The sequence below is a fragment of the Pseudomonas sp. JDS08PS003 genome, from assembly GCF_045013505.1.
Taxonomy (GTDB): domain Bacteria; phylum Pseudomonadota; class Gammaproteobacteria; order Pseudomonadales; family Pseudomonadaceae; genus Aquipseudomonas; species Aquipseudomonas protegens_B.
On sequence record NZ_CP120724.1, the window covers coordinates 2,674,289 to 2,897,365 of the forward strand.

216 protein-coding genes and 6 pseudogenes (1 of these 222 running past the window's edge) are annotated in these 223,077 nt (G+C 63.5%); 106 read left to right on the forward strand and 116 right to left on the reverse strand.

Features of this window, described 5'->3' with window-relative positions:
• Positions 1-73: 73 nt before the first annotated feature.
• From P7C00_RS12280 to P7C00_RS12305, 6 genes are all read right to left on the reverse strand, one after another.
• Positions 74-1,423 carry an APC family permease gene (locus P7C00_RS12280; protein WP_123723563.1) on the reverse strand — a complete coding sequence of 450 codons (1,350 nt, stop codon included), beginning with the start codon at positions 1,421-1,423 and terminating at the stop codon, positions 74-76.
• Positions 1,424-1,607: 184 nt separating this feature from the next.
• Positions 1,608-2,360: an N-formylglutamate amidohydrolase gene (locus tag P7C00_RS12285; RefSeq protein WP_404939202.1), complete on the reverse strand. Its 753-nt coding sequence runs from the start codon at positions 2,358-2,360 to the stop codon at positions 1,608-1,610.
• Complete coding sequence (locus P7C00_RS12290; RefSeq protein ID WP_404939204.1) at positions 2,344-3,699, reverse strand: glutamine synthetase family protein; 1,356 nt, start codon at positions 3,697-3,699, stop codon at positions 2,344-2,346. The genes P7C00_RS12285 and P7C00_RS12290 overlap by 17 nt, the downstream gene beginning before the upstream one ends.
• Complete coding sequence (locus tag P7C00_RS12295; RefSeq protein WP_346635725.1) at positions 3,696-4,340, reverse strand: isochorismatase family cysteine hydrolase; 645 nt, start codon at positions 4,338-4,340, stop codon at positions 3,696-3,698. Before P7C00_RS12295 ends, P7C00_RS12290 begins: the two co-directional genes overlap by 4 nt.
• A 2-nt stretch (positions 4,341-4,342) precedes the next feature.
• Positions 4,343-5,197 carry a MurR/RpiR family transcriptional regulator gene (locus P7C00_RS12300; protein WP_346635726.1) on the reverse strand — a complete coding sequence of 285 codons (855 nt, stop codon included), beginning with the start codon at positions 5,195-5,197 and terminating at the stop codon, positions 4,343-4,345.
• Between the two features lie 1,037 nt (positions 5,198-6,234).
• Positions 6,235-8,232: an EAL domain-containing protein gene (locus P7C00_RS12305; protein WP_404939206.1), complete on the reverse strand. Its 1,998-nt coding sequence runs from the start codon at positions 8,230-8,232 to the stop codon at positions 6,235-6,237.
• A gap of 214 nt (positions 8,233-8,446) precedes the next feature.
• On the opposite strand from P7C00_RS12305, the gene P7C00_RS12310 reads away from it, so the two are divergent.
• Entirely contained in the window at positions 8,447-9,010 is a 564-nt protein-coding gene (locus P7C00_RS12310; protein ID WP_404939208.1) for a histidine phosphatase family protein, read from the forward strand.
• Positions 9,011-9,097: 87 nt separating this feature from the next.
• Positions 9,098-9,859 (forward strand): precorrin-6A synthase (deacetylating), encoded by a 762-nt coding sequence (cobF, locus tag P7C00_RS12315; protein WP_404939210.1) that lies wholly within the window; start codon positions 9,098-9,100, stop codon positions 9,857-9,859.
• 152 nt (positions 9,860-10,011) lie between these two features.
• Here the strand turns inward: cobF and ftrA are convergent, their stop codons facing one another.
• Positions 10,012-10,980: a transcriptional regulator FtrA gene (gene ftrA / locus P7C00_RS12320; protein WP_346636402.1), complete on the reverse strand. Its 969-nt coding sequence runs from the start codon at positions 10,978-10,980 to the stop codon at positions 10,012-10,014.
• Positions 10,981-11,083: 103 nt separating this feature from the next.
• On the opposite strand from ftrA, the gene P7C00_RS12325 reads away from it, so the two are divergent.
• The 5 genes from P7C00_RS12325 to P7C00_RS12345 all read left to right on the forward strand — a co-directional run bounded on the left by P7C00_RS12325 (position 11,084) and on the right by P7C00_RS12345 (position 15,098).
• On the forward strand, positions 11,084-11,518 hold the full coding sequence (locus P7C00_RS12325; RefSeq protein ID WP_404939212.1) for a rhodanese-like domain-containing protein: 435 nt from the start codon (positions 11,084-11,086) through the stop codon (positions 11,516-11,518).
• A 274-nt stretch (positions 11,519-11,792) separates the two neighbouring features.
• Positions 11,793-12,572 carry an ABC transporter substrate-binding protein gene (locus P7C00_RS12330; protein WP_346636404.1) on the forward strand — a complete coding sequence of 260 codons (780 nt, stop codon included), beginning with the start codon at positions 11,793-11,795 and terminating at the stop codon, positions 12,570-12,572.
• A 114-nt stretch (positions 12,573-12,686) separates the two neighbouring features.
• Positions 12,687-13,799, forward strand: coding sequence for a succinylglutamate desuccinylase/aspartoacylase family protein (locus P7C00_RS12335; RefSeq protein WP_404939214.1), 1,113 nt, complete (start codon positions 12,687-12,689; stop codon positions 13,797-13,799).
• A gap of 121 nt (positions 13,800-13,920) precedes the next feature.
• Positions 13,921-14,385, forward strand: a complete 465-nt coding sequence (locus P7C00_RS12340) for a hypothetical protein (RefSeq protein ID WP_346636406.1) — start codon at positions 13,921-13,923, stop codon at positions 14,383-14,385.
• A complete protein-coding gene (locus P7C00_RS12345) occupies positions 14,382-15,098 on the forward strand; it encodes a dienelactone hydrolase family protein (protein WP_346636407.1) in 717 nt (238 codons plus the stop codon). Before P7C00_RS12340 ends, P7C00_RS12345 begins: the two co-directional genes overlap by 4 nt.
• A gap of 13 nt (positions 15,099-15,111) precedes the next feature.
• On the opposite strand, the gene P7C00_RS12350 is transcribed toward P7C00_RS12345, so the two are convergent.
• Positions 15,112-15,690 (reverse strand): hypothetical protein, encoded by a 579-nt coding sequence (locus P7C00_RS12350; RefSeq protein ID WP_404939216.1) that lies wholly within the window; start codon positions 15,688-15,690, stop codon positions 15,112-15,114.
• 190 nt (positions 15,691-15,880) lie between these two features.
• Positions 15,881-16,645 (reverse strand): hypothetical protein, encoded by a 765-nt coding sequence (locus P7C00_RS12355; RefSeq protein WP_346636409.1) that lies wholly within the window; start codon positions 16,643-16,645, stop codon positions 15,881-15,883.
• A gap of 434 nt (positions 16,646-17,079) precedes the next feature.
• Here P7C00_RS12355 and folE point away from each other — a divergent pair, with 434 nt between their 5' ends.
• The 3 genes from folE to P7C00_RS12370 are packed head-to-tail and all read left to right on the forward strand — an operon-like array spanning position 17,080 to position 18,720.
• Positions 17,080-17,640: a GTP cyclohydrolase I FolE gene (gene folE, locus P7C00_RS12360; protein WP_404939218.1), complete on the forward strand. Its 561-nt coding sequence runs from the start codon at positions 17,080-17,082 to the stop codon at positions 17,638-17,640.
• Positions 17,641-18,168, forward strand: coding sequence for a chalcone isomerase family protein (locus P7C00_RS12365; protein WP_346636411.1), 528 nt, complete (start codon positions 17,641-17,643; stop codon positions 18,166-18,168). It begins immediately after the preceding gene.
• 24 nt (positions 18,169-18,192) lie between these two features.
• Complete coding sequence (locus P7C00_RS12370) at positions 18,193-18,720, forward strand: DUF3833 domain-containing protein (protein WP_346636412.1); 528 nt, start codon at positions 18,193-18,195, stop codon at positions 18,718-18,720.
• Between the two features lie 18 nt (positions 18,721-18,738).
• Here P7C00_RS12370 and P7C00_RS12375 read toward each other — a convergent pair whose 3' ends face one another.
• The gene (locus P7C00_RS12375) at positions 18,739-19,200 is read right to left on the reverse strand and encodes a thiol-disulfide oxidoreductase DCC family protein (RefSeq protein ID WP_404939220.1); all 462 of its coding nucleotides are present in this window, start codon (positions 19,198-19,200) and stop codon (positions 18,739-18,741) included.
• A gap of 208 nt (positions 19,201-19,408) precedes the next feature.
• On the opposite strand from P7C00_RS12375, the gene P7C00_RS12380 reads away from it, so the two are divergent.
• Positions 19,409-20,677 carry an Nramp family divalent metal transporter gene (locus tag P7C00_RS12380; protein ID WP_404939962.1) on the forward strand — a complete coding sequence of 423 codons (1,269 nt, stop codon included), beginning with the start codon at positions 19,409-19,411 and terminating at the stop codon, positions 20,675-20,677.
• A 73-nt stretch (positions 20,678-20,750) separates the two neighbouring features.
• On the opposite strand, the gene P7C00_RS12385 is transcribed toward P7C00_RS12380, so the two are convergent.
• Entirely contained in the window at positions 20,751-21,713 is a 963-nt protein-coding gene (locus P7C00_RS12385; RefSeq protein WP_404939222.1) for a LysR family transcriptional regulator, read from the reverse strand.
• A 192-nt stretch (positions 21,714-21,905) separates the two neighbouring features.
• Between P7C00_RS12385 and P7C00_RS12390 the strand changes: the two genes are divergently transcribed.
• On the forward strand, positions 21,906-22,331 hold the full coding sequence (locus tag P7C00_RS12390; RefSeq protein WP_404939964.1) for a DMT family transporter: 426 nt from the start codon (positions 21,906-21,908) through the stop codon (positions 22,329-22,331).
• 2 nt (positions 22,332-22,333) lie between these two features.
• Positions 22,334-22,780 (forward strand): DMT family transporter, encoded by a 447-nt coding sequence (locus P7C00_RS12395; RefSeq protein WP_346636417.1) that lies wholly within the window; start codon positions 22,334-22,336, stop codon positions 22,778-22,780.
• Between the two features lie 19 nt (positions 22,781-22,799).
• On the opposite strand, the gene glcF is transcribed toward P7C00_RS12395, so the two are convergent.
• The 3 genes from glcF to glcD are packed head-to-tail and all read right to left on the reverse strand — an operon-like array spanning position 22,800 to position 26,584.
• Complete coding sequence (gene glcF / locus P7C00_RS12400) at positions 22,800-24,017, reverse strand: glycolate oxidase subunit GlcF (RefSeq protein ID WP_346636418.1); 1,218 nt, start codon at positions 24,015-24,017, stop codon at positions 22,800-22,802.
• A gap of 3 nt (positions 24,018-24,020) precedes the next feature.
• Positions 24,021-25,085 (reverse strand): glycolate oxidase subunit GlcE, encoded by a 1,065-nt coding sequence (gene glcE / locus P7C00_RS12405; protein WP_404939224.1) that lies wholly within the window; start codon positions 25,083-25,085, stop codon positions 24,021-24,023.
• Positions 25,085-26,584: a glycolate oxidase subunit GlcD gene (glcD, locus tag P7C00_RS12410; RefSeq protein WP_346636420.1), complete on the reverse strand. Its 1,500-nt coding sequence runs from the start codon at positions 26,582-26,584 to the stop codon at positions 25,085-25,087. Before glcD ends, glcE begins: the two co-directional genes overlap by 1 nt.
• A 252-nt stretch (positions 26,585-26,836) precedes the next feature.
• Here glcD and P7C00_RS12415 point away from each other — a divergent pair, with 252 nt between their 5' ends.
• The gene (locus P7C00_RS12415; RefSeq protein WP_123723590.1) at positions 26,837-27,007 is read left to right on the forward strand and encodes a metallothionein; all 171 of its coding nucleotides are present in this window, start codon (positions 26,837-26,839) and stop codon (positions 27,005-27,007) included.
• 46 nt (positions 27,008-27,053) lie between these two features.
• Here the strand turns inward: P7C00_RS12415 and P7C00_RS12420 are convergent, their stop codons facing one another.
• Entirely contained in the window at positions 27,054-27,281 is a 228-nt protein-coding gene (locus P7C00_RS12420) for a DUF6555 family protein (protein WP_011060569.1), read from the reverse strand.
• 235 nt (positions 27,282-27,516) lie between these two features.
• On the opposite strand from P7C00_RS12420, the gene P7C00_RS12425 reads away from it, so the two are divergent.
• The 3 genes from P7C00_RS12425 (at position 27,517) to P7C00_RS12435 (ending at position 29,687) form a co-directional block, all read left to right on the forward strand.
• A complete protein-coding gene (locus tag P7C00_RS12425) occupies positions 27,517-28,293 on the forward strand; it encodes a helix-turn-helix transcriptional regulator (RefSeq protein WP_346636421.1) in 777 nt (258 codons plus the stop codon).
• A 222-nt stretch (positions 28,294-28,515) separates the two neighbouring features.
• Positions 28,516-28,689 (forward strand): DUF1427 family protein, encoded by a 174-nt coding sequence (locus P7C00_RS12430; RefSeq protein WP_346636422.1) that lies wholly within the window; start codon positions 28,516-28,518, stop codon positions 28,687-28,689.
• 41 nt (positions 28,690-28,730) lie between these two features.
• Positions 28,731-29,687: a zinc-binding alcohol dehydrogenase family protein gene (locus tag P7C00_RS12435; protein ID WP_404939226.1), complete on the forward strand. Its 957-nt coding sequence runs from the start codon at positions 28,731-28,733 to the stop codon at positions 29,685-29,687.
• Between the two features lie 107 nt (positions 29,688-29,794).
• On the opposite strand, the gene P7C00_RS12440 is transcribed toward P7C00_RS12435, so the two are convergent.
• Entirely contained in the window at positions 29,795-30,823 is a 1,029-nt protein-coding gene (locus tag P7C00_RS12440; protein WP_404939228.1) for a purine-nucleoside phosphorylase, read from the reverse strand.
• 107 nt (positions 30,824-30,930) lie between these two features.
• Positions 30,931-31,887 (reverse strand): nucleoside-specific channel-forming protein Tsx, encoded by a 957-nt coding sequence (locus P7C00_RS12445; protein ID WP_346636425.1) that lies wholly within the window; start codon positions 31,885-31,887, stop codon positions 30,931-30,933.
• Between the two features lie 250 nt (positions 31,888-32,137).
• Here P7C00_RS12445 and P7C00_RS12450 point away from each other — a divergent pair, with 250 nt between their 5' ends.
• Genes P7C00_RS12450 through mnmH form a run of 3 tightly spaced genes read left to right on the forward strand, consistent with a single transcriptional unit; the run spans position 32,138 to position 34,680 of the window.
• Positions 32,138-32,503, forward strand: coding sequence for a DUF4440 domain-containing protein (locus P7C00_RS12450; protein WP_404939230.1), 366 nt, complete (start codon positions 32,138-32,140; stop codon positions 32,501-32,503).
• Positions 32,504-32,548: 45 nt separating this feature from the next.
• A complete protein-coding gene (gene selD, locus P7C00_RS12455; RefSeq protein WP_404939232.1) occupies positions 32,549-33,583 on the forward strand; it encodes a selenide, water dikinase SelD in 1,035 nt (344 codons plus the stop codon).
• Positions 33,583-34,680: a tRNA 2-selenouridine(34) synthase MnmH gene (mnmH, locus tag P7C00_RS12460; RefSeq protein WP_404939234.1), complete on the forward strand. Its 1,098-nt coding sequence runs from the start codon at positions 33,583-33,585 to the stop codon at positions 34,678-34,680. The genes selD and mnmH overlap by 1 nt, the downstream gene beginning before the upstream one ends.
• A 169-nt stretch (positions 34,681-34,849) precedes the next feature.
• Here mnmH and P7C00_RS12465 read toward each other — a convergent pair whose 3' ends face one another.
• On the reverse strand, positions 34,850-35,905 hold the full coding sequence (locus tag P7C00_RS12465) for a permease (protein WP_404939236.1): 1,056 nt from the start codon (positions 35,903-35,905) through the stop codon (positions 34,850-34,852).
• Positions 35,906-36,006: 101 nt separating this feature from the next.
• Positions 36,007-36,669: a histidine phosphatase family protein gene (locus P7C00_RS12470; RefSeq protein WP_404939238.1), complete on the reverse strand. Its 663-nt coding sequence runs from the start codon at positions 36,667-36,669 to the stop codon at positions 36,007-36,009.
• Positions 36,670-36,887: 218 nt separating this feature from the next.
• Between P7C00_RS12470 and P7C00_RS12475 the strand changes: the two genes are divergently transcribed.
• The 6 genes from P7C00_RS12475 to P7C00_RS12500 all read left to right on the forward strand — a co-directional run bounded on the left by P7C00_RS12475 (position 36,888) and on the right by P7C00_RS12500 (position 44,835).
• Positions 36,888-37,592 (forward strand): glutathione binding-like protein, encoded by a 705-nt coding sequence (locus P7C00_RS12475; RefSeq protein ID WP_346636431.1) that lies wholly within the window; start codon positions 36,888-36,890, stop codon positions 37,590-37,592.
• Positions 37,593-38,611: 1,019 nt separating this feature from the next.
• Positions 38,612-39,454: a PhzF family phenazine biosynthesis protein gene (locus P7C00_RS12480; RefSeq protein WP_346636346.1), complete on the forward strand. Its 843-nt coding sequence runs from the start codon at positions 38,612-38,614 to the stop codon at positions 39,452-39,454.
• A gap of 220 nt (positions 39,455-39,674) precedes the next feature.
• Positions 39,675-40,649: a porphobilinogen synthase gene (hemB, locus tag P7C00_RS12485; protein WP_346636347.1), complete on the forward strand. Its 975-nt coding sequence runs from the start codon at positions 39,675-39,677 to the stop codon at positions 40,647-40,649.
• A gap of 118 nt (positions 40,650-40,767) precedes the next feature.
• A complete protein-coding gene (locus P7C00_RS12490; RefSeq protein WP_346636348.1) occupies positions 40,768-41,289 on the forward strand; it encodes a sigma-70 family RNA polymerase sigma factor in 522 nt (173 codons plus the stop codon).
• Positions 41,286-42,257, forward strand: coding sequence for a FecR domain-containing protein (locus P7C00_RS12495; protein WP_346636349.1), 972 nt, complete (start codon positions 41,286-41,288; stop codon positions 42,255-42,257). Before P7C00_RS12490 ends, P7C00_RS12495 begins: the two co-directional genes overlap by 4 nt.
• Before the next feature lie 103 nt (positions 42,258-42,360).
• Entirely contained in the window at positions 42,361-44,835 is a 2,475-nt protein-coding gene (locus P7C00_RS12500; protein WP_404939240.1) for a TonB-dependent siderophore receptor, read from the forward strand.
• A 55-nt stretch (positions 44,836-44,890) separates the two neighbouring features.
• Here the strand turns inward: P7C00_RS12500 and P7C00_RS12505 are convergent, their stop codons facing one another.
• Positions 44,891-45,799 (reverse strand): LysR family transcriptional regulator, encoded by a 909-nt coding sequence (locus tag P7C00_RS12505; RefSeq protein ID WP_404939242.1) that lies wholly within the window; start codon positions 45,797-45,799, stop codon positions 44,891-44,893.
• 199 nt (positions 45,800-45,998) lie between these two features.
• Here P7C00_RS12505 and P7C00_RS12510 point away from each other — a divergent pair, with 199 nt between their 5' ends.
• Positions 45,999-46,856 (forward strand): SDR family NAD(P)-dependent oxidoreductase, encoded by an 858-nt coding sequence (locus P7C00_RS12510; protein ID WP_404939244.1) that lies wholly within the window; start codon positions 45,999-46,001, stop codon positions 46,854-46,856.
• Here P7C00_RS12510 and P7C00_RS12515 read toward each other — a convergent pair.
• Complete coding sequence (locus P7C00_RS12515; RefSeq protein WP_404939246.1) at positions 46,843-48,393, reverse strand: FAD-dependent oxidoreductase; 1,551 nt, start codon at positions 48,391-48,393, stop codon at positions 46,843-46,845. The two genes, P7C00_RS12510 and P7C00_RS12515, sit on opposite strands and share 14 nt — an antisense overlap.
• Positions 48,394-48,456: 63 nt before the next feature.
• Positions 48,457-49,071, reverse strand: a complete 615-nt coding sequence (locus P7C00_RS12520; protein WP_346636354.1) for a LysE family translocator — start codon at positions 49,069-49,071, stop codon at positions 48,457-48,459.
• Between the two features lie 228 nt (positions 49,072-49,299).
• Between P7C00_RS12520 and P7C00_RS12525 the strand changes: the two genes are divergently transcribed.
• Together P7C00_RS12525 and P7C00_RS12530 are read left to right on the forward strand one after the other, a co-directional pair.
• A complete protein-coding gene (locus tag P7C00_RS12525) occupies positions 49,300-50,391 on the forward strand; it encodes a DUF1615 domain-containing protein (protein ID WP_404939248.1) in 1,092 nt (363 codons plus the stop codon).
• Between the two features lie 490 nt (positions 50,392-50,881).
• Positions 50,882-51,505, forward strand: a complete 624-nt coding sequence (locus P7C00_RS12530; protein WP_346636356.1) for an ATP phosphoribosyltransferase regulatory subunit — start codon at positions 50,882-50,884, stop codon at positions 51,503-51,505.
• Between the two features lie 264 nt (positions 51,506-51,769).
• Here the strand turns inward: P7C00_RS12530 and P7C00_RS12535 are convergent, their stop codons facing one another.
• Positions 51,770-52,567, reverse strand: coding sequence for a DUF4349 domain-containing protein (locus P7C00_RS12535; RefSeq protein ID WP_346636357.1), 798 nt, complete (start codon positions 52,565-52,567; stop codon positions 51,770-51,772).
• Between the two features lie 364 nt (positions 52,568-52,931).
• Between P7C00_RS12535 and P7C00_RS12540 the strand changes: the two genes are divergently transcribed.
• From P7C00_RS12540 to P7C00_RS12550, 3 genes are all read left to right on the forward strand, one after another.
• Positions 52,932-53,492, forward strand: a complete 561-nt coding sequence (locus tag P7C00_RS12540; RefSeq protein WP_346636358.1) for a DUF2975 domain-containing protein — start codon at positions 52,932-52,934, stop codon at positions 53,490-53,492.
• Positions 53,493-53,501: 9 nt separating this feature from the next.
• Positions 53,502-53,732 carry a helix-turn-helix transcriptional regulator gene (locus tag P7C00_RS12545; protein WP_123725008.1) on the forward strand — a complete coding sequence of 77 codons (231 nt, stop codon included), beginning with the start codon at positions 53,502-53,504 and terminating at the stop codon, positions 53,730-53,732.
• 87 nt (positions 53,733-53,819) lie between these two features.
• A complete protein-coding gene (locus P7C00_RS12550; RefSeq protein ID WP_346636359.1) occupies positions 53,820-54,239 on the forward strand; it encodes a PaaI family thioesterase in 420 nt (139 codons plus the stop codon).
• Here the strand turns inward: P7C00_RS12550 and rtcR are convergent.
• Entirely contained in the window at positions 54,236-55,840 is a 1,605-nt protein-coding gene (rtcR, locus tag P7C00_RS12555) for an RNA repair transcriptional activator RtcR (RefSeq protein ID WP_404939250.1), read from the reverse strand. The genes P7C00_RS12550 and rtcR overlap by 4 nt on opposite strands.
• 204 nt (positions 55,841-56,044) lie before the next feature.
• On the opposite strand from rtcR, the gene P7C00_RS12560 reads away from it, so the two are divergent.
• The 11 genes and pseudogenes from P7C00_RS12560 (at position 56,045) to P7C00_RS12610 (ending at position 68,223) form a co-directional block, all read left to right on the forward strand.
• Positions 56,045-57,595, forward strand: coding sequence for an RNA-binding protein (locus P7C00_RS12560; RefSeq protein ID WP_404939252.1), 1,551 nt, complete (start codon positions 56,045-56,047; stop codon positions 57,593-57,595).
• A gap of 761 nt (positions 57,596-58,356) precedes the next feature.
• Positions 58,357-59,583 (forward strand): RtcB family protein, encoded by a 1,227-nt coding sequence (locus P7C00_RS12565; RefSeq protein WP_041117328.1) that lies wholly within the window; start codon positions 58,357-58,359, stop codon positions 59,581-59,583.
• Between the two features lie 4 nt (positions 59,584-59,587).
• Positions 59,588-60,931 carry a HEAT repeat domain-containing protein gene (locus P7C00_RS12570; protein ID WP_404939254.1) on the forward strand — a complete coding sequence of 448 codons (1,344 nt, stop codon included), beginning with the start codon at positions 59,588-59,590 and terminating at the stop codon, positions 60,929-60,931.
• Positions 60,932-60,947: 16 nt separating this feature from the next.
• Entirely contained in the window at positions 60,948-61,577 is a 630-nt protein-coding gene (locus P7C00_RS12575; protein ID WP_404939256.1) for a hypothetical protein, read from the forward strand.
• A 15-nt stretch (positions 61,578-61,592) separates the two neighbouring features.
• Entirely contained in the window at positions 61,593-62,381 is a 789-nt protein-coding gene (locus tag P7C00_RS12580) for a nucleotidyltransferase domain-containing protein (RefSeq protein ID WP_346636364.1), read from the forward strand.
• A gap of 8 nt (positions 62,382-62,389) precedes the next feature.
• On the forward strand, positions 62,390-63,418 hold the full coding sequence (gene rtcA / locus P7C00_RS12585; RefSeq protein WP_404939258.1) for an RNA 3'-terminal phosphate cyclase: 1,029 nt from the start codon (positions 62,390-62,392) through the stop codon (positions 63,416-63,418).
• A 151-nt stretch (positions 63,419-63,569) separates the two neighbouring features.
• On the forward strand, positions 63,570-64,682 hold the full coding sequence (locus tag P7C00_RS12590; protein ID WP_404939260.1) for a site-2 protease family protein: 1,113 nt from the start codon (positions 63,570-63,572) through the stop codon (positions 64,680-64,682).
• A 212-nt stretch (positions 64,683-64,894) separates the two neighbouring features.
• Entirely contained in the window at positions 64,895-65,188 is a 294-nt protein-coding gene (locus P7C00_RS12595) for a DUF3144 domain-containing protein (protein WP_047285710.1), read from the forward strand.
• Positions 65,189-65,512: 324 nt separating this feature from the next.
• The gene (locus P7C00_RS12600) at positions 65,513-65,929 is read left to right on the forward strand and encodes a hypothetical protein (RefSeq protein ID WP_346636367.1); all 417 of its coding nucleotides are present in this window, start codon (positions 65,513-65,515) and stop codon (positions 65,927-65,929) included.
• 533 nt (positions 65,930-66,462) lie between these two features.
• Positions 66,463-67,053, forward strand: a pseudogene (locus P7C00_RS12605) (cache domain-containing protein); the annotation flags it as partial.
• Positions 67,054-68,223, forward strand: a complete 1,170-nt coding sequence (locus tag P7C00_RS12610; RefSeq protein ID WP_404939966.1) for a methyl-accepting chemotaxis protein — start codon at positions 67,054-67,056, stop codon at positions 68,221-68,223.
• Positions 68,224-68,298: 75 nt separating this feature from the next.
• Here P7C00_RS12610 and P7C00_RS12615 read toward each other — a convergent pair whose 3' ends face one another.
• Positions 68,299-68,754 carry a hypothetical protein gene (locus P7C00_RS12615; RefSeq protein WP_346636369.1) on the reverse strand — a complete coding sequence of 152 codons (456 nt, stop codon included), beginning with the start codon at positions 68,752-68,754 and terminating at the stop codon, positions 68,299-68,301.
• A 26-nt stretch (positions 68,755-68,780) separates the two neighbouring features.
• A complete protein-coding gene (locus tag P7C00_RS12620; RefSeq protein ID WP_346636370.1) occupies positions 68,781-69,704 on the reverse strand; it encodes a LysR family transcriptional regulator in 924 nt (307 codons plus the stop codon).
• Positions 69,705-69,831: 127 nt separating this feature from the next.
• On the opposite strand from P7C00_RS12620, the gene P7C00_RS12625 reads away from it, so the two are divergent.
• On the forward strand, positions 69,832-71,268 hold the full coding sequence (locus tag P7C00_RS12625; protein WP_346636371.1) for an MFS transporter: 1,437 nt from the start codon (positions 69,832-69,834) through the stop codon (positions 71,266-71,268).
• A gap of 36 nt (positions 71,269-71,304) precedes the next feature.
• Positions 71,305-73,029 (forward strand): alkaline phosphatase D family protein, encoded by a 1,725-nt coding sequence (locus P7C00_RS12630; protein ID WP_346636372.1) that lies wholly within the window; start codon positions 71,305-71,307, stop codon positions 73,027-73,029.
• 7 nt (positions 73,030-73,036) lie between these two features.
• Here P7C00_RS12630 and lysA read toward each other — a convergent pair whose 3' ends face one another.
• Positions 73,037-74,269, reverse strand: coding sequence for a diaminopimelate decarboxylase (gene lysA / locus P7C00_RS12635; RefSeq protein WP_346636373.1), 1,233 nt, complete (start codon positions 74,267-74,269; stop codon positions 73,037-73,039).
• A 129-nt stretch (positions 74,270-74,398) separates the two neighbouring features.
• On the opposite strand from lysA, the gene P7C00_RS12640 reads away from it, so the two are divergent.
• On the forward strand, positions 74,399-75,322 hold the full coding sequence (locus tag P7C00_RS12640; RefSeq protein ID WP_346636374.1) for a LysR family transcriptional regulator: 924 nt from the start codon (positions 74,399-74,401) through the stop codon (positions 75,320-75,322).
• A gap of 33 nt (positions 75,323-75,355) precedes the next feature.
• Here the strand turns inward: P7C00_RS12640 and P7C00_RS12645 are convergent, their stop codons facing one another.
• Genes P7C00_RS12645 through P7C00_RS12655 form a run of 3 tightly spaced genes read right to left on the reverse strand, consistent with a single transcriptional unit; the run spans position 75,356 to position 77,940 of the window.
• Positions 75,356-76,534, reverse strand: coding sequence for an acetyl-CoA C-acetyltransferase (locus tag P7C00_RS12645; protein ID WP_404939262.1), 1,179 nt, complete (start codon positions 76,532-76,534; stop codon positions 75,356-75,358).
• Positions 76,535-76,545: 11 nt separating this feature from the next.
• Positions 76,546-77,205, reverse strand: a complete 660-nt coding sequence (locus P7C00_RS12650; protein ID WP_011060620.1) for a CoA transferase subunit B — start codon at positions 77,203-77,205, stop codon at positions 76,546-76,548.
• A gap of 36 nt (positions 77,206-77,241) precedes the next feature.
• Positions 77,242-77,940: a CoA transferase subunit A gene (locus tag P7C00_RS12655; RefSeq protein ID WP_011060621.1), complete on the reverse strand. Its 699-nt coding sequence runs from the start codon at positions 77,938-77,940 to the stop codon at positions 77,242-77,244.
• A 215-nt stretch (positions 77,941-78,155) separates the two neighbouring features.
• Between P7C00_RS12655 and P7C00_RS12660 the strand changes: the two genes are divergently transcribed.
• Complete coding sequence (locus P7C00_RS12660) at positions 78,156-79,058, forward strand: LysR substrate-binding domain-containing protein (RefSeq protein ID WP_346636020.1); 903 nt, start codon at positions 78,156-78,158, stop codon at positions 79,056-79,058.
• 3 nt (positions 79,059-79,061) lie between these two features.
• On the opposite strand, the gene P7C00_RS12665 is transcribed toward P7C00_RS12660, so the two are convergent.
• Positions 79,062-79,904 (reverse strand): NAD-dependent protein deacetylase, encoded by an 843-nt coding sequence (locus P7C00_RS12665; RefSeq protein ID WP_404939264.1) that lies wholly within the window; start codon positions 79,902-79,904, stop codon positions 79,062-79,064.
• Between the two features lie 83 nt (positions 79,905-79,987).
• On the reverse strand, positions 79,988-80,953 hold the full coding sequence (locus P7C00_RS12670) for an AraC family transcriptional regulator (protein ID WP_346636022.1): 966 nt from the start codon (positions 80,951-80,953) through the stop codon (positions 79,988-79,990).
• Positions 80,954-81,112: 159 nt separating this feature from the next.
• On the opposite strand from P7C00_RS12670, the gene P7C00_RS12675 reads away from it, so the two are divergent.
• Positions 81,113-82,324: a CynX/NimT family MFS transporter gene (locus tag P7C00_RS12675; protein ID WP_404939266.1), complete on the forward strand. Its 1,212-nt coding sequence runs from the start codon at positions 81,113-81,115 to the stop codon at positions 82,322-82,324.
• On the opposite strand, the gene P7C00_RS12680 is transcribed toward P7C00_RS12675, so the two are convergent.
• The 7 genes and pseudogenes from P7C00_RS12680 to P7C00_RS12710 all read right to left on the reverse strand — a co-directional run bounded on the left by P7C00_RS12680 (position 82,314) and on the right by P7C00_RS12710 (position 90,363).
• Positions 82,314-83,177, reverse strand: coding sequence for a methyl-accepting chemotaxis protein (locus P7C00_RS12680; RefSeq protein WP_404939968.1), 864 nt, complete (start codon positions 83,175-83,177; stop codon positions 82,314-82,316). The two genes, P7C00_RS12675 and P7C00_RS12680, sit on opposite strands and share 11 nt — an antisense overlap.
• A 39-nt stretch (positions 83,178-83,216) precedes the next feature.
• Positions 83,217-83,945, reverse strand: a pseudogene (locus P7C00_RS12685) (CHASE3 domain-containing protein); the annotation flags it as partial.
• A gap of 213 nt (positions 83,946-84,158) precedes the next feature.
• Positions 84,159-86,384 (reverse strand): LTA synthase family protein, encoded by a 2,226-nt coding sequence (locus P7C00_RS12690; RefSeq protein ID WP_404939268.1) that lies wholly within the window; start codon positions 86,382-86,384, stop codon positions 84,159-84,161.
• A 449-nt stretch (positions 86,385-86,833) separates the two neighbouring features.
• The gene (locus P7C00_RS12695) at positions 86,834-87,274 is read right to left on the reverse strand and encodes a CBS domain-containing protein (RefSeq protein ID WP_123724511.1); all 441 of its coding nucleotides are present in this window, start codon (positions 87,272-87,274) and stop codon (positions 86,834-86,836) included.
• A gap of 168 nt (positions 87,275-87,442) precedes the next feature.
• Positions 87,443-88,612, reverse strand: a complete 1,170-nt coding sequence (gene solA / locus P7C00_RS12700; protein ID WP_404939270.1) for an N-methyl-L-tryptophan oxidase — start codon at positions 88,610-88,612, stop codon at positions 87,443-87,445.
• 26 nt (positions 88,613-88,638) lie between these two features.
• A complete protein-coding gene (locus P7C00_RS12705) occupies positions 88,639-89,163 on the reverse strand; it encodes a DUF2867 domain-containing protein (RefSeq protein WP_346636031.1) in 525 nt (174 codons plus the stop codon).
• A gap of 309 nt (positions 89,164-89,472) precedes the next feature.
• Positions 89,473-90,363, reverse strand: a complete 891-nt coding sequence (locus P7C00_RS12710) for a LysR substrate-binding domain-containing protein (RefSeq protein ID WP_404939272.1) — start codon at positions 90,361-90,363, stop codon at positions 89,473-89,475.
• Between the two features lie 135 nt (positions 90,364-90,498).
• On the opposite strand from P7C00_RS12710, the gene P7C00_RS12715 reads away from it, so the two are divergent.
• A complete protein-coding gene (locus P7C00_RS12715; RefSeq protein WP_404939274.1) occupies positions 90,499-92,013 on the forward strand; it encodes an MFS transporter in 1,515 nt (504 codons plus the stop codon).
• 228 nt (positions 92,014-92,241) lie between these two features.
• On the opposite strand, the gene P7C00_RS12720 is transcribed toward P7C00_RS12715, so the two are convergent.
• The 5 genes from P7C00_RS12720 to P7C00_RS12740 form a co-directional block, all read right to left on the reverse strand.
• Positions 92,242-93,348 (reverse strand): polyamine ABC transporter substrate-binding protein, encoded by a 1,107-nt coding sequence (locus P7C00_RS12720; protein ID WP_404939970.1) that lies wholly within the window; start codon positions 93,346-93,348, stop codon positions 92,242-92,244.
• Positions 93,349-93,494: 146 nt separating this feature from the next.
• Positions 93,495-94,391, reverse strand: coding sequence for an ABC transporter permease subunit (locus P7C00_RS12725; protein ID WP_072452432.1), 897 nt, complete (start codon positions 94,389-94,391; stop codon positions 93,495-93,497).
• Complete coding sequence (locus tag P7C00_RS12730) at positions 94,388-95,269, reverse strand: ABC transporter permease subunit (protein ID WP_172681993.1); 882 nt, start codon at positions 95,267-95,269, stop codon at positions 94,388-94,390. The genes P7C00_RS12725 and P7C00_RS12730 overlap by 4 nt, the downstream gene beginning before the upstream one ends.
• A 44-nt stretch (positions 95,270-95,313) precedes the next feature.
• Complete coding sequence (potA, locus tag P7C00_RS12735; protein WP_346636035.1) at positions 95,314-96,456, reverse strand: polyamine ABC transporter ATP-binding protein; 1,143 nt, start codon at positions 96,454-96,456, stop codon at positions 95,314-95,316.
• 236 nt (positions 96,457-96,692) lie between these two features.
• On the reverse strand, positions 96,693-97,448 hold the full coding sequence (locus P7C00_RS12740; protein ID WP_123393014.1) for a gamma-glutamyl-gamma-aminobutyrate hydrolase family protein: 756 nt from the start codon (positions 97,446-97,448) through the stop codon (positions 96,693-96,695).
• Positions 97,449-97,714: 266 nt separating this feature from the next.
• On the opposite strand from P7C00_RS12740, the gene P7C00_RS12745 reads away from it, so the two are divergent.
• The 6 genes from P7C00_RS12745 (at position 97,715) to P7C00_RS12770 (ending at position 104,539) form a co-directional block, all read left to right on the forward strand.
• The gene (locus P7C00_RS12745; protein WP_072452431.1) at positions 97,715-99,091 is read left to right on the forward strand and encodes a glutamine synthetase family protein; all 1,377 of its coding nucleotides are present in this window, start codon (positions 97,715-97,717) and stop codon (positions 99,089-99,091) included.
• Between the two features lie 33 nt (positions 99,092-99,124).
• Positions 99,125-100,615, forward strand: a complete 1,491-nt coding sequence (locus tag P7C00_RS12750; RefSeq protein WP_404939276.1) for an aldehyde dehydrogenase — start codon at positions 99,125-99,127, stop codon at positions 100,613-100,615.
• A gap of 55 nt (positions 100,616-100,670) precedes the next feature.
• A complete protein-coding gene (locus P7C00_RS12755; protein ID WP_404939278.1) occupies positions 100,671-101,951 on the forward strand; it encodes an NAD(P)/FAD-dependent oxidoreductase in 1,281 nt (426 codons plus the stop codon).
• Positions 101,952-102,220: 269 nt separating this feature from the next.
• Positions 102,221-102,769, forward strand: coding sequence for a cupin domain-containing protein (locus tag P7C00_RS12760; RefSeq protein ID WP_015635120.1), 549 nt, complete (start codon positions 102,221-102,223; stop codon positions 102,767-102,769).
• A 160-nt stretch (positions 102,770-102,929) separates the two neighbouring features.
• Entirely contained in the window at positions 102,930-103,865 is a 936-nt protein-coding gene (locus tag P7C00_RS12765) for a PoNe immunity protein domain-containing protein (protein ID WP_015635121.1), read from the forward strand.
• Between the two features lie 149 nt (positions 103,866-104,014).
• On the forward strand, positions 104,015-104,539 hold the full coding sequence (locus P7C00_RS12770; protein ID WP_041752156.1) for a hypothetical protein: 525 nt from the start codon (positions 104,015-104,017) through the stop codon (positions 104,537-104,539).
• Positions 104,540-104,657: 118 nt separating this feature from the next.
• Here the strand turns inward: P7C00_RS12770 and P7C00_RS12775 are convergent, their stop codons facing one another.
• Positions 104,658-105,875: an MFS transporter gene (locus P7C00_RS12775; protein ID WP_404939280.1), complete on the reverse strand. Its 1,218-nt coding sequence runs from the start codon at positions 105,873-105,875 to the stop codon at positions 104,658-104,660.
• A 45-nt stretch (positions 105,876-105,920) separates the two neighbouring features.
• Positions 105,921-107,066, reverse strand: a complete 1,146-nt coding sequence (locus P7C00_RS12780; protein WP_404939283.1) for an alpha/beta hydrolase — start codon at positions 107,064-107,066, stop codon at positions 105,921-105,923.
• Between the two features lie 96 nt (positions 107,067-107,162).
• On the opposite strand from P7C00_RS12780, the gene P7C00_RS12785 reads away from it, so the two are divergent.
• From P7C00_RS12785 to P7C00_RS12800, 4 genes and pseudogenes are all read left to right on the forward strand, one after another.
• Positions 107,163-108,056: a LysR family transcriptional regulator gene (locus P7C00_RS12785; RefSeq protein WP_065363950.1), complete on the forward strand. Its 894-nt coding sequence runs from the start codon at positions 107,163-107,165 to the stop codon at positions 108,054-108,056.
• 159 nt (positions 108,057-108,215) lie between these two features.
• Entirely contained in the window at positions 108,216-108,458 is a 243-nt protein-coding gene (locus tag P7C00_RS12790; RefSeq protein WP_404939285.1) for a hypothetical protein, read from the forward strand.
• 341 nt (positions 108,459-108,799) lie between these two features.
• On the forward strand, positions 108,800-109,078 hold the full coding sequence (locus P7C00_RS12795; RefSeq protein ID WP_404939287.1) for a hypothetical protein: 279 nt from the start codon (positions 108,800-108,802) through the stop codon (positions 109,076-109,078).
• Between the two features lie 230 nt (positions 109,079-109,308).
• A pseudogene (locus P7C00_RS12800) lies at positions 109,309-109,694 on the forward strand (PAAR domain-containing protein); the annotation flags it as partial.
• A 1,350-nt stretch (positions 109,695-111,044) separates the two neighbouring features.
• Here P7C00_RS12800 and P7C00_RS12805 read toward each other — a convergent pair.
• Both P7C00_RS12805 and P7C00_RS12810 read right to left on the reverse strand, forming a co-directional pair.
• The gene (locus P7C00_RS12805; RefSeq protein WP_404939289.1) at positions 111,045-111,581 is read right to left on the reverse strand and encodes a hypothetical protein; all 537 of its coding nucleotides are present in this window, start codon (positions 111,579-111,581) and stop codon (positions 111,045-111,047) included.
• A 53-nt stretch (positions 111,582-111,634) separates the two neighbouring features.
• Positions 111,635-113,212 carry a 2OG-Fe(II) oxygenase gene (locus P7C00_RS12810; RefSeq protein ID WP_404939291.1) on the reverse strand — a complete coding sequence of 526 codons (1,578 nt, stop codon included), beginning with the start codon at positions 113,210-113,212 and terminating at the stop codon, positions 111,635-111,637.
• Between the two features lie 105 nt (positions 113,213-113,317).
• On the opposite strand from P7C00_RS12810, the gene P7C00_RS12815 reads away from it, so the two are divergent.
• Both P7C00_RS12815 and P7C00_RS12820 read left to right on the forward strand, forming a co-directional pair.
• Positions 113,318-113,926 (forward strand): TetR family transcriptional regulator, encoded by a 609-nt coding sequence (locus P7C00_RS12815; RefSeq protein ID WP_404939293.1) that lies wholly within the window; start codon positions 113,318-113,320, stop codon positions 113,924-113,926.
• Positions 113,923-114,609 carry a hypothetical protein gene (locus P7C00_RS12820; protein WP_404939295.1) on the forward strand — a complete coding sequence of 229 codons (687 nt, stop codon included), beginning with the start codon at positions 113,923-113,925 and terminating at the stop codon, positions 114,607-114,609. The genes P7C00_RS12815 and P7C00_RS12820 overlap by 4 nt, the downstream gene beginning before the upstream one ends.
• A gap of 155 nt (positions 114,610-114,764) precedes the next feature.
• Here the strand turns inward: P7C00_RS12820 and P7C00_RS12825 are convergent, their stop codons facing one another.
• From P7C00_RS12825 to P7C00_RS12835, 3 genes are all read right to left on the reverse strand, one after another.
• Positions 114,765-115,193: a hypothetical protein gene (locus P7C00_RS12825; protein ID WP_404939297.1), complete on the reverse strand. Its 429-nt coding sequence runs from the start codon at positions 115,191-115,193 to the stop codon at positions 114,765-114,767.
• A 111-nt stretch (positions 115,194-115,304) separates the two neighbouring features.
• Positions 115,305-115,964, reverse strand: coding sequence for a hypothetical protein (locus P7C00_RS12830; protein ID WP_404939299.1), 660 nt, complete (start codon positions 115,962-115,964; stop codon positions 115,305-115,307).
• A 190-nt stretch (positions 115,965-116,154) separates the two neighbouring features.
• Positions 116,155-116,862, reverse strand: coding sequence for a lecithin retinol acyltransferase family protein (locus P7C00_RS12835; RefSeq protein ID WP_404939972.1), 708 nt, complete (start codon positions 116,860-116,862; stop codon positions 116,155-116,157).
• Positions 116,863-117,221: 359 nt separating this feature from the next.
• Here P7C00_RS12835 and P7C00_RS12840 point away from each other — a divergent pair, with 359 nt between their 5' ends.
• On the forward strand, positions 117,222-118,202 hold the full coding sequence (locus tag P7C00_RS12840) for an NAD-dependent epimerase/dehydratase family protein (RefSeq protein WP_404939301.1): 981 nt from the start codon (positions 117,222-117,224) through the stop codon (positions 118,200-118,202).
• Here P7C00_RS12840 and P7C00_RS12845 read toward each other — a convergent pair.
• The 6 genes from P7C00_RS12845 to P7C00_RS12870 all read right to left on the reverse strand — a co-directional run bounded on the left by P7C00_RS12845 (position 118,188) and on the right by P7C00_RS12870 (position 124,953).
• Positions 118,188-118,580 (reverse strand): MerR family transcriptional regulator, encoded by a 393-nt coding sequence (locus tag P7C00_RS12845; protein WP_346636049.1) that lies wholly within the window; start codon positions 118,578-118,580, stop codon positions 118,188-118,190. The genes P7C00_RS12840 and P7C00_RS12845 overlap by 15 nt on opposite strands.
• 205 nt (positions 118,581-118,785) lie before the next feature.
• Entirely contained in the window at positions 118,786-119,550 is a 765-nt protein-coding gene (locus tag P7C00_RS12850; RefSeq protein WP_346636050.1) for an amino acid ABC transporter ATP-binding protein, read from the reverse strand.
• Positions 119,547-120,206, reverse strand: a complete 660-nt coding sequence (locus P7C00_RS12855; protein ID WP_346636051.1) for an amino acid ABC transporter permease — start codon at positions 120,204-120,206, stop codon at positions 119,547-119,549. Before P7C00_RS12855 ends, P7C00_RS12850 begins: the two co-directional genes overlap by 4 nt.
• 9 nt (positions 120,207-120,215) lie before the next feature.
• Entirely contained in the window at positions 120,216-120,863 is a 648-nt protein-coding gene (locus P7C00_RS12860; RefSeq protein WP_346636052.1) for an amino acid ABC transporter permease, read from the reverse strand.
• A 63-nt stretch (positions 120,864-120,926) separates the two neighbouring features.
• The gene (locus P7C00_RS12865) at positions 120,927-121,715 is read right to left on the reverse strand and encodes an ABC transporter substrate-binding protein (protein ID WP_346636053.1); all 789 of its coding nucleotides are present in this window, start codon (positions 121,713-121,715) and stop codon (positions 120,927-120,929) included.
• 190 nt (positions 121,716-121,905) lie between these two features.
• Entirely contained in the window at positions 121,906-124,953 is a 3,048-nt protein-coding gene (locus P7C00_RS12870; protein WP_404939303.1) for an aminotransferase class III-fold pyridoxal phosphate-dependent enzyme, read from the reverse strand.
• A 139-nt stretch (positions 124,954-125,092) separates the two neighbouring features.
• Here P7C00_RS12870 and P7C00_RS12875 point away from each other — a divergent pair, with 139 nt between their 5' ends.
• The 4 genes from P7C00_RS12875 (at position 125,093) to P7C00_RS12890 (ending at position 130,146) form a co-directional block, all read left to right on the forward strand.
• Entirely contained in the window at positions 125,093-125,533 is a 441-nt protein-coding gene (locus P7C00_RS12875) for an Lrp/AsnC family transcriptional regulator (RefSeq protein WP_404939305.1), read from the forward strand.
• 212 nt (positions 125,534-125,745) lie between these two features.
• Positions 125,746-126,252: a sigma-70 family RNA polymerase sigma factor gene (locus P7C00_RS12880; protein ID WP_346636056.1), complete on the forward strand. Its 507-nt coding sequence runs from the start codon at positions 125,746-125,748 to the stop codon at positions 126,250-126,252.
• The gene (locus tag P7C00_RS12885; protein WP_404939307.1) at positions 126,249-127,214 is read left to right on the forward strand and encodes a FecR domain-containing protein; all 966 of its coding nucleotides are present in this window, start codon (positions 126,249-126,251) and stop codon (positions 127,212-127,214) included. The genes P7C00_RS12880 and P7C00_RS12885 overlap by 4 nt, the downstream gene beginning before the upstream one ends.
• A gap of 97 nt (positions 127,215-127,311) precedes the next feature.
• Positions 127,312-130,146 (forward strand): TonB-dependent receptor domain-containing protein, encoded by a 2,835-nt coding sequence (locus tag P7C00_RS12890; protein WP_404939309.1) that lies wholly within the window; start codon positions 127,312-127,314, stop codon positions 130,144-130,146.
• A gap of 21 nt (positions 130,147-130,167) precedes the next feature.
• Here the strand turns inward: P7C00_RS12890 and P7C00_RS12895 are convergent, their stop codons facing one another.
• A complete protein-coding gene (locus P7C00_RS12895) occupies positions 130,168-130,824 on the reverse strand; it encodes a hypothetical protein (RefSeq protein WP_404939311.1) in 657 nt (218 codons plus the stop codon).
• Positions 130,825-130,852: 28 nt separating this feature from the next.
• A complete protein-coding gene (locus P7C00_RS12900; protein WP_346636060.1) occupies positions 130,853-131,134 on the reverse strand; it encodes a hypothetical protein in 282 nt (93 codons plus the stop codon).
• 648 nt (positions 131,135-131,782) lie between these two features.
• Between P7C00_RS12900 and P7C00_RS12905 the strand changes: the two genes are divergently transcribed.
• On the forward strand, positions 131,783-131,944 hold the full coding sequence (locus P7C00_RS12905) for a DUF2986 domain-containing protein (RefSeq protein WP_404939313.1): 162 nt from the start codon (positions 131,783-131,785) through the stop codon (positions 131,942-131,944).
• A gap of 107 nt (positions 131,945-132,051) precedes the next feature.
• Here P7C00_RS12905 and P7C00_RS12910 read toward each other — a convergent pair whose 3' ends face one another.
• Positions 132,052-132,528, reverse strand: a complete 477-nt coding sequence (locus P7C00_RS12910) for a GNAT family N-acetyltransferase (RefSeq protein WP_404939315.1) — start codon at positions 132,526-132,528, stop codon at positions 132,052-132,054.
• Between the two features lie 51 nt (positions 132,529-132,579).
• Positions 132,580-132,961: pseudogene (locus P7C00_RS12915) on the reverse strand (AAA family ATPase).
• A 286-nt stretch (positions 132,962-133,247) separates the two neighbouring features.
• Between P7C00_RS12915 and P7C00_RS12920 the strand changes: the two are divergent.
• Positions 133,248-133,736, forward strand: coding sequence for a hypothetical protein (locus P7C00_RS12920; protein WP_404939317.1), 489 nt, complete (start codon positions 133,248-133,250; stop codon positions 133,734-133,736).
• A gap of 27 nt (positions 133,737-133,763) precedes the next feature.
• Here the strand turns inward: P7C00_RS12920 and P7C00_RS12925 are convergent, their stop codons facing one another.
• Both P7C00_RS12925 and P7C00_RS12930 read right to left on the reverse strand, forming a co-directional pair.
• Positions 133,764-133,976 carry a hypothetical protein gene (locus P7C00_RS12925; protein ID WP_159897905.1) on the reverse strand — a complete coding sequence of 71 codons (213 nt, stop codon included), beginning with the start codon at positions 133,974-133,976 and terminating at the stop codon, positions 133,764-133,766.
• 52 nt (positions 133,977-134,028) lie between these two features.
• Positions 134,029-134,553, reverse strand: a complete 525-nt coding sequence (locus P7C00_RS12930; protein ID WP_404939319.1) for a hypothetical protein — start codon at positions 134,551-134,553, stop codon at positions 134,029-134,031.
• Here P7C00_RS12930 and P7C00_RS12935 point away from each other — a divergent pair.
• Entirely contained in the window at positions 134,538-135,230 is a 693-nt protein-coding gene (locus P7C00_RS12935; protein ID WP_404939321.1) for a tRNA (adenine(22)-N(1))-methyltransferase, read from the forward strand. The genes P7C00_RS12930 and P7C00_RS12935 overlap by 16 nt on opposite strands.
• A gap of 62 nt (positions 135,231-135,292) precedes the next feature.
• On the opposite strand, the gene arsH is transcribed toward P7C00_RS12935, so the two are convergent.
• Genes arsH through P7C00_RS12950 form a run of 3 tightly spaced genes read right to left on the reverse strand, consistent with a single transcriptional unit; the run spans position 135,293 to position 136,879 of the window.
• Positions 135,293-135,985, reverse strand: coding sequence for an arsenical resistance protein ArsH (arsH, locus tag P7C00_RS12940; RefSeq protein ID WP_404939974.1), 693 nt, complete (start codon positions 135,983-135,985; stop codon positions 135,293-135,295).
• Between the two features lie 24 nt (positions 135,986-136,009).
• Complete coding sequence (locus tag P7C00_RS12945; protein ID WP_346636065.1) at positions 136,010-136,480, reverse strand: arsenate reductase ArsC; 471 nt, start codon at positions 136,478-136,480, stop codon at positions 136,010-136,012.
• Between the two features lie 51 nt (positions 136,481-136,531).
• Positions 136,532-136,879: a metalloregulator ArsR/SmtB family transcription factor gene (locus tag P7C00_RS12950; protein WP_346636066.1), complete on the reverse strand. Its 348-nt coding sequence runs from the start codon at positions 136,877-136,879 to the stop codon at positions 136,532-136,534.
• 241 nt (positions 136,880-137,120) lie between these two features.
• Between P7C00_RS12950 and P7C00_RS12955 the strand changes: the two genes are divergently transcribed.
• Positions 137,121-137,975: a hypothetical protein gene (locus P7C00_RS12955; RefSeq protein WP_404939323.1), complete on the forward strand. Its 855-nt coding sequence runs from the start codon at positions 137,121-137,123 to the stop codon at positions 137,973-137,975.
• A 48-nt stretch (positions 137,976-138,023) separates the two neighbouring features.
• Here the strand turns inward: P7C00_RS12955 and P7C00_RS12960 are convergent, their stop codons facing one another.
• Positions 138,024-138,374: a hypothetical protein gene (locus tag P7C00_RS12960; RefSeq protein ID WP_346636068.1), complete on the reverse strand. Its 351-nt coding sequence runs from the start codon at positions 138,372-138,374 to the stop codon at positions 138,024-138,026.
• Between the two features lie 332 nt (positions 138,375-138,706).
• Between P7C00_RS12960 and P7C00_RS12965 the strand changes: the two genes are divergently transcribed.
• The 4 genes from P7C00_RS12965 to P7C00_RS12980 all read left to right on the forward strand — a co-directional run bounded on the left by P7C00_RS12965 (position 138,707) and on the right by P7C00_RS12980 (position 143,195).
• Positions 138,707-138,994, forward strand: coding sequence for a barstar family protein (locus P7C00_RS12965; protein WP_404939325.1), 288 nt, complete (start codon positions 138,707-138,709; stop codon positions 138,992-138,994).
• A gap of 95 nt (positions 138,995-139,089) precedes the next feature.
• Positions 139,090-141,654, forward strand: a complete 2,565-nt coding sequence (gene valS / locus P7C00_RS12970) for a valine--tRNA ligase (RefSeq protein WP_404939327.1) — start codon at positions 139,090-139,092, stop codon at positions 141,652-141,654.
• A gap of 136 nt (positions 141,655-141,790) precedes the next feature.
• On the forward strand, positions 141,791-142,630 hold the full coding sequence (locus P7C00_RS12975; RefSeq protein ID WP_123724551.1) for an EcsC family protein: 840 nt from the start codon (positions 141,791-141,793) through the stop codon (positions 142,628-142,630).
• 13 nt (positions 142,631-142,643) lie between these two features.
• Entirely contained in the window at positions 142,644-143,195 is a 552-nt protein-coding gene (locus P7C00_RS12980) for a GNAT family N-acetyltransferase (RefSeq protein WP_404939329.1), read from the forward strand.
• Positions 143,196-143,257: 62 nt separating this feature from the next.
• Here the strand turns inward: P7C00_RS12980 and P7C00_RS12985 are convergent, their stop codons facing one another.
• Genes P7C00_RS12985 through P7C00_RS13000 form a run of 4 tightly spaced genes read right to left on the reverse strand, consistent with a single transcriptional unit; the run spans position 143,258 to position 145,366 of the window.
• Positions 143,258-143,923, reverse strand: coding sequence for a hypothetical protein (locus P7C00_RS12985; RefSeq protein WP_404939331.1), 666 nt, complete (start codon positions 143,921-143,923; stop codon positions 143,258-143,260).
• A gap of 43 nt (positions 143,924-143,966) precedes the next feature.
• Complete coding sequence (locus tag P7C00_RS12990; RefSeq protein WP_404939333.1) at positions 143,967-144,401, reverse strand: hypothetical protein; 435 nt, start codon at positions 144,399-144,401, stop codon at positions 143,967-143,969.
• A gap of 4 nt (positions 144,402-144,405) precedes the next feature.
• Positions 144,406-144,735: a cyclic-phosphate processing receiver domain-containing protein gene (locus tag P7C00_RS12995; RefSeq protein ID WP_404939335.1), complete on the reverse strand. Its 330-nt coding sequence runs from the start codon at positions 144,733-144,735 to the stop codon at positions 144,406-144,408.
• A 40-nt stretch (positions 144,736-144,775) separates the two neighbouring features.
• Positions 144,776-145,366: a hypothetical protein gene (locus tag P7C00_RS13000; protein WP_346636075.1), complete on the reverse strand. Its 591-nt coding sequence runs from the start codon at positions 145,364-145,366 to the stop codon at positions 144,776-144,778.
• Between the two features lie 193 nt (positions 145,367-145,559).
• Between P7C00_RS13000 and P7C00_RS13005 the strand changes: the two genes are divergently transcribed.
• From P7C00_RS13005 to P7C00_RS13040, 8 genes and pseudogenes are all read left to right on the forward strand, one after another.
• On the forward strand, positions 145,560-146,345 hold the full coding sequence (locus P7C00_RS13005; RefSeq protein ID WP_404939337.1) for a hypothetical protein: 786 nt from the start codon (positions 145,560-145,562) through the stop codon (positions 146,343-146,345).
• 177 nt (positions 146,346-146,522) lie between these two features.
• Positions 146,523-147,533, forward strand: a complete 1,011-nt coding sequence (locus P7C00_RS13010; protein WP_404939339.1) for a hypothetical protein — start codon at positions 146,523-146,525, stop codon at positions 147,531-147,533.
• Positions 147,524-147,865 carry a hypothetical protein gene (locus tag P7C00_RS13015; RefSeq protein WP_404939341.1) on the forward strand — a complete coding sequence of 114 codons (342 nt, stop codon included), beginning with the start codon at positions 147,524-147,526 and terminating at the stop codon, positions 147,863-147,865. Before P7C00_RS13010 ends, P7C00_RS13015 begins: the two co-directional genes overlap by 10 nt.
• Positions 147,855-148,043, forward strand: a complete 189-nt coding sequence (locus P7C00_RS13020; protein WP_346636079.1) for a hypothetical protein — start codon at positions 147,855-147,857, stop codon at positions 148,041-148,043. Before P7C00_RS13015 ends, P7C00_RS13020 begins: the two co-directional genes overlap by 11 nt.
• A complete protein-coding gene (locus P7C00_RS13025; RefSeq protein WP_180988597.1) occupies positions 148,043-148,186 on the forward strand; it encodes a hypothetical protein in 144 nt (47 codons plus the stop codon). Before P7C00_RS13020 ends, P7C00_RS13025 begins: the two co-directional genes overlap by 1 nt.
• Before the next feature lie 8 nt (positions 148,187-148,194).
• Positions 148,195-148,824 carry a DUF4375 domain-containing protein gene (locus P7C00_RS13030; protein ID WP_404939343.1) on the forward strand — a complete coding sequence of 210 codons (630 nt, stop codon included), beginning with the start codon at positions 148,195-148,197 and terminating at the stop codon, positions 148,822-148,824.
• A gap of 58 nt (positions 148,825-148,882) precedes the next feature.
• Complete coding sequence (locus tag P7C00_RS13035) at positions 148,883-149,329, forward strand: NUDIX hydrolase (protein ID WP_402888122.1); 447 nt, start codon at positions 148,883-148,885, stop codon at positions 149,327-149,329.
• 20 nt (positions 149,330-149,349) lie between these two features.
• A pseudogene (locus tag P7C00_RS13040) lies at positions 149,350-149,580 on the forward strand (OmpW/AlkL family protein); the annotation flags it as partial.
• A gap of 84 nt (positions 149,581-149,664) precedes the next feature.
• On the opposite strand, the gene P7C00_RS13045 reads toward P7C00_RS13040, so the two are convergent.
• From P7C00_RS13045 to P7C00_RS13055, 3 genes are all read right to left on the reverse strand, one after another.
• The gene (locus P7C00_RS13045) at positions 149,665-152,103 is read right to left on the reverse strand and encodes a TonB-dependent siderophore receptor (protein WP_404939345.1); all 2,439 of its coding nucleotides are present in this window, start codon (positions 152,101-152,103) and stop codon (positions 149,665-149,667) included.
• Between the two features lie 103 nt (positions 152,104-152,206).
• Positions 152,207-153,175: a FecR family protein gene (locus tag P7C00_RS13050; protein WP_404939347.1), complete on the reverse strand. Its 969-nt coding sequence runs from the start codon at positions 153,173-153,175 to the stop codon at positions 152,207-152,209.
• Positions 153,168-153,701, reverse strand: a complete 534-nt coding sequence (locus P7C00_RS13055) for an RNA polymerase sigma factor (protein WP_346636085.1) — start codon at positions 153,699-153,701, stop codon at positions 153,168-153,170. The genes P7C00_RS13050 and P7C00_RS13055 overlap by 8 nt, the downstream gene beginning before the upstream one ends.
• 302 nt (positions 153,702-154,003) lie before the next feature.
• Here P7C00_RS13055 and P7C00_RS13060 point away from each other — a divergent pair, with 302 nt between their 5' ends.
• Positions 154,004-154,627 (forward strand): cell wall hydrolase, encoded by a 624-nt coding sequence (locus tag P7C00_RS13060; protein ID WP_404939349.1) that lies wholly within the window; start codon positions 154,004-154,006, stop codon positions 154,625-154,627.
• Positions 154,628-154,642: 15 nt separating this feature from the next.
• Here P7C00_RS13060 and P7C00_RS13065 read toward each other — a convergent pair whose 3' ends face one another.
• Positions 154,643-155,044 carry a GFA family protein gene (locus P7C00_RS13065; RefSeq protein WP_346636087.1) on the reverse strand — a complete coding sequence of 134 codons (402 nt, stop codon included), beginning with the start codon at positions 155,042-155,044 and terminating at the stop codon, positions 154,643-154,645.
• Between the two features lie 359 nt (positions 155,045-155,403).
• On the opposite strand from P7C00_RS13065, the gene P7C00_RS13070 reads away from it, so the two are divergent.
• Complete coding sequence (locus P7C00_RS13070) at positions 155,404-158,778, forward strand: DEAD/DEAH box helicase (RefSeq protein ID WP_404939351.1); 3,375 nt, start codon at positions 155,404-155,406, stop codon at positions 158,776-158,778.
• Positions 158,779-158,932: 154 nt separating this feature from the next.
• Here the strand turns inward: P7C00_RS13070 and P7C00_RS13075 are convergent, their stop codons facing one another.
• Positions 158,933-159,412, reverse strand: coding sequence for a hypothetical protein (locus P7C00_RS13075; RefSeq protein WP_404939353.1), 480 nt, complete (start codon positions 159,410-159,412; stop codon positions 158,933-158,935).
• 130 nt (positions 159,413-159,542) lie between these two features.
• On the opposite strand from P7C00_RS13075, the gene P7C00_RS13080 reads away from it, so the two are divergent.
• Positions 159,543-160,067: a DUF1993 family protein gene (locus tag P7C00_RS13080; RefSeq protein WP_404939355.1), complete on the forward strand. Its 525-nt coding sequence runs from the start codon at positions 159,543-159,545 to the stop codon at positions 160,065-160,067.
• Between the two features lie 3 nt (positions 160,068-160,070).
• Here P7C00_RS13080 and yfcF read toward each other — a convergent pair whose 3' ends face one another.
• The gene (gene yfcF / locus P7C00_RS13085; protein ID WP_346636091.1) at positions 160,071-160,706 is read right to left on the reverse strand and encodes a glutathione transferase; all 636 of its coding nucleotides are present in this window, start codon (positions 160,704-160,706) and stop codon (positions 160,071-160,073) included.
• Between the two features lie 103 nt (positions 160,707-160,809).
• Entirely contained in the window at positions 160,810-161,769 is a 960-nt protein-coding gene (locus P7C00_RS13090; RefSeq protein WP_404939357.1) for a DMT family transporter, read from the reverse strand.
• Between the two features lie 153 nt (positions 161,770-161,922).
• Between P7C00_RS13090 and gcvA the strand changes: the two genes are divergently transcribed.
• Both gcvA and P7C00_RS13100 read left to right on the forward strand, forming a co-directional pair.
• Positions 161,923-162,831 carry a transcriptional regulator GcvA gene (gene gcvA, locus P7C00_RS13095; RefSeq protein WP_404939359.1) on the forward strand — a complete coding sequence of 303 codons (909 nt, stop codon included), beginning with the start codon at positions 161,923-161,925 and terminating at the stop codon, positions 162,829-162,831.
• A gap of 136 nt (positions 162,832-162,967) precedes the next feature.
• Positions 162,968-163,297 (forward strand): hypothetical protein, encoded by a 330-nt coding sequence (locus P7C00_RS13100; protein ID WP_346636092.1) that lies wholly within the window; start codon positions 162,968-162,970, stop codon positions 163,295-163,297.
• Positions 163,298-163,644: 347 nt separating this feature from the next.
• On the opposite strand, the gene P7C00_RS13105 is transcribed toward P7C00_RS13100, so the two are convergent.
• Entirely contained in the window at positions 163,645-164,541 is an 897-nt protein-coding gene (locus tag P7C00_RS13105; RefSeq protein ID WP_346636093.1) for a DMT family transporter, read from the reverse strand.
• Between the two features lie 113 nt (positions 164,542-164,654).
• Between P7C00_RS13105 and P7C00_RS13110 the strand changes: the two genes are divergently transcribed.
• Positions 164,655-165,989, forward strand: a complete 1,335-nt coding sequence (locus P7C00_RS13110) for a PLP-dependent aminotransferase family protein (RefSeq protein WP_404939361.1) — start codon at positions 164,655-164,657, stop codon at positions 165,987-165,989.
• Positions 165,990-166,049: 60 nt separating this feature from the next.
• Here the strand turns inward: P7C00_RS13110 and P7C00_RS13115 are convergent, their stop codons facing one another.
• From P7C00_RS13115 to P7C00_RS13135, 5 genes and pseudogenes are all read right to left on the reverse strand, one after another.
• Positions 166,050-166,913 carry a methyl-accepting chemotaxis protein gene (locus P7C00_RS13115; protein WP_404939976.1) on the reverse strand — a complete coding sequence of 288 codons (864 nt, stop codon included), beginning with the start codon at positions 166,911-166,913 and terminating at the stop codon, positions 166,050-166,052.
• Positions 166,914-166,955: 42 nt separating this feature from the next.
• Positions 166,956-167,678, reverse strand: a pseudogene (locus P7C00_RS13120) (MCP four helix bundle domain-containing protein); the annotation flags it as partial.
• 245 nt (positions 167,679-167,923) lie between these two features.
• Positions 167,924-168,805, reverse strand: a complete 882-nt coding sequence (locus P7C00_RS13125; protein ID WP_346636096.1) for an alpha/beta hydrolase — start codon at positions 168,803-168,805, stop codon at positions 167,924-167,926.
• 88 nt (positions 168,806-168,893) lie between these two features.
• A complete protein-coding gene (locus tag P7C00_RS13130; RefSeq protein WP_404939363.1) occupies positions 168,894-169,415 on the reverse strand; it encodes an alpha-ketoglutarate-dependent dioxygenase AlkB family protein in 522 nt (173 codons plus the stop codon).
• A gap of 95 nt (positions 169,416-169,510) precedes the next feature.
• Complete coding sequence (locus P7C00_RS13135; protein ID WP_346636098.1) at positions 169,511-170,224, reverse strand: murein L,D-transpeptidase catalytic domain family protein; 714 nt, start codon at positions 170,222-170,224, stop codon at positions 169,511-169,513.
• Positions 170,225-170,375: 151 nt separating this feature from the next.
• Here P7C00_RS13135 and P7C00_RS13140 point away from each other — a divergent pair, with 151 nt between their 5' ends.
• On the forward strand, positions 170,376-171,950 hold the full coding sequence (locus P7C00_RS13140; protein ID WP_404939365.1) for a murein L,D-transpeptidase: 1,575 nt from the start codon (positions 170,376-170,378) through the stop codon (positions 171,948-171,950).
• A gap of 101 nt (positions 171,951-172,051) precedes the next feature.
• On the opposite strand, the gene P7C00_RS13145 is transcribed toward P7C00_RS13140, so the two are convergent.
• Positions 172,052-173,935, reverse strand: coding sequence for an amidohydrolase (locus tag P7C00_RS13145; RefSeq protein ID WP_404939367.1), 1,884 nt, complete (start codon positions 173,933-173,935; stop codon positions 172,052-172,054).
• A gap of 113 nt (positions 173,936-174,048) precedes the next feature.
• Here P7C00_RS13145 and P7C00_RS13150 point away from each other — a divergent pair, with 113 nt between their 5' ends.
• Together P7C00_RS13150 and P7C00_RS13155 are read left to right on the forward strand one after the other, a co-directional pair.
• On the forward strand, positions 174,049-174,420 hold the full coding sequence (locus P7C00_RS13150) for a hypothetical protein (protein ID WP_404939369.1): 372 nt from the start codon (positions 174,049-174,051) through the stop codon (positions 174,418-174,420).
• 3 nt (positions 174,421-174,423) lie between these two features.
• A complete protein-coding gene (locus P7C00_RS13155) occupies positions 174,424-174,606 on the forward strand; it encodes a DUF1289 domain-containing protein (protein WP_102879910.1) in 183 nt (60 codons plus the stop codon).
• Between the two features lie 39 nt (positions 174,607-174,645).
• On the opposite strand, the gene P7C00_RS13160 is transcribed toward P7C00_RS13155, so the two are convergent.
• The gene (locus P7C00_RS13160; RefSeq protein WP_404939371.1) at positions 174,646-175,287 is read right to left on the reverse strand and encodes a LysE family translocator; all 642 of its coding nucleotides are present in this window, start codon (positions 175,285-175,287) and stop codon (positions 174,646-174,648) included.
• 246 nt (positions 175,288-175,533) lie between these two features.
• Here P7C00_RS13160 and P7C00_RS13165 point away from each other — a divergent pair, with 246 nt between their 5' ends.
• On the forward strand, positions 175,534-176,208 hold the full coding sequence (locus P7C00_RS13165) for an ATPase (RefSeq protein WP_404939373.1): 675 nt from the start codon (positions 175,534-175,536) through the stop codon (positions 176,206-176,208).
• A gap of 112 nt (positions 176,209-176,320) precedes the next feature.
• On the opposite strand, the gene P7C00_RS13170 is transcribed toward P7C00_RS13165, so the two are convergent.
• The 6 genes from P7C00_RS13170 to P7C00_RS13195 all read right to left on the reverse strand — a co-directional run bounded on the left by P7C00_RS13170 (position 176,321) and on the right by P7C00_RS13195 (position 182,731).
• Positions 176,321-177,172: a CAP domain-containing protein gene (locus tag P7C00_RS13170; RefSeq protein WP_404939375.1), complete on the reverse strand. Its 852-nt coding sequence runs from the start codon at positions 177,170-177,172 to the stop codon at positions 176,321-176,323.
• A 93-nt stretch (positions 177,173-177,265) separates the two neighbouring features.
• Positions 177,266-177,961: a hypothetical protein gene (locus tag P7C00_RS13175; RefSeq protein ID WP_346636107.1), complete on the reverse strand. Its 696-nt coding sequence runs from the start codon at positions 177,959-177,961 to the stop codon at positions 177,266-177,268.
• Positions 177,962-178,064: 103 nt separating this feature from the next.
• Positions 178,065-180,497 (reverse strand): TonB-dependent siderophore receptor, encoded by a 2,433-nt coding sequence (locus tag P7C00_RS13180; protein WP_404939377.1) that lies wholly within the window; start codon positions 180,495-180,497, stop codon positions 178,065-178,067.
• A gap of 90 nt (positions 180,498-180,587) precedes the next feature.
• Positions 180,588-181,565, reverse strand: coding sequence for a FecR family protein (locus P7C00_RS13185; RefSeq protein ID WP_404939379.1), 978 nt, complete (start codon positions 181,563-181,565; stop codon positions 180,588-180,590).
• Positions 181,562-182,068 (reverse strand): sigma-70 family RNA polymerase sigma factor, encoded by a 507-nt coding sequence (locus P7C00_RS13190; protein WP_346636110.1) that lies wholly within the window; start codon positions 182,066-182,068, stop codon positions 181,562-181,564. Before P7C00_RS13190 ends, P7C00_RS13185 begins: the two co-directional genes overlap by 4 nt.
• A 168-nt stretch (positions 182,069-182,236) precedes the next feature.
• Positions 182,237-182,731, reverse strand: coding sequence for a PaaI family thioesterase (locus P7C00_RS13195; RefSeq protein WP_404939381.1), 495 nt, complete (start codon positions 182,729-182,731; stop codon positions 182,237-182,239).
• 726 nt (positions 182,732-183,457) lie between these two features.
• Between P7C00_RS13195 and mqo the strand changes: the two genes are divergently transcribed.
• From mqo to P7C00_RS13210, 3 genes are all read left to right on the forward strand, one after another.
• Positions 183,458-185,095: a malate dehydrogenase (quinone) gene (gene mqo / locus P7C00_RS13200; protein ID WP_404939383.1), complete on the forward strand. Its 1,638-nt coding sequence runs from the start codon at positions 183,458-183,460 to the stop codon at positions 185,093-185,095.
• Positions 185,096-185,359: 264 nt separating this feature from the next.
• Positions 185,360-186,082 carry a GNAT family N-acetyltransferase gene (locus P7C00_RS13205; protein ID WP_404939385.1) on the forward strand — a complete coding sequence of 241 codons (723 nt, stop codon included), beginning with the start codon at positions 185,360-185,362 and terminating at the stop codon, positions 186,080-186,082.
• A gap of 68 nt (positions 186,083-186,150) precedes the next feature.
• Positions 186,151-186,933 (forward strand): DeoR/GlpR family DNA-binding transcription regulator, encoded by a 783-nt coding sequence (locus P7C00_RS13210; RefSeq protein ID WP_346636114.1) that lies wholly within the window; start codon positions 186,151-186,153, stop codon positions 186,931-186,933.
• Between the two features lie 38 nt (positions 186,934-186,971).
• Here the strand turns inward: P7C00_RS13210 and P7C00_RS13215 are convergent, their stop codons facing one another.
• The 3 genes from P7C00_RS13215 to P7C00_RS13225 form a co-directional block, all read right to left on the reverse strand.
• Positions 186,972-188,300, reverse strand: coding sequence for an MFS transporter (locus P7C00_RS13215; RefSeq protein WP_346636115.1), 1,329 nt, complete (start codon positions 188,298-188,300; stop codon positions 186,972-186,974).
• Positions 188,301-188,453: 153 nt separating this feature from the next.
• Positions 188,454-189,647, reverse strand: coding sequence for an L-2-hydroxyglutarate oxidase (lhgO, locus tag P7C00_RS13220; RefSeq protein ID WP_346636116.1), 1,194 nt, complete (start codon positions 189,645-189,647; stop codon positions 188,454-188,456).
• Between the two features lie 106 nt (positions 189,648-189,753).
• A complete protein-coding gene (locus tag P7C00_RS13225) occupies positions 189,754-190,464 on the reverse strand; it encodes a FadR/GntR family transcriptional regulator (protein ID WP_346636117.1) in 711 nt (236 codons plus the stop codon).
• Positions 190,465-190,688: 224 nt separating this feature from the next.
• Between P7C00_RS13225 and P7C00_RS13230 the strand changes: the two genes are divergently transcribed.
• Positions 190,689-191,570 carry a LysR family transcriptional regulator gene (locus P7C00_RS13230; RefSeq protein ID WP_404939387.1) on the forward strand — a complete coding sequence of 294 codons (882 nt, stop codon included), beginning with the start codon at positions 190,689-190,691 and terminating at the stop codon, positions 191,568-191,570.
• A 22-nt stretch (positions 191,571-191,592) separates the two neighbouring features.
• Here the strand turns inward: P7C00_RS13230 and P7C00_RS13235 are convergent, their stop codons facing one another.
• Both P7C00_RS13235 and P7C00_RS13240 read right to left on the reverse strand, forming a co-directional pair.
• The gene (locus P7C00_RS13235) at positions 191,593-192,168 is read right to left on the reverse strand and encodes a LysE family translocator (protein ID WP_404939978.1); all 576 of its coding nucleotides are present in this window, start codon (positions 192,166-192,168) and stop codon (positions 191,593-191,595) included.
• Positions 192,169-192,317: 149 nt separating this feature from the next.
• Positions 192,318-193,187, reverse strand: coding sequence for a LysR family transcriptional regulator (locus P7C00_RS13240; RefSeq protein WP_404939389.1), 870 nt, complete (start codon positions 193,185-193,187; stop codon positions 192,318-192,320).
• Between the two features lie 137 nt (positions 193,188-193,324).
• Between P7C00_RS13240 and P7C00_RS13245 the strand changes: the two genes are divergently transcribed.
• The 5 genes from P7C00_RS13245 to P7C00_RS13265 all read left to right on the forward strand — a co-directional run bounded on the left by P7C00_RS13245 (position 193,325) and on the right by P7C00_RS13265 (position 198,273).
• On the forward strand, positions 193,325-194,383 hold the full coding sequence (locus tag P7C00_RS13245) for an agmatine/peptidylarginine deiminase (RefSeq protein WP_404939391.1): 1,059 nt from the start codon (positions 193,325-193,327) through the stop codon (positions 194,381-194,383).
• On the forward strand, positions 194,380-195,288 hold the full coding sequence (gene aguB, locus P7C00_RS13250) for an N-carbamoylputrescine amidase (RefSeq protein WP_346636122.1): 909 nt from the start codon (positions 194,380-194,382) through the stop codon (positions 195,286-195,288). Before P7C00_RS13245 ends, aguB begins: the two co-directional genes overlap by 4 nt.
• Position 195,289: 1 nt before the next feature.
• Positions 195,290-196,411 carry an extracellular solute-binding protein gene (locus P7C00_RS13255; RefSeq protein WP_404939393.1) on the forward strand — a complete coding sequence of 374 codons (1,122 nt, stop codon included), beginning with the start codon at positions 195,290-195,292 and terminating at the stop codon, positions 196,409-196,411.
• 147 nt (positions 196,412-196,558) lie between these two features.
• Entirely contained in the window at positions 196,559-197,677 is a 1,119-nt protein-coding gene (locus tag P7C00_RS13260; RefSeq protein WP_404939395.1) for an agmatine/peptidylarginine deiminase, read from the forward strand.
• 137 nt (positions 197,678-197,814) lie between these two features.
• Entirely contained in the window at positions 197,815-198,273 is a 459-nt protein-coding gene (locus tag P7C00_RS13265) for a GNAT family N-acetyltransferase (protein WP_404939397.1), read from the forward strand.
• 924 nt (positions 198,274-199,197) lie between these two features.
• On the opposite strand, the gene P7C00_RS13270 is transcribed toward P7C00_RS13265, so the two are convergent.
• Genes P7C00_RS13270 through P7C00_RS13280 form a run of 3 tightly spaced genes read right to left on the reverse strand, consistent with a single transcriptional unit; the run spans position 199,198 to position 201,627 of the window.
• Positions 199,198-200,139, reverse strand: a complete 942-nt coding sequence (locus P7C00_RS13270; protein WP_346635727.1) for a class I SAM-dependent methyltransferase — start codon at positions 200,137-200,139, stop codon at positions 199,198-199,200.
• A 58-nt stretch (positions 200,140-200,197) separates the two neighbouring features.
• On the reverse strand, positions 200,198-200,644 hold the full coding sequence (locus P7C00_RS13275; RefSeq protein ID WP_404939399.1) for a hypothetical protein: 447 nt from the start codon (positions 200,642-200,644) through the stop codon (positions 200,198-200,200).
• A 47-nt stretch (positions 200,645-200,691) separates the two neighbouring features.
• Positions 200,692-201,627 (reverse strand): ankyrin repeat domain-containing protein, encoded by a 936-nt coding sequence (locus P7C00_RS13280; protein WP_346635729.1) that lies wholly within the window; start codon positions 201,625-201,627, stop codon positions 200,692-200,694.
• Positions 201,628-201,975: 348 nt separating this feature from the next.
• Here P7C00_RS13280 and P7C00_RS13285 point away from each other — a divergent pair, with 348 nt between their 5' ends.
• Both P7C00_RS13285 and P7C00_RS13290 read left to right on the forward strand, forming a co-directional pair.
• Complete coding sequence (locus tag P7C00_RS13285; protein WP_404939401.1) at positions 201,976-202,959, forward strand: MDR family oxidoreductase; 984 nt, start codon at positions 201,976-201,978, stop codon at positions 202,957-202,959.
• Positions 202,960-203,095: 136 nt separating this feature from the next.
• Positions 203,096-204,451, forward strand: coding sequence for an MATE family efflux transporter (locus tag P7C00_RS13290; RefSeq protein WP_404939403.1), 1,356 nt, complete (start codon positions 203,096-203,098; stop codon positions 204,449-204,451).
• A 12-nt stretch (positions 204,452-204,463) separates the two neighbouring features.
• Here the strand turns inward: P7C00_RS13290 and P7C00_RS13295 are convergent, their stop codons facing one another.
• Complete coding sequence (locus tag P7C00_RS13295; RefSeq protein WP_346635732.1) at positions 204,464-204,784, reverse strand: DUF2834 domain-containing protein; 321 nt, start codon at positions 204,782-204,784, stop codon at positions 204,464-204,466.
• A gap of 24 nt (positions 204,785-204,808) precedes the next feature.
• Positions 204,809-205,198 (reverse strand): DUF6713 family protein, encoded by a 390-nt coding sequence (locus tag P7C00_RS13300; protein ID WP_404939405.1) that lies wholly within the window; start codon positions 205,196-205,198, stop codon positions 204,809-204,811.
• A 148-nt stretch (positions 205,199-205,346) separates the two neighbouring features.
• Here P7C00_RS13300 and P7C00_RS13305 point away from each other — a divergent pair, with 148 nt between their 5' ends.
• Both P7C00_RS13305 and P7C00_RS13310 read left to right on the forward strand, forming a co-directional pair.
• Positions 205,347-205,805, forward strand: a complete 459-nt coding sequence (locus P7C00_RS13305) for a GNAT family N-acetyltransferase (RefSeq protein WP_346635734.1) — start codon at positions 205,347-205,349, stop codon at positions 205,803-205,805.
• Between the two features lie 44 nt (positions 205,806-205,849).
• Entirely contained in the window at positions 205,850-206,659 is an 810-nt protein-coding gene (locus P7C00_RS13310) for a helix-turn-helix domain-containing protein (protein ID WP_404939407.1), read from the forward strand.
• Here P7C00_RS13310 and P7C00_RS13315 read toward each other — a convergent pair.
• The gene (locus tag P7C00_RS13315; protein WP_346635736.1) at positions 206,656-207,372 is read right to left on the reverse strand and encodes a TetR/AcrR family transcriptional regulator; all 717 of its coding nucleotides are present in this window, start codon (positions 207,370-207,372) and stop codon (positions 206,656-206,658) included. The genes P7C00_RS13310 and P7C00_RS13315 overlap by 4 nt on opposite strands.
• A 145-nt stretch (positions 207,373-207,517) precedes the next feature.
• Positions 207,518-207,892, reverse strand: a complete 375-nt coding sequence (locus P7C00_RS13320) for a DUF2784 domain-containing protein (protein ID WP_346635737.1) — start codon at positions 207,890-207,892, stop codon at positions 207,518-207,520.
• 200 nt (positions 207,893-208,092) lie between these two features.
• Between P7C00_RS13320 and P7C00_RS13325 the strand changes: the two genes are divergently transcribed.
• A complete protein-coding gene (locus P7C00_RS13325; RefSeq protein ID WP_346635738.1) occupies positions 208,093-209,145 on the forward strand; it encodes a hypothetical protein in 1,053 nt (350 codons plus the stop codon).
• Between the two features lie 15 nt (positions 209,146-209,160).
• Here P7C00_RS13325 and P7C00_RS13330 read toward each other — a convergent pair whose 3' ends face one another.
• The 12 genes from P7C00_RS13330 to ppnN form a co-directional block, all read right to left on the reverse strand.
• Entirely contained in the window at positions 209,161-210,942 is a 1,782-nt protein-coding gene (locus P7C00_RS13330; RefSeq protein ID WP_404939409.1) for an FAD-dependent oxidoreductase, read from the reverse strand.
• A gap of 133 nt (positions 210,943-211,075) precedes the next feature.
• Positions 211,076-213,286, reverse strand: coding sequence for an ankyrin repeat domain-containing protein (locus P7C00_RS13335; RefSeq protein WP_404939411.1), 2,211 nt, complete (start codon positions 213,284-213,286; stop codon positions 211,076-211,078).
• Positions 213,277-213,477 (reverse strand): hypothetical protein, encoded by a 201-nt coding sequence (locus P7C00_RS13340; RefSeq protein WP_346635741.1) that lies wholly within the window; start codon positions 213,475-213,477, stop codon positions 213,277-213,279. Before P7C00_RS13340 ends, P7C00_RS13335 begins: the two co-directional genes overlap by 10 nt.
• A gap of 56 nt (positions 213,478-213,533) precedes the next feature.
• Positions 213,534-213,692: a hypothetical protein gene (locus tag P7C00_RS13345; RefSeq protein ID WP_346635742.1), complete on the reverse strand. Its 159-nt coding sequence runs from the start codon at positions 213,690-213,692 to the stop codon at positions 213,534-213,536.
• A gap of 191 nt (positions 213,693-213,883) precedes the next feature.
• Positions 213,884-214,504 carry a class I SAM-dependent methyltransferase gene (locus tag P7C00_RS13350; protein WP_346635743.1) on the reverse strand — a complete coding sequence of 207 codons (621 nt, stop codon included), beginning with the start codon at positions 214,502-214,504 and terminating at the stop codon, positions 213,884-213,886.
• Positions 214,505-214,565: 61 nt separating this feature from the next.
• Positions 214,566-215,663 (reverse strand): M14 family metallopeptidase, encoded by a 1,098-nt coding sequence (locus P7C00_RS13355; RefSeq protein WP_346635744.1) that lies wholly within the window; start codon positions 215,661-215,663, stop codon positions 214,566-214,568.
• Positions 215,664-215,784: 121 nt separating this feature from the next.
• Complete coding sequence (locus tag P7C00_RS13360) at positions 215,785-217,080, reverse strand: MFS transporter (protein ID WP_404939413.1); 1,296 nt, start codon at positions 217,078-217,080, stop codon at positions 215,785-215,787.
• 25 nt (positions 217,081-217,105) lie between these two features.
• Positions 217,106-218,299: a M20 aminoacylase family protein gene (locus tag P7C00_RS13365; RefSeq protein ID WP_404939980.1), complete on the reverse strand. Its 1,194-nt coding sequence runs from the start codon at positions 218,297-218,299 to the stop codon at positions 217,106-217,108.
• A 119-nt stretch (positions 218,300-218,418) separates the two neighbouring features.
• Positions 218,419-219,345 carry a LysR substrate-binding domain-containing protein gene (locus P7C00_RS13370; RefSeq protein WP_346635746.1) on the reverse strand — a complete coding sequence of 309 codons (927 nt, stop codon included), beginning with the start codon at positions 219,343-219,345 and terminating at the stop codon, positions 218,419-218,421.
• Between the two features lie 146 nt (positions 219,346-219,491).
• Positions 219,492-220,853: a DUF1329 domain-containing protein gene (locus tag P7C00_RS13375; protein ID WP_404939415.1), complete on the reverse strand. Its 1,362-nt coding sequence runs from the start codon at positions 220,851-220,853 to the stop codon at positions 219,492-219,494.
• A gap of 26 nt (positions 220,854-220,879) precedes the next feature.
• A complete protein-coding gene (locus tag P7C00_RS13380; protein WP_404939417.1) occupies positions 220,880-222,694 on the reverse strand; it encodes a DUF1302 domain-containing protein in 1,815 nt (604 codons plus the stop codon).
• A gap of 270 nt (positions 222,695-222,964) precedes the next feature.
• A protein-coding gene (gene ppnN / locus P7C00_RS13385; protein WP_346635749.1) for a nucleotide 5'-monophosphate nucleosidase PpnN crosses the window boundary here: on the reverse strand, positions 222,965-223,077 show its end. It continues 1,261 nt past the right edge of the window; only the last 113 of its 1,374 coding nucleotides appear in the window; its start codon lies off the right edge, out of view; the stop codon is at positions 222,965-222,967.

A 223,077-nucleotide genomic window follows, 5' to 3' on the forward strand; every position in this document is an offset into this window, starting at 1 on the left:
CCTGTCCCCGGGCGGCTCTTGGCGGCTGCCTCGGGGGGAAGCGCGACGCCATCCGGCGCCGCAGGGAAGTCACTTAGGGTTTGAGCGGATCGGGCAGGGCGGCACCGCTGCCCAGCTTGTTCAGCAGGAACAGGTAGACCAGCCCGGCGACTATCCAGATGGCGCCGAGTTTCTGCGCATCCACGCCCATGTTGTACATGATGGCGCTGACGATCACGAAGCCGATCACCGGGCAGATCAGGTGACGCACCACCTGGCCGGATTTCTGCCGGCGCCAGTAGAAATTGATCACCGTGATGTGCAGCAGCATGAAGCCGCTCAGGGCGCCGAAGTTGACCAGTGAGGTCAGGGTGTCCACCGAGTTGATGAACAGGTAGCAGATCAGCAGCGACAGCACCGCCACCAGGTAGATGCTGATGTGCGGGGTGTTGTGTTTCGGGTGGACCTTGGCCAGCACCTTGGGCAGCTTGCCGTCCCGGGCCATGCCGAACAGCAGGCGCGATACCGCGGCTTGCGAGGTGATGGCCACCGCCACTCCCCAGGCCAGCGCCGTGGCCACCCCGGTGAGGGTCGCCAGCCAGCTGCCGGCGGCCAGTTCGGCGATTTCATAGAAGGCGGTGTCGGCGGACTTGAAGCCCATGCCGGCGGCCAGGTCGGTGGCGATCCAGGTCTGTACCACGAAGATCGCCCCCATCACCACCAGGGTGATCAGGGCGGCGCGGCCGACGCTGCGGCCCGGGTCGCCCTTGACCTCTTCGGCCAGGGTCGAGATGGCGTCAAAGCCCAGGAACGACAGCACCGCAATCGATACGCCCTGCATCAGCATGCCGAAGTGGAAATTTTCCGGGCTGTACAGCGGCGCCAGGGTCAATTGGCCGTTGCCGGTGCCACCGTGCAGAGCGTTCCAGGCGTAGAACAGGAAGATCCCCAGGACCACCAGTTGTGCCAGCAGGAACAGGATGTTCATCCGCGCGGTGAAGGTGATACCCCGCAGGTTGACGAAGGTAGCGCTGACCAGGAACGCCAGGATAAAGCCGACCTTGGGCACTTCCGGGTACAGGTGGTTGAGGGCCATGGCCGCGTAGACGTAGAGCAGCGGCGGGATCAGCAGGTAGTCCAGGAGCATCAGCCAGCCGGCGAGAAAGCCCACGTGGGGGTTGAGGCCGCGCTGGGCGTAGGAGTAGACCGAGCCGGCGATGGGGAAGGCGCGGGCCATGGCGCCGTAGCTCAGGGCGGTGAAGACCATCGCCACCATGCCGATGATGTAGGCCAGGGGCACCATGCCCGGGGCTTCCTGGTTGACGTAGCCATAGACCCCGAACGGGGCGATGGGGATCATGAAAATCATCCCGTAGACCACCAGGTCGCGCAGGCTCAGGCCACGCTTGAGTTCCTGTTTGTAGCCGAATTCTTCAATCTCCATGAAGCAGTTCTCCTTGTAGCCAATGTAAGTGGGCGCATCCGGCGGCGAGGGTCGTCATTGACGCCTCGTGCGCCGGTCTGTGTTTGAACCTGGCAGGGTTAAAGACACACCACAGCGGTTTTTCTTGTTGTTGTACCTGTCCTGCAAACAGCCTTTGTTGCGTTCAAGCGTCTTTCAATATCCGTTACAGCAGCGGCGCCAGACAGTCGCTCCAGTGCTGCACCGCTTCAGGGCTGCGCAACAAGTCGTTGCGCACCTCGATCAGTACCGATTCCAGGCCCCGGGCATCACCGTGCACCGGCACGGTCATGTCGCTCAAGGGGTTGATCTCGTAAGGCTGGTTGCCCGCCACCTTTATCGGCAGGGTCCACAAACCTTCCAGTATTCGCGCCGCGTAGGCCGTGGCACTGCCATACAACACGCCGACTTCCAGCGCACGTGGCTGGCTGTAGTAGATCGGGGTGAAGCTGTGAATCCCCACCACGCGCACCTCGCGGCCTTCGGCCAGGCGCCGGTCGATGAGCCGCTGCAGACGCTGGTGGAACGGCGTGAACAGTTGCTGGCGGCGGTACTCGCGGGTGGCTTCGTCCAGGTGCTGATTGCCCGGCACCTGATAGATCTCGCTTTGCAGCGGGATGCTGTCGGGGGCATGTCGCGGCCGGTTCAGGTCGATCAGCAGGCGCGAATAATTGGCCGCGATCAGGGTTGCGCCCAGGGCCTGGGACAGGCTTTGGGCCAGTTCCAGGGCGCCCGGGTCCCAGGCGATATGCTCCCGGGCCGCCACCGGGTCCAGGCCCAGGTCGTGCAGGGCCGGTGGAATGTAGTGGCTGGCGTGTTCGCACACCAGGATCAGCGGATGCGTGGAGTCTTCGCGGAACAGGCGATAGGCCGGCTCGGTGTAGAACCCCAGCTCGGCAGGTTTAGTACAGGTGTCCATAGTGCTCACAGAGATCGGCAGCGGTCAGGTGCTCGGTCAGGGACACTTCCTTTTGTTTGACGGCGAAATAGGTGCTCAGCAGCTCCGGCGGCAGGGTCTGCAGCAACTCCGTGTTGCTGCGCAGGCATTCCAGGGCCTGGGTCAGGGTGCCGGGCAGGGGCACGATGCCGCTGGCCAGGCGCTGTTCGGTGCTCAGCTCGTCGGGGACCTTGTCGGTCACCGCGTTGAGGGGCAGCTTCTGTTCAATGCCCAGGCGTCCGGCGATCAGGATCACGGCCATGGCCAGGTGTGGCGAGGCGGTGGCGTCCAGGGCACGGAATTCCAGGTTGTACTGCGGCGCCACGGGCTTGCCGCCGATGTCCACGGTGGGGCAGATGCGCAGCGAGGCTTCGCGGTTGCGCAGGCCCAGGCAAGCGTAGGAGGCGCTCCAGTGATGGGGCAGCAGGCGCTCATAGGACAGCGGCGTCGGCGCGGTGAAGGCACACAGTGCCGGCAGGTGCTTGAGCACCCCGGCGGCCCAGTGCTGGCCCAGCCGCGACAGGTCGTCGCCGCTGACCGCCTGGGGATCGTAGAGCAGTGGCGTGCCGTCCAGGTCCTGCAGGCTCAGGTGCAGGTGCACCCCGTTGCACACGGCGTCCGCCGCGGTCTTGGGGGCGAAGCTGACCCGTTGCCCCAGTTGCCGGGCAATCTCCCGGGTGATCTCGCGCACGTTCACTGCGCGGTCGGCGGCGGCCAGGCCCTGGGTCGGGCGACAGGTGATCTCGTATTGCTGCTTGCCGTATTCGGGGAGGAACATTTCCGGTTCGACACCGGCCGCCCGCAATGCCGACAGCAGCCAGCCACCGAAGGCCGCGCCCTGGCGCTGGGCCTCCAGGGAGAAGGCCAGGTGCTCGCGCTGAGCGGCGCCGCTGTCGAGGTTGAACTCGTGTTCGAAGGCGGCGGTGATCTGGATGCCCAGTTCACGGTAGCGCTGCACCTCGTTGCGCAGCAGGGTCCGCGGGCAGGCGGCCCAGGGTCGGCCATCGGTCTCGCAGATGTCGGCGTGAATGAAGTCCAGGGGCGCCGACGTGGCATCCGGCCCGGCACCGACAGTGACCCGGCTCTCCAGGTCGGGAATCAGCCGCAGGTCGCCATGGGCGCCCCAGGGGTTGTCCTCGGCGATCAGGTCCTGGGGCGTCAGGGCGCTGTTGGCCGGCACCCAGCCACAGCCGCCGATCCGGTAGCGCTCCAGCTCGTCGCTGGGAAAGGAACGGCCCCGAGTGACGCCGATCAGGTCGGTGGTGACGATGCTGGTCATGGCCAATGGCGTCAGGGCCTCGATGCCCTGGCCGCGACTCATCCGCGGATCTCCCGCAGGCGGCCGAGCACGGTGTTGGTGTCGGTGATCCAGCAGTAGCCCTTGATCGCGTTGAGGCAGGCCTGGTGCCGGGTATCGCCATAGGTGGCGCAGGCGTCCTCGACCAGGGTCACCAGATAACCGCGGTCGGCGGCGTCGCGCACCGCCATGTCCACGCACTGGTCGGTGACGATCCCGGCGATGATCAGGTGGCGGGTTTCCAGGTTGCGCAGCACGTAGTCGATGTTGGTGGAGTTGAACACCCCGGAAGAGGTTTTGGGCAGGACGATCTCGTTTTCCACCGGCGTCAGCTCGTCGATGATCGCTGCCTGGGGGCTGCCCTTGGGCAAGTGCATGTCCGACAGCTTGTGGTCCAGGGAGCGGTCACGGCCGTCGGCGGTCAGGCTTTCGATAATGGTGTGCAGCACGTTCTGGCGTGCTTCGCGCACCGCTGCCAGGAGGCGTTGCTGGTTGGGGATCACCTGTTCCCGGGCTCGCTTGAGAAAGGCCTCGCCCTCGGGGCCTTGCAGGTGCGGGTCGAACTGCGGTTCGAGCCAGGCGCGCTGCATGTCCACCAGCAGCAGGGCGGTGTGATCGACGACGAAGGGCAAGTCCCGGGGCGAACGGTGGGGCAGGCTGAACATCCTTATTTTTCCTCCAGCACATGGGTATCGAATTGCGCCCGCAGGGCGTCGATGCCCTCCAGGCGCTGATCAAGATGGGCGCTGCGCGGGGTCAGGCAGGCGATCAGCGCCTCGACCTGGGCCAGCGCCGGCACCAGGGTGTCGAATGGCGACAGGGACTCCACCGGGGCACTGATGATCAGGTCCGCCAACTCCCGCAACGGCGAGGCATAGATATCGGTGAACAGCACCACCCGGGCGTTGCGCGCCTTGGCCGCGCTGGCGACCCGCAGGGCCTGGGACTGATAGCGGCGGTAGTCGAACAGCAGCACCAGATCCTGGCGCTGCACATCGAACAGGCGGTCCGGCAGTTGCGCGTTGTCTTCAAGAAAGAAACAGCCTGGGCGCATCAACCGCAGATGGTTGAGCAGGTAGTGGGCCAGGAAGCTGCTGAAGCGTCCGCCGAAGCAGTACAGCTGGTGGCGGCTGTCCAGCAGCCAGTCCATGAGTACGCGGATGTCTTCGGGCTGGGTCAGGGCCAGGGTGTCTTGCAGGGCGCGCTGGCTGTCCGCCAGGTAGCGGCCCCAGGTATCGCCCTGTGCCACTTGCGCCCGTGGGCGCAGCAGGGTGCTGGGCGAGCGCAGGCGGTCGTCCATGTCGCTGAGCAGGGCTTCCTGGAATTCGCCGTAGCCGCTGAAGCCGAGTTTCTTCACCAGCCGCACGATGGTCGGGTCGCTGACCCCGGCGTGTTCCGCCAGGCGTGACATCGGCCCCAGTCCGTTGCGCGGGTAGTGGTCGAGCAGGGCGCGCACGACTTTGCGCTCTGAAGGCGTCAGGTCGAGGGCGGGGTCGGTGATCAGGTCTCTGAGAGAGGGCATCGGGGTGCCTTGGAAGCTGAATGTCGTTTTTGTTTCATAAAATGGCTAAATGATATTTATGTAATGGACGTTACATGTCTAGTGAAATTTGCTTTGGTGGCGAAATGCTTTGGACTGGGGCGTTGGGTTGTGGTTGTGGTTGTAGGGGGGAGGGGGCATATCGGGTGCTGCGGGTTTGGCCACTTCGGGTTCGGGGGTGGGGACATATCCATTCCTGCGGTCACGGCCACTTAGGGTTTCGCTCTTACAGCGACTCACTTTTGAAAAGCGCAAAAGTAAGCAAAACGCTCTGCCCCTCCACTCGGTGCCTCGCCTAGGCTCGGCATGCCCTCACTCCGGCATTGATCCGTGGGCCGCCGCCACCGGCCATCCCTGGCCGGGTGGCGGCTAACCCGGCGTCCTGCCGGGTTACCCACGGCTCAATACCTGCGTTCGGCCATCGTGGTTAACGGGGCGCTCAGATCAAGATCAAGATCAAGAGCGCGACGGCGGCCTTGCGGCCGGCCTGAAGCTAAGGGTGGGTGCGTTTCTGTAGGAGCTGGCTTGCCAGCGAAGGCGTCCGCCCAGGCGCTACATGTCTCACGGGCCCCTTCGCCGGCAAGCCGGCTCCTACGGGGAACTGCACGGTCTATCTGTCTGCTGTAGGAGCTGGCTTGCCAGCGAAGGCGCCCGCCCAGACGCTGCATGTCTTACAGGCCTCTTCGCCGGCAAGCCGGCTCCTACGGGGAACTGCACGGTGTATCTGCCTGCTGTAGGAGCTGGCTTGCCAGCGAAGGCGTCGGCCCAGGCGCTGCATGTCTTACAGGCCTCTTCGCCGGCAAGCCGGCTCCTACGGGGAACTGCACGATGTATCTGTCTGCTGTAGGAGCTGGCTTGCCAGCGAAGGCGTCGGCCCAGGCGCTGCATGTCTCACGGGCCTCTTCGCCGGCAAGCCGGCTCCTCCGGGGAACTGCACGGTCTATCTGTCTGCTGTAGGAGCTGGCTTGCCAGCGAAGGCGTCCACCCAGGCGGGGGACGAAAAACTCCGATCAAGGCGCTCAGGCTTGATCCGGGCCGTCGAGCGGTCGAGCCCGGGCGGTTCCCTTTGTCCCAACGCTCCCCAGTGCGATCAGTTCGCCCAGGGGCACCGCCGGGGAGAAGAAGTAGCCCTGGGCGCAGCGGATGCCAATCTTCTGGAGAATGTCGATCTGCTCCTGGGTTTCGACCCCTTCGGCCGTCAGTATCGCCTGGTACAGGCGGGCGCTTTCCTGGGCGATGGAGACCGCGGTGCGCATCCGCTCATAGTGCAGCAGGGAAATCATCGAGTGGTCGATCTTCACTTCGCTGAAGGGATACTTGGCCAGGATGCTCAGGGCCGAGTAGCCGGTGCCGAAGTCGTCAAGGGACAGTCCCACGCCGTGATCCTTGAGCAGGAGCATGTTGTGCGCCACTTGCCGAGTGTCTTGCAACAGGGTGTTCTCGGTCAGTTCCAGGGTCAGGCGTGCACCGGGAAGACCGGCTTCCTTGAGGCGCTGGATCAGCAGGACGGCAAAGTTGGCATCGCTCAGGGTCGAGGAGGAGACGTTCACCGCCAGCGGCCCTTTGAGGCCGGCATCGATGTAGTGCCGGGCGTCGCGGATCACCGCTTCGATGGTCGCCCATTCGAAGGCTTGCTGCAGGTCGTGGTGGCGGATCACTTCCAGTATCAGCAGGGGTGAAATCGTTGCGCCCTGGTCGTCCTGGGCCCGCAGCAGGGCTTCGGCGCCGATGATCGTGCGCTGGCTCAGGCAGAACTTCGGCTGGTAATACAGCGGCGGGGTGTTCGATCGCACCCACTCCAGCAGTTGCTGGCGGATGCGTTCGTTGCTCTGGGCCTGTTCGATCAGCGACTGGTGCAGGTAACGCACCGGCTGGCTGCAGTCCTGCAGGGCCAGGCTGATGTTGCGCAAGGTGACGTTGGCGCTGTCTCCGGCGCACGCATCGATCACGCAGAACTGCAGCTTGGGCGCCAGGCTGCCGTCACTGGGCAAGCCGGCCTGCAAGGTCATCTGCAGGGTAGCGAGCAGCGCCGACTCTTCGACCTGCTGGATGGAACGGTGCGGCACGATCAGTGCCAGGTTCAGGTCCGAGAACATGAAGGTGCGGGGGGCGGCACTGGCTTGCAGGGCATGGCTGGACGCCCCGCTGCTGAACTCTTGCGCCAGGGAGATCAGCAACTGGTCGGTCCAGTCATGGCCGTGGATGGCGACCAGGTCCTTGAGGTTGCTGATGTTGATCACGATCAGGGTGTGGGGCGCGCGCTGCTCTTCGCTTTGTTCCAGCAGTTGGTCGAGGTGGTTGCGCAGGGCGCGTCGATTGGGCAGTTGGGTGGTCGGATCGGTCAGGGCCTGTTGCAGCAGGCTGTGCTGGGCCTGCTGGTAGCGTGCTTCGCGGCGCAGCATGGCGAGTATCAGGATGATCATGGGCAGAGAGAGCAGGGTCGAGCTCAGCCGCAAGGACAGCAGTTGCGCGGTGATGCTGGAGCTGATTGTGCCCATCCAGTCGATGATCTGCATCGGGACGATGGCGGCGCCGACTCGTACCAGAATCACCAGTAGCACTTCCTTCAGGCTCAGGGCGCACAGGTCGCGGGTCTCGAACCAGCGATGGAGCAGCATGCCCCCCAGGGTCACCAGGCCAAAACTGAACAGCGCCTCTTCGAACTGCTCGGCGCCGGCAATGCAGTAGCGAGCCAGCGCCACCAGGGTCAGGCAGGTCATACCGCCCCACCAGCCCCCCAGCAATCCGGCGAGAAACAGCATGTCGTTGCTCAGGAAAATCTTCACCGGGGCCTGCATGAACCCGGAGGCGAGGGCGATCAAAGCGGCGTTGCTGGTGCCCAGAATCAAACCCAGCAGGATCTTTTTCGACTTGATCAGGCGCTGGGCGTCCTGACGCAGCATCAGCAGGATGCTGAAGATCCCCACCAGGGCAACGTATTGCAGCAGGATGATGGGCAGGAGCGAGGCGTTGAGAGCAAGGTCGAGAGACAAGAGCTCCCAAATACCGCTGTGCATGGTGTCGAGGTACCTGAATTCGAGTCGAAGCGTGGGAAGGTCGCGGAGGATAAAGGCGTCCTGCTTGGGCTGCCTATAGGCTGTTTCCTGTTTGGTGGTCAGGCTTTTCTTGAGTTTATGAAGAATTTTCCACCAGCTTTCTGCTGGGAATCTGCCCGGTCGCCGTGCTAAAAAACCCGCCTCAGCCCTGATTGTCCTTTGTCGAGATAGCCCCTTGCCGGCCACCCGTTTGACCCTGATCTGCCACGCCCGTACCGCCGCCCAGAAGCTCGGGCGTTTTCCCCTGGACGAAGCCGTGGAGATGGATTGGCAGGCCCAGGCCCTGAGCCGGGCGCAGCCGTTCAGGCACAAGCTGCAGGTGCTCTGCGGGCCGGAGCGGCGAACCTGTCAGACGGCGGCGCTGTTCAGCGCGGCGCCGCAAGTGCAGGAAGCCTTGCGCGACTGTGGCTTCGGTGCCTGGCAGGGGATGGCTATCGGCGATCTGCAACGGCAGCAGCCGCAAGCCTTGCAGGCCTGGCTGGAGGACCCCCACAGCGCCCCGCCGGGAGGCGAGTCGGTCGCCGAGTTGTGCCAGCGGGTGGCGCAGTGGCTGGAGCTGATGGCCCAGCGTCCCGGGCACTGGTTGGCGGTGACCCATCCCTTTGTCATGCGTGCCGTGCTGCTGCAATTGCTGCAGGCGCCCCTGGCCAGTTTCAACCTGATGGATATCGAGCCCCTGTCACGGATCGACCTCAGCCATGCCGATCGTTGGCGCCTGCGCCTGGATGGCCGCGATTGAGGAGCAGTGTCGGGTGTTGGGGCATTTCTCCGGGCGCCAAAGCCGCCCATACTTGCCCCTTGGCCCAGCAGCGAGAACCTGAACCCCATGAAAACCCTCCTGGTCATCGGCATCGGTGCCGGCAACCCCGACTTCATCACCATCCAGGCGATCAAGGCGCTGAACCGCAGTGACGTGGTGTTCCTGATGGACAAGGGGCCAAGCAAGGATTCGCTGATCGATCTGCGGCGCGAGCTGTGCCAGCGCTACCTCACCGAGCGTCCTTATCGCTTCGTCGAAGCCCAGACCCCGGAACGTCAGCGCGGCGATGTGGACTACCAGGCCAGCGTCCAGGCCCTGAACCAGGACAAGCAGCAGATCTTCGAGCGCCTGATCAATGAGGAACTGGCGCAGGACGAGACCGGCGCCTTCCTGGTCTGGGGCGACCCGGCGCTGTACGACAGTACCCTGCGCATCCTGCAGCAGATCCTGGCCAGTGGTGCGGCGCAGTTCGAGTATCAGGTGATCCCCGGCATCACCAGCGTCCAGGCCTTGGCGGCGCAGCACAAGGTGGCGTTGAACCGTATTGGCCGCTCAGTGGAAATCACCACCGGGCGGCGCCTGGCGGCGGGGCAGTCCGGTGATGCCGACAGCCGGGTGGTGATGCTCGACGCCGAGGATTCCTACCGCCAGCTGCGCCATCAGGACCTGGACATCTACTGGGGCGCCTACCTGGGCACGGCGGACGAGATCCTCATTTCCGGACGCCTCGACGAGGTTGCCGACGACATCCAGCGGGTTCGTCGCCAAGCGCGCGAGGCACATGGCTGGATCATGGACACCTACCTTCTGCGCAAACCGGAGCCTTAGGCGCCGGCCGGGTTGGACGCCGGCGGATAAGCGTGGTGTTCTTCGCCGGCAGCGGGGTCTCCCTCTTTTCCCGTAGGAGCGGGCTTGCCCGCGAAGAGGCCGGGATGGACACCACCGGATGAACGTCGTGTTCTTCGCCGGCAAGCCGGCTCCTACGGGGGGGATTTTTCGCCGAAGCGTTCGCGGTAGGCCGAGGGCGGCAGGCCCACCAGGCTGCGAAAGGCCACGCGAAAACTTTCCACCGAGCGATAACCGCAACGCAGGGCGATGCTTTCCGTGGTTTCGCTGCTGCTTTCCAGCAGCTCCCGGGCCCGGGCCATTCGCTCATGCTGCAGCCAGGCCTTGGGCGAGGCGCCGGTGGCGTCGTTGAAACGTCGCAAGAAGGTGCGTTCGCTCATCAGCGCCCGGGCCGCCAGGTCGCTCACCGCCAGCGGTTCATGCAGGCGTTGCCGAGCCCATTGCATGACCCGTGACAGGTCGCTGCGCGGGGTGCGGCTGACCGGGGCTGGAATGAACTGGGCCTGGCCGCCGGTACGTTGGGGCGACATCACCAGGCGCCGGGCCACGCTGTTGGCCACCTGGGTGCCGAAGTCCCGGGCCACCAGGTGCAGGCAGGCATCGATGCCGGCGGCGCTGCCGGCAGAGGTGATCAGTTGGCCGGCGTCCACATAGAGCACGTCCGGGTCCACCGAGATGTCCGGGAAGCGCTCGGCCAGCTCTTGGGTGTAGCGCCAGTGAGTGGTGGCGCCCAGGCCGTTGAGCAGGCCGCTGGCCGCCAGAGCGAACACCCCCGAGCAGATCGACAGCAGCCGCGCGCCGCGATGGTAGGCCCGGCGCAGGGCTTGCAGCAGCTCGGGCGGCGGCGCCTCGTCGCGGTTGCGCCAGCCGGGAATGATGATGGTCCGGGCCTGTTCCAGCCGTTCCAGGCCGCCATCGGCCAGTATCCGGATACCGCCCGCTGCGCGCATCGGCCCCGGGTCTACGGCGACGATGCAGTGCTCATACCAGGGAAAATCGAACTCCGGCCGGGCCAGGCCGAAGATTTCCACGGCAATGCCGAATTCGAAGGTGCAAAGGCCGTCGTAGGCCAGGATCGCGACCAAACCGGGGGGATTGTGCATTTGGCGGAAAGTTACCAGTCGGTGTCCGGAGCGCCACTTTAGCGCGGTAGGGCAGGGCCTATAAAGTCCTTCTCACCTTAATCGCGAGTTTCTGGAGACGCCCATGACCAGCCTGGTCCGCAGCACTGCCGCCGCCCCTTCGGCCATTGCCCTGATGCATTTTTGCAACCGCCTGACCTTTGAAACCGACTGTTCCGACGTCTACAGCAGCCAGGAGGCCGGGGAAGTGGATTTTGTCCTGGTGGATGTGCGTGGCCCCGAAGCCTTTGCCCGTGGCCATGTCCCCGGGGCGATCAATCTGCCCGGGCGCTTGCTCACTGCAGAACACCTGGCCGGTTATCCTCGTGACACTCTGTTCGTGGTGTATTGCGCCGGCCCTCACTGCAATGGCGCGAACAAGGCGGCGGTCAAGCTGGCGGCCCTGGAATACCCGGTCAAGGAGATGATCGGCGGTGTCACCGGCTGGCTCGATGAAGGCTTCCAGCTCAGCACCGGGCAAGCGCGCCGCGAGGGAGCGGATCTGTCCTGCACCTGCTGAAGGGGTCACTGCGCTGGCAGCGGCCTCAGGCTGGGGCCAGCGGGTGATGTGTCGGTAAACATGGCGCGTTCTGAGGCGAACGTCGGGTTTTTCAGGGACAAACGCACCACGTCGGGGCGCGGGAGGAGGTAGAGGGTCGCGGTTGCATATTTTTTATAAGTATTTGTCGCATAAACACAATTTGCTTCCCGGGAGCCGCTCTAGACTGCTGGCCACTTCGATTTGCCCATAATCGAAACCAGCCAATAAAAGTCTCCGTCTCCTGGAGTTATAAATGAACAAGTTTGTGCTGTTTGGTGCCCTGGCACTGTCGCTGTTTTCCTTCACCGCCTCCGCCGACGAGGCCAAGCCGATCCGTATCGGTATCGAAGCCGGCTACCCACCGTTCTCGATGAAGACTCCCGACGGCAAGCTCACCGGTTTCGATGTGGACCTGGGCGATGCCCTGTGTGAGCAGATGAAGGTCAAGTGCACCTGGGTCGAGCAGGAATTCGACGGCCTGATCCCAGCGCTGAAGGTGAAAAAGATCGACGCCATCCTGTCGTCCATGACCATCACCGACGATCGCAAGAAGAACGTCGATTTCACCATCAAGTACTACCACACCCCGGCGCGCTTCGTGATGAAGACCGGCACCGCCATCAAGGACCCGCTGACCGAGCTCAAGGGCAAGAAAGTCGGTGTGCTGCGCGCCAGTACCCACGACCGCTTCGCCACTGAAGTGCTGGTGCCGGCCGGTATCGACCTGGTGCGCTACGGCTCTCAGCAGGAGGCCAATCTGGACATGGTGTCCGGTCGCGTCGACGCGCTGCTGGCGGACTCGGTCAACCTCGACGACGGTTTCCTGAAAACCGACGCCGGCAAGGGCTTCGCCTTCGTCGGTCCCGAGTACAACGACCCGAAATACTTCGGTGGCGGTGCCGGCATCGCCGTACGCAAGGGCGACAAGGAGCTGGCAGAGAAATTCAACACCGCCATCACCGAGATCCGCGCCAACGGCAAGTACAAGCAAGTGCAAGACAAATACTTCGACTTTGATGTCTACGGCGAGTAAGCCGCAGGCTGCAAAGTTTGGCTAAAAAAGGTGGCGCCCGTGATCCGGTCGCCACCTTTTTTGTGCGCCGCTGTTTTATTCTGCGCCACGCCTTTTTTGATCCCCGGAGCCACTATGCAACGCATCGACCATTCCTTGCCCTGGGGCCACCTGGGCACGGCGCGCCAGCTCAGCGTGTTTCGCTTCGGCAGCGCTGGCCGCAAGGTGTATATCCAGGCCAGCCTGCACGCCGATGAACTGCCGGGCATGCGCACGGCCTGGGAGCTGAAGCAACGCCTGGCGGAACTGGAGCGCCAGGGGCGTTTGCAGGGCGTGATCGAACTGGTGCCGGTGGCCAACCCCATCGGCCTGGACCAGCAGGTTCAGGGCAGTCACCTGGGGCGTTTCGAACTGGGCAGTGGCAAGAACTTCAACCGTGCCTTCGTCGAACTCAGTGGTCCGGTGGGCGACCTGATCGGCAAGCAGCTGGGGGATGACGCAGCGGCCAACGTTGCCCTGATCCGCCACACCATGCTCCAGGTGCTGGATCAGCTGCCGGCTCCGGACTCGCAGCTGCAAGCCTTGCACCGGCTGCTGTTGCGCCACGCCTGCGACGCCGATATCACCCTCGACCTGCATTGCGATTTCGAGGCGGCGATCCACCTCTATGCCTTGCCCCAGCACTGGCCGCGGTGGCAGTCCCTGGCGGCACGTCTGAAGGCCGGGGTGGCGTTGCTCTGCGAGGATTCCGGCGGCAGTTCCTTCGACGAATCCTGCTCCTCGCCCTGGCTGCGCCTGGCCCGGGACTTTCCCCGGGCGGCGATTCCCCCGGCCAACCTGGCCGCCACCCTGGAACTGGGCAGCATGGGTGACACCCGGGTCGAGCAGGCCCGGGCCAATTGTGAAGCCATCCTCGGCTTTCTGGCCGAGCAGGGCCTGATCAGTGGCCAGTGGCCCGCTGCGCCGGGTGAGTGCTGTGAAGGCATGCCCTTCGAAGGCACCCAATACCTGTTCGCCCCGCACCCTGGCGTGGTCAGTTTTCTGCGGGATGCCGGCGAGTGGGTGGAGCGCGGCGACGCCCTGTTCGAAGTGGTCGACCCCTTGAACGACATCGTCAGCACCGTGCGTGCCGGCATCAGCGGCGTGCTCTTTGCCCTGGATCGCGGTCGCTATACCCAGCCGGGAATCTGGCTGGCCAAGGTGGCCGGACGCGAAGCGATCCGCAGCGGCAAGTTGATCAACGACTGACCCGCCAAGGTGACGTCGACCGGGGAAGAAGCGGGCTTGCCAGCGAAACCCCCGGCGCGTCCGCCGTCGATCTGCTTTTGCCCCCTTTGCCGGCAAGCCGGCTCCTGCGCCAGAGGTGTCCATGTCCCGAGTGTCGCTGTGCATCCGCCTGCTGTTTGCCCTCTGCCTGCTGGCGGCGACTTTCAATCACCTGCGCGCGGCCCTGGATCACGGCCTGCTCTGGGATTATGGCTACGGCGCCGAAACGCCCCTGGCCAGCCGCGCCTTCTGGGGCTCGCTGACCCTGTTCGACCCTCTGGCGGCGCTGCTGTTGTTCGTGCGTGCGCGCTGGGGGCTGATCCTGACCCTGGCCATCATCCTGCTGGATGTCCTGCATAACAGCTTCTATGTGGCCGCCCACAGCCAGTGGCTGGAAACCTTCTACCTGTCTCAGGTGGGCTTTGGCCTGGCGGTGGTGGTGCTGTTGCCCTGGGCCTGGCGCGGTCTGGCGCTGGAGCGCGCGGCAACTGATCTTGCAGGCCCGGCGATGCTAGGCTCTGACACTGCATTTTTCGTCACCCCTTCGCAAAAAAGGAGCAGGACATGATCCGCTACCTGGCGCTTCTGGCGCTGTTGGCCGTGCCCTTGGTTCACGCCCAGACCCCGCTGCACGACGACTTGCCGCTGCGCTATCTGGAGCAAGCTCCCAGCGACACCCGCAACCAGCCGCTGGTGATCTTCCTGCATGGCTACGGCAGCAACGAAGCCGACCTGTTCGGTATCCGCGAGCGTTTGCCGGCCAGCTATACCTACCTGTCGGCCCGGGCGCCACAGACCCTGGAAGAGGGCAGCTACCAGTGGTTCAACCGCAAGGGGCAGGGCGCCTATGACGGCGTCACCGAGGAGCTTTCCAGCAGCGCCGAACTGATCGGCCAGTTTGTCCGCGGTGCGGTGGCCAAGTACCAGACCCAGCCGGACAAGGTGGTGCTGGTGGGCTTCAGCCAGGGTGCGGTGATGGCCTATGAAGTGGGCCTGCGTCATCCGCAGTCGGTGCGGGGCATTGCCGCCTTGAGCGGGAAGATCCTGCCGCTTTTGGCCTCCCAGGTGAAGAACAACCCGACCTTGCAGCGCCTGGGAATCTTTATCGGTCATGGCACCGCTGACCAGCGCCTGCCCTACAGCGATGGGGTCGAGGCCAACGACTTGCTGCAGGAGCAGTCCCTGACGCCGCAGTTCCATGCCTACCCGGGCATGGGCCACAGCATCAGCGAAGTGGAGATTGAAGACCTCAACCGCTGGCTGCAGGGGCTCAACCCCTGAGCCGGGGGCCAGGTTACTGAGGCAGGATCTGTTTCATCAACGCTGCGTGACCGGCCTTGTCCGTCCCCCGGGAAATCACCTGGATCACCGCCATGCGGGTGCCGGAGCCGGCGATCAGGGTCGAGTTCAGGGTCAGGCCACCGCCCTGGGTGGCGGTACTGTCGATCTGGCGCACGCCGAGCCCCTTGAGGGTCATGCTCTTTTCACTTTGCTTGCTGAAGTCCGGCAGCGCTGCGGCCTGTTGCGACAGGAATCCGCTGACGGCGGCATCGAGAAAGGCGCCGTCGTTGTCCTTGACCCGAGCACCGTTGGGAATGGTGTTCTGGGCGGCGATCACCACGGTGCGAGTGGTGGCGTTGGAGTACAGGGTGCCGCTGGCGCCCGCGGTGCCGTCGGCCTCGCTGCCGGCCGGCAGGGCCGAGGCGCTGAAGCCCTTGGGCAGGGTAAAGGCCAGCTTGCCGTCGAGCATCGAGACCTTCTCCCCCGGCGCCGGTTTGGCCGAGGACTGGCCGGCGGCAACCGCGTTCAGCGCACCGAGGCCCGCCACTGCGGCGAACACCAGGACCAGGGCTTTTCTAGCGAAGGATGACATGCACAATCTCCAGGCATTGGATCGAAGGCGCGCATCATCCCACGGCCGTCACGGCCTGCTCCAGAGGGATTTTTCCCGACGGACCAATGGCCGGGAATGCGTGCCGGCGCGGCTTGTGCTGGAGCGGTGGGCGGCATTGCGCTGGCCGGCGCAGAAGTCCGCGAAAGGGCTTTGGCCGGCAAGCCGGTGCCTACGTGGCGGCGCGGGGAGTGCTCAACAATCGTTTGCTCAGGGCCAGCACCAGCATTGATACCGCCACCCCCAGCACGAAGGCCCACAGCCCCAGCGAGGGCAGGGCCGTGGCCAGCACCAGGCAGAACGCGGCGAAGGAGTACAGGCCGGTGCTCAAGGCACGCAGCAGCACGGTGGTGAAGGCCACCCCATGGCTCTGATGGGAGAACACCGCCAATACGCTGCCCAACACCGGGAACACCGCCAGCATGCCGCTCCAGCGTTCGCCGACGGTGCTGGCCAGTAAGGTGACGGCCAGGGTCAACAGGGCCCCGGCGAGCATGCGATACACCAGTTTGTCGGACTGGGTGCCGGGCAGGGCGGGCACAGTCCTGACCCGGGGGAATACCCGGGGCGCCAGTAACAGGGCGCTGGCGGCACAGAAAATCGAGAACCCCAGGGAGGCCGGGACCTGGGCGATCACGCTGGCCAGCAGCACCCAGACCAGGGTGGCGATGCTCAGGGCCCCGGGCCAGGCCAGGGTCTGCGCGGCATGGGTGTAGGCAACGCTGAAAGCGATCATGGCGAACAATGCCGAGAGGGCCGCCACTGCGGCGTGGGTGGCGAACACCGGGCCTTGCTCCAGGGCCAGAAACAGCAGGATCGGCCCCACCACTACCGGAAAACCCGCGAGCCAGCCGGCAACATTCGGCCCCCAGCGCTTGCTCGCCAGGGAAATCAACAGCAGGAATCCGGGAACTGTCAGCAGTTTCAACAGCAGCATGGGAGGACTCGGTGGATGAACGGTGCGCCACCCTAGCATCCAACCCGGCATTTGGTGCGTATCTGATACCTGTACCTGGCAAATAGCCAAGCGCCGGAGAGGGTAGGACAGTGCCGGGTTTTCTTGTACGAAACATTGAGGATGAATCGGGTTTTGAGCTTTTTGTACAAGTATTAGTGAGTTTTATCGGGTTTTTATCGATAAAAGTTGTACAAAAATTAAATTCTCGTATAGGTTTTTCAGTGTGGGATGAGGTGATAACTGCCAGTTTTTGCGGCTCAGGCTGTCACTCCCCGCGCTTTTGGGTTCCCGAGGTCAAGCCCTGGTGGAGTCGGGGCTGGGTCAGTTGTGTGGTTGGCCACCTCGGGACCCTTTTTTTCCTTGGTGCGTGCAAGGAAATGCCCGCTTCATCAACCTTGCGGAATCTGTGCGCCATGTACGATCCACTCTCCGAACATTTTCACGGCATTCTCCAGGGGCTGGGTGAAGACCCGTCCCGCGAAGGCTTGCGGGACACCCCGCAGCGAGCGTCAAAGGCCTTGCGTTATCTGTGCCATGGTTACGAAACCAGCCTCGAAGCGTTGGTCAACGGTGCGTTGTTCAGCTCCACCAGCGACGAGATGGTGATGGTCCAGAACATCGAGTTGTATTCCCTGTGCGAGCACCATTTGCTGCCCTTCATCGGTCAGGCCCATGTGGCTTACATCCCCACCGGCCAGGTACTGGGCCTGTCCAAGGTGGCGCGGATCGTCGACATGTATGCGCGACGCCTGCAGATCCAGGAAAACCTGACCCGGCAGATTGCCGAGGCGATCCAGGAAGTGACCCGGGCTGCCGGGGTGGCGGTGGTCATCGAAGCGCGGCACATGTGCATGATGATGCGCGGGGTCGAGAAGCAGAATTCGCTGATGAACACCTCGGTGATGCTGGGGGCCTTTCGCGAGTCCAGCAGCACCCGCCAGGAGTTTCTCCAACTGTTGCGCAGGCAGCCCTGAATGAAGCGCATCCGGCGAGTGGGCGCGGCCCGGTGGTTGTGGCTGCTGATGCTGCTCTGCGCCACGGCCAATGCCGGCTGGCAAGCGTCGTTGCCCAATGCCCGACTGCTGGGCAGCGGTGAGTTCAGCTGGTTCGGCTTCAAGGTCTACAGCGCGCGGCTCTGGGGCACGGCGTTGCCATTGGCGGACGACAGCCCCTTTGCCTTGGAGCTGACCTACCGGCGCACGATCCGGCGTGACGAGCTGGTGCAGACCAGTCTGGATGAGATCCAGCGCTTGTCCGGCACGGCGGTCAGTGCGGCGCAACTCAAGGATTGGCAGGCGCAGATGCAGCGCGCCTTCGTCGATGTCGAACCGGGTCAGCGCATCACCGGGGTGTTCCTGCCCGGTCGCGGGGTGCAGTTTTTTGTCGACCAGCGCTTGCAGTACACGGTCGACGACGAAGCCTTCGCCCGAGCGTTCTTCGCCATCTGGCTCGACCCGCGCACCCGCAATCCGCAGTTGCGCGCACAACTGCTGGGCCGATAGCGGGCGCAGCACAGGAGATGTTCCATGCTCAAGAAATACTTGCTGGTGCTGTGCCTCGGCCTGGTTGCTTGCAGCGACACCGATGTCAAGCAATACCGTGACCAGAAGCCCGAGCTGGAGCTGCGGCAGTTCTTCAGTGGCCGGGTGGAGGCCTGGGGCCTGTTCCAGAAGCGCTCCGGCGAGGTGATCAAGCGCTTTCATGTGCAGATCGACAGCCGCAGCGAAGGCGAGAAGTTCATCATGCACGAGGACTTTACCTACAGCGACGGCAGCCGCCAGACCCGGGTCTGGACCCTGGTCCCGACGGGCCCCGGCCTGTGGCGTGGCACCGCCGACGATGTGGTCGGCGAGGCCCTGGGCGAAGTCTCCGGCAATGCCCTGCGCTGGCGTTATGTGCTCAACCTGCCGGTGGACGGCAAGACCTATCAGGTGCACTTCGATGACTGGATGTACCTGTTGGACGAAAACACCCTGGCCAATCGTTCCTACATGACCAAGTTCGGCTTCGAGCTGGGGCAGGTGACCCTGTTCTTCCGGCGCCAGCCCGGCTGATGGGGCTCGCTCCGGGTGTCAGGACGGGTCGTCGAGAAAGCGCCCGCGATGGTCGGGGCTGGGCAGCAGGCAGACGTCGTGCCGACCGAACCAGCGGTAGCGGTTGCCGGCGATACGGTCGTAGCCCCAGTCCCGCAGTGGCCGGGGAATCCAGCGCAGCAGGCGCAGCCAGCGCCAGGGGGCGGGCAGTTGCGCCATCAGGCGGATAAAGGCCTCGGAGCGTTGGGACAGACCCTGGTCCTCGATCAGTAGCACTGAGTCGAACTGCTCGGTGGGTTGGCCGAACCATTTCAGCAGCGCCTGGCCCTGGGGCGATTGCATCGACGCCAGTTTGATTCGCCGCTGGCTGTCGTGGTGGATGACGAAACGCACCGAGGCATTGCACAGCTTGCACACACCGTCGAACAGCAGCACCCGGTCGCCGGGATGCAGGAAGGGGGGCTGGGTGTCGGGTTCTGGAACTGGCGCACTGCTGTTCACGGGGCCACCTTGGGCAGGAAGTCGATGCCTGCAGCAGGCGTCGCAAGGGTCTGGAATGGCAGCAGCATACTCGCCTTCAGGGTGAAAATTCAGGCTTGGGTGCCTGCGCTGAAACCTCTAAGCTGGGCCCTTGCGCCAATTCGTCGTGGAAATCCCCGTGAAATTCAGCCTACCGAACATAGCCACCGCCCCCTTTTGTCCGCCGGAAGTGGCGGGCTCCGTGTCCGTCGATCCCCGCGACTCGCTGTTCAAGCGTTTGTTGCGTTTTGCCGGTCCCGGGTTGCTGATTTCCATCGGTTACATGGACCCGGGCAACTGGGCCACGGCCATCGAGGCGGGGTCGCGCTATGGCTACAACCTGCTGTTCGTGGTGTTGCTGGCGAGCCTGGCCGGCATGGCGGTGCAATGCCTGTGCTCACGCCTGGGTATCGCCACCGGGCGCGATCTGGCGCAGCTCTGCCGGGAACGCTACAGCCCCCGTTCGGCCCGGGCCCAGTGGCTGGCGGCAGAGGTGTCGATCATCGCCACCGACCTTGCCGAAGTGCTGGGATGTGCCCTGGCGTTCCACCTGTTGCTGGGGGTGTCCCTGAGCACCGGGATTGTCATCACCGCCTTCGACACGCTGTTGGTCCTGGCTTTGCAGAATCGCGGCTTTCGCCGGCTGGAGGCGATCATGCTGGCGCTGGTGGCGACCATCGGCGTGTGTTTCTTCATTGAACTGCTGCTGATCAAACCCTATTGGCCGGACGTGGCCCGGGGCTTCACCCCCTCGCTTTCGGCCATCAGCGACGCCGCGCCGCTGTACCTGGCCATCGGCATCCTTGGCGCTACGGTGATGCCCCACAACCTCTACCTGCACACTTCGGTGGTGCAGACCCGCTTGATCGGCCAGGACCGGGCCAGCCGCGCCGATGCCATCAAGCTGGCGCGGATCGACACCATCGGCTCCCTGGCCCTGGCGCTGCTGGTGAACGCGGCGATCCTGATCCTTGCCGCCGCGGCCTTCCACAACACCGGACACAGCGATGTGGTGGAAATCCAGGATGCCTACCACCTGCTGGACCCGCTGGTGGGTGGAGCCCTGGCCAGCGTGCTGTTCGGCGTGGCGCTGCTGGCCTCGGGACAGAGCTCGACCTTCACCGGGACCATTGCCGGGCAGGTGATCATGGAGGGTTACCTGAACCTGCGGATTCCCTGCTGGCAGCGGCGCCTGATCACCCGGGGGCTGGCGCTGATTCCGGCGTTTATCGGCGTCTGGCTGCTGGGGGATGGCGCAGTGGGCCAACTGCTGGTGTTGAGCCAGGTGGTGCTGAGCCTGCAACTGCCGTTTGCCCTGTACCCGCTGATCCGTATGACCAACGACCGGCGCCTGATGGGCGAATTCGTCAACCGCTGGCCGACGCGATGGCTGGCCTGGAGCTTGTTCGCCGTCATCAGCGCAGCCAACACCTGGCTGATCGCCCAACTCTTCCTCTAACAGCCGGCTTGCCGGCGAAGGGGCCGTTGAGCCTGGGCAGGTCTTGCCGACGCTTTCGCTGGCCAGCCAGCTCCTACGGGGCGGTGGTGGGTGTGGGGGTTGGGCGGCGGTCCCAATACGGCTCCGGGCCGAATTTGTCGACGAAGAAGTCGATCACCGTGCGCACCTTCACCGAGAGGCGCCGGCTGCCGGGCCAGAGGGCGGCAATCTGCTGCGGCTCGAGACTGGTGGCCACATCGAAGTCTTCGAACAAGGCCACCAGGCGGCCTTGATGCAGGGCCTCGCCAATCAGCCATGAAGGAAACATCACCAGCCCCAGGCCCTGTTCGGCGGCCTGGGTCAGGGTGTCGGCGTGGTTGCCGGTCAGGGGGCCCTTGACGCTGTAAGGCGTCCAGTCGCCCCGGCCCTGACGGAAGAACCAGCGCTGCTGGCCGGTTTCGCCCTTGTAGGCCAGGCACTGGTGCTGCTGCAACTGCTGCGGGTGTCGCGGTGTGCCATGGCGTTCCAGATAGGCGGGGCTGGCCGCCACCCGATAGCGCTGGGGGGCGAGCAGGCGTGCCTGCATCGAGGAGTCCTCCAGGACGCCGATGCGAAACAGCAGGTCGGTGCCGTCCTGCAAGGGGTCGATGTAGCTGTCGGTCTGCTGGATATCCAGTTGCAGCTTCGGATAGCGCCCGTGCAGTTCCCCCAGCCAGGGCGACAGGTGCCGCTGGCCAAACACCACCGGAGCATTGATCCGCACCAACCCGGCGGGTTCGTCCTGCTGTTCCTGCAAGGCTTGCTCCGCCTCTTCCCATTGCGCCAATACCCGCCGGGCGTGATGCCCCAGCAGGCGTCCGGCTTCGGTGGGGCTGACGGCGCGCGTGTGGCGATAGAGCAGTTGCTGGCCCAGGGCCTGTTCCATGAGCTGGATCTGCCGCGAGATGGACGAGGGCGCCAGCCCCTCGCGGCGCGCCACGGCGGAGAAACTGCCCTGGTCGAGCACCGCGACGAACAGGCGCAGGGCCTTGAGACCCAGGTCGTTGAAGCCTTGCATGGGAAATCCTTGCTGTGCGTTTTGCGCAAAGGTGTTGTCGGCATGCTCCCATTTATCGCAAAGCTGACGCAATCGATAATGCCCGCCATTCCTTGATCTCCAAGCAGGTGTTGCATGTCTTCCAATGTTTTAGATCCGGCGCTGCCGACCCCGGCGGCCCTGGTTGAACCCCGCGCTGGCTGGCAGCGCTGGATGTTGTTGCCGCTGGTGATCCTGGCGGGCATGGGGCTGTCGGTGGAGGCTGGTCTGTTGGGGCCGCTGGGAGCCAAGGTCGGTCATCTGTGGGCGACCTTGAGCATCTTCGGTGTGGGCACGGCATTGCTGTTTCTGCTGCTGTTGTTCAGCGGTCCGCAGCCGGGGCCGGCCTTCAGCCAACTGCCGCGCTGGCAATTGCTCGGTGGGGTGCTGGGACCGATCTACGTGGTGGTGCTGACCTTGGCCACGCCCCATATCGGCATTGCGATGACTATGATCGCGATCCTCTCCGGGCAAGTGGGCAAGAGCGTGCTGATCGACCATTTCGGCTGGTTCGGCAGCGCCCGCAAACCGGTCAACGGCGAACGCTGGCTGGCCCTGGTGCTGATTGTCGTGGCCCTGATCCTGATTGCCCGAGGTTGAACATGAACCTGATTCTATTGTTGGTGCTGGTGGTGGCCGCGGGTGCGGTGCTCAGTGTGCAAGCGGCGATCAATGGCCGCCTGGGTGAAAGCGTCGGGGTGTTGCGCAGCAGCCTGCTGACCTTTGCCGTGGGGGCCTTGATCACCGGTCTGTTGATCGTGTTTTTCCAGCCGCCCCAGGCCATGACCTTGCTCCAGGCGCCGAAATGGCAGCTGACCGGGGCCTTGTTCGGCGTGGTCTACATGCTGGTGATGGTGGGGGCGGTGCCCCGGGTCGGCGCGGCGGTGGCCACGGTGGCGGTGATCCTTGGGCAGTTGGGCATGGGCATGCTGATCGACAACTTCGGCTGGTTCGGCAACCCGGCCATCGAGCTCTCCGCCAGCCGGATTCTGGCGATGCTGTGCCTGGCCCTGGCGCTGCTGTTCATGTACCGCAGCAGCCGGCGTTAGCCGCGGCGCCCGGACTCGATCAGGGCAGGGCGGCTTCCAGCACCTCGATCCAGTGGCGGACCGGGGTGCGGCCGGCACTGTCGAGGTGCGTCTGGCAGCCGATGTTGGCAGTGACGATCAACTCCGGCTGGCCGCTTTCCAGGGCCCGCAGCTTATCGTCCCGCAGTTGTCGGGCCAGGGTTGGCTGGGTCAGGGAGTAGGTGCCTGCCGAGCCACAGCACAGATGGCTGTCAGGCACCGTGGTCAGGTTGAACCCCACTCGCTGCAACAGCGCCTCCACGGCGCCGCCGAGTTTTTGCCCGTGCTGCAGGGTGCAGGGGCAATGGAAGGCCAGGCGCTGTTGGCTGTGGGCCCCCAGTTGTTCCACGGGCTCGTCGCGCAGCACCTCCACCAGGTCCCGGGCCAGGGCGCTGACCCGCCGGGCCCGGGGCCCATAGACCGGGTCATGGGCCAGCAGGTGCTGGTAGTCCTTGATAAAGGCGCCGCAGCCGCTGGCGGTCTGGATGATGGCTTCGGCCCCCTGTTCCAGGTACGGCCACCAGGCGTCGATATTGCGCCGCGCGCGCTGCAGCCCGGCTTCCTGAGCGTTGAGGTGATAGTCCACGGCGCCGCAGCAGCCGGCCGCGCTCACCGCTTGCACGCTGATCCCCAGGCGGTCCAGGACTCGCGCCGCCGCGGCGTTGGTGTTGGGTGACAGCCCCGGCTGCACGCAGCCTTCGAGCAGCAGCACTCGGCGTGGGTGGCTCATGGCCGGCCGCGCCTTGGCTGGGGGCACCTGACGCGGCAGTTTGTCCTGCAGCGCCTGGGGCAGTAGGGGATGCAGGCGGGCGCCACTGTTGATCAGGGCCTTGAACAATTGCGCATTGGCGCTCAGGGCCCGCAGTCCGCGACGCAGCCATTGCTGGCCCAGGGGCCGGGGCACGGCGGCGTCCACCACGGCGCGGCCGATGTCCAGCAGGTGGTGATAATCGACCCCGGACGGGCAGGTGGTCTCGCAGTTGCGGCACGACAGGCAGCGGTCCAGGTGTTGCTGGGTCTGCGCGGTGGCGGGGGCGCCCTCCAGCACCTGCTTGATCAGGTAGATGCGGCCCCGCGGGCCATCCAGTTCGTCGCCCAGCAACTGGTAGGTGGGGCAGGTGGCATTGCAGAAACCGCAGTGCACGCAGCTGCGCAGGATGCGCTCGGCTTCTGCCGCCCGGGGCAGTTGCCGGGCCTCTGGGCTGAGGGTGGTCTGCATGGGCTAGAGCTCCGCGTAGAGTCGGCCGGGGTTGAAGATCCCTTGGGGGTCCAGTTGCGCCTTGAGGCGCTGGTGATAGTGCAAGAGGGTGGGCGCCAGGGGCTGGAAGGGGCTGTCCAGCAGGCCGTGGCTGTAGCAGGTGGCGTGACCGCCGACAGCACTGGCGGCGGCGCGAATGGATGCGGCGGGTGCCTCGGACCTGAGCCAGCGCTGGGCCCCGCCCCAGTCCAGCAGTTGGGCGCCGGGCAGTTCCAGTTGCGCAGTGTTGTGGGGCAGCGACAGGCGCCACAGCGGCGGGCCGGGATCGAAAAAATCCAACTGCTGTTCGTTGAGCAGGCTCCAGTACTGCGAGTCCAGAGGCTCGCCGCCGAGCCGGTCATGGGCCGCCGCCACCGAGCCTTCACCGCCCTCCAGGCGTAGGTGCAGGCGGGTGCCGTCATGACAGGCGGCGCTGATGGGCAACGGCTGCTGGCCCCATTCGGCGAGTCTGGCCAAGGCTTGGCGGGGCGACATTTCCAGGCTCAGGCTCAGGCATTGCCGGGGCTTGGGCAGGACCTTCAGCGACACTTCGGTGACCAGCCCCAGGCAGCCGAAACTGCCGGCCATCAGGCGCGACAGGTCGTAGCCGGCAACGTTCTTCATCACCTCGCCACCAAAGCGCAGGTGCTGACCCGTACCGCTGATGATCCGGGTGCCCAGGACGTAGTCGCGCACGGCCCCGGCCCAGGGCCGGCGCGGGCCGGACAGGCCGCTGGCGAGCATGCCCCCCAAGGTGGCGCCGGCGCCGAAGGCCGGGGGCTCGCAGGGCAGCATCTGCCCGGCGGCGTCCAGGGTGGCCTGCAGTTGCACCAGCGGCGTGCCGGACCGGGCACTGATCACCAGCTCCGTGGGGTCGTAGCTGACGATGCCGCAATGGCTGCGAGTATCGAGGATTTCCCCGGCGCACTCGCGGCCGAGAAAGGCTTTGCTGTTGGCGCCCTGGATACGCAGCGGAGTGCTGTCCTGCAGGGCATTGCGGACCTGTTCCAGCAGCGCGGCGCTGGCATCGCCGTCGGGTGGCGTAGTCATCAGAAGCGCTCCAGTTCGGGGAAGGGCAGTTGCCCATCATGGATGTGCATGGCGCCAAATTCGGCGCAACGCTGCAGAGTCGGGATGTTCTTGCCGGGGTTGAGCAGGCCGCCGGGATCGAAGGCCGCCTTGACCCCATGGAACAGGGCCAGCTCGTGGGCGTTGAACTGGGCGCACATCTGGTTGATCTTCTCCCGGCCCACGCCGTGTTCGCCGGTGATGCTGCCGCCCACGGCCACGCACAGTTCGAGGATCTTGCCCCCCAGGGCCTCGGCCCGTTGCAGCTCCCCCGGCTGATTGGCATCGAACAGAATCAGCGGGTGCATGTTGCCGTCTCCGGCATGGAACACGTTGGCCACCCGCAGTTGATGCTCGGCGGCGAGACGGGCAATGCCCCGCAGCACCCCCGGCAGCTGGCGCCGGGGAATGGTTCCGTCCATGCAGTAGTAGTCCGGGGCCAAGCGGCCTACCGCCGGAAAGGCATTCTTGCGCCCGGCCCAGAAGCGTATCCGCTCAGCTTCGTCCCGGGCCTGGCGCACCTCGGTGGCGCCGGCCTGCTGCAGGACCTGGCGCACTCGCTCGCAGTCGTCATGCACATCGGCTTCCACCCCGTCCAGCTCGCACAGCAGGATGGCTTCGGCGTCTACCGGGTAACCGGCGTGGATAAAGTCCTCGGCGGCGCGCAGGGCCAGGTTGTCCATCATTTCCAGGCCGCCGGGAATGATCCCTGCGGCGATGATCTGGGCCACCGCATGGCCGGCGGCCTCCACCGAGTCGAAGGCCGCCAGCAGCACCTTGGCCACCTGGGGTTTGGGCAGCAGCTTGACCGTGACTTCAGTGATCACCCCCAGTAGGCCCTCGGAGCCGGTGAACAGTGCCAGCAGGTCGAACCCTGGGGAGTCCAGGGCCTGGCTGCCCAGCGTCATGGCTTGGCCCTCGACGGTGAGCATCTGCACCTGCAGCAGGTTGTGCACGGTCAGGCCGTATTTCAGGCAATGCACGCCCCCGGCGTTTTCCGCGACGTTACCGCCGATGGAGCAGGCGATCTGCGATGAAGGATCGGGGGCGTAGTACAGACCGAAGGGCGCCGCCGCCTGGGAAATCGCCAGGTTGCGCACCCCCGGCTGGACTCGGGCGCAGCGGGCGGCAGGGTCGATGTGCAGGATGTCCTTGAAGCGCGCCATCACCAGTAACAGGCCTTTTTCCAGGGGCAGGGCGCCTCCGGACAGCCCCGTACCGGCACCTCGGGCGACCACCGGCACTCGGTGCTCGTGGCAGATCTGCAGCAAGCGCCGGACCTCGTGCAGCTGCCGCGGCAGGGCCACCAGCATCGGTGTGGTGCGGTAGGCACTCAGACCGTCGCATTCGTAAGGCTTGAGCTGCTGTTCCTGATCCAGCAGTTCCAGGTCCGGCAATTGGCTGCGCAAGGCCCGGATCAGGGCTTGCTTGTCGACGTCGGGCAGGGCGCCGTCGAGGGTTTCGTCATAGAGAATCGTCATGGGCGGCGAATGACCTTGGGTTGTTCTTGTCAGGTCGAGACAGCATTACGACTGCCTGCATCATTGGCTTGCCGGGCCTGGGTGTCCATCGGTCCGTGCGTGCGCTGGCCGAACCACTTTAGTCGCTGCTGGCGTGGCGGTGGGGCCGGGTTGGCCTAGTCTTTGGAGTACTCGTGCCGTGCAGTGGCCGCCGCTGTCTCAGGTGGTCCGGTGATCGAGTCCCCTGAAAGACTGATAAAAAGGAACCCTGCCATGTCCAATGAAACCTGCGCCTGTCCGGCCTGCACCTGCAAGCTGGGGGCTCATGCGATTGTCCGTCACGGCAAGCACTACTGCTGTCAGGCTTGCGCCGATCATCACGCCCACGGTGAGCCTTGTGCGTCCACCGAAGGGTGCAAATGCGCCAAGGGCGCCCACGGCTGAGGAGCGGATGCGGGTGGGGCTGCGGCTCCACCCGTTGCCGGCAGGCCTAGACCGATGGCCGCCAGGTGACATTCTCGATACCGAACTTTTCCGCCATGGGCTTGCTGGTCTTCTTCACCCGTTCCCGGCCGAAACGGCCGATGCGGCCCACTCCCGCATCACAACTTGCCCAGTGCCAGGCCTCGGCGTTGTCCATCTTCTCCTGGCGAATGATGAAGGACTTGGGAGCGCCGTGAAGGGTGTATTCGATGACGAAGAGTTTTGCGTTGTTCATAAAGCCTCTATTCCTCCCTGTGATCCTTGAGTGATCCCGCGTACGCGCAAAAATTCACTTTGATTGCCCGACTCTGGCACCAACGGTCATGGCGCCCTGCAGCGGCGCTCCAGAGGCCGTGCAAGCGGCGCCAAGCCCCTTGGCAAACAGTGGCCTTCAGAGTGTTTTCGGGTGTCTGGCGGGCCGCAGGCCAGCTAGTTACCATGGGCCCCCGCCGACCCTTTGCGAGCTAGCCATGGCCCTGGCCACCCCACCCGATCTGAGCGACACCGCGATCCCGGTGCAGCCCCTGGCGCGCACCTATCCCCGGGGCCTGTTCATCGAGCCCCACGAGCACGCCTGGGGCCAGTTGCTGTATGCCATGAGCGGCGTGATGTGGGTCGAGACGCCTTCCGAAGCCCTGGTGGTGCCGCCGCAGCGGGCGGTGTGGCTGCCGCCCGGCGTGGTCCACGGCATTCGCGTGGTCAGCGACTTGCAGATGCGCAATATCTACCTGCGTCCGTCCCTGGCGGCGACCCTGGACGCCAGGGTCCAGGTGCTGCAAGTGGACAGCCTGCTGCGGGAGTTGATCGTGCGCCTGGTGGAGCTGGAGCCGCCGCAGCCGGACTACTACGAAGCCCTGGTGAGTCTGGCGTTGCTGGAGCTGCAACGGGCCCGCCGCTCGCAGTTGAAGATCGCCTTGCCGGACGCCTCCGACCGCCGTCTTGGCCGCCTGTGCCAGGCGGTGATGGCCGCGCCGTCCCTGGCCATTTCCTTTGAGCAGCATGCCGATGCGGTGGGTGCCAGCGTGCGCACCCTGGCGCGGCTGTTCAAGGAACAATTGGGCCTGGGCTTTGCCGAATGGCGGCGCCAGGTGCAACTGGCCACCGCGGCCGCCGAGCTGATCCAGGGCGTGCCGGTAAGCCGTATTGCCCGGGAGCTGGGTTACTCACCCAGCAGCTTCAGCGACATGTTCCGTCGTGAGCTGGGTGTCGCGCCGTCCCAGTACGCCGGTGGCGAAGCGACTGCCTGATCGCCCGCCGTGATCGGCTCAAGGGCGCTGGAACCAGGCCCTGTGGCCGGACCTTGCAGCTGTTTCGCGGGCCTGCGAGCCACGACAGGGGCGCCGTTGAATGACGGTGGTTTTGGCCGAAATCCTGAAGCACTTGACCGATGCCCCAGGCGCCCGCTGCCTAGACTTTGCCCCAGACGCCACCACCCTTCGGCGTGATCGCCACGGCTTCTGGAGCGCAGCATGAACTACCTGATTTCCCTGGCGGCCGGCCTGCTGGTCGGACTGCTCTACGGCGCCTTGCAGGTGCGCTCCCCGGCCCCTCCGGCCATCGCCCTGGTGGGCCTGCTGGGCATGCTCGGCGGCGAACAGCTGTGGCCCCTGGGGCGGCAGTTGTTCAGCAACTGGTTGTCCTGAACAGGCCTTTTCTTGCTGATCCCCATTCTTTGGAACCGACGATGAAAGCACTGCAATTTTCCAAGACAGGCGACCTCGCTGCCCTGCGCGTGGTGGAGGTCCCGACCCCGGTCCCCGGCGCCGATCAGGTGCGGGTGCGGATCAAGGCCGCAGGCCTCAACCCCAGTGACGTGAAGAACGTCCTCGGGCGCTTTCCCTACACCACGCTGCCACGGATTCCCGGCCGGGATTTCGCCGGAGTCGTGGAGCAGGGGCCGGCCGAGCTGCTGGGCCTTGAAGTCTGGGGCACCGGCCGGGAATTGGGCTTTTTCGCCGACGGCAGCCATGCCCAATACGTGGTCCTGTCGGCCAGGGGCGTGGCCCTAAAGCCCAGGGTCTTGAGCTTTGCCCAGGCCGCCAGCCTCGGCGTGCCTTACACCACAGCCTGGGATGCCCTGGAGCGCAGTGGCGTGGTGGCGGGTACGCGTTTGCTGGTGATTGGCGGCGGTGCAGTGGCCACTGCGGCGCTGGCCCTGGGCAAGGTGCGCGGCGCTCGGGTGCTGGCGGCGGCGCGACGTCCGGAGCAGGTCCGGATGCTGCAGGTCCAGGGTTATCCGAGCCTGCAACTGGCACAGCCCGAGGCCCTGGCGGCTCAGGTTGCGGAACATTACGCCGATGGCGCTGACGTGATCTTCGACACCACTGGCTTCTGGCTGCCGGCGGCGGTGCCGGCCTTGGCCACCTTCGGCCGCATCGCCATCATTGCCGCGCCGGTGGACGGGCATGTGCAACTGCCGGCCCTGGGCTTGTACCGCAAGGGCGGCTCGGTGGTGGGGATCAACTCGCTGCTGTACGGCGTCGAGGCGTGCGCGGCGATGCTGGAGCAGTTCGGCCGCTATTTCGATGAGGGTTTGCTGCCCTTGCCGGAAGGCTTGTACGAATCGCCGCTGGAGCAGGGGCTGGAGCGCTATGCCGAAGTGAACCAGGGGCGCAGCGAAAAAGTCATCCTCATCCCCTGAAATCCCACGATGCACCTGCGCCCCGGTAGGAGCTGGCTTGCCAGCGAAGAGGCCCCTGAGACCGCCTTCGCCGGCAAGCCGGCTCCTACGGGTTATAGGTTGGGGGATCAGGCTTCGGGGACGCCTTTTTCCCATGTCGACCAGTGGGTGAGGATGTCCTGTACCAGGGGGTTGCCGGCCCGGTACAGGTTCTCCAGGGCCGGGACAAAGCCGCCCTGGTCGGCGTACTTGAGCAGGTTGTCGACTTCGCTGGCCCCCGGTGCCGGGCGGTCGAAGTCGGAACCGGCGCGCAGCACCGCCAGCCGCTGGATGTCCACCAGGCCCTCACGGCTGGCCCGCAGCAAGGCTTCGTAGGTGGAGTTGTCTTCCTGTTGGGTGGTGCAATAGGTGCCTTTATTGTCAGTCAGCAGTCGGGTCCAGACTTCGGCCCGTTCGCTCAGGCGAGTGCCGGAGAACCAGGTGTTGCCCGCCAGGGTGTCGCAGCGGGTCACCACGGGTGGCTGGTTGGCTGGGGCCTTGGGGTATTTCAGGCGCCAGGCCGCCGACTCCTGGCTCTCGCTCAAGCTCACCTTGTGGCTCAGGGCGAAGGCCTTGGCCTGGAGCTTGGGGTTCAGCTCGAAGACTTCGGTCTTGTAGTCCAGGGGCGGTTTTTCGTTCGGGCTCTTGGTGTTGATCCCCAGGTAACCGGTGGGCCAGTCCTTGGGCGCATCCCGGGAATCGAGTTCCCACTGGGTGCCGAACTCCACCAGGTAATGAGCCCAGGCCGCGGTGCCGATGGTGCCCTGGTGCGGGCTGATGCCGGCGATTCCGGCAATCAGGAAATAGCTTTTGCGCAGGTCGAACTTCGGCGACAGGGCCAGCGCCAGGGTTGACGCCGCGGCATTGGTCTGGCCCATGCCGGTGGTCAACAGGCACACGTCCCGGTCATTGCAGCGAATGCTCGGATACTCCGCCGCCAGCCCCGGCACGCGAATCTCGCGCTTGAGCTCCAGGCGCTCGATCCAGTGCTGCGCTTCCGGCGCGAACATGCTGATCAGCACCACCTTGGGCTTGATCGGTGCCTCACCGGCCCAGGCGCTGCTGGCGAGCGCAACACTCAAGCCCAGTCCCCACGAAACCTTTTGAATCCCACGCATACAACCTCCATGACTGCCGTTAGCCGGCGCTAATCCTGCCTGATCCAGATGGCAATTCATCGACTGCCCCTGACTTGCCGCTTGTAGCTTGCCGCTTGCAACTGCTTCTAGAACTGATAACCGACCCCGGCGTAATAGCCCCAGCCATTGGAGCGGGCACGGAACTCGCCGTCGCCGAAATTCAGCACGCTACCGTCTTCCCAGTTGCCGCCGTTGTGGAAGTAGCGGCCCACCAGGGTGAAGCGCAGGTGAGTGAAGGCGTACAGCAACACGTTGGTAGCCACTGTGGCGTTGGCGGTGCGGGCCGGATTGTCCTGGTGCAGGTCGGAGCCGAAATCGAAATTGGTGAAGCCGATGTAGGTCAGCGAGGCGCCGTTGCTGAAGGTGTCGATGGGCACGATGTATTTCAGCTGGGCGCGGTAGCCGTCCCAGGAATATTCATTGCTGGCACCGTAGTTTTCCCACTGGTAGCGCCCGTAGAAGTTGGCCGAGAGGTTGACCCGCGAATGAGTGTCGATGTCGGTGCCCAGGCCGCTGTAAAGGGTGTTGGCGCGGTTGGCGGTGCGGCTGCCGTGGTCGTAGATCCAGTCGAAGGCCACGTACCACTCCTTGAACGGGCCGATGGCCAGGCTGCGGCCGGCCAGGTAGTCGATGGAGATTCGCGGTTCGTGCTCCATGAACAGCGGCGAACCGTGATCCCAGATGCCCTTGTCGTGGCTGTTGCCGATGTCGAGGATCTTCGGCAGGTCGATGTAGCCGTACAGTTCGAAGGGGCCCTTGCGCCCGAAGTATTCGTATTCCAGGTAGATGTCGTCTGCCGGACGCGGGCCGAAGCTGATGTCCTTGCTGCCGATCAGCATCAGGTCCTGGTTGTACCAGTCCGAGAGGTAGGCCCCGGGCTTGGCCGGTTGTACGTCGTTGCTGAGGCTTTCGCCCTGGGCCGATTCGTCCGGCGGGGGCGATTGGGCCAGCGCGGCGCTGCTGAGTAGACCCGTAACGCCGGCCAGCCCAAGGGAAACAGCCCATCGGCGGCGGGAAACGAAGCGTGGGAAGCGGTTGTGCATGGAAAGTCCCTGTTCTTGCGGTGTGAAGTCCCTGATGTCTGCTCGCGCGCATGGCGGTGGCGAACACCCACAAAATTGCAACTCGCAAACGTTTGCACATGGCGTACCAACTTGAAATAGGCAGTTGAAAAACAATTGGAAACGCCTCGGAAGCTGGCTCTGGGGTCAAAAAATGCCCGGGCAGGGGGCGGTGCGCGCGAAAGCGGGGCACTGCTAAAGTCCGGGGCTGGATTTTCTGCGGAGCTCGACCATGGCGTTGCATCAACTCTTGCTGGAATTGGAAACCCGCCTGCAGCAGGCCGAGGTGCGTGGCGATCGCCAGGCGCTGGACGCCTTGCTGGCCGATGATTTTCTCGAATTCGGCGCCAGTGGTGGGCGTTGGGACAAGGCGCAGGTGCTGGAAAGCCTGCCGCAGCAAGTGTTTATCGAGCGCCGGATCAGTGAGTTTTCGCTGCAGCCGCTGGCGGTCGATCTGGTTCAGGTCACCTACCTGTGCCATAACGCCGCAGTGGGCGAGCGCCCGGCCAGCAGCGCCTGGCGCAGCTCGCTGTGGCGCTGCCGTGAGGGCCATTGGCAGATGCTGTTCCATCAGGGTACGCCCCGGCCCGGTGCCTGACCCCCTCTGCTAGAATCCGCCGTCCTGAACTTGACGAGGTGTCCCATGAGCGAACCGATTCGCCTGACCCAGTACAGCCACGGAGCCGGCTGCGGCTGCAAGATTTCGCCCCAGGTACTGGAGGTGATCCTGGCCGGCAGCGGGGCGCAGAACCTCGATCCCAAGCTGTGGGTCGGCAATGCCTCGCGCGATGACGCGGCGGTCTATGCCATCGACAGCGAGCGCGGTGTGGTCTCCACCACCGACTTCTTCATGCCCATCGTCGACGATCCTTTCGATTTCGGTCGCATTGCTGCCACCAACGCCATCAGCGATATCTACGCCATGGGTGGCGACCCGCTGATGGCCATTGCCATTCTCGGCTGGCCGGTGAATGTGCTGGCCCCGGAAATCGCCCGGGAAGTGATCCGTGGCGGGCGCGCCGTGTGCGACGCGGCGGGCATTCCCCTGGCGGGCGGCCACTCCATCGACGCCCCTGAGCCGATCTTCGGCCTGGCGGTGACCGGGCTGGTGGAAAAGCGCTTCATGAAGCGCAACGACACCGCCACGGCCGGTTGCCTGCTGTACCTGACCAAGCCCCTGGGGATCGGCGTGCTCACCACCGCCGAGAAAAAGGGCAAGCTGCGCAGCGCCGACATCGGCCTGGCCCGAGACTGGATGTGCACCTTGAACAAGCCCGGCAGCCGTTTCGGCAAGCTCGAAGGGGTGACCGCGATGACCGACGTCACCGGTTTCGGCCTGCTCGGGCACCTGGTGGAAATGGCCGACGGCAGTGGCCTCAGCGCAAAGATTCACTACGACCGGGTGCCCCGCCTGCCAGGCGTCGAGTACTACCTGGACCAGGGCTGCGTGCCCGGCGGCACCTTGCGCAACTACAGCAGCTACGCCGAGAAAATCGGCCGGGTTCAGGAGTTGCACAAACGGGTGCTCTGCGACCCACAGACCAGCGGTGGCCTGCTGGTGGCGGTGACGCCTGAAGGCAATGCCGAGTTCCTCGCCCTGGCGGCAGAACTGGGTCTGCAGCTGGCGCCTATCGGCGAGCTGGTAGAGCGACAGAGTCACGCGGTCGAGGTGTTCTGATGCCTTTTGACTGCACCGATTACCGTGAGATTTTCCTCCGCGACCGGCCGATGATGGACACCCGGGCGCCGATCGAATTCACCAAGGGCGCCTTTCCCGGGGTGCTCAACCTGCCACTGATGACCGACCAGGAACGCCAGCGGGTCGGCACCTGCTACAAGCAGCAGGGCCAACAGGCGGCGATTGTCCTGGGCCATCAGTTGGTGTCCGGCGACATCAAGCAACAGCGCATCCAGGCCTGGGCCGAGTTTGTCCGTGCCCACCCCGACGGCCTGCTGTACTGCTTCCGTGGCGGCCTGCGCTCGCAGATCGTCCAGCAATGGCTCAAGGACGAAGCGGGCATCGACTACCCGCGGGTCGGCGGCGGCTACAAGGCCATGCGTACCTTTCTTCTGGACACCACCGAGCAGGCTCTGCAGCAGTGCGAATTCGTCCTGCTGGGGGGCATGACCGGCACCGGCAAGACCGAAGTGCTGGGCTTGCTGGACAACGCCCTGGACCTGGAAGGCCACGCCAACCACCGCGGCTCCAGCTTTGGCCGGCGCGCCACCGGGCAGCCAAGCAACATCGACTTCGAAAACCGCCTGGCGGTGGACCTGCTGAAAAAGCGCGAGCGCGGCGTGCAGGGTTTTGTCCTGGAAGACGAGAACCGCATGATCGGCAGCTGCGCCTTGCCGTTGCCGCTGTACCAGAGCATGCAGGGCTTGCCCATGGTCTGGCTGGAGGACCGCCTCGACAGCCGAGTGCAGCGCATCCTTGAGGATTACGTGGTCAACCTGTGCGCCGAGTTCATCGAGGTGCATGGCGAGGCGGGCTTTGCGCTGTTTGCCGAGAGTCTGCTGGAGAGCCTGAACAAGATCCACAAGCGCCTGGGGGGCGAGCGTCACCGTCGCCTGTTGCTGCTGATGGAAGCGGCCCTGGCCGAACAGGCCCGTAGCGGCGATGTGGAACTGCATCGGGGGTGGATCGAAGGCTTGCTGGGCGAGTACTACGACCCGATGTACGCCTACCAGCGCGAGAGCAAGGGCGCGCGGATCGAGTTCAGCGGCGACCACGGCGCCGTGCTCGATTACCTGCGCCAGCGCTCACCGCGCTGACCCGTTCGCCGGCAAGCCGGCTCCTACATGGGCAGCTCCCACCAACCGTAGGAGCTGGCTTGCCAGCGAAGGGGCCCGCGAGATCGCCTTCGCCGGTAAGCCGGCTCCTACATGGGCAGCTCCCCACCGACCGTAGGAGCTGGCTTGCCAGCGAAAGGGCCCTCCAGCCCTACAACAACGCCGCGCCAATCAACCCGCAGACAATCCCCACCAGCATGGTCAGCACGGCCACGGTCACCAGTACCCGGGCATCGAAGTCTTTGCGCAGCATCAGCAGTGACGGCAGGCTGATGCTTGGCAGGGTCATCAGCAGCGCCACCGCCGGCCCGGTGCCCAGGCCCAGGGTCATCATGGTCTGGACGATGGGAATCTCTGCCGCCGTAGGGATCACGAACAAGGTCCCGGCAATCGCCAGCGGTACCAGCCACCACAGGCTGTCGCCCATGGCGCCGTCGATATGCGGGAACAGCCAGACCCGCGCTGCGCCCAGCACCAGCACCGCCAGCACGTAGATCGGAATGGTGCTCCAGAACAGTTGCCACAAGGTTTTGCCCCAGCGGCTGAGGAACGGCTGATCGTTCACCGTGCTGGCTTCCACCACCGCATCCACTGCGGCCTCGGGTAGTTGCTCGGGGCCGGCGACCCGTTGCGCCACCAGGGACACGCCCAGCACCAGGACAATGCCCGCCACCAGGCGCAGGGCGGAAAAGCCCCAGCCCAGGACAAAGCCCATGAACACCAGGGTGGCCGGGTTGAGCACCGGGTTGGCGATCCAGAACGCCAGCGCCGCGCCCACCGAGACCTTCTGTCGGCGCAGGCCAGCAGCCACCGGGGCTGCGCAGCAGGAGCACATCATTCCCGGCAGGGCGAACAGCCCGCCGCGCAGGGTCGAGCCGAAGCCGGCGCGGCCGAACAGGCGCAGCAGCCAGTCCCGGGGAATCAGCACTTGCAGCAGCGAGCCGAGGATCACCGCCAGCACCGCGGCCTTCCAGATGGCCAGGAAGTACACCTGGGAATAGGCCAGGGCGGCGCTCCAGGGCGAACTTTGCTGATCGTTGAGGATCGACGCGCCGATGCTATGGCTGTCGGCGGCGACAAAGGCCTTGAGGTAGTAGGGCGACCATTTCACGTAATACAGGCCGATGGCGGCCACGAGTAGAAACAGCAGGGGTTTGCACCAGAACGCCCAGCCGCGGGTGGGCTGGGTGGGGGCGAGGTTGGACATTGAGGCAATTCCGCACAAAGACAATAGGCGCGAATTGTAGCCGCTGGCGCCGGTGCGCCGCGAACCGATAAGCCGGTCCTCGGTCGCTGCTACCGCTGCGCTCAGCTCGGGCAGTCTTGCTCGCCATTGTCCAGGCCCTGCTTGTAGCTCTGGCTGTGCAGGCTGGCCTTGCCGTTGTGCCAGGTCAGGGTCAGCACGTACAGCGAGTCGAAGTCGTTGGAGGCCCAATCCTCAGTGATCGGGCGCTTCTCGCCCACCGCTTCTTCGGCGACCTTGTTGATCAGCTCCGGCAGATAGCCGTGGGACCAGGCGGTGTAGATGATCGAGTTGTGGTAGCGGTCATGCAGCAGCTCATCCGCCAGGTCGCTGGTGTCATTGGCGGCGAAATCGATGTTCACCGGCAGGCCGAGCTTGATGGCGCTGGGGCTGATGGTCATCAAGGGGCGGATATAGCTGTAGGAGTTGTCCAGCTCGCCTTCCTCGACATTGCGTGTCGGGTCGGCGGCGAACACGTACTGCGCCTTACCGAACTTTTCCGGTAGCAGCGAGGCCAGGTCGATGGCCCGGTTCAGCCCCTGGCAGTTGAGCTGGCCCAGGCCGCCGGCGGGTTTCTCGGCATGGCGCAGGAACACCAGGGTCTGAGTGCCGTCCGCCGGTTGTGCACGACTGACGCTGGACTCCAGGGACAGGCACAGGGCGCTACCCAGCAACAAGGTCGGTAGCAGCAGGTAGGCGCGGTTCTTGAAGCGGCGGAGCAGGGGCATGGCGGGATTCTTCAGCGCAAGGGGTGGAGGCTGACAAACCTGTGTATTCCCTGTCATCACGGCCGGTGAAGGCAGTGCTTCTGAGTCCCTGGACGGCGTTTGGTTCGATGAGGCGTCAGACTAACCGCGGTATGTTGCCGATTTAAGAAAACCCGGCGGATAATCGCCGACCGTTGCCTTGTGTGGCGCCCCCCTTTGACTGTCATTGGAAGCCTGTCATGACCGATCTTTCCGCTTTTGCCGTTACCCAGAAATGGCCTGCGCAGTTTCCCGAATGGATTCAACTGTATTCCCTGCCGACTCCCAACGGGGTCAAGGTCTCGATCATGCTCGAAGAGATCGGCCTGCCTTATGAAGCGCACCGGGTCAGCTTCGAGACCCAGGATCAGATGACCCCTGAGTTCCTCAGCGTCAGCCCGAACAACAAGATCCCGGCGATTCTCGATCCCCATGGTCCTGGCGATCAGCCTTTGGCGTTGTTCGAATCGGGGGCGATCCTGATCTACCTGGCGGACAAGAGCGGGCAACTGCTGGCTCAGGAATCGGCTGCCCGTTATGAAACCATCCAGTGGTTGATGTTCCAGATGGGGGGCATCGGGCCGATGTTCGGGCAGGTGGGGTTCTTCAACAAATTTGCCGGCAAGGAATACGAGGACAAGCGGCCGCTGGAGCGTTACGTGAACGAGGCCAAGCGTTTGCTGGGGGTGCTGGACAAACACCTGCAGGGGCGGGAGTGGATCATGGGCGAGCGCTATACCATTGCCGATATTGCGACCTTTCCGTGGATTCGGAATTTGATCGGGTTTTATGAGGCGGGTGAGTTGGTGGGGATTGATAGCTTCCCTGAGGTGCAGCGGGTGCTGGCGAAATTCCTGGCGCGGCCGGCGGTGGTGAGGGGGTTGGAGATTCCCAAGGTTGTTTGAGGTGTTTTTTTAGGGGGTAGGGGACATATCCAGTGTTGTGGTGATGGCGGTTGGTGGTTTCGCCCTTACGGCGATGGGGGGCGGGGTGCATATCCGTTGCTGCGGTTATGGCCGCTGGTGGTTTCGCCCTTACGGCGATGGAGGGGGGGTACATATCCGTTGCTGCGGTTATGGCCACTTAGGGTTTCGCCCTTACGGCGACTCACTTTTTTCAAACGCCAAAAAAGTAAGCAAAAACGCTTGCCCCTCCATGGGCCCCTCGCTGGGGCTCGGGGTGCCCTCTCTCCGGCATTGCTCCGGGGGCCCGCCGCCAACCGGCCATCCATGGCCGGGTGGCGGCTAGCTCGGCATCCTTGCCGAGCTGCCCCCTACGCAACGCCTACGCTCGGCCGGCTGGGAAGGGGCCTGAAGATCAAGATCAAGATCAAAAGCCAGAGCCAAGCGCGTTTACGCGCTGTCCGTAGGAGCCGGCTTGCCGGCGAAGAGGCCCGTAAGTCATGCAGCGCCTGGGCGGACGCCTTCGCTGGCAAGCCAGCTCCTACAGAAACGCACCCACCCTTAGCTTCAGGCCGGCCGCAAGGCCGCCGTCGCGCTCTTGATTTTGATCTTGATCTGAGCGCCCCGTTAACCACGATGGCCGAACGCAGGCATTGAGCCGTGGGTAACCCGGCAGGATGCCGGGTTAGCCGCCACCCGGCCATGGATGGCCGGTGGCGGCGGCCCACGGATCAATGCCGGAGTGAGGGCATGCCGAGCCTAGGCGAGGCACCGAGTGGAGGGGCAAGAGCCTTTGGTTACTTTGGGCTCCTTCCAAAGTGACTCGCCGTAAGGGCGAAACCCTAAGTGGCCGTTACCGCAGGAATGGATATGTACCCAAACCCCGCTCGCCAGCAGCCACACCCGCAGGAATGGATATGTCCCCACCCCCCGAACCCGAAGCAGCCCCACCCGCAGCACCGGATATATACCCCACCCCGAACCCATTACAATCACCAACCGCCCCCTCACAGGCCCCCCCAATGCCCGCCCTGAACTTCAAACAAGTCGACGTCTTCAGCACCACCCCGCTCAAAGGCAACCCCCTGGCCGTGGTGTTCAACGCCGACAACCTCAGCGACGAACGCATGGCCGCTTTCGCCACCTGGACCAACCTCAGCGAAACCACCTTCCTCCTCAAACCCCGCAACCCGCGGGCCGACTATCGCCTGCGGATCTTCACCACCACTCAAGAGCTGCCTTTCGCCGGTCACCCGACCCTGGGCAGTTGCCACGCCTGGCTGGAATCCGGCGGCGTGCCTCAGGGCGAGGAGATCATCCAGGAGTGTGAAGTCGGTCTGGTGCGCATTCGCCGTCAGGACCATCAGCTGGCGTTTCTCGCGCCGCCGCTGCTCAAGTCCGGCCCGGTGGAGCCCGAGGTGCTGGAGCAGGTGCGCCAGGGGCTGGGCTTGGCGCTCGGGGACATCGTGCAGGCGCAGTGGGTCGACAACGGCGCCGGCTGGCTGGCGGTGATGCTCGCCGAACGCCAGCAGGTGCTGGACCTGCAACCCGACTACCCGGCGCTGATCGGTCTGGCGGTTGGGGTGATCGCGCCTTGTGATCCCCAGCGTGATGACAGCGACGCACAGTTCGAGGTCCGGGCCTTTATCGCCGGCGATGGCATGCCCGAGGACCCGGCCACCGGCAGCCTCAACGCCGGTATCGCCCAGTGGCTGCTGGGCGCCGGGCTGGCACCGTCGCGCTATCGGGTCAGCCAGGGCCTGAGCATGGGCCGCGCCGGCAGGATCGAGGTGCAGCAGTTGGGCGACGAAGTGTGGATCGGTGGGGCAGCGGTCACCTGTATCGAAGGCAAGCTGCACATCTGAACCGCGAGGCGGCGGGGTCGCTCGATTGCGGCGGATGGTCGCAGGCCGCTCCCGGCAATGTGCGCAGAGTGCCGGGATATGGGGCTTTGCCTGGATTGTTACCGAATAGACAAGGCTCTCTTGGGCGCCGCGGGTTTGTACCACGGCGGCTGCGGGCATAAGCTTTCAGCCTTTTTTCGCCATCGCTTGTGTTGTCCCGCGCTCAGCCTTAGGAAAAATCATGTCCAGTCAGTTCCCAGAAGCCCGTCCCCGTCGCCTGCGTCGCTCCGAACAACTGCGCAGCCTGTTCCAGGAAACCGAATTCACCCTCAATGACCTGGTGCTGCCGATTTTCGTCGAGGAGGAAATCGACGATTTCGTGCCGATCAAGAGCATGCCCGGGGTGATGCGCATTCCGGAATCCAGGCTGGCCGGGGAGATCGAGCGTTATGCCCGCGCCGGGATCAAGTCGGTGATGACCTTCGGCGTGTCTCACCACCTGGATTGCGATGGCAGCGATACCTGGAAGGAAAACGGCCTGGTGTCGCGCATGTCGCGTATCGCCAAGGACGCGGTGCCGGAGATGATCGTCATGTCCGATACCTGTTTCTGCGAATACACCGATCACGGCCACTGCGGCGTGATGCACGGTCATGAAGTGGACAATGACCAGACCCTGGCCAACCTCGGCAAGCAGGCCGTGGCCGCGGCCCGGGCCGGTGCCGACGTGATTGCGCCGTCGGCAGCCATGGACGGTCAGGTCCAGGCCATTCGCCGGGCCCTGGACGCTGCCGGTTTCACCCAGACGCCGATCATGGCCTATTCCACCAAGTTCGCTTCGGCGCTCTACGGTCCGTTCCGCGAGGCCGGTGGCAGCGCGCTCAAGGGTGATCGCAAGAGCTACCAGATGAACCCCATGAACCGTCGCGAGGCGGTACGTGAATCCCTGCTGGATGAGCAGGAAGGCGCCGATTCGCTGATGGTCAAACCCGCTGGAGCCTACCTCGACATCATCCGCGATATCCGCGAGGCCTCGCGCCTGCCGGTGGCGGCGTATCAGGTCAGCGGCGAGTACGCGATGATCAAGTTCGGCGCCCAGGCCGGGGCCATCGACGAGCAACGGGTGGTGCGCGAAAGCCTCGGTTCGATCAAGCGCGCCGGTGCCGACCTGATCTTCACCTACTTCGCCATGGACCTGGCCCTGGCCGGGATCTGATACCGGGCCACGGCCCTGCGCGATTCCACGGACGCCCTGGCGGCGTTCGTGGCTATTGCCAAGACTTCCACCTCTACATGACAATGCGATTCATTATCAAATATGAATCCTTATTGTCATGCCCGCCGACGACTTATCCCTGCGCTGTGCCGTCACCGATCTGTACACCCATCACCATGGCTGGCTGCAGGGTTGGCTGCGCAGGCGCCTGGGCAACACCTTCGATGCCGCCGACCTGGCCCAGGACACCTTCGTACGGGTGCTCAAAGCGCGCAATGCCTTGGAGATCCGCGAGCCGCGGCCCTACCTGTCGCGCATCGCCAATGGCCTGCTGATCGACCTGTTTCGCCGCCGCTCCCTGGAGCAGGCGTACCTGGAGGCCCTGGCCCTGGTGCCCGAGGGCGAGCATCCGTCGCCGGAGGAGCAGAACCTGATGCTCCAGGCACTGTTGGAAGTCGACCGTCTGCTGGACGGCCTGGGGGCCAGGGTCAAGCAGGCTTTCCTGCTGTCCCAGTGCGATGGCCTGACCTACGAGCAGATCGCCGAACGCCTGCAGATCTCGGTGCGCAGCGTCAATAACTACATGGCCAAGGCCATGGAGCATTGCTGCCTGATGCAGATGCGGATGCAACTCTCATGAGCTTCGCCAGCCTGCAACTGAGCGTGGGCGAGCGCCAGGCCATCAGCGGTGCGGCGCGCTGGTATGCGCAGTTGCGCTCCGGCACTGCCAGCGAACAGGAACAGGCGGCCTGGCGTGAATGGCTGGCCGCCGACCCGTTGCATCGCCAGGCCTGGGAACGCATGCAGCAACTGGGCGAGCAGATGTCGGCCCTGCCTGGCGGCCTGGCTGGCTCCACCTTGCGTGGGGCCGGGCGTTCGCGCCGCGAGCTGATGCGCAACCTGATGGTGCTGGCCTCGGCCGGCTCCCTCGGCTGGCTGGGCTGGCGCAGCGACAGTGCCCAGCAACTGCTGGCGGACTATCGGACCCAGGTCGGCGAGCGCCGTGAGGTGCGTCTGGCGGACGGCAGTGCATTGCTGCTCAATACCGACACCTCGGTGAATGTCGCTTTCGACGGTCAGCAGCGTCGACTGCAGTTGCTCTGGGGCGAGATGCTGGTGAGCACTGGCGTTGATGCGCTGCACAGGCCATTGCGGGTCATTACGCGCCACGGCGAGGTCCAGGCCCTGGGGTCGCGTTTCGTGTTGCGCAGCGACGAGCGCGAGGATCAGCTGGCGGTGCTGGAGCATGACGTGCAGGTCAGCCTGGGCAACGGGGCGCTGGTGCGCCGGGTCGAAGCCGGGCAGCAACTGGCCTTCAACACCCGGAGTTTCGCCGCGCTGCGGCCCAACGACGCTGCAGTAGGCGCCTGGCGCCAGGGCAGCATCATCGCCCTCGACCGACCCTTGGGCGAGCTGCTGGCGGACCTGTCGCGCTACCGCCGCGGCGTGGTGCAGTGCGATCCGCAGATTGCCGGGCTGAAAATCTCCGGGTCCTTTCCCATCGATGACACCGACCGCGCCCTGGCGGCGCTTGAGAGCGGTTTCTCGCTGCAGATCGAGCGCTACACCCGCTACTGGGTGCGGGTGTCCCACCGCCGCGTCGGCTGAAACGGCGCGGCTGAAAATAATTTTTCCGGTCTTTGCACTTTTGCCCATCCTGGTCCGGCTCATCCCCCAGTGGATTCATTTTCGAGAGCGGGGAAGGCAAAGCATGTCTGAAGTTCACAAGTCGAAGTTGGCCCAGGCCATCAAGATCGGGCTCTGGGGAGCACTGGCCGTGTATGGCGCAGCGCTGCTGCCGTTGACCGCGGTGGCGGCCAGCGAACAGACGGCGGTGCGCCGCTTCGATATCGCGGCGGGGGACCTCACCGAGGTCCTGAGCCGTTACGCCAGCGCCGCCGGGGCGGCGATCTCCTTCGATGCGCGACAGACAGCCGGCTTGCGTTCGGCGGGGCTCCAGGGGGATTACGGGGTGCAGGAAGGCTTTGCCCGGATCCTGGCCGGCAGCGGCTGGCAGGCCGAGCCGCAGAGCAACGGCAGCTATGTGCTGCGTCCCGCGCCCAAGGGCAATGGCACCCTGGAGTTGGGCACCACTCAGGTCCAGGGCCAGGAGCTGGGGGCCACCACCGAGTATTCCGGCTCCTACACCAGCGGTGCCGTGACCATCGGCAAGGGCCAGCACTCGCTGAAGGAAACCCCGCAGTCGGTGACCGTGATCACCCGCAAGATGCTCGATGACCAGAACCTCAACACCATCGACCAGGTGATGGAAAAGACCCCGGGCATCACCCTCTACGACTCGCCCATGGGCGGCAAGTATTTCTACTCCCGGGGCTTTCGCATGACCGGCCAGTACCAGTACGACGGCGTGCCGTTGGACATGGGCAGCAGCTACTTGCAGGCCGACAGCTTCAGCAGCGACATGGCCTTCTACGACCGGGTGGAGATCCTGCGCGGCGCTGCCGGCATGCTCAAGGGCGCAGGCGGTACCGCCGGTTCGGTGAACTTCGTGCGCAAGCGTGGCCAGGCCACGCCCCACACCGAGCTGAGCCTGTCGGCCGGCAGCTGGGACAACTACCGGGCCCAGGTGGACACCGGCGGGCCGTTGAACGACGCCGGGACCATCCGCGGCCGGGCGGTGGTGAGCCAACAGACCCGGCAGTACTTCTATGATCTGGGGGATCGCAAGGACCAGGTCTACTACGGCGCCCTGGACTTCGACCTCAGTGACGACACCACCCTGGGCCTGGGCATGGCCTATGAAGACGTCGATTCACGTCCTTGCTGGGGCGGCCTGCCGCGCTACAGCGATGGCAGCGACCTCAAGCTCGGCCGCTCTACCTGCCTGAACACTGCCTGGAACAATTCGCGCAGCAAGCGCGCGACCTATTTCGCCGACCTCAAGCAGCAGCTCAACGACGATTGGGCACTGAAGGTGGCCGGGGTCTACACCCGCAACACCCAGGACATCGAGTACGCCTTCCCCAGCGGTTCGGTGCCGGTGGGTGCCGGTCGCTCCAGCACCCTGATGCTGGGCAGCACCTATGACTACGACCAGGTGGACTACGGCTTCGATGCCTATGTCGACGGCCACTTCCAGGCCTTTGGCCAGGAGCACGAACTGACCTTCGGCGCCAACGCCAGCCGTTCGATCAAGGACGACTTCTATGCTGTGGCCGGCTTGCCGCAGCGGCAGAACGTGTTGGACCCCGATCACCACCTGCCCAAGCCCGATGACAGCTACTACGAAAGCAATTCCACCCGGGGCGGCCCCACTGATCTGCGGATCCAGCAGCAAGGGCTGTATTCCACTCTGCGCCTGAAGCTCGCCGACCCGCTGACTCTGGTCATGGGCAGCCGGGTCAGTTGGTACAAGTCGCAGAACGATTCCGTGGCCTACTGGCGCGATACCCGCACGCCCAGCAGTGCCCGTTCCAAGGAAACCGGCGAGGTCACGCCGTTCGCCGGGGTGCTGTACGACCTCAACGACAACCTCACGGCCTATGCCAGCTACTCCAGCATCTTCACCCCCCAGGGCAGCTATCGGACCCTGGATGGCGCCTCCCTCAAGCCGCTGGTGGGCAAGAGCTATGAGCTGGGGATCAAGGGCGAGTGGTTCGACGGCCGCCTGAACAGCGCCTTCAGTCTGTTCCGCACCATTCAGGAGGATGCGCAGCAGGACGACCCGGCCTGCCCGGACAGCACCTGCTCGCTGAACTCGGGCAAGGTCCGCGCTCAGGGCTTTGAAGCGGAACTCAGCGGTGAGGTGATCGAGCGCCTGCAACTGCTGGCCGGCTACACCTACACCCAGACCAAGACCCTGGAGGACGCCAACAGCGCCAACAACGGCTTGCCGTTCACCACCTACGTGCCGCGCCACCTGCTGCGGGTCTGGGGCGACTATCAGCTGGGAGGTGCGCTGGAGCGCTTCAATGTGGGTGCTGGGGTCAATGCGCAAAGCGATAACTACCGAGTCTCGCCCATCAGCGGCAATCACGTGCGCCAGGCCGGTTATGCGATCTGGAACGGCCGGATCGGCTATCGCATCGACGACACCTGGTCCCTGGCGCTGAACGGCAACAACCTGCTGGACAAGCGCTACTACACCACCATCGGCACCGAAGGCTTCGGCAACTTCTATGGTGATCCGCGCAACTTCACCCTGTCGGTCAAGGCCAACTTCTGAGGTCGGGTTGACGGTCGCGCCGGTGTTGGCCGTGCAGGGACCGGGCGCGGCCGCTTCAGGCCGTGGGCGGGTGGGCGTCGAGCAGGGCCATGAAGCGTTGCAATTGCGGCGACGGGTTGTCCCGGTGCCAGTTCATGTAGAGCCCGATGCTCGGCCTGGATTGCGTGCCGACGGCGCGTAGCGGGCGGTAGGCGACGCTGCCTTGCAGCGCCGTGTCGGCCATCGATTGCGGTACCAGGGCCACGCCGAAACCGCAGGCCACCAGACCCAGTAGGGTGTGGATGCGCTCCGCTTCTTGGGCCACCTTCGGGGTGAAGCCGGCTGCCGTGCACAGCGCCATCAGCTGGTTGTGGTAACCGCTGCCCAGGGCCTGGGGGGTGAACACGAAATCTTCAGTGGCCAGGTCCTGCAGGTCCACCTCGGATGCTCGGGCCTGGGGGTGGTCGTGGGGCAGGGCGATGACGATCGGTTCATCGAGGATCAGCCGCGAGACAATCTGCCCTGCGGGTAGCGGCAGGTCGCGCATGAAGGCGAGGTCGGTGTCGTCGTTGAGCAGGGCCTTTAGCTGCCCGGCCGATGGCATTTCCCGCAACGCCAGGCGCACCCCAGGCAGGGTCTGGCGAAAGCGTCGCAGGCTGGCGAGCAGCAGCGGGTAGCCGGCCAGTGACAGGCTGCTGATACGCAGGGTGCCGGCCAGCCCCTGGGCGACATCGCGCGCCTGTTGGATGCCTTGCTCCAGGGTTTCCAGGGTGCGTTGGGCGCTGTGCAGGAAGTCCGCCCCGGCCGGGGTCAGGGTTACGCCACGACGATTGCGCAGCAGCAGGCTGAAGCCGAGTTTTTCCTCCAGGCGGGCGATGGCCTGGCTCAGGGGCGGCTGGGCCATGTGCAGGCGCGCAGCGGCCTTGTGAAAGTGCAGCTCCTGGGCGACGACGATGAACTGGCGCAACAGGCGCGTCTCGATCATGGCGAATGCTCCTTGCTTGGGGGGGAACCGCTGGGACTGTAAACCTGGAGGTCCATGGTTTCACAGGTTTTTCTTTGATATTCAGAACCTCTCACAGGGTCTGGAATTTAGTATTAAGTCGTTGATTTTCATGCTGTTACTCTGAGATTGAAGCGGCCTGAGGCTTAAGCGGCCCGAGGTTCAAACAGGAGGAAAAGCGATGGATTTCAGCGGCAGGACGGCCATTGTCACCGGTGCCGGGCGTGGCCTGGGCCTGAGTTATGCCAGGGCCCTGGCCAGCCGTGGCGCCCAGGTGGTGATCAGTGATTGCGGGAGCGACGGCACGGGCCTGGGGATGGATGAAAGCGTCGCCCATGAGGCGGTGCGGGTCTTGCGGGCCAGCGGCGCCAGGGCGGTGGCCGACACCAGTGACCTGAGCACCGAAGCCGGGTGCCGGGGGCTGGTGCAGTGCGCCGTGGCGGCCTTTGGCGGCCTGGATATCCTGATTCACAATGCCGGCTGGGTCGGCTACCAGGCGCTGGAGGAGCTCGACGCCGAGTTTCTCCAGCGCATGCTGGGGATCAATCTGCATGCGCCGATCTGGCTGGCCAAGCACGCCTGGCCCTTTCTCCGGCAATCCACGGCACCCCGGCTGTTGCTGACCACTTCCGACCGCGCCCTGTATGCGGAATATGCACAGCCCGGGCTGTTGGCCTATTGCGCGGGCAAGATGGCCCAGGTGGGCATCATGAATGCGCTGAGCCAGGAAGGCGCGGAGCACGGGATTCGGGTCAACGCGGTGTCGCCGGTGGCCAAGACCCGCATGTGGGGCGTCAGCGACGAGCCGCTCGAACTCAAGCCGGACTGGGTGACGCCGGGGGTGATGTTTCTGGTCAGCGAGGGGTGCCAGGACAGCGGCTATATCCTGCGGGCCAGCAACGGCCAGTTCAGCGCCTGGCGCCCGCAAGAGGCGCCCGGGGTGGATTATCCCCGGGACCTGAAGCGGGTGCGGGCGGCCACGCCGGAGCAGTTCGCCCAGCGCTGGACGCAGATCAGGCTGCCTTTCACCGGGGCTTGAGAGGCGCTGTGCCGCTCTGCGGGGAGAGCTCGCGCTCGCGGAAGTAGCGCTCCAGTAGCCGCGGGTCGCCAGAGCGGTCCGCCAGGGCCACGTAGGTATCCGGGCGCAGCAGGTAGAAGGCATTGCGCGCCAGCCCTGCTGCTGCATGGGCCGGGCGCCAGTCGAAAATCCGCAAAGGCACCCGGTGCGCGCTGCACCAGTCCCGCAGGGCATCGCTGGTGGTGCCATAGACATGCACCTGCCAGCCCAGGTATTCCAGGCTGTCGAAGTTGTCATGCTCGCCGTCCCTGACCCAGGGCAGGCGATCGCCACCGTGCACCGGGCCGACGCCGCCGGCACTCAGGGGCATGCCCCGATAGTTCAGGGTGATCTGCGACACGGTGCGAAAGAGAAATTCCCGGGCACTGTCGAAGGCGGCGATCTTCGGCAGCAACAAGGGTGCCAGGCGGGTGCGCACCAGATAGGCGATCGGGCCGTCGGCGGTAGCGAAGCTGAACACCCGGTCGGTGGTGGCCACCAGGCGCCGGGCGAATTCCATGCGTTCTATCTCATAGCTGTCCAGCAGGCTTTCGGCGCTGTTGCCCTTGAGTACCGCCGCCAGCTTCCAGGCCAGGTTGATGGCGTCGCCGATCCCGGTGTTCATGCCCTGGCCACCGGCGGGGCTATGGACGTGGGCGGCGTCCCCCAGGAGAAACACCCGCCCCAGGCGAAACTGCTCGGCCACCCGGTGATGCACCTTGTAGGTGGAGAACCAGTTGACTCGGGTGACGTTGACCTTGAGCTGATGCATGGCGCGCTGGCTGACGTCTTCGAAACGCAGGTTTTCCGGGTGCTCGGCGCGCTCGTCACGCACGGTGCCGATCAGTCGTGCACGGCCGCTGTGAGCCAGGGGAAACACTGCGAGAAAGTCGGCGTCGTCCAGGTCCACGTGCAATTGGCCGTCGATGCTCGGGCCGTCGGCCTCGACATCGGCGACGTAGAACACCTGCTGGTAGGTGCCGCCGGGAAAGCCGCTGCCCAGGGTCTTGCGCACCGTGGAGCGGGCACCGTCGCAGCCGGCCAGATAGAAGGCCTGGCAGTGTTCCTCGCGGCCGTCGGGGCCGCGCAGGCGGGCGTTGATCAGGTTGCCGTGATCGGTGAAGGCCAGCAGCTCGGTGTCGCGCTCGACGCTGACGCCCAGCAGGTCCAGGCGTTCGATCAGCAGTTGCTCGTGCTCGTCCTGGGGAAAGATCTGCAGGAAGGGGTAGGGGGTCAGGTCTTCGCCGATGGCGTTGAACGGCAGTTGCGCGGCCCGTTCGCCCTTGACCCAGAGGTTCACCGCCGGCACATGGTGGCCGCGCTCGACGATGGCCCGGGTCAGGTCCAGCTGGCGATACAGCTCAAGGGTCCGGGCCTGGACCGCCAGGGCCCGGGAGGTGGTGCCCGGCCCCAGGGTCTTGTCGATGATCCGCACCTTGATCCCCTGCTGGCGCAACCAGAGCGCCAGCACCAGGCCGGTGGGGCCGGCGCCGATGATCAGTACGTCGCTGCAGTTCATGTGTTTGCCCTCGGTAAGAGATCAACGTCATGCATCTGGCTGCGGGCGGCGCCTGCCGCGCAATCAACGCTGGGCGAAGGCCAGGTTCAGGCCCAGTCCCGCGAAGCTCGCGGCAAAGCTGCGGCGCAACCAGCTCTGGACCTTGGGCGACTCGATCACCGCGGTGCGGAACAGATTGGCCAGCAGGCCATAGAGCACGAACACGAAGAAGGTCATGGCCATGAACACGCCGCTCAGGAGCAGCATCTGCGGGATCGGGTCGCTGCCGTCATGGGCGATGAACTGGGGCAGGAAGGCCAGGAAGAAGATGGTCAGCTTGGGGTTGAGGATATTCAGCAGGCAGGCCTTGAGCATCAGCGCGCTGGCGCCGTGGCTGACCGCGTTGCTGTCCACAGCAAAGGCCGAGCGATCACGCCAAGTGGCATAGGCCAGGTACAGCAGATAGGCGACTCCGGCGAACTTCAGGCCCTGGAAGGCCAGGGCGCTGGTGTGCAGGATCGCCGACAGACCGAGGATCGAGGCCAGCAGGTGGGGGACGATCCCGGCGGTGCAGCCGATGGCGGTGAACAGGCTCGCGCGCTTGCCGGCCACCAGGGCGGTGGAAATGGTCAGAATCACGCCGCTGCCGGGAATCAGCACGACAATCAGGCTGGTGAGCAGAAAATCCAGGGTCAGCATCCGGGTATCACTCCATGGCGGGGCAAGCATCGAGCCTGATTCAGGGTTGGGTGCTCACCGAGATCGGGGTCATCAAAGTACACCTTGAGGGCGCCGATCAGTAGAGGGATTTTAGCCCGGCTTGAAGAAAGCCCAAGCCTGAGTGGAACAGCCCCGTTCATCTCCGGTCGAAAGCGGCGTGCCGATGCTTTACTGCACTTGACCCTGTCCCGCGCACTGTGGAGAACCATGACTTCCTACCGTCTTATCAGCAGTCTGCTTGGCCTGTTGCTGCTGGCCGGTTGTGCCAGCCAGCGCGGCCCCCAGGCGCCGGCGCTGACCCCGGACCAGGCTCAGGCGCGCATCCTGCGCCTGCTGCCGTCCCAGGTGAGCGACCGCCAGGGCTGGGCCCGGGATATCCAGGTGGCCTTCAGCGCCCAGGATCTTGAGCCGAGCCAGAGCAACCTGTGCGCGGTGCTGGCGGTGACCGAGCAGGAGTCCACCTTCCAGGTCGATCCGACAGTGCCGGGCCTGGGGCGCATTGCCCGGGAGGAAATCGACCGCCGCGCGGCCAAGGTGCATGTGCCGGCGCTGCTGGTGAGTGCCGCCCTGCAGGTGCGCGGCGCGGACGGCCAGTCCTACAGTCAGCGTCTGGCCAAGGCTCGCAGTGAGAAGGAGCTCAGTGCGATCTTCGATGACTTCATCGGCATGGTGCCCTTGGGCAGGACCCTGTTTGGCGGCTTCAACCCGGTGCATACCGGCGGGCCGATGCAGGTCAGCATCGAGTTCGCCCAGCAACAGGCCCGGGGGTATCCGTACCCGGTGCAGGACTCGATCCGCCATGAAGTCTTCAGTCGTCGTGGCGGTATGTACTTCGGCATCGCCCACCTTTTGGGCTATCCGGTGGACTACCCGCAGCCGCTGTATCGTTTCGCCGACTTCAATGCCGGCTGGTATGCCAGCCGCAATGCGGCGTTCCAGAGTGCGGTCAGCCGGCTCAGCGGGATCAAGCTGGCCCTGGATGGCGACCTCATCCGCTATGACTCGCTCCTGCCTGGCAGCACCGAACTGGCGGTGCGTACCCTGGGCAAACAATTGGGGCTGCGCAACCCGCAGATTCGCGCCCAGCTGGAAAAGGGCGACAGCCAGGCCTTTGCCCAGACCGAGCTGTACCGCCAGGTGTTTGCCCTGGCCGATCGTGGAGCGGGCCGGCCGGTGCCTCGCCAACAGTTGCCGGGCATCGAACTCAAGAGCCCGAAGATCACCCGGCAGTTGACCACCGCCTGGTTCGCCAAGCGCGTGGACGAACGCTACCAGCGCTGCCTGCAAAAGCCGCTGTAGAACGGCTCAGGCGTTGTCGACGCGGGCTTCACGCGATGTGCGGGCTAACCAGTAGGAACTGGCATGCCAACGAAGACGTCCTTGAGAGCGCAGCAGGATTCGCTGGCCTCTTCGCCGGCCAGCCGGCTCCTACGGGGCTTTACGCGATGTGTAGGTTAACCGTAGGAGCTGGCTTGCCAGCGAAGGCGTCCTTGAGGGCGCTGCAGGACCCAGGGGCCAGTCGGTTCCTGCCCCGAATGCCGGATGATTGGGCCGCTTGTCAGACGCTTGAGCGGCGTGGCAGGATGCGCCATGAATTTTTTCCGTCTCGTCTCCCGCACTCATCACCATCGACCTCATTCCCGGGGCCGTGGTCGCTTGTGCGCGTCGAGCCGTCAGTTATCGAGAGAACGCGATCACTGACCGTCGATGAAAAAAACCAAGGCGCCCCGCAAGGCGCCTTTTTTATTGCCTGTCAAAAACCAAGAGGAAACACCCATGACCATGCTCCGTGGCACCCGCATCATCACTGGCCCGCAAGCCGCCGCCCTGCGCACCCTGGAAGGATGCTTCCGGAGCTGGCTTCATCGAAGCGGGCGCTGAAGAAGTCATAGTCCCGGCGCTGTGGGGCCAGGACACCTTTATTGAAAAGGCCGGAGGCAGCGAAGTCATCGGCCAGATGTGGGCCTTCAACGACAAGGCCGGCCGTCCGTGCTGCCTGATTCCGGAAGCCACTGCACTGTTCCAGGAAACCGCCCGCGAGCTGTTGGCGGGACGGGAGCAGGCGATCTTTTTCTACGTTGCTCGCTGTTATCGCTATGAACGGCCGCAAGCCGGGCGGTATCGAGAATTCACCCAGTTGGGTCTGGAGATATTGGGGCCCGAACCCTTGCAGGCGCTGGAGCGCGCGCGGGAACTGTGCGTCGGCTTTCTGGATGCCCTGGGCCTGGAGTACGAGCTCAACCTTGGGGTCAAGCGCGGCTTGACCTACTACCTCAATGGCGAAGGTTTCGAGGTGCGTTGCCCGCAGTTGGGCGCGCAACAGCAAGTGGTGGGTGCCGGCGCCTACCGCGAAGGTGCCGGATTCGGCATCGGCCTGGAGCGCCTGCAACTGGCGCTGCAACTCCAGCCGTAGGCGCTGGCTGGCCAGCGAAGGCGTCCTTGAGAGCGCTGCAGGATTTGCGGGCCTCTTCGCCGGCGAGCCGGCTCCTACTGGGCTTTACGCGATGTGTAGGCTAACCGTAGGAGCTGGCTGGCCAGCGAAGGCGTCCTTGAGAGCGCTGCAGGATTCGCGGGCCTCTTCGCCGGCGAGCCGGCTCCTACTGGGCTTTACGCGATGTGTAGGCTAACCGTAGGAGCTGGCTTGCCAGCGAAGGCGCCCTTGAGAGCGCAGCAGAACTCAGGGGCGACGACGCACGAACTTGCGCCACAGCCAGACCCACAGCAGCGCCAGCGGGAAGGCCAGGATCAAGAAGGGCAGGGCCTGGCTGCCTTTCTCCAGGGCTGCGGCAGTGCCGTCGGCCAGGTTGTCCGGCAGGTTGCTGAAGGCGCGCTTGAGGTTCGAGCCGCGTTCGGTGCCGTTGCTGGGCAGGAAGTTCAAGGTCAGGCGGTTGGTGTCCAGGCGACGCTGTTGTCCGGCAGCCGCCTGGGCCAACGCCTGCAGGTCGTTCTCGATTCCCGCTTGCTCCTTGCTCAGGGCGATCAGGTCGCTGACGCTGATGTCCTTGCGCGCCGCCAGTTCATCCAGGCGCTGTTGCTGGGCCTTGAGTCGCTGTTGCTGGCGTTGTACATCGGCCACGGCGTCGGCCAGGTCTTCGGCGCTGGTGATGCGCTCACCCAGTTCCGCTCCCTGTGATGCCTGCTGGACAATGGGTTCGACCCCCTCCGGAACGATTCGCAGCACCACCCGGGCGCGGTACGGGCCTTGCTCCAGGAGCAAGATGTTGCAGGCGCCGAACTGGGCTTTTTCGCAGGCTTCACGGGTTTGTGTCAGGTGCGGACCGATTTGCTCGGCAGGCAGGGACAGGGTCAGTTCGTGCTCGTAGGCCAGCAGGGCGCCGGCCTTGCCCTGGGCACCACCGAGGGCCACCGCAGAGCTGTTGTGATCACTGGGAGAGCAGGCGCTGAGGGCCAGGGCGCCCAGCAGGGCAAAGGCCAGTCGGCGTGGGATGGAAGGGTGATCGTCCTGATGTTGCATGGGGGCTCCTTGAGTACTTGAAACTGCGACTATGGCGCAGGCGCGCATCTTAGCGTCCTTCTCGGGATGGCTACGATCTTGTTGTGGTTCATGAAAGCCAAATACCGCCCAGGCACTTCGTTTCGCCAGATCGCTCGCAGCGATGCGGCCGTTCGTGATCGGGCTAGGCGCATCGTCACCCAGCCGATGAGGCTGGCCCACAACTGTCGAACACAGCCAACAAGGTCGTCATCCCTGTCTAGGGCTAGACTGTAATGACGATCGCCTTAATAAGAAATTAATTAGCAAATTACGTATAAAAATTATTGCTACACGATAATTTAATTTGTATTGTCTGCGCCTCAATCATTCATGAGGCAAGCCGATGTCCCTTAACCCTCTCGCTCAATTTAGCCAGCGTATGGCTGTTCTAACGCTGGTGTTCATTACGTGCATGCTGGTTTTCAATGCCGCGCTGTGGATCTTTCCGATACTGGGGTCAAGCGATGGATTGGGAGTCGGATTTTCACTAAGCGGAGTGATGCTCAACCAGCTTGCTGTAAAAATTGAAACGCTTGCATGGTGGCAAGTGGTAGGGGCGATTCTGGTCTCCAGTGTGCCTTTGGTCGCCTTGGCCAGTGGCTTGAATCACCTTCGTCGCCTGTTTCAGGGATATGCCCGTGGCGAGTACTTTTCCAGTAGCGCTGCGGTTCACTTGGGGAAAGTGGGGCGCGGGGTCGTGCTCTGGGTGGTTTCAGGCTTTATATGTACGCCGCTACTGAGCATTCTGGTCACCCTGCATGCGCCGCCCGGCGAGCATATTTTTACTGTCAGCTTCACGCCTGCCGATTTCGTCGCGCTTTTCCTTGCCGGATGCATTGCTGTGATCGCCCGGATTTTGCTGCGGGCGAGTGAAGTCGACTCTGAAAATCAAACTTTTGTATAAGGTCACTTCATGACAATCATTATTGAGTTGGACGTGATGCTGGCGAAACGCAAGGTGAAGTCAAAAGACCTTGCGGCAGCGATTGGCATCAACGAACAAAATCTGTCCTTGTTGAAGCAAGGCAAGGTCAAGGGGGTGCGCCTCAGTACGCTAGAAGCGATTTGTCGCCATTTGAGTTGCCAGCCTGGTGACCTGCTGGTGTATCAACCGCAACCCTACGTGTTGACCGATTCTGTTTAGCCGCCTCATTGCGAGCTGCTGGTTGGAGGGCTCTGGAGGCTGGCGTTGGTAACTACCCATCGGACTACCTTTTTCAAGGAAAACACCATGAGTGAATCGACTATCCCCCAGGGTTTCAGTCCCTTGCCTCGCAGCAGTCCGCTGCTGGAGCTGATCGGCCCGGTCTATGGTCGCGGCAGTGGCCGCGAGCTGTGCCTCGGTCTGCGTGCCGACACCCGGCATGCCAATGGCCGGGGCACGGTGCATGGCGGCATCATCGCCACCCTGGCGGACATCGGCATGGGCTACGCCATGGCGTTTTCCAGCGATCCACCGCTGCCCTTGATCACCGCCAGCATGACCCTCGACTACCTGGGGGCGGTGCAGGTAGGGGATTGGATCGAGGTGCGCCTGGAGCATGCCAAGCGCGGTCGGCAGATGGCCTTTGCCACGGTGCTGCTGCGGGTCGGCGAGCGTGAGGTGGCGCGGGCCAGCGGGGTGTTCGCGGTGCCGGCACCGCGGGATTAGTCGCCGGGGGTGATCTGCTTCCAGTCCAGGCCGAAACGCGCCAGGTATTTGCGCAGACGGTCGGCGTCGTTGGGGTTGGCCTTGCCCAGGCGTGACACGCCGAACAACCGGCGCCCGGCGTCCGACAGGCTGTCGGCGCGACGGCATTCGGCAATCACCGCCTTGAGCTGCAGGCGGTCGAACAGGTCCAGTTCCGCTGCGTCGCCCAGCAGTTCCTGCAATTGGTCCTCGGTGTTTTCCAGGCCCCAGGCGTGGCGCAGGCGCTGGATTTCCTCCTCGACCTGGGCCTGGTCGATGCGTCCGCTGTCGGCCAGGGTGGCCATGCGGGTGATGGAGGCCGACAGCTCGCGGAAGTTGCCCAGCCACGCCGCTTCGCTGGAGCTGGCAAAGGCCAGGTAGCGGCGTCGCGCTTCCAGGTTGAAGCGCACCAGTTGCCCCTGTTCCCGGGCGTGGCGCTCCAGTTCGAAATCGATGTTCGGTTCGATGTCCTCGCGGCGTCCCGCCAGCCCCGGCAGGTTGAAGGTCCAGAGGTTGATCCGCGCATACAGGTCTTCGCGGAACAGGCCCTGGGCCACTCGGCCGCGCAGGTCGCGGTGGGTGCCGGCGATGATCAGGAAGTCGCTCTCCACTTCCTGGTCCGCGCCCATGGGGAAGAAGCGTTTTTCCTCGATGGCCTTGAGCAGCATCGCCTGTTCGTCCAGTCCCAGTTCGCCAATCTCGTCAAGAAACAGCATGCCGCTGTGGGCCGCCCGCAGCAGGCCCTCCCGGGCATTCTGGGCGCCGGTGAAGGCTCCCTTGATATGGCCGAACAGTGCCGACATGGCACCGTCGCCGCGCAGGGTGGCGCAGTTGACCTCGACAAAACGCCCCTGCACCTGATGCCGTCCGCGCTTGAGTTCATAGATGCGCCGGGCCAGGAACGACTTGCCGGCACCGGTTGGGCCGATCAGCAGCATCGGCGCCTTGGAGCGCACCGCGACCCGCTCGATCTGCTCGATGGAACGGTTGAATGCCGGGTTGCGGGTGGCGATCCCGGACTTGAGGAAGGCCAGGCCTTCCAGGCGCTTGTGGGCGAAGCGTGAGGCGATGCGGTCATAGCGCGACAGGTCGAGGTCGATCAGTGCATGGGTGCCGGTGGCGTGTTCGTCGGGGTCGCGACGCCGGGCCGGCGAGGTCTGGATCAGTCGGGCGGGGAGGTAGCGCGCCTCGGTCAGCAGGAACCAGCAGATCTGCGCCACGTGGGTGCCGGTGGTGATGTGCACCAGGTAGTCCTCGCGTTCGGTGTCGAACGGGTAGGCGCTGGTGAAGTCGTGGAGGGCGCCGTACACCTCTTCGAAGTCCCAGGGATTGTTCAAGCCCATGGGGTGCAGGCGCACTTCGGTTTCCGGCGACACCTGGCGCACATCGTTGGCCACCCGTTCGGCCAGGCTGACGTCGCGGGCATCCAGGCCGTGGATCAGCTCCAGGCGATTGATCAGCACGTCCTGCTGCTGGCACAGGCCAACCGTGGGACGCCAATGGCTCCAGCGATTGGCGCCTTTGCCAACGCGGTCGAGTGTGGAACCGACAAAACCTATGGCGACCGTGGGCTTGCTCGACATGTTTATACCTGAAGATAAAAAGCGATAAGCAAAGATATAAAATTATCGAGGCGTTTGTCTTGTCGAACGCTCAGTGAAAAAGCGATTAAAAATAAAAACGTTATAAATCAGTAAGTTAAAAAATAATTTGCTGGAAAAACAAAACCTGGCACAGCGGCTGCATTGTATCTGGCAACGAACAAGACAACAGAGCGAGACGCCAAGATGGCCAACTTCCAGCTGTTCAACACCCAACAGGCAAAAGCGCCAGCGAGCACCACCCTGAACGCTTCCAAGGCACCGGCTTATGCCTACAACGCCAAGCATCGCCTGGCCCAGCTGGCGGTCACCGGTTGCCTGAACTCGACCTTCTACACCTCGCCTGAAGGTCAACTGGAAGCGGTACTGCAATTGGTGAGCGAACTGGACAGCCGCTTCGTCGCCCAGGCCGCCCGTTACGCTCGGCAGCAAGGCCATATGAAAGACATGCCGGCGCTGCTGCTGGCGGCGCTGACGGCGCAACGCTCGGCCCTGGTACCGGAGCTGTTCGCTCAGGTAGTGGACAACGGCAAGATGCTGCGCAACTTCGTGCAGATCCTGCGCAGCGGCGTGACCGGGCGCAGATCCCTGGGATCGCAGCCCAAGCGTCTGGTGCAGAACTGGTTGAACAGTGCTACCGAGCGCCAGCTGTTGCAGGCCTCGGTGGGCAACCAGCCGTCCCTGGCGGACGTGGTGAAGATGGTTCACCCCAAGCCAAGTGAAGCCTGGCGTGAAGCCTTCTTTGCCTGGTTGATCGGCAAGCCGGTGGATGTGCAGGCGTTGCCTGAGCTGACCCGCGAACTGCTGGCGTTTCGCAGTGGCGCGACAACCCAGGTGCCGCAGGTGCCGTTCCAGTTGCTGGGCAACGAGACGCTGAGTGCCGAGCAATGGGCCGCTCAGGCCCGCAACATGGGCTGGCAGGGACTGCGCATGAACCTCAACACCCTGGCCCGCCACGGCGCGTTCCAGGTGCCGGGTTGCACTGAGTATGTGGCGGCGCGGCTGGCGGATGCCGGTGAAGTGGCCAAGGCCCGGGTTTACCCGTACCAACTGCTGGCGGCCTACCGCATGGCTGGTGAGGATGTACCGCAGTTGGTCCGCGAGGCGCTGCAGGATGCCCTGGAACTGTCTCTGGCCAACGTCCCGGCGTTGCAAGGCAACGTGGTGGTGTGCCCGGATGTCTCGGGGTCGATGCACAGTCCGGTCACCGGCTATCGCCAGGGCGCTACCACGGCGGTGCGTTGCATCGATGTGGCGGCACTGGTGGCGGCAGCGGTGCTGCGCAAGCAGCCGGCGGCGCGGGTCATGCCGTTCGAGCGGGAGGTGGTGAACATCCGCCTCAACCCTCGGGACAGCGTGATGAGCAACGCCCAGAAGCTGGCGGACATCGGTGGTGGTGGGACCAACTGCTCGGCACCCCTGGCCCAACTGGCCAACGCCAAGTGCCGCGTGGACACCCTGATCCTGGTCTCGGACAACGAGTCGTGGATCGATGCGCGGCGTCATGGGGCCACGGAAACGATGCGCCAATGGGAGCGGATCCGTGCCATCAATCCGCAGGCGCGGCTGGTGTGCATCGATATGCAACCCGGCGCCACGACCCAGGCGCCAGACCGCGAGGACATCCTCAACGTCGGCGGCTTCAGTGACGCAGTGTTCGATGTGATCGAGCAGTTCACCGCAGGCAACTACGGTGCGCAGCACTGGGTGGAGGCGATCGAGGCGATGCCGCTCTGATCGCTGGAACATGAGATAAACCGTGCGCCGGCCAGCCGGCGCACCCCACAGACTTTTTGATCATTGGCCCTGAATGCCGCTGTGACTACATCCAAAGACGTCTCAGCAACTTTTGTCAGGGCCGGTGAGGGCACGAATGCCAGTGGCTGTACATCCTGGTTCTGCCGGTTCGACTCCGGCTATCAGTCACTTCTTTTGTCGTGCCACCCTTTGGTTTTTTGCGACGAATGCTGATGGAACTACATCCCAGGTTCGAGATGCGGGTTCAATTCCCGCCGGTGCTGGAAAACGGTGCCGTGGTTCAATGGTCAGAACACGAACGCAATGTTTCATCGACCCTTGTCGTCGCATCTTTTTCCCCGCCTCGGCGGGATGGCAGCGAATGCCACAGGTACTACATGGTGTCGCGGGTTCGAACCCCGCCAGCCGCAAGGCTGTAGCTCAGTTGGTAGAGCAAATGTGCCTGTTCCCTTGTCGCTGCCCGCAGGCCCGGCCTGCACCGATTGACCCGGCGAATGCCGGTGGAACTACAGGACAGCGTGGTCGCGGGTTCGAGTCCCGTTCACCGCAAGGTGCTAGCTCAGAGGCAGAGCGCGCTGCATGTTCCACCTCCACTTGTCGCCGTCTGCACCGAACACCGCAACTCCGTAGGAGCTGGCTTGCCAGCGAAGAGGCCCCCGAGATCGTCTGCTGCGCCCCGGCTCCTGCACAACCTATTGAATAAGGCCGAATCACCGGCCACAGGAAAAAGAGTCAACGACATGGAACACAAAACCTACCAACTGCTGGAAGTCGCCAACGGCAAGCCGATCAAGATGTGGACCCAGGGCGTGCCCGTGGAAAACGAAGCCCGCCAGCAGTTGATGAACACCGCGAAGATGCCGTTCATCTTCAAGCACCTGGCTGTGATGCCGGACGTGCACCTGGGTAAGGGGTCGACCATCGGTAGCGTGATCCCCACGGTGGGCGCGATCATCCCGGCCGCGGTCGGGGTGGATATCGGTTGCGGAATGATCGCCGCCCGTACCTCGCTGACTGCCTCCGACCTGCCGGATAACCTGGCCGGGTTGCGTAGCGCCATCGAGCAGGCGGTGCCCCACGGCCGTACCTCGCCCCGTAGCGGTCGCGATAAAGGTGCCTGGGGTGATGTGCCGCAGCAGACCGACCTGGCTTGGGCGGCCTTGCATCCGCGCTTCAAGGCGATCACCGATAAGTACCCGGCGCTGGCCAACAGCAACAACCGCCAGCACCTGGGAACCCTCGGCGGAGGTAACCACTTCATCGAGGTCTGCCTGGATGAAGCCAACCGTGTCTGGTTCATGCTCCACAGCGGTTCCCGTGGCGTAGGTAACGCCATCGGCAACCTGTTCATTCACCTGGCCCAGGCCGATATGCGTCAACATATCGCCAACCTGCCGGACCGCGACCTGGCCTACTTCGAGGAAGGCAGCCAGCACTTCAACGATTACGTGGAAGCCGTGGCCTGGGCCCAGGATTTTGCCCGGCAAAACCGTGAGCTGATGATGCAACTGGTGATCCAGGCCACCCGCAAGGTGATCAGCAAGCCCTTCGAAGTGGCGCTGGAGGCAGTCAACTGCCACCACAACTACGTGCAGAAGGAGCGCCACTTCGGTGAAGAGGTGCTGGTGACCCGCAAGGGCGCGGTGTCGGCGAAGAAGGGCGAGCTGGGGATCATTCCGGGTTCGATGGGGGCCAAGAGCTTCATCGTTCGCGGGCTGGGTAACGAAGAGGCGTTCTGCTCCTGCAGCCACGGTGCCGGGCGTACCATGAGCCGCACCAAGGCCAAGAACACCTTCACCCTGGCCGACCAGATCCGCGCGACCGCCCATGTGGAGTGCCGTAAGGACGAAGCGGTGATCGATGAAATCCCGATGGCCTACAAGGACATCGACCAAGTGATGCACGCCCAGCGCGAGCTGGTGGAAGTGCTGCACACCCTGCGTCAGGTGGTGTGCGTTAAGGGGTAGAACAATGGACGACATGGACGCCTTGATAGCGGCGCCGCCCGGCTGGCATTACCAGCTGAGCGACTACGAAGCCCGCCGCGTGCGGGAAGTGATGGACGAATTGGACAGGCACAGCGCCTGGCTGGAACTGAGCCGCTTCGGCAACGGTTTCGTGCGTCAGGCCGCCGTGCGCGGCCTGGCCGCGCAGCCTTCGGCCGAGGCTTTGGCGGCCTTGCTGGAACGCCTCAACGATTGGGTGCCCCAGGTGCGCCAGGAGGCGGCCGCGGCGCTCGAGGGTTATCTGGCACCCGAGCGCGCCGAGCTGCTGTTGCAGAGCCTGACACCGCTGCTGGCCCTGGCCGGCAAACAGCGCGCTGACCACGGCGCGACCCTGGAGCGGGCGCGTTCGGTGTTGCAGTTGGCCCAGGTACGCAAAGAAGTTGAAGACGCTTTTGGCGGTTGTCGGGGCAAGGCTGCGCGCTTTGTCTTCGAACTGTTGCTCGAAGGGGCGCAGGATCGGGCGGCGCTGCTGGCTCGGGCTCTGCGCCACCGTGAGGTCAGTGTGCGGCAGATGGCGGTGGATGCCTGCGCCGAACTGCCGGCCGCGCAGGCCGTGCCTTTGCTGGAAGAGGTGATGCACAGCTGCGGTGCCAGTGTGCGGGTCAAGGCTCTGCGCTTGTTGCTGCCGTTGCTGGCCGATCCTCGCGAGTATCTGAGTCAGGCATTGCTGGACCCTTCGGGGGCCTTGCGTTGCCTGGCCCATTGGGCCGCGCCCCGTCACGGGCTGGACCCGCGTGAGGTGTTGCTGCAGCGCCTGCAACTACCGGCACCACGGAACAAGCGTGGTTGGCTGGGCCTGCTGGGACTGGTCAAGGAACTGCAGGAGCCCCGGGCCGACGCCATGGTGCAACAGGCCCTGGCCTCGCCGGCGCCGAGTGTGCGTCTGCTGGCCCTGCAGACCCTGGGCGAGCGTGGCATGGCTCAGCAACTGCAAGCCTTGGACGATGCTTCGGACAAGGTCTTCAACTGCGCGCTGGGACTGTTGCACGAGCAACCCTGGGCGGTGTTCGACGAGGCCCTGGAACAGCGTCTGGATCAGCACTGGCATGAGCTGCCCAAGGCGCGGCGCTGGGCCCTGCTGGCCCTCAAGCCGGGCTGGCGTCAATTGGAGTACCTGCTGTGGCGCCTGGGGCAGGGCGGCAGTGAAGCCGCCTATTGGCGCGAGACCCTGGCGCGCTGGTGCGATAGCCGCTACGGGATGTTCGACCCGGTCACCCCCAAGCCGCTGCGCGAAGCCATGGTGCAGCGTTTGCAGGCCATGGAAGCGGCCGGGGAACTGCCCGCCGGTTCGGCCAAACGGCTGCTGTGAAGAAGGGAGAGCCGAGATGTTGAGCCCATTTGAAGATGAGCACAGCCGGGCGCTGCGCCAACAACTGCAAGCGGCGTTTTGCGTGTTCGATTTTGTGCGGCTGACGGTGGAGCCGGGTGTTGAGGTGAATCAAGCCTTGCACCGCCAGGGATTGCAGTACCTGTATCAGCACTTGATGGCCTCGCGCCGCGAGGCCTTGGAAAAACTGCGTCAGGACCCGCGTTACGCCGACGTTGGCGAACCGCAGTTACGCTGGGAAGCAGAGCGTGCGCTGCCTGAGGTACTCAGCCAGGAACAAGTCCGGCAGCTGGTCTGCGAAAACCTGGAGCAGCAGGACCTGGCCTTGTACCGAGCGTTTCGCCAGCCGCCATACGGGCTGCATTTCCCTGGCGGCGCCGAGCAGGCTCGGCAGGTGTACGGCCAATGGCTGGACTTGCTGGGGCTGGACCCCGAACAGCAGCCCCAGGTGATCAACTGGGTGGGCAACCTGGAACTGGACTGTCAGGCGCCGGACATGGGGCCGCACTTGCAGCCCTGGAGTGAGTATTTCGACGAAGGCCTGGAGTGGTGGGGCGTCTGGTGCCTGACGGTGTGGAACCCCGAGCGCCGGACCCTGAGTGTGCTGGCCGCCAGCGCGACGGATTGAACAAGGAACAGGATCATGGAACACCTAGAGCGCCATCCCCTGAGCAGCGCCATGCGCGAACGGGTATTGGCCGAGCTGGCGCGGATCGAGCGCGAGCGCAATGTGCAGGTGCTGTATGCCTGCGAATCCGGCAGTCGGGCCTGGGGCTTTGCCTCCACCGACAGTGATTACGACGTGCGTTTTGTCTATGTGGAAAAGCCCGAGTGGTTCATCCAGGTCGATGCCGGGCGCGACGTGATCGAGCGACCCCTGGATGACGAGCTGGACATCAGCGGCTGGGAACTGCGCAAGACCCTCGGGCTGTTGCGCAAGTCCAACCCGACCTTGCTGGAATGGCTGGATTCGCCCCTGGTGTATCGCAGCGAGCCGGTCGCCGCTGCGCGCCTGCGCGAGCTGGCGGAGGCGTTCTACAGCCCGCCGGCAGCGCGCAATCATTATCTGTCGATGGCCAAGAAGAACTTTCGCGGTTACCTGCAAGGCGACAGCGTGCGTTTCAAGAAGTACTTCTACGTGCTGCGGCCGTTGCTGGCGGTGCGCTGGATCGACCAGGGCCGCGGCCGACCGCCGATGACCTTTGCCGATCTGCTGACCACCGTCGACCATCAGCCACTGCTGGACGAAGTGGCTGAGCTGCTGGCCTTGAAGCGCAGTGCCGACGAGTCCGCCTACGGACCGCGGCGCCAGGCGCTGCACGCCTTTATCGCCGCCGAGCTGGAACGCCCGGTGCCGAAACTGGCGCGTACCCATGAAGACAACGCGTTGCTGGACGCCTACTTGCGAGAAACGGTCCGGCACTACGCCTGAGGAATGTGATGAAACAGGATGTAATCGAACTGGACGGCGCCATCGGCGGCGGTCAGGTACTGCGCAGCGCCTTGAGTCTGTCGATGATCAGCGGCAAGACCCTGCGCATTCATAATATTCGTGCCCGGCGCAGCCGCCCGGGGTTGCTGCGTCAGCACCTGACGGCGGTGCAGGCTGCGGCTCAGGTCTGTGGCGCCAAGACCTCGGGGGTCGAACTCGGCTCCCAGGCGCTGAGCTTCGAGCCGGGGCCGATCCGTGGCGGCGACTACCGCTTTGCCATCGGCACTGCGGGCAGTTGCACCCTGGTGCTGCAGACCCTGCTGCCGGCCTTGTTGCAGGCGCCGCAGCCGAGCCGCGTGAGCATCAGCGGCGGCACCCACAATCCCCTGGCGCCGCCGGTGGATTTTCTCCAGCAGGCCTGGTTGCCACAGCTGCGGCGCATGGGGGGGCGGGTCGAGCTGCAACTGCTGCGCCACGGCTTTGTCCCGGCCGGCGGTGGTGAGCTGGAGGCCTTTGTCCAACCGTCGGTGCTGCAGCCCCTGCACCTGGAGGAGCGTGGCGCATTGCTGGGGAGTCGGGCCTGGGCGTTGAGCGCGGGCCTGCCCGAGCATGTAGCGGAGCGCGAGTTGCGTCGGGTGCACAATCGTCTGGAACTACCTCGGGAGCACCTCACCGCGGTGCAGCTGGATGAACAATACGGCCCGGGCAATGTGCTGTTGCTGGAGTTCGCCTTCGAGCACCTGACCGAGCTGTTCAGCGGTTTCGGCCAGAACAGCCTGCGGGCGGAAAAGGTTGCCGACGGCGCCATCGATCAGGCCCGGGACTGGCTGGATTCCGGCGCGGCGGTGGCTGAGCACCTGGCCGATCAACTGCTGCTGCCCATGGCCCTGGCCGGTGGCGGCAGCTTCACCACGCCGCGCATGACCGAGCATCTGGAGAGCAACATGCGGGTGATCGAAGCGTTCCTGCCGGTACGTATCGAATCGCGTTTGCTGAGCGAGCAACGGCTGCGCGTGGAGTGTCACGCTCTGGTTTGACCTGTGTAGAGTGCTGCGGCCATCCGGACGTTCTCGCCCTGCTGCAGCGCAGGCGGCTCTGAGGATGATGCAGGGCTCAAGGGCCTCTTCGCCGGCAAGCCGGCTCCTACAGTTTGTGCAACGGTTGGTTTGACTCTCAGGGAAGTACGCAATGGATGGCAACGCCTGGCTCAAGGCCTTGAACAAACTGCTGACGATGGTGCAGCGCGTGGTGTTGCTCAGTGGCTGGTTTCTCGCCGCTCTGGTGCTGGGGCTCACCATCAAGTCCGGGTTGCAGCCCTTTCTGGCCATGTTCCTGGCCTCGTTGCTGGTGATCATCAGCGTGCTGGTGCATGAAAGCGGGCATTACCTGGGCGCCCGCTGGTGTGGGATGCCGGTGTTGCAGGTACGGATTGCTGCCGTGGAGCTGCAGGTGCTGCGCCGCGGCTGGCGCCTACGGTGGTCGCCGCAGCTCAAGCGCAATCGCCTGGGGGGCTACGTGATGGCCGCAAGCAATCCGCAACGGCCGTTGCGTGGTCAGTGGATGGTGGTGGCGCTGAGCGGGCCGCTGCTGAACCTGTTGGTGGGCGGTGCGGCCCTGGGGCTGGGGTTGCACTGGCAAGGGGTGCCCGGCGCCATTGCCCTGGCCTTTGCCGTCATCAATCTGGTGATGGGGGTGGGCAACCTGCTGCCGGCCTGGCGGGTATCACCCAGCGACGGCATGCTCTTGCTGAGTTGGTATGTGCATCGCGACGATCAACGTCCGGAACTGGCCCAGGCGCGCCTGCTGGCCTTGACCGTGTCTGGTGTCCCCAGCGCGCAGCTGCCGGCCCAGGACCTTGAACGTCTGGCCCGGGGCGCCATGCCAGAACCCCTGGTCGCTTTCGGCTACCGGCTCAACGCAAGGCAGGACCAGGGCGACTGGCCCGGCGTGCTGCAAATGGAGCAGGAGCTGGATGAGCTGCTTGAAGCCCGGGCCGGGGAGCTCACGGGGATGAGCGTTGTGATCGAGTTGTTGCGCGGCGAACTGGTCTTCAGCCGTGCCTATCTGCAGCGCGACGCCAGCGTCCTGAAGAACGCACCGATGGGAGCCGATGTCGACTGGTATGCGCCTTGGCTGCGGCCGCGCTGCCTGGCTTTGCAGGCGATCCTTGAGGGTGATCGACAACAGGGCGAGGCGTATATGCAGCAAGCACTGCAGGCGGCGCAGAACTGCGTGGTGCTCTCTCAAGGCCAGAGCGAAGCCCTGCTGGCCGAGCACCTGCGGGCCCTGTCGAAGCCATAGCCCGGCTGTTGCGCCGGCTGTTCGTGAGAGTCAGGGGAGCCCCGGGCTTGCCAGCGAAGGCGTCCCTGAGGAGGGCGCCGGGCTGACCGGCCTCTTCGCCGGCGGGCCGGTTTCTGCCGGGGTGATGCAGTGGGCGAAAGTGATCGGTATGCGCGCGCAAAACTCTTATACTCCGGCGCTTTATTTTCCCTACCCAGCAAGAGGAACACCCCGTGGCCAACGAACCGGATCAGGATTTCTTCAACCGCGCCGACGCCATCATCGAGTTGACCAATTCTCACATTGCCGACAGCAGCCGGGGCAAGGCCAGCGCTTCGCTGATGTACGCCAACGCGCGTTTCAGCGCCTGGGTCAGCGCCTGCGGTTGCCGCAATGCCGAGGAACTGGCGGCGTCCAAGCAGCAGGCGGTGGACTATTTCCTTGAGGAGTTCCGCCTGATGCTGGAGGAGAACCTCACCGATTACGTTGAGAACTACTCGCGCTACATGAACGCCAATCCGGATTGAAAACAGTCGCCGCGGTCTTGCCCAGGCCGCTTTCGTGAGTCGGTCGGGCAGTCGCTTGCTGCCCCGTTGCAACCCGGGCACTTATCGCCTCGGGTTGTCTGCCGCGCACCTTGCATAGCCCTTTGATCTGAGCGTTCCAGGACCGTGGCAACCGTTGGTCCTGTTGTCTTGCGGCCATCCCGAGCGCCGCCAGGGGCTCAACTACACTGCGCCTGCGGCAAGCCTTGCCGGTCGTCATACCTCCTTCTCAGGGAGGCCGACGGCCCGGTGGTTTCAGGCCCCGCGACCCACAGGAACACACCTAATCAGCAAGGAGTGCCAACCATGATCGTCATTCCACAACGTGTCATTGAAAACGGTAGTGTCATCTCGCTGCGCGGCGACTCGGGCAACTATATGTCGCGGATGGGCGCGACCGGGCTTGAGCTTTCCAAGGGCTCCATCGACCAATACTGCAAGTTCCGGGTGGTGCTGGTGCAAATCGGCACCGACAAGAAACTCGCGCTGCAGGGCGACACAGGCAAGTTCATGTCGCGCATGGGGGCGACGGGGCTGGAGTTGTCCAAGGACAGCATCGATCAGTATTGCCAATTCGCCTATGCCATCGATACCGCCAGCGGGCAGATTTCCCTGCGCGGCGACAACGGCAAGTGGATGTCGCGGATGGGCGAGACAGGGCTCGAGTTGTCCAAGGACGGGATCGACCGGTTCAGCCAGTTCATGCTGGTCCTGGAAGGTTGATGCCCGGGTGATCGAGTAGCTCCCAGGCGCCGGCCGGGGCAAGACGGTGACGGTCTTTCGCAGGTGCGAGCATTCGTCCACCGATTGAACCCGTGGTGCCGGGCCGGACACGCTCTGTCGAGCGTCAGTGCTGTCATCAGCGCCGTTGTCGAGCCGGTCGCGGGTATTCACACACACATACTGGTCACAGAAAACGTGACCGGCGTCACTCTTTTCTCAAGTGATCCATGACCCTGGTCGATAAGCTCTGAATGCCTATTGATATGGAGTTCGTCATGGCCTTGCTACCGGTTCGTCTGTCTCATCGTTTGACCCTCGGCAGTGTGCTGCTGTTGCTGTTCACGGCGTTGGCGGTATTTGCCGTGATGACCCTGCGGGGGCAGCCCAGAGTGGTGGAGGCGAGCTCGGCGTTGATCGAACAGACCGGCAGTGCCATCGTCCGGCAACTGGCCTTGCAGTTGGCCGGGATCGAAGGGGTGACCGCCAGCATGGCCCATCTGGTGGAGGGGCTGCCCAAGGAGCAGGCGCTGGTCATGGCCACCTTGCCCAAGGTGATCGACCACGAAGGCGACAAGGCGATTGCCGGTGGCGGTATCTGGCCGCAACCCAATGCCTTCGAGGCGGGCGTCGAGCGCCGCAGTTTCTTCTGGGCCCGCAGCGATGCCGGGCCCCTGGCGTTTTCCGATGACTACAACGCTGCCGGCAGCGCCGGCTATCACCACGAAGCCTGGTACACCGGCGCGCGCAACAGTGCGCCGGGGCGTTGCCTGTGGTCCGAGGCCTATCAGGACCCGGTGACCCAGGTGCCGATGACCACGTGCAGCGTGCCCTATCGTCAGGACGGCAGCTTCGCCGGGGTCGCCACCATCGACCTGCGCCTGGATGACCTGGCGCGCTTCCTCAAGGAGCAGGGCTCGGTCACCGGTGGCTATGCCTTTGCCCTGGATCAGGCCGGCAATGTCCTGTATTTCCCCGATGCCCAGGCCAGCGCTGGCGGGCAGATGCTCAGCTTCGAGGCCTTGAGCAAACAGCAACCCTGGCTGGGTCCGGTGGCTGAGGCCTTGAGCAAGACGGCGGGCAGTCCCGGTCAGGTGCGCAGCCTGGATCTGGCGGAAGATGGCCGGCTGCAGGAAGCGGCGCGGGTCAGCCTGTTCAGCATGCCCGGCAGTGGCTGGACCATTGGCCTGGTGACCCCGGAGCAGAAGGTCACCGGCCTGGCCCGGGCCATGACCACCGAGATCCTGGTGTTTCTCTTGCCGTTGCTGGCCCTGCTGCTGTTCTTCGCCTGGCTGGGCGGGCACAAGCTGATTGCCCAGTTGGAAGAAACCACCCAGCAGATCGACGCCCTGGGGCGTGGCCAGGCCACTGACAACGCCGAGCTGCACGTGGCCCGGGCCGATGAGATCGGTGCCTTGCGCGGCGCGGTCAACCGCTACGCCGGGCAGTTGCGGCAGATGCTGCAGAAGATCGCCAGCGAAGCCCGGCAGTTGCAGAACGAGGCCGGGCGTCTGGGCGAGTTGAGCGGCACCCTGGCCCAGCGGGCCGAGCAGCAACGCCAGGAAAACACCCAGTTGGCCACGGCCATTACCGAGATGTCCTCCAGCGCCCTGGAAGTGGCGCAGAACACCAACAACTGCGCCGACACCGCCCGCCAGTCCCTGGTGGTGGTACAGGACGGCCAGCAGCGAGTAGCGGCCAACAGTCAGTCGATCCAGCAACTGTCCACGGAAATGGCCGAGGCCACTGCGGTGATCCAGCGCCTGGAACAGGACAGCCAACAGGTCGGCGCGGTACTGGATGTGATCAAGGCCATCTCCGAGCAGACCAACCTGCTGGCGCTCAATGCCGCCATCGAGGCCGCTCGGGCCGGCGAGCAAGGCCGCGGCTTTGCCGTGGTGGCGGATGAGGTGCGGACCCTGGCCGGCCGGACCCAGACCTCGGCCAACGAGATCAGCGGCATGATCAGCGATCTGCAGCTGGCGTCACGTCAGGCGGTGCAGGCCATCCAGGCCGGCGAAGCACGTACCCGTGAAGCCGTGGGCGAGGCCTCCGGCGCGTCGCAGGCACTGTCGAGCACTGTCACCAGCTTCGACGATATTTCCCAGCGCGCGCAGCAGATTGCTGTGGCGGCGCAGCAGCAGAGCCATGTGACCCAGGAGATCAACGAACTGGCGGTGCGTATCCACGGCATTAGCGAGGACAACGCCCGGGACGCCCAGGCCCTGGATAAGGTCAGCGAGGCGATGCAGGCCCTGTCCGGGCGCTTGTCGAACCTCAGCCAGGGCCACAGCTGAGGCATTGCCTGCCCGGGCCGCCAGTGCTCCGGGCGGGTTGCAGTCCCCCCCCCGGGCCGCAGTCGCCGGCCCGTTTCAGATCTGGCTGAACATCATCAGCTTGAAGTTCAGCAACAGCCCCAACGACACCCAACCGATCCCCAGCAGGCCATGGATCAGCGGCTTGCCGGGCGCCACGCGCGTGGCCAGGAAACGGGCGATGGCGGCGCCGATCAGCGCGCCGGGAAAGTCGAACAGGTAGAACAGCCAGCCCATGGCGTCCTCCGGGGAACTGATCCACAGGCTGAACAGCTGCAGGTGCGCGGCCAGGGCCAGGGCCACCCCGGTGAACAGCGCCGGCGTGGGCCGGGTGCACAGCAGCAGGCCGAGGATCAGCCCCTGGGGCAGCCAGTAGGCGGCGAAGTTTTCCCAGAAATAATCCAGCGGTTGCCAGGCCCGGACGACTGCCAGGGACAGCCCCCAGAGGAGCGCGACGAGGGCGGGCAGGTACTTGAGGGGGGCAACGGGTACAGCGAGTGAGGGTGAGGGCATTGCAGAGTCTCGACGATCAAGGGGCATCAGCGGTGGTGGCCGCCGGGTAGGGTAGCGGTGGTATCGCTGCAGAGTTCGTGGACGCATTGGCGCAACCAGCGATGGGCCGGATCGGCCTCCATGCGCGGGTGCCAGAGCAGGGAAATGGTCATCTCCGGCAGCGGCACCGGCAGGCTGAAACTGTGCAGGCCTTCACGCAGGTTGCTGGTATGGCGTTCGGGCACCATGGCGATCAGTTCCGACCCCCGGGCCAGGGCCAGGGCCGCGGAAAAACCGCTGACCAGGGTGACAATCTGCCGCTGCCGGCCCAGGGCCTGCAGAGCATCGTCCATACGGCCGTGGTCGTGCCCCTGGTGGGACATCAGGATGTGCTGGCCGGCCAGGTAGTGGTCGAGGCTCACCGGGCCGCGGCTCAAGGGATGGCCGCTGCGCACCACGCCGATGAAGCGATCGCGAAACAGCGCCCGGGTACGCAATTCGGGACTGGTGTCGGCATCGATCACTGCAGTTTCCAGGTCGACGCTGGCCTCGCGCAGGGGCTTGCTGTCGCGGTCCAGCTTGGGCACGAAATGCACCCGTACCCCGGGCGCTTCGGCCCGCAGGCGGTTGACCAGTGCCGGGCCGAAGTTCTCGACGAAACCGTCGCGGCTGCGCAGGGTGAAGGTGCGTACCAGTTGCCTGAGGTCGATCTGCTCGGCCGGGCGCAGGGCGGCCTGAGCTTGCTCCACCAGCGGCCCGACCAGCTGGCGCAGCTCCAGCGCCCGGGGTGTGGGCACCAGGCCGCGTCCGGCGCGGACCAGCAAGGGGTCACCAGTGGCCTGGCGCAGGCGGGACAGGGCCCGACTCATGGCCGACGGGCTCAGGTTCAGGCGCAGGGCGGCCCGGGCCACACTGCCTTCGCTCAGCAGTACGTCCAGGGTCAGTAGCAGATTCAGATCGGGAGTCGACATGGGCGGAATCTAGCACGCCTAAAGCTGACATGGCGTTGCGTGCATCAATTAACTGCAAAGCTTGCGTCTTCCGCCGGGTCTGGTGCGGACATAGGCTTGCGGGCAATGCCTTGATGGAGTCTGCGCAATGCCCACCCTTGAGTCGAACCGTCCCGCGCTTCAACCCCGGGCGCGCTGGGCCCTGGCCAGCCTGTCGCTGGCGATGCTGATGCCGTCTCTGGACACCAGCATCGCCAACGCTGCGCTGCCGAGCCTGGCCAGGAGCCTGGAGGCATCCTTCCAGCAGGTGCAGTGGATTGTCCTGGCCTACCTGCTGGTGATCACCACCTTGATTGCCAGCGCCGGGCGCCTGGGAGACCTGCTGGGTCGGCGCCGGGTGCTGCTGGGCGGGATCGCCCTGTTCACCCTGGCTTCGCTGCTCTGTGGCCTGGCCCCCAGCCTCGGCTGGCTGCTGGCGGCCCGGGCCCTGCAAGGCCTGGGGGCGGCACTGATGCTGGCCCTGAGCATGGCCCTGGTGGGCGATGCGCTACCCAAGGCCCACACGGGAACGGCCATGGGCGTGCTGGGCAGCATGTCGGCCCTGGGCACCACCCTGGGTCCGTCCCTGGGCAGCCTGTTGCTGGCCGGTGTTGGCTGGCGCTGGATTTTCCTGGTCAATGTGCCGTTGGGACTACTCGCTTGGCTGCTGGCCTGGCGTTGCTTGCCCGAGGACCCCAAGGCCACCTCAGCCAGCGCTTTCGATCTTCCCGGGACTGTGCTCCTGGCCCTGAGCCTGGGTGCCTATGCCCTGGCCCTGACCCTGGGGGACAACCCGCTGGTCCTGTTGAACCTGGGGCTGTTGTCGGCAGCGGTGGCAGCGGGCGTGCTGTTGGCGTGGGTAGAGCGACGGGCCGCCGCGCCGCTGTTTCAGCCTGCCTTGCTGCGCCGGCCGCAACTGCGCCGCAGCCTGCTACTGAGCCTGCTGGTGTCCACGGTGATCATGACCACTCTGGTGATCGGGCCTTTCTATCTGTCCCAGGGGCTGGGGCTGGCGACCGTCTGGGTGGGCCTGTGCCTGTCCCTGGGCCCGCTGGTGGCGACCCTGAGCGGGGTGCCCGCCGGGCGCCTGGTGGATAGGCTCGGCGCCCGGCTCTTGTGCCGGCTCGGGCTGCTGGGCATGTTCATCGGTCTGTGCCTGCTGGCACTGTTGCCCGCGAGCCTGGGGCTGGCGGGGTACTTGTTGCCCATTGCCCTGGTGACCGCCAGCTATGCGGTGTTCCAGGCCGCCAACAACAGCCTGGTGATGCTCGACGTGACAGCGCAGCAACGGGGGCTGACGGCGGGCCTGTTGAGCCTGTCACGCAACCTTGGTCTGATCAGCGGCGCCGCCGCCATGGGGGCGTTGTTTGCCGGGATGTCGCAGACGGGCGAGGGCGGTCCTGCCGATGTCGCGGCGGTGGCCCGCGGCATGCACTGGACCTTTGCGGTCGCCGCCGTCTTGATGCTGCTGGCGCTGATTGTCGCCCGTTGCGACCGGTTGTCCGAGGCGCCTGATCGGGCTTGTCGGTTGCCGCGCCCGAACTAAGCTTGGCCTGCACACCCCACCAAGGAGCAGGTCACCGTGAGCACACTTCGCACTCCTTCTTTAGGCCCGATTGTCGGGCACACCACCGATACGTCCTGCCGTTTATGGATCGCCGCTTCCGATGCCCTGGACGAGAAGGGCGTGGCGGAGGATATCCGCACCATCGGCGTGATTGGCGTGGTGGGCAGCAACGGCCGGGTCGCGGCGGACAACATCTTCTACTTTCGCCTGCGACGCGAGTATCACCGTACCGGCACTTTCAATCTCGGGGTGGACACCAGCCTGTGGGGCAGCCAGGCCGCGCGCAAGCAGCTCAAGCCCTTTTTGCTGACGCCTGACACCCGGTATCGGGTGCGCATGGCGTCGCTCAACGTCGATGACTCGGGCAACAACGATGATGATGTTTCCAGCGAGTCGGTGGTGCAGCGCCTGCCCGAGCCTGGAGCCTGGGCCAATGACCTGAACCGCACCGGGGTCGACAAGATGTACGTCGAGGCCGAGTTCACCACCCACGCCAGCGCCGCCGCCAAACCGGCGCCCCTGAGCTTTTTGCTGGGGTCCTGCCGCTACCCGGGGCTGCTGTGGAAACGCAAGCATTCCGACACCATCTTCGGGCCGATGCTGGCGGACCATGGGGATGCGCAACTGGTGCTGATGGTGGGTGACCAGATCTATGCCGACCTGTTCAACCGCCTGGTGCCGGTGGGCCTGGCGGATACTTTCGAGGAATTCGAGGAGCGCTACCACAGCGCCTTCGGCTCGCCGAACATCCGCCAATTGCTGGCCCACCTGCCCACCTACATGATCCTTGACGACCACGAGATCGAGGACAACTGGACCCAGGACCGGATTCGCAAGGACCGTGAAAAGCGCCTGCTGTTCAACTTCGCCATGGGGGCTTACATGAGCTACCAGTGGAGCCATGGACCGCGCTTTGCCGACAGCTATGTCCATGGCCGGGCCATGACCGGTGACGACAAGTACCTGCAGCAGTTGCAGACCAACCAGCTGTTCTATGACTTCTCTTGTGGCAACTACCCGTTCTTCGTGCTCGACACCCGTACCCAGCGCTTCCTCGACGATGTGCCGGACGCCCTGGAGGACAACCATCTGCTGGGCCGTCCTTCATTGCATCCCAGCGAACCGGGTCAGCTCGACCGGCTGTGTGCCTGGTTGCGGCACATGCAAGAGGATCGGGGCAACATCCCCAAGTTCGTGGTCACTTCCAGCGTCTTTGTGCCCAACGGTGTGGATACCGTGGGCACAGACTCTGATGCCGTGCGCCACAAGAACGACAGCGACTCCTGGTCGGCTTTCCCCGCCACGCGGCGCGCGGTGCTGGAAACCATGATCGAGCACCAGGTGCAGAACGTGGTGTTCCTGTCCGGAGACATTCACTGCTCGAACATTTCCCGGTTGGCGTTCAGTGCCGCGGGTCAGGCCCTGAAGTCCTACGCCGTCACCTCGTCGGCCTTCTACTGGCCCTTTCCCTTTGCCGACGGTGACCCGGCCGGTTACGTGCACGACTCAACGGCGCCGCAGACGCCGGACAGCTTTGCGCTCCTCGACGGTACCCACACCATGGATTACCACACCTGGGCCTTTACCCAGGCTGATAACTTCGCCCGTCTCGACTTGCATCCCGACAGCGCCGAGTTGGTGGTGCAGTTCTACGGCGCCGACGGTGAGCCGCTGGTGACCCGCAAGCAGGACGATGGGGTCAACAACCAGCCGGAACGGCTGCGGCTGGAGCCCTGGTAACGGCGCCTTACAGCCCCAGTTCCAGCGCCAGCAGGTCGGCCAGTGGCTGGCGCCGGCGGATCAGCTGTGGCTGGCCGTTGGCGAACAGCACTTCCGGCAGCAGCGGCCGGCTGTTGTAGTTGGAGGACATGCTGGCGCCATAGGCGCCGGTGTCGTGCAGCACCAGCAGGTCGCCGACCTGGGCCTGGGGCAGCAGGCGCGGGGTCAGGCATTCGTCGTCCTGAGTGAAGATGTCGCCGGACTCGCACAGCGGGCCGCCGACCACGGTCAGCTGTTGCGGGCGCTGCACCGGCTGGCCGGCGGCGTCCAGCAGGCTCATGCCGTGGTAGGCGCCGTACATGGCCGGGCGCATCAGGTCGTTGAAGCCGGTGTCCACCAGCACGAAGTGATGCTGGCCGGCGGTCTTCACCACCCGCACTTCGCTGACCAGGCAACCGGCCTCGGCCACCAGGAAACGCCCCGGTTCGATTTCCATGCGCACGCCGTGGTCCAGGTAGGCCTCGATCTCCCGGCGCGCAACGCTCCAGGCATTGGCGTAGCGCTGCACATCCACCGCAGTGTCGCCGTCGCGGTAAGGGGTGGACAGGCCACCGCCGATGGAGAACGCCTCGATGTCGTGGTCCAGGGATTTCACCGCCGCCACCATGGCCGCGCCCACTTGCTCCAGGTGGTCGTAGTCGACCCCGGAACCGATGTGCATGTGCAGGCCCACCAGGTGCAGGCCGTGCTGGCGGATCACCGCCAGGGCTTCGTCGACCTGATCGTGCCAGATGCCGTGCTTGCTGTTCTCGCCGCCGGTGTTGGTCTTGCGGCTGTGACCGTGGCCGAAGCCCGGGTTGATCCGCAGCCAGACCCGATGCCCCGGGGACTGTTCCCCGAGTTGACGGAGCATGTCGATGGAGCCGGCGTTGACTTCCACTTGCAGCTCCACCACACGCTTGAGGGTGGCTTCGTCGAACAGGTCGCAGGTGAAGACGATACCGGCATCGACCGGGCTGAAGCCGGCCAGCAGGGCCCGCTCGATTTCCCCCAGGGATACGGCGTCGACCCGCACCCCGGCTTCGCGGATCAGGCGCAGCAGGTGCAGGTTGGACGAGGCTTTCTGCGCGTAGCGCACCACGTCGAAGGCCTGTAACTGGGCAATGCGCGCCTGGATGGTGGCGGCGTCATAGCACCACAGCGGGGTGCCATATTGGCGGGCAGCGGCGACGAGTTGAGCGGGAGAGAAGGGAATGGCCATGGCGATTGCGGTCTGTGGTCAGTGAGAGTGGCTGCAGCATGCCGATTTCTGGCTATTCAATAAAATATCTATTCTTTGTTGCATGATTCAGATTTGATATGGGTCGAGCGATCAAGCGAGCCTTTGTTCATGGACATCTCCCTGCGGCACATCGAAGTATTCCGCGCCATCATGCAGGCCGGTAGCGTCACTGGCGCCGCGCGCCTGCTGTTCACCTCGCAGCCCACGGTGAGCCGGGAACTGGCGCGGCTGGAAGCGCTTTCCGGCCTGCGCCTGTTCGACCGTGAAGGCGGGCGCCTGCTGCCCACGGCCCAGGCCATGCTGCTGCTCGAGGAAGTGGAACGGGCCTATGTGGGGCTGGAACGGATCAACAGCGTGGCTCAGTCGATCCGTCGTTTCGAGCATGGCCAATTGAGCCTGAGCTGCCTGCCGCTGTTCTCCCAGACCCTGTTGCCGAGGGTGTGCAAGCACTTCCAGGAGCGGCACCCGGGGATCGGCCTGAGCATCACCGCCCAGGAATCGCCGCTGCTGGAAGAATCCCTCAGTGCCCAGCGCCATGACCTGGGTCTCACCGAAAGCGAGCACCTGCCACGAGGCACCCAGGGGGAACTGCTGTTTTGCGCCGACATGGTCTGCATCCTCCCGGACGACCATCCGCTGCTGGCCAAGTCGCGGCTGGCCTCTGAAGATTTTCGTGGGCAGAACTTCATCAACCTCTCGGGCCTGGATATCTACCGGCAGACCCTGGACGAGCACTTTCGCCAGGCCGGGGTCGACCGCCGGGTGGTGGTGGAAACCACCAACGCCGCCTCGGTGTGCGCCATGGTGCGACAGAAACTGGGGGTGGCGATCATCAATCCCTTGAGCGCCATGGAAGAGGTGGGGCGTGGCTTGGCGATCCGTCCGTTGCAGTTGTCGGTGCCGTATCGAGTGATGCTGATCCGCCCTGACTACCGGCCTTCATCGAGTTTTGTCGAGGGCTTCTGCGAGTCGTTGCGGGGTGAGGCGGGGCGTCTGGATGAGCAGTTGAGCAGGCTAGTGCAGGCGCTGTAACTGCAACAGCGCCTCTAGTGTGGCGAGGAAACCCTAGCGCTCGATGGCCAATGCCACGCCCTGACCGCCGCCGATGCACAGGGTCGCCAGGCCTTTCTTGGCATCGCGCTTGAGCATTTCATGCAGCAGGGTCACCAGCACCCGGCAGCCCGACGCGCCGATCGGGTGGCCGATGGCAATGGCGCCACCGTTGACGTTGACCTTGCTCGCGTCCCATTCCAGCTCCTTGGCCACGGACAGGGATTGTGCGGCGAAGGCTTCATTGGCTTCGATCAGGTCCAGTTGGTCCAGGGTCCAGCCGGCCTTGTCCAGGCAGCGACGGGTGGCGGAGACCGGGCCGATGCCCATGATCGCCGGGTCAACCCCGGCGTTGGCGTAGGCGGCGATTCTGGCCAGGACCGGCAGGCCCAGGGCCCGGGCCTTGCTGGCGCTCATCAGCATCACCGCGGCAGCGCCGTCGTTCAGCGCCGAGGCGTTGCCGGCGGTGACGCTGCCGTCTTTCTTGAACGCGGGCTTGAGCTTGGCCAGGGCTTGGGCGGTGGTGCCGGGGCGTGGCTGCTCGTCGGTGGCGAAGGTCAGCGGCTCGCCCTTGCGCTGGGGAATCTGGATCGGGGTGATCTCGTCGACAAAGCGCCCGGCCTCGATGGCCGCTGCGGCCTTCTGTTGGGAAGCGGCGGCGAAGGCGTCCTGGGCTTCACGGCTGATGCCGTACTTGTCCACCAGGTTCTCGGCGGTGATGCCCATGTGGTAGTCGTTGAAGGCGTCCCACAGGCCGTCGCTGATCATGGAGTCGATCATCTGGCTGTGGCCCATGCGCAGGCCGGTGCGGGCGCCGGGCAGCACGTAGTTGGACAGGCTCATGTTTTCCTGGCCACCGGCGATGATCACTTCGGCATCGCCGCAGCGAATGGCCTGGGCGCCCAAGTGCAGGGCCTTGAGGCCCGAGCCGCAGACCTTGTTCAGGGTCATGGCGGGCACGGCGTGGGGCAGGCCGGCCTTGATCGCGGCCTGGCGGGCGGGGTTCTGCCCGGCGCCGGCGGTGAGCACCTGGCCCATGATCACTTCGTCGACCTGGGCCGGGTCGATGCCGGTCTGGGCCAGCAGTTGGCGGATCACCGCGGCGCCCAGGTCAACGGCGGGAATGCCCGCCAGGGAGCCCTGGAAACTGCCTACGGCGGTACGAGTGGCGGCAACGATGACGACGTCTTGCATGATGGGGCTCCTCAGGCGAACTGCATTTCAGGCACGTGGTCCGGCACGATCAGCTTGCCGGCGGTCTTGCTGACGATTTCCTCGACGCTGACCCCGGGGGCGCGCTCCTTGAGGATGAAGGCGCCGTTCTCGATCTCCAGGTAGGCCAGATCGGTGAGCACGCGCTTGATGCACTGGGCGCCGGTCAGCGGCAGGCTGCAGCGGCTGAGCAGTTTGGATTCGCCGTCTTTGGAGGCGTGGGTCATGGTGACGATGATGTTCTCGGCACCGGCCACCAGGTCCATGGCGCCGCCCATGCCCTTGACCAGCTTGCCGGGGATCATCCAGGAGGCGATGTTGCCTTGCACGTCCACTTCGAAGGCGCCCAGCACGGTGAGGTCGATATGGCCGCCGCGGATCATCGCGAAGGATTCGGCGGAAGAGAAGATCGAAGCGCCGATGCGTGCGGTCACCGTCTGTTTGCCGGCGTTGATCATGTCGGCGTCGACTTCGTCTTCGGTGGGGAAGGCGCCCATGCCCAGCAGGCCGTTTTCCGATTGCAGCATGACTTCCATGCCGTCGGGGATGTAGTTGGCCACCAGGGTCGGGATGCCGATGCCGAGGTTGACGTAAAAGCCGTCCTGCAGTTCGCGGGCGACGCGCTGAGCCATTTGTTCGCGGGTAAGAGCCATGTTTGTTGTCCTTTTAGTCGGGCTGGGGAAGGGCGATCACTTGCGCACGGTGCGCTGTTCGATGCGCTTCTCGAAGGTGCCGCAGATGACCCGGTCGACGTAGATGCCGGGGGTGTGGATCTGCGTCGGGTCCAGCTCGCCCGGCTCGACGATTTCTTCCACTTCGACCACGGTGATCTTGCCGGCGGTAGCCGCCAGGGGGTTGAAGTTCTGCGCGGTGTGGCGATAGACCACGTTGCCGAAATGGTCGGCCTTCCAGCCCTTGACGATGGCGAAGTCACCGGTGATGGACTCTTCCATCAGGTAGGTGCGGCCCTTGAATTCGCGGGTTTCCTTGCCGTCGGCCACTGGGGTGCCGACGCCGGTGGCGGTGAAGAAGGCCGGGATACCGGCGCCGCCGGCGCGCATTTTTTCCGCCAGGGTGCCTTGGGGGGTCAGTACCACTTCGATTTCGCCGCTGAGCAGCTGTTTCTCGAACAGGGCGTTTTCACCGACGTAGGAGGCGATCACCTTGCTGATCTGGCGGTCTTCCAGGAGCACGCCCAGGCCGAAACCGTCGACCCCGCAGTTGTTCGACACCACGGTCAGGTCGCGGGTACCGCGACGCTTGATCTCGGCGATCAGGTTCTCGGGGATACCGCACAGACCGAAGCCGCCGGCGATCACGGTCATGCCGTCTTGCAGACCTTCCAGGGCTTCCTCGTAGGACGCCACGCGCTTATCGAAACCTGCCATTTGCACCATCCTCTTTCTTGTTCGTTGGCGGCTGGCCAGCCGTTTGCGGATCAGTGTTGCGCTGCGGGATTGATTTGTTAAGTTGATTTTTAAGGTTGATTGATTTGAAAAGCAGCATAATCAGCTCCAAGCTCCAAGCTCCAAGCTCCAAGCTCCAAGCTCCAAGCTTGCGGCTTGAAGCTTATAGCTTGCCGCTGCTCTCCTGAGGATGACAGATGACGGTTAAACAGATACGGGCCTTTCTGGCGGTGGCCCACAGTTTGAGCTTTGCCCTGGCCTGCGAACGCCTGCACCTGTCGCAGTCGGCCCTGAGCCTGACCATCAAGGCCCTGGAAGAAGGCTTGGGCGGGCGCCTGTTTACCCGCAACACGCGCAACGTCGCCCTGACCCCGGAAGGCGAGGCCCTGCTGCCTCTGGCGCGACGGCTGATCGCCGACTGGGACAACGCCGAGGACGAACTGCGCCAGCGTTTCACCCTGCAACGCGGGCGGGTGACGGTGGCGGCCATGCCGTCCTTTGCCGGCAACCTGCTGCCGCCGATCCTCAAGCACTTTCGCGCCCGTTACCCCCAGGTCAACGTCACGGTCAACGACGTGGTCAACGAGCAGGTCCTGGAAATGGTCCGCGACCGCGAGGTGGAGCTGGGGGTGGCCTTCGAACCTCAGGACAGCTCTTCCCTGCAGTTCACCCCGCTGTACGTCGACCGTTTCGTGGCGGTGGTGGCCAAGGATTCGCCCCTGGCGCAGCGCAGCCGCATCGATTGGCAGACGCTGTTGCAGGAGCCCTTTATCACCCTGCAGCGGCCGTCCATGGTGCGGGTGATGCTGGAGGATCACCTGCGGGCCCGGGGCGTGCAGTTGCCGGTGGAATTTGAAAGCCATCAGTTGGCGACCGTGGGACGCATGGTCGCCAGCGGCCTGGGCGTCAGTGCCGTGCCGGCGCTGTGTGCCCAGCATATGCGCGAGCTGGGCGGGCATTGCCTGACTCTGGACGAGCCGGTGGTGGAGCGGGCCATCGGCGTACTGACCAAGCCGGGGGACGAACTGTCCACCGCGGCCCAGGCGCTGTTCGACATCCTGCGCGAGGAAAACCTCGGCCTGCGCGTGGCAATGCTTTGAGGCTTAGCGCAGCAGGCGCTCGGCCAGCAGCGGCAGCAGTCGGTCGCAGGGCTCGCCGAGCTTGAGGTCCAGCAACTCGTCGGCGCGGGTCTTGCCGAAGTTGATGGCCAGTAGCGGCTTGCCCTGGTCAGCCACCGCTCGGCACAAACGAAACGCCGAATACGCCATCAGCGATGAACCCACCACCAGCAGGCCGGCGGCCTCGTGCACCGCCCCCAAGGCCCGGGCGGCGGTGGTCTGGGCGACGTTTTCGCCGAAGAACACCACGTCGGGCTTCAAGCGGTCGCCGTCGCAGTAGGGGCAACGGGGCACCTGGAAGCGCTCCTCGAACGCCGGGTCCAGCAGGGTGTCGCCATCCGGCGCCTGCACCGCGTCGACGCCGGCCAGGTAGGGATTGTGCGCCTCCAACTTCAGCTGGATGGCATCACGCTGGCTGCGTTGGCCGCAGTCCAGGCACAGCACCCGATGCAGGCTGCCGTGCAATTCGATGACTTCCAGGCTGCCGGCCTGATCGTGCAGGGTGTCGACATTCTGGGTGATCACTCCGGCAATCCGGCCGGCTGCCTGCAATTGCGCCAACGCCTGGTGCGCGGTATTGGGCCGGGCCTGGCGAATGCGCGGCCAGCCGAGCATGGCCCGGGCCCAGTAGCGACGACGGGCGTTGGCCTGGCTGACGAACTCCTGGTACATCATCGGCTGCTTGCCACGGCGCACGCCTTCGCTGTCGCGGTAGTCGGGGATGCCCGACGGGGTGCTGATGCCGGCCCCGGTCAGGACCATGAAAGGCTTGCCGTGCATGGCGGCGGCGAGTTGCTCGAACGGTGGGGCAGTGGGGTGGTCGATCATGGGCTGCACTCGTTTCCAGTGGCCAGGGACGCCTACCAGAAATAGACGCAAAGCCTTCGCGGCGCCAGTGTTTTACCCAAGGTTCAGCGCCGGGGGCCGAACACCGACTTGGGCGATTTGCCATAGAACCGGGTAAAGGCCGCGCTGAAGTTGCCGGGAAAGCGGTAGCCCACTTGATAGGCCGCCTGGGCCACTTGGCAGCCGCCTTCCAGCAGGCGATGGGCATGGCCCATGCGGATTTCCAGGAGCATGCGTTGCGGCGTGGTGTTGTAGTGCTCGCGCAGGCCCTGCTTGAGCTTGAACTCGTTGAGACCCACAGCGGCGCACAGATAAGCCACGCTCAAGGGCTGGTGCATCTGCTCGAACATCAGGTCGCGCACCTGCTGCAGCCGTTCAAGATCGGCGGCCTTCAGGCGTCTGCCCGGGGCGACAGGGGCGGGGGCCAGGGCCTGCAATTGCAAGGACAGCAGGCTCAGGGCGTGGATGTGCAGCTCCAGCGTTGGTGGCGGCTGCCGGCCCAAGGGTTGGGCCAGGGCACTGAGATGGCCGGCACTGGCCCGGGAAGTGGGCCCGCAGGCCAACAGCTGCAAGGCGTCCTGGCCCAGCAACTGGCGAGCCCGGGCGGGGCCCAGATACTGCTGGAGCAGGGCTTCGCCCACCAGCAGGCGCAGTTGCTCCACCGTTTCATTGGCGCCATAACGGCGTTCGCCCCGGCTGGCCTGGAAGGCGGTGACGGTGGTGTGTCCGGCGCGAAACGCCAGGCTCGAACCCTTGGCGTCCAGGTAGCCCGAGGTGCCTTGCAGGGCACAGGTGATCACCAGTAGACGGCCGGCGTGGCAACTGCTGGCCTCTTCGATCAAGGGGCGATTGGGGTGATAGCGCGAGCGCACCAGGGTCAGGTCCGGGGCCAGGGGCAGGCTCTCGAAATGGCAATCGCCCAGGGCCTGGGGCAACTGCTGGCGTGACCCGCCGCCCGGGGCCTGGCTGTGCTCGCGTGGTGCGTGGCACGGCAAGCGATAGGACTGGGAAGAACCGGGTGCAACGGCCATGTTCGCGCTCCTGCAATGGATGTTCTGCGTTTGCCATGGGAATGGATCCGTTTCCCATATGAACACGCATGATAAGCATTCTCGCTAAAAAGTAAGCTGTTTCCCACGCTGGGGTGAGCGTTGCAATCTTGCGGCGCCCCACCTGCAAAGGAGCAAGCAATGAACCCTCAGAACTTGAAAACTGCCAGTCCCCGGGGGCTCTGGCTGCGCGTGGTACTGGTCTGTGCCATGGGCCTGCCGATGCTGATCTTCTACGCCATCGGCACCCTCGGGCCCTTGCTGATCGCCGATCTTGGGGTGGCGCCCCATTGGCTGGGCTGGCTGGTGATGAGCGCCTTTGGCCTGGCGGCAGTGCTGTCCCTGTGGGCCGGGCCGCTGGTGAACCGGCTCGGCATCCGACGAGGCCTGGCCTTGCTGTTCTGGGCGACCCTGGCGGGGTATGGCCTGTTGGTCAGCTTGCCGGGATTTGCCGGGCTGCTGCTGGCCCTGGCGATCTGCGGAGTGGCCCAGGCCCTGGCCAACCCGGTGACCAATCTGCTGGTGGCCGAGTGTGTCGAGGCCCGCAGCAAGGCCGCGGTGGTGGGGCTGAAACAGTCCGGGGTGCAACTGTCCGCGCTGATCGCCGGCCTGTTGCTGCCGCCTCTGGCCGGGTCTCTGGGCTGGCGCGCAGCCCTGGCCTGCCTGCTCCTGCCGACTTTGCTGCTGGCCCTGTGGGGGCCAAAGGTGGCGCCGGGCAGCGCAGCGGGCAAGACCATGAGCCTGGAGATTCCCCGGCCGAATTCACGGCTGACGCTGCTGCTCAGCGTGCAGTTGTGTGTCGGCCTGGTGCTCTCGTCCTTCGTGACCTTTCTTGGGGTATTCGCGGCTCGCCAAGGGGTGGCGGTCGGCGAGACCGGGGCCATGGTCGCCGGGTTCGGGGTCATGGGCATCCTGGCCCGGACCCTGCTGACGCCATTGGCGGCACGTATGGCCGAGGAATCCTGGCTGCTGCTGACGCTATTGCTCCTGGCCAGCCTGGCCCTGGCGGTGACTGCCCAGGCCACGCCCCAGGCGCACTGGCCCTTGTGGTTCGGCGCCCTGGGCATGGGCCTGACCGCCGTGGCCACCCATGCCATCGCCATGAGCATGCTGCTGCGCGATCCGGCCTTTGGCAGCCCGGCCTCCGCCTCGGGTCTGCTCTCGGCGGGCTTCTTCGCCGGGTTCGCCCTTGGGCCGGTGCTGTTCGGTGCCGTGCAGCAAGGCGTGGCGGATTTTGCCAGCGCCTGGCTGATGCTGATCGCGGTCCTGCTGCTGGGGGCGGTGCTGAGTCTGCTGCTGGTGCGTGCCCGAGCTCTTGAGTCGGGCAGTGCCAACGCCAGTCCTAGAGCCTGAACACGTTCACCTGCTGCTCCAGGTTTTGCGCCAGTTGCTGCAGGGAGCGGGCGGTTTCGGTGGTTTCTTCCACGGCCTGGCTGTTCTGCTGGGACATCTGGGCGATGCGTTCGACATTGCGCGCCACATCCTGGCTGGCGGCGGTCTGTTCCCGCAGGGCCAGGGAGATCTGGTCCACCACCCGCACCACATTGCCCGACGAGGTGCGGATGTTGACGATGGCCTCGCCGGCCTGCTGGGCCAGTTCGACGCCGCTCTTCACCTGATTGACCCCGACGTCCATGCTGCTCACCGCTTCCCGGGTGCCCATCTGGATCTTGTCGACCATCTCGGTGATCTCCTGGGTCGAATTGGCCGTGCGCTGGGCCAGCAGGCGCACTTCATCGGCGACCACGGCAAAACCACGGCCCTGTTCCCCGGCCCGGGCGGCTTCGATGGCCGCATTGAGGGCCAGCAGGTTGGTCTGTTCGGCGATGCCCTTGATCACGCTGACAATGCTGGAGATCTGTTCGGCGTGCTGGCCCAGTTCGCCGATCTGACTGGCCGAAGCCTGCACGGTTTCGGCGATCAGGCGCATGCTGCCCAGGGTGTCCTGGATCACGCTGCCACCTTCCTCGGACTGACGCCCGGACTCGCTGGACAGGGCGTGGGCATCCCCGGCGTTGTCTGCCACATGGTTGATGCTCACCGTCAGCTCTTCCACCGTGGCGGCCATGGAGGAGGCCGAGTGGGACTGTTCCTGGGCCGAGGCCGAGAGCTGCAACGAGGCACTGGAAATGCTCTGGGAGGCACTGACCAACTGGTCGGCCCCCAGCTTGATCTGACTGATCATGGTCCGCAGGCGCTCCTGCATGGCGGCGAAGGCTTGCAGCAGGTTGCTCACTTCATCGCGGCCCGTGGTGCTGATGCTGCTGTCGAGACGGCCGGCGGCGATGGCCTTGGCCACCTCCACGGCCTGGCGGATACGTCCCACCAGATTGCTGGACAGCGACCAGGCAACGAGCATGGCCAGCACCGCCGCCAGCAAACCGCCACCGATCAGGACCGCCAGGGCGGAAGACTTGGCGGCGTCCATGGCCTGGCTGCGAGCGTCCTGCAGGCTTTTTTCCGCTTCGCGCAACTCACTGGTGAGTTGGCGCATGGCGTCCATCTTGGCCTTGTCGCGGCCGGCGCTGATCTGCGCGGCCATGGCTGCTGCAGGCTGGCTCCCGGCATTGATCGCCCGGCGCAGGGCCAGGTTGCCCTGGACGTCGTCTTGCAGCCACTGGTCGTGCAGGGCCTTGAGTCGCTCCAGGCGCGCCTGCTGTTCGGGGTTGTCGGCGGTGCTGTTTTTGATCCGGGCGTAGTCGTCGGTAAAGGCTTTTTCGCCTTGCTCCAGAGGTTCGAGGAAGCTGTCGCGGCCGGTCAGGGCATAACCGCGCATGCCGGTCTCGATGTTGATCAGGCTGCGCAGCAGGGCGTCGGACTGGCTCAGCACTTGGTAACTGTGGATGTTGCTTTTGACACTGCTGCTGACCTGATCGAAGCCGCGCAGGGCCGCAAGCACCAGCAGCAGGAGGATCAGCAGGACGACGCCGAAACCGGCATAGAGCTTTTGCGAAATGCTCAGATTGGAAAACATAGGAAGGACCGCTCCTAAACCGTTGACTGAATGCTTCACAAGGCCGTGCCTCGAAGACGCAGCGTGATAGCTCAATGATGTTTAAATGACATCAACGGTCCGACTTTTTCTGTACAAAAAAAGTTTCATGTACAGGAAAGTTTTTTTTGCGGGGTTTGCACAGGGGCACATCGAGCATCGCCCTGAAGGGCGCTGCTCGATGTGCGGCAGGGTTCAGCTGGAGTGGGCGTTGCTGTCTTCCTCGGGATCGACGCTTTCAGGTTGCCCCGGCAACTCGGTGATCACGCTGAAATCGCTGACTTCCACCGCACCCAGGCCGTAGCCCAGGAGGTGGAAGGAGAAGGCCTTGCGGGTTTCCGGGTTGTCGAAGCTGAAGTCCATCTGCAACGGCTGGTCGGGGGTTACCAGCATCTCTTCCGGCAGGCCCAGGGGCACGTCCTGTTCCAGTTCCTTGCCCTTGAGCAGGATGTAGGCGTTCTGCTGCGGGTCGGCGGAGCGCACGGTGAAGCGCACCCGGGTCTGGGAGCCCTTGGGCATTTCCAGGTACTGGGCACCGATCAGGTTGTCGGCCCAGTCATCCTTGATCTGCGCCTGCAGCGGGATGATCGCCGGGCTGCCGAACTGATAGTGCTGGTTCAGTGGCGATTGCAGCAGGCTGCGATCCAGGTGCGCGGCCCGGGCACTGATCTGCCGGGCCCGCAGACCGCCGTACTGGCCTTGCAGGCTGGCGCTGTCGGCGATGAAACCGGGGCTGGCGTAGTAGCGGCAGCGTTGCTGGAAATCACACTCGGTGAAGGTGCCCTGGCCGTCGTGGTAGCGCAGCTTGCCGTTGGTGTAGGACATGATTTCCCGGCCCTGGGCGTAGTCGCGAAACAGCGAGCGGCCGCTGAGGCTGGCGGGCACCGGCAGGCCGAAGTAGTCCAGCACCGAGGCGCTGAGGTCGACGTGGCCGTAGGTCCCGGACTTGAGATGGGGCAGCAGGTCCTGGTCCGGGGCCAGTGTCAGGTTGAAACCCCAGGACGAGGCCAGACGCACGCCGTCGATGCCGTGGGATTCATCGGAGGTGATGATCACCAGGGTGTCCTTGAGCACCCCCTTGCGCTCCAGGCCCTTGAGGAACTGGTCGATGGCGTCGTCCAGGTAGCCGACCGCCGCCTGCTTCGGCGTCTCATAGCGCTCCAGGTAGTCCTCGGGCGCGGAGTAGGGCTGGTGGGTGCCGACGGTGAGCAGGGTGAGCATCCAAGGCTGTTTTTTCTTCTTCAACTGATCGACGTAGGTCAGTGCACCTTCGAAGAACGCCTTGTCGTCCTTGCCCCAGGGGAACTCCAGGTAGTTGTCGTTCTTGAACCACTCCAGGCCATGGGTCGCGTCAAAGCCGATGTGCGGCATGATCTTGTCTTTGGCCATGAAGCGCAGGCCGGCGCCTTGCAGGTAGTGGGTGTTGAAACCGAACTTGTGCATCTGCGCGGGCAGGCAGGCCTGGTTGCGCTGGCTCTGGGTGAGCATCTCCACGCCTTTGGGGGTGCCGTTGTCGAGCTTGTCGTAGTCGCCGCAAAGCATGGCGTACAGGCCGCGAATGGTCTGGTGGCTGTGCAGCACGTAGTCCGGGGTGTTCATGCCGCGTTCGGCCCAGGCGCTGAGCTTGGGCATCAGGTCTTCCTGGTAGTGGCTGTTCAGGGCCTCGCGGTTGGTACGGATATAGGCCCCGGGAATGCCTTCCAGGGTGATCAGCAGCACGTTGCGCGCGCGACCGGCGCTGGGCAGCAGCGGCTGGCCTTCGAGGTCGAGACGGGTCAGGCCGGCCATGGGCGGCGGCACATCGGCGACATCGCCTTGCAGCCAGTCTTCAACCCTCATCTGCGCCTGGCCGGTGGCAGTGGCCAGGGCCTGGTGGGGCAGGTTGAACAGCTGCCACTGATCGGCTTCGCTGGGTTTCAGGTACTGGGTGGCGCCGTGGGCCAGGAACAAGCCCAGCGGCAGAATCCAGAGTGTGCGTGGCAGTGCCGGGGCCTTCACTGCGCGACTGCTGCGCTGGACCACCAGCCACAGCACCAGCCCCAGCAGCAGGGTCAGCCCCAGCTCAGGGTGGGTCAGGCCGCCGCCGGTGGAATTGCCGACAAATTGCGGGTCCACCAGGTAGTGCAGATCGGCGAGGTTGGGCATGCGGCCCACGGCACTCACCAGCTCGGCGCTGACCAGGGTCAAGAGTGCCCAGACCAGCAGCACCGGCAGCGCCAGCCACCAGGGGCGGCGGTACAAGAGCAGGGTCAGCAGACTGGCGCTGGCCAGGTCGGACAGGTACCCCAGCGGGTTGGACCAGCCCAGGGCCAGGCGCGCGCCCATTGGCACCAGCAACAGCAGACCGAACAAAGCACACAGGGGAGCGAGGGGGTGTTGTAGGCAACGACGGATCAACTTCACAAATAACCTGCCTGTCATTAAATCTTCACACAAATGTGCGCGATGTTAACAAGAGTGGCAGGCAAGACGTTTCTTATTCGTGGGGGGAATTCAGTTTTCGCCGAGTTGCGAATTGGCCTGGGTGTTCTTCAGATTGGGCTGAGGGCCCGTGCTCAGGCGTCTGGCGGCGGTTAGGGGCGGAGCCGTACGTGGCGGGATTTACTATTTCAGAGTGTGAAAAAACCAGCACCGCTGGATCTGCTCCACGTTGATGGCGCCGAACTGTTGCAGGCGCTGGCTTGCCAACGAAAGCGTCCGCGAGGGCGGTGCCGGGCTTGCGGGGCTTTTCGCCGGCAAGCCGGCTCCTACGGGGGGCTGTGCAATTTTGTGGGGCTTATGTAGGAGCTGGCTTGCCAGCGAAGGCGTCGGCCAGGGCGGTGCAGGGCTTGCGCGCCTGTTCGCCGGCAAGCCGACTACGGGGAGCGGGCCTATTCGCCGCGGATGTATTGCTCCAGCTGGCGGATCAGATCGGCCTGTTCGGCGATGGCTTCCTTGACCAGGTCGCCAATGGACAGCAAGCCCAGCAACTGGCCGTTCTCCACCACCGGCAGGTGGCGCAGGTGGCTGTCGGTCATGATGCTCATGCAGGTTTCCACGCTCTGGTGGGAGTCCACGGTAATGACCGGCGAGCTCATGATGGCGCTCACCGGGGTGCCCACTGAAGAGCGGCCGTGGAGCACCAGTTTGCGCGCATAGTCGCGCTCGCTGATGACCCCGACCACTGCGCCGTTTTCCATCACCGGCAAGGCGCCGACGTTTTTCTCGGCCATCAGCATCAGCGCTTCCAGCACCATCTGGTGCGGGGCGATGGTGTGCACTTGCTGGTTGTGCTTGGCCTTGAGTTTCAGCAGTTCTGCGACGCTCTTCATGGGGCGCTCCGATGGTTCTACGTGGGGCGGCGATGCGCCGCCCTGAGGGGTTTCTAAAGAATCGTAGAGACTGGGCCAACCGGCAAGGCTGAAAACGGCAGATAAACGGCGAAAAACGTCAGCCTGGAGGTTTTTTTCAGGGCGGCCCCCATTTGGAGGCCGTTGCCGTCAGTTGAAGCGCTGCAGGGAAAAGCTGCTCAGGTCGATTTCGCTGCGGCCCTCGACCTGTTGCTGGGCCAGGGCTTCGCCAATCGCCGCCGAGTGCTTGAAGCCATGGCCGGAACAGGCGCTGACCACGGTGACGTTGGCCAGGCGCGGATGGCGGTCGATGATGAAGCCCGAATCCGGGGTCACGGTGTAGGCGCAGACGCTGGCCTTCACCAGTTCCGGCGCCAGCCCGGCCATGTGCGGCGCCACCAGGTCGCGGAACAGGCGCTGGGCATCGGCATCGCTGGGCTGGCGGTCGAGGCTGTCCGGCTGGCTGCTGGCGCTGTACTGCTCGGTGGCGATCTTCACGCAGCCTTCGCCGGGAATCGGCGGGAAGCCGTAGCAGGTGTCGACATCGTCGGCGCTGTGGAGGATGAAGCTCGGCGAGCGCGTCGGGTAGTGTTGCGGTTCATCGAGGCGGAACCAGTACAGCTGCTGGCGACAGACCTGCAGCAGCGAGTCGAAGGGTGCCCCCAGCAGTTGCGCCGACCACATGCCGGCGCTGACGATGACTCGCCGGGCGCTGATCGACGAACCGGCGCTGATGATCTCCACCCCCTCGGCAGCGGACTTGAGCTCCAGCACCGTCTGGCCGGTGATCAGGGTCGCGCCCAGTTGCCGGGCCCGGGTCAGTTGCGCGTCGATGCAGCGCTCCGGTCGGACAAAACCGCCGCCGGGTTCGAAATAGCCCCGGGCGCTGTCATCCAGTGGCGCGAACTGCGGGAAGCGCCGGCGGATCTCGGTGGCGTCCAGCACTTGGTGCTCGATGCCATAGCGTCGGGCCAGCTCGATGCTGTTGTCGGTGAAATCCCGGGCGTCCGCCGGCCGCTGTGGGTCGGTGCTGGCGGTCATCACCAGCACGCCGCACTGCTCGAACAGCTGCACGTCCAGTTCGCCTTCCAGTTCGCGCCAGATCTGCTGCGAGCGGATCGCCAGGGGCACATAGGCCGCACCTTCACCCACCGCCTGGCGGGTGATGCGAGTGTCGCCATGGCTGGAACCCTGGTCGTGAGGCGGGGCGAAGCGGTCGATGCCCGCCACCTTCACCCCGCGCTTGGCCAGTTGATAGAGAGTGGCGGCGCCCATGGCGCCCAGGCCTACGACGACAACATCGAAATCAGGTGTCTGCACGGCAAGATCCTTGGGGGGATGAAGGCTCAGCGGTTATTGATAGTGGCCAGGGTCATGGGCGCGATGATCCGGTGGAAGGGGGCCACCGGCAGCATGTACAGGCGCCCCAGGCCGTTATGCGGATGGACCACGGTGGACAGCACCACCGGGCGCAGGCCCTCGGCGTTCAGCGGCTGGCGGTTGAGGGACAGGTGCACGTCCAGATGTTTGTCGCGGTCCACCACCAGTACTTCATCGGGGCTTTGGGAGATCAGGGTAAAGATGCCGACCCGGTCGCCGGGCTGGTAATCCTCGTCGGGGCGCGCCAGGTCGATGCGGGTCAGGCGTCCGAGGTCCTTGAGGCCGAACAGCTGCACCACGCGATTGCGCAGGCCCATCATGCGGTCGATCCAGGCCGGGGTCTGGCTCATCAGGTTCAGCAGGTGGCGCATGGCGCTGCGTTCGGCGTCGGTCGCCAGGGTGCGGCGGCAGTCGATGAAAGTCGCGCCCGGGGCCAGGGCGGCGATGCTCGAGTCACTGGGCAGTGGGCAAGGGTGAACAGCGGTTTTCATCGATACGGCTCCCTGTAGAACTGGCGGCTTGGGCTGCATGCCGATCAGCCACGCCAGAAGCGGCAAAAAATACCACTTCTTGGGGCGCAGAACTTACTGTTGTGCAGCGGCCAGTTGCCGCTGGGCAAGGGTTGCCATTGCCAGGTGGCAGCGCGCAGGGATTCGGCGGTTATCCGCGCTGCTCGGGCCGGAATCAGCAAAAACACGCACGAAGTTGCCAGTAGGTCGAAGGGACCTGTGCCGGCCATTGAACGACGGAATTGGCTGGCACGCGGACTGAATTCCGCCAACGCAATGGCTGCTTGCCACTTAAGCCTGCTGGCGGACCGCGGCTTTTTCCCCCTTGGCGGCCGGCTCGGCGTTCTGTAGCAGCAACTGGCCGAACTCCTGGGCCGCCGCCGTCTTTTCGCCGCTGCTCCAGGCCAGCAGGAAGCGCGCTCCGGGCAACCCCGGCAGGCCGTATTCACCATCGACGATGCGCAGGCCCGGGCGCAGGTCGCTGGCCATCTGCACGGTGACTCCGAGACCGGCGAGCACTGCCGTGCGAATGCCTTCCTGGCTTGGCGAGCTGAACGCCACATGCCAACTGGCGGCGCTTTCGCCCAGGGCATCAAGGCCGATCTGCCGATTGACGCAGGGGGCCGGCGCCAGGGCCAGGGGCAGCGAGGCGCCCGGGGCCAGGTCGAAGTGCTCGGCGGCGACCCAGACGAACCGGGCGCTGCGCAGCACGGTGCCGCTGTCGCGCCGCCCCGGCTCCGAGAGCACCACCGCCAGGTCCAGTTCCCCGGCCTTGAGCATCTGGCGCAGGTCCAGGTAGGTGCCGACGCTGACGTCCAGGCGCACCTCGGGAAAGGCTCGGGAAAACTGGCAGAGCAGTGGCGGCAGGCGCTCCCCCATAAAGGTCTCGGGCACCCCGAAGCGCACCACGCCACTCAGCCGCGACGGCTGGAAGCGCCGGGCCAGGGCGTCCAGGGAGGCGAGGATCTGTTGCGCGTGCTGCAGCACTTCCTGGCCGTCTTCGGTCAGGCTCAGGCGCCGGGTGGTGCGCAGCAGCAGGGGCCGGCCCAGTTGCTCTTCCAGACGGCGGATCTGATGGCTGACCGCCGACTGGGTCAGGTTCAGGCGCTTGCCGGCGCGGGTGAAGCCGGCACATTCATGGACTGCGACCAGGGACCGCAGCAGGGTGGGATCGATGTTCAAGGCAGGCTGCCATTCATGATGGAGATTGCTCAATCCTACAAAATCTAATCATTTCCGTCATTGAGTGGCGTTGCCCAGACTTGACCCCTCAGTCGCCCCGGGACGGGTGGCGACACCACTTGCGGACAACCCTCGATGCCTCAACCTTCTTCACGCAACACCCTGGCCCTGGCGGCGGTCTGCCTGGCCGCGCTGATGTTCGGCCTGGAAATCTCCAGCGTGCCGGTGATTCTCCCGGCCTTGGAAGACCGTCTGCAGGGCCGCTTTACCGACCTGCAATGGATCATGAATGCCTACACCATCGCCTGCACCGTGGTGCTGATGGCCACCGGCGCCCTGGCCGATCGCTTTGGCCGCAAGCGGGTGTTTGTCCTCAGCATCGTCGCCTTCGGCCTGGCCTCGCTGCTCTGTGGTCTGGCCCAGAACATGACGGTGCTGATCGCCAGCCGGGCCCTTCAAGGCCTGGCCGGGGGCGCGATGCTGATCACCCAGGTGGCGATCCTGTCCCAGCAGTTTCGTCAGGGCCGTGAGCGCAGCCGGGCCTTCGCCGCGTGGGGCGTGGTGTTCGGCATTGGTCTGGGGTTCGGGCCGATCATTGGCGGAGCGATCCTGTCGCTGTCCAGCTGGCCGTGGATTTTCCTGGTGCACGGGCCGCTGGCGCTGCTGACCCTGGGACTTGCCGTGGCCGGGGTCGAGGAGGCCCGTCAGGCACGGGTCGGCAAGCTCGATAGCGCCGGCATCGTGCTGCTGTCGCTGGCGGTGTTCGGCCTGACCTTTGTGCTGACCCAGGGCCCGACCCTGAGCCGCTTCAGCGCCCTGGCCGTGGTGCTTGCGACCCTGGGCTGCTTCGCTGCCTTTATCCGTGCCGAGCGCCGCAGCCGGCAACCGATGTTCGAGCTGGGGGTATTCAGGAACCGCCGGTTTTCCGGGGCGTTGCTCGGTTCCATGGGGATGAATTTCAGCTTCTGGCCGTTCATGATCTACCTGCCGATCTACTTCCACGGTGCCCTGGGCTACGACAGCCTGCACAGCGGGCTGGCGCTGCTGGCCTATACCTTGCCGACCCTGATCCTGCCGCCCGTGGGCGAACGCCTGGCCCTGCGTTTCGAGGCCGGTTGGGTGATTCCTCTGGGGTTGTCCGGTATCGGCCTGGGCTTTGTGGCGATGTTTGGTGCCAGCCAGTGGGCCGCCAGCAGCGGTGTGTTCATGCTGCCCGGCGCGCTGCTGGCGGGGATCGGTCTGGGCATCTGCAATACGCCGGTGACCAATACCACCACCGGGTCGGTGCCCGCCGATCAGGCCGGCATGGCCTCGGGGATCGACATGAGTGCGCGGATGATTTCCCTGGCGCTGAACATTGCCTTGATGGGCTTGATCCTGGTGGCGGGGGTGGGCGCCTACCTGCGGCGTCACCTGAGTGGGGCGCTGGATGCCGGGCAACTGCGGGGTTGGGCGCAGCAGATTGCCTCTGGCAGCGGCTCTTTGGACGCTTTGCCGTGGCTGGCGGAAGGTACGCCGCAGGCGGCCCTGGTCCATGGCTTTGGCTGGGTCATGCTGTACGGCGGCTTGAGTGTCTGGGGGCTGGCATTGTTCAGCCTGCTGATATTCGCCCCATGGCAGCAAAAGCCAGCGGAGTCGATCGCGCAGTAGCCGCTGCCGCGTGTCAGCGAGGTTGCGAAAAGCGGTCGCAGGCCCTTGTGTTGCCCCAGCCGTTCGCAGCCTGCGGCGGCAGGGAAAGCAAAAAAGGCGCCCGAAGGCGCCAAGGATTCACCCCAACCGAGGGAGCCGGGTGAAGCCGTTCGCAGGAGTGTCGCGGTGGTAAGGCGCGACATGAACGGAAAAAGGCGAGCCGTGCCCGCCAGCGGCGGGCACCTTGAATCATTTACCCAGCTTGATCCGGGTCCAGCCGCGGTTCATCACGCGCTGGATGGCAATCGGCTGGTCCGGCACCGCGTAGAGGGTGGCCAGCACATCTTGCGGCGGGTAGGACGCCGGGTCGTTGCGGATCGCTTCGTCCACCAGTGGCGTGGCTGCCGCGTTGGCGTTGCTGTAGCCCAGGCTGTTGGTGACCTCGGCGATGATGTCCGCGCGCATCAGGAAGTTCATGAACAGGTAGGCGTTGTCGACGTTGGTGGCGTCCTTGGGGATGGCCATCATGTCGTAGAAGCTGCCGGCGCCTTCCTTGGGAATGCTGAACGCGACCTTCTCCTTGTTGCCGGCCTCTTCGGCGCGGGAACGGGCTTGCAGCACGTCGCCGGAGTAACCCACGGCCACGCAGATGTTGCCGTTGGCCAGGTCCGAGATGTACTTGGAAGAATGGAAGTAGGTCACCGAAGGCCGGATCTTCATGAACAGCTCCTGGGCTTCGAGGATCTGCGCCTTGTCCTTGCTGGTCACCGGGTAGCCCAGGTAATGCAGGGCCGCCGGGAGCATCTCGGTGGGCGAGTCGAGGAAGCTGATGCCGCAGGCCTTGAGCTTCTCGGCGTTCTCCGGCTTGAACAGCAGGTCCCAGGAGTTGGTCGGGGCATCAGTGCCCAGGGCCGCCTTGACCTTGTCCGGGTTGTAGCCGATGCCGATCGAGCCCCACATGTAGGGGAAGGCGTGGGCGTTGTCCGGGTCGCTGGCGGAGGCGTTCTTGAGCAGCACCGGGTTGAGGTTCTTCCAGTTGGGCAGCTTGGACTTGTCCAGCTCCTGGTAGACCCCGGCCTTGATCTGCTTGGCCAGGAAGCTGTTGGACGGCACCACGATGTCGTAGCCGGACTTGCCAGTGAGCAGGCGCGCTTCCAGGGTTTCGTTGCTGTCGAAGACGTCGTAGGTGACGTGGATACCGGTTTCGGCCTCGAACTTCTTCAGGGTGTCCGGGGCGATGTAGTCCGACCAGTTGTAGACGCGCAGCACCTTGTCGTTGGCTTGAGCGCCGGTCACCAGTGCGCCCATCAAGGACACTGAGAGCAGGGTTTTGGCGAGCAGTATCCTGCCAGGCATTTTCATCACTACAACTCCATTTCTTATTGTGCAGATTGCTGCGTGTGCAAGGTGGATATCAGGGTGGAGACTTTCGCGAGCAAGCTCGCTCCTACAGAGACAGTGCAGACCCTTTAGGAGCCAGCTTGCTGGCGAAGAGACGATGGCTAGGCCGTCGCCGGTGCTCGTACAGCAGGTTTTTTCGCCGCCGGCGGTTGCCAGGATTCGTTGGCGGTGAAGTCCATGGCTTCCTGGATCGCCCGCTTGCGGGCGGCTTCGGCGCGACGGCCGAAGTACCAGACCAGGAAGGTCACCAGGGACACCGCCAGCAGGATCAGGCTGGCCACGGCGTTGATCTCCGGTTTGACCCCCAGGCGCACCGCCGAGAACACTTCCATCGGCAAGGTGGTGGAGCCCGGGCCGGAAACGAAGCTGGCCAGCACCAGGTCATCCAGGGACAGGGCAAAGGACATCATGCCGCCGGCCGCCAGTGACGGCGCGATCATCGGGATGGTGATCAGGAAGAACACCTTGAACGGTCGCGCTCCCAGGTCCATGGCCGCTTCTTCGATGGACAGGTCCAGCTCCCGCAGGCGCGCGGAGACTACCACGGCTACATAGGCCGCGCAGAATGTGGTGTGGGCGATCCAGATGGTGACGATGCCCCGTTCCATGGGCCAGCCGATCAATTGCGCCATGGCCACGAACAGCAGCAACAGTGACAGACCGGTGATCACCTCCGGCATCACCAGCGGCGCGGTGACCAGGCCACCGAACAAGGTGCGGCCCTTGAAGCGCGTGACTCGGGTCAGCACGAAGGCCGCCAGGGTGCCCAGGGCCACCGCGGCAATGGCGGTGTAGCAAGCGATTTCCAGGGAACGCATCACCGAGCCCATCAACTGCTGGTTGTCCAGCAGGCCGACGTACCACTTGATCGACCAGCCGCCCCACACCGTCACCAGCTTGGAGGCGTTGAACGAGTAGATCACCAGGATCAGCATCGGCAAGTAGATGAACAGCAGGCCCAGCACCAGCATCAGTTTGGAAAATTCGAAGCGTTTCATGCCCGTGCCTCCATCTCTTTGGCCTGGCTGCGGTTGAACAGCAGGATCGGGATAATCAGGATCGCCAGCATCACCACCGCCAGGGCGGAGGCCACCGGCCAGTCACGGTTGTTGAAGAACTCCTGCCACAGCACGCGGCCGATCATCAGGGTTTCCGGACCGCCCAAGAGCTCCGGAATCACGAACTCGCCCACCACCGGAATGAACACCAGCATGCAGCCTGCGATGATGCCGTTCTTGGCCAGGGGTACGGTGATTTTCCAGAAGTTGTTGAAGTTGCTCGAACCCAGGTCCGAAGCGGCTTCCAGCAGGCTCTGGTCATGCTTGACCAGGTTGGCGTACAGCGGCAGCACCATGAACGGCAGGTAGGCGTAGACCACGCCTATATAGACGGCGGTGTTGGTGTTGAGGATTTCCAGCGGCTGGCTGATCAGCCCGGTCCACAACAGGAAGCTGTTGAGCAGGCCGTTGTTGCTGAGGATGCCCATCCAGGCGTAGACGCGGATCAGGATCGCGGTCCAGGTCGGCATCATGATCAGCAGCAGCAAGACGTTCTGGGTTTCCTTGCCGGTCTTGGAGATGGCATAGGCCATGGGAAAACCCACCACCAGGCACATCAGGGTGCTGAGCAGCGCCACTTTCAGCGAACCCAGGTAGGCCGAGATGTACAGCTCGTCGCCGGCGAGCATGGCGTAGTTGCCCAGGTTCAGCAGCAGCTGGAATTTCTGCTCGGCGTAGCTGTAGATCTCCGAGTAGGGCGGAATCGCCAGGGCCGCTTCCGAGAAGCTGATCTTCATCACCAGGAAGAACGGCAGCATGAAGAACAGGAACAGCCAGAGGAAAGGGATGCCGATTACCAGCTTGCGACCGCTGGGCAGCATACGGAACAGCTTCTGATTGAAAGTGCTCATGGTCGAGGTACTCATGCTCGCAGTACCACGCCGCTGTCGTCTTCCCACCAGACGTAGACTTCGTCGTCCCAGGTTGGCCGCGAGCCACGGCGCTCGGCGTTGGCCATGAACGACTGGACGATCTTGCCGCCGGGCAGCTCGACGTAGAACACCGAGTGGCCGCCCAGATAGGCGATGTCATGCACCTTGCCCTTGGACCAGTTGTAGCGGGTGTCGGGCTTGAGGGTGGTGACCAGCATCTTTTCCGGGCGGATGGCGTAGGTCACCGACTTGTCCTGCACCGAGGTACTGACTCCGTGGCCGACGTAGATCTGCTGCTCAAGGTCCGGGCAGTCGATGATGGCGTAGCCTTCCAGGTCTTCGGTGACAGTGCCGTCGAAGGCGTTGACGTTGCCGATGAATTCGCACACCAGGCGGCTCACCGGCGCCTCGTAGATGTCCACCGGGCTGCCGGTCTGGGCGATCCAGCCCAGGTGCATAATGGCGATGCGCTGGGCCATGGTCATGGCTTCTTCCTGGTCGTGGGTCACCATCACGCAGGTCACGCCCACGCGTTCGATGATCTCAACCAGTTCCAGCTGCATCTGCGAGCGCAGCTTCTTGTCCAGGGCGCCCATGGGTTCGTCCAGCAAGAGCAGCTTGGGGCGCTTGGCCAGGGAGCGGGCCAGGGCCACGCGCTGACGCTGGCCGCCGGACAGCTGGTGCGGCCTGCGCTTGGCGTACTGGGTCATGTGCACCAGCTTGAGCATCTCCTCGACCCGGGCGTCGATCTCGCTGGCCGGCAGGCGGTCCTGCTTGAGGCCGAAGGCGATGTTCTGGGCCACGGTCATGTGGGGGAACAGGGCGTAGGACTGGAACATCATGTTGATCGGCCGCTCGTAGGGCGGCATGTCGGTGATGTCCACGCCATCCAGCAGGATGCGGCCTTCGGTGGGGCGCTCGAAGCCGGCGAGCATGCGCAGCAGGGTGGATTTGCCGGAGCCGGAACCGCCCAGCAGAGCGAAGATTTCGCCTTGGTGGATCTCCAGGGAGACATCGTCCACGGCCACGGTTTCATCGAACTTCTTGGTCACGCGGTCGATCTTGACCAAGACCTTCTGCGGGCTCGGGGTGCCTTCGAGGGCCTTGCGGTAAGTGCTGGAGGCGTTTGCCATGTGAAACTCCCAACAGGTGTCAGCAGCCTGGCCAATTCGGCCGGGCTTAAAGTTTGATTGCCAGCCCGCAGGGGGTGCGGGCTGATTCGGCGCTGCCTCCCTGGCGGCCTGACGCTATTTGTTGTTGTGGTCTTGCCGTGTGTTGCTCACGCCGGACGTCGGGCGCGCACAGGCGCGCTCGCCGTGGGGCAGGGCGTGGTGAATCCTATTGAATGCCTGGGTTTTTCGATCGGCGCTCAGCGCCGTTGCGCAGCCCGTTGTCGGCAGGCGTCGCCAAAGGCCTGGAAGATCCGCAGGTAGGCCGGGTTCGACAGCACCTGCCATTCCGGGTGCCACTGCACGCCGAAGGCGAAGGCCTTACTGTGTTCCACCGACAGTGCCTCGATCAGGCCATCCGGGGCCACGGCCTCGACCCGCAGGCCGGGGGCCAGGCGGTCGACGCCCTGACTGTGAATCGAGTTGACCTGGATCTCGCCGGCCAGGCCCATGGCCTCGAACACACCGCCGGGCTGGATTGCCACCGGGTGCGCCGGGGCGTACTGCACTTCGATGCGTGGATCGTCGGCTTCACGGTGGTCCATGTAGCCCGGCAGTTCATGCACCTTCTGGTGCAGGCTGCCGCCGAAGGCCACGTTCATTTCCTGGAAGCCACGGCAGATGCCGAGCACCGGTACGCCAGCGGCAATGGCGGCGCGCAGCAGGGGCAGGGTGGTGGCATCGCGCTGCGGGTCGTGGGCGGTGCCCGGCTCGCTGGGCGTGCCCTGGTAATGGAAGGGTTCGACATTGGACGGCGAGCCGGTAAACAGCAGCCCGTCCATGTTGTGCAGCAGATCGTCGATATCGATCAGATCCGCCAGGGAAGGAATGATCAGGGGCAGGCCCTCGGCCGCGACGCTGACAGCACGCAAGTACTTGTCGCCGCTGACGTGGTAGGGGTGCAGGCCGATCTCTTTGACGCACGCAGTAACGCCGATCAATGGCTTGAATGCCATTTTTATCACCTCGAAATTCACGCTGGAACGAGTTTTTCCAGAGCTTATCCTCGTTGATTTTAATTAACAACTTCCATGTAAAAAATTCTAAACATTGTTCGCTTGAAAGCCGCGAATGGCGCGGATCTCGGGGTGTATTGGTCTTTCGTGAGGCAAAATAATTGACGAATGGCGCCTGCTGTTGGCTATTGACTCCGGTTTTTCTTTCGGGTTGACTGCTGGCGTGTCACAGCAGTGAACATAATAATTAACACAATAGGTGCATCATGTCGGTCCCCCCGCGTGCCATTCAACTCAATGAAGCCAATGCCTTCCTGAAAAAACACCCCGAGGTTCTCTACGTCGATCTGCTGATTGCAGACATGAACGGTGTGGTGCGCGGCAAGCGCATCGAGCGCACCGCGCTGCACAAGGTCTACGAGAAGGGCATCAACCTGCCGGCCTCGCTGTTTGCCCTGGATATCAACGGCTCCACGGTGGAAAGCACCGGCCTGGGCCTGGACATCGGCGATGCCGACCGCATCTGCTATCCGATCCCCGGCACCCTGAGCGTCGAACCCTGGCAGAAGCGCCCCACCGCGCAACTGCTGATGACCATGCACGAGATCGAAGGCCAGCCATTCTTCGCCGACCCCCGTGAAGTGCTGCGCCAGGTGGTGAGCAAGTTCGATGAGATGGGCCTGACCATCTGCGCGGCCTTTGAACTGGAGTTCTACCTGATCGACCAGGACAACGTGAACGGCCGTCCGCAGTCGCCCCGTTCGCCGATTTCCGGCAAGCGTCCGCATTCCACCCAGGTCTACCTGATCGACGATCTGGACGAGTACGTCGACTGCCTGCAAGACATCCTTGAAGGCGCGAAAGAGCAGGGCATTCCTGCCGATGCCATCGTCAAGGAAAGCGCCCCGGCGCAGTTCGAAGTCAACCTGCACCACGTCAGCGATCCGATCAAAGCCTGCGACTACGCGGTGCTGCTCAAGCGCCTGGTGAAGAACATCGCCTACGACCATGAAATGGACACCACCTTCATGGCCAAGCCCTACCCGGGCCAGGCGGGCAACGGTCTGCACGTGCACATCTCGATCCTCGACAAGCAGGGCAACAACATCTTCGCCAGCGAAGACCCGCAAACCAACGAAGCCCTGCGCCACGCCATCGGCGGCGTGCTCGACACCCTGCCGCAGCAGATGGCTTTCCTGTGCCCTAACGTCAACTCCTACCGCCGTTTCGGTGCACAGTTCTATGTGCCGAACTCGCCGACCTGGGGCATCGACAACCGCACCGTGGCCGTGCGCGTACCCACCGGTTCTGCCGATGCGGTGCGTATCGAGCACCGGGTGGCCGGCGCCGACGCCAACCCTTACCTGCTGATGGCTTCGGTGCTGGCGGGTATTCACCATGGTCTGACGAACAAGATCGATCCGGGAGCGCCGGTTGAAGGCAACTCCTACGAGCAGAACGAACAAAGCCTGCCCACCAACCTGCGTGACGCCCTGCGCGTACTGGACGACAGCGAAGTGATGGCCAAGTACATCGACCCGATGTACATCGACGTGTTCGTGGCCTGTAAGGAAAGCGAGTTGGCGGAGTTCGAAAACTCCATCTCCGACCTGGAATACAACTGGTACCTGCACACGGTCTGATGACCGTGTCACTGCCTGCCTTGAGTATTTGCCATGACTAAATCCCGCAGCGACTGGGAGCAGCACTTCCAGTCCCTCAGCCTCGAAGGCCGTGCCTTTATCGACGGCCAGTACTGCGCCGCCGCCAGTGGCGCCACCTTTGAATGCCTGAGCCCGGTGGACGGGCGCTTTCTGGCCAACGTCGCCAGCACCGATCAGGTCGATGCCGATCGTGCAGTAGCTGTGGCGCGCCAGGCGTTCAACAGTGGCGTCTGGTCGGGCAAGGCCCCGGCCGAGCGCAAGCGCATTCTGCTTCGTTTCGCCGAACTGATCCTTGCGCACCAGGAAGAACTGGCGCTCCTGGAAACCCTGGACATGGGCAAGCCGATTGGCGATTCCATGGCCATCGACATTCCGGCCACGGCCAACGCCATCCGCTGGAACGCCGAAGCCATCGACAAGCTCTACGACGAAGTGGCGGCCACGCCCCACGACCAGCTGGGCCTGGTGACCCGGGAACCGGCGGGCGTGGTGGCGGCCATCGTGCCGTGGAACTTTCCGCTGATCATGGCCAGTTGGAAGTTCGCTCCGGCCCTGGCAATGGGCAACTCGTTCATTCTCAAACCGTCGGAAAAGTCGCCGCTGACCGCGATCCGCATCGCCCAGCTGGCCCTGGACGCCGGTATCCCCCAGGGCGTGTTCAACGTCCTGCCGGGTTACGGCCACACCGTCGGCAAGGCCCTGGCCCTGCACATGGACGTGGACGTGCTGGCCTTCACTGGCTCCACCGCCGTGGGCAAGCAATTGTTGGTGTATGCCGGCGAAAGCAACATGAAGCGGGTGTGGCTGGAAGCCGGTGGCAAGAGCCCCAACGTGGTGTTTGCCGATGCCCCGGACCTGCGCGAAGCCGCAGAAGCGGCAGCTGCGGCCATTGCCTTCAACCAGGGCGAAGTCTGCACCGCCGGTTCGCGCCTGCTGGTGCAACGCTCGATCCGCGAGCAGTTCATCCCGCTGCTGGTGGAGGCCCTCAAGGGGTGGCAGCCGGGCCACGCCCTCGATCCCGAAACCCGGGTCGGCGCCGTGGTGGACCAGCGCCAACTGGACAACGTGCTGCGCTATATCGAGATCGGCAAGGAGCAGGGCGGCCAACTGCTGGCCGGCGGTGTCCGCACCCTGGAAAGCACAGGCGGCCTGTATGTCGAGCCGACTGTTTTCGATGGGGTGACCAACGCCATGACCATCGCCCGGGAAGAAATCTTCGGACCGGTGTTGTCGCTCATCAGCTTCGATACGGAAGAAGAGGCGCTGCAGATTGCCAACGACAGCATCTTCGGCCTGGCGGCCGGGGTCTGGACCAGCAACCTCAGCCGCGCCCATCGCTTCGCCCGTGGCCTGCGGGCCGGCAGCGTATGGGTCAACCAGTACGACGGCGGCGACATGACCGCGCCGTTCGGCGGCTTCAAACAGTCCGGCAACGGCCGCGACAAATCGTTGCACGCCTTCGACAAATACACCGAGCTCAAAGCGACCTGGATCAAGCTCTAACTCTTATAACAACAGCGGCGGCGGGCCTGGGCCCGTACCCGCTGGGGAATTTCTCATGCAAACCTACGTGAACAGCTACTACGCGGCGACCCGCAACCAGACCACCGACTACCCGCAACTCGAAGAGAGTGTGGAGTGCGACGTCTGCGTGATCGGCGCCGGCTACACCGGCCTGTCCTCGGCCTTGTTCCTGGCGGAAGCCGGTTACAGCGTCACCGTGCTGGAAGCGGCCAAGGTCGGCTTCGGCGCCAGCGGACGCAACGGCGGGCAATTGGTCAATTCCTACAGCCGCGACGTCGACGTGATCGAAGAACGCTACGGCGAAAAAAGCGCCGAAGTGCTCGGCAGCATGATCTTCGAAGGCGCCGACATCATCCGTCAGCGCATCCAGCACTACGACATTCAGTGCGACTACCGCCCCGGTGGCATTTTCGCCGCCCTGAACAACAAGCAGCTCAAGGGCCTGGCGGAACAGAAGCGCAACTGGGAACGCCTGGGCAACCACAACCTGAAGATGCTCGACAAGGCGCAGATCGACCGCGAAGTCGGGACCAAGAACTACATCGGCGGCCTGCTGGACATGCAGGGCGGCCACATCCATCCGCTGAACCTGGCCCTGGGCGAAGCCAGCGCCATCATCGGCCTGGGCGGCAAGATCTTCGAACAGTCGGCGGCGGTGGAAATCACCTACGGCGAACCCAACGTGATTCGCACCGCCAAGGGCGTGGTGCGCGCCAAATACCTGCTGATCGCCGGCAACGCCTACCTGCAGCAAGACCTCGACCCCCGCGTCACCCGCAAGAGCATGCCCTGCGGTTCACAGATCGTGGTCACCGAACAGTTGCCGGAACAACTGGCCCGCAGCCTGATCAGCAACAACTACTGCGTGGAAGACTGCAACTACCTGCTGGACTACTTCCGCCTCACTGGCGACAACCGCCTGCTGTACGGCGGTGGCGTGGTCTACGGCGCCCGGGAGCCGGACGACATCGAGCAACTGATCCGGCCGAAGATCCTCAAGACCTTCCCCCAGCTCAAGGACGTGAAGATCGACTACCGCTGGACCGGAAATTTCCTGCTGACCATGTCGCGCATGCCGCAATTCGGCCGTATTGAAAAGAACGCCTACTACATGCAGGGCTACAGCGGCCACGGCGTTACCTGTTCGCACCTGGCCGGCAAGCTGATTGCCGAAATGATCCGCGGCGACGCCGAGCGCTTCAACGCCTTCGCCTCCCTGCCACACATGCCGATGATCGGCGGCCGCACCTTCCAGGCCCCACTGACCGCCATGGGCGCCGCGTACTACGCCCTGCGCGACCGCTTCGGCATCTGACGCCACCTCGCTCCTACAGCCCACACTCCTGTAGGAGCGAGCTTGCTCGCGAAGCTCCGGCCCTTGACCCGCCCCGGAAAAAGCCTCGCAAAGCCCCGGAAAACCGACACTCCATCACCCAGCCTTCACGCCCATCGCCAGTCTTTACAGCTTGCCTGTCAAACATGTTTAAATAGCCGCCTTTTCAGGCTCCAGGGGCAGCCAAATCGCGAAGTTCGCGACCCAACCGCCGCAAAAATACCCTTAAGTTCCTCTCACATAAGGCTGTTATGGACACGGGCACCCGACTCAAACTCGTTCGCGAAAGCTACAAACTCTCCCAGCGCGAGCTGGCCCGGCGTAGCGGCGTCACCAATGCCACCATTTCCCTGATCGAACAGAACCGCGTCAGCCCCTCCGTCAGCTCCCTGAAAAAGCTGCTGGAAGGCATCCCCATGTCCCTGGCCGACTTCTTCACCTTCGACCAGCCACCCCGGGAGCACCAATACGTGTTCCGCGCCAACGAACAGCCGGACCTGGGCCGCGACGGCCTGCGCCTGTTGATGATCGGCGCCCCGGTGGCCAACCGGCAGATGCGCTTTCTGCGCGAGCAGTACGCCCCCGGCGCCAGCTCCGGCGAAGAAGCCATCGTGCACAGCGAAGGCGAAGAGTGCGGCCTGGTAACCCGCGGCACCGTGGAATTGACCGTGGACGGTCAAGTCAGCGTGCTCAACCCGGGGGATGGCTATTACTTCCCCACCACCTTGCCCCACAGCTTTCGCAACATTGGCCAGGATGAGGCGGAAATCATCAGCGCCAACACCCCGGCGAACTTCTAAGGGGCTGGGTGACTGATCCGGCTCGACCTGTTGCAACCCTATCCAGCCTGCGCCTTGTGTCGCGGGCTTTGTTTTTTAGACCGGCCCACGCCCCGGAGACTGCCGTAACCACGCTTGCGGACAGGGTCTGGAGCGGGCGTCGGGCAAACAAGGACGACAAATGATCAAGGACAGACGACAAGCATTCCTCAGCGCCGCACGCCTGGAGAACTTCTTCAGCAACTACCAGCACAGCGTGGAATTCTTTGCCGAACACACCTTTGAGTCCGACTCCGAAGCACAGGAAAAGTCCCTCAGGGCCCGGCATTTCCAGAAGTGGATCTTCAAGGAAATCCTCATCCGCTACACCGCCGGCCACAGCATCGACCTGCTGATTCCCCTGCTGGAAACCCTGGTGGACAGTTACGAACACCTGCAAAAACAACTGGCCGAATACAACCAGATTCCGAACATCACCCCCTTGGCGATCGACGATTGGCTCGACCAGTACCAAGAGTGCGTCCAGGTGTTCAGCCTGTGCATCCTGCTGCACCGCAGCGACCTGCTCCAACGCTTCGTGGCCCTGATCGACCCGGCGGGCTACGCCGGGGACGACACCCTCTACGAGGACCTGCTGTGCAAACTGCTGCCCGATCGATATGACGTGGACCGTTGGTACCACGATGTCTACACACCGCTGATACAGGCCATCTACGCCGACGACCCGGCCGAAGCCAGCGACCTTCTGCAGCAGTACTGTGACGACTGGTACCCCGAGTTCGAACAGGCACCCTGGCACGACAGCCACCTGCAAGGGGACGAAGGCAGCTATTGCGGGTATTGGGCGTTCGAGGCAGCCGCCATCGCCTTTCTGTATGGCATTGATGACAGCGGGGTCGAGCACAGGGTCTATCCCAAGGATCTGGTGGCCTATGCGAGGAACCTTCGGCCGAGCCACCCGAAACGTATAGCGCCGGTGGCTGCAGGGCAGTCCTGCAGCAAGGCCGGATATTGGTTTACCCCGGCGCAGCCGGAGTCGCGGCGCTGCTTTGCGCAGGGGGAAGTGATGCCGGAGTTTGAGGGGGGAGCGGTTTGGTATTGGGTGGCGCAGGGGTAGGGGTGGGCTGCCATTCGTTGTAGCGTTTTCCAACCCTTGTTTCTGGTCGAATGCAGAAGGGGCTGCTATCGACTCAACGGCATCGTCCTTGAGTGCCAGTTTTCGGTCAGCATTGGACTGCCCCTCGTCCGACGTACATGAGGTGCTTGATGGATAGCCGCTATTGCTTTTCTCATACCAGGGCAGCCCAAGACTTGCACAGGGCGCGTTTGCTGGTGGGTAAGCGGCTGAACGCGCTGATGCATGACCAGTACTATTTCAACGGGGAAAGGAGTCTGGGAGATGTCGGCTCTATTGAATGGCATTTCGGCGGGCAAGAGGTGATATCCATGTACCTCTTGAGTGATGGTGAGAGTGTTGGGGCTGACATATACCCCATCAACACGCCCGTTTCCTTCGAGATAGAGCCTGACGTGACCTGCGCCTGGAAGAGGGAAAACCTCCTTGCAGCGTTATCAGCGTCCCACCTCGAAGGCGAGAAAGTTCTCGAGGTCAAGGGCATTCTCGATGCCCTCAATGGCCAGGCATCTCGGCTAGTCGGATTTAGGATCGAGTTTGAGTCCGGGGACTTCCTGATTTTTCTTAACCAGGGCGACGATGCCGCCATGCTGGTCAATACGCTCCCGCCAGCATGCGTCGAAATTGAAACCAGCTTCGTGACCTTCATTCAATGAAAGCTATGGGGTGAAACGCTTTCTCGTGGAGGGCTGTTTTCGGCCAATAGCGGACGTTGGATCAAATCCGATCTTACAAATTGTGGACAGTTGCCTGCCTTACTCAATCTGCCTTCTATTAAACCTGGTTTCGCGATGTGAAAAAGGCCATCACTGCCGCGAGTACCAGCAAGACAGAGCTTGCGAGAAATGTCATGCGATAACCGCTGCCGTCGAACAGCAGCCCACCGAGAGTGGAGCCCAGCGCAATGGATAGCTGAATGACTGCGACCATCAAGCCGCCACCGGCTTCAGCATCCTTGGGCAACGCCTTGGCCAACCACGACCACCACCCCACAGGCGCCGCCGTCGCGATCAGGCCCCACAACCCAAGCAGTACAAAAGCTGCCACGACTCCGCCGCCAAGGACAATCAAAGAAAGTGCAATCGCGGCCATCAAGAGTGGAATGCAGACCAGGACGCGGTACATTCCGGTTTTCAGGAAAGTGCCGATCAGAATGGTCCCGACAAAACCCGCCACGCCGATGACCAGCAGGACCATCGACAACAGGGATACATCTACACCTGTGACGGTTTCCAGGAACGGGCGCAGATAGGTGAACAATACAAACTGCCCTATGAAGAAAATGCCCACACTCAACATGCCGAAACTGACCAATGGGCTCTTAAACAATCGGAAGACATTGCCAGCGCTCGGTTTGCGCGGCGCCGGCGCCGGCGCCATGGCTGGCAGGCTGATCCACTGCCAGATCAACGCAATAATTGCTACCGGAATAAGGCAGAAAAAAGCACCCCGCCAACCGATGACACTCCCTAGATAGCTTCCCAGCGGAGCGGCCACTACGGTTGCCAAAGCATTGCCGCCGTTGAAGATTGCCAGAGCCTTGGTCACGCTATGGGCAGGTACCAGGCGCATGGCCATTGCCGCCGACATCGACCAGAATCCGCCGATTACCACGCCGATCAGCGCACGACCAATCATGTACACCGTATAGTTCGGCGCCAGACCGACCACCAGCCCCGACACACACATAATCCCGGTCAGTAGAAGCAACAGCGTCTTGCGGTCCATTGAACCCACTAGCCTGGAAATCGTAAGGCTTGTCAGCACCGCGAAGGCGCCGGAGATGGCGATCCCATACCCGGCCAGTCCTTCACTGATTTGCAGATCCGATGCAATCGGCGTGAGCAAACTGACAGGCATGAACTCCGAGGCGATCAACGCGAATACGCACAGTGTCATCGCAAAGATGCCACTCCAGTAAGCCGGCAGTTCACCAGTCCCCGGCGTGCCGAGGGCCTCACCTGCCGGGGTGTCGAATACTTGAGCCGTCATTCAAAAACCTCTCATCAAATAGTTGTTGGCTGAAGCACTGGCCTTTTAGCCCGCCACCATTAGGTGCCGGGTAAAAAAGGCGGTGAGCTTGGTCCAGGGAATCAAGTTCACGCGGTCATACAGATCCACGTGACCCGTGCCGGGAACCCAGGCCAGTTCTTTCGGTTCGGCGGCGCGTCGGTAGGCATCCTCGCTGAACTCTTTGGAGTGGGCCTGATCGCCAGATATGAACAGCAGCGGACGCGGGGAAATCGTTTCGATATCGCTGAATGGATAGAAATTCACGAACCTGACTTCACTGGTCAAGGCGCGATTTTGCGTCAGTTCCAACGTACTGCCATGAGGGATATGGATGCCGCGGGGCGTGCGATAGAAATCCCAAAACTCGCGAGTTACCGGGTCGGTTTCCCTGCCAGGCTGCGCAGGCAGATAGTTCAGAAAATGCAATGTTCCGGTAGCGAACTCGTCATAGCGTTGCTCGGCGGCTTTGGCGAGCATGGCTTGGCGTTGCTCGACAGTCACTGAGTGACTCAGACCATGACGGGTGACGGCGCCCATGTCGTACATGCTGACGGTGGCCACTGCTGCCAAACGCAGATCCATCTTGGCCGCGCTGATGGCAAAGCCACCGCTGCCGCAGATACCCAGTACGCCGATACGGTTGCGACCGATAAAGTCCCGTGTGCCAAGATAGTCAACGGCGGCACTGAATGCGTCGGCATACATGTCGGGGGCAACCTGATTACGAGGCATGCCCTCACTCTCTCCCCAGAAAGGCAAGTCAATCGCCAGCGTGATGAAGCCTTGTTCCGCCAGCTTTTGTGCATAAAGCATGGAGCTTTGCTCTTTGACTGCTCCCATGGGATGACCGACGATAATTGCAGGCGCTTTAGCGTTTCTATCCAGATTTTTGGGCGTTACAAGATTGCCCACAATTTGAAGACTGTATGAGCTCTTGAAGGTCACCTTTTGCACAGTGACCTTGTCACTTTTGTAAAAATTGTTGGCGCCTTCCGGCGGGCTGACAGCGCTTTTCGAGTCAGTTGCTAAGGCAGCACCGCCTGCGACTGAAAGGACGCCCAAGGCCGCAATGCTGACGCCGCTGGCCTTTACGAATGCGCGCCGATCAAGCCCTGGAGAGTTCAAGGCTTCTGTAGCTTCGAGGAGGGTTACAGGTGTCTCGCTCATCATCAGTACTCCGTTCCAGATATGTGACAGAGCTTGACGGATTAGAAATATCTTGATTAGTAGGCGTAATCTTCATGTGGTTTTGAGAAAAACTCAGCAATGGCCAGTACTAAAGTCAACGATCTCCAAGCTTTTCTTGCGGTGGCGCGAGATCAAAGCTTTACGAAAGCCGCCGCTAAACTGGGCATTACTCCTTCTGCGCTGAGTCATACGATCCGGGCACTTGAACAAAGGCTGGGGATACGACTGCTGGCCCGCACGACACGCAATGTGTCGCCCACAGAGGCGGGAGAAAGATTGATGCGCTCGATCGCTCCGCTTTTTGATCAGATCACCGCCGAGCTTGAAGCGCTGGGCGAGCTGCGGGACAAGCCCAGTGGCACGATTCGTATTTCCTGTACTGATGATCAGATTGAGTTGTGCATTCGGCCGATGCTTGCAAGCTTCCTGAAGAGCTACCCGGATATCACACTGGAGTTCTACGTCGACTATGGATTCACCAACGTGGTCGAGGAGCGATTCGATGCTGGCATTCGCATGGGCGAATCGATCAGCAAAGACATGATCGCCGTTCGCATAGGCCCAGATTGGCGGTTGGCTGTGGTGGGCTCTCCAGAATATTTCGAACGCAACCCGGCACCAACAACCCCCCATGAGCTGACCGGGCATGACTGCGTGAATATCCGACACAGACCATCAGGGGCGATCTACGCATGGGAATTTGAAAGTAATGGCCAGGCTTTTACCGTCAAGGCAGATGGACAACTTGTTTTCAACAGCATCATGCACGTACTCAATGCCGCCGTGGATGGCGTTGGCTTGGCCTACGTACCAGAGGAATTGGTAGCACCCTATCTGGCTGACGGCCGGCTCAAAGAAGTCTTGGCCGACTGGTGCCCTGAGTTTCAGGGTTACCATTTGTACTACCCGAACAGGCGACAAGCCTCTCCCGCCTTTTCTGCATTGGTGGAGGCGCTGAAATATAGAAGCTGAGCCCTCTGCATTCGACGCGCGACAACGTCTGCTATGGATCGATTTCGGCCAATCCTGACCTGCAGGAATCGGCCAGGAGCGGACGTTCAGAAGGCAATCTTGAAAAGGATTTACACTCGCTTGGCTGTGACTCAAACGACAACATACGGAAATAGATTCGTGCAGATTCATATTATCTACACCCGAACAGTCATGTTGCTCTCTAAGCATCCTTACCAATCATGGGGAGAGATTCAAAATCAGTATCATGACTACATGACTTCGCTCGGTCCTTGGGATGAAGATTCGGTTATCGAATACCTTGTAGATGAATACCCAGAGCTTTCCCCGCATCCAAAAGAGCAAGTCATGGCGTTCATAGCGGATACTCACGAGGCAAGGGTGCTTACTTTTGCCGCGTAAATAGTCTTGGTGAGCATTCTCAGATGTTTGCCTGGGTCGAAATCGGCCATTAGTAAGATGCTGCATTTGTCCGAAAATGGTCGCTTGTGAGAGGCTGCGTCCGGGCAAAGGCAGCCTGTCACAAGCTGATCACTGTATGTTTTTGAAACGATAAACCGAACGATTTTTTTCCCAGAAACTGTCATCGAGCGAATATCACTTCTATAGTCCAACACGTCACCGCAACTTAAGTGACTGGTCATCGCGGGCCAAAAACTATGGGCATAGCCGCCTTGTCTCTTAGCCGATTCCATTTGGCTGTTTGACGGCGGTAAAGACTTGTTTCTCATGGAGCTTCACCAATGACCCGCACACCTACCTGCAACCCCATCCCGCTCACCCGCAACGACACCGACCATCCCGTCCTCTACCTGGACGCCAACGCCTCGTTGGCCGATCTGTATACCTGCGCTCAGCAACGCATCGGCGCAGCTCGCAACCTGCTGGAAATCCTTGACTGCACTTCTGGTGCGCAGGACCTCTCGCAGATCCGCTTTGCCATCGGCCTGTTGCTCAGTGACGGCTTCGATCTGCTGCGTACCTTGGGTGATAGAACCTTGAGGCAGGCTGATCCGGCGTAACCTCGATTGAGTACTGAGGCAACGAAAGAGGCGACGCAATGCGTCGCCTTTTTTGCTTGAGCGGAGCACTTTCCAGAGATCGACCCTGCGCTGCTGTCCTGCCTCTGCCGTTGGCCTCAGCTCTGTTCGCTGACTTTTAAGAATGACCTTAGGGCCCTGCCCGAACTCCTGCGCTAGGGTCCCCTGTCTCCCGGATGGGAGGCTTTTTCACTCATAGCGCAGGGTGCCCAATGATCGCTTCTTCTCGCCTGGACGATAGCCATGTCTGCCCGATGCCGGAGCACGGCACCACTCCCATCGTTACCGCCTCCAGCAACGTCATCATCAACGGCACGGGCGCGGCCCGGGTCGGTGATGTCTGTGGCTGCGGCGCGGTGATTACCACAGGATTTCCTTCTGTGCTGGTCAATGGCCGGCCCCTGGCCCATGTGGGCAGCCTCACCAGCCATGGCGGTACCCTTGTCAGCGGCTCTGGCAATACTTTCGGCGGCTCGCTCTTCGCGCCCGCCGATGGCTCGGTGGATGAGTCGCGCATGGCCACGCTGCTGGCCGATCCGGCGCTCACGGAAAAGCCCAGGCGGCCAATGCGCTGGTCAGCCCGTTGGCTGCTTCCAAGGCGGCCCTTCAGGAGGGCGTCGAGCCGGGGTGTCATATTGTCGAGCAGCCCATGTCCCACTCGGCACTAATGGGAGTTCGCTCAAGCGCGCCGGGCCGGCGGGGAGGCTGTTTCTAATGGGGAGTGTTGTTGGAGTGATTGCCTGGCCTGCGATGTACATCCGTGATGGGGGCGCAAGCATCGAAGATATCAATAACTGTCCCCGAGGCCTTAGAAGGAAGCTGGTGGTCTGGTACCGAGCAGGTGCAGTTCTATTGGGGGTTTTTCTTTTGCTGTGGTCTGTCGGTCAATACATGGGCTGGGTTAAGTGGGTGGTTGATGGCATTTCATATGCTTTACGTTTCAGGTGATGGTCGACTGATTCTGTTGCAAGTTCCGTCAGTATGGGATTCGGTGTCCCGACCCTGGGTGCCGGTGCTCTGTTCTGTGGGTTGATAGTAGTCGGAGGTTTTTTTAGGCTGCTGTCACTGCAAGTGGCTCCCTCTCCCTGATCGAACAGAGCGTGTTAGCGCGTTGTACATTGACCTTCTTGAAGGAAGTCTTTTAACGCTGCCTGATAAATAGTTAACGGTTTGCTTTCGGTGCTGAGTAGGGCGAATGGGATCACTACGAGGTGTGAGAACGATATTGAGCTTATGGAGTAGGATTTCTGTCTGCAAAAACCGTGACTATTGTTCAGTGTGAAATCGAACCTGAATAGGTTGGGTCTTGTACACCAGCTAGGAATCAAGCCAAGACTCAAGCCGGTTAAGTAGTCTTGTACGCAAGCGCCTCCAGATGGAATCTCGGAGATTTTTATTTCTAATTCAGGAAGGTGTGGAGCTATAAGTCTTGAACTATTGTCTTGTGCATTTGGAATGATTTTCTGTGTTGCTTCGTATGCGCTCTTTGCGAAGCGGCTGTTTTTCCATGCAGAGTCCATTTTATAAGTGAAGCTGGAGATGGTTTCTTTTGTTCTGGGTTCGAAGTGTTCATTGATTGGTGGCTTGGACGTATATGATGTGCAGCCGGAGCATGTTATGGCAAAGCTGATAGCAATCAAGCTGTTAATTATTGAGTGACGCATCCTGAGCTTTCCCTGGCTATTAGTTGTTCGGTATTTATTTAGTTGAGCATTCATTACGTACCTTATGTACGTCAGGTTGATTCTGAGCAACCCCGATTGAGTTCTGAAGATACGAAAAAAGGCGACGCAATTCCTCTGCCGTTGCCCTCAGATCCGTTCACTGACTTTTAAGAACTACCTTAGGGCTCCGCCGGTCTGGTGTTGGGTGGTGCAGGGGTAGAGGGGAGGCGGGTATCGGCTAGAGCAGAGAAAGTCAATCTGCCCCTCTGCTCCAGCGCCTTGTTCTAAAAGTTGAAACGTTGGTCAAACACGGTCTGCTCGCCCACCGTCACGCTGCATTGGCGGGCCACTTCAGCCGGCATCACCTTGCCCAGCAACGGCGCCAGCGACTTGTAGAACACCTTGTCGCAGGCGTCGTCTTTGCTGAAGGCTTGTGCGTTACCGGCCGCGTCTGCCGTAATTCGGCAGCCTGCCACCAATTCGGTGGGCAACTCGTTCAATGGCACTGTTGTCGAGCCGGAGCCCTGCAACTCGATCAGCTCCTTGCATGTGCCCTTGGCCGGACCTTCCTTAATGGTTTTGGTAAAGGCGACGGGTTGGAAGTCAGTACCGGTGAACAGCACCTGGTCGTTAACAGTGACTCGGTATTGTGAGGGTTTGAAGGCGATGGTCTTGATGCAGAACTGCGTGGTGACCGGTTTCCCATTGACCTCAGAGGTGGCCGCTTTGCAACCTGGGGTGGCCTGGGTGAGGGAGGTATCGGGCGAGCTGACACAACCGGCCAGTGATAGCAGACACACACCGAACAGCATTCTTTTCATGGGACTTCCTGTGCTCAAACACACCGCCTCCAGCAGGCGGCTCCGGACGCAGATCATACCAGTGACCTGTTGGCCAAAGGCGCAGAACTGGTATTGAGGTGCAGGGGTAGGGCGTCCTGGCCCTTGTCGCCATGCACCAATATCCGGCCGTCATACCCACAGCTGATCCAGCCACCGGCGCGGGTGGGGAGCACATCGGTTGCAAAGTTGTCGTGTGAGCCGATGATCGCCCCCTGCCGTGAGGGCAGGTTCCAGCGCCTGACGAATCCATCCTCGCCGCAGGTCAGCAACATGTGTCGCGCCTCGAAGCGCACGCGCCGGACTGGCCCGTCATGAGCGGCAAGGCAATCCAGGAGCGCCAGCATCGGTTCGGTCGCTAGCAGGTGCACCGCGCCGTCGAGATCACCAGCGGCCAAGGTGACGCTGCCATCGGCGTCGTTCCAGCTCGCCAGCGTCCTCAGGGGGCGGCCCAGATCGAGCACTTGTACGCAGTCCCGCTCCTCGGGTTGCCACAGCCTGACGGTTCCGTCCTCCGATGCGCTGGCGAAACCGCCGTTGCCCATAGGCGCGATCGCCCAGACCCAGCAGGCGTGGGCCTGACGTCTGTCCGTGGCACCTGTCGCCAGGTTCCAGACTGTCACGCGACCGTCAGCAGCCCCGGTCACGAGGCGGTCAGCGCCTAACTTTGCCGAGGACAGGACGGCCGAGTCCGATGTGCCGACCAACGTTGACTCGCCGGTCGCCAAGGACCAATGCCGGACCGTACGATCCCGCGAGTGAGAAACAAGCTCGCCAGGCGCCACGTCCACCAGACCCAGAATGGATTGTGTATGTCCGTCAAGCTGACCTAAGCACCGGCCCTCGCGATCCCACAGCCGGATGGTTGCGTCACGCCCGGCGCTTGCAAAGCCCCTGTCGCCAAGGTCGGCAAGCGCCCATACGTACCCGTGATGGCCCGGCTGGAAGGGACCATCGACTTGCAAGGATTGCTGTGGCTCGTACATCAGATCACTGCGCATGACGTATTTTTGGCCAGCGTCCACTAAGGCGCCGGCGTGCCAGAGGGTGTGATCGAATACGATCAGGCTGCCCTTTCGCGGGCGCAGCCTGAGCGTGGAATCCCGGTTCGACATGGCTGCGGACCGTCCCTCGAAGAACACGGTCTCTCCGCCGCTGAATGCATCGTCGTTAAGATAAATCATGAAGGTCAGGCGTGACTGTTGGCGCTGGCGATGGTGTACACCATCCTGATGGGCGCGGAACTGGGTGCCGGGCCGGTAGCGGCAGAAGCGCAGCCGCTCATTGATGCCGACCGGACGCCAGCCGTCCTCATCGATCACCGTCCCGAGCTTCGGCATCCGCGAGGCGCAGTGCTTCAAGCGTTCAAATAGTCGTCCGGCCAGAGCTGGGTCGTCTGCCACGATCCGGTCATTATCGCGGTAGGAGGACGGGTAGTCAGACCCTGCGCTGGCGAACCCGCACTGCTCCGTGGCTTCTATCAACGCTTCGCACTCGCTGGCCGCAAGGAACTCGTGGACCAGGACACACCGCACCCGGTCACCCAGCGGTAGTTCGACCGAGGCCGACGGAGCAGTCGCCCCGGCCACCAGTTTTTCAGCGAAGGAATTCATCGTGATCTCCAAAGTTGGTCTGATAACCAATATTTGCAAAGCTAGGGTGCGACGGGGTCGATGTCAATGCTAAGCTGGTCGCGCAACCAACATTGGAAAGGTGACATGGCACGGCGCTCGAACACTGATGAAAGACGCGGCCAGATCGTGGCGGCACTCCAGGCCGTCATGGCCAAGGCCGGCTACGCAGGCGCAACCATAGCGGCCATCGCCCGGCATGCGGAGCTAGCGCCTGGCCTTGTGCACTACCACTTCAAGGACAAGCGCGAGATTTTGGTGGCACTGGTCGACTCACTGGCCGGCTACGCCCATCAGCGGTACGAGTCCCGGGCCGCTGCGGCCCAGACGGCGGAGCAAAGGCTTCAGGCCTACATTACCGCACACCTGGCCTACGGTTCGGACGCGCAGCCCGATGCGGTGGCGGCATGGGTGATGATCGGCGAGCAGTCGGCCCACGACCCAGACGTGCGCGAGGTCTATCAGGCTGTGCTAGCGGCGCAGATGAAGCTTCTCAAGGGCCTGCTCCGGCAGCGATTCGCCGAACGCGGACGCCGCGCCCGAGGGCTCGACGCGCTGGTGGCGGGCATTACATGCTTTATCCAGGGGGCGTTCACGCTGTCCACCACGGCGCGGCCACTGCTGCCGACGGCCTTCGCCGCACCGACGTTGATCGCCTGGGTCGAGCGTTACATTGATGGGGAGGAGGAGCGATGAGGGGAACGCCAGAAGGGCGCAACCTCTTTCCGGACGGCGCGCACGGCGCCCCCGAGGTGCCTGATGGTGTGGATTTTGCCGCCTGGGCTCGCCTCTGGGCGGAGCTCGGAGTCGGCTGCCCGCCGCGAGAAACCTACGAAGAGCTCCTTCGACGCTACCGCGAGCCCCATCGTGCGTATCACAACTGCCAGCATTTGCAGGAATGCCTCCAGGTGCGCCGACTCATCAACGCAGCCTGCCACGCTCCCGCTGAAGTCGATCTCGCACTTTGGTTTCATGACGCCCTATACGACCCACTTCGCAGCGACAACGAGCTGCGCAGTGCGCAATGGCTGGACGACGTGGCACGCGATAGCGGCCTGGGCGATGAAATCCGACGCAGGCTTTACGGCCTGATCATGGTGACGCGACACGACGGCGCTCCAGCGTCGGCAGACGAGGCCGTGTTGGTGGACACGGATCTGGCGATCCTTGGGGCATCGGCCGCGCGGTTTGAGGAGTACGACCGCCAAGTCCGTCGCGAGTACCGATATGTGCCTCTGTTTGTGTACCGCCGAAAGCGGCGCCAGGTCCTGGAGGGCTTCCTGGCACGCGGGCGCATCTATACGACCGCACCGTACTTCGATGCATTCGAACAGCAAGCCCGCGTCAATCTTGCAAGCGCCATCGACCGCCTCGGCTGAGGAACGGACCCCAGCGGGGGGCGGGAGTTTCGCCTTCTCAGGTGCCTGGCCATTCTGCAGTTCAACCCGTCACCGTAAACAGATGCCGGGGCATCGCGGGCCAAAAAAACATGGCTGTAGGTCACATAGGCTGCCGTTGCGTCCTTGATATCGACCTAAGGCTTGGCCCGATCCCATCGACACTCCGCCAACCGGTGCCCATCGGTTCCGCTCTTTTCTCGCCTGTCGATGTCGCCGTCGGCGTTCAGGTAGATATGGGTGTTGGGCCATTGCGGGGTGATGCTGATGCAATGATTGCGCCCGGTGTTCTTGCTCCACCAGGAAAATTCCATGAAGAACTCGTCGTCCGGGAAGAGCGCGCCATGATCGGTTGCGCCGCCTCCGGGAAGCATTCCTCCTTTATCAATCCGATCCTGGACATTCCAGATGTACCTGAGCTCATCCCGGCCGGCTTGGGAGTAGTGAACAGTCACCGTTGGCAACGCAAAGTCCCAATGCGTGGCTAACCCAAACAGCAGCGGTATCCAGAGCAGCTTTACGTACCATGGCCGGCGCGTGCCTGCATGGAGGGGCAAGAATTTCATCTCCATCCCTTGGGCGTATTTTGGGGGGGCGTGGGGTTGCGAGTGGAGACGGCAGCGTCGCAGCCGGTCGTTGTCCACTCCCGGCTGCTGTGTGGCTTCTTGGGCTGAATGTCAGCAACCGGACGCTTTGAGCCCGGTGCCGATGGTGACCGCGCTGACCTGCACTTTGTCAAAGGCCTTCTGCGCGGCGGCGTCGTATTTCCGGTCGCAGTTGAAGCGTGTTTCCATCACGTAGTCTTCGCCTTCTGCTTTGCGCATCTGCGATTCCCACTGGTCGGCGGCGTTGAGCGCGGCATCGGAGACCAGGACCACCTCCAGCAGCACTTCCTTGAAATCCACGGCATGGGGACCTTCCCAGTGGGCATAGACCGAAGGGTCGGCGGCATTGCCGCACATGCTCAGGCAACTGGCGCTGTAGCTCAGGCCGCCACCGGACGACTCGGTAAAGGCGCCGACGGTGAGAGGTTTGCCTGGCGCCGGGGCGTAGGTGCCGACGAACTGGGTCAGGTCGGCCTGGCATTTGGGCGTCAGTTCCATGCGCAGTTTGCTGACTTTGCCGCCCTCTACCGTGGCGGTGATGTCGCAACCCTGGACTTTGAACTTGTGTTCATCGCCGAAGGACTCCCGAGGGATTCCGGCGACGGATTCAAAGTAACGCTGATTGGTGCCCAGCATGTCGCCGGTGAAGACTTCGGCCACGGAGGCGGCATGGGCGATGTCAACGGACAGGGCCAGTGTTGAGGCAAAAAGACTGTAGGTCAGCTTGTTCATGGGAGAGTCCTTTCAATGGGCGACCGGAAGCTGTGGTCACCTTCAAGTGGGTTCGGGGACGGGAGTTTAGCAGGCGTTGGTACTGTGTTTTTCGGGTTTCTTGCTGAATTTTTCTGAGTACCAACCATAGGAAAAGAGCAGGGCACGGCGCATTTTATCGAGGCGTTGATGAGCATCCGACCAGCCACGATCAATCCGTAAGCCAATCCCAGAGGCTGCCCACCAGATACGCCGCGCCTGCGGCCACTGCTGCGGTCGCTAGTGCGGGGGCCAGGGCTGTTCCTCCAGCGAACCCCAGGGCGCCAAGACCTGCAGCGGTCAAGCTGGAGGTACCGCCAGCGGCGGCCAGACCAGATGCGGTACTGACGGCACCCTTGGCCAGGGCTTGGCTGGTCAATGACTGCGCTACTTGGCTCGCGGTGGTGCTGGCGGCCTTTCTGGCCAGCATGTTGCGTGCAGCGGCGGCGCCACCTTGGGCGAGCAAGACCTTGGTGGTTTGCTCTGCCGTTTGTCTGGCTGCGTGGTGCATCAGCAGGCTGTTGGCAACTGCGCCCAGACGCTGTTTGGCGACTCTGACTTGTTCGCTGGTGTGTCGATCGGTGGCGCACCAGTTGGCAAAGTGCTCGCAATTGTTGAACACAAGATTGTATTGATCCTCACCCAGTCTGGATCGGGCCCGACGGCAGATATCGGGCCCCCTGAAATAGACTTTCCGGTAAGTCTTGATCCTGGCGTTCTTGCCTTGCAGGAAGTCTGCAAGGGAGGTCGACTCGATGCATCCCTTATGAAGCCCCGAACCCATGCCTGAGTAGTGGATCACGCGATTCCTGCCGACAAAAATCCCGTGATGGGTATAGAGACCTCGGCCGACAATCAGATGAGTTCCAGTGGGGTACATGTCCAACAAGGCTCCAGTGATGTGCTTTTGGAGGCGGCATTCGCAAGCGTTCCGGTGATATCGAGGGGCTTGATCCGTGTCGCAGTCTTCATGCAGGCATTTCCAGTGGCTCATGGGCGTATAGCCAATATTGTCGCCCCGAGCATGGGTTGCATCATAAACAACGGCACAAGGACATTGCTATCAAAATGCCGCTATCGGGGCGCGGCACCGTGTCGTGCGCCGAATAGGCAGGCAGGGAAGGGGCTGTGTCCTCGTCTACAACGGTGTCTGAGATCAGTGCTTGACTCTGTCCCTTGGGACAACCCGCATCCTGTCTTGTCTGTTTCAGCTTCCGCCGTCAGCGGATAAGGCAATCCATGAGTAGAGTATCGATGGTCACCGGTGCCAATGGGCATCTGGGCAACACCCTGGTGCGGGCGCTGCTGGCTCGCGGGCAACAGGTGCGCGCCGGGGTGCGTGACCCGGACCGAAGCTCCGCCCTGAACGGCCTCGACTGCCAGAAGGTACGCGCCGAGCTGCAAGACCCTGACTCTCTGCGTCAGGCCCTGCAAGGGGTAGAGGTGCTGTATCAGGTGGCGGCCGTGTTCAAGCACTGGGCGAGGAATCCCTACGCCGAGATCGTCGAGGCCAACGTGCAAGGTACGCGTAATGTGCTGCGCGCTGCGGCCGAGGCCGGGGTCCGGCGTGTGGTCTATGTCAGCTCCGTGGCAGCGGTTGGGCACAACGGTCAGCGCCTGGATGAAAACAGCTGGAACAGCGATCAGCAAAACCCGTACTACCGGTCGAAAATTCTCTCTGAGCGCGCCGCCTGGGACATGGCCCAGGCCTATGGCCTGCCGACGGTGGCGGTATTGCCCTCGGCGATCATCGGCCCTCATGCCACGCGGCTGACGGACACGATGGGATTTCTGGCGGCGGTGCTGGGGCGCAAGCTGGTGCTGGACCCGAATTTTCATTTCAACTTTGTCGATGTGCGTGACGTGGCCGATGGCTTGATCCGCGCGGCGGAGCAGGGTCGCCCGGGCCAGCGCTACCTACTGGCCAATCAACAGTCTTCATCGTTGGCCGAGGTCATCGCAGCGCTCAACACGCTTTGCCCCGAATATCGGCTACCGCGCCGCGCGCCCAAGGGTTTGTTGTTGCTGATCGCCTGGCTGCAAGAACAGCGGGCGCGCTACACCGGTCAGCCCGCGGAGTTGCTGCTGAGCCAGGTGCGGATGTTTTATGGGGTGCGCCAGCGTTACTGCATCGATAAGGCCATCAACGAGTTGGGCTACCAGCCGCGCTCACCCCATGACGCCCTCAGGGAGGCATTTGCCCATCTATTGCTGCGCTGATTCTGGCGCAGCACTCGGCACTGCTGCGGGGGCGAACTGCTGGTTGATCTGTTGTTGCAACTGTGTCAGTTGCTGCTCCTGGCTCTGCAAGGCCTGGATCTGCGCTTGCAACTCCAGGCGCTTGGCCTCGATACCCTGATTGGCCAGTGCCAGGGGGAAGGGGGCCTGATGGTGCTTGGCGGCCAGCAACTCGCTCATCTCTGCCAGTTTGAACCCCACCGCCTGGGCGCTGCGGATCATCTGCACCAGCGTCAAGTGATGGGGGCTGTACAGCCGATAACTGCCACGGCGCTGCGGGGTCAGCAGGCCCAGTTGCTCATACAGACGCAGGGCTTTGGGCGTGCATCCCGACAACGTGGCAAGTTCACCTATGTACATACAACGCTCTCTCGCTCATCCAGTTCCGGCCCGCAGTTTACTGACTGTGGTTCGATGACGCTTGGCTGGATCTGTTTGCCGTGAAGGCACCATCACCCGCTAGTGCCAGCATCCGCGGGCCACGAACAGAGAGGTCGGCAAGTGCTCGGAAAACACAGCTCCCCTGACGCAAAACAACCTTCGACAGGGGGCGAGCGCAACTCATCTAGGCGTGCAGGTGCTTTTTCAAGAATGATCGGGTTCGTTCGTGAGTCGGGTTTTGCAGGATCTCTTGCGGCGCTCCTTCCTCGACCACCACCCCGCCGTCCATGAAGATGATCCGGTCGGCCACTTCACCGGCAAAGCGCATTTCGTGAGTGACGATCAACATGGTCATGTGCTCGGCGGCCAGTTGTTTCATGACCTGGTTGACCTCTTCCACCAGCTCCGGGTCCAGCGCCGAGGTGGCCTCATCAAACAGCATGACCTTGGGGCGCATCGCCAGGGCCCTGGCAATGGCCACGCGCTGCTTCTGTCCGCCGGACAGGCGAGAAGGGTACTCGTCGAACTTGTTGGCCAGGCCCACCTTGGCCAAGTACTCCATGGCCAGTTCGCGAGCCGCTGTTTTGCTCAACCCTTTGAGCTTGATCGGTCCGAGGGCGATGTTTTCATGCACGGTCAAGTGCGGGAACAGATTGAAGTGCTGGAACACCATGCCCATCTGCTGGCGCACGCTATTGATGTGCTGTTCGAATGCGCGACCTTTCAAGGGCCGGTTGACGTGTTCGCCTTCTAGCCAGACTTCACCCTCGTTCAGCACTTCCAAGTGATTGATTGAGCGCAGCAGGGTGCTTTTGCCCGAACCACTGGGGCCGATGATGGCGATGATCTGTCCGCGCGAGACAGACAGATCGATGCCTTTGAGCACTTCAAGTGCGCCATAAGCCTTGCGCGCACCCTTGACTTCAACCATGAGCTTTTCTGTGGTCATCGTGACATCTCTACCTTATTTTCAAGAAGGTGCAGGCCGGCTTCCAGAACAAGATTGACCGCGTAATAAATCACCGCGACGGCCAAATAGAATTCGAACGGGCTATAGGTCTCGCTCACAGCGCGCTGGGCGCTGTAGACCAGCTCGGCAATACCGATGATGGACACCAGGGATGTGTCCTTTAACAGGACAATCAGGTTGTTGCCCAGCGGCGCCAGAGTGCTGCGCAGTGCTTGCGGCACAATCACGTAGCGCTGGGTCTGACTGCGGCTCAGGCCAATGGAGCGCGCACCTTCAATCTGCCCGGGGTCGACCGACATCACCCCGGCACGAATAACGTCGGCGTTGTAGACGGCGAAGTGCAGGCTGAGGCCGATGATGCCGGCCATCAGTGCCGGGATATCAATCCCCACTTGCACCAGGCCGTAATAGATCACGTACAGCTGCAGCAGCAGTGGCGTACCCATCAGCAGCCAGGTCATGAAACGTATGGGCAGGGATACCAGTTTGGGGGTGTAGAGAACGATCAGGGCAAAGGCTATTCCGGCAATCAGGCTCAATACACTGGAGCAGAGAAACAAGACGATGGTCCACCAGAGCCCGGTCGCCAGCAGCTCGGAATAGGGTGTCACGATACTCAGGTCAAGGCTTGGCATTGAGGCGTCTCACTTTGCCGCGAAGCGTTTATCGAGGTGGTCAACCATCAGCCTGACCGTGTAGACCATGGCGATGTACAAAATGGCCGACACCATGAATATCTCGAACGGCTTGTACGTGGAGCTGATAAAGCGCTGCGCCGTGTAGGAAAGTTCAACCACGGAGATGGTCGAAACCAGGGCCGAGCCTTTGATCAGCGCGACCGCATTGACGCCCAGAGGCCTGATCATCAGCTTCGCGGTTTGCGGAAGTGTGATCAGCCATAGGGTCTGGCCCTTGCCGAAACCGATTGAACGTGCGGCTTCGACCTGACCGGGATCGACGTTGCTGATCGCACCACGAATGGATTCGGCCATGTAGGCCGCGATGTTCAGGCCCAGGCCCAGGACCCCAGCGGAAAACGGTTCCAGCTCAAGGCCGATTTGCGGGCCGCCAAAGTAGATGAGGAAGAGTTGGACCAGGCAGGGCGTGCCGCGAAAAACGCTGACGTAGACCCTGGCCAGGCATCGAAGCAGGAAGAAGCCGGACAGTCGGGCAGCAACCAGCACGATTGCCACCAGCAAACCCAGCACCAGTGCCAGTAGCGAAACTTGCACCGTGATCCAGGCCGCCTCCAGAAAGAACGGCAGGGTGCGCTGTATAAGTGTCAGATCCATGGGCAGGCTCGGAAAAGTCGGATTGACTGGCCCGACGACAGGTCGAGCCAGGCTGCAGCTGAGTCAGCGAATGTCTTTGCCGATCCACTGCATCGAGATCTTTTCGTAGCTGCCGTCGGCGAGCATATCGTCCAGCGCCTGCTGCATTGCAGCCTTGAGTTCAGGGTTGTGCTTGCGCAGCGCAATGCCCATGCCTTCAACGCCGCCGTCACTGTCGGGTGGCGTGATGATGCGAACTTTCTGCCCGGTTTCCTTGACGGCGACCAGCACCGGAACGCTGTCCATCACCAGCGCGTTGAGGCGCCCTGCCTCCAGGTCGACCAGCATTTCGGGAAGGCCTTTGTAGGTCTTCACCTTCAGGTTGCCGCGCGCCCTGGCCCATTTGTCGTGGGCATCGCCAAGGGTAACGCCCACCGTCACATCCTTCAGGTCATCCAGGCTGTTGATCGGCGAGTCCTCTTTCACCACGATGGTGCGGCCGGCGTGGTAATAGGGGCCAACGAAATCCACGGCCTTCAGGCGCTCCGGGGTAATGGTCATCGAGGCGATGATGGCGTCATATTTCTTGGCCAGGAGCCCGGCAATGATCCCGTCGAAGGGCGTGGTGACAATGCTCACTTTCACCCCGAGCCGTTGGGCCAGGGCTTCGCTGATGGAGGCGTCGAATCCGACGATCTGGTTCTGCTCGTTGGCAAAGCTGAAGGGCGAGTATTGACCGCTCATGGCAATGCGAATCTCTTTGGACTCCTGGATCGACTGCAAGTCATCAGCCTGAACGGCTGTAGGACAGAGGAGCGCCGCGGCCGCGACGGTGGATGCAGCAAGCAGACCCTTGAGCGTTCTGGTTAGCATTGGATGGCACCTTTGAAGAATTATTAATTATTGTTTTTGGGCTCTTCACCCAGGCCTCGGGAAAAGCTTTGCATAGGCCGTTCTGGAAAGCACCAGGCAAGGTGTCCGCCAGCCGGACACATTGCCGGAGTTGGCCGACACTATGTCGGCCGGGCGCGCAGGCTGTCACTCGCGCGCCGATCCGGACGCTCTAGCGCAGGGCAGCCTGGAAGCTTTCGTCCAGCACCTCAAGCAGGAAGTCGGCGTTCTTGTGACTGAAAATCATCGATGGGCGCATTTTCAGAACGTTGTCATAGGGGCCTTCGGTGCCGATCAGAACGCCGCGCTCCCGGGCACCATCGGCGACCTTTTTGGCCAGTTGCGTGGCCGGAGATTTGCTCTTGCGATCAGTGACCAGTTCGATCCCGAGGAACAGCCCCAGTCCGCGTACATCGCCAATGGCCGCGTATCGCTGCTGCAGCTTGCGAAAGCCTTCGAGCAGATAGTTGCCCACCGTCAACGCGTTGAGTTTCAGGTTGTCGCGCTCAATCACATCGAGAACGCTGAGCCCCACGGCACATGAAACCGGGCTGCCGGCGAAGGTATTGAAGTACTCCATGCCGTTGTTGAAGCTGTCGGCCATCTCGCGTGTGGTCACCACCGCCGACATGGGATGGCCGTTGCCAATGGGTTTGCCCATGGACACGGCATCGGGCACCACGCCCTGGGTTTCAAAGGCCCACCAGTGGCTGCCCACTCGGCCAAAGCCGACCTGGACTTCATCGGCCAGGCACAGACCGCCTTCGGCACGAACCATTGCATAGACTTCCTGCAAGTAGTTTTCCGGGAAAAACAGTTGCCCGGCGACACTGGGAATGGACTCCGCCAAAAAGAACGCCGGGGCTCGGCCCTGCTTGCGCATGCTGTCGATCTGCTCGGCGACACTTTGCGCGAAACGCTTGCCCAGCTCTTCGAATGGCCAGTCATCCGCTGCGCGGTAGGCATCCGGCACGGCCGCCTCGAATACATGCGCTGCACGCCCCTTGCCGGCCTTGCGCTTGTACTTGTAGGGGCTGAGGTCAATCAGCTCCTGGGTCGTGCCGTGATAAGCCCAATCCAGCACGATGGCATCGTTGCGCCCGGTGTGATTGCGTGCCATGCGCAGCATCAGGCTGTTGGCTTCGCTGCCTGAACAGCCAAAGGAGGCGACCGCCAGGCCTTCGGGCAAGGTTGCGGTGAGTCGCTCGGCGTACTCCACGATGTTGTCGTGCAGGTAACGGGTATTGGTGTTCAGGCGTGAAGCCTGGCGCGAAAGGGCTTGCACCACATCGGGATGGGAGTGGCCGAGATGGCAGACGTTGTTGAAGCAGTCGAGATAGGCGCGGCCAAAGTTGTCGATCAACCAGACCCCATCACCGCGTACGAACTTGATCGGGTCCGAGTAGGAAATCGACAAGTTGGGAAGCAGCATTTCCTTACGCTTGGCCACGATCTGCGCTTTGGTTCGTCCTTCCTGGTGGTAGGTTTCCGCGGGGATTCCGGCCAGCGTCGATGCATCCGGGAACAGGTCGGCCCACACCTCCAGATAGGCGCGCTCACCGACGCCGATGAACTCGCTCGCTTGCAACTGGGTGTCGGTGGACATCTGGAAATGCACATGGGGCAGCCAGCCGCCATTTTCCGTATCCGCGCCCATGTGACCCACCAGCGCGCCGGCCTCAAGACGGTCCCCGGGCTTGAGGCGGGTCAGCGCTTCGTGGGCCATGTGCCCCCACAGGGTCAGAAAGGGCGGACAGCCTGCCGGCGAGTGCTTGAGCATGATCAAACCGCCATAGCCCAGTGGTTCAGGCTCGACCTCGACGCTCTGCACCACACCGGCAAGCGGTGTGTACAGAGGCGTTCCGGCCGGCATGATCAAGTCGACACCCAGGTGCATGATCCGACGCTCTCCTTCAATGAATCGAGATTCAAAGGCGCTGTCGGTGTAGATGGTCCTGGCTTCGCCCCATGGCCCGATGCCCAGCGGCACCTGATGTTCAGCAGAGAAATCATTCCACCACCGGGTGGCCTCTGCCGGGCGCTGCTCGGCTGAGGCGATGGTCATTTCATGGGCAGCATCGGCGAATGGCACAATGGCCTTGTTCAGGGTCGCCGCCGATGGATGCACGATATCCGCAAAGGACTGGCGGTTTTCATCCACCCAGCGGCGAATGGCCCCGGCACCTTCTATCGCGTCAAAACCACAGGCTTTGCGCAGGATCGCCGTCGCCAGGCGCGGGTTCATGCGATCCATCTTTTCCAGCAGGCGCCAGGCCGGGGCTTCGCTGATGGCCAGGTAGGGATTGTCCTGGGTCTGCTCGTGGCGCGAGGCCGACAAGGTGACGCTGATGACCAGGCGCATGGCGATCAGATTGAACAGCACGTCCAGCTCTTGCGGCTGCAGTGGGTAGCGCTCATGGAAGCCGCCGGTGAGAGCGGCGGCCGCGCCGATGGGGTCTTGCATGTCGAGAATGGCGTAGGCGCAAGTGATGGCGACTTCGGCAATCAGCACCGTGTGCACGGCATCGCCAAAATCGATGATGCCCGAGACCTGCTGGTGGTTCTGCGGGTCGACGAGGATGTTCCAGTCATTGCCGTCGTTGTGAATGACCTGGGTGCGCAAGCGCGCAAGCCTGGGTTCGACCCGGGTTTCGAAATCATCGATGAAGCGCTCCAGAATGGCACGTCTGTTGGGGTCTTTGACGAAATGCAGGCGGGCTCGGGAACGTGCGGCGTGTCGCAGATCCCACTCCAGATCGCGGACCGCGCCGGGATGCATGAAGCCCTGAAGTGCATGATCCATGTCGGCGAATGATTGACCCAGGCTGCGCATGAGTTCGAACGTGCGCTGGACTTCGGCCAGCGGAGTACCGTGCAACCAGCTCACCAGGCGCACCGCGTGGGTTTCGCCAGAGGACGCCATTGCCGAGGCGAGCCAGTCGCCGGTCAGGCTTTTCTTCAGCTGCGGCACGCCAAGCTCGGGGCTGTGATGGGCCAGATGGCTGAGGATGGCGGTCTGCAGCGCGCTTTCAATGGGTGGTTCGCTGGAGTTGACGACTTTCAGAATCCATCCCGCATCGCTTGCTGTGTTCAACCGGAAGTTGCAGTCTCGCTCGCCGTCCAGAGGCGAAGCCGTAGCGATGACATTGAAAAGCTGCTCAGCCAAGTGTTCGGCATCGCGTGGCGAGAACTGCGGGGCGGGGTGGCAAAGGTCGGTCATGGTAATGGTTTTCCAAGTTATTTTTTTCAGTTAGCTTGGCATGCGAAATCTTCGAGGGCAGTAGGTATGCGGTCGGCTTTGGCCTGCATATTGTCGGAATCGACCGGCACAAACTCGGCAGTCAATTTGAGGAGTTTCAATGCGCGACCTGGACGCGAAAGATCGCGAAATACTGGACATTCTGTCTAAAGAGGCGCGGATTGCCCTGAAGGCCCTGGCCGCGAGAATCGGACTGTCCAGAAGTGCCACCAGCGAGCGCGTCCTCAACCTTGAACGCAATGGGGTGATCAGAGGCTATCGTGCGGATATCGGCGAAATCGACGCCAATGTGATTCGCGCCATGTTTCTGGTGTGCCTGAAACGCACGCCGGCCATCAGCCTGCTGGACCTTCTGGCCCAGCACTCGCAGGTGCGCCGCATCTCCTCTGTCAGTGGCCAGCTCGACCTGGTGATTGAGACTGAATCACGCACCATTGATGATCTGAACCGAGTCCGGGATGCCGTAGCCAGTCACGAATCCGTCGAGGACATCACCACGGCTGTGGTTCTTCGTCGCGATATCGATCGACAGACATCCTGATCCGCCGCGGCGGCAAGACTTGATGGAGCTTGCCTGCGGGAAATGCCGGACAAGCCCTCAAACGCTCTGCAATGCACGCTTGGCGCCTGATCCCAGTGGCCTGATCTGTGGAGTCGGGCCTGGCCCTTTACGGCAATCGCAACGTGCCGCGCTGTACAACTCCCATTCGCAAACCATAAAATGAGAAGCATTATCATTAATGCGAATCTCCCATGCACAACCACAGCCTTTCCTCGCCTGTCGCCCAGTTGTATGCGAACCATCACGGCTGGCTGCGCGGCTGGTTGCATCGGCGCTTGGGGCACAGCGCCGATGCCGAGGACCTGGCTCACGACACCTTTATCCGCGTGTTGCGCTCCCAGGAGGATGTGCGTGAGCTGCGCCAGCCCATGGCGTTTCTGGCCACCATCGCCAATGGCTTGCTGATCAATCGCTGGCGCCGTCAGGCCATCGAGCGGGCCTATCTGGAGGCGTTGGCGGCGCGGCCGATGGGGGAGGAGCCTTCGCCGGAGGAGCGGCATCTGATGATCGAGACCCTGCTGCAGTTGGATTCGCTGCTGGTGGGCTTGTCGTCGCGGGTGCGGCAGATTTTCTTTCTGTCCCAGCTCGATGGCTTGACCTATGCGCAGATCGCCGTGCAGTTGGGCTTGACCGTGGCCCAGGTGCAGCGGGACATGGGCAGGGCGTTCAGCGTCTGCTATGCGAGCCTGTTTGAATGAGCGGCGCGGCGGTCGATCCCCGGGTGCGGGACAGCGCCATCGATTGGCTGGTGCAGATGCAGTCCGGGCTGATGAGTGCTGCGGACCACCAGGCCTTGCAGCAGTGGCGCGAGGCCAGTGCCGAGCATGAGTACGCCTGGCAGCGGGTCAGCCGTTTGCCGCTGATGTTGCAGCCGGGGGCTCATCTGCTGGCCGATGCCACGGCGCGCCGGGCCTTGCAGTCGGCGGGTGCCGATCCACAACGGCGGCGGCAAGTGCTCAAGTGCCTGTTGGCGCTGGGACTGCTGGGCGGCATTTCCTGGCAGGGGGCGGACTCCACCCTGGTGCGTTCAGCCTTGGCCCGTTATCGCACCGGTATCGGTGAACGGCGACGTTGGGCCCTGGCGGACGGCGGGTCGTTGTGGCTGAACACCGCCAGTGCGGTGAACCTGGACTTGAGTGCGGGGCAGCGCAGCGTGCAGTTGATCGAGGGCGAGTTGGCGCTGGATACCCCGGCCGGATCGGCCTCCCTGCAACTGCAAACGCCGGATGCGCTGTTGTACAGCCGCGGCGCCCATTTGCTGGTGCGCCATGATCGCCAGGGCACTCAGGTGACCGTGCTGCGCGGGCTGGTGCAGGTCAGTGCCCGGCAGCAGTCGACCCCGCTGCCATTGCAGGCTGGCTGGCAAACCCGAGTCGATGGCCGGGGAGCAGGGCGGCCCAGTGCCATCGATGTGTTTCTGGCCCAGGCCTGGATGCGCGGCATCCTGCCCGCCGAGCGCATGCGCCTGGATCAGTTGCTGGCTGAGTTGGCGCGCTATCGCCCGGGTTTTTTACGTTGCAGCGAAGCTGTTGCCGCTTTACGGGTGACCGGCAGTTTTCAACTGGACGACACCGATGCCGCCCTGGCCCTGGTGGCCAATACCCTGCCGGTGCGCATCGAGCGCAGAACCCGTTATTGGGTGACTGTGGTGCCGGCCTGAAAATTTTTTTTCACTCGCGCGATAGTTTTTTCGATCTGGCTTGGCCTTCAGGTATTACCCACCGGCACAGGTGGGTTTCGATCCCTAGGAGCCTTGCATGATTTTCCCCGCTCGTGTCTTGCGTACCCATACCTTCGGCCTGCTGTTGCTCAGCCTGCAACCGCTCTACAGCGAGACGGTGCTGGCTGCCGGCGAGCGTCACTACAGCATCGGCGCCGGTCCCCTGGACCAGGTGCTGTCGCGTTTTGGCGCCGAAGCGGGGATCAGCATGGCGGGCAGTGCGCTGCTCACGGCGGGCAAGACCAGCCAGGGCCTGCAAGGGGATTTCAATACCGAAGCGGGCTTGAACAAATTGTTGTCGGGCACCGGCCTGGGCTACGTGCGCCAGGCCGACGGCGGCTATGCCTTGCGCCTGCGCTCTGATGCGGTGTCGTTGCCGACGCAGAAGATCAAGGGCGAGAACCCTGACGAGGAGGAGGTGTACCGGGCGCCGCGTTCGTCGGTGTACATCTCCGCCGACGACATGCAGCGCTTCGGCGTGGTGTCGGTGGGCGACGTGCTCAAGGGCCAGCCTGGGGTGCAGGTCGGCGACAGCCGCAATGGCGGCGGCCTGGATGTGAACATTCGCGGCATCCAGGGCCAGAGCCGGGTGGCGGTGACGGTGGACGGTTCGCAACAGGCGCTGGATGTCTATCGCGGTTATGCCGGCACCCAGCAACGCAGCTACATCGACCCGGACATGATCAGCGACATCGCCATCGACAAGGGCCCGAGCCTGACTTCCAGCGCTATCGGCGGCACGGTAAAGATGCGCACTCTTGGCGTCGGCGACATCCTCAAGGACGGTCAGAATGTCGGCCTGCGGCTCAAGGGCGATGTCTGGAACAACGGCGTGGCTCCGGCCCGTCGCGACCCCCATTCCAAGACCGAGGACCTGTACTCGGAACCGCATCAGAGCCGCGGCGGGCTGTTCGGCTCGGACGCGGAGGCCGGCAGCGCCGCGTTCGCCTATACCCATGAGTTTTTCGATGTGGTGGCGGCGTACGCCCATCGCAACCAGGGCAACTATTTCGCCGGCAAGAAGGGCCAGGATCGCTACCGCACCTTTGACCGCTACGGTGATGAAGAGACCAGCGTGGCCACCACCTACAACGCCGGGGAAGAGGTGCTCAACTCCTCGTCGAAGACCGAATCGTGGCTGCTCAAGACCACCCTACGTCCGGCGGACGGCCACACCTTCGACCTCGGCTATCGCCGCTATGACGGGCGCATCGGCGAGATCATGCCCTCGGACATCTTCCGTTTCGGCACCGGTGGCATCTACCAGTACCCCCTGGGCCACACCCAGATCGACACCTACACCGCGCGCTACAACTACCTGCCCTCGGACAACCCGCTGGTGGACCTGACTGCCGACCTGTGGATGACCGATGCGCAGACCAGCCAACTGAGCGCATGGTCGGCACCGGCCTCCCAGGCCTATCGCACGGACCGCTCCTGGAGCCGCCAGGCCAACCGCCGCACGGGTGGGGGGCTGGCCAACACGTCGCGCTTTACCACCGACTACGGCGACTTGAAACTGGACCTGGGCGGCTCGTTTCAGCTGGAGGAACTGCGCCCGCAAAAAGGCGTGGTCACCACCCAGGACGACATCAACGCCAACCGCAGCTTGCGCGAGGGTTCCCGGCAAGAGTTCAGCTTCAACGGCAAGCTGGAATACAAACCGGTGGACAGCCTGACGCTGTGGGGCGGCGGTCGCTACACCCACTTTCACAGCAAGGACCACGTCGCCTATTCGACTGCGCGCAAAGAGGAGCGAGAACACAAGTACGTGACCGTCTCAAAGCCGGGTGACTATGGCTACCTGATGTGGTTCCCGGACCAGAACGGGCTGTACACCGATGCGACCGACCCACGCTTGAACAACGCGATTGTCTTCAACAACACCAACTTCCCGTTCGAGGGCACGCCCTATAACCAATACGGCGCGACCGAGACGGAGGTTGGCGACTCGCAAGTGGGGCGGGTGGTCACCGGGTTCAACTATTCGGGCAAGGACAGCAACCGCGGTGGTGCCTTTGCTCCGGCCTTCGGGATCAATCTCGAAGTGCTGCCAGACACCTTCGTCTATGCCTCCTACACCCAGGGTTTTCGCATGCCTTCGCTGTTCGAGACCGGTCGCGGTGTGCAGCAGACCACGCCGGGCAAGGGGCTCAAGCCCGAGCGTTCGAGCAACTGGGAGATCGGTGCCAGCACCTTGCACAAGGGGCTGTTCGTGGAGGACGATTCGGCGGCGATCAAGCTCGCCTACTTCAACAACAGCATCAAGAACTACATCACCCGCTACTACGATCCGAGCCCGGGCCTGTGGGGCTTGATGCGCTTCAGCAATACCGACAGCTACACCACCCGTGGCCTGGAACTGCAAACCCACTACGATGCCGGACGGATGTTTGCCGACCTGTCGTCCACCTACTACCTGAAGACTGAAACCTGTGATGCGGCCTTCGCCGCCACCCTGCGAGCCACCAGCAACCCCTACCAGAAAACCGCCGCCACCCCGGACTGCACCCCGGGCAGCTTCATGGGCTCCTACACCAACACCCAGAACCCGCCGCGCTTTGCCGGCAACCTGACCACCGGCCTGCGCTTCTTCGACCAGAGCCTGACCCTGGGCACGCGCATTACCTACACCTCGGGGCCCACCGTCACCGCCGACAAGCCCTGGCAGACCGGTCCCACCACGCCACAGCTGAACTACCGCGAAGTGGCGCTGTTCGATCTGTTCCTCAATTACAAGTTGAAGGAAGACGCCAGCCTCAATGTGTCGCTGCAAAACCTTACGGATCGCTACTATCTGGACCCGCTGGCGCAGAGCTTCATGCCGGCACCGGGGCGCACGCTGCGGGTGGGGATGCAGGCGAAGTTCTGAGAGGGGTAGGAGGGGAGTCGATCACTCCCCTCTGACACGCTTGAGCCAGTTCCAGAACGGATCGTCCGATTCCGCGGCGTCCATGCTGACGGTGGTGGGGACTATCGCCGATGCCCGCGGCGGAATGCTCAGCCCCAATCGCTGTTCAACATAGCTTCGCAACAGCAGGGGAGGAGGCGGGTAGTCGTCATCGGCGTATTCATCCTCACGTACCTGTTCCGGCGTGCACTCAAATTGCTCTGGCCAGCACAGCTCGTTGTAACCAATGGCCAGCAGGCGCAAGAGGTCTTGCGTGGTGTCCGTCAGCACGCAGAGCATCAGCGAACCTGAACCTGAACCCGAGCCCAGGTGGACCATGCGTTGCCGGTCATTGTCGTCCCGCCACAGCCCGGCCCAGGAACCGTCTGCGCCGGTTCGCAGGAATATCGCAAGGCGCTGGTTCACCTCGGGATCATCGCTGGCGGTCCAATAGGCGCTTCGGGCAGGTTCTGGCAGGTAGAAAGCTGTAGTGGCGATAGCGCTGTATTCAGGTTCGGGGTGCAGGGTCATATAGCGCACCCCATCGCGCCGGGTCCGCACGCAACCGTGATCTTCCAGCCATTGAAGGGTTTGCTGCAGCAGGGCCGGCAGCGGATTGCTGGCAGCAAAGGCGCCGGCCATTTCATTGGTGAAGGTCATGTTTTTGCTGCTCCAGCTCTGCCTTGTTTTAAGTGCGGAAGATGCTGTTTGTTTTAAAGTCTGCGCTCATGATCAATTTTGTGATTTCCTTTGAGAACCTTTCCATTTGTTCTTTTGATTGGAAAGTTCCCCTGTACACATACTTGTCAGGAGGAGTGGATATGGCAAGTTTGAAACCTTCAAGACTGCTCGCCGAGGTCTGGATTACTGCGAGATTATTAACTAGATATTCACTTCCACTTTGCGCATCTATGGCGACGATATAAAAAGATCCGTTTTCTTCACGCTCTTCTACATGATCAAAATACATGAGGCTTCCCTTTGTTAATTGGCCTTCAAGGCTAGCGCCAAGGTCAAGTATCGCTGCGCATTGGATAGGCTAAAGGCATCGACTTGAGGCCATTATTCCAGCGTTTCGATCGGGAGACCATGGTTGTTTCGCTGGGATGTGGAGCTCACCTGGCATTACCGGTTGTTCACGAAACAACGGGGGACGATAGGTTTTTCATGCTCTTGAGCGGTAGCTTCCGGCCCATTGAGATCTGTCGGGAAGGGCCGCAATAGATCCCGGGCCAATGGAGGAAACTTTTAGACCCAGCGTGGAAATGGACCACTCACCGAGTGTCGGTATCACTATAAGTTGAAGTAACGGTCGCCAGAGTTTGCCTGCGGAGCCTGATATGGAATCGATCGTGCCTTGTGCCGAGTTCACTTGAGAGCGCCCCCAGAAGTGCCTCGCTGCCCATTGGAGATTGTTCTCTAGTTTGGGCGGGGGTCTCTTCTGAGCATGCTTGGCAATCCCCGAGAAGGGCGGGTATTGCCAGCAGAAATACTTGCCCGTTGCACGAGTCAGGGTTCATTGCTGGGTTCCAACGGTCAGTGGATTGGCGAAGAGTTACCAGCCCCGCCGAGCGGCGGCTGATATCATGTCGGCACTTAAAAAGCCGGGTAGCCCCACATGAATCGCCGTAAAAAAATCCAGCAGCTATTGAAGGCCCACGCCAAGAAGGCCAGTGCCAAACTGGCTCCGCAAAAAAAGTCCAAGTACATCAGCAAGGCTGATCGGGCGAAGCTGGCCACCGAGTCCAATGACGACGCTGTGGTTGTCGCTGAGAGCTGATCCGTCCGCTTGAAGCCCGATGGATCCTTATCTGGCCGACCTGCGCGACGCTATCTTTTCTCGGGCGGAGCACGCCTCTGGCCAGTAGAGGCGTGGCCGGGTCAGTTCTACAGGGGGCAGAGCATGGTCTGCACCTTGATCTGGGGATGGCTTTCCAGGGGTTCCCATTCATCGATGAAGGCGAATCCCTGCTTCAGATAGAAGTGTGCGGCTCTTGCGTTCTCGGGGGCGACGTCCAGATACACGCACTCATGGCCCTGGTCTCGCCCACGGGATTTCACCGCGTCCACCAGCTTTGCGGCCACGCCGCTGCCCCGTGCGTCGGGGGCTACCCACATGCCAATCAAGTTGTAGCGGTTCTCGGCACTGACTGCGGCACCGATCATTCCCACCGGCTGCTGGTCCTTGAAGGCCAGCCAGAATTGGCTACCGGTTGACGAGGCGCGGTCCTGCCACTGCTGGTCACTGTAGTGGGCGGCAGTCTGGTAACTCACGCCAAAGGCAGTAGGGGTGTCCTGAAGTGCCGCGAGACGAACGCGCTTCAACAGCATCCAGTCCCTGGTTTGCGTCAATCGAGTGTCCATGATTTTCCTGGTGGTGGGTGAAGACACAACAACTCGCAACTGCGGCGAGCATTATCCTTGCAACTTGAAGCTGCCTTGGGCCGTGGCGGACAAGTCCTGCACAAATGCCCCAACCGCTTGGGCACTGCGCAGGTGAACGACAGGAACCTGTGGCCCGATAGCCAGGCGTACAGCCTCGATGCCCGGGCGGTTTACCCTATCGAAATTCCACACGAAGCTCAGGAATTTCAGGAACTCCTTCACAGATCCAGGCATCCCCGCAGACGGCCTGCCGGACTCGGCTGCGGAAAACCTCATTGTCCGCCTCCACCCAGCCGGGCTCCCAGAACAGCCTGTCCAGGTGTACGACCGGCAACTGAAGGCGGCGACCCAGTTCACGGGCCAGGGTCGATTTGCCACTTCCCGCATTACCCAGAATCACGATGCGCTGCATGAGCCAGTCCCTGCTGAAAAACCGCCAAGCCTAGCAGTCACCAATGGCACGAAAAACCTGTGCTCTTCGAAAACGAGCAAAAAAGCTGCGGATTATCCGGCCCCGGACACCGGTGCCGCCCCGTGCGGCTTTGCGGCCCGTGATGTAGAGTTGCGCCCGGGCCAGCGCTATATCGTCGACTTCGCTCCTCGCGACGACATCATCGAAGGCTGTAACGCGAAGGTCGATACCGAATCGATGGCATTGACCCTCCAGGGGCCGACCACAAGAGAAGGGAACGGACAACATGCATTGGATTCAGGCCCTGATCGGGCCGCTCGAGTTACTGGCCAAAGTGCGGGCTGAGCTGCCGTCCGCGGTGCTGTGTCCGCTGTGCCAAGGGTTGGCGTTGATCCCGGTGACCGAGGCGCTCGAGGTGCAACTCCAGGGACGAGCACAGGGGCGGCTGTCCGCCGTACGCCCCTTCTCGGATGAGCTGGCGTGCGGTGTTGCCGAGCTGGCGGCGCAGCTCTCGGATCGAGGTCCTATTGTTTATGCCGCGACCTACTTCCATGGCGGTACAGGCGGGCAAGACGCCGTTGTCTGGCTTGAAGGCGAGGTGGTGCTGAACATCGGCGACGAGGAGGACGACATGAGCCCCTGGCCGGACTCTCCGATCAGTCGCGCCTTGCGCCGGATCGGGGTCGTGGCCAAGGTCGGTGAGGATGAGTTCGATGCGTTGGGGCTGGGTCGCCATCGAAGCAACCAGGCCTGGGCCGACGCTCAGTCCGCCTGACGCTCCTGGGCCAAAGCATGCCGCCCACTACGTTTGCTCTTGTTCGGCAAGGTCGGTCTTGTATTCGCCCCACTCCATGTACGCGTAGTACTGGGTCATTGCTTCGAAGTGGCTGTGGGCTTCAACTTCCCACACAAGCTGGGCGTCGGGGTGAAGCAGTTTGCGTGCGGTGTTTCCCTGTGGGCCGCTCAGACAGAAGGTCTGGCAGTCATCCGGTTCCATCCAGAGTTGGTAGTTCATCTCTTGCGCTTCTGAGTGTGGGGGAGGCTATCGTCGTTTTGGCTCGACCAACCTAGATCGAGCCGACCGAGCGCAGGTATTTTCGTGCCTGACGGCCGGTGATCTTTTCTGGCTCAAGGACATACAGCGAGCTCCAAAGCGGCGGTAAACCCAGTTCCTCCATGTAGGAAGTGAAACTGTTGAACGGCTCGGTGCCAATGACTTCGGCAGTGAGCCACAGCGACTCGCACTCTTGGCAAACGTACAGAATCTCCTGCGTTGCCCGCACTTTAACCTTGGTCACTTCGCCTTGTTCACATTCTGGACAGAGCATTTTTTCAGCTTCCAAATGGGCAGGGAGTCTATCACTGACCAGGGTGCATGCAGCCAGCAACCAAGGTCTGCTCCTGCTCAGAAACCCGCCATGGAGGACGGCGCTCTCGACCCCGTCCGGAGCGGGCCTTTTCTGCACTGCATCCCAGGTTCCGGTCGCATAAATTTGAAAAGCACGACATTGCTCGCCAGAATCGCCCCCCGATCCGGCCCAAGGTGCCGGACCTTGGTGGTGAAAAGGGGCAGCAGTTGAAGCAACAGACATTGTCCATGCGCCTGGCGCGTGTGGCGGCGCATGTGCCGGCCGGTGCGCGCCTGGCTGATATCGGCTCGGATCACGGCTACTTGCCGTTGGCCTTGGTCAGCCGCGGCACCATCGTTGCGGCGGTGGCCGGGGAGGTGGCGTTGACGCCGTTCCGCTCGGCCCAGCGCGCGGTGCGCGAGAGCGGCATGGAGCAGCAGATCGACGTGCGCCTGGCCAACGGTCTGGCCGCGATCGAACCGGCAGATGGAATCACGGCGATCAGTATCTGTGGCATGGGCGGCGAGACCATCCGTGACATCCTCGACGGCGGCCAGGCGTGCTTGAGCGGTGAGGAGCGTCTGATCCTGCAGCCCAACGGCGGCGAGCAGCCATTGCGCCAATGGCTGATGGAACATGACTACCGCATCCTGGCCGAGGAAGTACTGCGAGAGAACCGCTTCGACTACGAAATCATCGTCGCCGAGCGTCTCGGGCCAGTGCAGTACAGCGCCCGGGAACTGTACTTCGGCCCGTTGCAGATGCAGGCCCGCAGCCCGGCGTTCCTGGCCAAGTGGCAGCGCCTGCTGCGGCTGAAGCAGCGTACTCTGGCCAACTTCGCCCAGGCTCAGGCAGTGCCCGAGGAAAAGGTGCAAGAGATCGTCCGCCAGACGCAATGGATCAGCGAGTTGCTGGCTTGAGCCGGCGCTTCAAGTGGGCCGCAACGTCTGGGACCCAGCGATAGGGCCCGGGGATCGTGCTCTCAGATCGAACGCTGGTTGACCCGGGCCATGAGTTGCTCGGCGCTTTCCTTGCGTTCCGAGTAGCGATCCACCAGGAACGCGTGCTGGTCCCGTAGCACAAGGGTGAACTTCACCAGCTCCTCCATCACGTCGACGACCCGGTCGTAGTAGGCCGAGGGTTTCATCCGTCCGGATTCGTCGAATTCCAGGTAGGCCTTCGGCACCGAGGATTGATTGGGGATGGTGAACATGCGCATCCAGCGGCCCAGTCCCCGCAACTGATTGACCACGTTGAACGACTGCGAGCCGCCGCACACTTGCATCACCGCCAGGGTCTTGCCCTGGGTCGGGCGCACGGCACCGAGCTCCAGGGGAATCCAGTCGATCTGTGCCTTGAACACCGCCGACATTGCGCCGTGGCGCTCCGGCGAGCACCAGACCTGGCCTTCGGACCATTGCACCAGATCCCGCAGTTGCTGAACCTTGGGATGGTCCACGGGAGCGTCGTCGGGCAGCGGCAATCCGGACGGATCGAAGATCCGGGTTTCGGCGCCAAAGTGCTGCAGCAGGCGCGCGGCTTCTTCGACCAGCAGGCGGCTGAACGAGCGCTCCCGGGTCGAGCCGTACAGCAGCAGGATGCGAGGTTTGTGCTCGGGCCTGGCGTGCTCGCCATCGAACAGGGAGAGGTCGAGGTTGGGCAGTTGTTCTGACAGGTGTTCTGACATGTGTCCTCCGGCTCAGAGTGTGCCGATACGGTTCAGTTCGTGCTGCAGTTGCTCACGGCTGAGGTGGTTGAAGGGCAGGTTGAGGAAGGCTTGGCAGCGCTGCTCAATGTGCGCCAGGGTGGCGCGGAAGGCGGCGTCGACGCTGGCTTCGTCACCGCGGACGTCGGAGGGGTCTTCCAGGTTCCAGTGGGCTTTGAGCGCGGGACCGAAGTACACCGGGCAGGTTTCGCCCGCCGCTTTGTCACACACGGTAATCACGATATCGGGCGGGTTGTCGGCGAAAGCGTCGTTGCCCTTGCTGTACAGGCCGGCGGTGGTGATGCCGGCCCGCTCCAGGGTGGCTAGGCTGCGGGGCAGCACCTGGCCCTTGGGAAAACTGCCGGAACTCAGGGCCGCAAATCCCTCGGGCGCCAGATGGTTGAACAGGGCTTCACAGAGGATGCTGCGGCAGCTATTGGCCGTGCACATGAACAGCACTCGCATGGATTGCTCCTTCCGCTACGGCGGATATCAAAGGTTCACTCGTTTGCCGATTCAGCAGCAGGCCGCGGCGCGGACCGGGCGTCCATCCATGTTCTGCAGGCGGGCAGCGTTGTCCTGGAGCCAGTCGGCGTTGGCGTGCAGGGTCACTTGCAGGATCTGGTGCACCCAGGCGGGAAGGTCAGGATTGAGGCGGTAATAAACCCACTGCCCCTGGCGGCGATCCAGCAGCAGGCCGCTGCTGCGCAGGTGGCCCAGATGGCGGCTGATCTTCGGTTGGCTGTCGTCCAGGGCGCACATCAGCTCGCAGACGCACAGTTCGCCCTGATGCGCGATCAGCAGGGTGGCGCGGGCGCGGGTTTCGTCGGCAAGGCTCTTGAATACTTCGGAAGGCGTCATCATGGTGGCGGCTTGAATATATGGAAAAGCGAATATACGGAAATCCATATGTTTTATGCAAGTCGTGGAAGGTCAAATGCGCGTTGTGGGTCACCGCGCAATCCAGGCCTGGAATGCCCGCCCACACTTGCCATTTGCCAGCATCTTGTCGGTGCCGAAAGCCTGCCTTTATGATCGTCGCGTCATGCACGACGCCGCCGACATGGTCCGCGGTTCTCTACAGGCTCACAGGGATGTTCAAGCGATGAAAATCACGATCAAGGCCGGTTCGCTCATGCAAGGCTGCTTGGGCAAAGGCCTGGCAGGTCTGGTGTTGGCCACATTTACCCTGGCGGCGCCAGCGCTGGTCCAGGCCAAGGATGCTCCGATTCCCCCTGGCGCGGTGCTGGCGGTGATGCAGAACGTCGAGGTTCCCGCCGCGAATGAGGAGGTGGAGCTGGAGGACGGTGTCACCGCCACGTTCTGGTACGGCAAGGAGCTGGACTTCGACGGCAAGCATTATTACGCGGCATTTGTCTGGCACACCCGGGACAGCGCCGCCCGCCAGGGCGAGGATTTTGCCGCGCCCGACGTCCAGGTACGGCTGGCCGATGCCACCTTCGAACTTACCCATCCAGGCCAGACGCCGGCCTATTCCATACTCAGTATCGAGCGCAAGATCGGCTTCTTTGGCGGTCGGGAAAAGCCCGAGGAAGTGGACACCAGGCGCCAGGCCCTGGAACACCGCACTGCCGATGGGCGCCTGCTGTTGGCGGTGCCCACGGCCACCTTTGAGGACGGCATCGTCACCAAAGGCTATACGTTGTTCGTGTTCAATCCGAACAAGAAACCCGAAGACGACGGCTGGATCTGGGCCCATGTCGGCCAGGTGCGCACCGGCGAGGACAATTCGGCGGCCTGCGACGACGGCGCGGTGATGCCTTGCATCGGCAGCGACGGTGAGCTGAGTTTCGTCGCTGGCCAGGAGTCGCTGCCGCAGGTGCAGGTCAAGGTCAGCGGCACCACCTTCCAGGGGCCGGAAAAAGTCCGTCCGCTGGTGGCGGCCGACAACCTCACCTATGTCTATGACAGCAAGACCCAGCAGTACATCAGTCACTAGGTTGCGCCGTGGCTTCAGCGAGGCCGGCCGCTGAGCGGCTTGTGCTACTCAGGCATGGGCATCAACGCCGATCCTGGCCTGCAGCCAATCCTGGTAGAGCAAGGGGCTGTCCGTGGACTGCCCCGCGTTCCTGGCGATGAGGGTCTTGCCGTCCAGGCGGCCGATTTCCATCAGGTATTGCAGGCCCTTGAGCACGTGGGTGGCGTCGCTCTTGTCGAGCGATGCCACATCGGGCAGTTCGACGCTGTTGCTCTTGTCGTCGAAGGTCGCCCAGGTCGGGGTGGTTCTGTATTGGGCTATCAGCTTTGCGTCCGAAGCCTGCGATTCACGAAAGTTGGCGTCGATCTGCGCCTGGATTTGCGGCGTTGCATTTTCGACTTGAATCTTCATGGACTTCATGGTGCCACTCTCCAAAGCCCGGGTGATTCCCTTGAGGCCCATAGCGACGAGTGACGTGGTACTTGAGATGCTTCCTGTCATGTGACGACTCCCTGGTTGGTAGCGGCAAGCGGAGCAAAAGTCGGGCCATGGTCCAGCAGCCTTGTCCTGTGCAGTTCTATGCGGTGTCCGTGGCGTTGCCGGGGCAGGGCAGTGGCAGGGGCTGGCCGAAGCTGGCAAGGGATTGCCGTGAACGCTGTCGTGCTGGGTTGGCTGAACCGCTTGCGCAAGCGTCCTCAGGCGATGGCATCGGTTATGCTGGCGGCCCATGAACCGGAGCAGAGGCACAGAACATGACGCGCCTGCAGTGGCTGGAAATTGATGTGCGTGAGCTGGGCACGGCCCGTGAACTGCACCTGGCCTTGCGCGATACCTTGGGTTTTCCCCAGTGGTATGGCTGTAATTGGGATGCCTTCTGGGATGCGATTTCCGGTCTGGTGGACATGCCGCTGCAGCTGCGGATCAGGGGCTGGCACAGCCTCTGCCGGCGCTTGCCGGACGATGCGCGACAGATGGAACAATGCCTGCTGCGCTTGCAAACCCAGTACCCGGCATGGGCCGCGGACCTGCAGTTCGATTGAGCGCAGTTGCAAAAAAACGGCGCTCGGGCAATTTACTAATCCGGCGCGATCCTCTATAAATTTCCCCTCGGCGCCCACCCTTGCGGCGCCACCGGGTGATAACAGGAGGATGCTATGTCACCGTTAAACGTGTAACCCCAACGCTTTGCCCCATCGCCACACCCTCGCTTGAATACCTCGAAACACGCTGGTCCCAGCGCTGGCTGGACGAAGGCACCTACGCCTTCGATCGCAGTGCCTCTCGGGATGCTGTCTACTCCATCGACACACCGCCACCCACAGCCTCGGGCTCATTGCACGTCGGCCATGTGTTCAGCTACACCCACACCGACATCATCGCGCGCTTCCAACGCATGCGCGGCAAGGCCGTGTTCTACCCCATGGGCTGGGACGACAACGGTTTGCCCACCGAGCGCCGGGTCGAGAACTACTACGGCGTGCGCTGCGATCCCCAGGCGCCTTACCAGCCGCAGTTCCAGCCACCGGTCCGGGTCGCCGAGCGGCGCGCCGACTATGCGGCGATCAGCCGGCGCAACTTTGTCGAGCTGTGCCACCAGCTGACCGCCATCGACGAGCAGGCCTTTCGCAGCTTGTTCAGGCAACTGGGACTGTCGGTGGACTGGAGCCTGACCTACGCCACCATCGATGAGCGTGCGCAGCGGATCAGCCAGCGCGCCTTGCTGCGCAATTACCGGCGCGGCGAGCTCTACAGCCAGCAGGCACCTTGCCTGTGGGATCTGACCTTCCAGACCGCCGTAGCCCAGGCCGAGCTGGAGGAACGGGAGGTGTCGGGGGCTTATCACGACCTGCTGTTCCAGGGCATCGAGGGTGAGGATTTGCCCATAGCCACTACCCGGCCCGAGTTGCTGGCGGCCTGTGTGGCGCTGGTGGCGCATCCGGATGACCCGCGTTACCAGGGACGCTTCGGCCAACACCTGCGCTCGCCGTTGTTCGAGGTCGAGGTGCCGTTGCTGGCCCACGCCCTGGCCGACCCGCAGAAGGGCAGCGGACTGGCGATGGTCTGTACCTTTGGCGATCTGACCGATGTGCTCTGGTGGCGCGAGCTGCAGTTGCCCACCCGCTCGATCATCGAGCCGGACGGTCGGCTGCTGGCCCAGGCGCCCGATTGGCTGTCCACGCCGCTCGCGCGCCAGGCCTATGCAGCCCTGGCGGGGCGCAGCCTGCCCCAGGCGCGCAAGCTGTTGCTGACGCAGTTGCGCGAATGCGGCGCCTTGCTCGGCGAGCCGCGACCGATCCGTCACGGGGTGAAGTTCTTCGAGAAGGGCGATCAGCCTCTGGAGATTGTCGCCACGCGCCAGTGGTACCTGCGCAATGGTGGGCGCAGCGAGGCGCTGCGCCTGCAGTTGCTCGAACGCGGCCAGGGGCTGGACTGGCACCCGCCGTTCATGCGCAGCCGTTACGAGCATTGGGTCGGCGGCCTCAATGGCGACTGGCTGATCAGCCGGCAGCGGGTCTTCGGCGTGCCGATTCCGTTCTGGTATCCCCTGGATGCCCAGGGCGCAGCGGACTACGCCAGACCGATCCTGGCGGAGGAAACCTCACTGCCAGTGGACCCGACCCTGGACACGCCACCGGGCTATCAGCCCGCGCAGCGCGGCCAGCCCCATGGCTTTATCGGCGAGCGCGACATCATGGACACCTGGGCCACCAGTTCCCTGACCCCGCAGATCGCCGCCGGCTGGGAGGAGGACGAGGATCTGTTGCAGCGCGTCTACCCCATGGATCTGCGACCCCAGGGCCACGACATCATCCGTACCTGGCTGTTCTCGACCCTGGTGCGCAGCCATTTCGAACAGGCCGTCGTGCCCTGGCGGCACGTGGCGCTGTCGGGCTGGATCCTCGATCCGGACCGCAAGAAGATGTCCAAGTCCCGGGGCAATGTGGTCACCCCGCAAGCCTTGCTGGAGCAATACGGCAGCGATGGTGTGCGCTATTGGGCGGCCCTCGGGCGTCCTGGCAGCGACACCGCCTTTGAAGAGCAGCAGATGAAGATCGGCCGGCGCCTGGCGCTCAAGTTGTTCAACCTGTCGAAGCTGGTCTTCGCGGTTCCGGGAGACCCCGAAGGCCTCATCGATCAGCCACTGGATCGGGCCATGCTGCAACGCCTGGGGGCGGTGACTGGCGAGGCCCAGGCGGCGCTGGAGGGCTACGACTACAGCAGTGCGCTGATGGGCATCGAGGGCTTCTTCTGGTGGTTCTGCGATGACTATGTGGAGCTGGTCAAGCGTCGTGCCTATTGGCCCGAAGGGCACTCGGCGCGCAATGCCCTGGCCACGGCCTTGAGTGTGCTGCAACGTTTGTTTGCGCCTTTTCTGCCCTTTGTCTGTGAGGAGGTCTGGCGTTGCTGGCAGCCGGGTTCGGTGCACCGTGCCCAGTGGCCCGAGGCGCAGGTGGCCGAGGGCTTTGTCGAGCCGCTGCTGGAGGCGGTCAGTGCCGCGCTGGCCGCCATTCGCAAGGCCAAGTCCGATGCCCGGCAGTCGATGAAGGCCGCGGTGGAACGGGTCGAACTGGTGGAGCGCGGGCCGCTGCTGGAGTCCCTGCAATGGGCTCGCCAGGACCTGATCGAGGCCGGGCAGGTCGCCAACCTGGTGTTCATTGAAGGCGCGGTACGGGAAGTGCGGGTCTGGTTGCAGGATTGACTGCTATGCCCCGGTGCCTGCCCGCGAGAGGACGTTGCCGTCCTTTCGCGAGCAGGCTGGGCCCGTCCTCACTTTCCCGAGCGTTGCAAACCCATTACCGTGCATGTCGTGGGCGATTTATTGGCAGGAGAAGTAGGTGAATATCAAAGACAATCCGCAGGACTATAGGGACCTCAAGCGTGCCGTTGGCTTGCTGGAATCACCTTCGCTGACGGCGCGCCTGTCCGGCGTGCTGGGCTCGCCCATTGAAAGCGCGGTCAAGGCTTTGCCCAACTGGGTGTCCGGAAAAATCAACGATGCGGTGGTGGCCGCGCTGCGTACCTCCGCCGACGCGGCACTGTGGAGCCTGGAAAACACGCCGAAAAAACAGGCGTCGACGCTGTTGCACAAAGTCTATGCCGCCACTTCCGGCGCGGTGGGCGGCGCTTTTGGTTTTGCCGCGCTGTTTGTCGAGTTGCCCATCTCCACCACCATCATGATGCGCTCGGTGGCCGATGTGGCCCGCAGCGAAGGCTTCGACCTCAACGACCTGGCCACTAAGCAGGCCTGCATCGAGGTGTTCGCCATGGGCGGCAACAGCCAGGCCGATGACGCCACGGAGACCGGCTACTACCTCACCCGCAGTTTCACCACCCAGGCCATGCAGCAACTGTCCAAGGAGCTGGCGGCGATTGCCGCCAAGCAGGGGGTGGGCGCGGCTGGCAGGTTGTCGCCGGGGCAGGTGGGCAAGTGGCTGGCGCTGTTGATCGAGAAGGTCGCTAGCCGTTACGGCGTGACCATCTCCAGCAAGTTCGCGGCCCAGGCGGTGCCGGTGATCGGCGCCTTTACCGGGGCCACCATCAATGCGCTGTTCACCGATTTCTACCAGGACATGGCCCGGGGGCACTTCACCGTGAAGCGCCTGGAGCACAAGTACGGCTTCGAGCAGATCAAGGGCGAGTATGCGCACATCCTGCGCAAGCCGTTGGCAGGCTAGGGCGGGGGGCGATATGAGCGACTTTCCCGTTATCCGTACCCCGCGCTTGATTCTCCGCGAACTGTGCCCGGCCGATGTCCCTGCACTGTTCGCCATTCACAGCGATGCCGATGCCATGCAGTGGTTCGGCACCGACCCCATGACTGATTACCGGCAGGCCGAGCAACTGCTGGCGCAGTTCGCCAGTTGGCGGACCTTGCCCAACCCCGGGGTTCGCTGGGGCATCGAGCGCCAGTCCGAACCCGGCCTGCTGGGCACCTGCGGCCTGTTCAAATGGAACCGCCCGTGGCGCAGCTGCGCCGTCGGTTTCGAGCTGGGGCGTGCGGCGCAAGGGCAGGGGCTGATGACCGAGGCGCTGGAGGCCATCCTCGACTGGGGCTTTGCCCACATGGCGTTGAATCGGATCGAGGCCCAGGTGCACCCGCAGAACCTGGCGAGCCTCAGGTTGCTGGAACGGATGGGGTTTGTTCGCGAAGGGCTTTCACGGCAGGCGGGGTATTGGCTGGGGGCCCATCATGATCTGCAGCAGTGCTCGTTATTGTGGGCGGAGCGTAGCGTGCGGTGAACTGCCGCCCTGCACTTGGCCAAGTGCAGGGCGGCTCCAGTCGTCGACAGCTGGCCCGAGCTTCAGGCTTCTCTCAGGATGGCGGCGGCAGCCGCGACCTTGTTGTCTTGAATCATCTGAAAGAAACCACGCTCCACATCGGCGACACGGGCATTGGGCAAGTAGGTCCGAGCGATGTCGGCCAGGCGTTCGCACCAGCCTTCGTAAGCGTTCGAATTGGCTTTGCTGATACGAATCCGGGTCGGGTCCTGTTTGATTGCCGCCAGGACGGTATCGCTGTGGACCTGCTGGATTTTCATGATCTGCAGGTCCAGGGTGGCCGACTGGATCGGGTCGAGAAACATGCGGATCTTGCTGACAAACGAAACACTGGAAAACTCGGGCATCTTCAGGCTGGCGATCTCGTAAAGTGCCGGACGCGGTTGTTCCTTGAACAGCGCCGCTGCCTGTTCGATCTGCACGTCTTCGACCCCGGAGCGGAAGCGGCCAACACGGACATTGGCCAAACCACCCATTTGGGTGAATCCCCAGTAGAGAACATTCGATAGCCCGTCCTTGACGGTGTCCGGTGAGTCGCTAAGCAGTTGTTGGCGAATCCGGGTTTCCAGTTCGGACATCGACAGCCGAACAACCGGCGTCTGGCTGGCGAAGTCAAAATGTGCAGTGGGGAAGGCATAGCCTGCTACCGCATCGGCCAGTGTTTTCGCTTGTTGAGGACTCAGTGGCATCACGTGCTCCTTGTGTAGTCATGGGGGAATGGCGGGCGGCCTTTCAGCGGTTGCCGGGCGCCGGTACATCGCGGTCTTCGACGGCTTGCAGGTCGTGGTAGGAGGGAAAGACCTTCCTGTTGCTGATCTTCAAGCCTGTGGGTTGCGCGAGCCCGTGGGTTTTACTCGAGTCCCAGGTCCGACGTTCGCCGCAATAGGTATGCACCACCTCCGAGTTGTCCCAGAACAGGCGCTGCAGCAGGGCTTCGTACTCGTCTAGCCACGAATCATCGAAGATGTAACTGGCTTTGGGGGAGGTGGCGAAGTGCATCATATGCCCGAAGTAGCAATGCCCCCGGCTGTTTGGCAGCACGCTGAAAAGCGCCCTTGTGATCTGCGCCCCCGTCAGTGGCAGGCTTTGCAGCACCGCGCGATTGTGCGCTTCGGCAGCCGGCGAAGGGTCAAAGCAGTGGATGTAGCCATACAGGTTGCCGCTCATGGGGTCAGATGCCTGCGTTGTCGGTTGATTGGCGGTATCCGTTGTTGCGGGCCAGTCGATCGATCGCTTGCACGCCGGCGCGCATCTTTTCCACGGCGCTGGCATTGGCCGAGTGGATGTGAATGCGCGGTGGACGAAAGCCATTCAGGGCCACGGCCTCTTCGATCCACAGGATCACGTCGTAACCGGTACCGCGCTGGTCATCTCCGAGGTCGTGGTCGAGGCTGATCTCTTCGACACCGCCGGCTTTCAGCAGCGCGATGACTTCGTCCGGCCAGTAGGTGCGAATCCAGCCTTGCGGGGTTTGGCGTTCGTCGTCGAGGTAGATTTTCATGGGCGTTAGAAGCGGCTTTTCAGGAGTTGGAAGTGGTCGATCAATGCAGCCTGTCGCGTAATGCCTTGAGGGCGGCATCCCGGTGCCAGGTTTCGACCCCAATGGCAACCGCCCCGGCCGCTTGAGGAACCCTCTCGACACAGGTCGCGATGTTCTGTTGTGCGAGCAGTTGCTGTGCCACCTCAAGGTGCCGGCGTATGCCGGTGAACCAGTGACGCTGCTCATCGGAGAGCAACCGGATGACCTCGGGATAGGAGCAGCCCAGCTTTTGTCGAAGAGTGATCATTGCAGGTTTATCGGCACGATCGAATGCCGGGGTCAGGACATAGCACTGGCCTGCTGCGGCTCGCAGGTCGTACTTGTCTTGCAGATACTCTTCAACACTGAAGCAGTTGGCGACCGTCTCGATTTCTCCGCTGAGTACATTGACCAGATGGGCGGTGACGCCGACATAGCAGTATTGCGTCATGCCGTGCACCACATAGTCCTCGCTGTTGCTGCACACCGCCCAGTAATCACCCTTCGCGGACAGCTCGCAGGATTGAATGGCAAAGCGTTCGGGCTTTCCATCCCTGAGGGTGCCGTCATGGAGGGCAAGTACGGCATTGCAGGCTTGTTGTGCGGATAGCATCGGTCCGTGATCTTCGACAGTGAGTCTGGTGCTGAGTTTTCGTCCTGCTGTATACCTCGTTGCTGTTCTATGCGCCACCTGCGCTGCGAATGCCGGTCAACCCTTATCCTATGGTGGATTACTACACCACCGTTGTGTAAAAGCCCTCGCTTGTTCAGCTCCGTGACCCTGCCAATTTTCCAGGTGCAAGCCAATGAAGCCCAATGCCGAACTCCGGTTGTTTGCAGTACCCCTGTGCGGTGGGCTGGTCTATGCCGTCACCAAGGGGTTGGTCAATGGCTGGCACGCTTCGCAGCTGTTCTCCGGGTTTCTGTATGGCAGTCTCATCGCCATTGTCCTGGGCATTCCTCTGTTGCTATGGGGCGACCGACGTTGCCCGGCGCTGCCCGGTCGACATTTTTTCAGCAGCCTGGTGCAGGCCTTGGCGGCCGCGGTTCTGCTGGGGGCTTCAACGAGGCACTTGCTGTTGGCGGTGCTGGGCGGGCTGGCGCTGGGGGGGCTTTTTACTCTGGTGGTGCGCGGGATCGAGGCATTGCCGGTTACCGGTGAAGGGCCAGAGCGCCAGGGATGGTCACGGGTGTTGATGGTTCCTCTGTCAGGTGCATTGACTCTGGGCAGCATCGCTACGGCGCTCTATCCCAAGGGCGAGGAAAGCCTGCCGATGTTTTTCTTCGGCGGGTTGATCGGCGCGTGGCTGAGCGTGCTGGTTTGTTGGCCGATGCTGTGGCTGGTGGAGCGGGTGCTGGTCACCCCTTGGCGCTACGTGATCGGTGGCGGCCTCAGTGGCCTGGTGGTCTGGCTGCTGTCCGGGGCACAGGGCTTGAAGGTCAATCCTCAGGGCTGGTCCGCAGGGCTGGGTTTCTGGGTGCCGCTGCTGACCCATGGTCTCTTTCCGTTCCTGCTGATCGGACTGTTGAGCGGGATGCTGCTGACGGCCTGCAACCGCCTGCTCCAGCGCAAGAACGCGGGCCCCGGTTGAATTTGATGTCCCTGCGGTCTTCTAGATACTTCGAGGGGGCAAATATGATAGCGTTGCGCCACTTTTACCCTGCCGATCAAGGGATTTTTCGTGCGTCGATTGCTCAGTCGCTTATCAACCGTGTTTGCCGGACCCTCGGATGAGTACTGGGACCAGAAAGCCACGGAGTTGACCTATTTGGGCAAACTTCATCGTGGCGAGCTGGAGCTAGAGCAGAGCCGCCCGGGCCAGAGCCTTCAAGAGCGTGCCATCGCCGCCGTGGGGCCGGTGAACTTTACCGAGCTGCTGGCTGAGCTGGAGGTCGATACCGGCTACAGCACGTTGACGGCGGCGCAGATCAGCGGTGCGGTGGGCATCGGTATTGCGGGGGTGGTCTCGGCGTACATGACCAACCTGCACGCCGACAAGCTGGAGGAGCTGTTCCTCAAGTTGCATGGGTATTTCAAGCCGGAAGGCACCACCAGCCCCCTCGATTATCGCCCCGGCGCCAAGCATCGCTACATCTTCGGTCATGACCTCAATGTGTTCCAGAAGCTGCCTGACGACTACACCTTCGGTGGCGAGTCCGTAGGCGGCAAGACCCTCTATTCTCTGGTCGTCGATTACATCGAGGCGGGATACCCGGGCGCGGGCCCGGTGCTCAAGCACCTCAAGGCGATTGCCCATATCCTGACCCATTGCCTCAGCGACCTTCCCACCAAGGATGGTCTGCCCCTGCCGTTCAGTTCCCTGTTCACCCAGTGGGTAAAGGATGAAAGCAAGGCCTACGGCTACAGCGCCTCGAACCCGCTGATGGATGCCCTGGGCAGGGAGTTCGGTACCATCAACGCGGCGGATATCAGCTCCTACGCCACCATCAAGCTGCTGTTGAGCGGACGGCACGCCATCGCGTTCTACAAGTCCGAGGTGTCCCCGGAGGACAAGGACCTGCACCTGGCACTGATGAGCACCATTGCCTATGGCACGGGGTTGATGATCCAGATGTTGCTGCTGGTCGCCGGGGCAGGGGGGCGCACGGGCAAGATGAACTACCTGATTGCCGGGCCTTTTCTCTGGAATGCCGGCAAGTCGACCTTGATTACCCATCGTCAGCACCAGCGGGTGGTGATGGACTACGAGCGGTCCATCCGCCTGCTTGACGACAAAACCACCACCTTCGATGACTGGATCAGAGTTCAATGCCAATGATCGATCATGCCGAAAATGCCGATACCGAATACCACTTCGAGTCGTCGGACGAGTACTGCTCTCCCGATCTCGTGGAGCAGGTTGCCCGGGTGCTGAAGCAGAGCATGAGCCTGACTGCGGCCGATCTGGCTCAGTTGGCGACCATCGTGCACCTGGAGCGCCTTCGTTACGACTTTGCCCACAGCGGGCAAAGTCTTGCCGAGCATGGCAGGGATATTCAGCGGCTGCGCAACGAGCTGATTGAGCATCACCGTCGCGAGCCATTCGACAACGGCAAGTTGGAAAAAGCCTTCTACAAGGCGCTGAACAAGGCTTACGGCTATGTCGGATAAAGTCGTCCGGGGCCTGTTCATTGCCGCGGGTGCCATCGTCGTCAGTTGTACGTCGGGGCTGATGGGCAAGCTCGCCTCCGACTATCGAGAGCGCAAGCGCAGAAGCCGGCTCGATGAAACCTTGCACAAGATGGAAGCCAAGATGGCAACGGACAAACAGAACCGGGGAACTCCTTGATGGCGATTGTGGTAATAGGGCTGTTTTTCCTGATCCTGGCCATTGTGGTGTTCAGCACGGTCTTTTCATTGCTTGAAAAATCCCGCATCGCCAAACACGAGCAGATGAAAAAGGCCAAGGCCAAGACCTTCAGGAAAAAATAGGTGGCGTTATGAAATTCCCTCCCATTCTCCAGGTCGGCTTTGAAGATGATGCGCTCTGCCTGGGCTGGGCCGACGGCCTGGTCCTGCGTCAACCCCTGAGCCGGTACAGTCGGCTGCAAACCGCCACGCCCGAGCAGCGCGCGGACTTTCGGATCCACCCTCATGGGATCTCGGTGTCTTGGCCGCACCTGGGAGACGCGGATCTGCACGTCGATGCCTTCGACTGGATCTGGGAGCACCTGTGCCGGGAATCCATGGGGCGGCTGCAGGCTCTGGAGTGGCAACTGGAGCAATTGCCAGAGGACGATCAGTCCATCGTGGCGCTGTGGCGCCTGGAAGCGGACGGTTACAACGGGGGCTTCCTGCAGTTCTTCTGCAACTGGGGCGAGCGCAGTTGCGAGCTGGCGCTCAAGGCGCTGGTTGCCATTGGCGCGCGTAGCACCCACGCCGTGGTCAGCCGCCAGCGGCAGTTGGTCGGGCCTCTTGAAGATCACCCGCAACTGCAGCGGCTGTGGGACATTCCCGAGCTGCTCGGTGACGAGCAATATGAGCTGATCGGTGGCGAGCTGGACGAGCAGTTGTGGTCGGCGATGGAGGAGGTGCCGACGCTGGCGGTAAAGTATTTCTACGCTGGCTGATGCTCCTCGCGCCATGCTCCAATGCCGCGCCTTGCTCCCCTTGAATGGACTTCATCCCTTGGCTGAACCCCGTATCCGCGCCCTGGCGCTTTGTGTCTTCCACCACCAGGGCAAGATCCTGGTCAATCAATTCCAGGATGCGGACAAGCAACAGATGCTGTTCCGGCCTCTGGGCGGCGGGATCGATTTTGGTGAGCACAGCGCCCAGGCCATTGTTCGCGAAGTGCAGGAGGAGCTGGGGCAGTCGATCAACAACCTGCGGCTGATCGGCACCCTGGAAAGTCTGTTTGTGTACGACGGCAAACCCGGCCATGAAATCGTCCAGGTGTACGACGCCCGTTTCGAGGATTCGACGCTCTACCAGCGCGCCCAACTCGACGCCCAGGAAAGCGACGGCGCGCCCTTTGTGGCCCGCTGGCATGGCAGCGCCAGTTTCACTGAGCACACGCCGCTGGTTCCCCAGGGCTTGGGCGAACTGCTGAAGAACGCCGGTTTGCTGGACTGACCGGGCCTCGGTCGCGATGGGCCGCAGCCGCAGGCTTCGACAATTTCCACGCCAGCAACTCCTGGGGCTGGGCGGCCCAGGTGGGCATGGACTACATGCTCAGCGACTGGCTGATGCTCAACGCGCAGATGCGCTATATCGACATTGAAACCGATGCCTATGTGAGCAATGGCAACCTCGGGGTCCGCTCCAAGGTCAATGTGGACGTTGATCCATTCGTGTACATGCTGGGCTTGGGGTACCGGTTCTAAGCGTCCGGACCCGGTTGTGCAATACCCTCAAGCCCGGATCGAATCGGGCCATGCCGGGCCCTGTCGCCCGGCATGGCCACGGTTTCAGAAGTCCCAGCGGGTGCTGAGCATGAAGTTGCGCGGTTCGCCGTAGGCTGCCGAGTTATAGAAACCGACGTTGGTGTAGTAGGACTTGTCGAAGAGGTTGTTGACGTTGAGGGTCGCCGACAGGTTCTTGGTGATCTGGTAGCGGGTCATCAGGTCCACCAGCCAGTAGGCATCCTGGGAGATGTCTTCGTTGATCTTGCGCGGCGCGTTGTAGACCGAGTACCAACCCACGCTCTGCCAGCGCAGGCCGCCACCGACGGTCAGCTTGTCCAGGTCGCCCTTGAGCTTGTAGCTGGTGTAGAGGTTGACCTGATTCTCCGGTTCGAAGGTGGAGATCTTGGCTCCTTCGTCATCGCGCACGATCTTGTGGGTGTAGCCGGCTTGCACTTGCCAGCCGGGGCTCAGCTCACCGGAAATCTCCAGCTCGTAGCCCTTGGTGACGGCCTTGGCGCCCTTGAAGGCGTAGTTGTCCGGCGTCGGGGTCTGGTTGTTGTAGGCATCGTCCGGCACCGAGCGGTTGGTCTCGTGCACTTCGAAGTAGGCCAGGCTGCTGTTCAGGCGGCCTTCGAAGAACTCGCCCTTGAGTCCCAGTTCATAGTTCTGGCCTTCGTCCGGGTTGAGCAGCTTGCTGTCCCGGTCCTTGTTCCAGCTTTCCTGGGGCATGAAGATGTCGGTGTAGCTGGCGTAGACCGAGAAGTGGTCGTCGAGGTCGTAGATCGCGCCGACGTAAGGCACGAAGCGTCCGCTTTCCTTGTAGGACGGCGTCAGCCCGGTCAGGTGATAGTTGACCACCCGCCCGCCGAGGAACAGGTTCAGGTCGTCCATCAGGTTGAGGCGGGTGGTCATGTAAGTGCCGGTCTGGCGTACGGTATCGTCGGTGCGCTGGGCCGGCAGCCCCCAGATGGGCCGCTCGATCTTGCCGTGCCAGTTGTAGAAGTCCACCACATTGCCGTTGGCCCCGAGGAAGTCCGGGGACCAGTAGCCCTTGCCGGTCCAGCGCGAGTTGGCAATGGAGCCACCCAGCACCAGTTCATGCTCGCGGCCGAACAGATTGAAGGGGCCGCTGAGATACAGGTCGGCGGAGTCGCTGGTGGTGTCGCCGGTGTATTTCTGCGCGTTGACCTTGGCCGTGCCATTGGTCTGCGGTTCGTCGAACTGGATCGAGCCGAGTTCGGCGTGGTAGCTGTTGATCTTGTGGTCCAGTTGCAGCTTGGTGACCCAACCGTTCCCCAGGTCGTGCTCGAGCATGGCAAAAGCGGTGCGGGTGTATTGCTCCCAGCCGCTCCAGGTCGCGCCGTTGTTGTAGGAGCGCGACATGCTGTTGTGCCCACCGGTGGCGTTGATCAGCGGGAAGGTCCCGGACCAGCTGGAGCCCTTGGGGATATTGTCCTGGTAGTCGCCGCCCACGGTCAGCAGGGTATCGGGGGACAGGTCGAATTCGAGGATGCCGTAGTAGGTCGAGGTCTTGCGCGAGTAGTGGTCGAGGAACGATTGCTTGTCCTGATAGGCCGCGACCGCACGGCCGCGGACATTGCCGGTTTCGGTCAGGGGGCCGCTGACATCCAGCTCGCTGCGGTAGTTGTCCCAGGAACCCATGCCCAGGGAGGCGTGGCCCTGGAACTGGGCCGTGGGCTTCTTGCGCACCAGATTGATGGTGGCGCCCAGGGAGCCGGCGCCGGTGAGCAGGCCGGTGGCGCCCTTGAGCACTTCGACCCGGTCGTAGATCGCCATGTCGCTGAGGGTGTTGCCGGCCGAGTAGGCAACGTTGCGCACGGTGGAGGGAATGCCGTCGTACTGGAAGTTGTTGATCGAGAAACCGCGGGCGTAGTAGTTGGTGCGGTCGGTGTCGTAGGCCGAGACGGTGATCCCGGGGGTATGGCGCATCACGTCGTCGACGTTGTTGAGGCCGAAGTCTTCCATGTGCTGCCGGGTGACCACGGTGATCGACTGCGGGGTCTGCCGTGGGGTCAGCACCATCCGGGTCGCGGTGGCGATAGTGCCGGGGGTGTAGGAACCGCTGCCTTCGGTGACGGTGCCCAGCTGGTTGCTGACGATCTGGGTGGCTTCCAGTTCCACGGCCTGGCTGCTCTGGGGCAGGCGGGTCAACAGCACCGCGTTGGCGCCATTGCGTTCGAAGCCCAGGCCGGTGCCCACCAGCAGTGTGCTCAGTGCCTGTTCCGCGCTCATACGACCACTGACCCCCGCCGATTCGATCCCTTGAGCCATCGCCGAGGAGTAGGCGATCTGCAATCCGCTCTGGGTGCTCAGTTGATCCAGGGCATTGGCCAGGGACTGGCGGGCGATGGAAAAATTGTGGGCGCTCGGCGCTTGATGACCGGGGGCGGCAGCGGGCTCGACGGCCGCCACCGGGCTGCAGGCCAGGCAGATGGCCAGCGCCAGGAGGCTGCGGGCAGGGGTGAGTGTTGTCAGGTGCATGGAAGTCCCGTACGAAATAGGAATGATTTGCAAAAGCAAACACCCTGACGGGTTGACTTCGGGAAAGCCGTAAAACTTTTTTCAGCTTCCCTCGGTCGGGTGTTCAACGCAGGACCAGGACGCCTCCCGGCAGGCGGGTGAGCTCGGTGTTGGTGACTTTGCTCAGGGCCTGGACGATGGCATGGGGGTCGTCGAGCCGGTAGTTGCCGCTGACGTTCTGCTGCGCTGCGCTGGCGTTGAACAGCAGGATCGGTGCCCGGTAGTAGCGCCGCAGTTCCCCCAGCACCTGGGCCAGGGGCGCGTCCTGGAAGGACAGGCGGCCGTCGACCCAGGCCATTTGCCGCTCACCGCCCTCGGGGTTCAAGGGGCGCAGGTGATGGTCCTGCAGTTGCTGCCAGTTGCCGGCCTGCAGCAGGCTCTGCTCGCCCTGGTCGTCGGCCAGCCGCACCCGGCCTTCACGCACGGCCACGGTCACGCCATCGGCGTGACGACTGACACTGAACCGGGTGCCGACCACGGTCACCGTGGCACTGCCGGCCTCGATGGTCAGTGGCCGGGACGGGTCATGGAAAGCCTCGACATAGAGTTCACCCCGCAGCAGGCGGATGCGCCGGTGAGCGGCACTGAAGTCGCTGCTGATGGCGCTGTGGCTGCCCAGGACAACGTGGGAACCGTCGGCCAGATCGAAGCGCTCGACCTGGCCGACGGCGCTCAGGTGATCGGCTTGCAGGCGCATGGGCAGGTCGCCGACCCAACCGGCGCCGAGCATCACCAGCAACACAGCAGCTGTGGCCAGCCAGCGCTGGGGGCGACGTTGCCTGCGTGCCGGGGCCTGGGCGGGCGGCAGGTCCAGGTTCAGCGCCAGGTGTTCCAGCGCCTGCTCGAAGGCGCTGGCGTTCCACAGGTTCTCCAGGGCCCGGTAGGCTTGGGCGTGCTGCTCATCGGCGTTGCGCCACTGTTCGAAACGCTGGCGTAGCAGCACGTTGTGGGTCATGGCCTCACGCTGGGTGAACCAGTCGCTCGCCTGCTCGCGTACGGCGTCGCCGGGAAGGGCTGTGAGGTGTTCAGTCATCAGGGTTCTGCCGGTCGGTGGCTTTGATGCAGGCATTGAGTGCATGGCGCAGGTCTTTTTCCACCGTGCTCAGGGAAACCTGCAAGCGCTGGGCAATCTCGCTTTGCGAAAGATCGTGCAGTTTATGCAAAACCAGGATTTGTTGCTGGCGCTTGGGCAGGGTCGCCAGTACCTGTTGCAGCAAGTGCAACTGCTGTTGCCCCTGGACGTGGCTTTCCGGGCCGGGGGCGCCGGTGGGCACTTCACTGAGCTGGCTGCCGTCTGTGGGCTGGTACTCGAAGCGCCTTTTGCTGCGCTGGCTGCGCAGGTGATCGAAAGCCAGGTACTGGGCGGTCTGGTAGAGGAACGGCTGCAAGTGCTCGATGGGACGGGCCTTGAGCGCCTTGGCCACGCGCAGGTAGGTTTCCTGGGCCAGATCCTCCGCCAGGTTGGCGCACCCCACCACCCGCGCAAGCATGCGGATCAGCCCCCCGCGCTGCGCAATGAACAGCGCGCTGAGTTGTTGCTGGTCGTCTCCGATTTCCATCGCCCACTGTCCCCACTACCTGATACGGCTCAGCGTGAATGGGTGGGCATTCTAATGAGAATTCTTATCATTACCAGCACATTTCCATTCTGGCTTCACCGGCGCTTTTCCGGGCGTGGCTGGCCACAGGGAATGATTCCCATGGCCCATGGTCGATTCAATATGGGCCCCATGACCCGTTCGCCCCCATCGACGCGTCAACGTACCGGGCCCGGTCAGATGATTGAAATGCGCCGCCGCGCCGTTCGGCCAGGGGCTGTGCTGGTATGGGGGCCCTTTGTATTTAGCTGGAAGGATCGATCATGCGCCTCATTGCACGGGTTATCTGTTTCACCTTGATACTGTGCGCCGCCCAGGCCTGGGCCGGCGACCCGCAACCTGCTGCCCAGGCCGCCGCCGAGGACAAGGCCCAGGTCCTGGAACAGAAGGCTGCGGACAAAGAGAGTCCGAAGGCCAAGCCCCAGGTCGCGCCCATCACCAAAACCGAAGTCCAGGCGGTGGACCCCGCGGGCCAGGCCCCGGTGGACGACGCCATTACCTGCTTGTCGCGGACCATTTATTGGGAAGCCAAAGGAGGGGAGTCTGCGGATATGGAAGCGGTGGCCAATGTGGTCCTGAACCGCCTGGGCCATGAGGGTTTTCCCGGGACGGTGTGTGAAGTGGTCAAACAGGGTTCGGAAAAGAGCCCATGCCAGTTTTCCTGGTGGTGCGACGGCCGCCCGGACCAAGTGGAAGAGGAGGGGCGCTACACCATCGCCAAGGAGATCGCGCGCAAGGCGTTGAACCAGCAGCTCCAGGACCGTACCGGTGGCGCCCTGTACTTTCACGATCGCAGCGTCTCGCCGGATTGGTCCAGGGCCTATATCAAGACCACCGAGATCGGCAGCTTCAGGTTTTACAAACCCAAGAATGTGGCGGCGCGCTAGTGGTGGATCGAGCGGTCACGGCACTTGCGGGTACTGATCGCAGATCTCGTGCCAAGGGGCTTTCATGGCCACGCAGAGGTGTTTCTGTTTGGGCGCGGTAAAGGGGGTATCCAGGGTGGCGATGGCAATCGACATCCACTCGGAAAAATCGCCCTGGGTATCGCGCCAGAACAATGAGGCGCCGCACTGGGAGCAGAACTGGCGCAGAACGCCCGGAGAGGACTCATAGCTTTTGAGGCTGGCTGCCGGGTCGTGGATATCGATCGAAGAATGTGGCGCGCTGGCATAGGAGGCAAAGGCCGCGCCGTGGCCTTTCTGGCATTTGCGGCAGTGGCAGTGGGTGACGGCTTTCAATGCGCTGGACACTCGGTAAGTGACTGCGCCGCACAGGCAGCTGCCTTGATAGGGAGTTTGCATGGTGAGGGTTTCCAAAGTTTCAGGGCCTGCGGTGCTACAACCTGATCAGTCGGGTGCTCAAGGTGGTGTGGGCTATCAGGTCGAAACCTGGAGGATGTACAAATGCGCGCTGATGCTCAAGCGGGGAGTGTCGGGTGAGGCATTGGCTGATCGGCGAAAGCCGTTGCGACGCTAGATGATATTATTGTGCCTTTATTTTTGCCGGCGTATTTCCCCACGCTTCCCCACTGGCAATCAGGGCGTCCGGCTATAGCGAGGCGCTGCGCCAGGGCGTGTCGGTTGGAGAGCGCCAGGCTCCCCGAGCGGGCAGGATAGGAATGAGACAGACAATGGAATGCACAGCTGTGCGAGGGAATGCAATGAGTAACAACAGTGCCATCGATGTACTGCGTTTTTGGCGGGACGTGGAAATCTTCAATATTCCCAGTCCTCCCGACAGAGAGTCCAAACCCCGCAACAAGGTGGCCTATTTCCAGCCCGGTCAAAGGCTGCCCTGGGAGCAGGGCCACCGCGACTCGTTGCTGTCCAGCGACAGTGAAGAGTGGAGTCATGCGGTTTTTCTCGGTGTCGCAGAGGCGCGCGACTGGGCCAGGGTCCTGTTGCAAGCAGTGACCCCTGAGACTCGCCTCAGTGAAGGTGATCTTCAGCAACTCAATGGCAAAGGCTGGATTGCCGCCTTTGTGGTCAATGGCTCGGGGCAACGATTGGCGGACTCCTATGTGCCGGCGGGCTTCACCCTGGGTATGCGTCGTCTGCTGAGGCGGCAAACACTGGATGGTTTGCACGACGACATTCAGGAACAGGCCGCAGCCTTCAAGGAACGTTGCCCGGAAGTGACGGCGGTGGCGGTTGTCGAGCCAGAGATTGAGGGCGTACAGGGCGGCGATACGGGCGGTGCAGCCAGCGATGCAACCTTGACCCGGCCATTGGCCTGGGACGAATTGAACGAAGAACTGAACCTTGCATTGGCATTGTTCAGTGCGGTGTCTCTGGACTTTCCTCTGAAGGTGGTGATCAAGTCGACTTTGCGTCGGCGGCGCAAGGGCAATGAGCCGGACAAGGCAGAGAGCGACATCGACTTCCTCAATTCGTTTTACCTGAACGATCTTGATCGCCTGATCAAAGCCGCCGACAGCGGCCAGTCCCTGGGGAAGACCCTGAACCAGTATCTGGGGCCTTGCTCTGCAAGCGATCAGCGCCAGGACATCCTGACGCGGCATGGGGCGATGGTCAGTTGCATTACCCCCGACAAGCTGACCTTGGGACGCTGGCCTGCCTCCAGCCAGCACCATCTGATGTTGGCGCAGCAGGCGGCTGTGGGTCAGATCAGCGCTCAGTTGCACAAGGACCGGGGACTGATCGCGGTCAACGGCCCGCCGGGAACCGGCAAGACCACCCTGCTTTGCGATGTGGTTGCGGACATCGTGGTCCAGCGCGCTTCTGCGCTGGCCCGGCTCGATCACCCCTGGAGCGCGTTCGAGAAAAAAACCACCGTTGGCGGCATGAGCGTTTACCCGCTCTTGCCATCGATTGTCGACGGCACAGCAATCGTGGTGACCAGCAACAACAATACGGCGGTTGAGAACATCACCCGGGAGCTGCCTGCGCGGTCCAAGCTGGCCAAGGATGAACACCTGGACGCCGGGTACTTCCAGGAGGTCGCGGCCCAGGTATTCGCCGCGGCCGACATCAAGACACAGGCCTGGGGGCTGGTTGCTGCAGCGTTGGGCAACAGTGACAACCGGCGCAAGTTTGCCAATGCTTTTTTCCGTGACTATCACAAGGAGCCTTACACGCCGGGCCAGCCCACCGATATCAAGACGCTGCTGGAGACGCCACCGGCCGATGCGGAGCAACAGTGGCGGGCGGCCAAGCAGGAGTTCCTGCGGTTGCGTGGGCTGGTCGAGGCGCAACAGGCAACCTTTTCCAAGGTACTGGAGGCGCTGGCCACCTCGGCGATGCTGCGTCAGCAGGAAGCGGCGAAGCAACGCCAGATCGATGAGGGGCGGGTGCGTCTGCAGCAGTTGCCGGCTCAATGGCAGGGGCGATTGTCGACAGCGGATGCCGGGTTGTCCCAGTCTCGTGTCCGACTGGAGCAGGCCGAGGACCAGGAGCAGCGGGCACGCTTGCAGGAGCAGATTGCCAATGATCGCTTGCAGGCGGAGCAGGGCGACAGCCTCTTGCCTCTGTGGGATCGCTGCTTGCGAGCCTTGGGTTTCGTCACTCAGCGTTGTCGGGACTGGGCCGAGTCGAGTCGTCGCCTGCGCACAGCCAGGGCTGATGCCGCGCAGGCATGGCAAGACGCGATTGAGCAATCAGCACGCTGCAAGCAGGCGTTCATCCAGGCGCAGTGTCAGCTTGAGGTCTGCCGCGCCGGCTTTGAACGCGAGCGTGCCACTCTGGAGAGTACCCAGGCCCAATGGCAGCAGGAGCTCCGGCAATACGAGCAGCGCCGGCATGAGTTGGAGCGCTTGGTTGGTGAGTTCAAGGCGACCGGGGCCAAGGTGCCTGATAGCGAGTTCTTCAAGCAGGACGCTGCTTCGCGTCACTTGGCCAGTGTCTGGGTGAACCCTGAATTCGATGCATTGCGCGCCCAGTTGTTTCTGGCCGCACTGCGTTTGCACGAGACCACCTTGTTGGCGAGTCATGGCAAGGCCATTGCCAACCTTCGAGCGTTCAAGAAAATGCTCATGCGCGAGACCCCGGAGCCGGTTCAGGAACACCAATTGAGCATCCTTTGGAACATCCTGTTTTTTACCGTGCCAGTGGTCTCCAGTACCTTGGCTTCCTTTGATCGGCTGTTCGCCGGGTTTGGGCGAGAGTCGATTGGCTGGCTGTTGATCGACGAGGCCGGGCAGGCCACTGTGCAATCGGTAGCCGGGGCGTTATGGCGCAGTCAACGCGCGGTCATCATTGGTGATCCGCTGCAAATCGAACCGGTCATGACGGTGCCCGGTGCCATTGTCGCCGAGCTGCGTCGGCGTCATGGGGTGGACGTAAAGTGGTCGCCTGCCACCGAGTCGGCCCAGACCCTGGCGGATCAAACCATGGCCCTTGGCGCCTGGATCGGTCGCCCCGATTCTCAGGAGACAGCCGTTTGGACGGGCTTGCCCCTGCGGGCCCACCGACGCTGTATCGATCCGATGTTCAAGGTCGCCAACGATATCGCCTACGCCGGGCAGATGGTGCAGGCCAATACACATCCTGCATCGATCAATTGCCTGTTGGGCGACAGTGCCTGGCTGGATGTGCAGGGCAGCTCGAGTGATGGGCAAGTGGTCGCCGAGGAAATGGACTTTCTCGAGGCCGTGCTGCTCAAGATGCGCGCCAACTGGCCCACCAACGACGATGGCAAGCTGGCCAGCGTGTTCGTCATTTCGCCCTTCAGGAAAGTCGCCCAAGAGTGTGGCAGCGTCTTCAAACGCGCTCACATGAGCAAGAAAGACTGGCCAGTGGATTGGGGAACCGTGCATCGGTTCCAGGGCAAGGAAGCGGACATCGTGCTGATTGTCCTGGGGTCTGCGCCAGGAGATGCAGGCGGTGGCAGTCGCCACTGGGCATCGTCGAAACCCAACTTGCTGAATGTTGCGCTGACCCGTGCCAAGGCGCGGGTCTATGTGATTGGCAGCATTCAGGACTGGAGTGCCTGTCCCCAGTTTGGAACCCTGGCCAGTACGTTGCGCATTTGTCGGCCGCGCCGGGTGGCGCTCGATACTGCGGATTCGCCGGGTTAGCCGCACGGAACAGGGGCGAACGGGGCAGGGGGTTCAGAGGGCTTGAACCGTCCTTGCCCATGAGCCCTTGGCAGCCAGGTGCTGAGCGTTTTACGGGTAACGTCCGCCATCGCCGCAAGGGCGGTGGTGGACGATCAGCGCAAAGGCGCGAGGCTCAGGCGGCCACTTGCGCCTGAATCTGCAACTGGCCATCCACGCCACGGGTCAAGCCGCTGGCCACGAACAGCGGCACCAGCAGTTTGTGCAGCTCGGGCTCGACCAATTCCTTCACGGTCGCCAGGTCCAGGTTGCCGCTGGTTTGCAGCTCGGCCTTGGTGTAGGACAGCCAGGCCTTCTTCAGGGCTAGCAGCACGTCGCTGCCAGCGGTGGAGGCGAAGCGGCGGTGGGCGATCCGGCCGGCGAAGTTGAAGCTGTGCTGGTACGCGTAGCCGGTTTCGTCACCCTGGCTGGCGACGCAGCGGCCACAGGTGCAGGGGCCGTCGGCGAAGGCGGCGCGCAGGTAACTGTTGAAGTCGACGATGGGCTTGAGGGCCAGGCGCTTGTCGACTTCGAACAGGTCACCGGTCATTTTTGCTTCACTGCTCAAGGTCAGGTTCCTCAGGGTCGGGCGGTGTATTTCCAAGGGGCGCACCATACCAGCCGGATCGGCGCACGGGTACTTTTCTGGCGTTGTCCGGCCCCGGAGGCGGGGCGGCGATCTGCTAGGATTCAGTCGGTTTTGCCAGGGGTGCCGTTGGGGGCCCATTACTCTGCGAGGAAGCTGCATGTCGATCTACACCATCACCGTTCCCTGTTTCGCCCAGATGCTGCGGGCGCTGAGCGGCCTGCTGGCCAAGGGCGAGGAACGTGCTCGGGAGCTGGGTTTCGATCCTCAGGTCCTGCTGGAATCGCGCTTGGCCCCGGACATGCATCACCTGGCGGCCCAGGTGCGTTTCGCCTGCACCCAGGCCCGGGAAGCGGTGCAGCGCCTTGGCGGACAACCGGTGACCGTGCTGCAGGCACCGGCCACCATGGCCGAGGCCAAGGCGCTGATCGAAGACACCCTGGCGTTTCTGGCGGCAGTGGATCGTGAGTTGATCGACAGCAGCGGACAACGGGCCGTGGCCATCGAGCTGCACACTGGCATCGCCTTCGATATGACCGGCGAGGAATTCGCGCGCAACTGGGCGACGCCGCAGTTCTATTTTCATCTGGTCACGGCCTACAACATCCTGCGGCATCACGGCGTGCCCTTGGGCAAGGCCGATTATGCCCAGCACATGTTTGCCTATCTGCGTCAGCCGGAATGAACGTCACTGCGCCGGCCGCTGCAACTGCAGCCACTCCTGGACCGCCGGCCGTTGCCATTGGCGCCGGGCATATTCCATCAGGTTCGCGGGCATCGGGTCACCGTTGAGGATCAGGCGGTTGAGCATCAGTGCCAGATCGACATCGGCAATCGACCATTGGCCGAACAGACATTCACGGCCATCGGCCAACAGCCCTTGCGCGGCATCGATCAGCTTGCCCACCGCCGCTTCGGCGGACGGCGACAGGGGCTCGCCCTTGCAGCCATAGAACACCACCAGGGTCGAGCGCTCCTGGCGGATCGGCAGCAAATCACTGCGCAGCCAGGCCTGGACCTGACGGGCCTTGGCTCGCTGTTGTCGGTCGTGGGGATAGACGGGTATCTGGGGGAACAGCTCCTCCAGGTATTCAGCAATGGCCGAGGATTCGGACAGGGCAAAGCCGTCATGTACCAGGGTCGGCACCCGCTGGGTCTGGGACAGCCGGGCATAGTCCGGGGCGCGATTTTCACAGGCATCGAGGTCAAGGGGGATGAGTTCGAAGTCGATGCCCTTTTCCCGCAACACCACGAACACTGACAGGGCGTAGGGGCTGGTGAACTGGGCATCGACGTACAAGCGAGGGCGGGGGGAGGCGGTCACGGTGGGATCTCCAGGAGGGGAGTGCACACGCTAAGAGATCCCGGGCGATAAATAAAATGCGCGATTTTTATCCGTGCATTCCTCGCCGGAATACCGGCCGCTATCAAATGTCCTTGCCGAGAAAACTGTCGCTGTCCAACGGTGCCTGCTTGCGTGCCCTGAAGCGCCTGAGCAGCCGGCCGTCGATGGCTGCCAGGCCCAGGGCGATCATGCCCATGCCCAGCAGGTGCCTGGTGTGCAACTGCTCGCCCAGCACCAGGCAGCCCAGGACAATGGCGCTGATGGGAATCAGGAAGGTCACCAGCATCAAGTTGGTGGCGCCGGCGCTGGAGAGAATCCGAAAGAACAGCACATAGGCCAGTGCGGTGGACAACAGGGCGATTCCCAGTAGCGCGCCCCAGGTGGCCAGGCTCGGCAGTGGCAGGTTCCAGGGCCGCTCCAGCAGCAGCGCCAGGGGGATCAGCAGCAGGCTGGAGGCGCAGATCTGACCGCTGGCGCTGAGCAGTGGGGCGACGCCCATGGCCTTGAAGCGCCGGCCGAAGACTCCGGCAAAGGCATAGGACAGTGCTGCACCCAGTACCGCCAACTGTGCCCCGAGATGATCCCCGAGGCCCGCCAGGGCGTCGGGGCCGATCATCATCGCCACCCCGACAAAGCCGACCAGTACCCCTGCCAGTTTGTTGCCGCTGATTTTTTCATCGGTGGTCAGGGCGTGGGCCACCAGTACCGCGAACAGGGGCGTGGTGGCATTGAGAATGGCGGCCAGGCTGCTGGCGATATGGGTCTGGCCCCAGACAATCAGGCAAAAGGGCAGCAGGTTGTTGAGCAGCCCCATGCCGAAGAACGCCAGCCACACTCGTCGGTCCCGGGGCAGTGACAGGCCGAGGATACGGATCAGCGTCAGCAGGGCGAGGGCGGCCAGGCTCACCCGCAGCATGACGATGGTCAGTGGCGGCAGCTCCTTGACGGCAATCGCGACAAAAAAGAACGAGCCACCCCAGAGGATCGATAGCATCAGCAATTGCCCCCATTCCATCACTCCCATGACTTTTTGCCTGGTCATGCCGCTTACTCCCGCGTGTTTCAATGATTGAGTCCTGCTCGTCGATGCACGGACGCCGTGGCTATTTGAATGACTGCCGTGTCGAATTATTCTGCGAGTTGCGACCGCGGACAAACGAGCGTTTTTCGCTCCATGGTTGAGGAGGGCTAAATCATGAGCATGGCCTTGCCGCCCCTTGCGGCACTGCGCGCATTTGAAGCCACAGCGCGTCATCTGAGCGTGACCCTGGCGGCCAGGGAGCTGAATGTCACCCCGGGGGCTGTCAGCTTGCAGGTCAAGGAACTGGAGGCGGTGCTGGGGCTCGCGCTGTTTTTGCGCCGCCCCCGGCGCTTGATCCTGACCGCGGCCGGTGAGGAGTACTTCGCGACCTTGCGCACGGCCTTTCGGATGATGCGCGAGGCCACGGCGCAGATAGTCGGGCGTGGGCGTCTGGAGGTACTGGTGCTCAGTTGCACGCCGAGTTTCGCTACACAGTGGCTGGTGCCGCGGCTCTCGGGATTCGAAGCGCAGGCACCTGGGGTGGATGTACGGATCAGCGCCTGCAACCGCCAGGTGGACCTGGCCCGCGATGGCGTCGATCTGGCGGTGCGCCACGGCTTTGGCCGCTATGAGGGGCTGCTCAGCGAACGCTTGCTTGATGACCAGTTGACCCCGGTGTGCAGCCCGCAGCTGCTGGGGCAGGACGCCGGCCTGACGGTCGCCGAGCTGGCAGGGCTGCCGTTGTTGCACGATGAGCATCGTCACGACTGGCCGCTGTGGCTGGCGGCGGCCGGGGCCGGGCAGATCGACGGCAGCCGGGGCCGGGTGTTCGTCGACAGCAATGGCGCCATAGAAGCTGCCAAGGCGGGTCTGGGGGTTGCCCTGGTGCGCCGCTCGCTGGTGCGCCGGGAACTGGCCGAGGGCTGCCTGCTGGCGCCGCTTGCCCAGGGTGTGGCCAGTGATCTGGCTTACTATCTGGTCTATCCGGCAGCGGCCCTGGAGCGACCCAATGTCGCGCTGTTGCGCCAGTGGCTGCTGGCCGAAGCCGGGCGTGCGCCCCCCAGCGGCGGGCCGCTGGCATAGTGCGGTGCGCCTGTCCCGCATGACTGGCCAGCAGTGGCAGGCACTTTGCCTTGATCGATAAGGCAATCTGCTGGCCCCGCACTGGCCGAGGTATCGGCAAAATCACTTTATTTTCAGGTGGTTAGGTGACCGATAAATGCGCCATGTGTTGATAATGCTGACTTCCTGCGCCCTGCTGGGCGGGGCCGGGATGGCCCAGGCCGGGAAGCTGCAGGCCAATGACCGTTATGTCTGCAGCTGGGGCGCGGGTACCGCCGCCAGGGCTCAGGAGCTGAAGTTGTCCGGGGTGTCGCTGTACGCGGCGCGGCAGAAGATCCAGGCCTACAAGTTCAGCAAGGGCTGGATGCGCATGCTGGCCCTGGGGATCACCGAACAGACCTACGACAGCTCATCGCGGATCAGGCCCGAAGCCTTGCGCAAAAGCTTTTACGACGACTGTGTGCGCTACAAACTGGCCCGTCGATAGTGGCTGTTACAGGCTCAAGCCTGAGTGTTGCGCGACGGGAACGCAGGCTCTGATCCGTATTTTTCTCGCTCATCTGCATCTGTTATCAGAACAGCCAAGGTTCGAAAATGGCGCGCCCACTTGGTCTCCTGGCTGGAGACCTGGTCCGCTGCACCGCAAACCTAATGTTCAGGAGGCCTGATGACTAAGATGGCGTTTTTCTTGTTTGGATTTTTAGCCTTGACCATCGCTATCGGTGCGCTTGCCACTATCTCTCCGACATAAACGGGGCCGTTCGCGGCTCCGGTTTCATTTCCCTTCGCCATCAGTGGCAGGGCAGCTCAGCCACTGCCACTGATACCTGGCTTCTATCTGGAAAACTTCTTCGCCCCGGCCACGCACAGGATCACCGCCACTGTGACCCCGAGCATGCCCAGGCTGACCTGTTCATGCAGCAGGCCGGCGGCCAGGGCCAGGCCGAAGAACGGCTGCAATAACTGCAGTTGGCCGACGGCGGCGATCCCGCCCTGGGCCAGCCCGCGGTACCAGAAGACAAAACCGATGAACATGCTGAACAAAGAGACATAACCCAGGCTGAACCAGGCGGGCAGGCTGATGCCGTTGAAGGATGGCGGGGCGCTGAACAGGGTCAGGAGCGCCATGACCGGCAACGACAGCACCAGGGCCCAGGAGATCACCTGCCAGCCCCCCAGGGTTCGGGACAGTTGGGCGCCCTCGGCGTAACCCAGGCCGCACACCAGCACCGCCAGGAGCATGAGCAGATCGCCCTTGGGCGACGCCGACAGACCCTGGGACAGGGCATAGCCCACCACCAGCAGGCTGCCCAGCACCGAGAACAGCCAGAACACCGGACGCGGTCGCTCACCGCCGCGCAATACGCCGAATACCGCGGTGGCCAGGGGCAGCAGGCCGAGAAACACGATGGAGTGAGCCGAAGTCACGTACTGCAGGGCCAGGGCGGTCAGCAAGGGAAAGCCCAGCACCACGCCCAGGGCGACGATGGTCAGGGGCAGCAATTGCTGCCTGCTCGGACGTCGCTCCTTGAACAGCAGCAGGATGCACAGGGCCAGGACCGCGGCGATGGTGGCGCGGGCAACGGTGAGGAACAGCGGATCGAACTCCAGCACCGCGACCCGGGTCGCCGGTAGCGAGCCGCTGAAGATCAGCACCCCGATAAAGCCGTTCAGCCAGCCGCCGGCGGTTTTTTCCAGCGGCGGGGATTGCAGGTGCGATGTGCGTTCCATTCAACAAGTGCTCACTACGGTTGGCAGGGGCAGGCCCGGGCTGGGGCTTGCGTCCAGCTCATCCTAGGATTGAAAATCAGCACAATCAAAAAATTGTCATGGATACAGCGTCAATGGCCCGCGCCCGCTACAAGCAGTTAGTCGATGTCTTTGCCGCCGATATCCGTCGCGGTGTGCTGGCCCCAGGCACGCGCCTGCCCACTCATCGAGAGCTGGCGGCCAGCGAAGGGCTGGCGCTGGTGACCGCCTCGCGGGTGTATGCCGAGCTGGAAGCCATGGGCTTGATCAGCGGCGAAACCGGGCGTGGCACCTTTGTCCGGGAAACCGCTCTACCGCCCGGGCAGGGCGTGGATCAGCAGGCCACGGCGGCCGGAACCCTGGACCTGAACTTCAACTACCCGTCCTTGCCCGGGCAGGCAGAGTTGCTGCGCGCAGCCTTGCGTCAGCTGGCGTCCTGCGGGGACCTGGAGGCCCTGCTGCGTTATCAGCCCCACGCCGGCCGCAGCCATGAGCGGGCCACGGTGGCGCAGCACCTGGCGGGTCGCGGGCTGGCGGTCAAGGGCGAACAGGTGCTGATCGTCAGCGGTGCCCAGCACGGCCTGGCGACCACGGTCATGGCCCTGCTCAAGCCCGGCGACGTGGTGGCCACCGATGCCCTGACCTACCCGGGGTTCAAGGTGGTGGCGGATGCCCATGGACTGGAGTTGCTGGCCATCCCATTGACGGCAGAAGGCCCGGACCTCGATGCCTTAGAGCGCTTGTGCCAGCGCCGGCGGGTGAGGGCGGTGTACGCCATGCCGACCTTGCACAACCCCATGGGCTGGGTGCTTGATCTGGCCTGGCGCCAGCGTCTGGTGGCCCTGGCCCGTCAGCATGGGTTGCTGATCATCGAGGACGCGGCCTACGCCTATCTGGCGGACGATCCACCGCCGCCGCTGGCGGCCCTGGCTCCGGAAAGCACGGTCTATATCTCGGGGTTTTCCAAGAGCGTGGCCGCCGGGCTACGGGTCGGCTACGTGGTGGCCGCCGCAGACCGGGCGCCCTTGCTCGAACGCGCGATCCGCGCCACCACCTGGAACACCCCCGGGGTGATGACCGCCATGGCTTGTGCCTGGATCGAGGACGGCACCGTGGCGCGCCTGGAGCAGGAAAAACGTCAGGACGCCCAGGCCCGTCAGCGTCTGGCTCGGGAACTGTTGGCAGGACTGGAGCATATCGGCCACCCCAACTCGTACTTCCTCTGGCTGCCTTTGCCCGAGGAAGTGCGCGCCGATCAGGTGGCCATGGCGTTGCTGCGCGAGAACGTCTCGGTGTCCACCGCCGAGCCCTTTGTCTGCGCCGGGCCGGTGCCCCACGCCATTCGCCTGGCCCTGGGTTCGGTGGACCTGGCCGATTTGCCCGAGGCGTTGGCCAAGGTCCGGCAAGTGATTAGCCGTTACGCGTTCTAAAGCCGCAAACCGCAAGCCGCAAGTTCCAAGCTTTGAACTTGAAGCTTGCCGCTGCTTTTTTTAGAGCTTGAACTGGGTCACCAGCCCGTTCAGGTCCACCGCCAGCCGCGACAGTTCCTGACTGGCGGCGTTGCTCTGGTTGGCCCCGGCCGAGGTCTGGGTCGACAGGTCGCGGATGTTGATCAGGTTGCGGTCCACTTCCCGAGCCACCTGGGCCTGCTCCTCGCTGGCGCTGGCGATCACCAGGTTGCGTTCGTTGATCGCGGTGATGGCCTGGGTGATCTGGTCCAGGGCCAGCCCCGAGGCGCGGGCGGCTTCCAGGGTCAGGTGCGCCCGCTCGTTGCTGGTGCGCATGGCGCTGACGGCACCCTCGGTGCCTTCCTCGATGGTGTTGATCATGCTTTCGATTTCCTGGGTCGACTGCTGGGTGCGATGGGCCAGGGCCCGCACCTCGTCGGCGACCACGGCAAACCCCCGTCCGGCATCCCCGGCCCGGGCCGCTTCGATGGCCGCGTTCAGGGCCAGCAGGTTGGTCTGCTCGGCAATCGAGCGGATCACTTCCAGCACTTGGCCGATATTGCGCACGTCCACTGCCAGGTGTTCGACCCGTTCGCAGGTCTGGGTCACGTCTGCCGCCAGTTGGCCGATGGAGTCCACGGTGTGCTGCACCTGTTCGCGGCCGTGATGGGCGGTGCGGTCGGTTTCCTGGGAGGCTTCGGAGGTGCTCACCGCATTGCGCGCCACTTCTTCCACGGCGGCCGTCATCTCGTTGACTGCCGTGGCGGCCTGTTCCACTTCATTGCTTTGCTGGTGCAGGGTCTGGCTGGAGTGTTCGGTGACCGCATGCAGTTCCTCGGCGGCGGAGGCCAGCTGGTTGGAGGAGTCGGCGATCCGCTGCAGGGTGCCCCGCAGGCTGGCCTGCATGGTTTGCAGGGCCTGCAGCAGGCGCGCCGGTTCGTCCTTGCCGCTGACCTGGATGCTTTGGCCGAGGTCGCCGCTGGCGATGGTTTCCGCCACGGCCACGGCCTGGCCCAGGGGACGCACGATGCTGCGGGTCAGCAGCAGGGCCAGGGCGATAGTCAGGGCCACCACGATCAGCATGATCAGCAGGACCATGCCCACGGCGCCCTGGAACACCTGGTTGCTTTGCGCCGCAGCGGCAATGCCACCCCGGGTGTTGACGTCGATGATGGTCAGCAGCTCTTTGAGCATGGTGTCGGCATTGGCCAGGAACGGGCCGCCGTCGACGATGTCGATCGCCGCTTCCTTGTGACCCTGGCGCATCAGTTCGACAACCCGGTGCTGGTCCTTGATGTACAGCGCCTTGGCACTGACAAAACGCTCGTAGGCCGCCTGTTCCTGCTCCACGTTGATCAGCTGTTCATAGACTTTCTGTTGCGCGTCGAGTTGTTCGTCGAGCTCGGTGATACGCGATAGCAACGCCTGGATGGCGTTGCTATCACGTACCACCAGCATGCGCAGGGTCAGGGTACGGATCTGGGTGCTGGTCAGGGCTACGGCGTTGGCGGCAACGATCGAAGGCTGCCAGTTCTGGTCGACCTCAAGGGATTGCTGGTTCATGCGTTGCATTTCCAGCAGGGAGAAGCCTCCCAGACCCAGTGCCAGCAGGGCGATCAGGGCAAAGCTGAACCCTGCGCGGCGGGAAATGTTCATCGTTCTCAAGAGCATGACTGTGTTCCTTGTGGCGGCAAAAAGTACAACCGGCGACAGGCATCGCGGTTTGCATCGGTGCGGCGCACAGTGGAGCAGGGCTCCAGGGCGCCGACGGTCTTTTGCACACAAGGCGGGTGGCAGGCGCGTCTGGGCGGCGCCTTATCCAGGGTTTCCAGAGGTGACGGGATGCACGGCCCGGTCTGGAAAACCGGGCGATGATAGCACGATGACATGTCACCGGGTCGGCAGGAACCCGGGTTTCAGTGGCTTTCGTTCTGGAGAAAACCCTGGATAGCGCGTGCGCTGGCTGCAGGGTCCACCTGCATGAAGCAATGCTGGCCGTCGATCACCTGGCTGCTCAGATGCTGGTTGATGGCCGTCCAGCGCTTGATCGACCGGGCCACGTAGGGGTAGCTGTCGCGGCCGTGGATCACCAGGCTCGGGGTCTGCACCCGGCGCAGGGATCGCCACAGGCGCCGCGGGAAGGTGCTGAAGATGTCCACCTCGCGTTCCGGGGAGCATTTGAGCGCCACGCCTTGGCCGTCGTCTTTCAGACCGTGCTCGACGTAGGCGCTCAGGGCCTCGTCGCTCCACCCCTTGAAGATGCCTCGATTGGCCAGGGCGGCCTTGGCCGATGCGCGGTCCGGCCAATGCTGGCGGCGGGCAGCGGCTTTGCGTGCCAGGGTATGGCGACGGTTGAGGCCCAGGGCCGAGAGCAGCCTCAGTGAGCTGATCATCGACGGGCTGAAGATCACCGGGTCGAGCATCACCGCCTTGCGAAACAACTGGGGTCGTTCGGCGACGATCAGGCTGGTGAGCACGCCGCCAAAGCTGTGGCCTACGGCGTAGCGGGGCACGTCACCGTAGGCCTTGAGCCCGGCCTCGAAGGCCTCGGCTGCCAGCTCCGCGGTGCGGTTCCAACCCAGGAACGGGCCGCCATGATCGCTGTCGCCATGGCCCTGGACGTCGCTGAGCCACAGGTCGAACGAGTCGGCCAGCAACACCAGCAGGGGGCGATAGGCCATGGAGCAGAAACCGTTGCCGTGGAGAAAGTGCAGCAGCGGTTTGCCCGAGGGTTCGGAGCGCAGGCCGCGCAGGGTAAAACCTTCGGGGCACGGGTAGGACCAGGGAAGCAACTGCATGGGGCCTCTTGGAGAGCGATTAGCACAAGGGGGGCATTGTCGATGGGGCGGGACGCGAGTCAAGGGTCGATCCTGACCGCGTCCAGCACTATTGCACCTTGAGCAGTCGAAACGACAGGCTGATTCTTTCGCCGGCGTCCGCAGCTTTTGGAATCGCGTGCAGCCAGTGCTTTTGCAACTCGTCCGACATGTGCAACAGCGAGCCGCTGGCCAGGCTGTAGTCGAAGGTGACGCCGGTTTCCTTATGACGAAAGACCATGGATCGCGGATGGCCCAGGGAGACGATCACCACCCCGGTGCCTTCCACCAGTTGCTCGTTGGCATCGGAGTGGAAACCCATGGAGGACTGACCGTCCGGATAGAAGTTGAGCAGGCAGTTGTTGGGACGAAACCCCAGCCGTTGCTCGATGGGCTCGCACAGTTGTTCCAGGGCCTCGGGCATCGGCACCGCCGGGTAGGTGATCTGCGAGTAGTCGTAGGGCGCGCCGAAGCTGGCGGTCTTGCGCGCGCGCATGCGTTCATCCCAGAGCACACTGTCCTTGAGGTGATGGAACAGGGCGTCGGGGGCCGGGATGAAGTCAGGGAATAGATCGATTGCGGGTGGCGTCATGGGGCGGCTTCAGGTGGTCAGGAGACGAACGGCGAGTCTAACCCGGTTAGGGGCGCGCCCGCTGCTCGACATTGCACCTGGGTGATCCTGAGCCCTCAGCCACCATTGCTGCCGAGGATGCTTGCCACTTGCCGCGGCTGGCAGTTGAGGTAGGCCGAGGACTTGAGCCAGCGTTGGTCCGGATACCAGGAAAACATGAACTGGCCATCCTTGAGCTTGTCTATCACCTGGCGCGCTACCTGGGGACGCACCGCCGGGCAGCCCTGGCTGCGGCCGATGCGGCCCTGGCGCTGGCTCCACAAGGGATTCACGTAGTCGGCGGCATGGATCACGATATCCCGGTCCCGGGCCCGGTCATTGAAGCCGGGCTCCAGGCCGTCCATGCGCAAGGAGTAGCCGTGGCTGCCCTCGTAGCTTTCCTGGGTGCGGAACAGGCCCAGGCTGGATTGATAGCTGCCCAGGCGATTGGAGAACTGGGTGGCGAAGTTTTCCCCGGACTTCTGTCCGTGGGCCACCAGATCCCGCAGGACCAGTTTTTTGCTGCGCAGGTCGAAGATCCACAGGCGCCGGGCGGTGGACGGTTGCGAGTAGTCGATCACCGCCAGGTGCCGGGCTTGCCGGGCGCCACTGTTGACCGCGCATTGCATCGCATTCAGGGCACTTTTCAAGGCTTGGGGATTGAGTTCCGGTGCGGCGTGAGCGAGGCTGCTGTACAGCGCGGGGGCGGGTTTGCTGGCGGCGAAGGAAGGACTGCAAAGGGCGCCCAGAGCGATAGTCGCCAGGCAGAGTCGGCACAAGAAGTTCAACATGTATAAAGCGTCCCCATGATCACTTTGGCTCCTGACGTCCTGTCGTTCCCCCGGCAGTCTGGTCTATATGTTTAGATCCCAGGCCTGATTGTTCCCCATCTGCCGTAACGGTTGGCCAACGCACTGAAGGCCACGGATTGGAGTAAAGCAGTTGTTCAAAAAAACCGCATGTTACTTGAGCCTGTGCCTGCTCGCTGCGCCATTGGTCGCGCTGGCCGAGGACCCTGCGCTGGCGACGGCCAGTCCGATGCAACTGACGCTGACCCAGTTGGCGGTGGCTTGCCCGGCACTGAGTCCGCGCCTGGATGCTTCCGCGCAACTGCTGTTGCAGGCGTTCTACCGCCAGACCGGCGAACAGCCAGTGTGGTCTGCCGAGCACCGGCTGGCCGGCCTGCAGGCGCAGTTGGCCCAAGTGATCGATGACGGCCTGGACCCGGGGCGCTACCGGCTGCCGGTGAGCAGCACCGCAGGGGATGGGCTGTGTACCGATATCGCGATCAGTCATCAGTACCTGCAAGCCCTGCAGGACCTGCATTACGGTCGCTTGTCACAGAACCGGTTCGAGCCCTTGTGGCGGGCCCAGCCGCTGGCGGACGATCGCCAGGCGGCGTTGCTGGCGATGGCCGTCCCCGGGCTGGAAAACCTCGCCGGCGCCTTCGATCAGGCCCGTCCGAGCCTTGAGCAATACCGCAACCTGCGCCAGGTGTATGTCCGGGAACGCCAGCAGCCATTACCCAGTTGGCAGGCGGTGGCCGGTGGCCCGCTGCTGCGTCCGGACATGCAGGACAAGCGAGTTCCGGAGCTGGCCCAGCGCCTGTACCTGGGCGGCTTTCTGCCAAACCCCGAGGTCAGTGCCGATAATACCTACAGCAGTGACCTGGTGAGCGCGGTGAAAAATTTCCAGCTCAGTCATTCCCTGCAGGCTGATGGCGTGATTGGCGCGGGCACCCTCAAGGAGCTGAACATCAGTCCGGCCCAGCGCCGCGAGCAACTGCGCATCAACCTCGAGCGCCTGCGCTGGCTGGCCCAGGATTTTGAACCCAACATCGTGTTGGTGAACGTCGCGGCCGCGCAACTGACCTTCTATCAGGACGATGCGGTGGTGTGGCAGACCCGCACCCAGGTCGGGCGTGCCGAGCGCCAGACGCCGTTGTTGAAGTCCCAGGTCACGCGCCTGACCCTGAACCCCACCTGGACCGTGCCGCCGACCATTCTCAAGGAAGACAAACTGCCGGAAATCCGCCGTGATCAGGGCTTCCTCAATCGGCAGAACCTGCAGGTGCTGGATGCCAATGGCCAGCCCCTGGCGCCCGAGGACGTCGACTGGGAGCGCCCGGGCAATATCCTCCTGCGCCAGGGGGCGGGCCCGCGCAACCCCTTGGGGCGCATCGCCATCCGCTTTCCCAATCCGTTCTCCGTGTACCTGCACGACACGCCGAGCCAGGCGCTGTTCAGCAAGGGGCCTCGCGCCTTCAGTTCCGGCTGCGTGCGAGTCGAACAGGCGCTGCAACTGCGGGACTGGTTGCTGAGCCCGGCGGAGCGGTTGCGCACCAACGACTTGCTGGCCACCGGCCTGACCCATGAATTCCGCCTGGCCAGGCCGGTGCCGATCCTGCTCAGCTACTGGACGGTGCAGGCCGACAGCCATGGGCAGCTGCTCTATGCGCCGGATATCTATGGACACGACGAAGTCCTGTCCAGCGCCCTGGGCAGCAAGCTCCTGTAGGAGCGAGCTTGCTCGCGATGAACCCGAGAGCAGTGCATTCAACCGGCACGCGCAGCTCCTCGAGCACGCGTGTGCCTACAAGGGGCCGTCTCGCAGTGGCTTCAAGGCTGCGCGGGTGCCAGCTGGTCGTAGATCACATCCAGTGCCGGTCCAAGGTCGCCATCACCCTGGGCGACCGCCTTGATGCCCTGGGGCACCGGCAGCGACGGATCGCCATGCATGCCCAGCGGCGGCGGCAATAGCGCCACCTTGGCCGGCCGCTCATAGATCACCCGGCCTTCCTTGACCGTCTTCAGCACCTTGATTTCGCTCAGGGTTTCCGGCGCTTCGGTCAGCGGGTTGGCCGAGAGCACGGCGAAGTCCGCCAGTTTGCCGGGGGTGATGGAGCCTTTGCGGTCCTCCTCGAAGTGCTGGTACGCCGACCACAGGGTCATGGCCTTGAGCGCTTGCAGAGGCGTCACTCGCTGATCCGGCCCCAGCACATAGTCGCTGCGCGTGGTGCGATTGACCGTGGCCGCCAGCACCCGCATGGAGTCCGGCAGCGCCACCGGGGCATCGTGGTGGGTGGTGAACTTCAGACCGGCCTTGAGCACCCATTGAGTGGGTGAGATGTTTTCTGCACGCTGCGGGCCCAGCACCGATTGGCGGTGCCAGTCGCCCCAGTAGTAGGTGTGCATGGGGAACAGCGAGGGGAAGATCTTCAACTGCTTGAGCTCGGCCACCTGATCCTGGCGCAGGGTCTGGCCATGGATCATCACCGGACGTACATCGACCCCGGGGTAGGCTTTTTCTGCGGCGCGCATCGAGGTCAGTAACTGGTCGATGGCCCGGTCGCCGTTGGTATGGGAGAGGATTTGCCAGCGATTGGCCAGGGCCTCCTTGTAAATGGCCAGTGCCTGGTCGTCCTTGACCACGCCGTAGCCGGCATAGCTGGCATCCTGGCCTTGGGGCGGCTTGAAGTAGGGTTGGCTGAGCCAGGCGGTCTTGCCCTGGGGCGAGCCGTCCAGGGTCAGCTTGACCCCGCCGATGCGAAAGTGCCGGTCGTAGCTCACCGGCTGGTTGCTCGGGTGATACCAGGGCGCGACCAGCAGTTCCTTGGTGCCCGGGGTGAGGATGTCGGGGTAGGAAACGATATCCGCCAGCAGCTTGCCGTCGCCGGCGGCCTTGATCGCGGTCCTGACCTGGTCCGGCGAGGAGCGGCCGTCCTGCAGGGTGGTGTAGCCATAGCTGATGTACAGCTGTTGTCCGGCGCTGAGCATGTCCACCGCCTGGTCGGCAGTGAGCTTGGGGAAGATCTTGATCAAGGCGTTGAAGAAGGCGTTTTCCTCCAGCACGCCGTTGGGCTCCTGGCTGCCCTCGACCCGGCGGATCACCCCGCCTTCCGGGTTGGGGGTCGAGGCGTCGATCTTCGCCAGTTCCAGGGCCTTGCTGTTGAGCACCCCCAGGTGCGAGGACTGGTGGACGATGGCAATGGGCACGTCCCTGGACACGGCGTCCAGGTCGTCCTTGGTCGGGTGACGCTGCTCCTGGAGTTGGGAGTCGTCATAGCCAAAACCGAACAGCACGCCGAACTGCTTGGGGATCGGCGACTGCTGTTCAAAGTTGCGTAGGGTTTCCTGAAGCTTGGGGATGGTGTTGTTGGCACCGTCCGGCGGTGGCAGCAGGTTGGCGCTGGCGGCCTGGAAACCCACCATCGATACATGGCCGTGGGGGTCGATAAAGCCCGGCAGCAGGGTGGAGCCCTTGAGGTCGAGCATCTGCGTGGTCGGGCCCTGGTTCTGCAGTATCTGTTTGCGCTCGCCCACGGCGAGGATCTTGCCGTCCTTCACCGCTACGGCCTGGGCATTGGGGTGTTTGTCGTCGAGGGTGATGATCGGGCCGTTGAACCAGATGGCATCCGCCTCCGGGGCGCCTGTGGCGGCCATGGCGGTGCCGCAGGCGAGCTGGATGGCGGCCAGGAGCAGCGTGAGTGAGGGTCGTGACATGACCTTTCTTCCTTGAAGGTATGGAGGAGGGCTCAAGCCTAGACGCAAAGATGCGCCCTGAGCGAAAAGCTTGAGGTATCGTGTGCGGCCTTTTTTGCCTCTCGAGGGTCGTCATGCCATTGAACAAACGCCAACAGGCCGCCATGGAGCGTCTGCTGGCCGTCACCCTGACCGAGGCTTGCGAAAGCGCCAAGGCGCAGATCGAGGGGTTTGCCTGGCTGACCCACGAGGCGGATTACGCGGCCTTTCCCGCCAGCCTGGTGGTGGTCTGGGTCTTCGACACCCTGGTGCATAAGGAACGTGCTCTGGCCGCGGGCCAGGACACGCTGATGATCGAGTTGACGGCCCGGGCGTTGAACGAGGCCCAGGTGTGCCTGGACTCATTGGCCGCCCATGTGTTCTTCGACAGCGAGGAGCAGTGCCGCAGGGTCAGCGCCGGAGACTGGGGGCAACGCCTCAAGCGCCTGCGTCCGGGACGGGGTTGAGCCATGGCCAAGGAAATCGACAATCCCTGCATCGCCCTGTGCCAGCTCAGCGGCGACCTGTGCGTGAGTTGCGGACGGACCAAGGAGGACATCCGCAAATGGAAGCGCATGAAGCGCCCGGAAAAAATGGCCGCCGTGCAGCGGGCCAGTGCGCGGCTCAAGGCCTTGCAGAAAAAGAAGGGCTGAGGATCGCTACACTCCCCGCAAGGCAGGTCAGACGCTTGATCAGACCGTTTGCCGACGCATCGCCAGGATGGTGGTGCCGAAGAAGATGAATGTGGAACCCACCACGCGATTGACCCATTTGGACAGTGCCGGCCGGGTCAGTACGCCCTTGGCCCGGGAAGCGAGCACGGCATAGACGCTGAGGGAGATCAGCGACAGGGCCATGAAGATCAGGGTCAGGATGAAGAACTGCGGCAGCAGCGCGGCATGCTGGTCGATGAACTGCGGGAACAGCGCGGTGAAGAAGATCGTCGCCTTGGGGTTGGTGGCGGCGGTCAGAAAGGCCGACTTGAACAGCTTGAGGCGCGGCGGCTTGCCGACCTTGGTGCTGTCTGCGCTGGCTTGGCTCAGCAGTTGGCTCTTGCTGAACAGCTGCTTGGCACCGAGGTAGAACAGGTAGCCGGCACCGACGATCTTCACCGCATTGAAAATCCACTCGGAACTGGCGATCAGCGCCCCCAGGCCGAGCATGGCCGCGGCAGACATGCAGAACAGCCCGCTGATATTGCCCAGGGATGACCAGATAGTCGACTTGGCGCCGTAGGCCACGCTGTTGTGCAGTGCCACCAGGGTGGCAGGGCCGGGGCTGGCGATGGCGATCGCCGCCACCAGGGTGTAGGTCAGTATCGAGTGAGCATCCATGGTCCGGACTCGTCTTGCAGAAAAAGGGGGCTTGATTCTATAGGGACGATGGCCAGCTGTATGCCAGAAAATGAGGGTCTTGCCGGTCGTGGCGGGTGATCGAGGTTGCACCTCTGGAGGCGCATCGGTGCCTATTGTCAACCATTGCTGCAATCGATAGTTATCATCAAAAAGTGCAGGTTCCGTTTTTCCAGCAAAGGAGGAAGATGGCGCTTACACCGTGCTGGCTGCAGAAGGAAACACCCGATGAGAATCTCGACTCTATTGACCCTTGTGGTTGTCTTGATCGCGGGAACCGGTGCTTCTGCGACAGCCTTCGCTGCCGACGACATGTCCTGTCACTTCCTGCCCATCGCCGACAGTGCTGCCAATCTGCAGCACGCCCAATCGGCGGCGGTGCTGTACAGCGAAAATACCGTCAACACCCTGCAGTATCTGCAGCACTACCATTCGGTGGCCCTCAATGGGGCGAAGAATGCCGGCCTTGATCCGCGTATCAGCGCCGCTTTCGTCGACAGTTCCGACCCGCAACGGGCGATCAACTGGATGATGGCGTCGTTGCAGAAACACTTCGCCAGCGTGACTCTGTATGACAGCCTCGATGCCGTGGTCCAGGCCCGGCCCGATGTGGTGGTCATGCTCGACACCTACAACCAGCTGGTGACCAAGGGCAACAGCAAGGTGGAGGCGCGGTTCATCGCCAAGTTCTATGACGCCAACCTGCAATACATCGGCAAGGCCGAAGGCATCCAGGCCAAGGAGCTGCCTTCGGTCTGGGTCCGGGGCAAGGCGGCGCCGGAGATTGCCGCACAGATCAACCAGCAGACCGAGCTGCAGGTCAATGCGCTGAAGCAGTTCGACGCATCCCTCAAGGCACTGGTGACCCAGGGTGATGCAGGGCAGGTGGCGACCAACCAGTAAGGTCACCACTGGCTGAAAAAAAACGCCCCGGTTGCTCGGGGCGTTTGCGTTCATGGCCGGGCTCGAACCCTGTCCAGGGCTTGCCGGCTGCTGTGGTCCACAGGCCGGCGCCTCAAGGCGCGCCGAACATCGCGGTCCAGTAGATGCCCGCATCGCTTTTCGGGTCCACCGCATAGGCCGCTCCCAGCTCGCGGTAGGCCGGGTTCATCAGGTTGGCGCAGTGCCCGGGGCTGGCCAGCCAGCCGTCCAGCACCTTGCGCACGCTGTCCTGGCCGGCGGCGATGTTCTCGCCCACTTGTTGCCCGGCAAACCCGGCCAGTTCGGCGCGATCGCCCGGGGTGCGGCCGTCATGGTCCTTGTGATCGAAATAGTTCTGGTTGGCCATGGCCCGGCTGTGTGCTTCGGCGGTGCTGCCCAGGGTGGCATTCCAGGCCAGCGGTGCGCTGGCGGCAAAGCTCTGGCCGCCGCATTGCCGGGGCTGGCTGCGGGCGCTGTTGATCTGTGCCAGCAATTGCTGGCCCTCGGCTTGCCAATCCCCGAGGCGGGCGGCCAGCAACGGTCGCGCGAGGACGATGCGCCACTGGTTGGCCTGGCGATTGACGCCGATATCGACGAACTGCGGGTCCAGCACCACCTGGCAGAAGCTCTCGCGCACCGCCTGCATCGCCGCCTGGGCGTCCCGGGGGCCGGAGAGGCTGATGGCCTGCACATTGACCATGGGATAGGCCACCCGTGCCAGGGCCTGTTGCAGGTCACCGACGTTGTCCACTGGCAGGATCAGGCGCGGATCGCTGGCCAGCGGCGGCAGCTCCGAGGAGGCCTGGTTGGCGCAACGTTGCGGCTGGCTGCGGTAGGCGTTGATCGATTCGATCAACTGCGACCGATCATCGGCCACGGCGCTGGCCGAACCCAGCAGGCCCAGCGCCAGAGCGGCGGCGGGCAAGAGCAATGGACGCAGGGGCATGAAGATCTCCCGAAAAATGACAGCGCTCATGATGCACCCGGCGCCCGGGCTTTTCATCCGTTGCAGGATGAAATCGCTATTCACCGGCGGGTCTCAATAGAAGTCGAAGTACAGCGCCCATTCCCCCGTGTCGCGATGCTTCCAGAACATCAGTTTGCCGCCGTCCACCACGTTGAGTCCGATCTTGGCGTCGGAGGCAATCTGCATCACGAACTCGAAACCGTCCCCGGCATCGATCCCCGATTGGCAGTAGGACGGATAGCCCCCCAGCTTGTGTTCATAGCAGTGGCTGATCAGGTCGTAGTAGCACTCGATCCGGCCACTGCGTTCCAGGTCGAGAATGGCCTGCTCCACCTCATCGGGGATGCCGCCACCGTCCCACAGCGGAAAGTCCTCGGCCACGGCTTCGGCTTTGATCGGCAGGGGTTTGAGGAAGGCTCCGGGAGCCGCCAGTTCCTTGTGCACCAGCACCTCGTCGTCGCGGTATTCGCGGATCAGCCAGCGTTCGCCCATGGGTTCCAAGGGTTCGGGGAAGGGGTTGGCGACAAACACGCTCAGCACCCGCACGCCTTCCAGCAGCGGGCTGTGAAAGGGCAGGCTAGGGAGATAGAGCTGGGCAAAGGGCAGCAGGGTTTCACCGGCGCCGTTGCGCGGCAACTCTTCGTCTTCGCGAAACAGAAAGACTCGGCCCAGCCAGCTTTCATCCATGGCCTGGGTGGGGCGAAAGCCGCCGGCGACGAGTTTTAGCGCGGGTCTTGCCAGGCTGCGCTGGATGTCTTGAATGTCCATGCTCAAATGAAACGTCCTCAGGAAGGGGCGGGGCGAGGGCGGATCATACAAAAGCCCGGCGCTGTCTGCAGCGCCCGCAGGGGGGCGCTGCGACAAGGTCGATTCAGAACTGCGGTGTGTACTTCACGCTGAGCATGAAGTTGCGTGGATCGCCGAAGTTGTTGTTGCCATCCAACTGGTTGTAGCCAGAGATGTAGTAGTGCTTGTCGAACAGGTTGTAGGCGTTCAGTGCCAGGCTTACCTCGTCGTTCAACTGATAGGCGATGCGGGCGTTCCAGACGGTGTAGCCCGGCACCTTGTAGCTGCGTTCATAGCCCAGGGTGTGGCTCTGGCTGGTGAAGCCCAGGCCGGTACTGACCCGGCTCCAGTCGCCGTCGAGGCGATAGTCGCTCCATACCCGCAGCATGTGCTTGGGAGTCCATTGGCTGAAGACTCGACCCTGATCCTTCGGATCTTCAAGGAAGGTGGTGGTGTTGTAGGTGTAGCCGGCGAACAGCTGCAAACGATCGACCACTTCGCCGCTGACTTCGGCTTCCAGCCCCTGGCTGCGCACCTTGCCCGAGGCGGTGGAGCAGTACCAGCCGTCACAGGCGTAGCCCGAGGCGGTGTCCTGTACGGCACGGTTCTTCTGGTCGTAGCGGAACAGCGCCAGGGAGGTGTTGACCCGGCCTTCGAGCAGTTCGCCCTTGAGGCCGACTTCATAGTTGCTGCCAATCACCGGTTGCAGCACCGAGCCGCTGGCGGTGCGTGCGGTCTGCGGCTCGAACACATCGGTGTAGCTGGCATACACCGACCATTCGCGGCTCAGGTCGTAGACGATGCCGGCGTAGGGCGTGACTTCGCCGCTGTCGGTCATGGTGGACGGATCGTCCGCGGTGCCCTTGTGGCTGATGGCCTGGTAGTTGGTAGCGTCGTAGCGGTAGTCATACCAGCTGACCCGGGAACCCAGCACCAGGGTCAGGTCATCCATGGGCTTGATCCGCCAACTGCCATACAGGCCTTTCTGGCGGACATCGTAGCGGCTGTGGGTGCCGCGTCCGCCGGGAGTATTGAGCAGGCTGTCGTAGCTGATCTTCGGCCGATCGTGGTCGATGGCGAAGATGTTGCCGCCATTGTTGAAGGTGCGCGCGAAGACGTCGTCAGTGGTCAGTTTCGAGTAGTTGCCGCCCAGGGTGATTTCCTGCTCCATGGACAGGCCCTCGAAGCGCCCGGTGAGGTTCATGTCGAGGCCGATCTTGGTGTTGTCGAAGTCGGTGACCCAGTCGGCGTACTGCAAGCCGCTGCCGTCGGGGTTGACGCCCTCAAGGGTGGTCTGGATGCGTTGCTGGATCGAGTCGTTGCTTTCGCTCATGCGCACGGCACCGACCTTGAAGGTCCAATCCTGGTTGAAGCGGTGCTCCAGGTCGGCGTACAGCGTGGTGACGTTGATCTGCGAGTGGTTCCAGCGCGCGCCGCTGTAGGTCGAGCGCGGCAGGTTCACCGTGCTGCCGTCGGCATAGCGCGGCAAGCCGCGGAGCATCGGCCGCGATTCGGCCTCGGAGCGGCTGGCAGCCAGGCCCAGGGTGGTGTCGTCGCTCAGATCGAAGTCCAGGGACCCGTACAGTGAGTGGGTCTTGCTCCATTGCTTGTCGATGAACGAATCGCTCTGGTCCTCATCGGCCACCACGCGCCCGCGGACCGTACCGGCGGCATTCAGTGGGCCGCCGGCGTCCAGTTGCAGGCCATAGTGATCCCACGAGCCGGCCTTGCCGGTCAGGGTCACGGTCGGGGTGTTCTGGCCGCGCTTGCGCACCAGGTTGATCGCGCCCCCCGGGCTGCCTGTGCCCTGCAGCAGCCCCGAGGCACCGCGCAGCACTTCCAGGCGGTCGAAGAAGATCAGGTCCTGGGTCGCCCAGTTGCCCAGGGAATAGGTGTTGCGCGGGATCGGCACGCCATCGTATTGCCAGTCGTCGATCTGGAAGCCGCGGGAGGAGAGGATCATGCCTTTGCCCACCCCTTGCACGCCCACCAGGCCGGTGGTCTGGTTGGCCGCGGCCTTGAGATCGGTCAGGCCCTGGTCATCCAGTTGCTTGCGGGTCATGACCGTGATCGATTGGGGAATCTCCCGCAGGCTGTGGGTGCCCTTGCCGATGGTCACTGCACGTGCGGCGTAGGAGCCGGAGCCTTCAGTGGTGGTGTCGAACCCGCTCTCGATGATGCTGGTCGTGCCCAGTTGCACGGGGGCACCGTCGGCCGGTAGCGGCTCGACGCTGTAGTGGCCGCTGACGGTGAGCTTCAGTTGCAGGCCGCTGCCAACCAGCGCGCTGTGCATGGCCTGCAGCGCGGTCATCCGGCCAATCACCGCTGGGGCTTGCTTGCCTTGCACCAGCGCCGGTTCCAGGGCCAGCACGGCGCCGCTCTGGCCAGCGATGGCGTTGAGCGTCACGGCCAGGGGGGCCGCCGGCAAGTTGAACGACTGGAGCTGCTCCTGGGCCTGGCTGTTCAGGGCAGCCACGGCGAAGGCAGCGGGAAGGACATGGAACCAAGGGTTGCGCACGGAATTCTCCTGATTGTGTTGGCGTGTCAGGAGATAGGTGGGATGAGAAATGAAAACCGGACACAAATAAGAGTGATTTTCAAAAAATATTCATTCTCGGTTCCGCGGGCGGATCAGAGTGAGCCAGGGGCTGTAGCGATCGATCCTGATCGGCAGGGTCTCCGCCAGGGCGCTGAGGGCCCGTTCCGGCTGATCCAGAGGGAACACGCCCTGCACCCGTAGATGGCCGACCGACGGGGCTACCCGCACGTAGCCCCGGCAGTAAGGGCGCAGGGCGGCGATCACCTGCTCCAGGGAGTCATCCAGTACGTTGAGGCGACCGTTGAGCCAGTCGCCGCGATAGCGCTGATCCTGCTCCAGCAGTTCGATACGTTCGGGGTGCAGCAGGGCGGCCTGCCCCTGTTGCAGGTCGCGTTCATCGCCCGTCAGCAGGCGCAGCCGCACCGAGTGCTCCAGCACGACGACCCGGGTGGCGCCGGCTTCCTGGCTCACCAGGAAACGGGTGCCCAACGCCTGGACCTGGCCCTGGGCGGTGCGCACTCGCAGTGGCCGCCGCGGGTCGGCGGCAACCTGGATCAGCAACTCGCCATGGCGCAGGATCACCAGCCGTTGCTGGTCGTCGAAGCGCAGGTCCACAGCGCTGTCGGCGTTCAGGCTCAGGCGGCTGCCGTCGGCCAGGGTGACGTCCCGACGCTGGCCGCGGCCGGTGCTGACATCCGCCAGCAGGGTTTCGCCATAACGAGTCTGGGCTCCCAGCCATAGGCCGCCGCCCAGCAGGCCGAGTCCGGCCAGGCCGCGCAACAGTTGGCGCCGTGAGCGGTGGGGGCTGAGCAACAGTTGTCGGGCTTCGCCAGCCTGCCCCGGCAGGCGTCGGTCGAGAGCACGCAAGGTATTGAATGAGGTGCCAAGCCGTTCTTGCAGGTGATTCCAGGCCTGGGCGTGGGCCGGGTCACTGGCCAGCCAGGTGGCCAGGGCTTGCTCCAGGCGCGGGTCCGGGTCGCCGGCGCGCAGCCGCACCATCCAGTCGATGGCCTGTTCGGTCAGCGGGTCCAGGGGTTGCCGGCTCACAGGGCCAGCTCACTCAGGTAGCACTGGCGCAAGGCCTGTTTCATGTAGCGGCTGACGGTGCGTTCGGACAGTTCCAGCTTGCGGGCGATGGCCACGTAGCTCAGGCCATCGAGCTGGCTGTAGAGAAACGCGGTCTTGACGATCAGTGGCAAACCGTCCAGCGCCCGGTCGATGGCCACCAGCGCCTCGACCAGCAGCAACTGTTCCTCGGGGGAGGGTGCCAGCAGTTCCGGCAGGGCAGACAAGCGTTGCAGATAGGCCTGTTCCAGCTGGCGCCGGCGATGTCGATCGAACATCAATCGCCTGGCGATGGTGGACAAGTAGGCCCGTGGCTGCTCGATGCTGTCCGGGTCGACCTCGGCCGCGAGCAACTGGCAGAAGGTGTCGGCGGCGGTGTCTTCGGCGTCGGCGCGGTTGCCCAGGCGGCTGTGAATATGCTGCAGCAGCCAACGGTGATGGTCGCTGAAAAAGAAGCCCAGCTTGTTGCTCGAAGATGAATGCACCGTTGCCTGCCGAGATGTGAGTGTGAATCGTTCTCAATAGTACAGGGGCGTGCCGGAGGACCGCAATCGTTGTCTGTGAGCGCTGAAGTCCTCGCCGGTCATGGCGCTATGGAGGGGCAGGAGTGGCTCGGCACGCCTGCCAATCTCAGGTGCGGGGCTGCTGTCCGATCAGCTTTCACGACCATGAGCGGCGGCGGCCAACTGTCCGGTATCGACCCGGACAAACACCGAATCGCCAATGGCGGTAAGCACATCGCCGGCATACACCTCACAGATCACCCGGCTCTTGCGCCCCACTTCGCCCTCGACCTTGGCCCGCAGGGTCAGGGGCACGCCCATGGGGGTGGGCTTGATGAACTTGATGCCCAGGTTGCCGGTGACACAATCGATGCGCGGCAGGCTGCCCGGTTCCCGTTGCTCGTTGCGGTAGTGGTAGGCCATGGCGGTCCAGTTGGAGTGGCAGTCCACCAGCATGGCGATCAGGCCGCCGTAGACCAGGTCCGGCCAGCCGCAGTACTTGGCATCGGGCAGGTGCTCGGCGACCACGTGCACGCCGTCTGCATGCCAGTGGCTCTTGATGTGCAGGCCGTGGTGGTTGCTGCTGCCGCAGCCGAAACAGACGCCCTCGGGGGCGGTAGTGTCTTGCAGGGAAGTCTCGTGCATGGTTGTTCTTCTTGTCCTTGACGATGGTCTGGCAGGTCTTGCAGCCGGTCATGATGCCTGTGCCATTGCTGACCGCCAAGGCTCAGTGCAGTGCCGCGGCGTAGCGGCCGGCCAGCGTCTTTGTGACGCATTGATTGTGGCGAGTGTCGTAGTGCGTCGCGGTTTTTCCGAGGGCCGGGGCAGCCGCTCCGGCCAAGACAGGCTGATGCCGTAATGATATTCTTGCGCTGAATCGGTTCATCGTTTGTGCAGAAATACCTCCCCTATGCTTTGCTTCAAGTGGCCTGATCGGGTCCTTGCAAGCGTGCGGGAGTGTCTGGGCAAACTCGCCGAATGCAATGTCAGGCAGTGTTCGTCTACCTCCTTTGGTTGACCCCGACCCTTCTTTGTCCTGCTGGCCCCGTGTAGACGGGTGTCAGTGTTGTGCGTCGAGCCCAGTCCGGTGTCGGTGAAAGGAGTGGGGCGTTATTGCCCGTTGGTTTGCGTCCCGTGACGTGTCCTGAGAAACAAGTGTCACTCAAGTAGCTGAAGCCAAAAACGACAAGAAGTCAGCGCCGGAGCGATATAAAACTGAGGTCGAGCCAGTCTCGTCGGCCTTGTGTGCCCACCCTCCAGTTCTTTTGAATGCGTTCATCCAGGACCTGCGAAATGCCTGTTTCGCAATGCACTGAGTTCGCAGGATCGAGGATGGGGCGGCGGATGGCGTTCTATCGTAGGTACTACAGAATGTTGAAGAAAGTGAACACGGCCCTGATCGGGCTGGCGATGTCGATAGGCCTCACGTCCGCGCACGCGGCTGAGCCAAAGAAAGTGGATGTGCTGCTGATCGGTGGCGGCATCATGAGTTCGACCCTCGGGGTCTGGCTCAATGAGCTGCAGCCCGATTGGTCCATGGAGATGGTCGAGCGCCTGGATGGCGTGGCTGAAGAGAGCTCCAACGGCTGGAACAACGCCGGTACCGGTCACTCCGCGCTGGCTGAGCTGAACTACACCCCGGAAGGCAAGGACGGCAAGATCGAGATCGCCAAGGCCATCGAGATCAACGAAGCGTTCCAGATTTCCCGCCAGTTCTGGTCGTGGCAGGTCAAGAACGACGTTCTGAAGAACCCGCGTTCGTTCATCAACTCCACGCCGCACATGAGCTTCGTCTGGGGCGATGACAACATCAAGTTCCTCAAGGCACGCTACGAGGCCCTGCAGGCCAGCCCGCTGTTCAGCGGCATGCAGTACTCCGAAGATGCCGAGCAGATCAAGAAGTGGGTTCCACTGATGATGGAAGGTCGTGATCCGGCGCAGAAGATCGCTGCGACCTGGACCCCGATCGGCACCGACGTCAACTTCGGCGAGATCACTCGCCAGTTCGTCGCCCACCTGCAGGCCCAGCCGAACTTTGCCCTCAAGCTGTCCAGCGAAGTGCAGGACATCGAGCGCAATGAAGACGGCTCGTGGCGCGTGACCTACAAGAACCTCAAAGACGGTTCGAAAACCGAAACCGACGCCAAGTTCGTGTTCATCGGCGCCGGCGGCGGTGCCCTGCACCTGCTGCAGAAGTCGGGCATTCCTGAAGCCAACGAATACGCCGGCTTCCCGGTGGGTGGCTCGTTCCTGGTGACCGAGAACGCCAGCGTTGCCGAGCAGCATCTGGCCAAGGCCTACGGCAAGGCTTCGGTGGGCGCTCCGCCGATGTCCGTACCGCACCTGGACACTCGCGTGCTGGACGGCAAGCGGGTCATCCTGTTTGGCCCATTCGCCACCTTCTCCACCAAGTTCCTCAAGGAAGGTTCGTACTTCGACCTGCTGACCAGCACCACCACCCACAACTTCTGGCCGATGACCAAAGTTGGTATCGAACAGTACCCGTTGGTGGAATACCTGGCCGGCCAGCTGATGCTGTCGGATGACGACCGCTTCAACGCCCTGAAGGAATACTTCCCCAACGCCAAGAAAGAAGACTGGCGCCTGTGGCAAGCCGGTCAGCGCGTGCAGATCATCAAGCGGGACGAAGAGAAGGGCGGCGTGCTGAAACTGGGCACCGAGATCGTCGCTTCCCAGGACGGCAGCATCGCCGGCCTGCTGGGCGCTTCCCCAGGTGCCTCGACCGCCGCGCCGATCATGCTCAGCGTGCTGGAGAAGGTGTTCAAGGACAAAGTGGCGACCCCGGCCTGGCAGGAAAAACTGCACCAGATCGTACCGAGCTACGGCACTGCCCTGAACGACAGCCCTGAGCGTGTGGCCAAAGAATGGGCCTACACCGCCGAAGTGCTGCAACTGACCACGCCTCCACCGGTCAAGGGTGCTGCACCTCAGGCTCCGGCCAGCATGGCCAAGCCACAGAGCAACCCAGCGGCCGACATGGCGCTGTAAGCCTCGGCCCCGTCCGCGTTCGTCGGACGGGGCACAGCGGCTGCCATCGTGCAGCCGTATCTTGCATGGGTGCGGCGATATCCCTGATGTCGTCGCAACCGGCCGGTCTTGCCGGTATCTCTGCAGCAGCATCTCCTTATCTTTCTCAATGAGGCTTGAGCCCGACTCGAGCGTCTTGTTGTCTGCCTGTGCCTTCCCGTGACGCGGTATGATTGCCGCGCCCGCCGTTGCGGGCACGCCTCAATCCTCGGAGTCACTGCCTCGATGTCCAGCATCACCCTGTTCCAAGCCCCGCCGCCCGAAGCCATCCAGAGCCAGATCCAGCAAATGGTCGTGGACTACATCAGCGACATCAGCGCGGTGGCCATTGCCCCGAGCAACCCGCTGTACAACCTGTACCAGTACGGCGTCGGCTACGAGGTGCATCTGTACCTGCAGGCCATGGACGGTTCGCGAAATATCGCGGTGGAACTGCTGGTGGCCAGCGACAGCCAGGATCCCGAAAAGGTGCTGGGTTTTACCCTGTATCTGCCGGTCAAGGACGACCCCCAGGCCTGCGCCGTGGCCTACATGGCGGTGCTGCAAAGTCATCGGCGCCAGGGCATTGCCCGGCAGATGCTGGAGACGCTGCGTGCCCGCTATCCCCATGCCGAGCTGGCGTGTCACGTGGCCAAAGTGGAGTGTTTCGAGGCCCTGGGCTTTCAGGTGCTGGGCGCCCGCGGTCCGCAAGTGCTGATGAATACCCGAGACCATGGCAGCGATGGCTTGCTGGCGGTATTGGATGTGGCACCGATCTACCAATCGGTGGAAGTACGGCAGATTCACACCTACCTGCTGGCCCAGCACGGGCGCAAGGCCATGCTGGAAGCGGAGAAAAAGCGCGACCGCCAGCTGGATCAGATGACCCGCCAGGCCCAGACACTGGTGCGCGAGCGCCTGGGTGAGGCGGCGCTGTACAACGCGCGCGCCCCACAGTTGATCTCCTGACCGCGCCTGCTTGTGTTCGCGAGAGGGCATGGCTAATCTCGCGAAAACAGGCAAAAACGGGCAAGAACATGCAAAACCTGCACCCGGCAGCCGAGCTGCCCTCCCTGCGTCGACAAAAGATCCTTCTACTGCTGGAACGTGACGGCAAGGTCATGGCCGCCGAGCTGAGCCGGCACTTTGCGGTCTCAGAAGACACCATCCGCCGCGACCTCGCCGAGCTGGATGCCAATGGCCTGGTGCAACGGGTCCATGGCGGTGCGCTGCCGCGGCCCAAGGACAGCGGCAAGGATTACTTCACCCGGCTGGGCGAAACCAGTGAGGCGAAACTGCGCCTGGCGCAGTTTGCCGTGCAATGGGTGCGGGACGGCCAGACAGTGCTGTTCGATTCCGGCTCCACCACCTTGCATATCGCCCAATCCCTGCCCGCCAATATCAGCCTGACTGCAGTTACTGCCTCGCCAATGATTGCCGTGGCCCTGGCCGAATACCCCAAGGTCAAGGTGATCCTCGCGGGCGGCCAGCTCAATCCGGCGACCCTGTCCGCCAGCGGCCATGAAGCGCTACGGATGATCCAGGGGATCAAGGCCGATCTGATGTTCACCGGGGTCTGTGCGATTCACCCGGAGATTGGCATCAGCTCCCTGCATTTCGATGAAGTGCCGATCAAGCAGGCGATGTTCGACAGTGCCGCCCAGGTGATTGCCGTGACCACCGCCGACAAGCTCGGCGCCATGGAGCCCTTTGTGGTGGCGCCGTGCAACCGCTTGCAACGGCTGGTGACCGAGCGGGAAGTGCCCGAGATGGATGTCGAAGGTTATCGCCAGTTGGGGATCGAGGTGCTGCTGGCCTGAGCCGCCCCAGGATGGCCTGCGGACGGCTCAACGGGCTGTCAGTTCTTGAACGCCGAGTGCTTGCGCCCCTGGTCGAAGAGGGCAAACACCATCACCAGCACGGCGGCGACCGCGAGAATGATCACCACGCCGTCGGTGGAGTGGGTGGCCGAGGCGGTCACCAGGGACAGGGCCCCCAGTGGCGCCAGGCCGCCGGCAATGGCGGTGCCGATCTCGCGCCCGGTGCCAAAGCCCGAGGAGCGGGTCGCGGTGGGGAACTGGCGGCTGAGGAACGAGCCCTGGGGCGCGAACATCATCGGCGCCAGGATGCCGGTACCGACGCCGATGGCGATGTAGATCATCAGGCTCTCGCCGGTGTTGAGCAGGGCCAGGAACGGGTAGGCGAACAGCAGCGAGAACACTCCGCCCAGAATCAGCACGGTCTTGCTGCTCCACTTGTCGCAGAGCCAGCCGAAGAAGGGCACGGCGACGATGGCGATCAGGCTGGCGATGGTCACCGACAGCGAGGTGACGTGCACATCGACATTCTTGTACTGGGTCAGGTAGGCCAGGGAGAAGGTCTTGAAGATGTAGCTCAGGGCGTTGTAGCCAATGGCGACGAAGAACACCACCGCCAGGCCCTTGAGGTCGTTCTTGAACAGCGCCTTGAGGGGCGAGGCCTTGGCCTTCTGGCTCTCCTTGCTCAGCTCCTTGAACTCCGGAGTTTCCGGAATGCTGTTGCGCACCCACAGGCCGACCGCCACCAGGACGATGCTGCACACGAAGGGAATGCGCCAGCCACCGGCCAGCAGGAAGTCGTTGCCGTTGATGGTCAGCAGGTAAATGGTCAGCGACGACAGCAGCAGGCCCAGGTTCAGCCCCAGCGCCGGCCAGGCACCCTGGCTGCCGCGCTTGCCTTCGCTGGCGTGTTCATAGGAGGTGACCGCAGCGCCGGAGAGTTCGGCGCCGGCCCCCAGGCCCTGGATGATGCGGATCGCCACCAGCAGGATCGGCGCCCAGATGCCGATGGAGGCGTAGCTGGGGATCAGGCCGATCAGCGCGGTGCACACGCCCATCAGGCAGAAGGTCAGCACCAGCACCTGCTTGCGGCCGAACTTGTCCCCCAGGTAGCCGAACAGGATGCCGCCGAAGGGACGGGCGATAAAGCCGATGGCAAAGGTGGAGAAGGCCATCAGCGTGGCGCTTTTCGGGTTGCTGTTATCGAAGAAGATCTTCGAGAAAACGATGGCCGCCATGGTGGCGTAGAGGTAGAAGTCGTACCACTCCAGCATCGAGCCAAAGATGGTGGCCGCCGCCACCTTGCGCAGGCGTTTCTTGGTTTGTTGTGGGGTTTCCGCTGCAGTACTGCTGGTTTCAACTGCGCTCATTGTGTACATCCTCTTGGATCATTGTATTTATTGTCGAGTTGACGCGGGTCTTGCCCTGCCGGCCCTGGAGCGGGGCTGGCGGTTTATTGCGGCGGCACGACGCCCCGCAGACAGTGCCGGAGCGCTGAATGTGAAGGCGTGATGCGCTGTGTTTCAGTCGGCCTTGAAAATCTTGTCGGCAATCATCGAACCAATGGGGATCGCCGACGTGGCGGCGGGCGAGGGGGCGTTGCATACGTGCAACATGCGTGGGGTCTGGGCGAACAGGAAGTCGTGCACCAGGCTGCCGTCACGCATCACTGCCTGGGCGCGAATCCCCGCCTCGTAGGGCAGCAGGTCGGAGACCTCCAGGGACGGGCAGTACTTGCGGCACTGCTCCAGGTAGCCGGACTTGAACAGTGAATTCTTCATCTCGGTGGTGCCGGAACCCAGGTTCTGCCAGATGGTTTTCCAGAAACCGGGGAAGCTGGCGTATTGCGCCACGTCACGCCAGTTGATGGAGAACTTCTTGTAGTTCTCCCGGCCCAGACCCAGCACCGCGTTGGGGCCGACGGTGACGCTGCCGTCGATCATGCGGGTCAGGTGCACCCCGAGGAACGGCAGCTCCGGATCAGGGATCGGGTAGATCAGGTGATTGACGATGTTGTTCTTCGAGGCCGGCAGGCGGAAGTACTCGCCGCGGAAGGGGATGATCTGGTGGTCGATCCTGACCCCGGCCAGGGTCGCCAGGCGATCCGATTGCAGGCCGGCACAGACCACCAGTTTCTTCGCCTGCCAACTGCCGCCATGGCTGTTGACCATGACGCTGTCGGCGCTCTCCTGGATCGCGGTGACGGTCTGGCTGAGGCAGATTTCTCCGCCGTCGCGGCGGATCACCCGGGCCATGGTTTCGCAGACTTCGCGGTAGTCGACGATGCCGGTGGCGTCGAGGAACAGCCCGCCGAGGCCGACGATGTTCGGCTCACGCTGGCGCAGTTGCTCGGCGTCCAGGCGCTCCACCTTCAGGCCGTTCTGTTGCGAGCGCTGATACAGGGCCTCCATGCGCTGCACTTCCAGGGCATTGGACGCCACCAGCACTTTGCCGCAGACCTCGAACTTGATCCCGTGCTCGCTGCAGAACTGTTTGGTGGCCTCGGCGCCGCGCTTGCACAGATCAGCCTTGAGGCTGCCGGGCGCGTAGTAGATACCGGCGTGGATCACCCCGCTGTTGTGCCCGGTCTGGTGCTTGGCCAGGACGTTTTCCTTTTCCAGGATCACCAGCGAAGCGCCGGGCTGGCGCTTGAGGATCTCCATGGCCGTGGCCAGTCCGACGATGCCGCCGCCGATGATGCAAAAGTCGTAAATCATGGTTCTGGGTACCTTGGATCAATACGTTTCAGGTCTGGTTATCAGGTTGTCAGACTAAGTAGGCCGACAAAAACGCAGGCGTGTTGCCTGCGGTCTGTAGCTGTGTTCAATCGAGAGTAGGCAACTCCAGGCCCAGGCGCTTGGCCGCGGCACGCAAGTGAGCATCGGCACAACCGGCGGCGGCCTGGCGATCGCCGGCGGCAATGGCCTGGTACAGCGCCTGGTGTTCCTGGGCCGCATCGGCGGAACCGCCGACCTGACGCCGCGCCGAGTTTTCCCAGGCGGTCTTGCGGGCGCTGGCCAACTGGCTGCGCAAAAAGTCATGGAAAGCCACGAAATAGTCGTTCTTGCTGGCTTCGGCGATGGCCCGGTGAAACTCCACGTCGGCCAAGGCAGCGGCGTCGAAATCGCTGCGCTTGTCGTGCATTTCCTGCAGGGCGTCCTGCATGCGCTGCAGATCGGCAGCATCGCGGCGCTGGGCGGCAATCGACGCGGCCTGGGTCTCGATCCACAGGCGCATTTCAAACATCTGCGCCAGATCCGGCAGGCGTCCATCGGCCTGGGGGAAGCGGAACACCGTGCCGGCCGGGGTCTTGGAAATGTACGACCCCAGGCCGCGCCGGGCGATCAGCACGCCGTCTGCCTTGAGCTGGGCAATGGCTTCACGCACCACCGAGCGGCTGACATTCAGCTGCTCGGCCAGTTGCTGTTCAGTGGGCAGGCGCGACTCGGGAGCCAGGCGGCCGGAGTCGATCTCGGTGCGGATCGCATTGACCACACGCACAACGAGAGAGTCGGGACGCTGGAGTTCAAGCATGGAGAAACCTTGGTAGTCAGGTTGTCAGACAATAGCCGTTGGGATTTTTCGCTGTCAAGAAAAACCCACAGGGCAGCGCTATCGCCGGCCGCTAGGGACGCGCTCCGAGGTATCAGACTTTGCCTGGACTCCAGCTCGATGGTGCTGCGTAAAACCCCGGGCGCCGGGCGAGTGATTTCGCATAAGATTCCGGGCTTGGGTTTTCATGGATAGGGCAGGTACGCGTGAACTGGGATGATCTGCGGATTTTCATTGCCGTGGCCAACGCCAACAACATCACCGATGCAGGGCAGGCGCTGAAGGTGTCCGCGTCGACGGTCTCGCGCAAGATCCTGATGCTGGAAGAGGCGTTGAGCACGCTGTTGTTCCTGAAGAACACCCAAGGCTATTTTCTCACTGAGGCCGGCCAGGCCCTGTTGCCCATGGCGCTTGAGGCTGAGGAGCGTTTCCGCCTGATGGAGCGCCAGATGTCCCAGCCCGGTGCGCGCATGGCGGGGGTGGTGCGCATTGACTGCCCGGAGCTGATGGGCTCTCACCTGATCATGCCCGCCCTGGCGGAGTTTCGCGCACGCCACCCACAGATCAGCTTCGACTTCGTCAATTCGGCGCGCTCGGTGAAGCTGACCCAGAGTCACAGTGATGTGCTGTTGCGCCTGCATCGTCCCGAAGCCGGCAACTTCACCCTGCGCCGGGTGGGCGCATTGACCCAGGCGCTGTTCTGTTCCCAGGGTTATGCGGCCACCCAGGGTTGTCCCGACGACCCCGGGCAGTTGCGCCAGCACTCGCTGATCGGCTGGAACGAGTCCCTGGCGCACATGCCCCTGGCCCGTTGGCTGGACCAGCTCAGCGGCGGCCAGCCGTTGTGGATGCGCACCGGCAATCTGGAGGCGCAGCTCAAGGCGGTACAGGCGGACCTGGGGATCGCCGCCTTGCCGGCCTACATCGCTGAACCCTTGGGCTTGTGCCGGGTGTTGCCGCAGATGGCGCCGCACCGGGCGGATATCTGGCTGTTGCGCAACCTGGCGACCCAGGGCCAGGAGCGGGTTGATCGGGTGGTGGAGTTTCTCGGCGAGTTGCTGGCGCGCCACGGCTTGCACGGGGAGTGAGGGAGCGCGTCCTCGGCCCGGGTCAGGCAGTGCCCTGGCGCAGAAAGATCCAGATCGCCACCGTCATCAATATCAGTCCAAACAGGGCGTTCTGTGCCAGCAGCAAGCGTGGACGGCTGCGCAGCAGTCCTTGCAGGCTTGCACCCAGGCAGGCCCAGAGCAGGTGCCCGAATAGATTCACGGCGATCAATGCAGCGCTGAGCAGCGCCACCACGGCGCTACCTGCATCGGTGCCCGGATTGAAGGTGGAGAACATCACCAGCAGCATCACCAGGCCCTGCACATTGCCCAGTTGCAGTATCACGCCGTCACGAAACTGCAGTGCCGCGACGCCCTCGCCGGGCTTGCGCAAGGGCCGCAGCAACAGGCGCAGGCCCAGCCAGAAAATGTACAGGCTGCCGGCGACCCGCAGCCCCCACAGCAACTGCGGCTGGTTCGCCAGGCTGTGATACAGCCCCAACCCCACCAGCAGGGCCAGCAGCAGATAGGTCAGGTCGAGCCCGAGAATAAAGCGCAGGGAGCGGCGCACGCCGCTCTGGGCGCCGGAGCTGGCCACCATCAGATTGCCGGGTCCGGCGCTCAGGGCCATGGGCAGCATGGTGGACAGCCACAGCGGCCAGTTGATGTCGGATACAGGTAGCACGCAAGGCTCCTCAAGGGCGGTGCGGATTGCACCGGCGTCAGCTTAAGACGCCACCGTGGCCGAGGTTACCGCCAGGAATGGAAAGCGGTTTTGCAAGTCGGTGTTCAGTCCTCGTTCGCGTGCTGCAGCGCTCCCTGCAACCACTCACAGAAGCTTCGGGTCAGCGCACTGCTCTCGCTGTCCCGATGAACCAGCCAGGCCCAGGTCGGGCCGCGCACGCTCTGTTCGCACAGGGGTACCAGTAGGTCCTGACGGCGGGCCTGTTGCGCCAGCAACTGGCTGACCAGGGCGATCCCGTGACCGGAGCAGGCGGCGTCCAGTAGCAACCCGGGATCGGAAAAGTTCAGGCCGTTGCTGCGCTGGCCGATGTCCGCACCGCCTTCCACCACCCAGTGGCTCCAGTCCATTTCCCGTTCGCCATGCAAGGTGGTGCGCAGCTCCCGGGGCTGCTCCAGCAGGGACGGATGACAGGCCGGGTACAGGCGGTCGCGGTACAGCTCCAGATAGCTGCACTCGGCCTGAGCGCTGAGGTCATCGCGCAGGGTCAGGTCGATGGTCTGGGTGCTCATATCCGGCGGCTCGAAGCTGGTGAACAGCCACAGGTCCACCTCGGGGTGCAGGCGATGGAACTCCCCCAGGCGTGGCAGCAACCAGTGACGGGCAAAGGCCGGGCTGGTGTTGACCACCAACTGGTTGGGCTTGCGGTACTGCTCGAGGCGGCGGATGCCTACCGCCAGTTGCTGCAGCAGCGACTGGGTGGTGCTGCGCAGGTCATGCCCGGCGTCGGTGAGGGTGACGCTGCGGCCGCTGCGGTAGAACAGCGGCTGTTCGAGGAAGGTTTCCAGGCTACGGATCTGCTGGCTGATGGCCGACTGGGTGAGGTGCAGTTCTTGCGCGGCCTGGTGAAAACTGCCCAGGCGCGCCGCGGCTTCGAAGCCTCGCAAGGCATTCAGGGGAGGCCAGTGTTTTAACATGATTGATAAGCCTGACTGATCAGAAATGCGCTAAATCTATCGTTTGTTGAGGTTTTTTCAAAGCCATAGCATGGGCGCCATGGTTCGACCCTGTCGGTCGATTGATAACAAAACCTTACTTGAGAGGTGCAGTGCCCATGCCGAGCAATCACAGTCAAACCCAGGGTTGGAGAATGCCCGCCGAGTGGGCGCCCCACGCCGCGACCTGGATGGTCTGGCCCCACAATCAGGCCCTGTGGGAGTCGGTCTGGGGCGTGACCCTGGCCGAGGTGCAGGCGGATTTCGCCCGGGTGGCCAAGGCCATTGCCCGCTTCGAGCCGGTGAAACTGGTGGTGGACCCGGCGGCCCTGGACAGTGCCCGCGCGCTGTGCGGCGGCAATATCCAGCTGATTCCCCAGGCGGTGAATGACAGCTGGTGCCGCGACTCCGGGCCGAGCTTTATCTGTCATCCGCAGCAGGGACTGGCTGGGGTCAGTTGGCGCTTCAATGCCTGGGGCGACAAGTCGGCCCACGACCTGGATCGCAGCCTGGCCCGGCGCCTGCTGGACGAGCTGGGGCTGCCCAGTTTCGGTAGCCCGCTGGCCAACGAAGGCGGGGCCATCCACGTGGACGGCGAGGGCACCCTGATCACCACCGAGTCGGTGCTGCTCAACCGCAATCGCAACCCGGGCCTGAGCAAGGCCGAGATCGAGGACGTCTTCAGTCGTTTGCTGGGGGTGCAGAAGACCATCTGGCTCCCGGGGGACCCGGACCATGTCACCGGCGACATGACTGACGGCCATGTCGACGGGGTGTGCGCCTTCGCGCGCCCGGCGGTGTTGTTGGTGGATGCTACTCATGATCAGGAGTCGGTGTACGCCGAAGTGGTGCGCGAGAACCGTCGAGCCCTGGAGCTGGCGCGGGATGCCCAGGGGCGCCGCTTCGAGCTGATCGAGCTGTTCGAGGCCAGTGCCGCAGTGGACGCTCGGGCCGAGGTGTTCTGCGCGTCCTACACCAACTTCTACCTGGCCAATGGCGCGGTGATCATGCCGGCCTACGGCATCGCCGCCGACCAAGAGGCGGCCCAGGTATTGGCCCGGGCTTTTCCCGGGCGGGAAGTGGTGCCGGTACGGATCAACCACCTGGCCCATGGCGGCGGTGGCGTGCACTGCATCACCCAGCAGCAGCCGCTGTGGCCGCTGGAGGTACAGGCATGAGCCGGTTGATCGTCGCTACCATCCAGATGCCTTGCACCTGGGACCTGCCGGGCAACCTCGATCGCGCCGAACAACGGGTGCGGGAAGCGGCGGCCCAAGGTGCCCAGGTCATCCTTCTGCAGGAACTGTTCGCCACGCCGTACTTCTGCATCGAGCAACAGCACCAGCACCTGGCCCTGGCCGAGGACTATGCCGGCAGCCGGGTACTCAAGCGCTTCGCCGCCCTGGCCAGGGAGCTGGGGGTGGTACTGCCCCTGAGCTGGTTCGAGCGGGCCGGTACGGCCTACTTCAATTCCCTCAGCGTCGCCGACGCCGACGGACGCCTGTTGGGGGTGTACCGCAAGACCCATATTCCCAACGCCGTGGGTTATCAGGAAAAGGACTACTTCAGCCCCGGCGACACTGGTTTCCGCGTCTGGGACACGGCTTTCGGGCGCCTGGGGATCGGCATCTGCTGGGACCAGTGGTTCCCTGAGACCGCCCGTTGCCTCGCATTGCAAGGGGCCGAGGTGTTGCTGTTTCCCACGGCCATCGGTACCGAGCCGGGAGCGGCTGACCTGGATTCGCGGGACCACTGGCAGATGACCATGCGCGGACATGCTGCGGCCAATCTGCTGCCAGTGGTGGCGGCCAACCGCATCGGTCGCGAAGTCGCCACCAGCGATCCGGCGCTGCATATGGATTTCTATGGTTCCTCCTTTATCTGCGATCACAAGGGCCGCCTGCTGGCCGAGGCCGACCGTACGACCGATGGGGTGCTGTTGCACAGCCTGGACTTGGCGGCCATGGCCGAGGAGCGCCGCACCTGGGGCATCTTCCGTGACCGGCGCCCGGAGATGTACCGACCCCTGCTGAGCCTCGATGGACAACACATCCACCCCCACTGGAATACCCGGGAGGCATGACATGCAACCGACTGGCAAACCCCGCTTGCAGGCACTCGGCTGGTTGCTTGCCGCAACCCTGGTATCGACCCAGGCCCGGGCCGAAGCCGAGGACAAGACCCTGCGCCTGTACAACTGGGCCGACTATTTCGCCGCCGATACCCTGAGTCGCTTTACCGCCGAAACCGGGATCAAGGTGATCTACGACGTCATGGAAGGCAGCGAAGTGCTGGAGGCCAAGCTGATGACGGGCGGCAGCGGCTACGACCTGATCTTCCCCGGCGACACCGTGGCCGAACGGCTGATGCGCGCCGGCAGCCTGCAGACCCTGGACCCGAGCAAGCTGAGCGGCCAGGACGACATCGAACCGGGTCTGCAAAGACTGCGTACCCAGTACCCCCGTGCCAGCCAGGCGACGGTGCCCTACACCTGGGGCACCATCGGCTTGACCTACAACGCACAGCAGGTCGCCGAGCGCCTGCCCAATGCTCCGGTGAACAGCCTGGACCTGCTGTTCAAGCCGGAACTGGCGAGCAAGTTTGCCGACTGCGGGATCTCGGTCATCGACTCGCCGGATGAAGTGCTGGCGGTGGCGCTCAACTACCTCGGGCGCGAACCCCGCAGCGCCAAGCCGGCGGATCTGCAGGCCGCCGGCGAACTGCTGGGCAAGCTGCGGCCCTACATCCGCAAGTTCCAGTCGCAGCCAGTGACCGATCTGGTCAACGGCAATCTGTGCCTGTCCCTGGGTTACAGCGGCGACATGACCCAGGCCCAGCGTGCTGCCGATGCCGCGGGGAAAAAGGTCGACTTCCAGTACCGCATCCCCCGTGAAGGCACCACGGTGTGGATGGACACCATGGCGATCCCCAAGGACGCCCGGTACCCGGAGTACGCCTATGCCTTCATCAACTTCGTCATGCGCCCGGAGAACATGGCGGCCATCAGTAACTCCACCGGCTATCCCACGGCCAATGCCAAGGCCCGCCCCGCTGTCGATCCGCAGATGCGCGACAACCCGGACATCTACCCGGACCCAGCCAGCTTCGAACGCCTGATCCCCGGCCGGGACATCCCTCAGGCCGACATGCGCGCCCGGATGCGCGCTTGGACCAAGTTCAAGACAGCGACAGCACCAACCCCCTGAACCCGGGCCGGCAGGCCGCGGTGCGGTTCGCCGGCAAGCCGGCTCCTACAATGTCCGGGTAGGAACAGGCTTGCCCGCGAAGGCGTCCGTGAGCACCTCGCCTGATTCTGTACCCCCTTCAGCAAACCCCACCCAGAGAATTGCCCCATGCCCACCCGACGTGAACTTATCAAACAGGCCTCGCTGCTGGCCGGAATCGCCGCCATGACCAGCCTGGGCCTGGGCTCCCGCCAAGCCCGAGCCCAGGAGCAGGACGACTGGTACCTGCCCGACGAAGGCGACCGCCAGCAGCGGGCCTTCATGGCCTTTGGCGCCCAGGACGCGATCTGGGAAGACTTCACCTCTGATGTCCAGCAAGCCCAGGGGCGCATCGCCCGGGCCATCGCCGTCCATCAACCCCTGACCCTGTTCTGCCGCGAAGAGGAGCGCGACCTGGCCGAAACACTGTGCGGGACGCACAACATCAGCTACGTGATCACCGAGCTGGACGATATCTGGATGCGCGATATCGGCGCCAACTTCGTCACCAACTCCCAGGGCCAACTGGGCGCGGTGGACTTCAACTTCAATGGCTGGGGCAACAAGCAGCGCCACGCCCGGGATGCCCGGCTGGCGCGGCAAATGGCCGACGCCGCCGATGCCCGGTACCTGCGCAGCGAGCTGGTAGGCGAGGGTGGCGGTATCGAGGTGGACGGCCACGGCACCGGGATCATGACCGAAAGCAGCTGGATCAACGGCAACCGCAATCCGGGCTGGAGCAAGGCTGAGGTAGAGGCTGAACTCAAGGCTTGTCTCGGCTTGCGCAAGATCATCTGGCTGCCGGGGATCAAGGGCCGGGACATCACTGATGCCCATGTCGACTTCTATGCACGTTTCGTCAGGCCCGGGGTGGTGGTGGCCAACCTCGACAACGACCCGGACTCCTACGACCACCAGGTGACCCTCAAGCACCTGGAGATCCTGCGCAATGCCACCGATGCCGATGGTCGCAAGCTGCAGGTGCACCCCCTGTCGCCGCCGCTGAACCCGCGCAAGACGCGCTTCAGCCGGGGCAACGACGATTTTGCCGCGGGCTACATCAACTACTTCGTGATCAATGGCGCGGTGATTTCCCCGCAGTTCGGCGATCCGACGGCGGACGCCAAGGCCCTGGCCCTGCTGGAGAGCCTGTACCCCGGGCGGCAAGTGGTGCAGTTGGACATCGACGCCATCGCGGCGGGAGGCGGGGGAATCCACTGCGTGACCCACCAGGAGCCCGAGGTGTGAGGTTCGAAGACGGCGGCAGAAGTGGTCTGCTCTTTACGATTGAACTGGACTGATCAAACCCTCCATTCAGGCCATAAGCTGGCGCTCCTCACCACCCAGGGCTTGAGCCTGGTGTGGGTTTTCGAAAGGAGAGCGCAATGGATGTTCAACAACACGCGGTGACGATACGGCCGATTCAGCCTGGCGATTATCAGCAGTGGTTGCAGTTGTGGCTGGCGTATCAGGACTTCTATCAGGTGACGCTGGACGAGCAGGTCAGCGTGCTTGCCTTCGAGCGTTTCTGCGATCCGCAGGAGCCGGTGTTTTCAGCAGTGGCGGTGCAGGGCGATGAGCTGATCGGTTTCGTCAACTCGGTGTTGCACCGTTCGACCTGGGCGGTAACCGACTTCTGTTATCTGGAGGATCTGTATGTAGCCCCGGCAGTGCGGGGCAGTGGTGCGGGGAAACTGTTGATCGAGTGGGTCCAGGCCTTTGCCCGGGAACAGCGGTGCGGGCGGTTGTACTGGCATACCCAGGAGAGCAACAAGCGTGCGCAGAGGTTGTATGACTGGGTGGCGCAGAAGCCTGGGGTCATTGAGTATCGGATGGGGTTGTGAGGCGGAGGGGGGCTTTGCTGGGTGGGTACCTATCCGGTGATGCGGGAGTGGCCACTTCGGGTTGCGCTTTTACAGCGGGGGGGGGGGTACATATCCGGTACTGCGGGTGCGACTACTTACGGTTCCGCTCTTACAGCGGCTCACTTTTGAAAATCCGGAATGCCGGCCCAGACAAAAGTAAGCAAAACGCTTTGCCCCTCCACTCGGTGCCTCGCCTAGGCTCGGCATGCCCGAACGAAGGCATTGATCCGTGGGCCGCCGCCACCGGCCATCCCTGGCCGGGTGGCGGCTAACCCGGCGTCCTGCCGGGTTGCCCACGGCTCAATGCCTGCGTTCGGCCATCGTGGTTAACGGGGCGCTCAGATCAAGATCAAAATCAAGAGCGCGACGGCGGCCTTGCGGCCGGCCTGAAGCTAAGGATGGGTGCGTGTCTGTAGGAGCTGGCTTGCCAGCGAAGGCGCCCGCCCAGGCGCTGCATGTCTCACGGGCCTCTTCGCCGGCAAGCCGGCTCCTACGGACAGCGCGTAAAACGCGCTTGGCTTTTGCCCTTGATCTTGACCTTCAGGCCCCTTCCCAGCCGGCCGAACGTAGGCGTTGCGTAGGGGGCAGCTCGGCAGGGATGCCGAGCTAGCCGCCACCCGGCCATGGATGGCCGGTTGGCGGCGGGCCCCTGGAGCAATGCCGGAGAGAGGGCACCCCGAGCTCCAGCGAGGGGCCCATGGAGGGGCAAGACCTTTTGGTTACTTTTCGCTGGGCCGGCACTCCGGCGTTTGGTAAAAGTGACTCGCCGTAAGGGCGAAACCGTCAGCGGCCGTTACCGCAGCAACGGATATGTACCCCGCCAGCCTCGCCGTAAGGGCAAAACCCTAAGCAGCCGCATCCGCAGCCACGGATACATCACCCTTCCCAGCAGCGATGGCCGCTCTATTCCCCCTGACGAAACACCAGCGCCTTGAGCCCACACTGCGGATCGGCATCGGGAAACTCCGGCGGGTTCTCCAGCCGCTGTTCAAAGCGCAGCCCCGGCGCGGCCTCGGCCACGCCCTCCAGCAGAAACTCCACGGCAAACGCCGGGTCGTTCATGCAGGCCAGTACGCAGCCGTTGGCGGTCAGCAGTTCCGGCAGGCGCCGCAGCACACGGGCATAGTCCTTGCTCAGGACAAAGCTGCCTTTCTGGAACGACGGCGGATCAATGATCACCAGATCGTAAGGACCCCCTTGCTTGACCTTGCTCCAGGACTTGAACAAGTCATGGCCAAGAAAGCTCACTCGGCTGGTGTCGTGGCCATTGAGCCGGTGGTTGTCGCGGCCGCGGCTCAGGGCCGCTCGGGACATGTCGAGGTTGACCACGCGCTCGGCACCGCCGGCGATCGCCGCTACCGAGAAGCCGCAGGTGTAGGCGAACAGGTTGAGCACGTTCTGGCCCCGGGCCTGGGCCCGGACCCAGTTGCGCCCGTAGCGCATGTCGAGGAACAGTCCGTTGTTCTGTTTGCTGCCCAGGTCCACTTGGTAGCGCAGGCCTTCCTCGGTGATGGTGCAGAAGTCCACCGGCTGCCCCAGCAGCCATTCGCCATGGCTGTCGGGCAGGTAGCGGTGTTGCAGCATCAGGCTGCGGGCGCCGCAGGCGGTCCATTGCGCAGTGTCGCCCAGCTCCACCAGCAGCAGCTTGAGGGCCGCGAGCTGTTCAGGCTCCGGCGCCTTGAACAGGGACACCAGCAATACCCCTTGCAGCCAATCCACGGTCAGTTGCTCCAACCCCGGCCAGCAGCGACCACGGCCATGGAACAGGCGCCGGGTTTCGGCGGGGGCGGCGGCCAGGGCAATGAGCAGGTGCTGGTTGAGGGTGGCGAGGGCTTGAGGGGTCATCACGGGAACCGGCGATTTTCGGGGGCGGCATTTAACCACAATTGCCGGCATCCGGTGCTCAGTCGATGTACTGTGGTCGCCCCATGGTGCGCCAGTGCGCCAGTCGCTGGTCCATCACCGATGCCAGCCGGTCGTAGTTGCTCCAGCTGTTTTCCACCCGGTAGATGGTGCCGGGCTCGGGGGCCAGGATCTGTTCGTAGTCGCTGGAAAACCGACCGCTGTCCCGCCCTTTGTAGTAGGCCAGGGCAAAGGCATTGCCTTCGTCGTTGAAATCGCCGTCGCTGAGTTTTTCATCCAGTATCCGCAACAGGAACTCGCGGCCATCGAGGGTGCGGGCCTGGACTTGGCCAATCTCCTCCTCGACATCGTCCAGCAACTCCTCGCTGGCAAAGTCATTGATCAGCATCCAGGCCAGGAACAGGCCGATGTGGGTGGCTCCGGCCGTGGTGGGCAGGTCGGCGGGGAAGTCGCCACCGTAGTGCCAGGAGGCGTCGTCGTATTTCATGGGTGCAGGTCCTGAAAGGTGAGAGGGGCGTGCAAGTTGCAGGGGCGTCAAAGAATGGCGTTGGTCCATTGCGCGGTGCCGGCCAGGCGCCGCTTGACGCTGTCGATGCGCCATTGCCCCGCGACCCGTTTGACCAGGAAACGATGCTCGTAGCACAGCGCCCGGGAGGCCGGATCACGCACCAGCACTTCGGCCTGGGCGGGCTTGAGCAACTGACAGCCCAGGAGTTCGTCGGCCTCGGAGTAGGTTGTGGGGTAACCGTAGGAGGCTCGGGGATAGGCCCGCGGCCGCAGGGTGCAGAAACGCTCGAGAAGCTGTTGCGGTTCAGCCCAGAAGGCGGCGTCGACAGCCTCGTGACCGAGGGCATTGCCCCGCTGTTCCCAGGCCTCCAGGGCCAGGGTATAGGCCCGCACCTGGGTGACCGGATCGCCACTGTTGTCATTGCCAGGCGCCAGTGGCGGCCAGGGCAGGGAAGGGGCCGGTGCGGACGCTGGCGGCGCCCCGGCACCGGCCTGCACCAGCTGTTGCATGATCTGGGTATGGCCCTTCTCTTCGGCCAGGGACCAGGCATTGCGTTGCTGGAAGTCCAGGCGCAGGGGATCGGCGCCGGCTTTGAGCAGCAAGGTCACCATTGCCTCGTGCCCGTCCTGGGCGGCGTTCATCAGGGCAGTGCGTTGCAGTTCGGGGCTGGCGTGTTCGAGCGCTGCGCCATGGGCGATCAGCAACTCGGCCATGGCGCTATCGCCATGGCTGGCGGCCCAGGCCAGGGGGCTGTAGCCCAGGGCCTTGCACGGTTGCTGGACATTCGCACCACGGGCCAGCAGCAGCGCCACGGCCGGCCGGTGCCCGGCAATAGTGGCGGCCAAAAGGGCCGTGCGGCCGGTGCCCTTGTGCTGCCATTCAAGGTCCGCGCCAGCATCAAGGAGACGCTCGAGGGCCGCGAGATCGCCGCGTGCGGCGGCTTTTTCCAGTAGGTGAGACAAGGTCGAGAATCCGTTCGGTCAGGGTAGAAACGCCGCGGCATGGTAACGCTCCACGCGCCGTTTTTGCCACGCCCGATACGCCCCTCACCGCCGATCTGGCAGGGCAGTCGCGCCGGGCTACGCTGCGATACGGGACGCTGGGTGCGGCCCGGGCCATTTCGAGCTTCGCTGGCCGGGACCGGGGTCAGGGGCGATCAATGACAGGCAGCGCCGGCCCGGCCACCGGAGCCATCCTGAGGCGGGCGGGGTGTTCATGGACGCCTTCCGAAGGCTTGCGTAGGATGGCGCGTTCGCGCTCTACGCCGTTGCAGCCAGCGCTGCAGCCTCCCTTGCCAACAGGAGTCCAAGATGTTCAAGGCCATTGTGATCGACAAAGACACAGCAGCTTATCGCGCCCATCTGAGCGAACTGCAGGAGGCGCAACTGCCTGAAGGCGATGTCACGGTGCGGGTGGCCTACAGCACCCTGAACTACAAGGACGCCCTGGCGATCACTGGCAAGAGCCCGGTGGTGCGGCAGTTTCCCATGGTCCCCGGAATCGACCTGGCAGGCACCGTCGAAGCCAGCAGCCATCCGCGCTTTCGCCCGGGGGAGCAGGTGCTGCTCAATGGCTGGGGCGTGGGCGAGAGCCATTGGGGCGGGCTGGCGCAGAAGGCCCGGTTGCAGGGGGACTGGCTGATCCACCTGCCCGAAGCCTTCAGCGCGCGCCAGGCCATGGCCATCGGCACTGCCGGCTACACCGCCATGCTGTGCCTGATCGCCCTGGAACGCAGCGGCCTGACCCCCGAGCACGGCGAGGTACTGGTCACCGGCGCCAGCGGCGGCGTTGGCAGCTTTGCCATCAGCTTGCTGTCGCGCCTGGGCTACTCGGTGATCGCCGCCACCGGGCGGCCGGAAGAGGCCGACTACCTCAAGGCGTTGGGGGCCAGCCGTATCATCGAGCGTGCCGAACTGTCCGAGCCGGGGCGCCCGCTGGCCAAGGAGCGCTGGGCGGCGGCCATCGATTCGGTGGGCAGCCACACCCTGGCCAACGTCTGTGCCGGCACCGCCGCCGATGGCCTGGTGGCCGCCTGCGGGTTGGCCCAGGGCATGGATTTTCCGGCCTCGGTGGCGCCCTTCATTCTGCGTGGTGTGAGCTTGCTGGGGATCAACAGCGTGACCCGTCCCTACCACGAGCGGGTGCATGCCTGGGAGCGCCTGGCTGCCGAGGTGGACCAGCAGCATCTGCAGCGGATCACCCGCGAAATGGGCTTGGAAGAGGCGTTGACCGTCGCCCGTGAACTGCTCGAAGGCAAGGTCCGCGGGCGGGTGGTGGTGGACGTCAACCACTGATATAAACCTCGGGCCGCTGCGCTGCCGGAACGCCGCGCGCGGCCTTCGTTGCTGCACCTTCCAGGACCGACGCGAGCCCCGTGCCACGGGGCTGCTTCGCGGCCCTTCGTCCTATTGATCCGAGGTTGCCTGTTCCATGTCGATTCCCGTTCAGCGGCCGCTCTGGCAGGTGTACCTGATCTTCCTGCTGCCCATGGTGTTGTCGAACTTCCTGCAGTCGTTCTCCGGCACCCTCAACGGCATCTACATCGGGCAGATGCTGGGGACCCAGGCCCTGGCCGCGGTGTCGGGGATGTTCCCCATCGTGTTCTTTTTCATTGCCCTGGTGATCGGCCTGGGCGCGGGGGCCTCGGTGCTGATCGGCCAGGCCTGGGGCGCCCGGGAGCTGGGCACGGTCAAGGCGGTGGCCGGTAGCACCCTGTTGCTCGGCGCGTTGATCGGGTTGCTGGGGGCAGTGCTGGGCATGCTGTTTGCGCGGCCGGCGTTGCAGGGGCTGGGCACGCCCCTGGATGTGCTGGACGATGCGGTGGGCTATGCCCGGGTGATGATGCTGATCATGCCGCTGCTGCTGGTGTTCGTGCTCTTCACTCAGTTGCTGCGGGGTGTCAGCGATACCCTGTCGCCGCTGCTGGCGCTGATCGTTTCGACCCTGGCGGGCCTACTCCTGACCCCGGCGCTGATTCGCGGTTGGCTGGGCCTGCCACCCATGGGCATACAGAGCGCGGCGTTCGCCGGGCTGGTGGGCAACATTCTGGCCATGGGTTTTCTGGTCTGGCGCTTGAGTGGCCGGGCCCATCCCCTGGCCCCGGACCGGACGTTGTTCGCGGCGATGAAGCTGGACCGGGCGATTCTCGCCAAGGTGCTGCGCATCGGCCTGCCCACCGGGGTGCAGATGGTGGTGATCTCACTCTCCGAACTGGTGATCCTGGCCCTGGTCAACCGCCACGGTTCCCAGGCCACGGCGGCCTACGGTGCGGTGACCCAGATCGTCAACTATGTGCAGTTCCCGGCGCTGTCGATCGCCATCACCGCGTCGATCCTCGGAGCCCAGGCCATTGGCGCCGGGCGCCTGGAGCGCATCACCCCGATCCTGCGCACGGGGCTGGCGATCAACCTGTGCCTGACCGGGGCCCTGGTGTTGCTGGGCTACCTGATTTCCCACTGGCTGCTGGGGTTGTTCATCATCGACCCGGCAGCCCTGGTGCAGGCCGAACACCTGCTGCACATCATGCTCTGGAGCATTCTGGTGTTCGGCTTCCAGGCGGTGGTGGGCGGCATCATGCGCGCCAGCGGCACGGTGCTGATGCCGGTGGCGATCTCAATTTTCTGCATCCTCGGGGTGCAGGTGCCGATGGCCTATCTGCTGGACGCGCACTTTGGTCTGCAAGGGGTGTGGATGGCGTTCCCGGTGGCCTACCTGACCATGCTGGTGCTGCAGACCGGCTACTTCAAGCTGGTCTGGCGGCACAAGCAGATCCAGCGGCTGATCTGAGGCCGTCGCCGCTCAGGCGCTGCGGGGCGAGCCGCGGCCAAAGCCGTTGACCACGATGTACAGCAACGGGCCGATGGAGACGAAGAGCGCCGTCAGCAGCAGGTAGGGTAGCACCGACAGCGCCGAGCGCCCCCGGGCCCGGGCGTCTCGCAGCATCCACAGTCCAGCCAGCAGCGCCATCAGGTACAGGTCGATGACCACCTGCGCGGTGTCGGCTTGCGACAGCAGTTGCACACCGAATTGCAGCAGCGACTGCTGTGCCTGGAGCAGGGTGAACAGGGTATAGGCACTGAAGGCCAGCAGGGCCAGCAAAGCAAGATAGGGACGGGGCATGGCGGGTTCCTAGTGGTGAGGGAGTCAGTCGCGGCACGGCGAGCGTTGCCGGCCCAGGTCCAGCATCAGGTAGAGCAGGCCGGTGGCGCCACAGGCGAAGATCAGCGCTTGCGAGAGCAGCGAGTCGAAGAGGTACAGCGGGTGCTGCTGAAGGTTGTAATGCAGCCCGGCATGGACCACGGCAAAGGCGGCCAGCAGTTGCCGGCTGGTGCGTCGCATGGCCTGGCGCGGGTGCCCGATCAGCCACATCAGCGCGGCGCACAGCGGTACATGCAGCGCAATGAACCACTGCTGGCCAAGCGCTGGGTCGAGGTCGCGCAAGCCATACAGCAGGCGCCACTCGGCTTGGGCCACGGCGTCCAGTTCATGGCCGGCGAACAAGGCCAGGCATAGGCGCCAGAGGGTTTTTCTCACCGTTAAACTCCTTGAACTACGGGGAACGAACAGGCTAAGTGGCAACCCCCGGGCCACTCAATGACCTCCCAGGTCATAGACAGGCGTGGCGCACAAGCGCTCAGCTGGGCGACACAGGACGACAATCACCTTCAAGGAATGGGTAGCGATGAGCGACAACGAACAGGCTCCTGAGCCAGGCACCCCAAGGTTGATCCGTGAGGCACGGCTCGACGATGTGCCGGCCATGCTCGGCTTTGATGCCTACGCACAATCCCATGCCAGCCGCGGCCAGGCGCTTGGCGAGGCGGTCGGGCGGGGCCAGCTGTGGGTCGAAGTGGTGTGCGACAGGATCGCTGGCTATGTGTTGCTCAATCATGATTTTTTCGATCAGGGGTTTGTCTCCCTGGTGGTTGTGGCGCCCGGGCAGCAGCGTCAGGGTGTGGCACAACGGCTGCTCGTTGCCGCCGAGAAGGCTTGTCGGACGAGCAAGCTGTTCACCTCCACCAACCGTTCCAATCTGGCGGCCCAGGGGTTGCTGGCCAAGGCCGGTTTCCGCCCCAGCGGGGTGGTCGAGAACCTGGACGAGAACGATCCTGAACTGATCTTTTTCAAGGCTGTTCGCTGAGCCGCGCCCCAGCGGCTACTCCACCCAAAGGATGACCAAACCCGATGCTCGAACCCCTTGAACGCGTTCCCGCGCCAGCGCTGTCGGTCGGCGCGCAGCTACGCCAGCTGCGGCGGCAGGCACGCTTGAGCCAGCTGGACCTGGCGTTGCAGGCGGGCATGTCGCAACGGCATCTGAGCTGTGTCGAGACGGGCCGGGCGCAGCCCAGCCCGGCGCTGCTGCACAGTGTGCTGAGCACTCTGGATACCCCGCTGGAAACACGCAACCGGGTGTATCTCGCCGCCGGCTACGCCCCCCGTTATGCCGCCTTGCCGTTGAGCGATCCGGGCCTGGAGCCGGTACGCGCGGCGCTGATGCACCTGCTCCAGGCCAACAACCCGGCGCCGGCCATTGTCATCGACAGCGGCTGGCAGGTACTGGCCGCCAACCGCGCCACCGCGGTCTTGTTCGGGCTTTTGGGGCTGCCACCGACGGCGCTGGAGCAAGGCTTCAATCTGTTGGCGAGCCTGCTGCTGCCCGGTGGTTTTGGTGACTGTCTGATCAACGCCGAGGAGATCTGTCAGGTGGCTTGGCAGCGGGCGGCCCGGGAAGCGGCGCAACAGCCGGGGCTGGCGGCGCTGCTGGCGAGCCTGCCGTTCCCCGGCGAGTTGGCGGGTGCCGCAAGCCTGAGCACGCCGTTGCTGCTGACCCGGGTGCGCGGGCCCAGGGGCGAGCTGCGTTTTCTCTCCACCTTCACCACCTTCGGCATGCCCCAGGACATCACTGTGGCGTCATTGCGCATCGAGCACTTGATCCCCGCCGATCAGGCCACCTGGCAGGCCTTGACCCAGGCCTGCGAGGCCGATCCGTCCTAGATCGCCAAGGCACGGGCCGATTGGCCGGGGCTGTGGGGCGCCGTCGGCAGTGCGCCGGCCAGGACCATTCGAGTCAGGGTGCTGGCGACGGCCTGGAAGTCCGCGGCAACCGCCTCATCACCGCCGTTGAGCAGGGCGATCTGCCAGCCGAGGGTGGGATAGGTCTGGGTCGCCGCGCCGATGAACAGCAACAGGTGCGCCGGGTCGACGGCGGCTATCAGGCCTCGTTCGGCCCAGTTGCGCAGGCAGGCGATTTCACGGCGATTCTGTGTCTCCAGGCTTTCGCGCCAGGTGACCGGCAGCTGTTGCGCGCCATGCAGCAGCTCACTGCAGAGAATCTTCGAGCGCAGGGGAAACCCCTGGACGATGTGCATCCTGGCTTCGATATAGGCCTGGAGGGCCGGTCCGGGATCGGCGTCCTCGTGCAGCAGCAGCGAAGCCTGACGCAAGGGTTCCAGCAAGGGCTGCAGGACTTCGGCGTAGAGATTTTCCTTGGTGTGGAAGTAGTAATAGAGATTGGCCTTGGGCACTCCGGCGCGCAGGGCGATATCCAGGGTCTGGCAGGCACTGAAGCCCCGGGCGGCGAATTCGTTGCGGGCGGCATCGAGAATCAGCTGGCGGTGGCGTGATCGGGAGCGCCGCTCGCGGGCGGCCGGAGGCTGTCCCGGGGGCTGCGGGGCGGGGGTATCGATGCTGGGTGAGGGGCGATGCATGGGGCGTCTCGTGGTGCGAATTCGCAATATACAAAAGTATATAGCGAAATCTCTGCGTCAGGCTCCACCGCTGCTATCAGGGATGACGAGGGGGGAAGGGCAAGGCCGGAGCGGGCTGACCGCTCCGGTAAGCAGGGGGGAGGCTTCAGGCGTGGCGGGTACGGCTCCAGCGCCGTGCCAGATAGCCGTAGACCGAAAGGTTGATCAGCAGTACCAGGCTGCCCAGCCAGAGCTGGATGCCCGGCGTCAGCCCGGCAGGGTAGATCAGTGGGATCAGGTAGTGCTCGATGAACCCGGCCCCGTAGCCATCCTGGCCGGCCGCGTGGCGCAACAGGTTTTCCCAGCGGGTCAGCGGGCATTCCAGGTGCAAGACTTCCACCGCCACACCCCAGGCCGCGGCGGGCAGGTGCAGCAGCATCAGCCGTGGATGGCGCAGTACCAGCAGGCCTCCCAGCAGCACGAAGACGATGAATGACAGGTGAAACAGCACCAGGCTGTCAGCGGCGATGCGGTAGAGCATGAAGGTTCCTTGTTGGGGGAGGCAGGTCCGTGGCGCGGGCGCCCCGGGCAATATACCGATGCCGGAGGCGTCGTGGGTGACCATCGCGCGAGCGCCTGGCAAAACGCCCCGGACGTCGCAGTGGCGCTACCTATACTGCAAGTAGGCCAGGCCGGTCTTTCGAGCCTGGCCTTGCCTTGCCTTTCAGGGAGGGACGTGCCTTGTGCTCACTGGCGCTGCGCTGCCATCGCCGCAGGTCCTGGTTGTTCAGCCTGGGGCTGGCGGTGCTGGTATTGCTCCTTCCCGGCTGCGCCAGCCGTGTCGCGCAACCCGTCGCTCCGGCGCCGGTCAGTCCGGCCGTCTGGCGTCAGGTGGAGGGTGAACTGCTGGACGCCTCCCGCTCTGCCACTCTGCAGGCTGAAGTCTATGCCCAGGGCTCCATGGAGCATTGGCGCACACGGATCTATCAGCAGACCGAGGAAAACTTCATTCCCTGGTTCAGCGGCTACTGGACCCAGGAGTGGCTGTCGCTCAAGGTCGGCTGGTATTCGTTGAACAGCCGGGGCGATGAGGCACAGGCATCCAGGCGTCTGGCCGGTTACCTGCAGGAGCAGTATCAGCAGCGGGTCCTGGCACCGGTGGCGCTGGAGATCGATGCCGATGGCATTACCGGCGAGGCCATGGAGTTCTATGTGCAGTTGCTGCGTCAGCAGGTGCAGCTCAGCACCGCGCGTCATCAGTTGCCCGCGCCGCAGCTGGATCAGCATCTGGCACGGATCATCGCCATCGATCTTGGGCCCCAGGCCGGCCAGCGCGCTTCGCTGCAGCAACTGCTGCAGGTGGAGCCGGTGGCCCGTCTGCCGGCCTATGGGCCGCTGTTGCAGCAGATTCATGCCGGGCCGGCGACCGCCCCGGGGGCTGCTGCGCCGGGTGTGTCCCAGGTGGCCCAGGTCACCAGTGAGAAACTTCAGGCGCAGTTCGCCAGTCGCGGTGTGGCCGGTGCTGTGGCCGCCGCGGTGGGGCGGGTGGCCGGAGCGCTGATTTCCGTGGGTGTGGCGGGAGTACGGGCCCTGGTCCAGAACAATGAGCGCGAGGATCTGCAGGCGCAGACCCGCCGCGACCTGGGCACGGCCTTCGATCAGGCCTGGCTCAAGCAGTTGCATGACCCTGAGCACGGGGTCATGGCCGGGGTGTATTACCTGGCGCGGCAGATTGAGGCGCAGTTGCAAGCGCCGCCACCTCTGGTGGAGCAGGGCCCCGGCTGGAGCCCGTGAACCCGCGGTGTCAGGTCAGTGCCTTGCGGCGCATTGTCCGGGAGCTGCCCCAGGGGCTGGTTCGAGGATGACCTCATACTCACTGACGCCTGCGGCATGGCGCCCGGCAACGTAGCCGAAGGTCATGGCCGGCCCCAGGTTGATGCCCCCGGACGGGTAGAAGCCGCCCATGACACTGGCCATGTCGGTGCCTGCGGCATACAGCCCCGGGATCACTGCTCCGGTCTGATCCAGTACTTGGGCCTGGGGGGTGGTCCTGAGCCCGGCAAAGGTGCCGAAACTGCCGGGCAGCACTTTGACCCCATAGAATGGCCCTTTCTGGATAGGCGCCACACAGGGGTTCGGCCCCGGGTACAGGGCGTCGCCCTGCTTGCGGTTGTAGGGCGTCGAACCGCGGCCGAACTCGGGGTCCTGGCCCTGCCGGGCATGCTGGTTGAACGCCTGTACCGTGGCGACCAGGCCTTGTGGGTCGATGCCGCAACGCCGCGCCAGCTCCTGGATGGAGTCGGCTCGTTGCAAGTAGCCGTTGCGCACCAGGGGCCCCACGGGCAGGGGGAAGGGACGGGCATAACCCAGCCCGTAACGACGTTGGAAGCGATGATCGCAGATCAGCCAGGACGCCACTTCCTCGCCGGCCGGAACCGCCTCCACCATGGCTGCGGTGTAGTCGTAGTAACCGTCGGCCTCGTTGACGAAGCGTTTGCCATTGGCCAGCACCCCGATCACCCCGGGCTTGGCCCGATCGATGATATGGGGAAAGTGGCCGATGCTGCCGTCGGCGTGTCGCACCCGCGATACCGGGGCCCAGGCCACCGGGCTGGCAAGGTCAGTGGCCAGCACGGCACCGGCGGCCTCACCGAGACGAATGCCGTCCCCCGAGCAGCTCAAGGGTGGCAAGGCCAGATGCTCGTCAGGGCCTGGCGCTCGGGGAAACAGCGCCTGACGTCGAACCGGGTCATGGGCAAAACCACCGGCCGCCAGGACCACGCCGCGACGGGCACGGATTTCCCGCGGCCCCTGAGGTGTGTCGATCAGGGCGCCGTGCACCCCCTGGTTGTCCCGTAGCAGCGAACGGGCCGGCGACGACTCCAGCAGATTCACTCCCAGGTCCTGGGCTGATTTCGCCAGCCGGCCAATCAGCGCCACGCCGTTCACCAGCTGCATGGCCCGGCCATGCAGCGCCAGGTCCCGCAGATGGCGGATAAAGCGCTTGCCCACATGCAACAGCGACTTGAAGGAGCGAGTCATGCTGAGAAAGGCGCCCAGGTCGGCCCCGGCCATGATCGGCATGCCCATGAACGAGGTCTCGCGCATGGTCCGGCGCAGACGCGCCAACAAGGGACCAATGGCCCGGGCGTCATAGGGCGCGGCGATCACCTGATGACCCTCGATACCGGCCCCGGGCACCTGGCCGTGGATGTCCGGAATGCCATTGCCGTCGACGAACTGCAGGGCGGTGTGCTGTTCGAAGAAGGCCACCATCTGTGGTCCGTTATCGAGAAAGGCGTCGATGCGTCCGGCGTCGTAGCCTTCGCCCAGTTCATGCCTGAGGTAGGTGCGCGGCTGTTGCGGGTTTTCATGGATGCCGGCGCGGCGCGCCAGAGGATTACCCGGCACCCACATCCAGCCACCGGACCAGGCACTGGCACCGCCGAAAGTGGAATCCTTTTCCACTACTACCACCTTCAGGCCATGCCAGGCGGCGGTCACGGCACAGGCCAGGCCGGCAGCGCCGGAGCCGATTACCAGCAGGTCACAATCCAGGGGCGGGAGGTTTTCAGCGGGAGCTTCGCTCACAATGGCAGGCCTTTTCGGTGAAATTATAAAAAATGGAATCATGTTCCATATTGTTGAAAAACTATTTCACAGTGGCTGCGAGGCTGTCAAACCAACCCGGGCTTGTACTTTGAAAATGGGCCTGCGAGTGGTTTCAACCCTGTGATGCGCGCAGGAAGGCCAGCACGTGCCGGGCTTGGTGACACAAGGCGATCTTCCAGCAGTCGGCGCCTTGTTCATCTTGTTGCAGCGGGTCGCCACCGACAGCGAGCATGGCCTTGAACAGTTCCAGCTGATCGTCTTCGGCAGCCACCATCAGCGGCGTACGGCCCGGGCAGGGATAGGCATGAGAGGCATTGGGGTCAGCGCCATGACGCAACAGCAGGTAGGCAATTTGCATCAACTGCCGGGGATCGCAGCGTTCGCGTTCCACTGCCAGCAGGGTCTTGAGAATCGCTTGATGCGACGGCTGATCGGGGTCCATGAGCGCGCGCTGGCCGAAGGCTCCAGCGCTGCTGCCCAACTGACGGCGCAGCACCTCTTGGCTCACCGCGTCTGCTTGCTTGATCAGGCTTTGTACCTTGTCCATGGCCTTGCCCGGTTGTTGCAACTGCCACAGTTTGCCGAGGCAGTGGTACAGCGGCGTCTGCTCCGGGTAGAGCCCGGGAGCATTGGCCGAGGCCCCCATCTGCAGCAGCCTGGCCACCACTTTGGCGTCGCCCATGTCGATGGCCTGCATCAGAGGGGTCAGGCGCTTTTTGCGGGTGCACTGGTCGAGGGTGGCGGCCTCGTGAGGCTGGTCCAGCAGCAGGTCGAGGGTCGAGCGTTCTCCTCGGTCATGGGCGCATTGCAGGGCACAGAGCAGCGCTGAACCTTGGGCCTCGTCCTTCAGGTTGACGTTCGCTCCATGCTGCAACAGGGCACGGACCGCCTCGGCCTGACCTTCGGAGGCGAACCAGAGCAATTGCGGATACCGACGTTTCTGCCGATCGATGGTGTAGACCGCAATAACCCGGTCAGGGCGTTGCAGGTCCACTTTGATGTTCCCGGTCTCGGCGGGGTCGAACGCAAGGATCGGCCACTGCGGTTGCGCTCTGTGGTCTTCGGCCTCCGGGAAGAAGCCCAGCGCCGGGAACAGTCGGGTAAAAAGCTGCTTCAGCTGGCTGATTTCCCAGTCGCTGATCACCGGGCCTTGCTCAAGGCCCAGGGAACTGAACAGTCCCAGTATCAGCGCCTGGTGCTTCAGGCGCTTGAGCCGGGGCCGGTCTTGCAGCATCGCCGCCAGGCTCAGGCACTCCTCCAGCAGGTTCAGTTGCAAGCGACCGGCGCGATACAGGGCCGCTGACAGGGCCGCGTCGTAATGCCTCATGGCCGTGGAGTAGTTGCCCGACAGCAATTGCCAGCGGCCTTCGAACCAGGCACTGAAATATCCGGTCCGGCCATCCGTATCATGGCGCTCCTGCAGCTTGATGAAGTCGTCTAGCATCTGCCGTGCCTGAGCCTGGCTGCCGGCGGCCTTGCCCCGGGTCGGCGTCAGGTGTTCCCGCAGCCATTGGGCGCCGGGCTTGAGGATGTTCAGGCGCTGCCCGGCCTCAAGGTTGAGGCGCTCCAGGGACTGGCGGCCACTTTGTGCCGCGGGCCCCAGCAGCAGGGTGTGCAGCACTTGTTGCCTGAACCCCGGGAGGCCGACGGCGAGCAATTGCTGGTCGAAGTGACCGAGGGCTCGGGCCGTCACCAGCCAGGGTCCCAGGTCGGCCACCAACTGTGGCTTGTCGCTGACTTTTTCCAGGGTCCTGAGCAGTGTCTTGAGACTCGACAGATCGGCCTGTCGGGGCCCTTTGCGCCAACGCCCCAGTTGGTCACGGGCATCCTTGCTGTCGGGATAGAGGCGTTGAGCCAGTTGCTGGGCCGAATCCCCACTCTGTTGTTCGAACCATTGCAGGACCACCCCCAGAGGAAACTGATCCTTGTCCAGCAGCTGTGGCAGTTGCGGGCCGCTGAAACGCCGTTGCAATTGCTGGAGAAAGTCGCCGACCGGTGCGGCGTAGTGTTCCACCAGCGCCGGCAGGGCCTGCTGGCGGCTCAGGCTATCCAGCCCCAGGTTCTTGACCAGATCGAGGTAGTGGGCTTGCAGATAATCGACGAAGGCTTCGAGGTACAGGGCAAAGTCACGGTCCAGCTGACTCAAGGGTTCAATCAGCAGCTCGCGCTTGAGCTTGGGAAACAGGCTCCAGTCGTGATCGCTCTCGGCCAAGGCGACCAGTTGCTTGCGGCGCGCGGCGTCAGTGGATTTGGTATCGAAGGCTGCCGTGAGCAACTGGTAGCACTCTCCCAGGCTGGGAAAGGGGGATTGGGTTAGCGGCATTCGAGCCTCCGTAACATCAGTTTGAAGTTCAGCAGCGCCCGACAGTCGCTCGGCGTGCAGGGCACCGGGATCGAACCCTTACCTGGGGCCGTGAGCTTCCCATGGCGTTTGCCACGATGGAACAGCCAGCCTTGGCGCAATTGTTGTTTGACCAGCCTGGCGATGTCTTTGTCATTGCTGTAGTGGGACATGGCGGCCTCCTTGGCCTGGCCCCCGCCAGCCAATACTGACGGGGGCGCTGTCGGGCTCAAGGGTTGGTGTTTTTCGCGGCAGCGCGTTGCGCCCGGGCAGCAAAGCTGTCCGCCGTTACCTGGCCCTTGCCGGCCTTGGCGGCACTGCTGGTGATGCGCGAGGCCGACGCCTGGTCCATCGGCGACGGGTTGGCGGGAGGGGTGTTTTTCGACATGAGGGTAATCTCCGTTGGATGACTGCCGAACTGGCAGTGAATCGAGATTACCCAGGCGGGAATTGCTTGGCGGCGGCGCCGATGGCGCAAAAAAACAGAAAAATTCCAGGCGCCCTGCAACGCCCGTCAGGTTGGGGTTGCAGGTGCTCCGATGATTGATTGCAACAGCCCGAAGAGCGGTTGGCGAAGGCTCAAGGAGTGTGGGGTTTGCGCAGGATCAGATCGAACCTGTGGTTGTGTTTGGGGCCGCGCAGGCTTTTGCCCAGCCCTTCGCTTTCTTCGAAATGCTCGATGTGCAGGCCGGTGCACAGTGCCTGTACGGCGCTGCGGGAGTGAAAAGTCAGGTCTGGCGCCGTGGCCCATTGATCCCGCTCGCCGAACAGTTGGCCCACCAGCAATGCGCCGGGTTGCAAGGCCTCGACTTGCATCTGCCAGAACTGGGCGAAGGCAGCGGGGCGGCAGAACGGCCACGCCAGTCCGGCGTGAATCAGCTGTGCCGGCGCCAGTTCATCGAGGGTTTCGAAGTGTCCCTGGACGGCACGCAGGCGACCTTCGGCGAGGGTTCCGGCGCGGTCCTTGAGGCGCTCGATGGCGGACGCCTCCTGGTCGATGGCCAGCACCCTCCAGCCACGCTCCAGCAACAAGCAAGTCTCGATGCCCGAGCCGCAGCCCAGGTCGATGGCCTGGGGGTGATCCATGCCCGGCAGGTTCAAGGCCAGGGCGCGGCACAACAGGGGCGAAGGCGGGCGACCCTCGAAAGTCTTGTAGAAGGCCTCCCACCGGGCGGACTCCTCAGGGGCGGGTGTGGGCATGAATCACTCCTTGATGATTGGCGCAATATCCTACCGGAGCCCGGCCATCCTGTGCCGGGTTTCAGCCTTGCAGCGGGTCTGGGCTCAGCAGGCCTTTACGGGTCAGTTCGCACACTTCCCGGGCCTGTTGCAGCACCTGCTGTTGCCATTGCGGGCGGTCGTCGTAGAACGCGTCGCGCATCTGTCGCTTGATCTGCTCGAAACGCGAGCGCGGCGCCAGCGGATTGCGCTGCAGCCATTGTTCGGCGCGCAGCGCGTTGAGCACCTGGGGGCCGGGCAAGGTGCCGTATTCAAGGGTCAGGCCGTTGTATTGCGCCTGGGGACATTCCTCCATCACGGCCAGGTCCAGGGTGCCGTTCAACTGCGCCGAGGTGGAGCTGCCATCGAAGCTGTTGGTCACCTCGGGGCCCCACCAAGCCTGGGCCCGTTGCAGGTCGGCGGCGCTGGCCCGGCCCTTGTAAATGCGTTCGCCGACGCCGTTGGGGCCCAGGCCTGTGTGGATGTCGATCCAGCCGATACGCAGGCAGTGCCGGGCGTGCTGGCGCAGAATCTGGCGAATCTGCAGGTTGCTCCAACTGGGTTCCACGCCGCTGAAGAACAGGCCGTCGGGGTGGCTGTGCTGACCGCGAGTGATGGCCGACTGCAGAGCCGAGCGGCCGCGACGCGCAGCGAACAGCATCAGTCGCGCGCTGCTGCTGATGCTCGCCGGCCAGTTCCTGGGCAGCAGCAGATTGTGGATGGCACGGTAGTCGGGGTTGTCCGGCAGGGGCTGGCTGAAATCGAGGAAGTTGCGATTCAGATCGACGTTTTCGTGGGTCACCCGGCGCATCCAGGAGAAGCCGTAGGGGTTCAGCGCATGCAGGTAGAGCACGGCCAGATCCGGGGACGCGGTGCGCTGGGCCCAGTGATCGTCCGCCAGCAGATCGACCTGCACGGCCGAGCCACAGAAGCCTTCGACGCCGTGGCAGCCACTGCTGATCACCATCAGGTTGCGGGCGTTGGCGGGCCCCACCCGGCAGACGTCGATGGCCAGGGTTTCCTGGTCGCGGCCCTTGAACGGATGGATATGGGATTCCACCTGCAAGCCACGCAGCTCGCAGCCATTGAGAAATTTGCGCCGCGCCTCGGCATAGCTGGCGGAAAAACTGGCAAGGTTCATCGAGAGACTTCCTGATCGGGTACAGAGGCTCCTCGGCCTCCCCAGTGCGCCACGGCACCAGGGAGAACCTGGGGAACGGGGGAGCGAATGGGCCGCCAGGCGGCCCGGCGAGAAGGCGTTGCTAGACGCGGATCGGGGCTGCCCCTGGCAGCGTATCGCCGGCCCTGGCCAGCAGGCGCTCGCGAGTGGCGCTCGGGTTGATCACCCACAATCCCAGCAGGGCGCAGGCCAGGGTTGCCAGGCCGATGCCATTGACCGCGGTTTCAAATCCCCGGGCAATGTCGTTGTCGAACAGGGTTACCAGCTTGCCCACCAGCCAGGGTGCGAGCATGCCAGCCAGGGTCATGCAGCCCACATGGATGGCCAGCATCGCGCCGCGCTGGCGCGCCGGAGAAATGTGCGAGGTGATGGTCATGCCGAAGGCGAACACGCCGTTGAGCAGCACGGCGCCCAGCACATAGAGCACCAGCTTTTCTTCCAGTGCGCCGAACACCGAACCCATGGCGCTCAGGGCCAGGCCTCCGACCATGCAGCACAGCATCGGCGGCACGACCAGGCTGCGTTGCACGCTCACTCCATTCTTCAGCAGACGCTGGGACAGGCCCGACACCAGCAAGTTGAGCAGGATAATGCTGAAGGTTGCGGCGAACATCACGTAGCCGGTCTGCATCGGGCTCAGGCCCAGGCCCTTTTGCATGTACACCGCCGACCAACTGAAGGACAGGGCATTGGGCAGGTAGGCCAGAAAACACATCAGCGAAATCCACAGGAAGGTGCGGTTGAGCAGCAGGTGGCGGTAGGCAATCGGCGCTTCGGCGAGCTGTTGCTCGCTGTGTTGCTCGGCGTGCCGGCCTTCAGCACCGAACAGCAGCCAGACCAGGACCCAGGCCAGGCTCAGCAGGGCCAGGGCCAGGTACGCCGTGCGCCAGCCGTAGTGGCTGATGGCATAGGGCAGGGCCAGGGCTCCCAGCAGTCCGCCGAGCATGATCGACACCTGGATCAGCGAGGCCGGCAGCACTTGCTCCCGCGCCCCGAACCACTTGAACGCCGCGTGCTGGGTCACCGCCGTGCCCGGGCCGCAGCCGGCTCCCAGTAGCAGGCGGCTGGCGGTCAGGGCGGCGAGGCTGCTGGCGAAGGTCACCAGCAATTGCGCACTGGTCCAGACCAGCGCCATCATCGTGAGAATCCAGCGGGTGGGGTAGCGGTTGGCGAGAAAGCCCACGGCGATCCCGGAGATCGAATAGAGAAAAAAGAAGGCGCTGCCGACAAAGCCGAACTGCTCCGGGGTCAGTTGCAGTTCCTCGATGATCTGCACCCCGGCGAAGGCGAAGATGGTCTTGTCCAGCACGCTGATGACCATCACCGCCATCAGCAGGGCCATGATCAGGGCGCGGGGTCTTGCGGCGGGTGTCGGCATGGCGGCGGTTTATCCTTGGTTGTTGTTATTGGGGGCGTTGCAGAGCGGTTTCCACCAACCGCGCCCAGAGGCTGGCGCCATAGGGCAGGGCGGCGTCGTTAAAGTCGTAGCCGGGGTTGTGCACCATGCAGCCGTGGGCACCTTCGGTGCCGTTGCCCATGACGATGTAGCAGCCGGGACGCTGCTCCAGCATCGAGGCGAAATCCTCGCTGCCGAGAAAGCCGCTGGGGATGCTGGTCATCAGCCCTTCGGGGCCCAGCAGGTCCCGAGCCACCTGTTGCAGCAGGGCGGTTTCGGCCGGGGTGTTGAGCAGCACGCCGATACGCTCGTCGTACTCATAGTCGAGTTCCAGGTTGTGGGTGGCGGCGACGCCCCGGGCCACTTCACCTATGCGTTGCTTGAGCAGGGTGCGGATCTGCGGGTTGGTGGTGCGTACGCTCAGCGCCAGGGTGGCGTGATCGGGGATCACGTTGGCGGCGTCGCCGGCGTGCAGCGAACCCACGGTGATCACGGCCACTTCTCCAGCCGGCACGTTGCGCGCAACGATGGATTGCAGGGCCAGCACCAGCTCGGCAGCGGCCACCACCGGGTCTCGGGTCTTGTGGGGCATGGCGCCATGACCACCGCCCCCCTTGAGGCGAATGTGCACGTTGTCCGAGGAGGCGCTCATGGCCCCGGCCTGGGTCAGGAACACCCCCACCGGCAAGGTCGGCATATTGTGCAGGGCGTAGACCGCGTCACAGGGAAAACGCTCGAACAGGCCGTCCTCGATCATCCGTCGGGCGCCGCCCAGGGTTTCCTCGGCCGGCTGGAAGATCAGGTTGACGGTGCCGTCGAACTGCCGGGTCTCGGCCAGGTAGCGGGCAGCGCAAAGCAGGATCGCGGTATGCCCGTCATGGCCGCAGGCATGCATGGTGCCCGGCTGCCGGCTGTGCCATTCAACGCCGCTCTGCTCATGGATCGGCAGGGCGTCCATGTCGGCGCGGATTCCCAGGCTGCGGGGGCTGTTGCCATTGCGCAGCACACCCACCACCCCGGTGCCGCCGATGCCGCGGTGGACCTCGATACCCCACTGCTCCAGGCTCTGGGCGACTCGCTCACTGGTGCGCTGTTCGGCAAAGCCCAGTTCCGGGTGCTGATGAAGGTCCCGGCGCAACTGGGCGAAGCTGTCCTGCCAGGCGAGGATCTGCGGGATCAGGGGAGAGTGGGGCGCTGTCATGGGGGCCATTTCCGAGCTACTGACGGTGGCCCGCAGCATGCCCCAGCCTTGCGCCGCTGAATAATCACCTCTGGGCATGCTTATCGGTTGTGGTTATCAAGGTGCGCGGCCGGGCGCCCTCAGGCGATGGCCGGAATCGAGTTCGGCACGGGTTTCGACGGCCCCTTGTAGACGTAGATCAGTTCATCGGCCAGGGCCTTGGCTTCCCGGGTCATCAGCTCCTGGTCGCGACACACCAGGGAAATGTTCATCGGCGGGACCGGCTCGACAATCTCCAGGATCTCCAGCTTCTGCATCAGCATCGGCGCACTTTCCAGGACCCGCAGCGACCAATAGCTGATGGCATCGCTGGTCACCGCCAGTTCGGCGAAGAGCACCACCGAGGCGCACTCGATGACATTCTGCGGTGGCGCAACACCGTTTTCCTCGAACATCACCCCGACCTTGGATTGCTCCAGGGAGTCCTGCAGCAGCCACTCCTGTTCCTGCAGCTCGCTCAAATGCCGGGCATGGCGCAGCGGATGGTCCTTGCGCACCACCAGCACCGTGGGCTGGGCGTAAAGCTCCTCCCAGTGAAAACCGTCGGTGTTGCGCGAGGGCGGCAGCGAAGTCAGGGCCATGTCGAGCTGCCCTTCACGCAGGCCTTCCATGAGCTTGGACGGTCGCAACTCGTGGATCTGCACCTGCACCTTGGGGTAGTGCTGACGATAGCGATTGAGGCTGGCGACGAATTGCGGGCCGGGGGTGACCGGCGAGACACCGATGGACAGCTTGCCGTCCATGCGCCCCTTGAGGGTGTCGATTTCCTCTGCAGCGCGGCGAACCTCTTCCAGGATCAGTCGCGCACGGCGTACCAGGCGCTCGCCGTATTCGGTGGCGGTGATCCCGCGATTGGAGCGGATCAGCAAGGGCACGCCCAGTTCCGCTTCCAGTTCCTTGATGCCCTTGGACAGGGCCGGTTGTGAGATATGCAGCAGGCGCGAAGCCTCCTGGATGCTGCCGCTTTCGCAGATGGAAACCAGGGCGCGCAGCTGATGCAGCTTCATGGCGGGGTACCGAGTGGGAATGGGGGCTTGAATCTAAGCCAAAACCCCCGCCATGGGGGATAGGAGTAGTACCAATTTGTAAGGCCGATGGCACAAACATGCTCCGGGGCGGTGTTGGCCCCGGAGCCGGCGGATCACCCTCGGGGTTAGCGAATTCCTGTGGCCCGCAGTGCCGACGGGGTGAACTCCTTGCGGCTGAAGGGCAGGTTGAACTGGTAGCTGTTCTTCTCTTCGTTGCGCAGGGAGTTCACCGCGTAGCGGCCGGAGAGCACGTCATAGTGTGCTTCGGCGGCGAAGGACGGCACCTTGACGTCGTAGAAGAAGCTGGCGTGTCCTTCGGCCACTCGCCACAGGGCGCCGCGGCCGTCGTAGGCATCGGTGATTGCCGCCTGCCAGCTGTCCTCGTCGATGTAGATGTCGCGCTTGGAATAGACATGGCGCTGGCTGGGCTTGAGGGTCGCCTGCAGATGCCAGACCCGGTGCAATTCATAGCGGGTGTGCGCGGGGTTCAGGTGCCCGGCCTGGACGATCTCGCTGTATTTGAGCTTGGGCGATTCCAGGCGGTAGCTGTTGTACGGGATGTACATTTCCTGCTTGCCCACCAGTTTCCAGTCGAAGCGGTCCGGAGCGCCATTGAACAGGTCGAAGTCATCGAGGGTACGCATGCCTTCGGCCGCCGGGCTGTCATAGGCGATCTGTGGCGCGCGGCGCACTCGGCGCTGGCCGGCATTGTACTGCCAGGCCATGCGCGGCTCCTTGACCTGGTTGATGGTCTCGTGGACCAGCAGCACACCGCCGGCCAGGCGCGCCGGGGAAAGGAATTCCTCACGGTAGTAGTTGAGGATGTTGGCCATCTCCGCCGGCTGGTAGTCCGTCAGCCCGGTGGGGTAGGCCAGTTCCTGCTTGACCACGCTGGGGGTGAAGCTGCCGTTGGCCTGGGGCGAGGCCTGCATGACGATGCGCTTGAGGCTCTCGCCACGGTAGCGGCCGATGTGGTTCCAGATCACCTCCAGGCCGTCCTTGGGAATCGGGAAGGGCACGGCGCCGGGGCTGTAGTTCTCCAGGCCGTTGCCGCCTTCCACCAGGGTGGTGCGGGTGGCGTTGAGCAGGGTCGCGTCGAGGCTCTTCTGCGGCAGGCTGACGCTGCGATGGCTGCGGAAGACCGGCATCTGATAGGTCTTGGGGTAGCGCTTGAACAGGGCCAATTGGCCAGGGCTGAGCTTGTCCCGGTACTGCTCGACGTTGTCGGCGGTGATGGTGAACAGCTTCTGCTCCTGGGCGTAGGGGTCTGCCAGGAAGCCGTCGGCATCCATCTTGCCGGTGCTCTCGGGCAGGCCGCCGGTCCAGGCCGGGATGCTGCCATCGGCGTTGCCGGCGCGCTCGGCGCCCACCGGAGTCAGGTCCTTGCCCAGGCGTGCCGCTTGGTCGCTGGAGACCGCGGCCAATACCGGGCCGGTCAGCAGGCTCAGGGTGAAGCAGCCAATCTGCAACAGGTGGGGATGTTTCATGATTAACCTCTTGAGGGCAGCGGACCTTAGAAACTCACGCCCAGGCTCAGGGCGAGAAAGTCGCGGTCGGTGTTGGTGTTGTAATCGCCACCAAAAAAGTCGGTGTAGCTGATGCTGGCGGTGTACTTGGACATGAAGTCGGCATCCAGGCCGATGCTCAGGGCCTTGTTGCCTTCGTTGAAGGTCGGGCCGTAACCGTCGACATCGTGGGAGAACGACAGGTTGGGCTTGAGGTTGGCCCCGGCGATGGCGTCGTTGAACTCCAGGACGGCCCGCAGGCGGTAGCCCCAGGAGTTCTGGGTGTAGAAACCCTTGTCGGTGCACTGGTCCGGGTTGGCCGAATTCAGCGCGCGACAGATGTCGTTGCCGGAGACTCCGAGCAGCGCCGCGTTGCCGGCATGGGCCAGCTCGCCGTTGCCGTAGACGCTGTTGCGGCCAAAGCGCAGGCCCGAACCGTCGCTGTTGTCCAGGCCGCCGATATGGGCGAAGCCGGCTTCTCCCACCAGGGTCAGGCGGTCACCCCCCAGCACCTGATCGAAGGTCTGGATCGCCGTGAGCTGGGCCTGGGTGTAGGGCATGCGTTTGTAGCCCTGGATACGCGAGCCGTAGGCCGAGCTGGCCCAACCGCTGTCGAAGATCGGCAGGCCGGCGTTGATGGCCGGGTGGGTGGCAGCGGAGCCCAGGGTCGCAGCAGTGGAGACGTCCGTGCTATTGAGGGACATGGGCATGTTCGGCCGATAGCTGATCTCGCCCGACACCGCGGTGCTGCCGATGTTGGTGGCAAAGCTCAGGCCATAGAGGCGGATGTCTTCCGGGTACTCCAGGTAATAGCGCGCGGTACTGACACCGCCCTGGCCGGCCAGGCCGCCCACCGGGTCGAGGAATGCGCCCTTGCCCACCAGCCAGGCACTTTCCGGGGTGCGGCTGTGGTAGTTGAGGGCATAGAAGCCGAACTCGGTTTCGTTGAGTTCCGGCACCGTCCAGCGCAGGGCCACACCGAACTGGCCGCTGTTGCGCGCATCCTGGTCGTTGAGTCGGGGTACATAGCCGTAGCTGGCGGCGTCGCGGTCGAAGTCACTGCCATTGACGGTCATGCCGAAGTCGCAGCCCTTGGCGGCTACGTCGCCGCCGAAGTAGGTGCCGCAGTTGTCCAGCACGGTCTTCTGCCAAGTCAGTTGGTAGAAGGCTTCCATGGACAGGTTGTCGCTCAGCCCCTGGTTCAGGTAGAGCATGTTGACCGGGATCAGGCCTTCCTTGAGCTCCGAACCGGGGCGGCGCAGGGCGGCCACATCGGCGGGGTTGATGGCGTTGATGGAGTTGCCGATGAAGGTGCTTTCGCCCCAGCTCACCACCTGCTTGCCGACCCGGACGCTGCCGGGCAGATCGGCGATGCTGTAGTTGTGATAGAGGAAGGCGTCGAGAAACTCCGCCCCCGAGGCGCGGGCGGCGCGATCACGGCCATGATCGTCGATGTCGTAGAGATGCTGATGGCCGTCCTTGAGCTCGAAGTCGTACCAGTACTTGCCGCGGACAAAGACTCCGGTGTCGCCGTAGCTCAGCTCCAGGTCGTGGAGGCCCTTGAAGATCTTGGAGAAGGTTTCGCCCTTGCGAAAGTTCAGCCGACCGTCATCCCCGGTGCGGGTGGAGGCACTGCCGCCGTTGGCCACGCCGATGAATCTGCTGTCGGCATCGCGCATGCCCCAACTGGCGCCGATGGACAGTGATGAATCGAAGCGGCCGCTGATTTCTCCCAGCCGGAAGTCTTCGGCCTGCGCCGGCAAGACCCAGGCCAGGGCAAGGGCAAGGACCAGTGGCTGGGGTTTCAGAGGGGAGGGATACATGGTCCCCGGATTTCTTATTGTCTGCATGCTGCTCTCCGCCTATTACGGGCCGGCACCCTGGGCGGGTGCTGCGCGCTTTCCTTTAGGGCCCCCGCTCGACGGGGTCTGGCGCATGGTAGGGAGCTTTGAGGGTCCTGCCCTCTAGGAAATTCTTATGCCTATAGCCAAAGGTGAGGGGCCAGCCTGGGACGGGAGGCAAACGCCGGGCAAAAAAAACCGCGCGCTCCCGAGGAGCGCGCGGCGTTGTTCAACCGCCGAAGGGGCGGGGGGTCAGCTCACCACGCGGTAGCACGGCACATAGGCCGCGCCGCCAGGCAGCTTCATGCGGTGCTGCTCGACGAAGGCTTTGAGCAACTGATCCAGGGGCCGCATGATCGCCGGGT

Coding starts and splice junctions, on each gene's coding strand:
- P7C00_RS12835 (WP_404939972.1), bottom strand. CDS start 116,862: ATGTACCCCACTGGAACTCATCTGATTGTCGGCCGAGGTCTCTATACC.
- P7C00_RS12280 (WP_123723563.1), bottom strand. CDS start 1,423: ATGGAGATTGAAGAATTCGGCTACAAACAGGAACTCAAGCGTGGCCTG.
- P7C00_RS12505 (WP_404939242.1), bottom strand. CDS start 45,799: ATGATCGAGACGCGCCTGTTGCGCCAGTTCATCGTCGTCGCCCAGGAG.
- P7C00_RS12445 (WP_346636425.1), bottom strand. CDS start 31,887: ATGCACAACCGCTTCCCACGCTTCGTTTCCCGCCGCCGATGGGCTGTT.
- P7C00_RS12390 (WP_404939964.1), top strand. CDS start 21,906: ATGTTGTTGCCGCTGGTGATCCTGGCGGGCATGGGGCTGTCGGTGGAG.
- P7C00_RS13315 (WP_346635736.1), bottom strand. CDS start 207,372: ATGCATCGCCCCTCACCCAGCATCGATACCCCCGCCCCGCAGCCCCCG.
- P7C00_RS12870 (WP_404939303.1), bottom strand. CDS start 124,953: ATGACCGACCTTTGCCACCCCGCCCCGCAGTTCTCGCCACGCGATGCC.
- P7C00_RS13070 (WP_404939351.1), top strand. CDS start 155,404: ATGAGTAACAACAGTGCCATCGATGTACTGCGTTTTTGGCGGGACGTG.
- P7C00_RS13340 (WP_346635741.1), bottom strand. CDS start 213,477: ATGTCCCACTACAGCAATGACAAAGACATCGCCAGGCTGGTCAAACAA.
- P7C00_RS12430 (WP_346636422.1), top strand. CDS start 28,516: ATGAACTACCTGATTTCCCTGGCGGCCGGCCTGCTGGTCGGACTGCTC.
- P7C00_RS12845 (WP_346636049.1), bottom strand. CDS start 118,580: ATGTACATAGGTGAACTTGCCACGTTGTCGGGATGCACGCCCAAAGCC.
- P7C00_RS12885 (WP_404939307.1), top strand. CDS start 126,249: ATGAGCGGCGCGGCGGTCGATCCCCGGGTGCGGGACAGCGCCATCGAT.
- P7C00_RS12625 (WP_346636371.1), top strand. CDS start 69,832: ATGCCCACCCTTGAGTCGAACCGTCCCGCGCTTCAACCCCGGGCGCGC.
- P7C00_RS12415 (WP_123723590.1), top strand. CDS start 26,837: ATGTCCAATGAAACCTGCGCCTGTCCGGCCTGCACCTGCAAGCTGGGG.
- P7C00_RS13350 (WP_346635743.1), bottom strand. CDS start 214,504: ATGCCCACACCCGCCCCTGAGGAGTCCGCCCGGTGGGAGGCCTTCTAC.
- P7C00_RS13210 (WP_346636114.1), top strand. CDS start 186,151: ATGCAAAACCTGCACCCGGCAGCCGAGCTGCCCTCCCTGCGTCGACAA.
- P7C00_RS12540 (WP_346636358.1), top strand. CDS start 52,932: ATGTCCCTTAACCCTCTCGCTCAATTTAGCCAGCGTATGGCTGTTCTA.
- P7C00_RS12960 (WP_346636068.1), bottom strand. CDS start 138,374: ATGAAGTCCATGAAGATTCAAGTCGAAAATGCAACGCCGCAAATCCAG.
- P7C00_RS12450 (WP_404939230.1), top strand. CDS start 32,138: ATGGCGTTGCATCAACTCTTGCTGGAATTGGAAACCCGCCTGCAGCAG.
- glcD (WP_346636420.1), bottom strand. CDS start 26,584: ATGACGATTCTCTATGACGAAACCCTCGACGGCGCCCTGCCCGACGTC.
- rtcR (WP_404939250.1), bottom strand. CDS start 55,840: ATGTCGAGCAAGCCCACGGTCGCCATAGGTTTTGTCGGTTCCACACTC.
- P7C00_RS12910 (WP_404939315.1), bottom strand. CDS start 132,528: ATGGACACTCGATTGACGCAAACCAGGGACTGGATGCTGTTGAAGCGC.
- P7C00_RS12755 (WP_404939278.1), top strand. CDS start 100,671: ATGCAAACCTACGTGAACAGCTACTACGCGGCGACCCGCAACCAGACC.
- P7C00_RS12470 (WP_404939238.1), bottom strand. CDS start 36,669: ATGCCCCTGCTCCGCCGCTTCAAGAACCGCGCCTACCTGCTGCTACCG.
- P7C00_RS12740 (WP_123393014.1), bottom strand. CDS start 97,448: ATGGCATTCAAGCCATTGATCGGCGTTACTGCGTGCGTCAAAGAGATC.
- gcvA (WP_404939359.1), top strand. CDS start 161,923: ATGAGCATGGCCTTGCCGCCCCTTGCGGCACTGCGCGCATTTGAAGCC.
- P7C00_RS13335 (WP_404939411.1), bottom strand. CDS start 213,286: ATGCCGCTAACCCAATCCCCCTTTCCCAGCCTGGGAGAGTGCTACCAG.
- P7C00_RS12860 (WP_346636052.1), bottom strand. CDS start 120,863: ATGGATCTGACACTTATACAGCGCACCCTGCCGTTCTTTCTGGAGGCG.
- P7C00_RS12880 (WP_346636056.1), top strand. CDS start 125,746: ATGCACAACCACAGCCTTTCCTCGCCTGTCGCCCAGTTGTATGCGAAC.
- P7C00_RS12820 (WP_404939295.1), top strand. CDS start 113,923: ATGAGGGGAACGCCAGAAGGGCGCAACCTCTTTCCGGACGGCGCGCAC.
- lhgO (WP_346636116.1), bottom strand. CDS start 189,647: ATGATTTACGACTTTTGCATCATCGGCGGCGGCATCGTCGGACTGGCC.
- P7C00_RS12295 (WP_346635725.1), bottom strand. CDS start 4,340: ATGTTCAGCCTGCCCCACCGTTCGCCCCGGGACTTGCCCTTCGTCGTC.
- P7C00_RS12330 (WP_346636404.1), top strand. CDS start 11,793: ATGAACAAGTTTGTGCTGTTTGGTGCCCTGGCACTGTCGCTGTTTTCC.
- P7C00_RS12895 (WP_404939311.1), bottom strand. CDS start 130,824: ATGACCTTCACCAATGAAATGGCCGGCGCCTTTGCTGCCAGCAATCCG.
- P7C00_RS13020 (WP_346636079.1), top strand. CDS start 147,855: ATGTCGGATAAAGTCGTCCGGGGCCTGTTCATTGCCGCGGGTGCCATC.
- P7C00_RS12325 (WP_404939212.1), top strand. CDS start 11,084: ATGACCAGCCTGGTCCGCAGCACTGCCGCCGCCCCTTCGGCCATTGCC.
- P7C00_RS12930 (WP_404939319.1), bottom strand. CDS start 134,553: ATGTCTGTTGCTTCAACTGCTGCCCCTTTTCACCACCAAGGTCCGGCA.
- P7C00_RS12370 (WP_346636412.1), top strand. CDS start 18,193: ATGCTCAAGAAATACTTGCTGGTGCTGTGCCTCGGCCTGGTTGCTTGC.
- P7C00_RS12850 (WP_346636050.1), bottom strand. CDS start 119,550: ATGACCACAGAAAAGCTCATGGTTGAAGTCAAGGGTGCGCGCAAGGCT.
- P7C00_RS12335 (WP_404939214.1), top strand. CDS start 12,687: ATGCAACGCATCGACCATTCCTTGCCCTGGGGCCACCTGGGCACGGCG.
- P7C00_RS13005 (WP_404939337.1), top strand. CDS start 145,560: ATGAAGCCCAATGCCGAACTCCGGTTGTTTGCAGTACCCCTGTGCGGT.
- P7C00_RS12365 (WP_346636411.1), top strand. CDS start 17,641: ATGAAGCGCATCCGGCGAGTGGGCGCGGCCCGGTGGTTGTGGCTGCTG.
- P7C00_RS13275 (WP_404939399.1), bottom strand. CDS start 200,644: ATGAAATACGACGACGCCTCCTGGCACTACGGTGGCGACTTCCCCGCC.
- P7C00_RS12875 (WP_404939305.1), top strand. CDS start 125,093: ATGCGCGACCTGGACGCGAAAGATCGCGAAATACTGGACATTCTGTCT.
- P7C00_RS13355 (WP_346635744.1), bottom strand. CDS start 215,663: ATGAACCTTGCCAGTTTTTCCGCCAGCTATGCCGAGGCGCGGCGCAAA.
- P7C00_RS12465 (WP_404939236.1), bottom strand. CDS start 35,905: ATGTCCAACCTCGCCCCCACCCAGCCCACCCGCGGCTGGGCGTTCTGG.
- P7C00_RS12785 (WP_065363950.1), top strand. CDS start 107,163: ATGGCCAGTACTAAAGTCAACGATCTCCAAGCTTTTCTTGCGGTGGCG.
- P7C00_RS12440 (WP_404939228.1), bottom strand. CDS start 30,823: ATGCGTGGGATTCAAAAGGTTTCGTGGGGACTGGGCTTGAGTGTTGCG.
- P7C00_RS12535 (WP_346636357.1), bottom strand. CDS start 52,567: ATGCAACATCAGGACGATCACCCTTCCATCCCACGCCGACTGGCCTTT.
- P7C00_RS13000 (WP_346636075.1), bottom strand. CDS start 145,366: ATGCTATCCGCACAACAAGCCTGCAATGCCGTACTTGCCCTCCATGAC.
- P7C00_RS12650 (WP_011060620.1), bottom strand. CDS start 77,205: ATGGCTCTTACCCGCGAACAAATGGCTCAGCGCGTCGCCCGCGAACTG.
- mqo (WP_404939383.1), top strand. CDS start 183,458: ATGTTGAAGAAAGTGAACACGGCCCTGATCGGGCTGGCGATGTCGATA.
- P7C00_RS13150 (WP_404939369.1), top strand. CDS start 174,049: ATGCCATTGAACAAACGCCAACAGGCCGCCATGGAGCGTCTGCTGGCC.
- P7C00_RS13360 (WP_404939413.1), bottom strand. CDS start 217,080: ATGCCGACACCCGCCGCAAGACCCCGCGCCCTGATCATGGCCCTGCTG.
- P7C00_RS13225 (WP_346636117.1), bottom strand. CDS start 190,464: ATGCTTGAACTCCAGCGTCCCGACTCTCTCGTTGTGCGTGTGGTCAAT.
- P7C00_RS12715 (WP_404939274.1), top strand. CDS start 90,499: ATGCCTCAACCTTCTTCACGCAACACCCTGGCCCTGGCGGCGGTCTGC.
- P7C00_RS12350 (WP_404939216.1), bottom strand. CDS start 15,690: ATGTCATCCTTCGCTAGAAAAGCCCTGGTCCTGGTGTTCGCCGCAGTG.
- P7C00_RS13165 (WP_404939373.1), top strand. CDS start 175,534: ATGAGAATCTCGACTCTATTGACCCTTGTGGTTGTCTTGATCGCGGGA.
- P7C00_RS12770 (WP_041752156.1), top strand. CDS start 104,015: ATGGATAGCCGCTATTGCTTTTCTCATACCAGGGCAGCCCAAGACTTG.
- P7C00_RS12615 (WP_346636369.1), bottom strand. CDS start 68,754: ATGCCCTCACCCTCACTCGCTGTACCCGTTGCCCCCCTCAAGTACCTG.
- P7C00_RS12660 (WP_346636020.1), top strand. CDS start 78,156: ATGACGGTTAAACAGATACGGGCCTTTCTGGCGGTGGCCCACAGTTTG.
- P7C00_RS12570 (WP_404939254.1), top strand. CDS start 59,588: ATGGACGACATGGACGCCTTGATAGCGGCGCCGCCCGGCTGGCATTAC.
- P7C00_RS13265 (WP_404939397.1), top strand. CDS start 197,815: ATGGATGTTCAACAACACGCGGTGACGATACGGCCGATTCAGCCTGGC.
- P7C00_RS12510 (WP_404939244.1), top strand. CDS start 45,999: ATGGATTTCAGCGGCAGGACGGCCATTGTCACCGGTGCCGGGCGTGGC.
- P7C00_RS13345 (WP_346635742.1), bottom strand. CDS start 213,692: ATGTCGAAAAACACCCCTCCCGCCAACCCGTCGCCGATGGACCAGGCG.
- P7C00_RS12780 (WP_404939283.1), bottom strand. CDS start 107,066: ATGATGAGCGAGACACCTGTAACCCTCCTCGAAGCTACAGAAGCCTTG.
- P7C00_RS12750 (WP_404939276.1), top strand. CDS start 99,125: ATGACTAAATCCCGCAGCGACTGGGAGCAGCACTTCCAGTCCCTCAGC.
- P7C00_RS12420 (WP_011060569.1), bottom strand. CDS start 27,281: ATGAACAACGCAAAACTCTTCGTCATCGAATACACCCTTCACGGCGCT.
- P7C00_RS12955 (WP_404939323.1), top strand. CDS start 137,121: ATGAAAATCACGATCAAGGCCGGTTCGCTCATGCAAGGCTGCTTGGGC.
- P7C00_RS13055 (WP_346636085.1), bottom strand. CDS start 153,701: ATGGAAATCGGAGACGACCAGCAACAACTCAGCGCGCTGTTCATTGCG.
- P7C00_RS12620 (WP_346636370.1), bottom strand. CDS start 69,704: ATGTCGACTCCCGATCTGAATCTGCTACTGACCCTGGACGTACTGCTG.
- P7C00_RS13125 (WP_346636096.1), bottom strand. CDS start 168,805: ATGCAGTTGCTTCCCTGGTCCTACCCGTGCCCCGAAGGTTTTACCCTG.
- P7C00_RS12515 (WP_404939246.1), bottom strand. CDS start 48,393: ATGAACTGCAGCGACGTACTGATCATCGGCGCCGGCCCCACCGGCCTG.
- glcF (WP_346636418.1), bottom strand. CDS start 24,017: ATGCAGACCACCCTCAGCCCAGAGGCCCGGCAACTGCCCCGGGCGGCA.
- P7C00_RS12965 (WP_404939325.1), top strand. CDS start 138,707: ATGACGCGCCTGCAGTGGCTGGAAATTGATGTGCGTGAGCTGGGCACG.
- P7C00_RS13145 (WP_404939367.1), bottom strand. CDS start 173,935: ATGTCACGACCCTCACTCACGCTGCTCCTGGCCGCCATCCAGCTCGCC.
- P7C00_RS12590 (WP_404939260.1), top strand. CDS start 63,570: ATGGATGGCAACGCCTGGCTCAAGGCCTTGAACAAACTGCTGACGATG.
- P7C00_RS13075 (WP_404939353.1), bottom strand. CDS start 159,412: ATGGTGCGCCCCTTGGAAATACACCGCCCGACCCTGAGGAACCTGACC.
- selD (WP_404939232.1), top strand. CDS start 32,549: ATGAGCGAACCGATTCGCCTGACCCAGTACAGCCACGGAGCCGGCTGC.
- P7C00_RS12725 (WP_072452432.1), bottom strand. CDS start 94,391: ATGAAACGCTTCGAATTTTCCAAACTGATGCTGGTGCTGGGCCTGCTG.
- P7C00_RS13235 (WP_404939978.1), bottom strand. CDS start 192,168: ATGCTGCCCATGGCCCTGAGCGCCGGACCCGGCAATCTGATGGTGGCC.
- P7C00_RS12890 (WP_404939309.1), top strand. CDS start 127,312: ATGATTTTCCCCGCTCGTGTCTTGCGTACCCATACCTTCGGCCTGCTG.
- P7C00_RS12760 (WP_015635120.1), top strand. CDS start 102,221: ATGGACACGGGCACCCGACTCAAACTCGTTCGCGAAAGCTACAAACTC.
- P7C00_RS13245 (WP_404939391.1), top strand. CDS start 193,325: ATGCCGAGCAATCACAGTCAAACCCAGGGTTGGAGAATGCCCGCCGAG.
- ftrA (WP_346636402.1), bottom strand. CDS start 10,980: ATGCACAATCCCCCCGGTTTGGTCGCGATCCTGGCCTACGACGGCCTT.
- P7C00_RS13080 (WP_404939355.1), top strand. CDS start 159,543: ATGTCGATCTACACCATCACCGTTCCCTGTTTCGCCCAGATGCTGCGG.
- P7C00_RS12490 (WP_346636348.1), top strand. CDS start 40,768: ATGCCCGCCGACGACTTATCCCTGCGCTGTGCCGTCACCGATCTGTAC.
- P7C00_RS12640 (WP_346636374.1), top strand. CDS start 74,399: ATGGACATCTCCCTGCGGCACATCGAAGTATTCCGCGCCATCATGCAG.
- P7C00_RS13215 (WP_346636115.1), bottom strand. CDS start 188,300: ATGAGCGCAGTTGAAACCAGCAGTACTGCAGCGGAAACCCCACAACAA.
- P7C00_RS12990 (WP_404939333.1), bottom strand. CDS start 144,401: ATGAGCGGCAACCTGTATGGCTACATCCACTGCTTTGACCCTTCGCCG.
- P7C00_RS12705 (WP_346636031.1), bottom strand. CDS start 89,163: ATGAAAACCGCTGTTCACCCTTGCCCACTGCCCAGTGACTCGAGCATC.
- P7C00_RS13050 (WP_404939347.1), bottom strand. CDS start 153,175: ATGACTGAACACCTCACAGCCCTTCCCGGCGACGCCGTACGCGAGCAG.
- P7C00_RS13110 (WP_404939361.1), top strand. CDS start 164,655: ATGGCCCGCGCCCGCTACAAGCAGTTAGTCGATGTCTTTGCCGCCGAT.
- P7C00_RS13065 (WP_346636087.1), bottom strand. CDS start 155,044: ATGCAAACTCCCTATCAAGGCAGCTGCCTGTGCGGCGCAGTCACTTAC.
- P7C00_RS12695 (WP_123724511.1), bottom strand. CDS start 87,274: ATGAAGAGCGTCGCAGAACTGCTGAAACTCAAGGCCAAGCACAACCAG.
- P7C00_RS12945 (WP_346636065.1), bottom strand. CDS start 136,480: ATGCGAGTGCTGTTCATGTGCACGGCCAATAGCTGCCGCAGCATCCTC.
- P7C00_RS13205 (WP_404939385.1), top strand. CDS start 185,360: ATGTCCAGCATCACCCTGTTCCAAGCCCCGCCGCCCGAAGCCATCCAG.
- P7C00_RS12575 (WP_404939256.1), top strand. CDS start 60,948: ATGTTGAGCCCATTTGAAGATGAGCACAGCCGGGCGCTGCGCCAACAA.
- P7C00_RS12580 (WP_346636364.1), top strand. CDS start 61,593: ATGGAACACCTAGAGCGCCATCCCCTGAGCAGCGCCATGCGCGAACGG.
- P7C00_RS12300 (WP_346635726.1), bottom strand. CDS start 5,197: ATGCCCTCTCTCAGAGACCTGATCACCGACCCCGCCCTCGACCTGACG.
- P7C00_RS12285 (WP_404939202.1), bottom strand. CDS start 2,360: ATGGACACCTGTACTAAACCTGCCGAGCTGGGGTTCTACACCGAGCCG.
- P7C00_RS12425 (WP_346636421.1), top strand. CDS start 27,517: ATGGCCCTGGCCACCCCACCCGATCTGAGCGACACCGCGATCCCGGTG.
- P7C00_RS13375 (WP_404939415.1), bottom strand. CDS start 220,853: ATGAAACATCCCCACCTGTTGCAGATTGGCTGCTTCACCCTGAGCCTG.
- P7C00_RS12305 (WP_404939206.1), bottom strand. CDS start 8,232: ATGCACAGCGGTATTTGGGAGCTCTTGTCTCTCGACCTTGCTCTCAAC.
- rtcA (WP_404939258.1), top strand. CDS start 62,390: ATGAAACAGGATGTAATCGAACTGGACGGCGCCATCGGCGGCGGTCAG.
- P7C00_RS13365 (WP_404939980.1), bottom strand. CDS start 218,299: ATGACAGCGCCCCACTCTCCCCTGATCCCGCAGATCCTCGCCTGGCAG.
- P7C00_RS12290 (WP_404939204.1), bottom strand. CDS start 3,699: ATGAGTCGCGGCCAGGGCATCGAGGCCCTGACGCCATTGGCCATGACC.
- P7C00_RS12655 (WP_011060621.1), bottom strand. CDS start 77,940: ATGGCAGGTTTCGATAAGCGCGTGGCGTCCTACGAGGAAGCCCTGGAA.
- P7C00_RS13015 (WP_404939341.1), top strand. CDS start 147,524: ATGCCAATGATCGATCATGCCGAAAATGCCGATACCGAATACCACTTC.
- P7C00_RS12690 (WP_404939268.1), bottom strand. CDS start 86,384: ATGACAGGCAGGTTATTTGTGAAGTTGATCCGTCGTTGCCTACAACAC.
- hemB (WP_346636347.1), top strand. CDS start 39,675: ATGTCCAGTCAGTTCCCAGAAGCCCGTCCCCGTCGCCTGCGTCGCTCC.
- P7C00_RS13270 (WP_346635727.1), bottom strand. CDS start 200,139: ATGACCCCTCAAGCCCTCGCCACCCTCAACCAGCACCTGCTCATTGCC.
- P7C00_RS13160 (WP_404939371.1), bottom strand. CDS start 175,287: ATGGATGCTCACTCGATACTGACCTACACCCTGGTGGCGGCGATCGCC.
- P7C00_RS12840 (WP_404939301.1), top strand. CDS start 117,222: ATGAGTAGAGTATCGATGGTCACCGGTGCCAATGGGCATCTGGGCAAC.
- P7C00_RS12675 (WP_404939266.1), top strand. CDS start 81,113: ATGAACCCTCAGAACTTGAAAACTGCCAGTCCCCGGGGGCTCTGGCTG.
- P7C00_RS12560 (WP_404939252.1), top strand. CDS start 56,045: ATGGCCAACTTCCAGCTGTTCAACACCCAACAGGCAAAAGCGCCAGCG.
- P7C00_RS13195 (WP_404939381.1), bottom strand. CDS start 182,731: ATGCACGAGACTTCCCTGCAAGACACTACCGCCCCCGAGGGCGTCTGT.
- P7C00_RS13305 (WP_346635734.1), top strand. CDS start 205,347: ATGAGCGACAACGAACAGGCTCCTGAGCCAGGCACCCCAAGGTTGATC.
- P7C00_RS12600 (WP_346636367.1), top strand. CDS start 65,513: ATGATCGTCATTCCACAACGTGTCATTGAAAACGGTAGTGTCATCTCG.
- P7C00_RS12520 (WP_346636354.1), bottom strand. CDS start 49,071: ATGCTGACCCTGGATTTTCTGCTCACCAGCCTGATTGTCGTGCTGATT.
- P7C00_RS12385 (WP_404939222.1), bottom strand. CDS start 21,713: ATGCAAGGCTTCAACGACCTGGGTCTCAAGGCCCTGCGCCTGTTCGTC.
- P7C00_RS12480 (WP_346636346.1), top strand. CDS start 38,612: ATGCCCGCCCTGAACTTCAAACAAGTCGACGTCTTCAGCACCACCCCG.
- P7C00_RS13290 (WP_404939403.1), top strand. CDS start 203,096: ATGTCGATTCCCGTTCAGCGGCCGCTCTGGCAGGTGTACCTGATCTTC.
- P7C00_RS13100 (WP_346636092.1), top strand. CDS start 162,968: ATGCGCCATGTGTTGATAATGCTGACTTCCTGCGCCCTGCTGGGCGGG.
- P7C00_RS12475 (WP_346636431.1), top strand. CDS start 36,888: ATGACCGATCTTTCCGCTTTTGCCGTTACCCAGAAATGGCCTGCGCAG.
- P7C00_RS12920 (WP_404939317.1), top strand. CDS start 133,248: ATGCATTGGATTCAGGCCCTGATCGGGCCGCTCGAGTTACTGGCCAAA.
- P7C00_RS12765 (WP_015635121.1), top strand. CDS start 102,930: ATGATCAAGGACAGACGACAAGCATTCCTCAGCGCCGCACGCCTGGAG.
- P7C00_RS13260 (WP_404939395.1), top strand. CDS start 196,559: ATGCCCACCCGACGTGAACTTATCAAACAGGCCTCGCTGCTGGCCGGA.
- P7C00_RS12980 (WP_404939329.1), top strand. CDS start 142,644: ATGAGCGACTTTCCCGTTATCCGTACCCCGCGCTTGATTCTCCGCGAA.
- P7C00_RS13310 (WP_404939407.1), top strand. CDS start 205,850: ATGCTCGAACCCCTTGAACGCGTTCCCGCGCCAGCGCTGTCGGTCGGC.
- P7C00_RS12550 (WP_346636359.1), top strand. CDS start 53,820: ATGAGTGAATCGACTATCCCCCAGGGTTTCAGTCCCTTGCCTCGCAGC.
- P7C00_RS13130 (WP_404939363.1), bottom strand. CDS start 169,415: ATGACGCCACCCGCAATCGATCTATTCCCTGACTTCATCCCGGCCCCC.
- P7C00_RS12345 (WP_346636407.1), top strand. CDS start 14,382: ATGATCCGCTACCTGGCGCTTCTGGCGCTGTTGGCCGTGCCCTTGGTT.
- P7C00_RS13255 (WP_404939393.1), top strand. CDS start 195,290: ATGCAACCGACTGGCAAACCCCGCTTGCAGGCACTCGGCTGGTTGCTT.
- P7C00_RS12855 (WP_346636051.1), bottom strand. CDS start 120,206: ATGCCAAGCCTTGACCTGAGTATCGTGACACCCTATTCCGAGCTGCTG.
- P7C00_RS13240 (WP_404939389.1), bottom strand. CDS start 193,187: ATGTTAAAACACTGGCCTCCCCTGAATGCCTTGCGAGGCTTCGAAGCC.
- P7C00_RS12565 (WP_041117328.1), top strand. CDS start 58,357: ATGGAACACAAAACCTACCAACTGCTGGAAGTCGCCAACGGCAAGCCG.
- P7C00_RS12500 (WP_404939240.1), top strand. CDS start 42,361: ATGTCTGAAGTTCACAAGTCGAAGTTGGCCCAGGCCATCAAGATCGGG.
- P7C00_RS12985 (WP_404939331.1), bottom strand. CDS start 143,923: ATGCCACTGAGTCCTCAACAAGCGAAAACACTGGCCGATGCGGTAGCA.
- P7C00_RS13295 (WP_346635732.1), bottom strand. CDS start 204,784: ATGCCCCGTCCCTATCTTGCTTTGCTGGCCCTGCTGGCCTTCAGTGCC.
- P7C00_RS13115 (WP_404939976.1), bottom strand. CDS start 166,913: ATGCAGGCCAGCCTGCGGGGCACCCTGCAGCGGATCGCCGACTCCTCC.
- P7C00_RS12925 (WP_159897905.1), bottom strand. CDS start 133,976: ATGAACTACCAACTCTGGATGGAACCGGATGACTGCCAGACCTTCTGT.
- P7C00_RS12545 (WP_123725008.1), top strand. CDS start 53,502: ATGACAATCATTATTGAGTTGGACGTGATGCTGGCGAAACGCAAGGTG.
- P7C00_RS12435 (WP_404939226.1), top strand. CDS start 28,731: ATGAAAGCACTGCAATTTTCCAAGACAGGCGACCTCGCTGCCCTGCGC.
- P7C00_RS12865 (WP_346636053.1), bottom strand. CDS start 121,715: ATGCTAACCAGAACGCTCAAGGGTCTGCTTGCTGCATCCACCGTCGCG.
- P7C00_RS13135 (WP_346636098.1), bottom strand. CDS start 170,224: ATGTTGAACTTCTTGTGCCGACTCTGCCTGGCGACTATCGCTCTGGGC.
- P7C00_RS13175 (WP_346636107.1), bottom strand. CDS start 177,961: ATGGACATTCAAGACATCCAGCGCAGCCTGGCAAGACCCGCGCTAAAA.
- P7C00_RS12645 (WP_404939262.1), bottom strand. CDS start 76,534: ATGCAAGACGTCGTCATCGTTGCCGCCACTCGTACCGCCGTAGGCAGT.
- P7C00_RS12830 (WP_404939299.1), bottom strand. CDS start 115,964: ATGAACAAGCTGACCTACAGTCTTTTTGCCTCAACACTGGCCCTGTCC.
- aguB (WP_346636122.1), top strand. CDS start 194,380: ATGAGCCGGTTGATCGTCGCTACCATCCAGATGCCTTGCACCTGGGAC.
- P7C00_RS13370 (WP_346635746.1), bottom strand. CDS start 219,345: ATGAAGCTGCATCAGCTGCGCGCCCTGGTTTCCATCTGCGAAAGCGGC.
- P7C00_RS12825 (WP_404939297.1), bottom strand. CDS start 115,193: ATGAAATTCTTGCCCCTCCATGCAGGCACGCGCCGGCCATGGTACGTA.
- potA (WP_346636035.1), bottom strand. CDS start 96,456: ATGGCAAACGCCTCCAGCACTTACCGCAAGGCCCTCGAAGGCACCCCG.
- P7C00_RS13030 (WP_404939343.1), top strand. CDS start 148,195: ATGAAATTCCCTCCCATTCTCCAGGTCGGCTTTGAAGATGATGCGCTC.
- P7C00_RS12745 (WP_072452431.1), top strand. CDS start 97,715: ATGTCGGTCCCCCCGCGTGCCATTCAACTCAATGAAGCCAATGCCTTC.
- P7C00_RS12720 (WP_404939970.1), bottom strand. CDS start 93,348: ATGCCTGGCAGGATACTGCTCGCCAAAACCCTGCTCTCAGTGTCCTTG.
- P7C00_RS13090 (WP_404939357.1), bottom strand. CDS start 161,769: ATGACCAGGCAAAAAGTCATGGGAGTGATGGAATGGGGGCAATTGCTG.
- P7C00_RS12680 (WP_404939968.1), bottom strand. CDS start 83,177: ATGCAGGAGCGCCTGCGGACCATGATCAGTCAGATCAAGCTGGGGGCC.
- P7C00_RS12775 (WP_404939280.1), bottom strand. CDS start 105,875: ATGACGGCTCAAGTATTCGACACCCCGGCAGGTGAGGCCCTCGGCACG.
- P7C00_RS12795 (WP_404939287.1), top strand. CDS start 108,800: ATGACCCGCACACCTACCTGCAACCCCATCCCGCTCACCCGCAACGAC.
- P7C00_RS13320 (WP_346635737.1), bottom strand. CDS start 207,892: ATGCTCTACCGCATCGCCGCTGACAGCCTGGTGCTGTTTCACCTGTCA.
- P7C00_RS12995 (WP_404939335.1), bottom strand. CDS start 144,735: ATGAAAATCTACCTCGACGACGAACGCCAAACCCCGCAAGGCTGGATT.
- lysA (WP_346636373.1), bottom strand. CDS start 74,269: ATGGCCATTCCCTTCTCTCCCGCTCAACTCGTCGCCGCTGCCCGCCAA.
- P7C00_RS12670 (WP_346636022.1), bottom strand. CDS start 80,953: ATGGCCGTTGCACCCGGTTCTTCCCAGTCCTATCGCTTGCCGTGCCAC.
- P7C00_RS12340 (WP_346636406.1), top strand. CDS start 13,921: ATGTCCCGAGTGTCGCTGTGCATCCGCCTGCTGTTTGCCCTCTGCCTG.
- cobF (WP_404939210.1), top strand. CDS start 9,098: ATGAAAACCCTCCTGGTCATCGGCATCGGTGCCGGCAACCCCGACTTC.
- P7C00_RS12815 (WP_404939293.1), top strand. CDS start 113,318: ATGGCACGGCGCTCGAACACTGATGAAAGACGCGGCCAGATCGTGGCG.
- mnmH (WP_404939234.1), top strand. CDS start 33,583: ATGCCTTTTGACTGCACCGATTACCGTGAGATTTTCCTCCGCGACCGG.
- P7C00_RS12950 (WP_346636066.1), bottom strand. CDS start 136,879: ATGATGACGCCTTCCGAAGTATTCAAGAGCCTTGCCGACGAAACCCGC.
- P7C00_RS12665 (WP_404939264.1), bottom strand. CDS start 79,904: ATGATCGACCACCCCACTGCCCCACCGTTCGAGCAACTCGCCGCCGCC.
- P7C00_RS12810 (WP_404939291.1), bottom strand. CDS start 113,212: ATGAATTCCTTCGCTGAAAAACTGGTGGCCGGGGCGACTGCTCCGTCG.
- P7C00_RS12805 (WP_404939289.1), bottom strand. CDS start 111,581: ATGAAAAGAATGCTGTTCGGTGTGTGTCTGCTATCACTGGCCGGTTGT.
- glcE (WP_404939224.1), bottom strand. CDS start 25,085: ATGACTACGCCACCCGACGGCGATGCCAGCGCCGCGCTGCTGGAACAG.
- P7C00_RS13025 (WP_180988597.1), top strand. CDS start 148,043: ATGGCGATTGTGGTAATAGGGCTGTTTTTCCTGATCCTGGCCATTGTG.
- P7C00_RS13105 (WP_346636093.1), bottom strand. CDS start 164,541: ATGGAACGCACATCGCACCTGCAATCCCCGCCGCTGGAAAAAACCGCC.
- P7C00_RS13060 (WP_404939349.1), top strand. CDS start 154,004: ATGCGCCTCATTGCACGGGTTATCTGTTTCACCTTGATACTGTGCGCC.
- P7C00_RS13285 (WP_404939401.1), top strand. CDS start 201,976: ATGTTCAAGGCCATTGTGATCGACAAAGACACAGCAGCTTATCGCGCC.
- P7C00_RS12495 (WP_346636349.1), top strand. CDS start 41,286: ATGAGCTTCGCCAGCCTGCAACTGAGCGTGGGCGAGCGCCAGGCCATC.
- P7C00_RS12905 (WP_404939313.1), top strand. CDS start 131,783: ATGAATCGCCGTAAAAAAATCCAGCAGCTATTGAAGGCCCACGCCAAG.
- P7C00_RS13045 (WP_404939345.1), bottom strand. CDS start 152,103: ATGCACCTGACAACACTCACCCCTGCCCGCAGCCTCCTGGCGCTGGCC.
- P7C00_RS13380 (WP_404939417.1), bottom strand. CDS start 222,694: ATGTATCCCTCCCCTCTGAAACCCCAGCCACTGGTCCTTGCCCTTGCC.
- P7C00_RS13155 (WP_102879910.1), top strand. CDS start 174,424: ATGGCCAAGGAAATCGACAATCCCTGCATCGCCCTGTGCCAGCTCAGC.
- folE (WP_404939218.1), top strand. CDS start 17,080: ATGTACGATCCACTCTCCGAACATTTTCACGGCATTCTCCAGGGGCTG.
- P7C00_RS12900 (WP_346636060.1), bottom strand. CDS start 131,134: ATGTATTTTGATCATGTAGAAGAGCGTGAAGAAAACGGATCTTTTTAT.
- P7C00_RS12525 (WP_404939248.1), top strand. CDS start 49,300: ATGACTTCCTACCGTCTTATCAGCAGTCTGCTTGGCCTGTTGCTGCTG.
- P7C00_RS13170 (WP_404939375.1), bottom strand. CDS start 177,172: ATGCCCCTGCGTCCATTGCTCTTGCCCGCCGCCGCTCTGGCGCTGGGC.
- P7C00_RS12355 (WP_346636409.1), bottom strand. CDS start 16,645: ATGCTGCTGTTGAAACTGCTGACAGTTCCCGGATTCCTGCTGTTGATT.
- P7C00_RS12395 (WP_346636417.1), top strand. CDS start 22,334: ATGAACCTGATTCTATTGTTGGTGCTGGTGGTGGCCGCGGGTGCGGTG.